The 226,325-nt window shown below is 69.8% G+C and carries 216 protein-coding genes and 2 pseudogenes (1 of these 218 running past the window's edge); 139 read left to right on the top strand and 79 right to left on the bottom strand.

Annotated features, from left to right (window positions below; all coding sequences use genetic code 11):
* The 5 genes from ABZ928_RS34985 to ABZ928_RS34965 form a co-directional block, all read left to right on the top strand.
* On the top strand, positions 1–4 hold the final stretch of the coding sequence (locus ABZ928_RS34985; RefSeq protein WP_361527811.1) for a hypothetical protein. It extends 353 nt beyond the left edge of the window; 4 of the gene's 357 nt are visible here — the last part of the coding sequence; the start codon falls outside the window, past its left edge; the stop codon is at positions 2–4.
* 152 nt (positions 5–156) lie between these two features.
* Positions 157–1,029, top strand: a complete 873-nt coding sequence (locus ABZ928_RS34980) for a hypothetical protein (RefSeq protein WP_361527809.1) — start codon at positions 157–159, stop codon at positions 1,027–1,029.
* A 27-nt stretch (positions 1,030–1,056) separates the two neighbouring features.
* Positions 1,057–1,818, top strand: a complete 762-nt coding sequence (locus tag ABZ928_RS34975; RefSeq protein WP_361527807.1) for a hypothetical protein — start codon at positions 1,057–1,059, stop codon at positions 1,816–1,818.
* A 3-nt stretch (positions 1,819–1,821) separates the two neighbouring features.
* On the top strand, positions 1,822–2,613 hold the full coding sequence (locus tag ABZ928_RS34970; RefSeq protein ID WP_361527805.1) for a PP2C family serine/threonine-protein phosphatase: 792 nt from the start codon (positions 1,822–1,824) through the stop codon (positions 2,611–2,613).
* Positions 2,610–3,794: a hypothetical protein gene (locus ABZ928_RS34965; RefSeq protein WP_361527803.1), complete on the top strand. Its 1,185-nt coding sequence runs from the start codon at positions 2,610–2,612 to the stop codon at positions 3,792–3,794. Before ABZ928_RS34970 ends, ABZ928_RS34965 begins: the two co-directional genes overlap by 4 nt.
* A 32-nt stretch (positions 3,795–3,826) precedes the next feature.
* Here ABZ928_RS34965 and ABZ928_RS34960 read toward each other — a convergent pair whose 3' ends face one another.
* The 6 genes from ABZ928_RS34960 to ABZ928_RS34935 all read right to left on the bottom strand — a co-directional run bounded on the left by ABZ928_RS34960 (position 3,827) and on the right by ABZ928_RS34935 (position 10,087).
* On the bottom strand, positions 3,827–4,420 hold the full coding sequence (locus ABZ928_RS34960) for a hypothetical protein (protein WP_361527801.1): 594 nt from the start codon (positions 4,418–4,420) through the stop codon (positions 3,827–3,829).
* A complete protein-coding gene (locus ABZ928_RS34955) occupies positions 4,407–5,945 on the bottom strand; it encodes a substrate-binding and VWA domain-containing protein (protein ID WP_361527799.1) in 1,539 nt (512 codons plus the stop codon). Before ABZ928_RS34955 ends, ABZ928_RS34960 begins: the two co-directional genes overlap by 14 nt.
* A complete protein-coding gene (locus ABZ928_RS34950) occupies positions 5,942–7,102 on the bottom strand; it encodes a toxic anion resistance protein (protein WP_361527797.1) in 1,161 nt (386 codons plus the stop codon). Before ABZ928_RS34950 ends, ABZ928_RS34955 begins: the two co-directional genes overlap by 4 nt.
* Entirely contained in the window at positions 7,099–8,172 is a 1,074-nt protein-coding gene (locus ABZ928_RS34945; protein ID WP_361527795.1) for a hypothetical protein, read from the bottom strand. Before ABZ928_RS34945 ends, ABZ928_RS34950 begins: the two co-directional genes overlap by 4 nt.
* Before the next feature lie 212 nt (positions 8,173–8,384).
* Positions 8,385–8,801: a hypothetical protein gene (locus ABZ928_RS34940; RefSeq protein WP_361527793.1), complete on the bottom strand. Its 417-nt coding sequence runs from the start codon at positions 8,799–8,801 to the stop codon at positions 8,385–8,387.
* A gap of 74 nt (positions 8,802–8,875) precedes the next feature.
* Positions 8,876–10,087 carry a pyridoxal phosphate-dependent aminotransferase gene (locus ABZ928_RS34935; RefSeq protein WP_361527791.1) on the bottom strand — a complete coding sequence of 404 codons (1,212 nt, stop codon included), beginning with the start codon at positions 10,085–10,087 and terminating at the stop codon, positions 8,876–8,878.
* A gap of 137 nt (positions 10,088–10,224) precedes the next feature.
* Between ABZ928_RS34935 and ABZ928_RS34930 the strand changes: the two genes are divergently transcribed.
* Positions 10,225–10,869, top strand: a complete 645-nt coding sequence (locus ABZ928_RS34930; RefSeq protein ID WP_361527789.1) for a hypothetical protein — start codon at positions 10,225–10,227, stop codon at positions 10,867–10,869.
* A 161-nt stretch (positions 10,870–11,030) separates the two neighbouring features.
* Entirely contained in the window at positions 11,031–11,972 is a 942-nt protein-coding gene (locus ABZ928_RS34925) for a serine protease (RefSeq protein WP_361527787.1), read from the top strand.
* Positions 11,973–12,009: 37 nt separating this feature from the next.
* Here ABZ928_RS34925 and ABZ928_RS34920 read toward each other — a convergent pair whose 3' ends face one another.
* Positions 12,010–13,608, bottom strand: coding sequence for a D-aminoacylase (locus tag ABZ928_RS34920; RefSeq protein WP_361527785.1), 1,599 nt, complete (start codon positions 13,606–13,608; stop codon positions 12,010–12,012).
* 11 nt (positions 13,609–13,619) lie between these two features.
* Positions 13,620–14,882 (bottom strand): amino acid deaminase, encoded by a 1,263-nt coding sequence (locus tag ABZ928_RS34915; protein ID WP_361527783.1) that lies wholly within the window; start codon positions 14,880–14,882, stop codon positions 13,620–13,622.
* A gap of 108 nt (positions 14,883–14,990) precedes the next feature.
* On the opposite strand from ABZ928_RS34915, the gene ABZ928_RS34910 reads away from it, so the two are divergent.
* The 5 genes from ABZ928_RS34910 (at position 14,991) to ABZ928_RS34890 (ending at position 19,723) form a co-directional block, all read left to right on the top strand.
* On the top strand, positions 14,991–16,307 hold the full coding sequence (locus ABZ928_RS34910; RefSeq protein ID WP_361527781.1) for a PfkB family carbohydrate kinase: 1,317 nt from the start codon (positions 14,991–14,993) through the stop codon (positions 16,305–16,307).
* Positions 16,304–17,071, top strand: a complete 768-nt coding sequence (locus ABZ928_RS34905) for an IclR family transcriptional regulator (RefSeq protein ID WP_361527779.1) — start codon at positions 16,304–16,306, stop codon at positions 17,069–17,071. Before ABZ928_RS34910 ends, ABZ928_RS34905 begins: the two co-directional genes overlap by 4 nt.
* Positions 17,068–17,478, top strand: a complete 411-nt coding sequence (locus ABZ928_RS34900; RefSeq protein WP_361527777.1) for a RidA family protein — start codon at positions 17,068–17,070, stop codon at positions 17,476–17,478. The genes ABZ928_RS34905 and ABZ928_RS34900 overlap by 4 nt, the downstream gene beginning before the upstream one ends.
* Positions 17,479–17,586: 108 nt before the next feature.
* Positions 17,587–19,065, top strand: a complete 1,479-nt coding sequence (locus tag ABZ928_RS34895) for a gluconate:H+ symporter (protein WP_361527775.1) — start codon at positions 17,587–17,589, stop codon at positions 19,063–19,065.
* A 148-nt stretch (positions 19,066–19,213) separates the two neighbouring features.
* Positions 19,214–19,723: a hypothetical protein gene (locus ABZ928_RS34890; RefSeq protein WP_361527773.1), complete on the top strand. Its 510-nt coding sequence runs from the start codon at positions 19,214–19,216 to the stop codon at positions 19,721–19,723.
* 52 nt (positions 19,724–19,775) lie between these two features.
* Here ABZ928_RS34890 and ABZ928_RS34885 read toward each other — a convergent pair whose 3' ends face one another.
* Positions 19,776–21,125, bottom strand: coding sequence for a M14 family metallopeptidase (locus tag ABZ928_RS34885; protein WP_361527771.1), 1,350 nt, complete (start codon positions 21,123–21,125; stop codon positions 19,776–19,778).
* Positions 21,126–21,395: 270 nt separating this feature from the next.
* On the opposite strand from ABZ928_RS34885, the gene ABZ928_RS34880 reads away from it, so the two are divergent.
* On the top strand, positions 21,396–21,881 hold the full coding sequence (locus ABZ928_RS34880) for an ATP-binding protein (protein ID WP_361527769.1): 486 nt from the start codon (positions 21,396–21,398) through the stop codon (positions 21,879–21,881).
* A gap of 143 nt (positions 21,882–22,024) precedes the next feature.
* Positions 22,025–23,347 (top strand): Nramp family divalent metal transporter, encoded by a 1,323-nt coding sequence (locus tag ABZ928_RS34875; protein WP_361527767.1) that lies wholly within the window; start codon positions 22,025–22,027, stop codon positions 23,345–23,347.
* Positions 23,348–23,375: 28 nt separating this feature from the next.
* Here ABZ928_RS34875 and ABZ928_RS34870 read toward each other — a convergent pair whose 3' ends face one another.
* Both ABZ928_RS34870 and ABZ928_RS34865 read right to left on the bottom strand, forming a co-directional pair.
* The gene (locus ABZ928_RS34870) at positions 23,376–24,632 is read right to left on the bottom strand and encodes a hypothetical protein (RefSeq protein WP_361527765.1); all 1,257 of its coding nucleotides are present in this window, start codon (positions 24,630–24,632) and stop codon (positions 23,376–23,378) included.
* 77 nt (positions 24,633–24,709) lie between these two features.
* Positions 24,710–25,222, bottom strand: a complete 513-nt coding sequence (locus ABZ928_RS34865; protein WP_361527763.1) for a SigE family RNA polymerase sigma factor — start codon at positions 25,220–25,222, stop codon at positions 24,710–24,712.
* A 180-nt stretch (positions 25,223–25,402) separates the two neighbouring features.
* On the opposite strand from ABZ928_RS34865, the gene ABZ928_RS34860 reads away from it, so the two are divergent.
* A complete protein-coding gene (locus ABZ928_RS34860; protein WP_361527762.1) occupies positions 25,403–25,789 on the top strand; it encodes a hypothetical protein in 387 nt (128 codons plus the stop codon).
* A 38-nt stretch (positions 25,790–25,827) separates the two neighbouring features.
* Here the strand turns inward: ABZ928_RS34860 and ABZ928_RS34855 are convergent, their stop codons facing one another.
* A complete protein-coding gene (locus tag ABZ928_RS34855) occupies positions 25,828–27,522 on the bottom strand; it encodes a glycoside hydrolase family 18 protein (RefSeq protein ID WP_361527760.1) in 1,695 nt (564 codons plus the stop codon).
* Between the two features lie 292 nt (positions 27,523–27,814).
* Here ABZ928_RS34855 and ABZ928_RS34850 point away from each other — a divergent pair, with 292 nt between their 5' ends.
* The 14 genes from ABZ928_RS34850 to ABZ928_RS34785 all read left to right on the top strand — a co-directional run bounded on the left by ABZ928_RS34850 (position 27,815) and on the right by ABZ928_RS34785 (position 37,646).
* Positions 27,815–28,678: a hypothetical protein gene (locus ABZ928_RS34850; RefSeq protein ID WP_361527986.1), complete on the top strand. Its 864-nt coding sequence runs from the start codon at positions 27,815–27,817 to the stop codon at positions 28,676–28,678.
* A 39-nt stretch (positions 28,679–28,717) separates the two neighbouring features.
* On the top strand, positions 28,718–29,425 hold the full coding sequence (cpaB, locus tag ABZ928_RS34845) for a Flp pilus assembly protein CpaB (RefSeq protein ID WP_361527758.1): 708 nt from the start codon (positions 28,718–28,720) through the stop codon (positions 29,423–29,425).
* A 5-nt stretch (positions 29,426–29,430) separates the two neighbouring features.
* Entirely contained in the window at positions 29,431–30,663 is a 1,233-nt protein-coding gene (locus ABZ928_RS34840) for an AAA family ATPase (RefSeq protein ID WP_361527756.1), read from the top strand.
* Positions 30,660–31,055, top strand: coding sequence for a TadE family protein (locus ABZ928_RS34835; protein WP_361527754.1), 396 nt, complete (start codon positions 30,660–30,662; stop codon positions 31,053–31,055). The genes ABZ928_RS34840 and ABZ928_RS34835 overlap by 4 nt, the downstream gene beginning before the upstream one ends.
* A 1-nt stretch (position 31,056) precedes the next feature.
* A complete protein-coding gene (locus ABZ928_RS34830; RefSeq protein ID WP_361527752.1) occupies positions 31,057–31,479 on the top strand; it encodes a TadE/TadG family type IV pilus assembly protein in 423 nt (140 codons plus the stop codon).
* An 18-nt stretch (positions 31,480–31,497) separates the two neighbouring features.
* A complete protein-coding gene (locus ABZ928_RS34825) occupies positions 31,498–32,835 on the top strand; it encodes a CpaF family protein (RefSeq protein ID WP_361527750.1) in 1,338 nt (445 codons plus the stop codon).
* Between the two features lie 9 nt (positions 32,836–32,844).
* The gene (locus tag ABZ928_RS34820; RefSeq protein ID WP_361527748.1) at positions 32,845–33,789 is read left to right on the top strand and encodes a type II secretion system F family protein; all 945 of its coding nucleotides are present in this window, start codon (positions 32,845–32,847) and stop codon (positions 33,787–33,789) included.
* A gap of 16 nt (positions 33,790–33,805) precedes the next feature.
* Complete coding sequence (locus ABZ928_RS34815) at positions 33,806–34,693, top strand: DUF5936 domain-containing protein (protein ID WP_361527746.1); 888 nt, start codon at positions 33,806–33,808, stop codon at positions 34,691–34,693.
* 291 nt (positions 34,694–34,984) lie between these two features.
* Positions 34,985–35,176, top strand: coding sequence for a hypothetical protein (locus tag ABZ928_RS34810; protein ID WP_361527744.1), 192 nt, complete (start codon positions 34,985–34,987; stop codon positions 35,174–35,176).
* Positions 35,176–35,775, top strand: a complete 600-nt coding sequence (locus ABZ928_RS34805) for a pilus assembly protein TadG-related protein (protein ID WP_361527742.1) — start codon at positions 35,176–35,178, stop codon at positions 35,773–35,775. Before ABZ928_RS34810 ends, ABZ928_RS34805 begins: the two co-directional genes overlap by 1 nt.
* Before the next feature lie 35 nt (positions 35,776–35,810).
* Entirely contained in the window at positions 35,811–36,398 is a 588-nt protein-coding gene (locus ABZ928_RS34800) for a hypothetical protein (protein ID WP_361527740.1), read from the top strand.
* An 8-nt stretch (positions 36,399–36,406) separates the two neighbouring features.
* On the top strand, positions 36,407–37,039 hold the full coding sequence (locus tag ABZ928_RS34795; protein WP_361527984.1) for an OmpA family protein: 633 nt from the start codon (positions 36,407–36,409) through the stop codon (positions 37,037–37,039).
* A gap of 47 nt (positions 37,040–37,086) precedes the next feature.
* Positions 37,087–37,368 (top strand): Arc family DNA-binding protein, encoded by a 282-nt coding sequence (locus tag ABZ928_RS34790; protein ID WP_361527738.1) that lies wholly within the window; start codon positions 37,087–37,089, stop codon positions 37,366–37,368.
* A gap of 68 nt (positions 37,369–37,436) precedes the next feature.
* Positions 37,437–37,646: a hypothetical protein gene (locus tag ABZ928_RS34785; RefSeq protein WP_361527736.1), complete on the top strand. Its 210-nt coding sequence runs from the start codon at positions 37,437–37,439 to the stop codon at positions 37,644–37,646.
* A 224-nt stretch (positions 37,647–37,870) separates the two neighbouring features.
* Here the strand turns inward: ABZ928_RS34785 and ABZ928_RS34780 are convergent, their stop codons facing one another.
* Positions 37,871–38,284 (bottom strand): ATP-binding protein, encoded by a 414-nt coding sequence (locus ABZ928_RS34780; protein WP_361527734.1) that lies wholly within the window; start codon positions 38,282–38,284, stop codon positions 37,871–37,873.
* Between the two features lie 201 nt (positions 38,285–38,485).
* On the opposite strand from ABZ928_RS34780, the gene ABZ928_RS34775 reads away from it, so the two are divergent.
* Both ABZ928_RS34775 and ABZ928_RS34770 read left to right on the top strand, forming a co-directional pair.
* The gene (locus tag ABZ928_RS34775; protein WP_361527732.1) at positions 38,486–39,322 is read left to right on the top strand and encodes a helix-turn-helix transcriptional regulator; all 837 of its coding nucleotides are present in this window, start codon (positions 38,486–38,488) and stop codon (positions 39,320–39,322) included.
* Between the two features lie 8 nt (positions 39,323–39,330).
* The gene (locus ABZ928_RS34770; RefSeq protein WP_361527730.1) at positions 39,331–39,546 is read left to right on the top strand and encodes a DUF397 domain-containing protein; all 216 of its coding nucleotides are present in this window, start codon (positions 39,331–39,333) and stop codon (positions 39,544–39,546) included.
* On the opposite strand, the gene ABZ928_RS34765 is transcribed toward ABZ928_RS34770, so the two are convergent.
* Entirely contained in the window at positions 39,494–40,183 is a 690-nt protein-coding gene (locus ABZ928_RS34765; RefSeq protein WP_361527982.1) for a type III effector protein, read from the bottom strand. The two genes, ABZ928_RS34770 and ABZ928_RS34765, sit on opposite strands and share 53 nt — an antisense overlap.
* A 137-nt stretch (positions 40,184–40,320) precedes the next feature.
* On the opposite strand from ABZ928_RS34765, the gene ABZ928_RS34760 reads away from it, so the two are divergent.
* The 3 genes from ABZ928_RS34760 to ABZ928_RS34750 all read left to right on the top strand — a co-directional run bounded on the left by ABZ928_RS34760 (position 40,321) and on the right by ABZ928_RS34750 (position 41,812).
* On the top strand, positions 40,321–40,752 hold the full coding sequence (locus tag ABZ928_RS34760) for an Hsp20/alpha crystallin family protein (protein ID WP_361527728.1): 432 nt from the start codon (positions 40,321–40,323) through the stop codon (positions 40,750–40,752).
* Positions 40,753–40,912: 160 nt separating this feature from the next.
* Positions 40,913–41,308, top strand: coding sequence for a DUF2267 domain-containing protein (locus ABZ928_RS34755; protein WP_361527726.1), 396 nt, complete (start codon positions 40,913–40,915; stop codon positions 41,306–41,308).
* A 66-nt stretch (positions 41,309–41,374) separates the two neighbouring features.
* Positions 41,375–41,812, top strand: a complete 438-nt coding sequence (locus tag ABZ928_RS34750; protein WP_361527724.1) for a DUF2267 domain-containing protein — start codon at positions 41,375–41,377, stop codon at positions 41,810–41,812.
* Positions 41,813–41,926: 114 nt separating this feature from the next.
* Here the strand turns inward: ABZ928_RS34750 and ABZ928_RS34745 are convergent, their stop codons facing one another.
* Positions 41,927–42,316: a DUF192 domain-containing protein gene (locus ABZ928_RS34745; protein ID WP_361527722.1), complete on the bottom strand. Its 390-nt coding sequence runs from the start codon at positions 42,314–42,316 to the stop codon at positions 41,927–41,929.
* A gap of 270 nt (positions 42,317–42,586) precedes the next feature.
* Here ABZ928_RS34745 and ABZ928_RS34740 point away from each other — a divergent pair, with 270 nt between their 5' ends.
* The 3 genes from ABZ928_RS34740 to ABZ928_RS34730 all read left to right on the top strand — a co-directional run bounded on the left by ABZ928_RS34740 (position 42,587) and on the right by ABZ928_RS34730 (position 45,198).
* The gene (locus ABZ928_RS34740) at positions 42,587–43,246 is read left to right on the top strand and encodes a hypothetical protein (RefSeq protein ID WP_361527720.1); all 660 of its coding nucleotides are present in this window, start codon (positions 42,587–42,589) and stop codon (positions 43,244–43,246) included.
* A complete protein-coding gene (locus ABZ928_RS34735; RefSeq protein WP_361527718.1) occupies positions 43,234–44,280 on the top strand; it encodes a hypothetical protein in 1,047 nt (348 codons plus the stop codon). The genes ABZ928_RS34740 and ABZ928_RS34735 overlap by 13 nt, the downstream gene beginning before the upstream one ends.
* A gap of 99 nt (positions 44,281–44,379) precedes the next feature.
* Complete coding sequence (locus tag ABZ928_RS34730) at positions 44,380–45,198, top strand: class I SAM-dependent methyltransferase (protein WP_361527716.1); 819 nt, start codon at positions 44,380–44,382, stop codon at positions 45,196–45,198.
* Positions 45,199–45,205: 7 nt separating this feature from the next.
* Here the strand turns inward: ABZ928_RS34730 and ABZ928_RS34725 are convergent, their stop codons facing one another.
* A complete protein-coding gene (locus ABZ928_RS34725) occupies positions 45,206–46,366 on the bottom strand; it encodes a winged helix DNA-binding domain-containing protein (protein ID WP_361527714.1) in 1,161 nt (386 codons plus the stop codon).
* Between the two features lie 779 nt (positions 46,367–47,145).
* On the opposite strand from ABZ928_RS34725, the gene ABZ928_RS34720 reads away from it, so the two are divergent.
* The 8 genes from ABZ928_RS34720 to ABZ928_RS34685 all read left to right on the top strand — a co-directional run bounded on the left by ABZ928_RS34720 (position 47,146) and on the right by ABZ928_RS34685 (position 55,085).
* Positions 47,146–47,919 carry an isoprenyl transferase gene (locus ABZ928_RS34720; protein WP_361527712.1) on the top strand — a complete coding sequence of 258 codons (774 nt, stop codon included), beginning with the start codon at positions 47,146–47,148 and terminating at the stop codon, positions 47,917–47,919.
* A 326-nt stretch (positions 47,920–48,245) separates the two neighbouring features.
* Positions 48,246–49,571, top strand: a complete 1,326-nt coding sequence (locus ABZ928_RS34715; protein WP_361527710.1) for a PhoH family protein — start codon at positions 48,246–48,248, stop codon at positions 49,569–49,571.
* 413 nt (positions 49,572–49,984) lie between these two features.
* Entirely contained in the window at positions 49,985–50,668 is a 684-nt protein-coding gene (locus ABZ928_RS34710; RefSeq protein WP_361527708.1) for a transglycosylase SLT domain-containing protein, read from the top strand.
* A 149-nt stretch (positions 50,669–50,817) separates the two neighbouring features.
* The gene (locus ABZ928_RS34705) at positions 50,818–52,131 is read left to right on the top strand and encodes an AI-2E family transporter (RefSeq protein ID WP_361527706.1); all 1,314 of its coding nucleotides are present in this window, start codon (positions 50,818–50,820) and stop codon (positions 52,129–52,131) included.
* A gap of 108 nt (positions 52,132–52,239) precedes the next feature.
* Positions 52,240–53,205: a LysR substrate-binding domain-containing protein gene (locus ABZ928_RS34700; protein WP_361527704.1), complete on the top strand. Its 966-nt coding sequence runs from the start codon at positions 52,240–52,242 to the stop codon at positions 53,203–53,205.
* A gap of 169 nt (positions 53,206–53,374) precedes the next feature.
* Positions 53,375–54,223, top strand: coding sequence for a MarR family transcriptional regulator (locus tag ABZ928_RS34695; protein WP_361527702.1), 849 nt, complete (start codon positions 53,375–53,377; stop codon positions 54,221–54,223).
* Positions 54,224–54,265: 42 nt separating this feature from the next.
* Positions 54,266–54,652 (top strand): roadblock/LC7 domain-containing protein, encoded by a 387-nt coding sequence (locus tag ABZ928_RS34690; protein WP_361527700.1) that lies wholly within the window; start codon positions 54,266–54,268, stop codon positions 54,650–54,652.
* A gap of 4 nt (positions 54,653–54,656) precedes the next feature.
* A complete protein-coding gene (locus ABZ928_RS34685) occupies positions 54,657–55,085 on the top strand; it encodes a hypothetical protein (protein WP_361527698.1) in 429 nt (142 codons plus the stop codon).
* 45 nt (positions 55,086–55,130) lie between these two features.
* Here ABZ928_RS34685 and ABZ928_RS34680 read toward each other — a convergent pair whose 3' ends face one another.
* From ABZ928_RS34680 to ABZ928_RS34660, 5 genes are all read right to left on the bottom strand, one after another.
* Positions 55,131–57,467, bottom strand: a complete 2,337-nt coding sequence (locus tag ABZ928_RS34680; RefSeq protein ID WP_361527696.1) for an ABC transporter permease — start codon at positions 57,465–57,467, stop codon at positions 55,131–55,133.
* Positions 57,464–58,150, bottom strand: a complete 687-nt coding sequence (locus tag ABZ928_RS34675) for an ABC transporter ATP-binding protein (protein WP_361527695.1) — start codon at positions 58,148–58,150, stop codon at positions 57,464–57,466. The genes ABZ928_RS34680 and ABZ928_RS34675 overlap by 4 nt, the downstream gene beginning before the upstream one ends.
* On the bottom strand, positions 58,147–58,671 hold the full coding sequence (locus tag ABZ928_RS34670) for a PadR family transcriptional regulator (RefSeq protein WP_361527693.1): 525 nt from the start codon (positions 58,669–58,671) through the stop codon (positions 58,147–58,149). The genes ABZ928_RS34675 and ABZ928_RS34670 overlap by 4 nt, the downstream gene beginning before the upstream one ends.
* Before the next feature lie 105 nt (positions 58,672–58,776).
* Complete coding sequence (locus ABZ928_RS34665) at positions 58,777–59,028, bottom strand: hypothetical protein (RefSeq protein ID WP_361527691.1); 252 nt, start codon at positions 59,026–59,028, stop codon at positions 58,777–58,779.
* Complete coding sequence (locus ABZ928_RS34660; RefSeq protein ID WP_361527689.1) at positions 59,025–59,957, bottom strand: SPFH domain-containing protein; 933 nt, start codon at positions 59,955–59,957, stop codon at positions 59,025–59,027. The genes ABZ928_RS34665 and ABZ928_RS34660 overlap by 4 nt, the downstream gene beginning before the upstream one ends.
* 259 nt (positions 59,958–60,216) lie before the next feature.
* On the opposite strand from ABZ928_RS34660, the gene ABZ928_RS34655 reads away from it, so the two are divergent.
* Positions 60,217–62,505 (top strand): transglycosylase domain-containing protein, encoded by a 2,289-nt coding sequence (locus ABZ928_RS34655; protein WP_361527687.1) that lies wholly within the window; start codon positions 60,217–60,219, stop codon positions 62,503–62,505.
* Positions 62,506–62,618: 113 nt separating this feature from the next.
* On the opposite strand, the gene ABZ928_RS34650 is transcribed toward ABZ928_RS34655, so the two are convergent.
* The 3 genes from ABZ928_RS34650 to ABZ928_RS34640 form a co-directional block, all read right to left on the bottom strand.
* Positions 62,619–64,718 (bottom strand): SpoIIE family protein phosphatase, encoded by a 2,100-nt coding sequence (locus ABZ928_RS34650; RefSeq protein WP_361527685.1) that lies wholly within the window; start codon positions 64,716–64,718, stop codon positions 62,619–62,621.
* 295 nt (positions 64,719–65,013) lie between these two features.
* Positions 65,014–65,706, bottom strand: a complete 693-nt coding sequence (locus ABZ928_RS34645; protein ID WP_361527683.1) for a DUF402 domain-containing protein — start codon at positions 65,704–65,706, stop codon at positions 65,014–65,016.
* A gap of 72 nt (positions 65,707–65,778) precedes the next feature.
* Positions 65,779–67,170 carry a class II fumarate hydratase gene (locus ABZ928_RS34640; RefSeq protein WP_361527681.1) on the bottom strand — a complete coding sequence of 464 codons (1,392 nt, stop codon included), beginning with the start codon at positions 67,168–67,170 and terminating at the stop codon, positions 65,779–65,781.
* Positions 67,171–67,328: 158 nt separating this feature from the next.
* On the opposite strand from ABZ928_RS34640, the gene ABZ928_RS34635 reads away from it, so the two are divergent.
* Entirely contained in the window at positions 67,329–67,826 is a 498-nt protein-coding gene (locus ABZ928_RS34635) for a hypothetical protein (protein ID WP_361527679.1), read from the top strand.
* A gap of 195 nt (positions 67,827–68,021) precedes the next feature.
* On the opposite strand, the gene ABZ928_RS34630 is transcribed toward ABZ928_RS34635, so the two are convergent.
* Positions 68,022–69,686, bottom strand: a complete 1,665-nt coding sequence (locus tag ABZ928_RS34630; RefSeq protein ID WP_361527677.1) for a fumarate hydratase — start codon at positions 69,684–69,686, stop codon at positions 68,022–68,024.
* Between the two features lie 201 nt (positions 69,687–69,887).
* On the opposite strand from ABZ928_RS34630, the gene ABZ928_RS34625 reads away from it, so the two are divergent.
* Complete coding sequence (locus ABZ928_RS34625; protein WP_361527675.1) at positions 69,888–70,568, top strand: DUF1707 domain-containing protein; 681 nt, start codon at positions 69,888–69,890, stop codon at positions 70,566–70,568.
* Between the two features lie 162 nt (positions 70,569–70,730).
* The gene (locus tag ABZ928_RS34620; protein WP_360839140.1) at positions 70,731–71,105 is read left to right on the top strand and encodes a WhiB family transcriptional regulator; all 375 of its coding nucleotides are present in this window, start codon (positions 70,731–70,733) and stop codon (positions 71,103–71,105) included.
* A gap of 80 nt (positions 71,106–71,185) precedes the next feature.
* On the opposite strand, the gene glpX is transcribed toward ABZ928_RS34620, so the two are convergent.
* On the bottom strand, positions 71,186–72,220 hold the full coding sequence (glpX, locus tag ABZ928_RS34615) for a class II fructose-bisphosphatase (RefSeq protein WP_361527673.1): 1,035 nt from the start codon (positions 72,218–72,220) through the stop codon (positions 71,186–71,188).
* A 127-nt stretch (positions 72,221–72,347) separates the two neighbouring features.
* On the opposite strand from glpX, the gene ABZ928_RS34610 reads away from it, so the two are divergent.
* The gene (locus ABZ928_RS34610) at positions 72,348–72,869 is read left to right on the top strand and encodes a DUF4245 domain-containing protein (RefSeq protein WP_361527671.1); all 522 of its coding nucleotides are present in this window, start codon (positions 72,348–72,350) and stop codon (positions 72,867–72,869) included.
* A 65-nt stretch (positions 72,870–72,934) separates the two neighbouring features.
* On the opposite strand, the gene ABZ928_RS34605 is transcribed toward ABZ928_RS34610, so the two are convergent.
* The 4 genes from ABZ928_RS34605 to ABZ928_RS34590 form a co-directional block, all read right to left on the bottom strand.
* Positions 72,935–73,528 (bottom strand): malonic semialdehyde reductase, encoded by a 594-nt coding sequence (locus ABZ928_RS34605; protein WP_361527669.1) that lies wholly within the window; start codon positions 73,526–73,528, stop codon positions 72,935–72,937.
* A gap of 94 nt (positions 73,529–73,622) precedes the next feature.
* The gene (locus ABZ928_RS34600) at positions 73,623–73,859 is read right to left on the bottom strand and encodes an exodeoxyribonuclease VII small subunit (RefSeq protein ID WP_361527667.1); all 237 of its coding nucleotides are present in this window, start codon (positions 73,857–73,859) and stop codon (positions 73,623–73,625) included.
* 10 nt (positions 73,860–73,869) lie between these two features.
* Positions 73,870–75,078, bottom strand: coding sequence for an exodeoxyribonuclease VII large subunit (xseA, locus tag ABZ928_RS34595; RefSeq protein ID WP_361527665.1), 1,209 nt, complete (start codon positions 75,076–75,078; stop codon positions 73,870–73,872).
* 48 nt (positions 75,079–75,126) lie between these two features.
* Complete coding sequence (locus ABZ928_RS34590; RefSeq protein ID WP_361527663.1) at positions 75,127–76,518, bottom strand: APC family permease; 1,392 nt, start codon at positions 76,516–76,518, stop codon at positions 75,127–75,129.
* A gap of 116 nt (positions 76,519–76,634) precedes the next feature.
* On the opposite strand from ABZ928_RS34590, the gene ABZ928_RS34585 reads away from it, so the two are divergent.
* On the top strand, positions 76,635–77,645 hold the full coding sequence (locus tag ABZ928_RS34585) for a 4-hydroxy-3-methylbut-2-enyl diphosphate reductase (protein ID WP_361527662.1): 1,011 nt from the start codon (positions 76,635–76,637) through the stop codon (positions 77,643–77,645).
* A gap of 29 nt (positions 77,646–77,674) precedes the next feature.
* A complete protein-coding gene (gene ppgK / locus ABZ928_RS34580) occupies positions 77,675–78,418 on the top strand; it encodes a polyphosphate--glucose phosphotransferase (RefSeq protein ID WP_361527660.1) in 744 nt (247 codons plus the stop codon).
* A gap of 1 nt (position 78,419) precedes the next feature.
* On the opposite strand, the gene ABZ928_RS34575 is transcribed toward ppgK, so the two are convergent.
* The gene (locus tag ABZ928_RS34575; RefSeq protein WP_361527658.1) at positions 78,420–78,959 is read right to left on the bottom strand and encodes a DUF6542 domain-containing protein; all 540 of its coding nucleotides are present in this window, start codon (positions 78,957–78,959) and stop codon (positions 78,420–78,422) included.
* A 208-nt stretch (positions 78,960–79,167) separates the two neighbouring features.
* Between ABZ928_RS34575 and ychF the strand changes: the two genes are divergently transcribed.
* The 3 genes from ychF to ABZ928_RS34560 all read left to right on the top strand — a co-directional run bounded on the left by ychF (position 79,168) and on the right by ABZ928_RS34560 (position 81,261).
* Positions 79,168–80,256, top strand: a complete 1,089-nt coding sequence (gene ychF / locus ABZ928_RS34570) for a redox-regulated ATPase YchF (RefSeq protein ID WP_361527656.1) — start codon at positions 79,168–79,170, stop codon at positions 80,254–80,256.
* 325 nt (positions 80,257–80,581) lie between these two features.
* A complete protein-coding gene (locus ABZ928_RS34565) occupies positions 80,582–80,866 on the top strand; it encodes a hypothetical protein (RefSeq protein WP_081551891.1) in 285 nt (94 codons plus the stop codon).
* Positions 80,848–81,261, top strand: coding sequence for a PIN domain-containing protein (locus ABZ928_RS34560; RefSeq protein ID WP_361527653.1), 414 nt, complete (start codon positions 80,848–80,850; stop codon positions 81,259–81,261). The genes ABZ928_RS34565 and ABZ928_RS34560 overlap by 19 nt, the downstream gene beginning before the upstream one ends.
* Before the next feature lie 115 nt (positions 81,262–81,376).
* Here ABZ928_RS34560 and ABZ928_RS34555 read toward each other — a convergent pair whose 3' ends face one another.
* Positions 81,377–82,765, bottom strand: coding sequence for a hypothetical protein (locus ABZ928_RS34555; RefSeq protein ID WP_361527651.1), 1,389 nt, complete (start codon positions 82,763–82,765; stop codon positions 81,377–81,379).
* A 321-nt stretch (positions 82,766–83,086) separates the two neighbouring features.
* Between ABZ928_RS34555 and ABZ928_RS34550 the strand changes: the two genes are divergently transcribed.
* Positions 83,087–83,320 (top strand): hypothetical protein, encoded by a 234-nt coding sequence (locus ABZ928_RS34550; protein ID WP_361527649.1) that lies wholly within the window; start codon positions 83,087–83,089, stop codon positions 83,318–83,320.
* A 479-nt stretch (positions 83,321–83,799) separates the two neighbouring features.
* Here the strand turns inward: ABZ928_RS34550 and ABZ928_RS34545 are convergent, their stop codons facing one another.
* On the bottom strand, positions 83,800–84,036 hold the full coding sequence (locus ABZ928_RS34545) for a hypothetical protein (RefSeq protein WP_361527647.1): 237 nt from the start codon (positions 84,034–84,036) through the stop codon (positions 83,800–83,802).
* A 68-nt stretch (positions 84,037–84,104) separates the two neighbouring features.
* On the opposite strand from ABZ928_RS34545, the gene ABZ928_RS34540 reads away from it, so the two are divergent.
* Positions 84,105–84,506, top strand: a complete 402-nt coding sequence (locus ABZ928_RS34540) for a hypothetical protein (protein ID WP_361527645.1) — start codon at positions 84,105–84,107, stop codon at positions 84,504–84,506.
* A gap of 252 nt (positions 84,507–84,758) precedes the next feature.
* Complete coding sequence (locus ABZ928_RS34535; protein WP_361527643.1) at positions 84,759–85,385, top strand: TetR/AcrR family transcriptional regulator C-terminal domain-containing protein; 627 nt, start codon at positions 84,759–84,761, stop codon at positions 85,383–85,385.
* 312 nt (positions 85,386–85,697) lie between these two features.
* Here the strand turns inward: ABZ928_RS34535 and ABZ928_RS34530 are convergent, their stop codons facing one another.
* From ABZ928_RS34530 to ABZ928_RS34515, 4 genes are all read right to left on the bottom strand, one after another.
* On the bottom strand, positions 85,698–86,042 hold the full coding sequence (locus ABZ928_RS34530) for a DoxX family protein (protein WP_361527641.1): 345 nt from the start codon (positions 86,040–86,042) through the stop codon (positions 85,698–85,700).
* A 449-nt stretch (positions 86,043–86,491) separates the two neighbouring features.
* Positions 86,492–87,397, bottom strand: coding sequence for a LysR family transcriptional regulator (locus tag ABZ928_RS34525; protein ID WP_361527639.1), 906 nt, complete (start codon positions 87,395–87,397; stop codon positions 86,492–86,494).
* Between the two features lie 166 nt (positions 87,398–87,563).
* Positions 87,564–88,499 carry a dihydrodipicolinate synthase family protein gene (locus ABZ928_RS34520; protein WP_361527637.1) on the bottom strand — a complete coding sequence of 312 codons (936 nt, stop codon included), beginning with the start codon at positions 88,497–88,499 and terminating at the stop codon, positions 87,564–87,566.
* Between the two features lie 32 nt (positions 88,500–88,531).
* Positions 88,532–89,317, bottom strand: coding sequence for an SDR family oxidoreductase (locus tag ABZ928_RS34515; RefSeq protein ID WP_361527635.1), 786 nt, complete (start codon positions 89,315–89,317; stop codon positions 88,532–88,534).
* 222 nt (positions 89,318–89,539) lie between these two features.
* Between ABZ928_RS34515 and ABZ928_RS34510 the strand changes: the two genes are divergently transcribed.
* From ABZ928_RS34510 to ABZ928_RS34495, 4 genes and pseudogenes are all read left to right on the top strand, one after another.
* Entirely contained in the window at positions 89,540–90,643 is a 1,104-nt protein-coding gene (locus ABZ928_RS34510) for a zinc-binding dehydrogenase (protein WP_361527633.1), read from the top strand.
* On the top strand, positions 90,633–91,811 hold the full coding sequence (locus ABZ928_RS34505; RefSeq protein WP_361527631.1) for a DUF3500 domain-containing protein: 1,179 nt from the start codon (positions 90,633–90,635) through the stop codon (positions 91,809–91,811). The genes ABZ928_RS34510 and ABZ928_RS34505 overlap by 11 nt, the downstream gene beginning before the upstream one ends.
* A gap of 80 nt (positions 91,812–91,891) precedes the next feature.
* A pseudogene (locus tag ABZ928_RS34500) lies at positions 91,892–92,062 on the top strand (helix-turn-helix transcriptional regulator); the annotation flags it as partial.
* 80 nt (positions 92,063–92,142) lie between these two features.
* On the top strand, positions 92,143–93,006 hold the full coding sequence (locus tag ABZ928_RS34495) for an alpha/beta hydrolase (protein ID WP_361527629.1): 864 nt from the start codon (positions 92,143–92,145) through the stop codon (positions 93,004–93,006).
* Positions 93,007–93,221: 215 nt separating this feature from the next.
* Here ABZ928_RS34495 and ABZ928_RS34490 read toward each other — a convergent pair whose 3' ends face one another.
* The 5 genes from ABZ928_RS34490 to ABZ928_RS34470 form a co-directional block, all read right to left on the bottom strand.
* Positions 93,222–93,776, bottom strand: a complete 555-nt coding sequence (locus tag ABZ928_RS34490) for a TetR/AcrR family transcriptional regulator C-terminal domain-containing protein (RefSeq protein WP_361527627.1) — start codon at positions 93,774–93,776, stop codon at positions 93,222–93,224.
* A 128-nt stretch (positions 93,777–93,904) separates the two neighbouring features.
* The gene (locus ABZ928_RS34485) at positions 93,905–95,230 is read right to left on the bottom strand and encodes an amidohydrolase family protein (RefSeq protein WP_361527625.1); all 1,326 of its coding nucleotides are present in this window, start codon (positions 95,228–95,230) and stop codon (positions 93,905–93,907) included.
* On the bottom strand, positions 95,227–96,819 hold the full coding sequence (locus ABZ928_RS34480; RefSeq protein ID WP_361527623.1) for an FAD-dependent oxidoreductase: 1,593 nt from the start codon (positions 96,817–96,819) through the stop codon (positions 95,227–95,229). The genes ABZ928_RS34485 and ABZ928_RS34480 overlap by 4 nt, the downstream gene beginning before the upstream one ends.
* A complete protein-coding gene (locus ABZ928_RS34475; protein WP_361527621.1) occupies positions 96,816–97,721 on the bottom strand; it encodes an alpha/beta hydrolase in 906 nt (301 codons plus the stop codon). The genes ABZ928_RS34480 and ABZ928_RS34475 overlap by 4 nt, the downstream gene beginning before the upstream one ends.
* A 19-nt stretch (positions 97,722–97,740) precedes the next feature.
* Positions 97,741–98,574, bottom strand: coding sequence for an alpha/beta hydrolase (locus tag ABZ928_RS34470; protein ID WP_361527619.1), 834 nt, complete (start codon positions 98,572–98,574; stop codon positions 97,741–97,743).
* Between the two features lie 592 nt (positions 98,575–99,166).
* On the opposite strand from ABZ928_RS34470, the gene ABZ928_RS34465 reads away from it, so the two are divergent.
* The 6 genes from ABZ928_RS34465 (at position 99,167) to ABZ928_RS34440 (ending at position 109,565) form a co-directional block, all read left to right on the top strand.
* Entirely contained in the window at positions 99,167–100,639 is a 1,473-nt protein-coding gene (locus ABZ928_RS34465; RefSeq protein ID WP_361527617.1) for an ATP-binding protein, read from the top strand.
* A gap of 461 nt (positions 100,640–101,100) precedes the next feature.
* Positions 101,101–104,040, top strand: a complete 2,940-nt coding sequence (locus ABZ928_RS34460; RefSeq protein ID WP_361527615.1) for an AAA domain-containing protein — start codon at positions 101,101–101,103, stop codon at positions 104,038–104,040.
* A 157-nt stretch (positions 104,041–104,197) separates the two neighbouring features.
* A complete protein-coding gene (locus ABZ928_RS34455) occupies positions 104,198–106,378 on the top strand; it encodes a DEAD/DEAH box helicase (protein WP_361527613.1) in 2,181 nt (726 codons plus the stop codon).
* Positions 106,379–106,526: 148 nt separating this feature from the next.
* A complete protein-coding gene (locus ABZ928_RS34450; RefSeq protein WP_361527611.1) occupies positions 106,527–106,856 on the top strand; it encodes a hypothetical protein in 330 nt (109 codons plus the stop codon).
* Position 106,857: 1 nt separating this feature from the next.
* Positions 106,858–107,886 carry a hypothetical protein gene (locus ABZ928_RS34445; RefSeq protein WP_361527609.1) on the top strand — a complete coding sequence of 343 codons (1,029 nt, stop codon included), beginning with the start codon at positions 106,858–106,860 and terminating at the stop codon, positions 107,884–107,886.
* Positions 107,883–109,565 (top strand): hypothetical protein, encoded by a 1,683-nt coding sequence (locus tag ABZ928_RS34440; protein ID WP_361527607.1) that lies wholly within the window; start codon positions 107,883–107,885, stop codon positions 109,563–109,565. Before ABZ928_RS34445 ends, ABZ928_RS34440 begins: the two co-directional genes overlap by 4 nt.
* Positions 109,566–109,733: 168 nt before the next feature.
* On the opposite strand, the gene ABZ928_RS34435 is transcribed toward ABZ928_RS34440, so the two are convergent.
* On the bottom strand, positions 109,734–111,413 hold the full coding sequence (locus ABZ928_RS34435; RefSeq protein ID WP_361527605.1) for an APC family permease: 1,680 nt from the start codon (positions 111,411–111,413) through the stop codon (positions 109,734–109,736).
* A gap of 138 nt (positions 111,414–111,551) precedes the next feature.
* A complete protein-coding gene (locus ABZ928_RS34430) occupies positions 111,552–112,451 on the bottom strand; it encodes a LysR substrate-binding domain-containing protein (RefSeq protein ID WP_361527603.1) in 900 nt (299 codons plus the stop codon).
* 108 nt (positions 112,452–112,559) lie between these two features.
* Between ABZ928_RS34430 and ABZ928_RS34425 the strand changes: the two genes are divergently transcribed.
* Positions 112,560–113,390 (top strand): oxidoreductase, encoded by an 831-nt coding sequence (locus tag ABZ928_RS34425; protein WP_361527601.1) that lies wholly within the window; start codon positions 112,560–112,562, stop codon positions 113,388–113,390.
* An 85-nt stretch (positions 113,391–113,475) separates the two neighbouring features.
* On the opposite strand, the gene ABZ928_RS34420 is transcribed toward ABZ928_RS34425, so the two are convergent.
* On the bottom strand, positions 113,476–114,582 hold the full coding sequence (locus tag ABZ928_RS34420; RefSeq protein WP_361527599.1) for a pyridoxal-phosphate dependent enzyme: 1,107 nt from the start codon (positions 114,580–114,582) through the stop codon (positions 113,476–113,478).
* Between the two features lie 172 nt (positions 114,583–114,754).
* On the opposite strand from ABZ928_RS34420, the gene ABZ928_RS34415 reads away from it, so the two are divergent.
* The 7 genes from ABZ928_RS34415 (at position 114,755) to ABZ928_RS34385 (ending at position 122,979) form a co-directional block, all read left to right on the top strand.
* On the top strand, positions 114,755–116,311 hold the full coding sequence (locus ABZ928_RS34415; protein WP_361527597.1) for a S8 family peptidase: 1,557 nt from the start codon (positions 114,755–114,757) through the stop codon (positions 116,309–116,311).
* Positions 116,312–116,473: 162 nt separating this feature from the next.
* Complete coding sequence (locus ABZ928_RS34410) at positions 116,474–117,628, top strand: DUF4190 domain-containing protein (RefSeq protein WP_361527595.1); 1,155 nt, start codon at positions 116,474–116,476, stop codon at positions 117,626–117,628.
* 147 nt (positions 117,629–117,775) lie between these two features.
* Positions 117,776–118,528 carry a GntR family transcriptional regulator gene (locus ABZ928_RS34405; RefSeq protein WP_361527593.1) on the top strand — a complete coding sequence of 251 codons (753 nt, stop codon included), beginning with the start codon at positions 117,776–117,778 and terminating at the stop codon, positions 118,526–118,528.
* A 330-nt stretch (positions 118,529–118,858) separates the two neighbouring features.
* A complete protein-coding gene (locus ABZ928_RS34400) occupies positions 118,859–119,053 on the top strand; it encodes an SPOR domain-containing protein (RefSeq protein ID WP_361527591.1) in 195 nt (64 codons plus the stop codon).
* A gap of 30 nt (positions 119,054–119,083) precedes the next feature.
* Complete coding sequence (locus ABZ928_RS34395; RefSeq protein ID WP_361527589.1) at positions 119,084–119,479, top strand: (deoxy)nucleoside triphosphate pyrophosphohydrolase; 396 nt, start codon at positions 119,084–119,086, stop codon at positions 119,477–119,479.
* Positions 119,480–119,622: 143 nt separating this feature from the next.
* The gene (locus tag ABZ928_RS34390; RefSeq protein ID WP_361527980.1) at positions 119,623–120,057 is read left to right on the top strand and encodes an ATP-binding protein; all 435 of its coding nucleotides are present in this window, start codon (positions 119,623–119,625) and stop codon (positions 120,055–120,057) included.
* Between the two features lie 261 nt (positions 120,058–120,318).
* Positions 120,319–122,979: a SpoIIE family protein phosphatase gene (locus tag ABZ928_RS34385; RefSeq protein WP_361527587.1), complete on the top strand. Its 2,661-nt coding sequence runs from the start codon at positions 120,319–120,321 to the stop codon at positions 122,977–122,979.
* Between the two features lie 82 nt (positions 122,980–123,061).
* Here the strand turns inward: ABZ928_RS34385 and ABZ928_RS34380 are convergent, their stop codons facing one another.
* Positions 123,062–124,588 carry a hypothetical protein gene (locus ABZ928_RS34380; protein ID WP_361527585.1) on the bottom strand — a complete coding sequence of 509 codons (1,527 nt, stop codon included), beginning with the start codon at positions 124,586–124,588 and terminating at the stop codon, positions 123,062–123,064.
* A gap of 115 nt (positions 124,589–124,703) precedes the next feature.
* On the opposite strand from ABZ928_RS34380, the gene ABZ928_RS34375 reads away from it, so the two are divergent.
* Complete coding sequence (locus tag ABZ928_RS34375) at positions 124,704–125,693, top strand: phosphotransferase (protein ID WP_361527583.1); 990 nt, start codon at positions 124,704–124,706, stop codon at positions 125,691–125,693.
* A gap of 5 nt (positions 125,694–125,698) precedes the next feature.
* Complete coding sequence (locus ABZ928_RS34370) at positions 125,699–125,992, top strand: hypothetical protein (protein WP_361527582.1); 294 nt, start codon at positions 125,699–125,701, stop codon at positions 125,990–125,992.
* Here the strand turns inward: ABZ928_RS34370 and ABZ928_RS34365 are convergent.
* The 4 genes from ABZ928_RS34365 to ABZ928_RS34350 are packed head-to-tail and all read right to left on the bottom strand — an operon-like array spanning position 125,973 to position 129,859.
* Positions 125,973–126,743, bottom strand: a complete 771-nt coding sequence (locus ABZ928_RS34365; protein ID WP_361527581.1) for a succinate dehydrogenase/fumarate reductase iron-sulfur subunit — start codon at positions 126,741–126,743, stop codon at positions 125,973–125,975. The genes ABZ928_RS34370 and ABZ928_RS34365 overlap by 20 nt on opposite strands.
* Entirely contained in the window at positions 126,740–128,707 is a 1,968-nt protein-coding gene (locus tag ABZ928_RS34360) for a fumarate reductase/succinate dehydrogenase flavoprotein subunit (protein WP_361527579.1), read from the bottom strand. Before ABZ928_RS34360 ends, ABZ928_RS34365 begins: the two co-directional genes overlap by 4 nt.
* Positions 128,708–128,727: 20 nt before the next feature.
* Positions 128,728–129,549 (bottom strand): hypothetical protein, encoded by an 822-nt coding sequence (locus ABZ928_RS34355; RefSeq protein ID WP_361527577.1) that lies wholly within the window; start codon positions 129,547–129,549, stop codon positions 128,728–128,730.
* Positions 129,550–129,568: 19 nt separating this feature from the next.
* Positions 129,569–129,859 carry a hypothetical protein gene (locus ABZ928_RS34350; RefSeq protein ID WP_361527575.1) on the bottom strand — a complete coding sequence of 97 codons (291 nt, stop codon included), beginning with the start codon at positions 129,857–129,859 and terminating at the stop codon, positions 129,569–129,571.
* Between the two features lie 285 nt (positions 129,860–130,144).
* Between ABZ928_RS34350 and ABZ928_RS34345 the strand changes: the two genes are divergently transcribed.
* The 8 genes from ABZ928_RS34345 to ABZ928_RS34310 all read left to right on the top strand — a co-directional run bounded on the left by ABZ928_RS34345 (position 130,145) and on the right by ABZ928_RS34310 (position 142,032).
* On the top strand, positions 130,145–132,403 hold the full coding sequence (locus ABZ928_RS34345) for an ABC transporter family substrate-binding protein (protein ID WP_361527573.1): 2,259 nt from the start codon (positions 130,145–130,147) through the stop codon (positions 132,401–132,403).
* A gap of 28 nt (positions 132,404–132,431) precedes the next feature.
* A complete protein-coding gene (locus tag ABZ928_RS34340) occupies positions 132,432–133,034 on the top strand; it encodes a hypothetical protein (RefSeq protein ID WP_361527571.1) in 603 nt (200 codons plus the stop codon).
* Between the two features lie 135 nt (positions 133,035–133,169).
* Positions 133,170–135,086: a translational GTPase TypA gene (gene typA, locus ABZ928_RS34335; RefSeq protein WP_361527569.1), complete on the top strand. Its 1,917-nt coding sequence runs from the start codon at positions 133,170–133,172 to the stop codon at positions 135,084–135,086.
* A 672-nt stretch (positions 135,087–135,758) separates the two neighbouring features.
* On the top strand, positions 135,759–136,796 hold the full coding sequence (locus tag ABZ928_RS34330) for an ABC transporter permease (protein WP_361527567.1): 1,038 nt from the start codon (positions 135,759–135,761) through the stop codon (positions 136,794–136,796).
* A gap of 121 nt (positions 136,797–136,917) precedes the next feature.
* The gene (locus ABZ928_RS34325) at positions 136,918–138,726 is read left to right on the top strand and encodes an ABC transporter substrate-binding protein (RefSeq protein WP_361527565.1); all 1,809 of its coding nucleotides are present in this window, start codon (positions 136,918–136,920) and stop codon (positions 138,724–138,726) included.
* Between the two features lie 87 nt (positions 138,727–138,813).
* Positions 138,814–139,794 carry an ABC transporter permease gene (locus ABZ928_RS34320; protein ID WP_361527563.1) on the top strand — a complete coding sequence of 327 codons (981 nt, stop codon included), beginning with the start codon at positions 138,814–138,816 and terminating at the stop codon, positions 139,792–139,794.
* 22 nt (positions 139,795–139,816) lie between these two features.
* Positions 139,817–140,878: an ABC transporter ATP-binding protein gene (locus ABZ928_RS34315; protein ID WP_361527561.1), complete on the top strand. Its 1,062-nt coding sequence runs from the start codon at positions 139,817–139,819 to the stop codon at positions 140,876–140,878.
* 29 nt (positions 140,879–140,907) lie between these two features.
* Positions 140,908–142,032 carry a dipeptide ABC transporter ATP-binding protein gene (locus ABZ928_RS34310; protein ID WP_361527559.1) on the top strand — a complete coding sequence of 375 codons (1,125 nt, stop codon included), beginning with the start codon at positions 140,908–140,910 and terminating at the stop codon, positions 142,030–142,032.
* Positions 142,033–142,086: 54 nt separating this feature from the next.
* On the opposite strand, the gene ABZ928_RS34305 is transcribed toward ABZ928_RS34310, so the two are convergent.
* The gene (locus tag ABZ928_RS34305; RefSeq protein ID WP_361527557.1) at positions 142,087–142,827 is read right to left on the bottom strand and encodes a class I SAM-dependent methyltransferase; all 741 of its coding nucleotides are present in this window, start codon (positions 142,825–142,827) and stop codon (positions 142,087–142,089) included.
* Positions 142,828–142,901: 74 nt separating this feature from the next.
* Complete coding sequence (locus ABZ928_RS34300; protein ID WP_361527555.1) at positions 142,902–143,246, bottom strand: cupin domain-containing protein; 345 nt, start codon at positions 143,244–143,246, stop codon at positions 142,902–142,904.
* Positions 143,247–143,316: 70 nt separating this feature from the next.
* Between ABZ928_RS34300 and ABZ928_RS34295 the strand changes: the two genes are divergently transcribed.
* Positions 143,317–144,315 carry a helix-turn-helix domain-containing protein gene (locus ABZ928_RS34295; protein WP_361527553.1) on the top strand — a complete coding sequence of 333 codons (999 nt, stop codon included), beginning with the start codon at positions 143,317–143,319 and terminating at the stop codon, positions 144,313–144,315.
* A gap of 112 nt (positions 144,316–144,427) precedes the next feature.
* Here the strand turns inward: ABZ928_RS34295 and ABZ928_RS34290 are convergent, their stop codons facing one another.
* Positions 144,428–145,417 (bottom strand): LuxR family transcriptional regulator, encoded by a 990-nt coding sequence (locus tag ABZ928_RS34290; protein WP_361527551.1) that lies wholly within the window; start codon positions 145,415–145,417, stop codon positions 144,428–144,430.
* Between the two features lie 135 nt (positions 145,418–145,552).
* Here ABZ928_RS34290 and ABZ928_RS34285 point away from each other — a divergent pair, with 135 nt between their 5' ends.
* From ABZ928_RS34285 to ABZ928_RS34225, 13 genes and pseudogenes are all read left to right on the top strand, one after another.
* Entirely contained in the window at positions 145,553–145,720 is a 168-nt protein-coding gene (locus tag ABZ928_RS34285; protein ID WP_361527549.1) for a hypothetical protein, read from the top strand.
* A 323-nt stretch (positions 145,721–146,043) separates the two neighbouring features.
* Positions 146,044–147,087 carry an iron-containing redox enzyme family protein gene (locus ABZ928_RS34280; RefSeq protein ID WP_361527547.1) on the top strand — a complete coding sequence of 348 codons (1,044 nt, stop codon included), beginning with the start codon at positions 146,044–146,046 and terminating at the stop codon, positions 147,085–147,087.
* Between the two features lie 51 nt (positions 147,088–147,138).
* Positions 147,139–147,834 carry a 2OG-Fe dioxygenase family protein gene (locus ABZ928_RS34275; protein ID WP_361527545.1) on the top strand — a complete coding sequence of 232 codons (696 nt, stop codon included), beginning with the start codon at positions 147,139–147,141 and terminating at the stop codon, positions 147,832–147,834.
* Positions 147,834–148,688, top strand: a complete 855-nt coding sequence (gene dapF, locus ABZ928_RS34270; protein ID WP_361527543.1) for a diaminopimelate epimerase — start codon at positions 147,834–147,836, stop codon at positions 148,686–148,688. The genes ABZ928_RS34275 and dapF overlap by 1 nt, the downstream gene beginning before the upstream one ends.
* Complete coding sequence (locus ABZ928_RS34265) at positions 148,688–149,809, top strand: pyridoxal phosphate-dependent aminotransferase (protein WP_361527541.1); 1,122 nt, start codon at positions 148,688–148,690, stop codon at positions 149,807–149,809. Before dapF ends, ABZ928_RS34265 begins: the two co-directional genes overlap by 1 nt.
* Positions 149,810–149,811: 2 nt before the next feature.
* Positions 149,812–152,985 (top strand): amino acid adenylation domain-containing protein, encoded by a 3,174-nt coding sequence (locus ABZ928_RS34260; protein ID WP_361527539.1) that lies wholly within the window; start codon positions 149,812–149,814, stop codon positions 152,983–152,985.
* The gene (locus ABZ928_RS34255) at positions 152,978–153,820 is read left to right on the top strand and encodes an alpha/beta fold hydrolase (protein ID WP_361527537.1); all 843 of its coding nucleotides are present in this window, start codon (positions 152,978–152,980) and stop codon (positions 153,818–153,820) included. Before ABZ928_RS34260 ends, ABZ928_RS34255 begins: the two co-directional genes overlap by 8 nt.
* The gene (locus ABZ928_RS34250) at positions 153,817–155,139 is read left to right on the top strand and encodes an MFS transporter (RefSeq protein WP_361527535.1); all 1,323 of its coding nucleotides are present in this window, start codon (positions 153,817–153,819) and stop codon (positions 155,137–155,139) included. The genes ABZ928_RS34255 and ABZ928_RS34250 overlap by 4 nt, the downstream gene beginning before the upstream one ends.
* 92 nt (positions 155,140–155,231) lie before the next feature.
* Positions 155,232–156,983 (top strand): annotated as a pseudogene (locus ABZ928_RS34245) (amino acid adenylation domain-containing protein); the annotation flags it as partial.
* Positions 156,980–157,147, top strand: coding sequence for an MbtH family protein (locus ABZ928_RS34240; RefSeq protein ID WP_361527533.1), 168 nt, complete (start codon positions 156,980–156,982; stop codon positions 157,145–157,147). The pseudogene ABZ928_RS34245 and the gene ABZ928_RS34240, both read left to right, overlap by 4 nt.
* Before the next feature lie 52 nt (positions 157,148–157,199).
* Positions 157,200–157,601 (top strand): VOC family protein, encoded by a 402-nt coding sequence (locus ABZ928_RS34235; RefSeq protein WP_361527531.1) that lies wholly within the window; start codon positions 157,200–157,202, stop codon positions 157,599–157,601.
* Between the two features lie 42 nt (positions 157,602–157,643).
* Positions 157,644–158,147 carry a DinB family protein gene (locus tag ABZ928_RS34230; protein WP_361527529.1) on the top strand — a complete coding sequence of 168 codons (504 nt, stop codon included), beginning with the start codon at positions 157,644–157,646 and terminating at the stop codon, positions 158,145–158,147.
* The gene (locus ABZ928_RS34225) at positions 158,144–158,506 is read left to right on the top strand and encodes a VOC family protein (RefSeq protein ID WP_361527527.1); all 363 of its coding nucleotides are present in this window, start codon (positions 158,144–158,146) and stop codon (positions 158,504–158,506) included. Before ABZ928_RS34230 ends, ABZ928_RS34225 begins: the two co-directional genes overlap by 4 nt.
* Positions 158,507–158,644: 138 nt before the next feature.
* Here the strand turns inward: ABZ928_RS34225 and ABZ928_RS34220 are convergent, their stop codons facing one another.
* The 5 genes from ABZ928_RS34220 to ABZ928_RS34200 form a co-directional block, all read right to left on the bottom strand.
* Complete coding sequence (locus ABZ928_RS34220; protein ID WP_361527525.1) at positions 158,645–159,691, bottom strand: dipeptide ABC transporter ATP-binding protein; 1,047 nt, start codon at positions 159,689–159,691, stop codon at positions 158,645–158,647.
* A gap of 26 nt (positions 159,692–159,717) precedes the next feature.
* Entirely contained in the window at positions 159,718–160,773 is a 1,056-nt protein-coding gene (locus ABZ928_RS34215; protein WP_361527523.1) for an ABC transporter ATP-binding protein, read from the bottom strand.
* Positions 160,774–160,801: 28 nt separating this feature from the next.
* Positions 160,802–161,782: an ABC transporter permease gene (locus tag ABZ928_RS34210; protein WP_361527520.1), complete on the bottom strand. Its 981-nt coding sequence runs from the start codon at positions 161,780–161,782 to the stop codon at positions 160,802–160,804.
* A 101-nt stretch (positions 161,783–161,883) separates the two neighbouring features.
* Positions 161,884–163,644, bottom strand: coding sequence for an ABC transporter substrate-binding protein (locus ABZ928_RS34205; RefSeq protein ID WP_361527518.1), 1,761 nt, complete (start codon positions 163,642–163,644; stop codon positions 161,884–161,886).
* Positions 163,645–163,726: 82 nt separating this feature from the next.
* Positions 163,727–164,722: an ABC transporter permease gene (locus tag ABZ928_RS34200; RefSeq protein ID WP_361527516.1), complete on the bottom strand. Its 996-nt coding sequence runs from the start codon at positions 164,720–164,722 to the stop codon at positions 163,727–163,729.
* A 502-nt stretch (positions 164,723–165,224) separates the two neighbouring features.
* On the opposite strand from ABZ928_RS34200, the gene ABZ928_RS34195 reads away from it, so the two are divergent.
* The 5 genes from ABZ928_RS34195 (at position 165,225) to ABZ928_RS34175 (ending at position 170,961) form a co-directional block, all read left to right on the top strand.
* Positions 165,225–166,865 (top strand): ABC transporter substrate-binding protein, encoded by a 1,641-nt coding sequence (locus ABZ928_RS34195; RefSeq protein WP_361527514.1) that lies wholly within the window; start codon positions 165,225–165,227, stop codon positions 166,863–166,865.
* 7 nt (positions 166,866–166,872) lie between these two features.
* Positions 166,873–167,796: an ABC transporter permease gene (locus ABZ928_RS34190; protein ID WP_361527512.1), complete on the top strand. Its 924-nt coding sequence runs from the start codon at positions 166,873–166,875 to the stop codon at positions 167,794–167,796.
* Positions 167,789–168,763: an ABC transporter permease gene (locus ABZ928_RS34185; RefSeq protein WP_361527510.1), complete on the top strand. Its 975-nt coding sequence runs from the start codon at positions 167,789–167,791 to the stop codon at positions 168,761–168,763. The genes ABZ928_RS34190 and ABZ928_RS34185 overlap by 8 nt, the downstream gene beginning before the upstream one ends.
* Positions 168,764–168,929: 166 nt before the next feature.
* On the top strand, positions 168,930–169,904 hold the full coding sequence (locus ABZ928_RS34180) for an ABC transporter ATP-binding protein (protein ID WP_361527508.1): 975 nt from the start codon (positions 168,930–168,932) through the stop codon (positions 169,902–169,904).
* A complete protein-coding gene (locus ABZ928_RS34175) occupies positions 169,897–170,961 on the top strand; it encodes a dipeptide ABC transporter ATP-binding protein (protein ID WP_361527506.1) in 1,065 nt (354 codons plus the stop codon). The genes ABZ928_RS34180 and ABZ928_RS34175 overlap by 8 nt, the downstream gene beginning before the upstream one ends.
* Before the next feature lie 128 nt (positions 170,962–171,089).
* On the opposite strand, the gene ABZ928_RS34170 is transcribed toward ABZ928_RS34175, so the two are convergent.
* Entirely contained in the window at positions 171,090–173,219 is a 2,130-nt protein-coding gene (locus tag ABZ928_RS34170; protein WP_361527504.1) for a prolyl oligopeptidase family serine peptidase, read from the bottom strand.
* A 176-nt stretch (positions 173,220–173,395) separates the two neighbouring features.
* On the opposite strand from ABZ928_RS34170, the gene ABZ928_RS34165 reads away from it, so the two are divergent.
* The 8 genes from ABZ928_RS34165 (at position 173,396) to ABZ928_RS34130 (ending at position 181,468) form a co-directional block, all read left to right on the top strand.
* Positions 173,396–173,590 carry a hypothetical protein gene (locus ABZ928_RS34165; RefSeq protein WP_361527502.1) on the top strand — a complete coding sequence of 65 codons (195 nt, stop codon included), beginning with the start codon at positions 173,396–173,398 and terminating at the stop codon, positions 173,588–173,590.
* 19 nt (positions 173,591–173,609) lie between these two features.
* Entirely contained in the window at positions 173,610–174,470 is an 861-nt protein-coding gene (mshB, locus tag ABZ928_RS34160; RefSeq protein ID WP_361527500.1) for an N-acetyl-1-D-myo-inositol-2-amino-2-deoxy-alpha-D-glucopyranoside deacetylase, read from the top strand.
* Entirely contained in the window at positions 174,467–174,877 is a 411-nt protein-coding gene (locus ABZ928_RS34155) for a DUF6113 family protein (protein WP_361527498.1), read from the top strand. The genes mshB and ABZ928_RS34155 overlap by 4 nt, the downstream gene beginning before the upstream one ends.
* A gap of 250 nt (positions 174,878–175,127) precedes the next feature.
* Positions 175,128–177,824 carry a hypothetical protein gene (locus ABZ928_RS34150; protein ID WP_361527496.1) on the top strand — a complete coding sequence of 899 codons (2,697 nt, stop codon included), beginning with the start codon at positions 175,128–175,130 and terminating at the stop codon, positions 177,822–177,824.
* A gap of 146 nt (positions 177,825–177,970) precedes the next feature.
* Positions 177,971–178,894, top strand: a complete 924-nt coding sequence (locus tag ABZ928_RS34145) for an ABC transporter ATP-binding protein (RefSeq protein ID WP_361527494.1) — start codon at positions 177,971–177,973, stop codon at positions 178,892–178,894.
* Complete coding sequence (locus tag ABZ928_RS34140; RefSeq protein ID WP_361527492.1) at positions 178,891–179,661, top strand: ABC transporter permease; 771 nt, start codon at positions 178,891–178,893, stop codon at positions 179,659–179,661. Before ABZ928_RS34145 ends, ABZ928_RS34140 begins: the two co-directional genes overlap by 4 nt.
* A 5-nt stretch (positions 179,662–179,666) precedes the next feature.
* Positions 179,667–180,857, top strand: a complete 1,191-nt coding sequence (locus ABZ928_RS34135; RefSeq protein ID WP_361527490.1) for a sensor histidine kinase — start codon at positions 179,667–179,669, stop codon at positions 180,855–180,857.
* A complete protein-coding gene (locus ABZ928_RS34130; protein WP_361527488.1) occupies positions 180,854–181,468 on the top strand; it encodes a response regulator transcription factor in 615 nt (204 codons plus the stop codon). Before ABZ928_RS34135 ends, ABZ928_RS34130 begins: the two co-directional genes overlap by 4 nt.
* Before the next feature lie 23 nt (positions 181,469–181,491).
* Here ABZ928_RS34130 and ABZ928_RS34125 read toward each other — a convergent pair whose 3' ends face one another.
* Positions 181,492–182,343 carry a transglutaminase-like domain-containing protein gene (locus tag ABZ928_RS34125; RefSeq protein WP_361527486.1) on the bottom strand — a complete coding sequence of 284 codons (852 nt, stop codon included), beginning with the start codon at positions 182,341–182,343 and terminating at the stop codon, positions 181,492–181,494.
* A 17-nt stretch (positions 182,344–182,360) separates the two neighbouring features.
* Positions 182,361–183,389: a GNAT family N-acetyltransferase gene (locus ABZ928_RS34120; protein ID WP_361527484.1), complete on the bottom strand. Its 1,029-nt coding sequence runs from the start codon at positions 183,387–183,389 to the stop codon at positions 182,361–182,363.
* A gap of 140 nt (positions 183,390–183,529) precedes the next feature.
* Here ABZ928_RS34120 and fdxA point away from each other — a divergent pair, with 140 nt between their 5' ends.
* Positions 183,530–183,850 (top strand): ferredoxin, encoded by a 321-nt coding sequence (gene fdxA, locus ABZ928_RS34115; protein WP_351240873.1) that lies wholly within the window; start codon positions 183,530–183,532, stop codon positions 183,848–183,850.
* A gap of 115 nt (positions 183,851–183,965) precedes the next feature.
* On the top strand, positions 183,966–185,060 hold the full coding sequence (locus ABZ928_RS34110) for a bifunctional succinyldiaminopimelate transaminase/glutamate-prephenate aminotransferase (protein ID WP_361527482.1): 1,095 nt from the start codon (positions 183,966–183,968) through the stop codon (positions 185,058–185,060).
* Between the two features lie 96 nt (positions 185,061–185,156).
* Here ABZ928_RS34110 and ABZ928_RS34105 read toward each other — a convergent pair whose 3' ends face one another.
* Entirely contained in the window at positions 185,157–185,603 is a 447-nt protein-coding gene (locus ABZ928_RS34105) for an ATP-binding protein (RefSeq protein ID WP_361527480.1), read from the bottom strand.
* Between the two features lie 310 nt (positions 185,604–185,913).
* Complete coding sequence (locus ABZ928_RS34100; protein ID WP_361527478.1) at positions 185,914–186,843, bottom strand: heavy metal transporter; 930 nt, start codon at positions 186,841–186,843, stop codon at positions 185,914–185,916.
* 84 nt (positions 186,844–186,927) lie between these two features.
* Between ABZ928_RS34100 and dapE the strand changes: the two genes are divergently transcribed.
* Together dapE and ABZ928_RS34090 are read left to right on the top strand one after the other, a co-directional pair.
* Positions 186,928–188,007 carry a succinyl-diaminopimelate desuccinylase gene (gene dapE, locus ABZ928_RS34095; RefSeq protein ID WP_361527476.1) on the top strand — a complete coding sequence of 360 codons (1,080 nt, stop codon included), beginning with the start codon at positions 186,928–186,930 and terminating at the stop codon, positions 188,005–188,007.
* Positions 188,008–188,116: 109 nt separating this feature from the next.
* Positions 188,117–188,875, top strand: a complete 759-nt coding sequence (locus tag ABZ928_RS34090; RefSeq protein ID WP_361527474.1) for a TIGR00730 family Rossman fold protein — start codon at positions 188,117–188,119, stop codon at positions 188,873–188,875.
* Between the two features lie 43 nt (positions 188,876–188,918).
* On the opposite strand, the gene folP is transcribed toward ABZ928_RS34090, so the two are convergent.
* Positions 188,919–189,779 (bottom strand): dihydropteroate synthase, encoded by an 861-nt coding sequence (folP, locus tag ABZ928_RS34085; protein ID WP_361527472.1) that lies wholly within the window; start codon positions 189,777–189,779, stop codon positions 188,919–188,921.
* 158 nt (positions 189,780–189,937) lie between these two features.
* Between folP and ABZ928_RS34080 the strand changes: the two genes are divergently transcribed.
* Together ABZ928_RS34080 and ABZ928_RS34075 are read left to right on the top strand one after the other, a co-directional pair.
* Complete coding sequence (locus tag ABZ928_RS34080) at positions 189,938–190,324, top strand: DivIVA domain-containing protein (RefSeq protein WP_361527978.1); 387 nt, start codon at positions 189,938–189,940, stop codon at positions 190,322–190,324.
* Complete coding sequence (locus ABZ928_RS34075) at positions 190,321–190,899, top strand: DNA-3-methyladenine glycosylase I (RefSeq protein ID WP_361527470.1); 579 nt, start codon at positions 190,321–190,323, stop codon at positions 190,897–190,899. Before ABZ928_RS34080 ends, ABZ928_RS34075 begins: the two co-directional genes overlap by 4 nt.
* Before the next feature lie 4 nt (positions 190,900–190,903).
* Here the strand turns inward: ABZ928_RS34075 and ABZ928_RS34070 are convergent, their stop codons facing one another.
* Positions 190,904–191,695 (bottom strand): enoyl-CoA hydratase-related protein, encoded by a 792-nt coding sequence (locus ABZ928_RS34070; protein ID WP_361527468.1) that lies wholly within the window; start codon positions 191,693–191,695, stop codon positions 190,904–190,906.
* 374 nt (positions 191,696–192,069) lie between these two features.
* On the opposite strand from ABZ928_RS34070, the gene ABZ928_RS34065 reads away from it, so the two are divergent.
* Positions 192,070–192,237 (top strand): DUF3117 domain-containing protein, encoded by a 168-nt coding sequence (locus ABZ928_RS34065; RefSeq protein WP_003966491.1) that lies wholly within the window; start codon positions 192,070–192,072, stop codon positions 192,235–192,237.
* Between the two features lie 117 nt (positions 192,238–192,354).
* Here the strand turns inward: ABZ928_RS34065 and ABZ928_RS34060 are convergent, their stop codons facing one another.
* Positions 192,355–193,053: an O-methyltransferase gene (locus ABZ928_RS34060; protein WP_361527976.1), complete on the bottom strand. Its 699-nt coding sequence runs from the start codon at positions 193,051–193,053 to the stop codon at positions 192,355–192,357.
* A 211-nt stretch (positions 193,054–193,264) separates the two neighbouring features.
* Here ABZ928_RS34060 and sigE point away from each other — a divergent pair, with 211 nt between their 5' ends.
* The 5 genes from sigE (at position 193,265) to ABZ928_RS34035 (ending at position 198,406) form a co-directional block, all read left to right on the top strand.
* Positions 193,265–193,960, top strand: a complete 696-nt coding sequence (gene sigE / locus ABZ928_RS34055) for an RNA polymerase sigma factor SigE (RefSeq protein WP_361527974.1) — start codon at positions 193,265–193,267, stop codon at positions 193,958–193,960.
* Positions 193,957–194,910 (top strand): zf-HC2 domain-containing protein, encoded by a 954-nt coding sequence (locus ABZ928_RS34050; protein WP_361527466.1) that lies wholly within the window; start codon positions 193,957–193,959, stop codon positions 194,908–194,910. Before sigE ends, ABZ928_RS34050 begins: the two co-directional genes overlap by 4 nt.
* 156 nt (positions 194,911–195,066) lie before the next feature.
* Positions 195,067–196,899: a trypsin-like peptidase domain-containing protein gene (locus ABZ928_RS34045; RefSeq protein ID WP_361527464.1), complete on the top strand. Its 1,833-nt coding sequence runs from the start codon at positions 195,067–195,069 to the stop codon at positions 196,897–196,899.
* Between the two features lie 196 nt (positions 196,900–197,095).
* Positions 197,096–197,548: a sec-independent translocase gene (locus ABZ928_RS34040; RefSeq protein ID WP_361527462.1), complete on the top strand. Its 453-nt coding sequence runs from the start codon at positions 197,096–197,098 to the stop codon at positions 197,546–197,548.
* Positions 197,549–197,749: 201 nt separating this feature from the next.
* Positions 197,750–198,406, top strand: coding sequence for a hypothetical protein (locus ABZ928_RS34035; RefSeq protein WP_361527460.1), 657 nt, complete (start codon positions 197,750–197,752; stop codon positions 198,404–198,406).
* A gap of 66 nt (positions 198,407–198,472) precedes the next feature.
* On the opposite strand, the gene ABZ928_RS34030 is transcribed toward ABZ928_RS34035, so the two are convergent.
* Genes ABZ928_RS34030 through ABZ928_RS34020 form a run of 3 tightly spaced genes read right to left on the bottom strand, consistent with a single transcriptional unit; the run spans position 198,473 to position 201,543 of the window.
* Positions 198,473–199,606: an Mrp/NBP35 family ATP-binding protein gene (locus ABZ928_RS34030; RefSeq protein ID WP_361527458.1), complete on the bottom strand. Its 1,134-nt coding sequence runs from the start codon at positions 199,604–199,606 to the stop codon at positions 198,473–198,475.
* A 43-nt stretch (positions 199,607–199,649) separates the two neighbouring features.
* The gene (locus ABZ928_RS34025) at positions 199,650–200,258 is read right to left on the bottom strand and encodes a DUF1003 domain-containing protein (protein WP_361527456.1); all 609 of its coding nucleotides are present in this window, start codon (positions 200,256–200,258) and stop codon (positions 199,650–199,652) included.
* Complete coding sequence (locus ABZ928_RS34020; RefSeq protein ID WP_361527454.1) at positions 200,248–201,543, bottom strand: CBS domain-containing protein; 1,296 nt, start codon at positions 201,541–201,543, stop codon at positions 200,248–200,250. Before ABZ928_RS34020 ends, ABZ928_RS34025 begins: the two co-directional genes overlap by 11 nt.
* A gap of 206 nt (positions 201,544–201,749) precedes the next feature.
* Here ABZ928_RS34020 and ABZ928_RS34015 point away from each other — a divergent pair, with 206 nt between their 5' ends.
* The gene (locus ABZ928_RS34015) at positions 201,750–202,505 is read left to right on the top strand and encodes a hypothetical protein (protein ID WP_361527452.1); all 756 of its coding nucleotides are present in this window, start codon (positions 201,750–201,752) and stop codon (positions 202,503–202,505) included.
* A 43-nt stretch (positions 202,506–202,548) separates the two neighbouring features.
* On the opposite strand, the gene ABZ928_RS34010 is transcribed toward ABZ928_RS34015, so the two are convergent.
* Both ABZ928_RS34010 and ABZ928_RS34005 read right to left on the bottom strand, forming a co-directional pair.
* Positions 202,549–203,064 (bottom strand): hypothetical protein, encoded by a 516-nt coding sequence (locus ABZ928_RS34010; RefSeq protein ID WP_361527450.1) that lies wholly within the window; start codon positions 203,062–203,064, stop codon positions 202,549–202,551.
* A 37-nt stretch (positions 203,065–203,101) separates the two neighbouring features.
* On the bottom strand, positions 203,102–204,220 hold the full coding sequence (locus tag ABZ928_RS34005; protein WP_361527448.1) for a magnesium and cobalt transport protein CorA: 1,119 nt from the start codon (positions 204,218–204,220) through the stop codon (positions 203,102–203,104).
* Between the two features lie 540 nt (positions 204,221–204,760).
* Here ABZ928_RS34005 and ABZ928_RS34000 point away from each other — a divergent pair.
* Entirely contained in the window at positions 204,761–205,345 is a 585-nt protein-coding gene (locus ABZ928_RS34000) for a suppressor of fused domain protein (protein WP_361527446.1), read from the top strand.
* A 41-nt stretch (positions 205,346–205,386) separates the two neighbouring features.
* On the opposite strand, the gene ABZ928_RS33995 is transcribed toward ABZ928_RS34000, so the two are convergent.
* Complete coding sequence (locus tag ABZ928_RS33995) at positions 205,387–206,610, bottom strand: MFS transporter (RefSeq protein ID WP_361527444.1); 1,224 nt, start codon at positions 206,608–206,610, stop codon at positions 205,387–205,389.
* A gap of 161 nt (positions 206,611–206,771) precedes the next feature.
* On the opposite strand from ABZ928_RS33995, the gene ABZ928_RS33990 reads away from it, so the two are divergent.
* The 3 genes from ABZ928_RS33990 (at position 206,772) to ABZ928_RS33980 (ending at position 209,128) form a co-directional block, all read left to right on the top strand.
* Positions 206,772–207,413, top strand: a complete 642-nt coding sequence (locus tag ABZ928_RS33990; RefSeq protein ID WP_361527442.1) for a DUF6758 family protein — start codon at positions 206,772–206,774, stop codon at positions 207,411–207,413.
* Between the two features lie 191 nt (positions 207,414–207,604).
* Positions 207,605–208,462 (top strand): PHP domain-containing protein, encoded by an 858-nt coding sequence (locus ABZ928_RS33985; RefSeq protein ID WP_361527440.1) that lies wholly within the window; start codon positions 207,605–207,607, stop codon positions 208,460–208,462.
* A 60-nt stretch (positions 208,463–208,522) separates the two neighbouring features.
* A complete protein-coding gene (locus ABZ928_RS33980; protein WP_361527438.1) occupies positions 208,523–209,128 on the top strand; it encodes a MarC family protein in 606 nt (201 codons plus the stop codon).
* A 75-nt stretch (positions 209,129–209,203) separates the two neighbouring features.
* Here ABZ928_RS33980 and ABZ928_RS33975 read toward each other — a convergent pair whose 3' ends face one another.
* Entirely contained in the window at positions 209,204–209,356 is a 153-nt protein-coding gene (locus ABZ928_RS33975; RefSeq protein WP_171146848.1) for a hypothetical protein, read from the bottom strand.
* 172 nt (positions 209,357–209,528) lie between these two features.
* On the opposite strand from ABZ928_RS33975, the gene ABZ928_RS33970 reads away from it, so the two are divergent.
* Complete coding sequence (locus ABZ928_RS33970; protein WP_361527972.1) at positions 209,529–210,422, top strand: NYN domain-containing protein; 894 nt, start codon at positions 209,529–209,531, stop codon at positions 210,420–210,422.
* Between the two features lie 29 nt (positions 210,423–210,451).
* Here the strand turns inward: ABZ928_RS33970 and ABZ928_RS33965 are convergent, their stop codons facing one another.
* A complete protein-coding gene (locus ABZ928_RS33965) occupies positions 210,452–211,336 on the bottom strand; it encodes an alpha/beta hydrolase (protein WP_361527436.1) in 885 nt (294 codons plus the stop codon).
* 169 nt (positions 211,337–211,505) lie between these two features.
* On the bottom strand, positions 211,506–214,097 hold the full coding sequence (locus ABZ928_RS33960; protein WP_361527434.1) for a DEAD/DEAH box helicase: 2,592 nt from the start codon (positions 214,095–214,097) through the stop codon (positions 211,506–211,508).
* 493 nt (positions 214,098–214,590) lie between these two features.
* Here ABZ928_RS33960 and ABZ928_RS33955 point away from each other — a divergent pair, with 493 nt between their 5' ends.
* Positions 214,591–215,328 carry a ferritin-like fold-containing protein gene (locus ABZ928_RS33955; RefSeq protein ID WP_199924680.1) on the top strand — a complete coding sequence of 246 codons (738 nt, stop codon included), beginning with the start codon at positions 214,591–214,593 and terminating at the stop codon, positions 215,326–215,328.
* A gap of 89 nt (positions 215,329–215,417) precedes the next feature.
* Here the strand turns inward: ABZ928_RS33955 and ABZ928_RS33950 are convergent, their stop codons facing one another.
* From ABZ928_RS33950 to ABZ928_RS33935, 4 genes are all read right to left on the bottom strand, one after another.
* Positions 215,418–215,687, bottom strand: coding sequence for a hypothetical protein (locus ABZ928_RS33950; protein WP_361527970.1), 270 nt, complete (start codon positions 215,685–215,687; stop codon positions 215,418–215,420).
* A gap of 186 nt (positions 215,688–215,873) precedes the next feature.
* A complete protein-coding gene (locus tag ABZ928_RS33945; protein ID WP_361527432.1) occupies positions 215,874–216,101 on the bottom strand; it encodes a DUF3107 domain-containing protein in 228 nt (75 codons plus the stop codon).
* Between the two features lie 158 nt (positions 216,102–216,259).
* The gene (locus tag ABZ928_RS33940; RefSeq protein WP_329334999.1) at positions 216,260–216,901 is read right to left on the bottom strand and encodes a TetR/AcrR family transcriptional regulator; all 642 of its coding nucleotides are present in this window, start codon (positions 216,899–216,901) and stop codon (positions 216,260–216,262) included.
* Positions 216,902–217,092: 191 nt separating this feature from the next.
* Entirely contained in the window at positions 217,093–217,311 is a 219-nt protein-coding gene (locus tag ABZ928_RS33935; RefSeq protein WP_361527429.1) for a hypothetical protein, read from the bottom strand.
* Positions 217,312–217,475: 164 nt separating this feature from the next.
* On the opposite strand from ABZ928_RS33935, the gene ABZ928_RS33930 reads away from it, so the two are divergent.
* From ABZ928_RS33930 to ABZ928_RS33900, 7 genes are all read left to right on the top strand, one after another.
* Entirely contained in the window at positions 217,476–218,534 is a 1,059-nt protein-coding gene (locus tag ABZ928_RS33930; RefSeq protein ID WP_361527427.1) for an alpha/beta hydrolase, read from the top strand.
* 398 nt (positions 218,535–218,932) lie between these two features.
* The gene (locus ABZ928_RS33925; RefSeq protein ID WP_361527968.1) at positions 218,933–220,474 is read left to right on the top strand and encodes a DUF3152 domain-containing protein; all 1,542 of its coding nucleotides are present in this window, start codon (positions 218,933–218,935) and stop codon (positions 220,472–220,474) included.
* A 68-nt stretch (positions 220,475–220,542) separates the two neighbouring features.
* Entirely contained in the window at positions 220,543–220,635 is a 93-nt protein-coding gene (locus ABZ928_RS33920) for an Ms4533A family Cys-rich leader peptide (protein WP_361527425.1), read from the top strand.
* 150 nt (positions 220,636–220,785) lie between these two features.
* The gene (locus ABZ928_RS33915; protein WP_361527423.1) at positions 220,786–222,504 is read left to right on the top strand and encodes an ABC transporter substrate-binding protein; all 1,719 of its coding nucleotides are present in this window, start codon (positions 220,786–220,788) and stop codon (positions 222,502–222,504) included.
* Positions 222,505–222,508: 4 nt separating this feature from the next.
* Positions 222,509–223,498: an ABC transporter permease gene (locus ABZ928_RS33910; RefSeq protein ID WP_361527421.1), complete on the top strand. Its 990-nt coding sequence runs from the start codon at positions 222,509–222,511 to the stop codon at positions 223,496–223,498.
* A complete protein-coding gene (locus ABZ928_RS33905) occupies positions 223,495–224,493 on the top strand; it encodes an ABC transporter permease (protein ID WP_361527419.1) in 999 nt (332 codons plus the stop codon). The genes ABZ928_RS33910 and ABZ928_RS33905 overlap by 4 nt, the downstream gene beginning before the upstream one ends.
* A complete protein-coding gene (locus ABZ928_RS33900; protein WP_361527417.1) occupies positions 224,490–226,181 on the top strand; it encodes an ABC transporter ATP-binding protein in 1,692 nt (563 codons plus the stop codon). The genes ABZ928_RS33905 and ABZ928_RS33900 overlap by 4 nt, the downstream gene beginning before the upstream one ends.
* Positions 226,182–226,325: the final 144 nt, after the last annotated feature.

Below are 226,325 nucleotides of genomic sequence, written 5' to 3'. Positions count from 1 at the left end.
GTAGAAGTTAACCGTGTGATTGCGTAAACCCCTTTTCCGGCGCGGGTCTGTTGCTCCACTATGAGCAAGGGTCTTTTTCGGGCCACGGGGGTGCCCATGGGGCGAGTGCCGCGTGTCGTCGTTTTTCTCGGAATTCTGTTCGCCTTGCTGCCGGCGGTGCCCGCGGCCGCGGCGCCGTGCAAGGGCGACTTCTCCGACTCGCTGGACTGCTGGACGCAGCGGCTCGGCACCAAACCGGTCACGCTGCCCCTCCGCGGCGAGCTGCCGCTCGGCGGCACCAAGGACGAGCGCGCGAAGATCATCCAAAGCATCTGGGACCACCGACAGCAGCTGTCGGTCGAGGTGCCGGCCGGGGTCTCCACCGGCGAGGGCGGCACCGTGCTGCTGGTCCTCGCCGAGCAGAAGGGCCGGCTCGTCGACCGGGACGCCATGATCAGCCGCTTGTCACCGAGCACACGTGAAGAGCTGGCCTCCGTCTGCACGGCCGACCGGCGGTCTCTGTGCGACGACCTGGTCGGGGACAAGAAGGCGAAGCCGATGAACGGCGAAGTGCTGATCCAAGCGAATCAGGCCGTCGAACGCCACGCCTACATCACCGGCGCCACGGACACCGACGACACCAGTCCCTACGGGAACTGGCTCGTCCCCGGCATCGCCACCCTCCTCGCCCTCCTCCTCGCCGCCCTCTTCGTCCTCGTCCGCCGCACCCGCGTCACCCCCGCCCCGGCGGCCGCCCACCGCATGCTCGACGAACCCACCCGCGCCCTGCGCCCCACCACCACCCGCACCGCCCGCCACCGCTCCGTCACCCCCACCGGCCCCACCCACCCGGCCGTCGTCCGCACCGACCTGCACCCGCAGGGATACGTCGAGGTGGACCGCGTCCTGTACCGGGCCGTGTGGGCCGACCCCGGGCAGGCGCCGCCGCCCCCCGGCTCCCGGGTCGACGTCACCGACCCGCCGGAGCCGGACTCCGACGTCCTGTACGCCTTCCCGCCCGCCGCCGGGCGCCACGCCCACGCCCGTTGAGGCACGCCGCTCCACCAGGAGAAACCCATGTGCAGCGAATACTCGCCCACCATGCCGGCGGAGTACGCCGACATCGAGTTCGAGAACAACGCCCAGCGGCTGCCGCTGGTGCTGTGCCTCGACACGTCCAGCTCCATGGCGGGCCCGCCGATCCAGACCCTCAACAACGCCCTCGTGGAATGGACCCGGGAGCTCCACGACGACGTGGCCCTCAGCTACAGCGTCGAGGTCGCCGTCGTCACCTTCGGCGGACAGGGCGTCGCCGCCTGGCGCGGCCCCCAGCCCCTCGCCCCCGGCACCCCGGTGAGCCCCTTCGTGCCCGCGCACGCGTTCCGGCCGCCGCAGCTCGCCGCCGCGGGCGTGACCCTGATGACGGAGGCCCTGGAGCTGTCGATGCACATCGTCGCCGCCCGCAAGGCCGAACTGCGGGCCTCCGGACTCCAGTACTACCGCCCGCAGATCTGCCTGGTCACCGACGGCATCCCGACCGACGCCACCGGCCGCCGCACCGACTCCTGGCACCGGCTGGTCCCGGTCCTCGCCGAGGAACAGAACTCCCGCCGCTTCCGGCTGTACGCCATCGGCGTCGGCGGCATCACCGACTACGGCGAACAGGTGCTGCGGGCCTTCGCCCCGAAGTTCAACGCCACCATCCAGGGCTTCCCGTTCCGGGAGCTGCTCCAGATGATGTCCGCCAGCGCCAACGCCGAACAGAAGGGCGCGGGCGACGAGGTCTTCGAGAAGATCTTCAGCCAGTTCAAGACCCAGCGCCCCGCCTGGGAGAGCTGACCGATGGGCAGGTCCGGCTGGCGGATCCACGGCATGAGCGTCGAGGGCTACCGGCACCGCCGGGACGGCCTGCCCTGCCAGGACGCCTGCGCCCACGCCGAGGAGGGACCCGTCACCGTGCTCGCCGTCGCCGACGGAGCGGGCAGCCGGCCACGCTCCGACGAGGGCTCGCTGCTCGCGGTGGAGCTGGCCGTCAAGCACTTCGTACGACGGGCGGGCGAGGCCGTCCACAGTCCACCCGGCAAGGCCGTGCACGACCTGCTCGCCGACGCCTTCAACGAGATCACCATGGACTTCCTGGACACCACGGGAGCGGCGGCCGCCGACTTCGCGACCACCCTCACCGTCGTCGTCATGGCCCGGGACTGGCTCGGCCATCTCACCGTCGGCGACGGCTTCGTCGTCCTGCGCGCCGGAGCCGAGGACGGCGAACCGCAGTTCCATGTGCTGCCGCAGGCCGCCGACGCCAGCGAGTACAGCAACGAGACGGTCTTCCTCACCTCGCCCGACGCGGCCCGCTGGCGGCGCACCGACTGTGTCGTCGACCCGGGGATCGACGGCGTCCTGCTCTCCACCGACGGCCTCGCCCAGGCCGCGCTCTCCCGCTCCGGGAACGGCGCCCCGACCCCCAACGCCTCCTTCGCCGACGCCGTCTTCCGCTCCCTCGACGGACCCGGCCCGGTCTCCGACTCCGCGCACGACAACCTGGCCGCGCTGCTCAGGTCGGACCGGCTGACCGCCCTCAACGCCGACGACAAGACACTGCTGCGGGCCGTGCGCAAGGGGCGCCCATGAGCGGCCGCATCGTCCACCTGGACGGCAAGCCGGTCGTGCTCGCCGAGCAGCCCCTGAAGGGCGGCGGACAGGCGTCCGTCTTCCCCGTCGAGGGCGATCACGGCACCGTCGTCAAGCTCTACCGCGAGACGCCGGGACCCGAGCAGGAACGCCGCCTGACCCGCATGCTGACCATGTCCCCGCTCGCGGCCCGCCCCACCGACCGCTCCCAGCCGCCCGAACTGGCCTGGCCCACCGCGATCGCCCGCAGCCCCGAGGGCGCCTTCCTCGGCTACGCCATGCACCGCTTCGGCGAACCCGAACACGTCCAGCTGGTCGGCCTGTTCACCCGCGCCCAGCGCCTGAGGCTCTTCCCCGAGGCGGACTGGCGGTTCCTCGTCGGCGTCTCCTGGAACCTCGCCTTCATGACCGCGCGCATGCACCACGACCACCTCGTCATCGGCGACTTCTCCAGCAGCAACGTCGTCGTCGACGCCAACGGCTTCGTCACCTTCCTCGACTGCGACTCCATCGCCTTCACCGACCCGGTCACGGGCGAGCCCTTCCCGTGCCTGATGCACACCACCGACTACTCGGCCCCGGAACGCCAGGCGGGCGGCCCCGCGACCCGCGCCAGCGACGACTTCGCCCTCGCGGTCCTCGTCTACCAGCTCCTGACGGCGGGCAACCACCCCTTCGGAGGCGTCCCCCACGACAGCACCTCCGAGTCCACCGTCAAGGACAACATCGCCGCCAGCTGCTCCTACGTCGTCCGCCCCGAGCACGTCGTCATCCCGCGCGGCACCATCGACCCCTCCGTCCTCCCGCCCGACCTCCTCACCCTGGCCCGCTCCGCCTTCGGCCCCGGCGTCCACGCCCCCGCCGCCCGGCCCCCGGCGGAGGCCTGGCTGCGCGCCCTCGACAAACAGCGCTCCCAGATCAACCTGTGCCAGGCCCGCCCCCTGCACGCCTACGGCGCCCACCTGCCGGCCTGCCCCTGGTGCACCCGCGCCGCGACCACCGGGCACGACGTCTTCAACGGGCCCCGGCACGTACCGCTGCCACCCCCGCCCCCGCCGGTACCGCAGGCGCCGGAGCCGACGGGGCGCCGGTTCGGCCGCCTCAAGGTGGCGCTCCTGCTGATCGTGCTGGTGGTGTTCATCGTGATCGTGGCCATCGCCGAGAACCACGGCGGCAGTTAGGGGGGCAGGGAGGTCACCTGGAGGGGGAGTGCTCAGTTCGCCCGGTCCTCCAGGTACCGCGTGTGCGACTCCTGCCGCCGCGCCTCCGTCTCCCGAAGGGCCGCGGCGAGCCGCTCCGCCTCCTCCTGGAGAAGCGTGAGCTGCCGCTCCAGGTGCCGTTCCGGAGACTCCTGGCCCGGCGCGAGCCGCGTCCACCACCGAGTCCGTACGAAGGTGTCGACGGCCTCGGGGACGTCCTGCCGTACGGACCGGGAGAGCGTGTGGACGCCCTCCGGGTCCTGGGCCAGCAGCTCGCCCGACCAGCCGGGATCCAGCAACGCGCCCAGCAGCTCGGTGAGTTCGGTGAGCCGGCCGGCCGCGGCGGGCGGCAGCTCGATCTCCGCGAGGTAGGTGCGGAGGGTCCCGAAGTCGCCGCGCAGGGCGTCGAGTTGGGCTGACGGGTCCGGGAAGTCCGGCACCGGCGGCCGCTCCGGCGGGGCGATCAGCGCGCCCGCGCCGTACAGTCCCGCGACGACGACCGGCCAGTACGGCCCGGCCACCCCCGTGAAGGTCAGCGCCAGTCCGACGAGCCCGCACACACTGCCCGTGATGTTCTTACGGGACTCCAGATACCTACTGATAGCCACGGATCTCCTCGAAGGCACCGTCCAGCGAGCCCTTCTGGGCGTCGAAGAGACGGCCGCCGGTCAGTTCGGCGATGTGCTCCAGCTCCTCGCGGTCGGAGTCGCCGAAGAGGATGGGGAAGACGGGGATCTGCCGCCGGGTCGAGTCGAGTCCCTGGTAGAAGTCGTCGAACTCGCCGGCGTCCGCCCCGGCCGTGTTCTCGCCGTCCGTCATCAGCACGATCGACGTGAACGCGTCCCTCCCGGTGCGCAGTTGGTCGTACGCCTTCTCCAGCGAGGTGTAGATCGCGGTGTCACCGTCGGCTTCGAGCTCCTTGGTGTCCTTCCGGATCGCGTCGAGCCCGGAGTCCGGATCGGCGGGGTCCACGACATGCGTCCGTACGCTCTTCACGTCCGACCCGAACGGCATCAGCGTGACCTCCTCGCGCTCCCGGAAGTCACCGGTGAGCCCGGTCAGGGCCTTCTTCAGCCCGTCGAGGCGCTCGCCGTCCATGGAGCCCGAGGTGTCCAGGACGTACACCGTCCGGGAGGGGCGGCGCAGCTCGTTCTCGTACGAGTCGAGCAGACCGTCGGCGACCGACTGGCTGCCGGGGAAGGGGAGTTCGCGGCGCCGGGTGGTGTCGAGGCCGGCCGCCGGGGCGACCGAGGAGACCACGGGGCGGCGATGGGTGCGCTCGGTGATCTCGCGCTGGATCTCCGGGGTGCGCAGGGCCTCGGTCAGCCGGCGGACGTCCTCGCGGACCGTGGTGTCCGTCGCGGCGAGGGAGGAGAGCGGGTAGTCGGCGGTGACGACTCCGTCGCGGGGGCGGATCACCGTGAGACCCGGGATGCCCTTGAGGACGGACTCGTAGTTGAGGAGCGCGTCGACGGTCCCGCGCCGCTCGTACGCCGTCGCCAGCCAGCCCGACGAACCCGAGGTCAGCTTCTGCCCCTTGAAGAACTCCTTCAGCCGGGGCGTCGCCTTCGTGACATCCGCGTCGGTGAGCGCCGACTGGGCGCCGGAGAGCGCGGAGGCGACGGCGACGAGCGTCGAGAAACCGGAGTTGGAACGGGACGGATCGGTCATGCCGTACGTCAATTTGCCGTCCTGGACGGCCTGTTCGACCTGGGACCAGGTGACGTCATCGGCCTTCCAGCCCAGCGCCGCGACCGTCTCCTGCCGTACACCGATCGCGACCGGACTCGACATCACCGGCGTCTCGGAGACCACCTTCTTCGCCGCGTCGGGACGCAGCCGCAGATAGTCGTCGGAGGACAGCCACAGGGCGTCGTACCGACCGTCGGCCTTGCCCTTGGCGAGCAGGTCCACGGCGTCGAGGGTGCCCATGTAGGTCGGCCGGACCTCGATGCCCGTGTCCTTCTGGACCTGTTCGAGCACGGGAGCCATGTCGCTGAGCTCGCTGGAGGCGAGGACGCGGAGGGTGCCCGCCTTGTAGGTGCCGTCGTCGCCACCGCCACTGTCCTGCGCCTCGGCGGTGCAGCCGGTGAGGAGGGCGAGCGCGAGGAAGGCAAGGATGCGGCGTCTCATCCGAGCCCCCCTTCCAGCGCGCCCTGCGACCGGCTGCGCTCCAAGTACGCGGTGGCGTGCTGGAGTTCGGAGGTCAGGGACTCCACGGTCGAGGCCATCACCTCGGTCGCCTGGACCTTGTAGGTGTCGATGGCGTCGAGCGTGCGGTAGATCTGCTGGAACGCGGTCCGCAGGGTCTCGGCACCGACGGCCGGGTCGGCGGCGATGCGCTGGATCTCCCCGCTCTGCGTGGCGAGCATCTCGGCGTTGCCCCGGATGAGGTCCTCGGTCGTCCCGCGCAACGCGTTGACCTGGTCGACGACCTTCTTCTGGTTGTCCAGCGCGGACGCCAGCATCACGGAGATCCGCAGCGCCGACACGGTGGTCGTGGCCGCCCGGTCGACGCCCTTGATCAGCTCCTCGTTGTTCCGCCGTACGACATCCATGGCGAGGTACCCCTGGGCGCACACCGCGAGCTGGGTGAGCAGGTCCTGGTGCTTCTGCCGCACGGGGAAGAGCACATCGGCCCGGATCGAGTCGGCGGTCTGAGGGTCAGGGACCCCGTCGATGTGCCGCTCGACGGCCGCGTCCAGCGCCTCGGTCAGCACCACATACTCCTGGAGCTTGCCCATGGTCTCCCACAGACGGACCCGCTCGGTCTGCAACGCGGCGTTGTCCCGCCGGAGTTCGTCCTGTCCGCCGCGCAACGACCCCACGATCTTGTTGAGGGTCCCCTGCGCGGACGAGTACTTGGCGACGTAGTCCCGCACCTTGTTGCCACCGGGCAGCCGGGACAGGAACTTCCGCCCCTTCGCGGCCGCCAGATCCCGCGGATCCAAGTCCTCGACCACGCGCCGCAGTTCGACGAGCGACCCGGCGACCTGCGACTGCGCGTCCCCGCCCTTGTCGGGCAGACTGCGGACGGTCCGCTCCAGCATCCGGTTGGACTGCGCGGCGGCGGTCCGCATCTCCCTGGCGCCCAGCCCGGTGATCTCCCCGACCTTGCCGGCGAACTCGGGCGAGCGGGCGTCCAGCGCGGCGAGCCCGGCGACATAGTCGGCGGCCTTCTGCGCCACCGCCGTACGCACGCTGTCGTCGACGGGCACGAGCCCGCCGGCCTTCTCCCGGGGCACGGGGGCCACGGCCTCGGGCGGGGTGAGGGTGAAGTCACTGGTCACTTGTCGTCCCCCTTGGCCTGCCGCGCCAGCTCGTGCAGCACCGCGGAGGTGGGCACGGGCGCCTGGCGGACGCCGGTCAGTTCCTGCTTGAGATAGGTGCCGGCCGACGCGAACTCGGCGGCCACGCCCTGCGGCCGGAACCCGTGCCGGACCTCCAGCGCGCGCAACTTCGGGTCCGTGGACAGGAGTTCGGCGAGAGCCTTGCCGTCCTCGGTCAGCGGTACGACGGTGTGGTCGCTGTTGACCGTGGTGTCCGGGTAGAGGACGACCAGGTCGTCGGGCCGCTGCCCGCCCGCGAGCAGCGAGGCGACCTGCGACTCGTACACCAGCACCAGCGGGTTCCCGGCCCCGCTCACGAAGTCCCGGAACGCCGCGTCCGTGCTGGACTGCTGGGCGCCCTGCACGCTGATCAGCTTGCGCAGCAGGGGACTTGCCTTCCCGACCTCGGCGTCACTCGCGACGACCTTGCCGCCGTTCTCGACATAGGAGGTGGCGGCGAGATAGAGAGCACCGGAGTTGGACGACTCGGGATCGGTACTGGAGATGAAGAGCGTCCCGCTCAACTCCCCGTACTTGGCGGCCCCCTTGAGCTCCTGCCACGTCCGGTCACCCCGCGCCGCATCGAGGTAGGCGCCCATCTTGAGCGTCCCCCGGTGTTCGGCGTCCAGCGTGGCCAGCCCGTTCCCCGCGAGCACCTCGGCGGCGCTCTTGTGCGCCACGACGACGAGGGGCGAGTAGAAGGGCCGGGGGAGTGTCCCCGACACCTTGTACTTCGCGGCGAGTTCGACGGCCGGCGCCTGACTGGACGGCAGGGCGAAGTCGTACCCCTTGAGATCCAGCCCCTCCATGGCCCACGACCCGGAGGTCTCGGCCTTCACGGTGAACCCCTTGGCGGCCAAGGCCTTCACCACATCCGGATCCCCGAAGAACTCCGCCTTCTCCGACCCGATCACACCCCGCACGGTCTTCGTTGCCGTGCCCTTGTCCCCGGTATCCCGGCCCACCGCGACAGCTACCGCCACGCCGCCGATCAGCAGGACCGCGAGGACGATTCCAATGATTCGTCTCACAAAGGCAGACTGCTCACGGAACCCAACATTCCCCGGCGGAGAGAGTGAACGGGGGGTGTCGTACCTACTCCAGTACTGCAACGCGCCCCATAGGGGCGCGGGGAACTGCGCGATCAACCACAACGAGCCCGCAGTCGCGATACAACGCATACCCCCGAGCTATGTGGCGCCTGGCCCGCGCGTCGCTGCGGGTGCACGCGGGCCAGGGCCGCTCAGTGGGAGGCCAGCTCCCGAGGCTCCAGAGCCTCCGCGTGGGCGTCCATCCGCTCGGCAGCCAGAATCGCCGCCGCGGTATCCGCACGAGACGCAGCCACCACCAGCGCCCGCCCGGCCAGGGCATGCGCACGCTCGTGCAGCGCGTCGAGTCGCGTCCCGGCACCAGCCGACGCCGCACGCACCGGCGTACTGCCACCTCGCAACCGCGTCACCTGCTGGGCCAGCCGCTCCGCAGCCGCGTCGAGGTCGGCCGAAGGCGATGCCGCTCGCAGCTCGTCGGTCACGGCCAGTAGCGCGGCGAGATGCCCGGCGAGCTGAAACTCCAGCTCCTCCTCCCGCGTCCGATGCGGAAAGTCGGACGCGCCGTCGGCCATCGTGCTGTGGACCGACTTGGTGCGGATCGGTTCGTACATGGGAGGGCCTCCGTCGCTGTCAGGAAACCATCCTAGCTTAGATTCAGTCTAAAGTTGAGCTGTAGGCAGATTCGCTACGGCTGGCTGTACCCGTCCAGGAAGTTCCCGATCCGCGTCACCGCATCCCGCAGATCCCGGGCCGTGGGCAGCGTCACGACCCGGAAGTGATCCGGCTCGCTCCAGTTGAACCCGGTCCCCTGGACGACCATGATCTTCTCCCGCCGCAGCAGATCGAGAACCATCTGTCGGTCGTCCTTGATCTTGAAGACCTTGGGATCGAGCCGGGGGAACAGATACAGCGCCCCCTTCGGCTTCACACACGTCACACCGGGGATCTGTGTCAGCAGCTCGTATGCCACATCCCGCTGCTCCCGCAGCCGACCGCCCGGCAGCACCAGGTCATTGATCGTCTGCCGTCCGCTCAGTGCGGCGACGACCCCGTGCTGCCCCGGCTGATTCGCGCACAGCCGCATGTTCGCGAGGACCGTCAGCCCCTCGATGTACGACTCGGCGTGCGCGCGGGGCCCCGAGATCGACATCCACCCGGTCCGGTACCCCGCCACCCGGTACGCCTTGGACATGCCGTTGAAGGTGAGGGTCAGCAGATCCGGCGCGACGGCCGCCGTCGGGAGGTGCACGGCGTCGTCGTAGAGGATCTTGTCGTAGATCTCGTCCGAGCAGACCAGCAGATTGTGGCGGCGCGCGATGTCCGTGAGCCCCCGGATCATCGCCTCGTCGTACACCGCGCCCGTCGGATTGTTCGGGTTGATGATCACGATCGCCTTGGTGCGGTCGGTGACCTTCCGCTCGATGTCCGCGAGGTCCGGCATCCAGTCGGACTGCTCGTCGCAGCGGTAGTGCACGGCCGTACCGCCCGACAGGGACACCGCGGCGGTCCACAGCGGATAGTCGGGCGACGGCACCAGCACCTCGTCGCCGTCGTCCAGCAGCGCCTGCATCGCCATCACGATCAGCTCGGAGACACCGTTGCCGATGAAGACGTGCTCGACGTCGGTCTCGATGCCGAGGGTCTGGTTGTGCATCACGACGGCCCGGCGCGCGGCCAGCAGACCCTTCGCGTCGCCGTATCCATGGGCGGACGACACGTTCCGGAGGATGTCCTCAAGGATCTCCGGCGGGCATTCGAAGCCGAAGGCGGCCGGGTTCCCGGTGTTCAGCTTGAGGATGCGGTGGCCCGCCGCCTCAAGCCGCATGGCCTCTTCGAGAACCGGGCCCCGGATCTCGTAACAGACGTTGGCGAGCTTGGTCGACTGGATCACCTGCATGTCTGGGAGCTTACGGCCGGGTAACGCGACACGGGCCGTGTTTTCCACCACTTGAGACGGTCCGGCCCCTGGTGGGTTTGGGCGGTTATCGCCGGTAGCTGTCCCAGGGCCCCCACCCGTCCCTACAATGCGCGGCCATGTCCAGCCCAGACCCGTACGGAAACGAGCCCGACGCTCCGCCGAACGTGTACCACCCGCAGACCGAGCCGGTCCTCTCCTACGAGGAGTACGCCGACCCGGCCGTCGCGCACGGCTGGCAGAACGCGTACGACGAGACGGCCGAACTGCCCCGGGTCCCGCCCCGGCGCACCCACTCCCGCCGCAAGCCGAGCCCCAGCCCGTGGCGCTCCCGACGGGTGGCGGTCGCCGCCGGCGCGGTGGGCGCGGTGTCCGTGGCCGCGCTGATCGCCGGATTCGCCTTCTCCGGGTCCTCCGGGGACGGATCGTCCGGCGGCGCGGAGGGGCAGCACGGCCGTACGGGCTCCTCGTCGGCCGGGGACTCGACGGCGCCCGGCGAGGACGGCGCGGCGACCGGCTCGCCGGCCGAGGGCGCGCCGGACGCCGGTACGGGCACGGGCACCGGCGCCTCTCCGTCCCCCTCGGCCTCGGGCGGGTCGAAGGAGTCGGGGGCCTCCCCGGACCCGGAGGAGTCGTCGACCCCCTCGTCAGGCACCCCCGCCACCCCCACCCCGACCGCCACCACCACCGACCCGGACCCGGGCAACACCAACGGCAACGGCAATCCGGGCCGCGGCCAGGGCAGCACCAAGCGACCCAAGTAGGCGGATTTAAGGGCGAGTTGATGACCTTCCGGTGAAGATCCTCACTCTCGGACCCGCGAACTCCTTGTACCGCTCCCCCCTCCATGCCGAGAATGCGCATGACAAATTCGTGGGCGGCCGGAGATTTTCCGGTCGCCCAAGTCGCAAGAGGGGACCCCCACATGAGAAAGCCTCTCGTCGCCGCGCTCACCGTCCTGGCGTTCGCCGGGCTGGGCACGGCACCCGCTGTCGCCCAGGAGCCCGCGACCGCGGGCGCCGGTACCTCGGGCGTCGGCAAGAGCATCGACACGGAGACGGCCACGTCCGTCGTGCACGACCTGGTCACTTCGGCCACGGCGACCCTGAAGCAGACCGCGTCGCCGTCGCTCTCCGCCGTCACGCTCGCCGGAACCGTCTCGCTGAGCAACTGCTCCGGCTCGGTCGTCCGCTTCCCGAACTCCCTGGACACCGACCCGGCGCTGGTGCTCTCCAACGGCCACTGCCTGACGTCCGGCTTCCTGGACCCGGGCGAGGTGCTCACCAACGCCAGCTCCAGCCGCACCTTCGGCCTGCTCAACTCCTCCGGCACCCGGGTCGCGACCCTGAGGGCCAGCAAGCTCGCGTACGCGACGATGACCGACACGGACGTCTCGCTCTACCAGCTCACCACGACGTACGCGACGATCAAGAACTCGTACGGGATCTCCGCGCTGACCGTCCAGGACACCCACCCGACCGCCGGCACGGCGATCACGGTGGCCTCCGGTTACTGGAAGACGCTCTACAACTGCAACATCGACGGGTTCGTGTACCGCCTCAAGGAGGGCGACTGGACCTGGAAGGACTCGGTCCGCTACACCTCCGCCTGCAACACCATCGGCGGTACCTCCGGCTCGCCGGTGATCGACCAGTCCACCGGCAAGGTCGTCGCCGTCAACAACACCGGCAACGAGGACGGCGAGTCCTGCACGGTCAACAACCCGTGCGAGGTCAGCGAGACCGGCGCGATCACCGTCCGCAAGGGCATCAACTACGCCGAGGAGATCTACAACATCCCGGCCTGCTTCACCACGGGCAACCAGCTCAACCTGAACGCGAGCGCGTGCACGCTGCCCAAGCCGTAGCACGTATGTGAGCAGGTGAGTTGAGGCGGGCGTTCCGTCACATGGGACTGTTACGGACCGCCTTGCCCGCCAGTACGTCCGTCCGCCGGCCGTCCTCGATCACGAACCGGCCGTCGACCAGGACATGCGGGATGCCCGTCGGAAGCGTGCGCGGATTCTCGTACGTCGCTCCCGCCGCCACCGTCCGCGGATCGAACAGGACCAGGTCGGCCCGGTACCCCTCGCGGATCAGCCCCCGGTCCGGCAGCCGCAGCCGTGCCGCCGGGCGCCCGGTCAGATGGGCCACGCACTCCTCCGGGGACAGCACGCCCAACTCCCGTACGTAGTGGCCGAGATAGTGCGGGAACGTGCCGTACGCGCGCGGGTGCGGCTTGGCGCCTTGCAGGATGCCGTCGGAACCGCCGGTGTGGACGGGGTGCCGCATGATCGCGCGGACGCTCTCCTCGTGGCCGACGTGCTGGAGGATCGACGGGGCCAGCCGGTCGGCGAGCAGCAGATGCCGGGCGGTCGCCCAACTGTCCAGGCGGCGACCGACGTAGTCCGCCAGCGAGGGGTCCGTGACCCCCGAGATCTCGATCGTGTCCCACTCCATCGGCACCCCGTGGCAGCCGTCCGAGCCGATGACTTCGAGGTGGTGGCGGATACGCTCCGCGGTCTCGTCGTCCGCGAGCCTCTTGAGGATCTCCTCCGGCCCGCCCTCGCTCGCCCAACGCGGCAGCATCGCCACGAGAGTCGTACAGCCGGGCGTGTAGGGGTAGGTGTCGAGGCTGATGTCGGCCCCGGCGGCGAGCGCGGCGTCGAGGAGGGCGAGCAGCTCGGGCGCCCGGCCCTTGTTCACGCCGAAGTTCATGGTGGCGTGGGCGAGATGGAGGGAGCAGCCCGCCTCCCGGGTGAGGGCCACCATCTCCTCGTACGCCTCAAGCGCCCCCGCCCCGTACGAGCGGTGATGGGGGCAGTAGTAGCCGCCGTACTCCGCGACCACCCTGCACAGTTCGGTCAGTTCGGCGTCCTTGGCGTACATGCCGGGTGTGTAGGTGAGCCCCGACGACATGCCGACCGCGCCCTGCTGCATCCCCTCGGCGACCAACTGCCGCATGCGGTCCAGCTCTTGGGGTGTCGCCTCCCGGTCCTCCCATCCCACGGCCAGCATCCGCACGGTCCCCTGCGGGATCAGATAGGCCGCGTTGACGGCGATGCCCCGGCCGTCGAAACCGTGGTCCAGGCGGTCGAGATACTCGCCCACCGACCGCCAGTCGAAGTCGATGTCGTCGCCGTAGCCGTTCCAGCCGGTGATGGCCCGGCGGACCTCGGCGAGGGTGCGGTCGTCGACGGGGGCGTACGACAGCCCGTCCTGGCCCAGGACTTCGAGGGTGACCCCCTGCGCGGCCTTGGCGCTGTGGTCGGGGTCGCGGAGGAGGGCGAGGTCGCTGTGGGCGTGCATGTCGATGAAGCCGGGGGAGAGGACGAGGCCTTCGGCGTCCAGTTCCCTTTGTGCGGTGGGCCGTTGGCAGCCGGCGTCGGCGGCCTCCTTGACGATCGAGACGATCCGGCCGCCGTCGACGACGACATCGGCGCGGTAGGAGGGTCCGCCGGAGCCGTCGACGACGTCCGCGTCCCGGATGACGAGCTCTTCCATCTGCGGGCCTCCTAGAAGTAGGTGCGGATGTAGTCGACGACCGTCCCGTCCGCCTCGGCCACCGGGATCAGCTGCCACTTGTCGAAGGACGTGCACGGATGGGACAGCCCCATCCCGAGCCAGTCACCGACCTCCAGATCGGCCTCGGGCCCGGTGCGCAGCCAGGCGTGCTGGTCGGAGAGGGCGGTGACCTCGATGCCGGTGGCCGGGCGTTCGACGCCGTCACGGCGTACGACCTGGGCGAAGGGGAGGTGGAGGTCGTACGCCGCGTCCCGCTTGCCCGCGTTGGCGAAGGCCTGCTCGGGGGAGGGGCGGGAGACGACCTGTGCCCACAGCCGGAAGGCCGGTTCCAGGGTGCCCTCCTGCGGGACCCGGTTGAAGGGGGTGACCGTGCGGTAGTGCCCGTCGTCGTGCGAGACGTACGCCCCGGAGCGCAGCAACTTCAGTACGGGGCGGGAGAGTTCGGGGATCTCGGCGAACACGTCCGCGACGGCGTCGAACCAGGCGCTGCCGCCCGCACTGACGACGACCTCGTCGGTGCCGCCGAACCGGCCGTCCTTGTCGAACCCGACGGCGAGGGAGACGAGCCGCCGCAGCCAGCTGTGGACGCGGTCGGGGTCGGGGTTCGGGACCTCCCCTTCGTACCCCGCGACCCCGACGAGCCGCAGCGCGGACGCGGCGGCCACGGCGTCGGCGACGGCGGCGCACTCGGACTCGGTACGGACCCCGGTGCGGGCCCCCTCCCCGGCGGCGAGCTCGACGACGACGTCGAGCGGGCGGGAGGCGCCGGCGTCCCGGAGAGCCGCGTCCATGAGGTGGACGCCGCGTACGGAGTCGACGTAACAGATGAAACGGAAGCCGGGGTCGGAGTCGAGCTGGGAGGAGATCCACCTCAGCGACGCCGCATCGACGAGTTCGTTGGCGAGGAACACACGCTGGACGCCGAAGGCGCGGGCAACCCGTACCTGGTGCGGTACGGCGAGGGTGATGCCCCACGCCCCGTGCTCGATCTGCCGCTGGAACAGCTGCGGGGCCATGGAGGTCTTGCCGTGCGGGGCGAAGGCGAGGCCGTGGCGGACGGAGTACGTCTCCATCAGCTTGAGGTTGTGCTCCAGCCGCTCGGCGGAGAGGGCGAGCAGGGGGGTCGCGAAACCGTCGGTGAAGAGGTTGCGGCGCTGGGCGGCCAGCTCACCGACGGTGAGGCCTTCGGCGTCCGGGGGGAGGCCCTTGAAACGGTGGTCGACGCGTTCTTCTGCGAGACGGGCGAGGGACAAGGGACCTCCCTGATCAGGCGCATTGCATTCTCTGCAACGTCCATTGCGTATATCGCTTACCGCTGTCTAACATCCTGGCACCCGAGATGACAAGGAGCTGCTTCCACCGTGAATGCCCCCGATGCCGTGGACGTCGTGGACGTCGTCGCGCTCGGCGAGTCCATGGTCACGTTCCTGCCCTCCCGGCCCGGGCGGCTCGCCGACGTTCCGTCGTTCGAGCGGGGGATCGGGGGTGCGGAGTCGAACGTGGCGTGCGGGTTGGCTGCTGCCGGGCATGCGGTGCGGTGGGTGAGCCGGGTGGGGGCGGACGGGTTCGGTGACCATCTCGTCTCGGCGATCGGCGCGTACGGCGTCGACGTCGCGTCCGTCGCCCGTGACGCCTCGCGTCCTACGGGGGTGTACTTCCGTACGGCGGGGGACCGGGGGACGGACGCGCACGAGGTCGCCTACTACCGGGCCGGGTCGGCCGCGTCGGCGATGAGCGTGAGCAACGTGGACCTCCGGGCGGTGCGGGCGGGGCGGGTGCTTCATCTGACGGGGATCACGGCGGCGTTGTCCGAGGGGTGCCTGGAGTTGGTGCGTGAGCTGACGGCTCCTGGCGCTGATCGTCCTCTGATCTCCTTCGACGTGAACCATCGGCCGGACCTGTGGAAGGGGGCCGACGGTGCGGCGGTGGTGCTGGAGCTGGCGCGGCGGGCGGATGTGGTGTTCGTGGGGGAGGACGAGGCGTGGGGGGTGACGGGCGGGCCTGAGGCGATCCGGGAGCTGCTGCCGGAGCCGGGGGTGTTGGTGGTGAAGCAGGGGGCGAAGGGGGCCACAGCATTTGTGTCGAGTGCGGCTGAGAGGGGGCTGGTCGCGCAGTTCCCCGCGCCCCTTAGGTCGGATCCGCTCAGCCTGCGTCCAGACGTGCGGCTCGGGGCGGCGCCCACCCCAGCAGCCGGCACCTCAGACTCACGCCCCCCGCGCGCAGGCATGCAGCCCGGGGCGGCGCCCACCCCAGCAGCCGGCACCCCTGACCCGCCCAGCCTGCGGGCATGCGTGCCGCCTGGGGCGGCTCCCGACCCAAAGAGAGGCGGCACCCCGCCGGTGCGGGCGAGCGAACCCACCCCCACCTCAGCCCAGTCGCACAGCACCTTCGTCCCCGCCCTCCACGTCGACGTCACCGCCCCCACCGGCGCCGGAGACGCCTTCGCCGCCGGGTTCCTCTCCGGCACCCTCCGGGGGCTCCCCGTCAAGGAGTGCCTGCGCCACGCCCACCTCTTCGCCGCCGCCACCCTCACCGCCCCCGGCGACCTCGCACCACCCCCCACCCGCGACACCGCCGACCACCTCGCCACCGTCGACGACGCCACCTGGGAGACACTTCGACTCGGCCCCGGCTGGACGCAAGCCGCGCAGGCCCCGGAGGAGGTACGCACCCCATGAGCCAGACCGTAGACCGAGCGCTCAGCATCCTGCCGCTGCTCGCGCAGGGCCCCGCCGACCTGGGGCAGGTCGCGGACCGCCTCGGCGTGCACAAATCAACGGCCCTTCGCCTCCTCCGCACGCTCCACGAACACGGCATGGTCTACCGCCAGTCCGACCAGCGCTACCGCCTCGGCGCCCGCCTGATCGCCCTCGCCCAGGAGGCGATGGAGAACCTGGACATCAGGGAGATCGCCCACCCCCACCTCGTACGCCTCAACGAGCAGATCGGACACACCGTCCACCTCGCCGTGTACGAGGAGGGCGAGGTCCTCTACATCGACAAGGTCGAGAGCCGCTACCCCGTACGGATGTACTCGCGGATCGGCAAGCCCGTCGCCATCACGGTCGCGGCGGTCGCGAAACTCCTCCTCGCCGACCTCCACGAGTCCGAGCGCCGAGCCCTCGCCGACAAGCTCGAATACCCCATCTACACAGCCCGTTCCACCCCCAACGCCCCAGCCTTCCTAAAGGAGTTGGAGCGCGTACGCGAACAGGGCTGGGCCACCGACCTCGGCGGCCACGAGGAGTCCATCAACTGCGTCGCGGCCCCCATCCGCGGCGCGGACGGCAAGGTCGTCGCCGCGATGTCGGTCTCCGCCCCCAACGTCGTCGTCACCGCGGACGAACTCCTCACCCTGCTCCCGCTGGTGCGCCGCACCGCGGACGCCATCACCGGCGAGTACTCCGGCAGAACCCCCGTCAAGGAAGCCAACACCTCATGACCGAGAAGATCGCGCTCACCCCGAAGACCCACACCACCCCGCCCGCGCAGTTCTCCCACGGCGTCAAGAAGGGCAACATCCTCCAGGTCGCCGGCCAGGTCGGCTTCCTCCCCGCCGAGGAGGGCAAGCCCCCGACGCCCGCCGGCCCCACCCTCCGCGAGCAGACCCTCCAGACCCTCGCCAACGTCAAGGCGATCCTGGAGGAGGGCGGCGCGAGCTGGGACGACGTGATGATGATCCGCGTCTACCTCACGGACGTCGACCACTTCGCCGAGATGAACGGCATCTACAACACCTACTTCGAGGAGCAGGGGCTCACCCAGCCGCCTGCCGCCCGTACGACCGTCTACGTCGGTCTTCCCGCCGGTCTCCTGATCGAGATCGACGCGCTCGCCGTCCTCGGCTGACGCACCCTCAACTCCCGCACGCCGTAAGCAGTCGGCATGGCCCCCACGGGTGGCCATGCCGCGATCCGTCCTGCCCGAAAGCTCCATGTACTTACGCAGAGGACCCCCATGTCCCCACCGCTCGCCGCCACCACCCCCACCGAGGCCCCGCCCCACACCGGCGGTCTCCTTCTCCTCGTCGACGGCACCGCCGGTCTCCTCACCGTCGCCGCCATCGGCATCGCCCTCCTCCTCTTCCTGATCATCAAGGCGCGGCTCCAGCCCTTCGTCGCCCTCCTCGCCGTCTCCATAGCCGTCGGCCTCCTCGCGGGCCTCTCGGTCACCGAACTCTTCGGCACGGTCCAGCGCTCGGACGCCGTCTCGACCATCGAGTCCGGCATGGGCGGCATCCTCGGCCACGTGGCGATCATCATCGGCCTCGGCACGATGCTCGGCGCGATCCTCGAAGTCAGCGGCGGCGCCGAGGTGTTGGCCTCCCGCCTCCTCAACCTCTTCGGCGAGAAGCGGGCCCCCCTCGCGATGGGCCTCACCGGCCTCATCTTCGGCATCCCGGTCTTCTTCGACGTGGGCATCTTCGTCCTCGCGCCCATCGTCTACGCGGCGGCCAAGCGCAGCGGCAAGTCGATCCTCCTGTACTGCCTCCCCCTCCTCGCGGGCCTGTCCATGACCCACGCCTTCCTGCCCCCGCACCCCGGCCCGGTCGCGGCGGCCGGCCTGCTGAAGGTGGACCTCGGCTGGGTCATCCTGATGGGCGTCGTCTGCGGCATCCCGGCGGTCCTGGCGGCCTGGGTTTTCTCGGCGTGGATCGGCCGCCGCATCTTCGTACCCGTACCGCAGGACATGGTCGAGGCGGCGGCGGAGGCGAAGCTCGCCGTCATCAACGAGCAGCGGGAGCAGGGCGTAGAGCCCCGCGAGACCCCCGTCCCCCTCGGCACCGTCCTGGGCATCATCGGCACCCCGCTGGTCCTGATCCTCGCCGCGACCTTCTCCTCGATCGCCTTCGACCCCTCCACCACCCGCTCGGTGATCGAGTTCTTCGGCAGCCCGTTCGTGGCCCTGACGATCGCCCTGCTCCTCGCGTACTACCTCCTGGGCCTGCGCCGGGGCTGGTCCCGCAAGTCCCTGGAGACCGTCTCGACGGCCTCCCTCAAGCCGGTCGGCAACATCCTCCTCGTCGTCGGCGCGGGCGGTGTCTTCGGCGCCGTCCTCAAGGCGAGCGGCGTGGCCCAGGCCCTGTCGGACACCTTCAACGACGTGGGCCTCCCGGTGATCGTCCTCTCGTACCTGATCTCGGTCGTCCTGCGCGTCGCCCAGGGCTCGGCGACGGTGGCGATCGTGACGACGGCGGGCATAGTCGCGCCCCTCCTCTCCGAGGGCGACCACTCCCAGGCCTTCGTCGCCCTGGTCATCATGGCCATCTCGGCAGGCTCGATCTTCGCCTCGCACGTCAACGACGGCGGCTTCTGGATGGTGGCGAAGTACTTCGGCATCAGCGAGCGGGACACACTGAAGACATGGACGGTCCTGGAGACGGTCCTGTCGGTGGCGGGCTTCGCGATGGCGGCGGTACTGAGCCTGGTGGTGTAGCCGGCCAGGGTTGGTATGGCGGGGGTAATTGGCAGATCTGCCAATTACCCCCCATCGGCGGCGGAAGCGGGCTGCTGGGGTAGGGGGTTGATAACGAAGTTGGGGGGTCCCTGTGTGCCGCACAGGGTTGTCGACCATACTTCCCGCTGTGGAGCAGCGCATAGGTTCGAGCAGCAAGCCCCTGGAGGGCGCCGGATTCGACCCGGCCTTCATCCCCGGGCTCACCTCACCCGTGTCCGGCGAGCCCGAGGACGCCGAGGAGCCCCTCGCGGAGGCGGAGGCCGCCCCCGGGGAACCGGAGTCGGCCGAGGAAGAGGCGCAGGAGGAGACCGAGATCGAGGGTCCCGTCTTCGAGGCCTCCGACCGCCGCGCGAAGATCGTCGCCGACGCCAAGGGCGTACGCCTGAGCCTCGACGAGGAGCGGTGCGAGTTCCGCTGGGACGAGATCGGCGCGGTCGAGACCGAGACGCCCCGCTTCGGCAAGCGGTACACGATCACCGTGCACACGCCCGACCGCCGCTGGTACCCGATCGAGATCGAGGCCGCCTCGCGGGCGCGCTTCGCGGAGTGGGACGAGCAGCTGGACGCCGTCCTGGACGCCTACTTCGAGGAAGACGAAGCGGACGAGAAGAAGAGCGACGAGGACGACGCCGAGTAGCTGTCGGTCGAGTAGCTGTCAGTCGCGGTGCTGCCCTAGCCGCAGTACTGCCCTAGCTGCAGTACTGCGCCTGCTTCCCGATGGACCGGTACATACAGTCCGCGTTCTCCAGCAGCTGGAGCACCGCGTCCCGGTTGCGTGCCGTCTCCCGCTCGATCACCTCGTCGGGCGGGTAGAAGCCACCCCCGGAGCTGGACGTCGGGTACATCTCGAAGGTGTAGGCGAAGATCTTCTGGTTGCCCCACAGCCAGTCGTCGATCGACCCGTCGGTGATGTACAGGTCGCTGGACTGCTCCGGCGTGTAGCCGTTGCTGGCGGCCATCTTCTGGCCGACCGTGGCGAAGGCGTTGCGGTCGTCGGTGGTCATGCCGGTCGCCGTGTCCGCGGTGGTGTAGCCGAAGGGCCACAGGACCAGTTCGCTGTACGTGTGGAAGTCGATGCCGGCCTTGATCTGCTGTACGCCGCCGACGACCCGGCTGCGCACGAAGTTGGCGACGACCTTGACCTCGGGCGCCGACTCGGCGGCCGCGCCGCGGTACGTCTCGGAGGACGTCGAGCCGGACGAGCCGCCACAGCAGCCCCAGCGGTAGTTCCAGTTGCGGTTGAGGTCCGTACCGACGTACGAGGAACCGGAGTTGGGCTGCCGGTTCTTGCGCCAGGAGCGGTAGGAGCCGGTCGCGACGTCGTACTCGCCGCCGTCCGGGTTGAGGTCCGGGATGATCCAGATCTCGCGGTTGTTCACCATGCTGGTGACCCGGGAGTCGCTGCCGTATCCGGCGCCGAGCTCGCGGATCAGGTACAGCGCCATCTCGACCGTGAGGTGCTCACGGGCGTGCTGGTGGTGGGTGAAGAGCACCTCGGGCTCGGCCTCGTCCGTGCCGACGTTGTCGCTGATCTTGATCGCGACGATGTTCCGGCCCTGGTACGACGTCCCGATCACCTGCTTGCTCATGATGCTCGGGTAGGCGGCGATCCGCTGGTCGATCTCCGTGTTCATCTCGGCGTAGTTGTGGTACCGCGAGTCGGCCGAGGGGAAGTCGAGGATGCTCACCTCGTCCTCGGCGAGCCGGTTCGGGGCCGCGCCCAACGCCTCGACCTGGTAGCCGAGTTGGCGGAGCTTCTTGATCTGGTCAGCCCGGCCGGAGACCACCACCGTCTCCTCGTCGGCCTCGTCGACCGTGACTCCGGTCTGCTGGATGGCCGTACGGGTGAGGGGGGTGGTGTGCTGGTGGATCTCGTACTGGCGGACGGTGTCCGCGGAGGCCGCCTTGGCCGAGCTGTCGGCGCTCGCGTCCGACGGGTCCAAGGTGAGGGGTGCCGCGAGCGCCAGGGCGAGGAGGGCGGCGAAGGCGGCGGTGCGTCTGCCGCCGCGGGCGCCTGAGCCTCGTATGCGAAGTCGCATGAAGTCTCCTAGTTTCTCCAGGGGTTCCGGGATCTCCGGGGCTGAAGGAAGTGGGGATACAGGTGACTCACAGGTGCGGGTGGTGGCGCTCATCGTGCGCTCATGGCATGAGCAGGTCAAGAGTCAATAAAGACGCCATGGCTGGAACCGCGCGCCGGGAACGGGTCACCGGCTCGCGCCCGAACCGCCGTACCCGAACTGACGTACACAGGTAGGGATTCAGGTATTCCTCCCCGTGTGCCGCGCGACCGGGGCGGACATCCTGCTTCCATGCTGCAACTCTCCGGGGGACGCCTCCCGGACCCCGACCCTCGGTACGCCTCGTACCCCCAACCCCCGTTGCGGGCAGGCCATCTGAGCGTCGAGTACGCACCCCGCCCCGCCGCCGTCCGCGAGGCCCGCGCCGCGGTCCGCCGGGAGCTGGAGGGGTGGGGGCTCGCGGATCAGGAGGACCTGGTGGACACGGCCGAGCTGCTCGTCAGCGAACTGGCCACCAACGCCCTGCTGCACGCCGCGAGCCGCTTCACCCTCACCCTGTCCGCCGCGCACGGCGTACTGCGCTGCGAGGTCGCCGATGACGGCCGGCGCACCCCGCAGGTGCTGGAGGCGGGCACCTCGGAGAGCGGCCGCGGGATGTTCCTGGTGGATGCGCTTGCCCGGCGCTGGGGCTGCCACCAGGACGGGCCGGGCAAGACCGTGTGGTTCGAGCTCGGCACGTGCGGGTCCGACGACTGTGGTCGGCGACAGTCGTACTGACCCGAGAGTTCCGGATACGTCAACTCAACTCCCCGGAACCACAGCCCGGGCCCCGGCGCGCATGCCCAGCCGCCGGGGCCCGACCTCCGCCACCGGAGTTCGACCTCTTGTGAGCTCGGCGCCTTTAGGGTTACTTGACCTTCATGGCGGACACCACCGGAAACCCCACTGACACCCCGGCCACTTCCGACACCACCCCCACACCCCGCAAGTCCAGCTGGCGGCACATCGGCCCCGGCATCGTCGTCGCCGCCACCGGCGTCGGCGCCGGCGACCTCGTCGCCACCCTCATCGCGGGCAGCAACTTCGGCTACACCCTCCTGTGGGCCGCCGTCATCGGCTGCCTCGTCAAGATCTCCCTCGCCGAGGCCGCCGGCCGCTGGCATCTGTCCACCGGCCGCACCCTCTTCGATGGCTGGGCCAGCCTGGGCCGCTGGACCTCGTGGTTCTTCGTCGTCTACGTCGTGATCTGGGGCTTCGTCTACGGCGCGGCGGCGATGTCGTCCAGCGCGCTCCCGCTCCAGGCCCTGTTCCCGGACGTGATGGACCTCAAGTGGTGGGCCGTCGCCTGCGGTCTGAGCGGCCTGGTCTTCGTCTGGTTCAACAAGTACGAGGTCTTCGAGAAGGTCATGACGGTCCTCGTGGGCGTCATGTTCCTGGTGACGGTCTATCTGGCCATCCGGGTCACGCCGAACCTGGGCGACGCCTTCGCCGGCCTGCTCCCTGTCCTCCCCGACGAGAAGGACTCCATCCTCAACACCCTGGGCCTCATCGGCGGCGTCGGCGGCACCATCACCCTTGCCGCGTACGGCTATTGGGTCAACGCCAAGGGCTGGACCGACACCGGCTGGATGAAGGTCATGCGGCTCGACAACCGCGTCGCCTACGCCACCACCGGCATCTTCGTCATCTCGATGCTGTTCGTCGGCGCGGAGCTGCTCCACTCGGCGAACGTGGCCATCGCGTCCGGCGACAAGGGGCTCATCCAGCTCACGGACATCCTGGAGGCCGAATACGGCTCGGCGACCGCCAAGTTCTTCCTCATCGGCTTCTTCGCCACCTCGTACACCTCCCTCATCGGCGTCTGGCACGGCGTGAGCCTGATGTTCGCCGACTTCGTCGCCCGCTTCCGCACCAGCCAGGCGGCGAAGGGCGAGGAGGTCGCCTCCGGCGCGCGCGAACGCTCCTGGCCCTTCCGCGCGTACCTGCTCTGGCTGACCTTCCCGCCCATCGTCCTGCTCTTCCAGGGCCAGCCCTTCCGCCTGATCATCCTCTACGGCGTCCTCGGCGCGGCCTTCCTCCCCTTCCTCGCCGGCACCCTCCTCTGGCTCCTCAACTCCCCCCGCACACCCGGCGAATGGCGCAACGGCCTGATCAGCAACGCGATGCTGGTGATCGCCGGGCTGCTGTTCCTCGTCCTGTGCGTGAAGCAGATCTGGGACCAGCCCTGGTCGGAGTTCTTCTGAACCACCTGGGGCTGAACCCTTTGGGGGTCTAGCCCCAGGCCGGGTTGAGGGCGATCTCCCGCAACTGGTCCTTCGTGAGGGCCGGAGTCGCGCGGGTCACGGCGTCGTGCGGGCCGCCCGCGTTCAGGGCGCTGATCACAACCCGCAGACCGTCGGCCCGCACGGTGTCGACGGTGTACCTGACCGCGCCCCCGACCCCCTTGTCCCCGCCGTCCTCCCGGACGGAGACCATCGTGCCGTCGGGCAGGGTCTCGGCCCCGTCCTTGAAGAAGCTCTCGGAGGTGATGTCCCCCATGTCCGGCTGCACGTTGATCTCGATCATGCTCTTGCCCTTGCCGTCATCGACGACGACATAGCCGTAATCGCCCTCGTCCTCACTGCGCGAGACCAGCTGCACCCCGTCGGGGAGCAGGTCGACGAGCTTCTTGGCGACGTCCGTGACGGCGGGGGCGCTCTGCGTCGGCGACGGTTCCGCGGGCGGCTGGCCGGGAAGGGCGTCGACCGCCTCCAGCCACGCGGGCGCGGTCGCCAGCTTCTTCAACTCCGCGTAGTCCAGGGCGGGTTCGCTACGGGTGACCGGGGCGCCCTTCTCCTCGGTGGAGTTCCACTCCGAGACCTGGACGTGCTGCCCCGTCGGGGTGACCAGCTCGGCCCACCACCGCTTGGTGGGCTCGCGCTTGTCGGGATACTCGTAGCCCTGGACGACCAGGAACGTGGAGCCGTCGCCGAGCCGGCCGGCCTTGCAACTGTCGTACGGGATGAACAGCTTGTCCGGGCACTTGGCCAGCTCACGGGCCTCGTTGCCGCCCGGCTGGACCTTGCCCAGGTTCACCGTGACGGCGGTGTCCCCGTCCCCGTCGTCCCACACGAGCTTCGCGTACGCCCCGAACTCGTCGGCCGTACCGCGCCCGGCCTCCTCGCTGAACTTCCCGTACCCGAGCAGGTCCTTGAGCGTCCGGATCAGCTCCTTGTCGGTCACGGCGGGCGCGGTCGACGACGCGCTGGGCTTGGCGCTCGGCTTGGCGCTGCGATCGGAGGCCACCGACCGCTGCTCCGGATCCGTACCCCCGCCACCCGCCAGAAGCAGCGTCCCGCCCACCCCCACGAGCGCGAGCGACGCCGCCCCGCCCACGACGGCCGCGCGCCGCCGCAGCCGCAACCGCCGTCCGCGCGCCAGGCCCGCGGAGGTGAGCGCGGCCGGGTCGGTGGCGAACTGTCCGCCGACAGCGCGCAGTTCGGCGGCGACACGGTCCTCGAAGGGATCGCTGTGCTGGTGTACGGGCATGGCAAACTTCCGTTTCCGCGAGGTCCGAGTGAAGTGGGTCGATATCGAGGTGTGTGTCGAGGTGGGGGGGCTGGAGGTCAGAAGCGGGCGTACTCGCCGAGATCCTCGCCGAGCAGTTCACGGAGCCGGCCGAGGGCGCGGGTGCAACGCGTCCGTACCGCGGCGGAGCTGGCGTGCATCGCGTCGGCCGTCTCCTCGATCGAACGGTCCTCCCAGTAGCGCAGCACGACCACCGCCCGGTCCTTGGCGGGCAGCCGGGCCAGCGCCTGAAGCAGCGTGAGCCGCAGCGGTACGTCGTCGGCGTGCTCGGCGTACGCCTGCTCCGGGAACTCGTCGGTGGCGCGCTCCCGGCTGCTGCGCCGGCGCTGATGGGCGAGGAACGCCCGGGTGAGGACGGTCTGCGCGTACCCGGCGGGGTTGCCGACCCGGGTCACCCGGTGCCAGCTGATGTACAGCCGGCCCAGGGTCTCCTGCACCAGATCCTCGGCGAGATGCGTGTCCCCGGCGGTGAGCAGACACGCGGAGCGGTACAGATGCCCCGCGCGCGCCGCCGCGAACTCCGCGTACTGGTCCGCAAGGACCTGTCTCATGTGTTCCCCCTGCTGATGGGCGCGCGCTCACTTCGCGCTCTCACTTCATTGATGCGGTGGGCCCCCGGAAATGTTTCACATGAAGTTCTGAGGATCTTGAGGGCATGGGCACAGCGCACAGGGCAGGCGGGTAAGTTTCCGTGCGCACACACGTACGCGCACCGCACCGGGGGACGAACGATGACCCACCCGCCGTACCCTCCCCAGCCACCCCAGGGCTTCGGCCCACCCCCGCAGATGCCGCAGTACCCGGCGTACCAGGCGTACCCGGCGCAACCGGCCCCGGCGGGCCCGGAGTTCCTCGCCGTCGACCGCCGCAACTCGGTGGCCGTCGACGCGTCTGGCGTCACCCTCGAAATCAACGGCGTGGAAGCCGAGTTCGACTGGCCCGAGATCCGCAGCGTCCACTACAAGGCGAGCCCCAACGGCAAGTCCCTGATGCTGGCCGTCGTCCATCTCGACGGCCAGTTCTACGAGTGCGTGGTGGAGGCGAAGCCCCGCGAACGACTGAGGGAGTGGTTCGCGGGGCTGTCGGCCGTGCTGGGCTACTACCGGCCGCTGGGATGACGACCGGCGTGAGCCGGGCTAAGTCGGGCTAAGCCGGGCTAAGGCAGCGCGTGCACATGCGGCCCCACCGCGTTCGACCACGCGTTCCCGGCCGCCGCGTCCCAGTTCGTGGACCACGTCATCGCACCCCGCAGCCCGGGATACGTCTTCGACGGCTTGAAGGAGCCGCAATTCGTGCCCAGGGCGAGGCAGTCGAGGGCGTTGTTCACCACGGTCGGTGAGACGTAGCCGCTGCCGGCGCCGCTGGTGGAGGCCGGGAGGCCCAGGCCTACCTGGGAGGGGGAGAGGCCGCCCTCGAGTTGGATGCAGGCCAGGGCGGTCAGGAAGTCGACGGAGCCCTGGCTGTAGACCTTGCCGTCGCAGCCCAGCATCGAACCGCTGTTGTAGTACTGCATGTTGACGACGGTGAGGATGTCCTTGATGTTGAGGGCCGTCTGGAAGTAGGCGCCGGACGTGGACTGCATGTCGATGGTCTGCGGGGCCATGGTGATGATCAGGGACGAGCCCGCCTTTGACGACAGGGACCTCAACGCCTGTGTCATATAAGTCGCGTTGAGGCCGTTCTCCAGGTCGATGTCGACGCCGTCGAAGCCGTACGTCTGCATCAGCGAGTACACCGAGTTCGCGAAGTTCGCCGCCGAGGTCGAGTCGCTCACCGACACCGTGCCGTTCTGGCCGCCCACCGAGACGATGACCTTCTTCCCGGCCGCCTTCTTCGCCGCGATGTCCGCCTTGAACTGGTCGACGGTGTAGCCCCCCAGCCCGGCCGAGTCCAGGTTGAAGGTCACCGCACCCGGCGTCGTCGTCGCGTCCGCGAAGGCGACCGCGATGATGTCGTACTGGGACTGCACGTCGGAGATCTTCTGGACGGTGGCCCCGTTGTTGAAGTTCTGCCAGTAGCCGGTGACGGCGTGCTTCGGCACACTCCCGCCCCCGCCGCCCGTCGACGCCGTCGTCGTCCCCGTCACCGCCGTCGACTTCGCGGACTCACCCGCCGCGTTGGTCGCGGTGACCTGGAAGGAGTACGACGTGGAGGCGGCGAGCCCGGTCACCGTCGCCGACGTTCCCGTCACCGCCGTCACCTTCGTGCCGTCGCGGTAGACGTTGTAGCCCGTCGCCCCCGACACCGTCCCCCAGTTGAGGGACACCGACGACGACGTCGTACCGGAGACCGCGAGGCCGCTCGGGGCGGAGGGGACCGTCGGGAGGGGGTCGGTGCCGCCGCCTCCGTCGGGGCCGTAGACCGAGACGTCGTCCGCGTAGTACGCGGGCTGGCCGTACCAGCCGTGGGTGTAGACCGTCACCGAGGTCGTCGAGGCGCCGGTGGTGAAGGTGGTCGACAGCTGCTTCCAGGCCGTCGAGTCGGGGGTCCAGGTCGAGACGTCCGTCGTCCCCGTGCCGGTCACACCGAGATAGGCGTAGCCGCCCTGCACCCACGCGCTCAGCGTGTACGTCGAGTTGGGCTTGACCGCGACCGCCTGGGTGCACTTGGCGTTGTCCTGCCCGGCCGGCGTCGCCTTCAGCGCGGCCGAGCCGCCGTGCACCGGCGAGGAGACGGTCGTACCGCTGCTCGCCGTGCACGTCCAGTTGGTCAGGCCGGACTCGAAGCCGGCGTTCTTGGCGTTGTTGATGTCCGCGGCGGCGGCCGGAGCGGTGCCGGAGGCGCCGAGGGCGAGGGCGGCGAGAACCGCTGCCGACCAGAAGCGAGACGAGCGTCGTCTGAGTATGGCCATGACAAGGAGATTGGTTCAGACCAATGCCTCTCGTCAATAGGTCCAGACCATCTTCACCGCTCCTCCATGGCCCAGCGGCATATGCAATCCGCCCTATTTTGTGGAACCTTGCGCAATAACAGTTGCCATCAGCTGAAGAAACGCTGTTCTCCGGTCACATCGCCGTGGTTAGAGTGCTGACGTAGTCACGCAGTGAAGTCGACTGGGTGTGCCGGAGTGACGCCGGTCGGGCCGGCGGGCAGGGGATGGGGAGCTGCGCGTGCCAACTGCCATTGCCGTGACCGGTGCCGACATGGCGCTGCCGCCGCAGGACGAGCGGACCGTGCCCGCGATCGTCCTCAAGGACCTCGACAAGGAACCCCTGGAGCGCTCGCTGCTGGGCATGCGCGCGCTCGTCGAGCAGTACGGGCATGTGATCGTCGTCTGCTCCCGGGCACTGCCGACGGCCGTCGAACGGCGCCTGCACACCGTACGGTCCCTCCTGGAGAGCGACCGCATCGCCCTGTTCCGTCCTGATCTGCCGCCCCTCGGACTCGCCGTGCTGGCCCGCCAGTTGCGCCAGCTGGCCTCCTGCGACCTCAGCCCCGGCGTACTCGCGTCCGCGGGCCGGCTGCTCACCCACTACATCCACGCCGGCGCCGTCCTCGGCTCCGTCACCAAGCTCGACCGCGTTCCTGTGGACCTCAAGGCGCATGCCAAGTCATGGGTTCCGGGAAGTCAGTTCGGTGTGATCGCGCATCCCGAGCCACAGCTCGTCCGCATCGGGCCGGAAGCGGCCCTGAAGGGGCCCGAGTTCGGCACCGCCATGCTCGTCGCCAAGGGCCCGCAGTTCCAGTCCGACTGGATCGCCACGACCCTCGCCCCGTCCTGGAACGTCCAGGGCCTGCGCGAGACCCGTCTCCCCGCCGAGTCACCGCCCTGGTGGGGCACCCCGAAACTCGTCGAGTTCTGTTCCTTCCTGCCCGACCTCTCGGTCCTTTACCAGCTGGTCACATCGGTCCGGCAGAGTTCCTGCCACTGGTGCGGCATCGACGTCATCGGCGACCGCTGCGTGTTCTGCTCCGCCACTTCACCGCTCATCGACAACCAGCCACAGCCCCAGACCCGGACCCAGCCCCGGAAGCAGTACCCGCAGAATCAACTCACCGCCGGGTGAGCCCTGTCGACCTAATCCCCCAATGAGGTTGCACGGTCCATGAACTCCCGTCAGCGCCGCGGCGTGATACTCCTGATCCTGTCGGTCGTCTGCGCCCTCGCGGCCTTCGCCGGCGTCCTCTCCGTCATCAGCGACGTGAAGTCCAAGGTCGGCCCCGAGGTCACCGCGTACCGGCTCAAGGACGACATCGAGCCCTATACGCCGCTCAGCGCGGGCCAGTTCGAGAAGACCGAGATGCCCGAGCGCTGGCTCTCCGCCACCGCCGTCACCGATCTCCGTGACATCGAGGGCAAGATCGCGGTGACCGACCTCAAGAAGGGCTCCCTGCTCCAGAGCGACATGATCGTGGCACAGCCGGCTCTGCAGCCCGGGCAGCAGGAGGTCGCCATCATGATCGACGCGGCGACCGGAGTGGCCGGCAAGATCACGCCGGGCTCCACGGTCAACGTGTACGCCACCTTCGCGGGCGAGCGGGAGGGTGCCCCCGCCCAGTCCAAGATCATCGTAACCAACGCCAAAGTCCTCGACGTAGGCAGCCTCAAGGCCCTCGAACCCGACGAGAGCGACCGCAACCGGCAGACCACCGAGGCCGTCCCGATCACCTTCGCCCTCTCCACCCTCGACGCCCAGCGCCTCACCTACGCCGAGTCGTTCGCCGAGCGGGTCCGCCTCGCGCTGGTGGCGCCCGGAGACACCGCGCCGGTCCCCGACCAGGACCGCACGTACGAACTGACGAAGGACAAGTGAGCCGTATGCCCACGAGGATCCTGCCGGCTGTCGGCGACGCGGACGCGGTCCGCTCCATCACCACCCTCCTCAGCCAGCTCCCCGACGCCGAACCGGTCGCCCCGGTCGTCGACTCCACCCAGCTCATCGACACCCTCGCCCGCCTCGCCGCCGAGTCCGTCGACGAACTCCCCGAGGTCGTCGTCGTCCACGAACGCATCGGCCCCGTACCGGCGTTGGAGCTCATCCGCGAGGTCGCCCTGCGCTTCCCCGCGGTCGGCGTCATCCTCGTCACCTCCGACGCCAGTCCCGGCCTCTTCCAGGCCGCCATGGACTACGGCGCCCGCGGCCTCGTCGCCCTCCCGCTGAGCTACGAGGAGTTGGCCGTCCGGGTGCAGGCCGTCGCCCAGTGGTCGGTGGGCGTACGACGTCATCTGGGCGCGAGCGTCGACGTGTTCACCGGAGTCGGCGGCACGGTGGTGACGGTCAGCGGCTCGAAGGGCGGAGTCGGTACGACCCTCACCGCCATCCAACTCGCCCTCGCCGCCCAGGCGTCGGGCCGCAGCACGGCCCTGGTCGACCTGGACCTCCAGACCGGGGACATCGCCTCCTTCCTGGACGTCCAGTTCAGGCGCTCGGTCGTCGACCTGGCCGCGATCACCGACATCTCCCCGCGCGTCCTCGCCGACGCGGTCTTCCGCCACGACACCGGCACGGCCCTGCTGCTCGCCCCCGGCGAGGGCGAACGCGGCGAGGAGGTCACCGACCGGGCCGTCCGCCAGATCGTCAGCGCCCTGCGTTCCCGCTACGAGATCGTTGTCATCGACTGCGGCGCCCAGATAGGCGGCGCGGGTGCGGCGGCCGTGGAGATGGCCGACACGGCCCTCCTCGTCACCACCCCCGACGTGATCTCGGTCCGCGGCGCCAAACGGACCGTCCGCATGTGGGACCGCCTCCAGATCCGCAAGGCCGAGGAGACGACGGTGGTGGTCAACCGCCACACCAAGGGCACCGAGATCCAGCCGCCCCTCATCCAGAAGATCACCGGCACGGCGGTGGCGAGGGTGGCGATCCCCGCCAACTTCAAGGAACTCCAAGGGGTCGTGGACGCCGGCCGCATCCACGAACTCGACAGCAAGAGCGTGGTCAAGCAGGCCCTGTGGGGGCTCGCGGGCGAACTGGGCCTGGTCAAGGCGGTCGAGGGGGCCCAGAAGGGCGGAGGGCTGGGCTTCCGCCGCCGCAAGGAGATCGGCCCATGAGGAGGCGGTGGCCTTGGGGGCGGCGGTGGCGGGACTCCGGCCAGGTCACCGTCGAGTTCCTCGGCATGACCCCGCTGATCATCCTGACGCTGGTCCTGGTGTGGCAGTTCGTGCTGGTGGGATACACGTTCACGCTGGCGGGGAATGCTGCGGACGAAGCGGTACGGGCGGGAACGGCAGCGGCGCCGGGGGAGCGAGGCGGCGCGTGCCAGCAGGCGGGCCTCGACAAACTCCCGGGCGCCTGGGACGGCACGGTGACCTGCACGACCGGCGGCGGCTACGTCAGGGCCACGGTCCAGCTCCAGGTCCCCGTCCTCTTCCCGGGCTCGATCGGCTTCCCGTTCACGGTCGAGGGCCATGCGGGGGCCGTGGAGGAGGAGAAGGGGGACTGAGATGTCGTACGACGGGAAAGTCCGGCCTGACGACGGGAAAGCGCGGTCCGCCGATGGGGAGACCCGGTCTCTCGACGGGAAGGTCCGCCGGGTCCGCGACCGCGGGCAGGTGGCGATCGAGTACCTCGGGTTCATCCCGATCCTGCTCCTCGTCGCGCTGGCGGGGGTGCAGGTCGGCCTCATCGCGTACGCCGCCCAGCAGGCCGGTACGGCGGCCAGGGCGGGGGCGCGGGCGGCCTCGCTGGACCACAGCGCCCAGGAGGGCTGCGCGACCGCGATCAGCGACTGGCTGTCCGTGTCCTGCTCCACCGCCGGGGGCGACGACTCGGTGACCGTGACCGCCACCGTCGACATCCCCGCGGTCGTCCCCTTCTGGGACTTCGGCGACGCGAACAAGACCGCCACCATGCCGCTCGACCACTGAACCGAACGAGGTACCCCCATGAGCCTGCGGTCCCGCATCAACACCCCCGAGGAGAACGGCAGTCGGGGCGAGGACGGCCACCTGGTCGCCTCGTACCGCGCCAAGCTGCTGGAGGAGATCGACCTCGCGGAGATGAGCTCGCTCGCGGCGGCCGAGCGCAGGGCCCGTCTGGAGCGGGTGCTCGGGCACATCATCAGCCGCGAGGGCCCGGTCCTGTCGACGGTCGAGCGCTCGCAGCTGATCCGCAGGGTCGTGGACGAGGCGCTGGGCCTGGGCATCCTGGAACCGCTCCTGGAGGACGCCTCCATCACCGAGATCATGGTGAACGGCCCGGACGCGATCTTCGTGGAGCGCGGCGGCCGGGTGGAGCAACTCCCGCTCCGCTTCCCCTCCCACGACCAGCTGATGCAGACGATCGAGCGGATCGTGTCGACGGTCAACCGCCGGGTGGACGAGTCGAACCCGATGGTCGACGCCCGGCTCCCGTCCGGCGAGCGGGTGAACGTCATCATCCCGCCCCTGTCGCTGACGGGCGCGACGCTCACGATCCGCCGCTTCCCGCGCTCTTTCACCTTGCAGGAGATGATCGGCCTCGGCTCGCTGGACGAGCACATGCTGTATCTGCTGGCCGGGCTGGTCCAGGCGAAGTTCAACGTCATCGTCTCGGGCGCGACGGGCACGGGGAAGACGACCCTGCTGAACGCCCTCTCCGGCCTGATCCCCGAGAACGAACGCATCATCACGATCGAGGACTCGGCCGAACTCCAGCTGCAACAGGCCCATGTGATCCGCCTGGAGTCCCGTCCCCCGAACGTCGAGGGCAAGGGCCGCATCACCATCCGCGACCTGGTCCGCAACTCCCTCCGTATGCGCCCCGACCGGATCGTGGTCGGTGAGGTCCGGGGCGGCGAGTCCCTGGACATGCTCCAGGCGATGTCAACCGGCCACGACGGTTCGCTCGCGACCGTCCACGCCAACAGCACCGAGGACGCGCTGATGCGGCTGAAGACCCTGGCGTCCATGTCCGACGTCGGCGTCCCCTTCGAGGCGCTGCACGACCAGATCAACAGCGCGCTGGACGTACTCATCCAGCTGACCCGCTTCCCCGACGGAGCCCGCCGCATCACCGAGATCGCCATCCTGGACAGCCACGGCAGCGAGCCGTACCGCCTGGCCACGGTGGCCCGCTTCAACGCCCTGCCGATGGGCCCGGACGGCCGCGTCTACGGCACCTACGAACACCACCACCTGCCCCGCCGCACGGCCGACCGCCTCTACATGGCCGGCCAGCCGATCCCCCAGGCCTTCGGCGTGGCCCAGTCCGTACTTGAGCTGACGACCCGAGAAGCCAGGTAGGTACGCCCGATGGAACTCGATTCCTTGATCACCCTCACCACGGGCATCGCCCTGCTGACCTGCGGCCTGGCCGTGGCGGGCCTGCACGCCTACGCCATGGGCAGGGCCCAGCGCCAGGCCCTCGTGGACCGCCTCTCGGCGACGGGCCAGATACCGGCGGGCGTACGCCGACGCCGCTTCCCGGGCCTGGACCGCCGCCTGCGCCGTACAAAGCTGGGCCGCAAGCTCGAACTCCGCCTCGCGGCAACGGGCTTAGACATCACCCCGGGCGAGTTCTTCGTCTACATGATGTCCACGGCGGCCGGCCTGTGGCTGATCAGCCAGGCGGCCCTGGCCCCCTTCTTCGGCCCGCTCGCCGGCCTCCTCGGCATCTGGCTGGCACTCCAGTTCCTCAACTGGCAACGCCAGAAACGCATCGAGAGGTTCATCAACCAACTCCCCGAACTGGCCCGCATCCTGGCCAACGCGACGCAGGCGGGCCTGGCCCTCCGTACGGCGATCGGCATGGCGGCGGAGGAACTGGAGGCCCCGGCCGGCGAGGAACTCGGCAAGGTGGCCAACCAGTTGTCGCTGGGCGCGTCCTTGGACGAGGCCCTGGGCGAAATGGCGGAGCGCCTGCCGTCCCGCGAACTGGTGGTCCTGGTAACGACGTTGGTCCTGTCGAACCGGGCGGGCGGTCAGGTGGTAGGCGCCCTGCGCAACCTCACGGAGACCCTGGAGGAACGCAAGGAGACGCGCCGCGAGGTCCGCACCCAGCTCTCCCAGGTCAACATGACGTCGTACGCCGTCCCGGTGTTGGGCATCGGCTCACTGCTCCTGATGAACAGCGTGAAGGACGGCGCCCTGGACCGTATGACGGGCTCCCCGTACGGCCAGGCGGCGGTGATCATCGCGTTCTCGCTCTACGCGGTGGGGTTCATCCTGATCCGCCGCATGTCACGGATCGACGTCTGAGGGAGGGGGACCGGACATGGAGTACGTGCTCGCCCTGGCGATGGGCCTGAGCGTGTGGGGCATCTTCGCGGGGATCCGCATGTACCGGGCGGACGCGAAGCTGCCGGGCGACCTGGTCCTGGCGCTGGAGATCGGCGCCACGCGCACGGGTGCGGTGGACTCGGTGATCGACCGTTTGGGGATGCGGTACGCCCCGGCGGTCCTCCGCCTGATGGGCCCGACGCAGGTGGCCAAGTACCGCCGCAAGATCGACCTCGCCGGCAACCCGGGCGGCCTGACACTCGACCGCTACGCGGCCCGCAGGGCGGTCTACGGCTTCCTGGGCGGCTTCGGCGGCCTGCTGTTCCTCATGCGCGGCAGTTTCGTCGTGGCTCTGCTCCTCTTCGCCTTCGCCGCTTTCTGGACAGAGGTCGGCATCTGGTCGGCGATCCGCATCCGCAAGGACGTGATCGAACGGACCCTCCCGGACTTCCTGGACGTCCTGGCGGTGGTGGTGAGCGCGGGTCTGGGCTTCCGGCAGGCCCTGGACCGGGTCGCGACGAAGTACGAGGGCCCCTGGGCGGACGAACTCCGCATCACCCTCCGCCAGATGGACCTCGGCATGAGCCGCCGCCAGGCCTTCGCCGAGCTGCGGCGACGCAACGACTCCGAGCAAGTGGCCATGTTCGTCACGGCGTTGCAGCAGGGCGAGGAACTGGGCGCCCCGATCGTCGACACCCTCATCGCCCTCGCCAAGGACATGCGCCGCACGGACGCCCAGAACGCCCGCCGCAAGGCGGCTCGGGCCGTACCCAAGGCCACGATGATGATCACGACGTTCATGGTCCCGGCGACGATGCTGCTGCTGGGCGCGGGGTTGATCTTGGGCTCGGGGACGGACTTCGGGTCCATCACGGGGAAGTAGGGAGGTCGATCGCTTACGCAAACATCAACAAGCCGTACCTGCGAGGAATTTGGCGCAAGAGCTTTCGCACTAGCAATCAGATGTGGGATAGTCGCGGACGTGTCGCTCATGGTTCTGGCTCAGCGTGAGGAGGGTGGGAGATGACCCAGCGGACGACTTGGCGATGGGTTTCGGTCAAGGCCTGGAAATGGGCCCAGGAACCGGCTGGCGTTCTGGGCGCTCCCGCGTACTTTTCTCACAGGACTTGCGAGTTCTGCGTTCCGCGATCGCCTGACGCTGAAGGGGAACAGTATGAGCAACTGGATCAACAGTACGGTCGCGTATCTCAAGGCCCGGGCCGCCCGAGACGACAAGGGTCAGACGGCCGTGGAGTATCTGGGCATCATCGCGGTGGTCGTCGCGATCATCCTCGTCCTTCTCGGTACGGACTTCGGGGGTGCGATCGCCGACGCGATCACCGCGAAGATCGCCGAAATCACCTGATGCGCCGACGCGCACGCGGAGACGCAGGACAGGCCTTCCCCATCTACATCACGGTGGTGGGAGGCCTGCTCTTTCTCGCGTTCGCGTACCTTGCGGTCGGCCAGGCCGCGGCGAACCGGAACGGAGCCCAGACCGCCGCCGACGCGGCGGCCCTGGCGGCGGCTCAGGACCGACGGGATCAACTCGCGGGCCTGTGGCTGACGGACATCCTCGACCCGACCAAGTGGCAGGACATCTTCGACGGCAACGCGGAGGGACTCGACCCTTCGTGCGGTCGTGCGGACGAGCTCGCGGCGCAGAACGACGCCGTGGTGCTGGTCTGCGACCCGGATGGCCCGCTGGCGTACAAGGTCGAGGTCAGGACCAACAGGTCCGTGGGGGAGTCCGTCATCCCTGGCACCGAGGACGAGAGGTCGACGGCCTCCGCCCGCGCGGAGATCGAGCCCCTGTGCGAGTTCGAACTCCCCGCCGAGGACGCACCTGAGGACGACGACTTGCCGGGCCTGACCTGCAAGGACAGGAACTGGGACGTGGACCCGGACAACCCGACCGGTCTGCCCGAGCCCCAGGACCTATTCGACGTCCACCTGGCCGACTGACAAGCGAACGACGAGTGATGAAGGAAGGCAGACGCATGAGCAGCATTCGGTTCACGGCGAAGGCCCGCAGGGGAGTCGTCGCGCTGGCGCTCGCGGCCGGACTGGCCGTCGGTGTGGCCGGTTGCGGCGGGGGCGGTGACGACGACAAGAAGCCGGAGACGACGGCGTCTGCTTCCAAGGGTGACGGAGGATCCGACCCGAGCCCTCAAGAGGGCCAGTCGGACGAGCCCCAGGCCGAGCTGAAGGGTTCGAGCGGGTTGATCCTCCAAGTCACCTCCGCCGAACGCGACTCCGGCGGATTCCTCACGGTGAACGGCACGCTGAAGAACGACACGGGCAAGACGATCCCGGTGCCGTCCGGACTGCGAGGCGACGAAACCGAGGTCATCGCGCACGGCAGGTCGCTCGGCGGAGCCACCCTCGTCGACTCCAAGGAGAAGAAGCGCTACTACGTCCTGCGCGACACGGAAGGGCGCCCGCTGACGACAACGGGCCTGGGCGTCCTCAAGGCAGGCGAGGAACTCCCCGTCTTCATGCAGTTCCCGTCCCCGCCTGAGACCACAACGGAGGTTTCCCTCCAACTCCCCACCTTCTCCAGCGCCACGATCAAGATCTCCGGGTGAGGCAGGCCATGACCTTCACCGCACCCCGAGTGGCCTTGGTGGTGACCGCCGCCACGGTCATGGTCGCCACGAACCTCTACGGCGCCGTGGCGGCCCGAGCCGACGGGGACCCGAGCGTCCCCCCGGGCACCGAGGCCTCGGCCTCCGCCCCCGTCCAGGTCGACCCGAACGACCCCGACCTGAAACTCCCCGAGGGCGCCACCCTCGCCGAGCCCAAGGTCCTGGACATCAAGCAGGTCGTGGAGGACGAGGCCGGCGAGGAACGCCGCGAAGACACCAACGCCGACGTCAAGTTCGCCCTCCAGGCCGAGGTCCTCTTCAGCAAGGACAGCGCGAAACTGAGCGGCGAGTCCAAGGCCCGTATCGCCGCCATCGCCGACGAGATCAAGAAGCAGAACGCCACGAAGATCCGCGTCTTCGGCTTCACCGACAACCTCGGCTCCTCCGCCCACGGCGACGTCCTGTCGAAGCAGCGCGCCAACGCCGTACAGGACATCCTGGAGTCCGAACTGAACGACGCCAACGTCACCTACGAGGTACGGGGCTACGGCGAGCAGTACCCCATCGCCGACAACTCCACGGAGACGGGCCGCAAGAAGAACCGACGGGTGGAGGTCTCCTTTCCGCGCGGGGAAGGCTAGCGGCCGGCGACAGGGCACTCGGCGCGTACGTGACTCATACTCGCGGCATGGCCGATGTCATGATCCGTGTGCCCGCCGAAGTCCGTGACCAACTCGCCGCCGTCGCAGAGGCCCGGGGCACGAGTCTTCGTGCCCTCATGCAGGAGATCGCCGCCCAGACTCTGACCGCGGAACAGGTCAAGGAGAGGGCCGATCGCACCCGCGCGGTGCTTGCCGAGCGGTTCGGTCATCACGTGACGGACGAGGAGTCCGCGGAGATGCGCCGCAAGATGCGCGAGGCCAGCGCTGCCTGCCGGGCCGCGCTCGCGGAGGCGGAGCCGTCCCGTTAAATCTCACCGAACTCGTTGTCCTCGACAGCTCCACACTGTGTGGCCGCCTCGACGCTCCGGCAGCCAGCGTGGACGCGCGCCTGTGGGTGGAGGAGGCTGAGCGCGAGAGAGCGGCGATCGTCGCCGAGCTGTCCCGCGACGAGGTCGGTCCTGGTGTAGCCGCAGCCGTACATGCCGCCCGGCCGAACCTGACACTCCCCGACGGAGCGCTGGTGGCCACCGCCGCGCCGGACCTCTACGCCGGGCTCGGAGTCGGGATCATGGCCCTGAGCTGCTGACGGGCGGGAGCGGCTCGGCCAGGCCATCTCAGAATGCGCGGCGCTGAACTGAAGTCGGCGCACGACGTATTCATCGACCAGGCCGCCCAGCCCCAGGCATGCTGCGACGAGGCCGAGAACGCCCCGACCTGCCCACCCCGCCCGACAGGGACGCCCACCGAGCCGCAGTAGAAGGCGTGCTTGAACAACCGCCCGTTTGCTGGGTTGCGGCCCCACGGTCACTCTCAAGCCGCGGCCAGCTCACACCACACGTACTTCCCCCGGTTGCCCTCCCTGGTCAACGGCTGCCACCCCCACACGTCGGCACACGCCCGCACCAACGCCAGCCCCCTCCCCTCCTCCGCCCAGGTGATCTCCTCCAACACCCCCGGCGGCTCAGGAGGCTCCGGATCCGCGTCCCACGCTCCGAGCCGCAGCACGCCCGCCGCCCACCGCACCCGCAGCGCGGCAGGCCCCTTCGTGTGCCGTACGGCGTTGGAAACCAGCTCCGCCGCGAGGAGCTCCGCGACGTCGACGAGGCGGATCAGGCCGTGCATCGTGAGGATGAGTCGGAGGGTGCGGCGGCTGACGGTGACGGCGCGGACGTCGTTCGGGATGTAGAGGGTGTACTCCCAGGGCGCGGGTTCGGTTTCGGGCATGGTCAACTCCCGTTCGGTGAGGGTGGGGTAGCGCGCGGTGGCGGTGTCGCGGCCGCCGTGGCAGGGCGGCGCGGTGCACTTCCGCAGCGTGTGCGTTGCGTCACCGAAGGTAGGGGGTACATGTAACTTCCGGCAAGCTGATCGCGTAATCTGGCCCCGAACGGGCCTCATTGGCAGGCGTGTTGAACCGAGGAGCGGCGGATGGTCCCGAGGCGTGAACCAACTGCACGTCAGATGCGCCTTGCGGTCGAACTGCGCAGGCTCCGCGAGGCGGCCGGCCTGACCACCATCGAGGCGGCGGCGCTGCTCGGGGTGAATCGGGTCCAGGTAAGCCAGATCGAAGCCGGGATGAAGGGGGTGAGCGAGCAGCGCCTGCGTCGTCTCGCGTCCCACTACGCCTGCACCGACGGGGAGTTCGTCGACGCCCTGGCGGTCATGGCAACGGACCGTACGCGCGGCTGGTGGGAGGAGTACCGAGGGCTCCTGCCGACGTCGTTCCTGGACATCTCCGAACTGAACCACCACGCCGCCTTCCGCCGCGACGTGGCCATCCTCTACGTGCCCGGCCTGCTACAGACGGAGGCCTACGCCCGAGGCGTCTTCTCCGCGAGGGTCCCCGAACTCACCCAGGAGGAGCTCGAAGTACGCGTGGGCCACCGCATGGCCGGCCAGAAGGTGGAATTCCCCTACGAGTTGGTGATCCATGAGGCGGCCCTGCGCATCAGGGTCGGCGACCGCAGCGCCTCCCGGGCGCAACTCACGAAGCTCCTGGACTTCTCGGAGTCGGACAACGCCTCCGTGCGCGTCATCCCGTTCGACCTCGATGGCTTCGGCAGGGCGGCGAGCACCATGACGTACGTCGGTGGCCCGGTCCCCAAGCTGGACACCGTGGTGCGCGACGTACCGCACGGCTCGGCCTTCATCGACTGTGAAGCACAGCTCGGCGCCTTTCGAACGCGTTTCCGTAAGGTGGAAGGTGTCTCACTCGACCCCGAGCGGTCGCGTGACTTCATCCACCGGCTGGCGAAGGAGCTGTGAGGCAACGCATGGACAACTGGCGGAAGTCGACCTACTCGGGCCCCGACGACGGCAACGAGTGCGTGGAGATCGCCAACTCCACCACCCACGTGGCCATACGCGACTCCAAGGCCCCCACCCGAGCCACGCTCACCTTCTCCACCCCCACCTTCACCCCCTTCATCGAAGCCCTCACTCAGGAGTCACCGAACCCCCGGCGGAGCCCCCAGCCGCCGCGTCCGTAAGGGCGTCAAGCCGGGCTGCGAGTTCAGGGTGGCTGGAGGTCAGATGGACGCGAGTGGCGTTGAGCGGGTGGAGGAGGGCGGCCGGGTCGTCGTGGCCGAGGGCCGCGTCGAGCTGGGCGAGGGGGCGGCGGGCGGCGGCGGGCAGGTCGGTGAGGGCGGTGATCTGGCCGGCGATGCGGCGCAGGTCGGCCGCGTTGCGGCGGGCCCAGCTGGCGGTGGCGCGTTCGGTGGCGCGGCGCTCGCGGGTGGCCTGGACGCGCTGTTCGCCGGTGGTGCCCGCGGGGCCCGGGCGGCCTCGTAGGTAACGGCGTTCGGCGGCCTGGCGGCTGGCGACGCCGAGGGGGTGGGCGAGGTCGAGCCAGCTGGCTCCCGCGTGGCGGGCGGTCTCGATCAGGCCGGTTTCCCATCCGGCGAGCTGCTCCCGGACCTGCCGCAGCAGCAGGAGGGAGGCCAGGGCCTGCTCCGGGGCGACCTCGTCGGGATCGACGGCGTCGGGGTTCTCGTGCTGAGCGGCGTGCAGGGCGTCGTTGATGGCTTGGAGTGCCGTCGCGGCGGCGAGAAACGACGCCGGGCTGGATACGTCGACGTCCACGTCTACGTCGACGCCGGGCGGAATCGGCTGGTCGGCCGGGGTCATGGGCACCTCCGGGGCACCTCCTTCAGTAGTCATCCTTTGGACGACGCCATGTTTGTCATCCATTGGATGACATGGTACAACGGTTTCAGTGAGGCGCATTGGCAGCCACTGCCCGAACCTTCCTGGAGGTGTTTCCAATGTTGATGCGCACTGACCCCTTCCGTGAGCTGGACCGGCTGGCACAGCAGTTGATGGGCCCCGGCACCTGGTCGCGCCCCTCCCCGATGCCGATGGACGCCTACCGCGAGGGCGACACATACGTGGTGGCCTTCGACGTCCCCGGTGTCAGCGCGGACGCGATCGACATCGACGTCGAGCGGAACATGCTGACCGTCAAGGCGGAGCGCCGGCCCGTGGCCAAGGCCGACGACGTGCAGATGGAGCTCTCGGAGCGGCCGCTGGGCGTCTTCTCCCGCCAGCTCGTGCTGGCCGACACGCTGGACACCGAGCACATCCAGGCCGACTACGACGCCGGTGTGCTCACCCTGCGCATCCCGATCGCCGAGCGCGCCAAGCCCCGCAAGATCACCATCGGCGTCGGATCCGACCGCAAGGAGATCTCCGGCTGAGCCGGATGGCCGAGGGCTGAAGAGCGGCGGAGGACGGGCGACTGATCTCCCCTCCATCCCGGGCCTGTCCTCCGCGCCCTCCGTGGGCCCATGGCCTCCATGGGCTCCGTGGGCCCTCCATTGCCGGGAAAGCCAGTGCCGAGGAAGGGTGGCGGCAGACGTGACCGTGCGACGGGAAGCGTTCCTCGACCATGTGAAGGAACGCGGTGAGTACGACACCGTGCAGGAAGCCGACCGTGCGGCGCGTGTGGTGCTCGCGCTGCTGGGCGCGCACCTGGTCGGCGAGGTGCGCGCACGGCTGGCGGCGCGTCTGCCGGACGGCTTCGCGCTGATCCTCCTCAACCCGTTGCAGAGCGCCGAGCCGTTGCCTCCGGAGCGGTTCGTGCGCGCGGCCGCGGCGTGGATCGAGGGGGCGACCGAGCAGACCGCCGCCTGGGATGTCGGCGCCGTCCTGTCCACGGCCGCCGACGCGGCCGGCGACGACCTCCTCAAGGAGATCCTGCTCCAGCTCCCGCCGGGCTACGACCTCCTCTTCGGCCACCCCCGGCCCACCTGACCACCCACCCACCGGTGACCGCGCGCCGGTCACCACGACCCCGGTGACAGAAAGGCAACCACCACCGTGATGTCCGACCAGCACACGCCGCTCCAGCAGTCCTACGACAGGGCGTACGAGCACATGCTGGAGAAGGTCCGCTACGAGGGCGCCTACCCCACCCGTGAGCGGGCCGAGGAAGCCGTCCGCCTGGTCCTCGCCGGACTGGGACGCCAGCTGACCGGCGACGAACGCGTCGAACTGGCCGCCCGCCTCCCCCTCGAAGCCGCCCGCATCCTCACCGCCCAGATCCCCGACACCCGGCAACTGGGCGGCTGGGCCTTCGTCAAGGACCTCGCCGCCCGCAACGGTGCCTCGCTTGCCACCACCCGCTGGGACACCGGGTCCGTCTTCTCCGCCGTCGCGGCGTATGCCGGCCCCGATCTCGTCACCCGCATCCTGCACCAACTCCCCTCCGGCTACGCGCTGCTGTTCGGCCGCGCCGAACTCACGCAGGCGGCATAGCCGAGCCGCACCGCACCGGCGCCACCCCCTGCCGGTGGCCGTGCCGCCCGCCCGCGCGTCACGGCCACCGGCACGGCCAACACTCCGTCTCTGTCCGGCCGTTCCCGGAGACAGTCACCCAGCGCCCTCCGCTTCCGCCTCCACCTCCACCCGCACCCCGGCCCGCAGCCCCCACCCCGCCATCGCCCCGGCCTCCGCCTCCACCACATGCCGCGCACGGATCCGGGGCAGTCCCAGACGCCCGGGCTTCATGGTGCGTACGGCGATGACGTTCAGCTTGCGATCGAGATAGGCGACGTCGATCGGCATGCGCATACGGAAGGTGTGAATGCTGTTGGCAGGCGAGAGCAGGATGGCCCCGTCGACGGAGTCCCGCCCCAACAGCCCTTTGGTACGGGCCCGATAGGAGGCGGCGATCTCCAAGGGAACGGAAGCCCCGCCCGACTCCGACTCTCCCCCCACGACCAGAGTCCCCCGCCCGTCCCGCAACCGCCGTTCCGCCATGCTCCGGCCCCTTTCCGCGCTCAGTGTCGGCCGAACGTACCGGCATGCTGGCCGACGATCGTCTCTCCTTTGCTTGTTCATAACTGGAATCGCACGCTCAGCACGGAGAGGCGGGCGCGTTACGCAACCGTTACGGCCCAACCCGGTCCGTCCACGCCCCATTTGGGCGCATAAACCCTAACGGTTGACAACCTTCACCCTGGTGTCACCGCGGCCCCCTGGATAGCGTTGGTTCGCTCAAGAGAAGCCTCGCCTCACCGGGAGCCGACCGTGAACCGCCGCCCCACCCTGTTCGCAGCGATCGCACTGACCGCCACGGCGGTCCTGACGCTGTCCGCGTGCGGGAGCGATGACAGCTCCAAGGACAGCGACAACGACAAGATCGCCGGAGCCGACACGGGAAGCGAGACGTCGCCGTCTCCGAGCCCGAGTGCGTCGGCGGCCGCCGGGCGCCCGAAGATCGAGATGCCGTCGGACCTGTCCTACACCTTCGACTGGCCGAAGACGGGCGATAAGGACAAGGACGCGGTTCTGGCCGACGGGGAGCAGTCCATCAAGGCTGTGGACCTGGCGATCGTGAACCAGAACGCACTCGACAAGGCGTACCTCTACTACTACGAGGGCGAGGCCGCTTTCGGAGTAGAGAAGTTCGTCAAGGAGTACGTGGATGCCAAGGCGAGCATCACGGGGGCCTACCGCTTTTACGACCCTGAAGTGGCCGTCGACAAGGACGGCACCGCTTCCCTCAGCTATTGCGAGGACCAGGGCAAGGCGTATGTGAAGGACCTCAAGACCAACAAGGCAAAGAAGACCAAGGTCACTTCCGACAGTTACGTGATCTACCACACGTCCCTCAAGAAGAACAGCAAGGGCGTCTGGGCGATCCAGAAGATCGTCTCGCAGAGGGGGAGCGCCAAGTGCCAGCCCTGACACGCGCAATGAAGGTGCCGACCGCGGTTGTCGTCGGTGTCTGCTTGTCGCTCTTCGCGTTTCCAGGGGCGGCGCATGGCGATGACTCGCCGACCGGAGGCACTCTCGACTCGAGTAATCCGCAACAGGATGCGAACGCCGACGGCAAGGGCAACCTCTCCGTCACCGTCGGCGGCGTCGTCTTCGACCGTTCGAAGAACGGCAGCGGCAACTCCACGGGCGCGCTGACCTCGACCACGTCCTGGACGCCACCGGCGTGCTGGTACGCCCCGATGTACACCCCCGATCAACTGCAGAAGAAGCTGGAGCCGATCTGGGAGGTCGGTTCGACCGGGGCGGAGTGGGACAACTCGCAGCGGGAGAAGTACAACGCCAACGACGAGGAAAAGGGCTTCAACAAGGACAAGGCCGGCGACGGGTACTGGTGGGGGACGTACGTCAACAAGAGCTACCCGCCCGGCTGGGACTCGTGCTACGACGATGACTACTTCTGGGTGGACACCGGCGACGCCCCACCCGCCAACGTCAAGAACGCCGTCACCCCCGAGATCCTCGCCGAACTCGCCTACAACGAGATCCGAGTCCCCGGCACCAAGGTGACCCTGGCCCCCGCCAACGCCACCAAGGTCAACCTCCCGACCTGGGCCTGGCTGGACGCCGCCGACTTCAAGCCGGTCTCCGTCACGGCCTCCGTCCAGGAGATCGGTATCTCGGCGACCGCCACCGCGGAACCCGTGTCCCTCAAGATCGAGCCCGGCACCGCCGACGCCGTCACCTACCCGGCATCCGGCGTCTGCGAGATCGACAACGGCCGTATCGGCGAGCCCTACGCCAAGGGCAAGGCCGACCAGGCGCCGCCCTGCGGAGTGAAGTACCTGCGCTCCTCCGGCGACGGCACGTACCCTCTCCGGGCCACGGTCACCTGGAGGATCACCTGGACCGGCACCGGCGGAGCGGGCGGCGACCTCCCCGACGGCAGCTTCGGCGCCACGCAGAACGTCGTCGTACAGGAGATCCAGGCAGTCAACCGCTGAGCAGCCCCCTCGACGCACCCGTCCCCTCCCGGCTGGGCAGGGGACGGGCGAGAAGAAGAACAGCGGCACCCGTCCCCACCCCCCTGCAACCATCCCCCCATGACCACCCACCGCCACCCCGACAACCCCCACGCCGACAACCCCCACCCCACCTACGAAACCCTCGTAGCCGAAGGCGCCGCCGTCCCCACCGCCGGCTGGGACTTCTCCTGGTTCGAGGGCCGGGCCACCGAGGCGCGCCCCTCCTGGGGGTACGCCACCGCCAAGGCCGGCCGCCTCTCTCGCGCCACGGCCGCGCTCGACCTCCAGACCGGGGGAGGGGAGGTGCTGGACTTCGCCCTCCGTACGGCGGAGCGGGCGCCCGTGCTCACCGTCGCGACCGAGGGCTGGCCGCCCAACGTGGCCAAGGCCACCGCACTGCTCCGCCCGCACGGCGTCGCCGTCGTCGCCGCGCCCGAGGACGCCCCGCTGCCCTTCGCGGACGCCGCCTTCGACCTCGTCACCAGCCGCCACCCCGTCGCCCCGAACTGGCCCGAGATCGCCCGCGTACTCCAGCCCGGCGGCACGTACTTCGCCCAACACGTCGGTCCCCGCAGCGTCTTCGAACTCGTCGAGCACTTCCTGGGACCCCAGCCCGAGGCCAGCCGCTCGGCCCGCCACCCCGACCGAGAACGCGCCGACGCCGAGGCCGTGGGGCTCGAAGTCGTCGAACTGCGCGCCGAGCGGCTGCGGATCGAGTTCCACGACATCGCCGCCGTCGTCCACTTCCTGCGCAAGGTGGTGTGGATGGTCCCCGACTTCGACGTCGACACCTACGACGCCCAACTCCGCACCCTGCACGAGCGGATCGAGTCCGAGGGCCCCTTCGTCGCCCACAGCACCCGCCACCTCTTCGACGCGAGGAAGCCGACCCCCTGACCCCCACTCACGCGTGCGCCCCGACCGTCACCTCCCCGATCACCAACTCCGGCTTCGCCTCCAGCACTTCACCCACTCGCTCCACCCGTTCCCCCAACTCCCGTTCTTGCCGCGCCGTCAGCCGTCGCAGAGGCTCGACCGTGACCGTCGTACGCCGTCCCTGGCGCCGTTGGTGCCAGACGCCGGCCACCACGCCGTCGACGAGGAGCAGCGGGAAGTTCCCCGCCTGCCCGCCCGCCAGCGCCCGCTGGTACGCGGCACCGGGGAACAGCCGCTCACGAGGCTGGGCGGCGATGCCGTACGCGTCGAAGTAGGGGAGCAGCCGGACGCCCCGCACCGGTTCCTCCGGGAACGCCGCATCCCCCGCCTCCACCCAGGCGGCCCCCGCCCCCTCGAAGTCGACCTCCTCGATCTCCCCGGCCTCCGCCATCCGCCGGAACAGTCCGGACGCCCAACCGCCGGGCGCCGCCAGCCACTTGGCGAACCACGCCGGGGTCGCCGGACCGTAGGCGCGCAGATAGCGTCGTACGAGGGTCCGTACCGCCTCCTCCTCCGGCAGCGGAGTGAAGTGGGGTGGGCGGGTGTAGGTCACCTTGCGACCCCGGTTGGGGCCGAAGCACAGGGCGCCGGACCAGCCCGCGCGGTGCAGTACCTGCCGCCAGCGCGGCCACAGGGTCTGGAAGGCGGGCATCACCAGGTCGCCGGCCCAGGAGCCGGTGCGGGCCACGACCTCCTCGCTCAGCTCGTCCACGGTGAGGCAGACCCCGTCGAGGGCGTCCCCGATCGCCGCCACGATCTGGTCGGCCTGGTCCTCGGTGACCCGTACGTCCGGTGCGAAGCCCGATCCGGCGGCCCCCGGAATCGAAGGCAACGCGGCGCACCACACGGGGAGTTCGGCGACGGGGAGCAGATGGACCGTCCCGCGCGGGCCGTGCGTCTTCACGAGCGACCGTCCGTCCCCCTCTGACAGGGCCGCGCGTACGTCCGCCCGCGTCACCCCCTCCGTCCGCACCCCCACCGACAGCTCGGCCGCCGACAGCACCTGGGCATGCGCCCCGAGCATCGCGGCGACCACATCGGCGACGGCGGTGCCCGTTTTCGCGGAAGTGGCCAAGAACTGCCGTTCGAGCCGCCGGGCACTGGCGCCGGCCCACGTAATCCTCGTCATGCCCCGACGCTAGGCGGGAATGAGGTCAGGAAGCGTCCTAGATGGCCGGCGACCCGCCCGCCCCCGCCCCCTCGATATCGCAAATCGGGCAATCGACGCATCCATACCCCATTCCCCCTTCGGATCCATGGGATTCACGAGGTTTCCACATCGTTATCACCATCAGCTCGCTTCTTACTCTGATCTCACGTAAGTTCAGACCAAGGTAATTCGCGTCAGCAAAGCTGCGCGGGCGGCATCGCGCAGCGGAGGGGGCTGCGCGGTGCCCTGCCTTCCCGTCGTCCGGCGTCAAGCAAAGGTTCACAGCGGGCGTCACCCGACTGGGCGACCGTCCCCACGTCCTCCGGATCACCCCGGAACTCACGCCATCGCCCTGGGAATCCGCCGTGATCCGGCCATGAACGCCCTATGAACGACCCGTTTCCCACCCCCGGCCGCGTCGCCATCCGACTCCGGAGAGTAGTTGTGGCACGCCGATGCACGCAGCATCACTTACGAAGGGTTATGGTGGAAACCCCCCCTCGGGCCGGTCCGTCTCCCCCCCACGGACCGGCCCGTTTTTTATGCCCACAGAGGGCACTCCTGGAGAGACGGCAACCCGCATCCACCTAAGGGGCGCGGGGAACTGGGAACTGCGCGACCAGCCACGAACAACCCGCAGTCGCCCGCGTACAAAGGCCACCCCCCCACAGCCGGCGCACAACCCCGAGACACGGGCCCACTGGCCGCACCGGTACCCTTCAGCCGCGGGGACCGCATCCGCACGGAGGGGCAATCACGTGAACCTGCGCGACAAGCTGCGCGGCCTGCTCGTCAGGCTCTACGCACGCCGGGTGGAAGGCCACCTGGACCACGCTCAGGTGCCCAAGCACATCGGCGTCATCATGGACGGCAACCGCCGCTGGGCGAAGGCCGCGAAGGCCACGACCGTCCACGGTCACCGTGCGGGTGCCGAGAAGATCGAGGAGTTCCTCGGCTGGTGCAGCGAGACGGACGTCGAGGTGGTCACGCTCTGGCTGCTGTCGACGGACAACTTCGACCGCCCCCGGGACGAACTCGGCCCGCTGCTCGGCATCATCGAGGATGTCGTCCGGACGCTTGCCGCGGACGGGCGCTGGCGCGTGCACCACGTCGGCACCCCCGACCTGCTGCCCGCGCAGATGCAGACGGCGCTGAAGGAGGCGGAGGAGTCCACCGCCCACATCGACGGGATACTCGTCAACCTCGCCATCGGCTACGGCGGTCGCCAGGAGATCGTGGACGCCGTGCGGTCGATGATGCTCGACGCCGCCGACAAGGGCACCTCGATGGAGGAGCTCGCCGAGTCCGTCACCATCGACGCGATCGGCCGCCACCTCTACACCGGTGACCAGCCCCACCCCGACCTCGTCATCCGCACCAGCGGCGAACAGCGGCTGTCCGGATTCATGCTGTGGCAGACGGCTCACTCCGAGTACTACTTCTGTGAGGTCTTCTGGCCGGCCTTCCGCAAGGTCGACTTCCTCCGGGCCATGCGCGACTACGCGGCGCGGCACCGCCGTTACGGCGGCTGAGGCGCAGCTGCCGGGAGTACCCCGTTTGGGGCTGATGTAACAAGGAGTTCACCAGCGCGCCGTCATATGCGCTGGCATGGCAGCGCATGTTCGAGGGCATAAGCCAAGCAGGTCGACACCCGAACCACGGGTGTCGGATCCTCAGCGGGCGGCACCGGAGCCGTTCGCCCGGGAGGCCCTTTGCACCAGCCCTACCGTGCGGATTCAGCACGGAAGAAGCAGTGGAGGGCCGGTTCCCGGCCCGTGCACAGCGTGCATCGCGGCCGTCGACCGGTCCAGCTCCACTCCGTCGCTCCCCGACCTCATCCGAGGGGGTACGTCCTTCCGTGGTGACCAGCACAAAGCGCCGTCTGCCTGACCGGCGCACCTATGTTCTCGACACCAGCGTTCTGCTGGCCGACCCGAACGCCCTGAACCGCTTCGACGAGCACGAAGTCGTGCTTCCGATCGTCGTGGTGACAGAGCTGGAGGCCAAGCGGCACCATCCCGAACTCGGTTACTTCGCCCGGCAGGCCCTGCGTCTGCTCGACGAGTTCCGGGTGCGGCACGGTCGCCTCGACGCCCCCATCCCGATCGGGGAACTCGGCGGAACCGTCCGTGTCGAGCTCAACCACTCGGACCCCAGCATCCTGCCGACCGGCTACCGCCTGGGGGACAACGACTCCCGCATCCTCGCGGTCGCCCGCAATCTGCAGGCCGAGGGGTTCGACGTCACGGTCGTGTCGAAGGATCTCCCGCTCAGGATCAAGGCGTCCTCGGTCGGTCTCCTCGCCGAGGAGTACCGCGCCGAACTCGCCATCACGGACTCCTCCGGCTGGACCGGGATGTCCGAACTGACCCTGCCGGGCGAACAGGTGGACATCCTCTTCGAGGAAGGCCATGTGTACGTCCCCGAGGCCGCCGACATGCCGGTGCACACGGGTCTGACCATCCAGTCCGAGCGCGGCAAGGCGCTGGGCCGGGTCAGCCCCGAGGGCAACATCCGCCTGGTGCGCGGCGATCGGGAGGCGTTCGGCATCAAGGGGCGGAGCGCGGAGCAGCGTATCGCTCTGGATCTGCTCCTCGACCCGGACGTCGGGATCGTGTCCATGGGCGGCCGGGCCGGCACCGGCAAGTCGGCGCTCGCGCTGTGCGCGGGGCTCGAGGCGGTTCTGGAGCGCCGCCAGCACCAGAAGGTCATGGTCTTCCGTCCCCTGTATGCGGTGGGCGGGCAGGAGCTCGGGTATCTGCCCGGGTCCGAGGCCGAGAAGATGAGCCCCTGGGCGCAGGCGGTCTTCGACACGCTGTCCGCGGTCACCAGCCGCGAGGTCATCGAAGAGGTCACCGCGCGCGGGATGCTCGAAGTGCTGCCCCTCACCCACATCCGCGGACGCTCGCTGCACGACGCGTTCGTGATCGTGGACGAGGCCCAGTCGCTGGAACGGAATGTGCTTCTCACCGTTCTGTCCCGAATCGGCGCCAATTCACGGGTGGTTCTCACTCATGACGTGGCACAAAGGGACAATCTGCGCGTAGGGCGCTACGACGGTGTCGTCGCCGTCGTGGAGAAGTTGAAGGGGCATCCGCTCTTCGCCCATGTCACCCTGACCCGGTCCGAGAGGTCCCAGATTGCGGCCCTTGTGACCGAAATGCTGGAGGACGGTCAGATCTGAGGTAATCCCAGGAAACCGCAGGTCAGTTGGCGCCGTCCCGCGAAAGGCCGTAGAGCCTAGCGGGGCGGCGTCGTCGTGCGTTGCGGTTTCTCAAAATCCCTGGGGTCAAACGGGATGTGAGCTTTCACACGCAACTCAGAATTGCCACCCGGCGTCGGGGTACGGCAGAGTCTCACTCCTGTCAGGCCCCGCATACGACACTCCTGTGCCCCCAGCGGTACGGCACCACAGCAACACCAGCTTCAACTCCATAGTCGACGTCGTATGCCGCCCAAGCTTCATGCGGCGCCTCCCTCACGGGAGTTGCCCATCGGGCCCGTGCTTCCCGTGACCCAGCAGTTGGGAGGCCAGCGCCAGGGGCAAGATTGCGTCCGCCAGGGTCACCGAAGCGGGCGATGCTGGAAGGAAACCGTGTGAGTCCGATTTCGGTCCGGGGATTCGCAGTGGCCTCTGCCACCGCGGTCACCGCTGTCGGAAGCGTCGTCGGCGTTGCCTCGGGCAGCGTCGCGCAGACGAACGACGCCGAGGCGGCAGCAGCCGATTCGACGCTCCTCTCGGACATACCGGCGGGCCAGCAGGCCCAGGTGCAGACCGCGTCCCTGACGCAGCAGGCCAATGTCCAGGCCATCGCCGCCGACGCGAGCGCGAAGAAGGTCGCCGAGGAATCGGCCCGCAAGGCCGCGGCCAAGACGGCGGTCGAGAAGAAGGAAGCCGCGGAGAAGGCGGCCGCGGAGGCCAAGGAGCGCGCCGAGGCCAAGGCAGCGGCCTCCCGGGACTCCTCCAGCTTCCCCGTGCAGAGCTCGTACACCGTCGCCCAGATCAAGGCGATGGCGGCCCAGATGGTGCCGAGCGGGCAGTTCCAGTGCTTCAGCAACATCGTGGACCACGAGTCCGGCTGGAACTACACCGCCGTCAACGCCTCCTCCGGCGCCTACGGCCTCTTCCAGGCCCTGCCGGGCTCCAAGATGTCCTCGGTCGGCGACGACTGGCGCACCAACCCGGCCACCCAGATCAAGTGGGGCCTCAACTACATGGACAGCCGCTACGGCAGCCCGTGCGAGGCCTGGTCCTTCTGGCAGGCCAACCACTGGTACTAGAGCCGTCGGCCCCAGCCGTCGCTCAACCCCGCAGAGCCCCTCGCCGTCCTACGGTGAGGGGCTTTCGCCCTGTTACGGTCTGACGGACGACTCACAGGCTCCAGGGGGGAGTGGTGGGGAACGACGGGGGAAAGGGACGGACGGGGATCATGTCGCGAGTGCCTGGGTGGCTCGGCCGGCTCGGCCATGGACTGAGCGAGATGGGCGAGCGGTTGGACGAGCGCCGGGCGGAGGCGGAGCGCGAGGAGGAACCCCCGCCCGCCGACGAGCCCCCGCCGGCCGAGGACGAGACACCTCTCGTCGAGACCCCGCGCCCCGATCCCGCGCTGGCGGTCCCCTGGGGCATGCGCGTCGCCGCCGAGGCCGGCTGGCGGCTGCTGGTGCTCGCGGGCACGGTCTGGGTCCTCATGCGGGTCATCAGCGCCGTCCAACTCGTCGTGCTCGCCTTCGTGGCCGCCCTGCTGATCACCGCGCTGCTCCAGCCGACGGTGGCCTGGCTGCGCCGCTACGGCGTGCCGCGCGGCCTCGCGACCGCGCTCACCGCGATTCTCGGCTTCGTCGTGATGGGGCTGATCGGCTGGTTCGTGACCTGGCAGGTCATGGAGAACATCGACAACGTCTCCGACCAGGTCCAGGACGGCATCGACGAACTGCGGGACTGGCTGCTCAACAGCCCGTTCCATGTCACCGACAAGCAGATCAACGACATCTCCCAGAATCTCCAGGACGCGATCGGCGCGAACAGCGACCAGATCACCTCGGCGGGTCTGGAGGGCGTGACGGTCGTGGTCGAGGCGCTGACGGGCATCCTGCTCGCCGCCTTCTCCACCCTGTTTTTGCTCTACGACGGCAAGCGCATCTGGGAGTGGACGCTGAAGCTGGTGCCGGCGGCGGCGCGGCCGGGGGTGGCCGGTGCGGGGCCGCGGGCGTGGCGCACGCTGACGGCGTATGTGCGGGGCACGGTGATAGTGGCGCTCATCGACGCCATCTTCATCGGCCTCGGCATCTACTTCCTCGGCGTTCCGATGGCCGTGCCGCTGGCCGTCTTCATCTTCCTGTTCGCGTTCATCCCGCTGGTGGGCGCGGTGGTGTCCGGCGCGCTGGCGGTGGTCGTCGCGCTGGTGACCCAGGGCGTGTTCACGGCGGTCATGTCCCTGGTGGTCGTGCTGGCGGTGCAGCAGATCGAGGGGCACATCCTCCAGCCGTTCATCCTGGGCCGCGCGGTCCGGGTGCATCCGCTGGCCGTGGTGCTGTCGGTGGCGGCGGGCGGGATGGTCGCGGGGATCGGGGGCGCGGTGGTGGCGGTGCCGTTGGTCGCGGTGACGAACACGGTGGTGGGCTATCTGCGGACGTACTCCCGGGAGCAGGCGCTGAAGCAGGCGCCGCGGCCCCGGGGCGCCACCGCGGTGGACGTGGCTCCGGTCGCGCCCCCGAAGACGGAGGGTCCCGCCCGCGAGGAGTGAGCGAGGCACGCGGCGCATGTCCTGGCCGACCCGGCGCTGAACCCCGCCCGAAGTGCGTTGATACGGGAAATCGCTACAATCGGTCATGTTGATTGGAGGCGACTATCAGTGACCGTGAGTAGCGTGGCCAAGCGGCGGCAGCCGAGTCTCGCCCAGCTGCGCGCCTTCGCGGCCGTCGCCGAGCATCTGCACTTCCGGGACGCGGCCGCCGCGATCGGCATGAGCCAGCCCGCGCTGTCCGGCGCCGTGGCCGCGCTGGAGGAGGCCCTCGGGGTGACGCTCCTGGAGCGGACCACCCGCAAGGTGCTGCTGTCGCCCGCCGGGGAGCGGCTGGCCGTACGGGCCAAGGCGGTGCTGGACGAGGTCGGGGCGCTCATGGAGGAGGCCGAGGCGGTGCGGGCGCCCTTCACCGGGGTGCTGCGGCTCGGGGTCATCCCGACCGCCGCGCCGTATCTGCTGCCCACCGTCCTCAGCCTGGTCCATGAGCGCTACCCGGACCTCGACCTCCAGGTCCACGAGGAGAAGACCGCCGACCTCGTCGACGGGCTCACCACCGGCCGCCTCGACCTGCTGCTGCTCGCCGTGCCGCTCGGCGTGCCCGGAGTCGTCGAACTCCCGCTCTTCGACGAGGACTTCGTGCTCGTCACGCCTCTCGGACATCCGCTCGGCGGGCGGGCGGACCTCGCCCGTGACGTGCTGAAGGAGCTCGATCTGCTGCTCCTCGACGAGGGGCACTGTCTGCGCGACCAGGCCCTCGACGTCTGCCGGGAGGCCGGACGCGCCGACGCGCCGGTCACCACCACGGCCGCCGGACTGTCCACGCTCGTCCAGCTCGTCGCCGGCGGGCTCGGGGTGACGCTGCTGCCGCGCACCGCCGTCACCGTCGAGACCAGCCGCAGCGGCCGGCTCCGCACCGCGTCCTTCGCCGCCCCCGCCCCCGCCCGCCGTATCGCCCTCGCCATGCGCACGGGAGCGGCCCGCGGAGCGGAGTACGGAGAACTGGCCACCGCGCTGCGCGAGGCGTTGCGGCCGCTGCCTGTCAGAGTGTTCGCGAGTCCGGAGACAGACGCCTGAGATTCGTTCAAATGAGCGCCGAACAAAGCGAATTGAACGGCTCTACGTTTCAATTTCCGTCAGCTGGGAGCAGCTCGGAATAACCCGGCCGAAATATGCCCTGCGACTGATACACATACCCCCCTCAGTGCTACGCGCCAGGCGTATGTGCGAAATGCCAGGGGGAGTGATGTCGGGCTTTCGTGACTCCCTCGACCTCGACCAGGTCGGCCACGACCTGCTGGCACACGCCCTGACGGTCTGCGGGCGCGAGGAGTTCAGTGGCGAGCTGCGGGTCGCCGGAGTGCCCGGCGGCACCCTGCATCTGCGCGGCGGGCTCGTCGTCGGCGCCGAGAGCCCGGGCGCCCCCGGTCCCGAGGCGCTGCTGCTGCGCTCCGGCCGGGTCACCGGCGAGGAATGGGCCGCGCTGGTACGGGAGTCGGGCGGGGCGCGCTGGCCGGCCGCCGGGCTGATCGCACGCGGGCACGCCGGAGCCGCCCAGCTCAAGGTCGTGTGCGTGATGGCCCTGCACGACGCGGTCTTCGCGATCCTCGCGGGCCGGGTGCACGGCTGTGAACGCGTCGCCGAGACCGAGCCGTTCGCCACCGTCGCCGTGGGCGAGATCCCGCGCCGGCTGCTCCAGGACGCCACCCGCAGACTCGACGCGCTCGCCGCCCTGCCGCACCCCGTCCGCCCCGACCGGGAGCGGCCGACACCGGCCCCGCGGACTGATCCCGCCGGCCTCGGCGAGCTCCAGCGCGAGCTGCACACCCGGGCGGACGGCCGCAGCACCGCCCGGGACCTCGCCTTCCGCACCGGGCGCGGGGTCTACACCGTCACCGTCGAGATGGCCCGGATGCTCGACGCGGGGCTCCTGGAGTGCGCGGACGAGACCCCGCCGATCCCCGTCCGCCCGATCACCGACGGCATCCGGCAACGCGATCCGACGCCCCCTGCCGCCCAGTCCGACGAACCCGGCGACCTGCCCCGCCGTAAACCCGGCGGTTTCTTCCGGCTGCGAAACGGAGCCCCGAAATGAAGAAGCCGAACAGATCCGAACAGAAATTGGGGAGTTGAATACATGGATCACGAAGCCCTGGCACTCGAAATGAGGGGCCTGAGGGAACAGGTGACCGGTATCACCGATACCGCGGTCGCCGCCGCCGACGGACTGCTCATCGCGGCGGACACCGCCGACTCCATCGACCCCGAGGGCCTCGCCGCCCTCGCCGCGGCCGGCCTCGGTCTGGCCCGCCGCACCGCCCAGGCCACCGACCGGGGCACCCTGCGCCAGACCGTGACGTACGGCAGCCACGGCTGTGCCGCGTTCTACGCGGTCGGCGACACCGCCCTCATGGTCGTCCTCGGCGACGAGGGCATCGACGTCGACCGGCTGCACCGGGCCACCCAGCCCGCCCTCGACCGCATCGGATCGATCCTCACGCACAAGGCAGCGGAAGGAGTCTGAAGGGATGGCGACGAAGCGTATGACCCCCGGTTTCTCCGACCAGGTGATGGGCCTGGTCAAGTCTCTGCGTACGGACGCCCCGGACTGTGTCGCCGCGGGCGTGGTCGACATGTCCACCGGCATGCTGCTCTCCTACGAGACCGTCGACAACCACCCGCCCGAGGTCCTGGACCTGCTCGCGGGCGCCACCCTCGACCTCTTCCAGGGACGTACGGTCGTGATGATCGAGGACGTCTTCAAGGAGCGCCGCGGGATCCAGAGCGACAACCACTTCTTCCAGGAGATCCTCGTCAACAGCGAGAACCTCACCCACCTGTTCGTCCGGCTGACCGAGCAACAGGACGTCGTGGCCGTGGTGGTGTGCCGCAAGTCCGTGAACGTGGGCATGCTCTTCGCCCAAGTACGGCGCGTGGTGCGGGAGTACAGCCTCTGAGGGGACGGAAAAGGGGCCCCTCCCGTCCGGGAGGGGCCCCTCTTCTCATTCGGTGCGCAGCCCGTCCGGCCGCATCAGCCGCAGCAGTGGCGGCAGGCTGAGCAGGGTCACCGCGAGGACGACCGCGGCGCCCGCGCCCGTCATCGACAGCACGCTCGGCCAGTCCACCGACACCGGGGTGTCCGTCATCTTCAGCAGGACCGCGCCGAGTGTCAGCCCCACCGTCGAGGCCAGCACCAGACCGAGGCCGATCGGGATCGCCGTCTGCCACAGCACCGACAGGCTCAGCGTGGAGCGCCGGGTGCCGAAGGCGATCAGCGACGACAGCAGCTTCTTGCGCTCGCGCAGCTGCTCCAGCTGGGAGACCAGGAGGCTCGCGCCGATCAGGAGCAGGACGCAGGTGGCGCCGACGAACAGGCCGCCGCGGATGGCGGCGTAGTTCTCGTTGCGGTCGACGCTGACGAACTGGTTGGGCTCCTCGTACGGGTTGAGGCGCGCCGCCGTGTTGCGGACGTACTCGCGGGCGTCCGCCACCGACTTGTCGAGCCGGAGGTACAGCTCCGTCGAGAGCAGCCGGTCGGCGCCCGAGGGCACGGCCGCCGGGGTCATCAGCAGACCGGCGCGGCCGATCCGCGTCGAGTCCTCCGTGGGCTGGACGTCCTTGACGCCCTCCGGGACGGTCCAGGCGACCGACTTCGTCGTCTTGTCGTCGTCGGAGTCCTCGAACCAGAGCTTTTTGCTGCGCTTGACGATGTCGGCCGTCTCGTAGGCGTAGGCGTCGCCCTTCAGGAGGAACACGTCGCCGTCCCGGCAGGAGGGGAGCTTCGCGACCTCGCGCAAGGAGGCGCAGCTGCCGACGGACACGGGGGCGAAGTGCTGGGGGTCGGTGCGGGTGTCGCCGAGATACCCGTCGGCGATGTCGTAGACGTGCTTAACGCCCCGGGTCGTGGTGAGCTGCTTCTCGGCCGTGGCGACGGGGGCGTCGCGGACGACGCGTACGGACATCTCCGCCCCGGTGACGGGCTCGCTCTTGCGGTCCGTGTACTGGCCGTCGACGCCGGCGAACAGCATCTGGAGGGCGATCGCACCGGCCACCGCCACCGCGATGCCGTTGACCATACGGGCCGCCGTACCGCTGCTCAACTGGAGTCTGCGTACGGCCAGTTGCCAGGCGACCGGGCCGGCGCCGAGCCGGGCGACGACCGTCTCGACGATCCAGGGCAGCAGCGCCGTGATGCCGACCAGCAGCAGCATGACGCCGCCGACGGTGAGGTACTGGTTGAAGTTCCCCCGGTCATTGCCCTGGCCGATCATCGGGTAGAGCATCGCGAGCCCGCCCACCGGCAGCAGCAGCCGCCACCACAGCCGGCGCCGTGAGGGCTTCGCCGTACGCACCACACCGAGCGGCTCGATGACGACCCCGCGCAGCGCGAACTGGGTGACCAGCACGGCGGCCGCGGGCACCGCGACGGCGACCAGCAGGGCCAGCAGGGGCGAGGGGTTGAGATAGCTGGGGAAGAAGCTGTAGTCGAACAGCTCGACCGAGCCCGCTATCTGGCGGCCGATCATGAAGAACCCGGCGCCGAGCACCAGACCCACCAGGGCCCCGGCCATCGCCTCGCCCGCCGCGACCCGACGGGTCATCCGGGCGTCGGAGCCCACCAGCCGCAGCGCCGCGAGCCGCCGGTCACGCCGCTCACCGCCGAACCGCACGGCCGCGGCGATGAAGACGGCGACGGGCGTCAGCAGCACCGCGAAGACGACCAGGATCAGCAGCAGCAGCACGGGATCCAGCGGCTCCGACGGCGGGCTGGGCGTCCCGAACCGGTCGAGGCGCTCCACCGTGGCGCCGTTGACCTTCGGTGCGAGCCCCTCGGCGCCACGGTAGAAGGCGAGTTCGGCCGAGCCGATCAGCCCGCTCTCCCCGATGGTCCCGACGATCCGGTCCGGCAGCCGCTCCCGCAGCAGCTTCCCGTCGTCGGAGTCCAGGAGCTTCTTCAGCGCGGGGGAGACCACCATCTCGCCCGGCGCCGGGAAGGCCGAAACCCCGGGCGGCAGGGGCGCCTTGGCGCCCTCGGGCTCCAACTCCCGTCCCCGCACGTTCTTGTCGTGGTACGTCGTGGTGATGTATCCGACGAGCAAGGTGTCGTCGGCCTTCTTCAGCGTGGTCGCGCTGAACCTCTGGTCCTGCCGGGCGTCCTCCCGCCGGTCCCGTTCCGCCATCGCGCTCGGGATCGCGGTCGTCAGCAGCAGCAACGCCACCCCGAGCCCCACCCCGACGGCCGTCAGCAGGACCCGCACCCAGCCCTCGCGTCCCCCGGCGAACGCGAACCTGACCCCCATGGCCAGATCCCGCGCCCACTGTCCCCCTATGGAACTCATACCACTCGCTCCATGTCCCGGGACTTGCCGTCCCGTACGACGATCTCGCGGTCCGAGTAGGCCGCCACCCGCGCCTCGTGCGTGACGAGCACGACGGCCGCGTTGGTGGACCGCGCGGCCTCGGTGAGCAGCTCCATCACCCGCTCGCCGTTGAGTGAGTCGAGCGCGCCGGTCGGCTCGTCGGCGAACAGCACGCGCGGGCTGGTCACCAACGCCCGTGCCACGGCGACGCGTTGGCCCTGACCGCCGGAGACCTCGCCGGGCCGCTTCTTCTTCAGGTCGTCGACCTCGAGCCGTTCCATCCACCCCAGGGCGGTCTTCTCGGCCTCCTTGCGGGAGGTGCCGTTCAGCCGCAGCGGCAGGGCGACGTTCTCGACGCAGGTCAACTCGGGGACCAGCTGGCCGAACTGGAAGACGAACCCGAACTCGGAGCGCCGCAGGGCACTGCGCTGGGCGTCGTTCATCGTCGCCATCTCGCGGCCGTTGTACAGGATCGAGCCCGAGTCGGGCGTCACGATCCCGGCGAGACAGTGCAGCAGCGTCGACTTCCCGGACCCCGAGGGGCCCATCACGGCGACGACCTCACCGGGGTGGATGGAGAACTCGGCGCCGTCCAGCGCGAGGGTCGGGCCGTACGCCTTGCGCAGGTCGTCGGCGACGAGAAGGGAACCGGCTGGAGTCACTGGGCCACCACCTGGGCGAGTTTGTCGAGGCGCGCGGCGGTCAGTTCCAGCCAGCGCAGATCGGCTTCGAGATGGAACAGGGCGTGGTCGCAGATGAGCTGATCGGCGAGATCGCCCTTCCGCTTCCGGTCGGTGAGGATCCGCATCATCCGCAGATGCTCGGAGCGCTGCGTGTCGAGGATGTCGCCCGCGTCCCGGTGCGTGAGCAGCGCGAGGACGACCTTCGTGTACAGCGTCGACTGCAGATACGGCTCGGGCTTCTCCGGCGTCGCCAGCCACCGCTGTACGTCGGTGATGCCGGCCTCGGTGATCGCGTACCGCTTGCGCTCGGGGCCGCCGCCGGCCTCGATGCCGTCGACCTCGACGAGACCGTTCTTCAGCAGACGGGACATCGTCGAGTAGACCTGGCCGTAGTGCAGGGGCCGGTCATGACCGAACTTCTCGTCGAAGGCCCGCTTCAGGTCGTAACCGTGGCGGGGCCCGGACTCCAGGAGTCCCAAAAGGGTGTGACCGATGGACATGCGGAGGACTGTACACACGGCGTATACCCGGTGTGTATACGCGGAGTGTGTAGGTGGCTGCGCGAGACGTGAAGGCGCAGGTGAGAGCCGATTGTCACGGTTCTGCTACTGCGTCGGCGGCCGTCCCCGGCGCGGGATCGGCTTGGCCTCGCCCGGCAGCCGTCCCGCCTCCGCGAGGGCCTTGCGCAACAGGAACTCGATCTGCGCGTTCGCCGACCTCAGCTCGTCCCCGGCCCACCGCGCCAGCGCCTCGTACACCGACGGGTCGAGCCGCAGCAGCACCTGCTTGCGCTGCTGCGGCCGCCGCTTGGAGGCGGACCCCTCCTCGGGACCCTGGGGATCCTGGGGATCCGTCACTGGTAGAGGGTCCCGGTGTTCAGGACCGGCTGGGCCGCGCGGTCCCCGCACAGCACCACCATCAGGTTCGACACCATGGCCGCCTTCCGCTCGTCGTCGAGTTCGACGATCTCCTGCTCGCTGATCCGGGCCAGCGCCGCCTCGACCATCCCGACCGCCCCGTCCACGATCTGCCGCCGCGCCGCGACGATCGCCCCGGCCTGCTGCCGCTGGAGCATCGCCGAGGCGATCTCCGGAGCGTAGGCGAGATGCGTGAAGCGTGACTCGATGATCTCGACACCGGCCGCCTCCACGCGCGCGTGCAGTTCGAGCGCGAGCTTCTCGGTGATCTCCTCGGCGTTGCCGCGCAGCGAGAGACCGCCCTCCTCGTGGGCGTCGTACGGGTACTCGATGGCGATGTGCCGGACGGCCGCCTCGGTCTGGGTCGAGACGAACTCGATGTAGTCGTCCACCTCGAAGGTCGCCTGCGCGGTGTCCTCGACCCGCCACACCACGACCGCCGCGAGCTCGATCGGGTTTCCGTAGGCGTCGTTGACCTTCAGGACGGCCGTCTCGTGGTTGCGCACCCGCGTGGAGATCTTGGTCCGCGAGGTGAAGGGGTTCACCCAGCGCAGCCCGTCCTGCCGGATCGTCCCCCGGTACCGCCCGAAGAGCTGCACCACCCGCGCCTCGCCCGGCGCCACCGTGTTCAGCCCGCACATGGCGAGAAACGCGGCGAGACCGACCACGATCCCGCCGACGATCAGCGCGGCTTTCGCGCCGGTCGCCGCGACCGCCGTAGCGGCAGCAATCATTCCGGCCCCCGCGAACAGCCCCAGCAGCCCGAGCAGCAGCGCGAGCCCGCCCCCGATGCTGTGCGCGGCGAACTCGCGCACGCGCGGGGCGGGCATGGCGGGTACGTCGGCGGTCGTGTCGTCGTGTGTGGTCATGAGGTTCCCCCGGTTCTGGTGCGGTCTCGTAAGGCTTAGCGTCAGCCTATCCAAGTGATAACACTTTTCCCCGCCAGAGCAACCCTTGGCCCCTCTCGTACGTCGGTTCCATGTGAACGGGTGCTGATTGTCACGTCCGCAAAAGACCGGATCGGCCGCCCTTTGTCACATCTCCCGGTGTTAGCTTTCTGAGCTGACCTGAGCGGCGAACCTGTGTGGCGCGTGCGCACACACGAACGAAGCGGAGCGGAACGGACCCATGGGACGAGCGGAAGAAAGACGAGCGCGGCAGCGCGGCGGTCGCCGAGCCGCGCCCAAGGGCCGTTCGTCGCGCGCAGCCGTCAGCCGCAGTGGTGGCGCCGAGAAGAGCCTCATACGCCGGCTCTTCACCTGGAAGAAGATCCTCGGCACGTTCCTCGGCGTCTGCCTGCTCGGCATCGGCGGGTTCATCGTGCTCTACATGATGGTGCAGGTCCCCGAGGGCAACGCCGACGCCCAGTTGCAGAGCAACACCATCAAGTACAGCAACGGCGACGTCCTGGTCCGCGACGGCGACGTGAACCGCGAGAACGTGGACCTGGCCAAGGTCCCCAAGAAGGTCCAGCTCACCTTTGTCGCCGCCGAGAACAAGAGCTTCTACGAGGACGCCGGCATCGACCTGAAGGGCACCGCCCGAGGTCTGCTGAACACCCTCTCCGGCAAGGGCAAGCAGGGTGGTTCGACGATCACCCAGCAGTACGTCAAGAACTACTACCTGACGCAGGACCAGACGGTCACCCGCAAGCTCAGGGAGCTGGTGATCTCGCTCAAGGTGGACCGCCAGAAGTCCAAGGACGAGATCCTCGAGGGCTACATCAACACCAGCTACTACGGCCGCACCGCCTACGGCATCCAGGCCGCCGCACAGGCCTACTACCGTGTCGACGCCGACAAGCTCAGCGTCGAGCAGGGCGCCTATCTCGCCGCGCTGCTCCAGGCGCCGAGCCAGTACGACTGGACGGCCGCCTCGGACACCAGCAAGAAGCTGGTCAAGGCCCGCTGGAACTACGTCCTCGACAATATGGTCGAGGAGGGCTGGCTGGACGCCTCCGAGCGCGCGGACATGGAGTTCCCGGTCCCGGAGAAGCCCAAGGCCGAGGCAGGACTCCAGGGTCAGAAGGGCTACTTCGTCAAGCTCGCCAAGCAGCAGCTCGTCAAGCAGCTGATGACCAACGACGACCTCACCGAGGACGAGGCGCTGGCCCAGTACGACAAGGGTGGCTGGACCATCACCCTGAACATCGACAAGAAGAAGCAGGCGCAGCTGGAGAAGGCCGTCAAGGCCCAGCTGACCGACAAGCTGGACCCGGACAAGCGCGACGTCGACAAGGACATCCAGGCCGGTGCCGCCTCCGTCGACCCCAAGACGGGGAAGATCGTCGCTCTCTACGGCGGCGAGGACTACATCAAGCACGACTACAACAACGCCAACCGCGTGGACTACCAGCCCGCGTCGACGTTCAAGCCGGTCATCCTGGCCGCCGCCCTGGAGGAGGGCGCCGAGACCCAGAACGGCAAGACGATCGGCGCGAGCACGGTCTACGACGGCACGAGCAAGCGGCCCGTCAAGGGCAGCGACATCGCGTTCGCCCCGGAGAACGAGGACGACACCGACTACGGCGACGTCACCGTGCAGACGGCGATGAACAAGTCCATCAACTCCGTCTTCGCGCAGATGGGCATCGACGTGGGCATGGACAAGGTCCTGGACACCGCCGCGAAGCTCGGCATGGACACCGGTGACCTGAAGTCGCTGCCCGCCTACACCCTCGGCACCATGGGCGCGAGCCCGATCCAGATGGCCGGTGTCTACGCCACCCTCGACAACCACGGCAAGAAGGTCACCCCGACCATCATCAAGTCGGCCGAGCGCAACGGCAGCGAGGTGGAGATGGCCGACCCGATCGGCGAGCAGGTCATCAGCCGCGAGACCGCGGACACGGTGACCTCGGTGCTGACCGGCGTGGTCGACGACGGTACGGCCAAGACGTCCGTCCGCGACAACCCCAAGCGCGACGGCCAGGAGGTCGCCGGCAAGACGGGTACGTCCGACGACAACAAGTCGGCCTGGTTCACCGGCTACACCCCCGACCTGGTCACCTCGGTCGGCCTGTTCGGCGAGAACCACAAGAAGCCGGGACAGGTCAAGATGTACGGCGCCGGCGGCTTCGAGCGCGTCAACGGCGGTGGCTTCCCGGCGCAGATCTGGGCGGCGTACATGTTCGGCGTGACGTCCACGTCCGCCGAGTTCGACCTGGACACCGACCAGGGCGCCGCGGTCGAACCGTCGTACACCCCGACGCAGACGCCCTCCCAGACAGCGACGCAGACGCCGACGGACGAGCCGACAACCCAGGAGCCGACGACCGAGGCCCCCACAACCCAGGCCCCGACCCAGACGCCGACGCAGACCCCGACACAAACGCCGACCCAGACCCCGACGCAGACTCCGACGACGAGACCGCCGACGGACGACACGGACCCGGTGGATCCAGGGCAAGAGCAGTAAGCGGCAAAGAGAAAGGGCGCCCGGAAAACACCGGGCGCCCTATCTGCTTTTAGGGGCGCGGGGAACTGCGCGACAAGCCACAACGCACCCGCAGCCGAAATCGAACCGGCGGCCTACCCCCGATTGAGCTCGAACCAGACAACCTTCCCGGTGCTGAGCCGAGTCGCCCCCCACCGCCGAGCCAGCTTGTTGACGAGGTACAGCCCCCGCCCACCCTCATCCGTCGCCCGAGCCTGCCGAAGCCGCGGCAACTGAGGCACATCGTCCCCGACTTCACACCGCAGCACATCGGTCCGCAACAACCGCAACGTCACCGGCCGCGAGGCATACCGCACCGCATTGGTCACGACCTCGCTCACCAACAGCTCCACGGAGTCGGAGAGTTCCTCAAGCCCCCACCGGGACAGGGCCCGCCGAGCCAGCCGCCGGGCCCGGCCCGGTGCCGCGTCCTCCGGCTCAAGGAACCAGTACGCCACATCGCTCGGCGAGATCCCGTCGAAGCGCGCGGCGAGCAGCGCGATGTCGTCGTCCCGGTCACCGGGACCGAGCATGTCGAGCACCTCGTCGCAGAGCGCCTCAAGGGGCGGCGGATGATCCGGCCCGGTCAGCTGAGCGGTCGCGGCGAGCTTCTCCCGCAGCTGCTCTATGCCGGTCCACACGTCCCGGAGTCGCGACTCGACGAGCCCGTCGGTGTACAGGAGCAGCGTCGCCCCGGCCGGGGCGTCCAGCTCTACGGCCTCGAAGTCCACGCCTCCGACACCGATCGGCGCGCCAGGCGGCACCCGGAGCACCTCGGCCCGCCCACCGAGGTGGAGCAGGACCGGCGGCGGATGGCCCGCGTTGGCGATGGTGATCCGGTGCGAGACCGGGTCGTAGACGGCGTACAGGCAGGTCGCCATGCGGTCGGTACCCAACCGCTGGGCCTGCTCGTCGAGGTGGTGCAGCACCTCCTGCGGCGGCAGGTCGAGCCCCGCGAGGGTCTGGGCGGTGGTCCGCAGCTGCCCCATGATCGCGGCGGACGTCATGGAGTGCCCCATGACGTCACCCACGACCAGGGCGACCCGGCTCCCCGGCAGGGGAATCGCGTCGTACCAGTCGCCGCCCACGCGCGCGGTCTCGGCCGCCGGGAGGTAGCGGGAGGCCAGCCGGACGCCCGTCGGGCGCGGGAGGGTCTCCGGGAGCATGGTGCGCTGGAGCTCGTCGGCGATGTAGGCCTCGCGGCCGTACAGGACCGCCTTGTCGATGCCGAGCGCGCTGTGCGTGGCGAGCTGGGCGGCGACCAGGAGGTCGTCCGGCTCGAACGGGATCCGGTCCGGGCGGCGCAGGAACACCGCGGCGCCGATGACCCGCCGGCGGCCCCGCAGCGGGGCCAGGATGGCGCGCTGGCCGCCCGGGACGATCAACTCGCCGCCCTCGCCGAGAAGTTCCGGCAGCGCGGCACGGGCGGCGGGGGAGTCCGTGAAGACCGGCCGGACGCCGCGCAGCACCTCGGCGAGCGCACCGCCGGTGCGCACCTCGCAGAGTTCGGCGGTGACGGCCGACAGTTCGGTCAGCTCGGGCGGCTCCGGCTGGAGGGCGGGCGAGGCGAAACCGCCCTCGGTGTCCCGCTCCTCGGGTATGCGGTCGGTGCGGCGCAGGCGCAGCACCAGCGGCCCGGTGGGGCGTTCGTCGCCGACCGGCAGCGGGTCGCGCAGATAGACCAGGATCGCGTCCGAGAACGTCGGCACGGTCGCCCGGCACAGCCCCATGACGATCTCGTCGAGGTCGATGCCGCGGGCGATCCGCCGGGTCGCCGCGCCCACGAAGCGCAGCCGGTCCCCGTCCCGCCGCATGGGCGTGGGCCGGCCGGGCGGCAGACCTTGGCCGGTACGCCGTTCAGGACCGTCGGAGGCGGCTTCCTGCCCGGCGGGCATGCCCTCGGGCACCGGCCGCGGACGGTGGGTGTCCGGCTCGGACGCGGCGGTGCTGGGCTGGGAGTGCTCGGGGTCGCTCCCGGGCGCGGGGACCGTGGTGTCGGCCCCGGAGGACCCGGAAGGGCCCGGGGAGCCGACGGCACCGGAGGGTCCGGCCGCCGGCGTCTCGCCGGAGCCGGCCCTGGCCTGTGCCGGTAAAGCGCTGTGCGGGGGCGTGGAGGCACGCAGGAGCGCCCCGCGAGGGTCCGCGGGGCCGGCGCCCGGCTGGGGGCGCTCGAAGGAGGTGGGCTGCTCCGTCACGCGTGTCGAATCCGTCCGTCGGTGGCTGCGCGCCGCGCGCTCAGTTCGTCCCGCCGAAATGCCGATACCCGGTATACATGCCCCAGGAACGGAATTCCCGCGTGGTCAGAGGCTGTTCCTGTGCACCCGGCGGACCGTCTGCGGCCCGTACCGGTGTTGCCCTCGTACCCCTCGCTCACGTCCTGCCGCCCCTCGGTGACGAATGGTCAAGCTCGATGCACGCTCCGGTAGTTGCCGCCGCGCGCACTTGCGGAGGACGATCCTACGTTTGTTGCCCGGGGGCGCATCAAGGGTCTCATGAGGACACGTGCGCGGGCGTACGGTCCCAGTCTTCCGGCAGCAACGGTACGGCCCAGGACGGATCCGGGCGCCAGTGCTGCCAGCCGTCCGAGAACGGCGTGCCCCAGGCGCGGATCACCTCCACCGCCGAACGCCCCGCCCGGCGCACCTGTTCGGCGAGGTGGGGGTCCATCAGCCCGTCCCGCTGGGCCTGCGCGAACTCATCCTCGTCGCGCCAGTGCCAACTGCGGTCCGGGTGCACCGAGATGTCGAGGAAGTGGTCCTCGGAGTCCACTCCGCCGCCCCAACGGACCAGCGGTGTCTCCAGGTTCACGTACCAGTTCTTGAACTGCCAGCCCGGCTCCCAGAACAGCCACACCGACCACGGCTCGCCGGGCCGCGCCAGCTTCAGCACGCCGGTGCCGAACCAGCGGTCCAACTGCACGGTACGCGGCTTGGTGTACCGCGTCTCCAGCGGCTCGGCGTGCACGGAGGTGCCGTCGGCGAGCACGGGCTTCACGCACTCGGTGCCGGGCGCCATCCAGACGGCCAGCAGTTCATGATCGTCCCGGACGACGGTCACCGGGCGTGCGATGTGGAAGCGCGTGCCGCCGTTCTCCCGGTACCGCCACAGAATGTGACTCCCGGGCTCCCAGAAGGACGTCGACGTACCCGCTTCCACCGCTCTCACCGCTCCACCGTCTGCCATGCACAGATATTAGGTGCCATAGGCATACGACGCTGCGGCGCGCGTCACGGTTCGCGTCCGGGACGCGAAAGGTTACGGACGCGTCATACGCAGGACATCCAGCGCTTCGTCGAGCTGCTCGACGGTGAGGTCCCCGCGTTCGATGTACCCGTTCTCCACGACGACTTGACGAATGGTCTTGCGCTCCGCGAGGGCCTTCTTGGCGACCTTGGCGGCCTCCTCGTACCCGATGTACTTGTTCAGCGGGGTGACCACGGAGGGTGACGACTCGGCGTACTCGCGCGCGCGTTCACGGTGCGCGACGATCCCGTCGACGGTCCGGTCGGCGAGCAGCCGCGAGACGTTGGACAGCAGCCGGACGGACTCGAGGACGTTCTTGGCGATGACCGGCAGCATCACATTGAGCTCGAAGTTTCCGGCGGCCCCGGCGGTGGCGACGGTGGCGTCATTGCCGATGACCTGCGCGGCGACCATGAGCACGGCCTCGGGGATCACCGGATTGACCTTGCCGGGCATGATCGACGACCCCGGCTGGAGGTCGGGGAGCGAGATCTCGGCGAGCCCGGTCCGCGGCCCGGACGACATCCACCGCAGATCATTGGCGATCTTGGTGAGCCCGACGGCAATGGTCCGCAGCTGCCCACTGGCCTCGACGATCCCGTCCCGGGCCCCCTGCGCCTCGAAGTGGTCGCGGGCCTCGGTGAGCGGCAGCCCGGTGACCCGGGCGACCTCCTCGATGACGGCGGCGGAGAACCCGGGAGGCGTGTTGATCCCGGTCCCGACCGCGGTCCCCCCGAGGGGCAGCTCCGCGAGCCGGGGGAGCGAGGCCTGGAGCCGCTCGACCCCGTACCGGACCTGAGCGGCGTACCCCCCGAATTCCTGGCCGAGGGTCACCGGGGTGGCATCCATGAGATGGGTGCGCCCGGACTTCACGACGTCGGCGAATTCCGCGGCCTTGCGCTCCAGGGCGGTGGCGAGGTGCTGGAGGGCCGGGATCAGATCCCGGGTGACGGCGGCGGTGGCGGCGATGTGGATGGAGGACGGGAAGACGTCGTTGGAGGACTGGGAGGCGTTGACGTGGTCGTTCGGATGGACGTCCCGGCCCTCGCCCAGCCGCTCGCCGGCCAGGGTGGCGATGACCTCGTTGGTGTTCATGTTGGACGAGGTCCCGGACCCGGTCTGGAACACGTCGATGGGGAACTCCTCGTCCCACCGCCCCTCGGCGACTTCCTGGGCCGCGTCCTGGATCGCCTCGGCGATGTCCTTGTCGAGCACCCCCAGCTCGGCGTTGACCTTCGCCGCGGCACCCTTGATCCGCGCGAGCGCCTCGATATGGGCCCGCTCGATCCGCTGCCCCGAGATGGGGAAGTTCTCGACGGCCCGCTGCGTCTGGGCTCGCCACTTGGCCTCGGCGGGGACGCGTACGTCGCCCATGGAGTCGTGCTCGATGCGGTATTCGCTCATACCGTCTCTAGCGATCGGGAGCGCCGCGATGTTCCGGCGGCTGGGCCGATGGGCGTATGGGCCGAACGGCAGCCCGGCTCGCTGCGCGGCCGGGGCACGGGCGCCGGACAATTGAGGCAGGAGTGCAGGGGGGCTCGTCACCCCGCAGGAGGCAAGCCATGCTCCGCAGCATCAGGACGTACGGCGCTCTCGGCGCCGTCGGAATGGCCGCGGCGGCGGCCCTCGTCACCGCCGCTCCCGCGTCGGCCACCGCCTCGTCGGCCGCCGACGACGACTTCACCCTCTACGCGAAGGAAGTCCCCGGCGAGGAGGACCAGGGCGAGGAACAGATGCCCAAGCTCGGCGACGCGTTCTCCTTCGCCGACGACCTCTACCAGGACAAGGGCGGCGACAAGGTCGGCCGGGACGGCGTCGTCTGCACGGTGGTCCGCGCGGGCGACCCCATGGACATCCAGTGCGTCGGCACCTTCGTCCTGTCCGGCGGCCAGCTCACCGCCCAGGTCCTCATGTCGGTGCCCCTGGACGAGTCGGCGGCACCGCCCGTCTTCGACGCGTCGATCACCGGCGGAACCGACGACTACCGCGGCGCGAGCGGGCAGGTCCACTTCACGGACGACGGGGACTATCAGCGGCTGGACTTCAAGTTCGGCGACTGAGGAGGGGCTGGGCATGGGCGGGGGCGGCGCGTGCATCTCAGCCCGTCCGGCGCTTGAGGACGAGGCCCCTCAAGGGCCGACGGGGGTCTGGGGGCGGAGCCCCCAGGTCGGGCCGGGGTCGAAGGGGCAGCGCCCCTGGGGATGGGACGGGTAGGGGCGGCGGGGGCGAAAAGTGTCCCCGCCGCACCCGAGGAACTACGCCAGCCCGGGGCCCCGGACGGGGATGGAGGTGAACGTCGGCGCGGGCGCGGGATCTTGGAAGAAGTCGTTCCCCTTGTCGTCCACCACGATGAACGCCGGGAAGTCCTCGACCTCGATCTTCCAGACCGCCTCCATGCCGAGCTCCTCGTACTCGACGACCTCGACCTTCTTGATGCAGTCCTGGGCGAGACGGGCGGCCGGGCCGCCGATGGAGCCGAGGTAGAAGCCGCCGTGCGCGTCGCACGCGTCCGTGACCTGCTTGCTGCGGTTGCCCTTGGCCAGCATGACCTTGGAGCCGCCCGCCGCCTGGAACTGCTCGACATACGAGTCCATGCGGCCGGCCGTCGTAGGACCGAAGGAGCCCGACGCGTAGCCCTCGGGGGTCTTGGCCGGGCCGGCGTAGTACACCGGGTGGTCCTTCAGGTACTGCGGCATCTCCTCGCCCGCGTCGAGGCGTTCCTTGATCTTGGCGTGCGCGATGTCACGCGCCACCACCAGCGGGCCGGAGAGGGACAGCCGGGTCTTGACCGGGTACTTCGTGAGCTCGGCGAGGATCGTGTCCATCGGCTGGTTGAGGTCGATCTTGACGACGTCGCCCTCCTCCAGGTGCTCGTCCGTCGTCTCCGGCAGGAACCGCGCCGGGTCCGTCTCCAGCTGCTCCAGGAAGACGCCCTCGGCGGTGATCTTCGCGACCGCCTGGCGGTCGGCGGAGCACGACACCGCGATCGCCACCGGGCAGGAGGCGCCGTGCCGGGGCAGCCGCACCACGCGCACGTCGTGGCAGAAGTACTTGCCGCCGAACTGCGCGCCGATACCGATCTTCTGCGTCAGCTCGAAGACCTTCTCCTCCAGCTCCTTGTCCCGGAAGCCGTGGCCCAGCTCCGAGCCCTCGGCGGGGATCTCGTCCAGGTAGTGCGCGGAGGCGTACTTGGCCGTCTTCAGGGCGTACTCGGCGCTGGTGCCGCCGACCACGATCGCCAGGTGGTACGGCGGGCAGGCGGCCGTACCGAGCGAACGGATCTTCTCCTCCAGGAACTTCATCATGGAGGCCTCGTTCAGGACGGCCTTCGTCTCCTGGTAGAGGAAGGACTTGTTGGCGCTGCCGCCGCCCTTCGCCATGAACAGGAACTTGTACGCGCCGCCGTCCGTCGCGTACAGCTCGATCTGCGCGGGCAGGTTCGAACCGGTGTTCTTCTCGTCCCACATGGTCAGCGGGGCCATCTGCGAGTAGCGCAGGTTGAGGTTCAGGTAGGCGTCGTAGATGCCCTTGGACAGTGCCGCCTCGTCACCGCCCTCCGTGAGGACGTTCTGGCCGCGCTTGCCCATCACGATCGCGGTGCCGGTGTCCTGGCACATCGGCAGGACGCCCGCCGCCGCGATGTTCGCGTTCTTCAGCAGGTCGAGGGCGACGAACTTGTCGTTGCTCGACGCCTCGGGGTCGTCGATGATCCGGCGCAGCTGAGCCAGGTGGGCCGGGCGCAGATAGTGCTGGATGTCGTGGATGGCCTCTTCGGCGAGCTTGCGCAGCGCCTCCGGCTCGACCTTGAGGAACGTGCGCCCGTCGGCCTCGAAGGTGGAGACACCCTCGGAGGTCACCAGCCGGTACGGGGTGGTGTCCTCTCCCATGGGGAGCAGATCGGTGTACGCGAACTCAGGCATCTCAGCCCATTCCTCACTCGGCAGACGGCGACCCGCCTCCATTGGCGGGCCTCACCAGCGTAGAACCTGGCCGAGGCCGCGAGCTTGTGAGGTAAGGCTCAGTTGGAGCGGAGGCCGGGGCGGGGTTGGGTCGGGGGCCGGGGCGGGCCGGGTTTTCCACAGGCCTAGTCGCGATCTATCGCGTTTGGGTACGCTGCTGCCGTGGACCTTCAGAAGCAGACTCCGCCTGCCGCCGCCGAACTCCGCGCCTCCGACGCCGACCGTGACCGCATCGCCGACATCCTGCGCGAGGCCCTCGCCGAGGGCCGCCTCACCGCCGACGAGCACGCCGAGCGGGTGGAGGGCGCGCTCGCCGCCAAGACGGTCGGCGAGCTGGACGTCTTCATACGGGACCTGCCCGCCGCCCACCAGCGCCGCACCGCGCCCGTCTCCGCCCCCAGCCGCCCCACCGCCGGCGCCATCCCGCTCGACCCCGACGAGAACGTGGTGGCGGTGTTCAGCGCCGCCGTCCGCAAGGGCCGCCGGCGCGCGGGCCGCCGTATCCACGCGTACGCGATCTTCGGCAGCGTCGAGATAGACCTCAGCGAGGCCCTCTTCGAGTACCAGCAGGTCGTCGTCAAGGCGATCTCGGTCTTCGGCAGCGTCGACGTCCGCGTCCCGGAGAACGTGTCGCTGCGCGGCACCGGCGGCGGTGTCCTCGGCAACTTCGAGGTGCACACGCTCGACGCGGAGGACCCCGCGGCGCCCGTCGTCTACGTCGACGGCTGGGCCGTGCTCGGCAACATCGAGGGGCGGGCCAAGCGCGGAAAGCTCGTCGCGGACATCCTCGACCGGGTGCAGCACAAGGTCGACAAGAGTTTGCGCAAGCATCTGGATCGTTGACGGCTGCGAATCGACGGAGAGCGAAACGATCCGTTCCACTCACACCCCAGCACGGGACCACCCGGAATCCAGCGGTTCGGAACTCAGTGCATAGGCGCGCGCACAGCGGGTAGGGCTTGCTGCATCGTCTCTCGCTCGCGAAGCCGTCGTCAGGAGTAGACCGTGCTGCAACCGCCGCATTCGTCCCTGCAGGTCGCTGCCGTACCGGCCCAGCGGGTGCCAGTGCGAGACAGGGACCAAGACGCACCATGGCACACGGAGGCCGTGTGCCGGCGCGACGAGGCCGGCCTGTTCTTCGCACCTTCGAAGGAGCCCACCGCGGCCCGGCTCTCCCGTGAGGAGGCCGCGAAGCGCGTCTGTGCCCGCTGCCCGGTCATGGTCGAGTGCCGTGAACACGCACTCCTGCAACCCGAGCCCTACGGCGTCTGGGGCGGCCTGACGGCCGCGGAGCGCCGCGTGGTGCTGGCCCGCCGCAGGCGCCGGGACATGGAGCTGAAGAAGGCGGCGCGGGCGTCCCGCATAGCGCAGGCGGGCTGAACTCCGTACGGACATGAGTGGGGCGCCCCCTCCGCACCGGGGGCGCCCCACTGGTCTTCCGTTCAGCCGCTGTCCGCCGGCTACTTGGCCCGGTCGAAGTCGATCGCGCTGTAGGCCCGCAGCTTGCTCAGCCGGTGCTCGGACTCGATCCTGCGGACCGTGCCCGACTTCGACCGCATCACGATGGAGTCGGTGGTCGCGGTCTCCGACCGGTAGCGGACGCCCTTCAGGAGCTCGCCGTCGGTGATGCCGGTGGCGACGAAGAACACGTTGTCCCCCGAGACCAGGTCGTCGGTCGTCAGGACCCGGTCCAGGTCGTGCCCGGCGTCGATCGCCCGGGCCCGCTCCTCGTCGTCCTTGGGCCACAACTTGCCCTGGATCGTGCCGCCCAGACACTTCACGGCGCAGGCCGAGATGATGCCCTCGGGCGTGCCGCCGATGCCCAGCAGCATGTCGACGCCGGTGCCCTCGCGCAGCGCGTAGATGGAGCCCGCCACGTCACCGTCGGAGATCAGCTTGATGCGCGCACCCGCCTCACGGACCTCCTTGATGATGCCCTCGTGCCGGGGGCGGTCGAGGATGACCACGGTCACGTCCTCCGGCGTGGACCGCTTCGCCTTCGCGACCCTTCGGATGTTCACGGACACGGGCGCGTCGATGTCGACGAAGTCCGCGGCCTCGGGGCCGGTGACCAGCTTGTCCATGTAGAACACGGCGGAGGGGTCGAACATCGACCCGCGGTCCGCGGCCGCAAGCACGGCGATCGCGTTCGGCATGCCCTTGGCGTTCAGCGTCGTGCCGTCGATCGGGTCGACCGCGATGTCGCACTCGGGCCCGGTCCCGTCACCGACCCGCTCGCCGTTGAAGAGCATCGGCGCCTCGTCCTTCTCGCCCTCGCCGATGACGACCACGCCGTTCATCGACACGGTGGAGACGAGGGTCCGCATGGCGCGCACGGCCGCACCGTCGGCGCCGTTCTTGTCGCCGCGCCCGACCCAGCGGCCCGCGGCCATCGCCGCGGCTTCGGTCACGCGGACGAGTTCCAGGGCGAGGTTGCGGTCGGGGGCTTCGCTGGGGACTTCGAGTTCGGACGGCAAGTGATGATGCTCGGTCATCGAGGCGCACCTTTCTGATACGACGACGGCCGGATGAGGGTTCGATCCTCGACTCTATCGTCAGTCCGACAAAATGAGCAGGGGACCCCACGGATGAGCGGACCGGGCACCTGCGACGATAGGGGGCGTGGCAGGTTCGAACGGCAAGCAGAAGACGGTCCGGGACATGGTTCTCTCCCTGGGCCTGATCAGTGTGATGGCGGGCGTCATCTACCTCTTCATCCCGCACGACGACTCCGCTCCCGAGGTCAAGAAGGTCGACTACCGCGTCGAACTGCTCACGGCCCGGCGCGCGGCCTCGTACCCGGTGGCGGCGCCCGAGGGGCTGCCCGACACCTGGAAGGCGACCTCGGTCCGCTTCGACGGCGAGGAGTTCGACGCCTGGCACCTGGGCTTCCACACCCCCGGCGGGGAGTACGTCCAGGTCGAGCAGTCGACTCAGAAGCCGGCCACGTTCATCGACGAGGCGAGCCAGGGCGGCGAGGAGACGAAGACCACCGAGGAGATCGGCGGCCGTACTTGGACCCACTACACCGGCGGCCGCTACAAGGCGCTCGTCCACCAGGGCGACGGCGCGACGACCGTGGTGGCGGGCACTGGCTCGTACGCGCAGCTGACGGAGATGGCGAAGGCGCTGAAGACCAAGTGACGTGAGACATGAGAAGGGCCCGGCGTTCGAACGCCGGGCCCTTCTCATTGCTCGAGTGCGGTCGCTCAGACCGTGGTGACGACCTCGTCGTAGGCGAGGCGCGGCGAGCGCGGGTAGGAGGCGTTCTCGCCCGGCTTGCCGATGTTGACGACCATCAGCGGGGTGTGGTCGTCGTCCAGGAACTCCTTCTGGAGGCCCGCGAAGTCGACACCGGTCATCGGGCCGGCGGCGAGACCGGCGGCGCGGACGCCGATGATGAAGTACGCGGCCTGGAGGGCGGCGTTCATCGCGGCGGCGCTCTCACGGGCCGGGCGCTCGCTGAAGAAGAGGTCCTTAGCCTGGGGGAAGGCCGGGAAGAGGGCCGGCAGCTCCTCGTGGAACTCGTTGTCCGCGGAGAGGATCGCGACCAGCGGGGCGGCGGCCGTCTTCTGCTGGTTGCCCTCGGCCATGTGCTTCACGAGGCGCTCGCGGGCCTCGGGGGAGCGGACCAGGGTGATGCGCAGCGGGGTCTGGTTGAAGGCGGTGGGGCCGAACTTGACCAGGTCGTAGATCGCCTGGACCTGCTCATCGGTCACCGGTTCGTCGGTGAAGGTGTTCGCGGTGCTGGCCTCGCGGAACAGCAGGTCCTGGGCGGCGGGGTCGAGAACAAGAGAAGACATGCCAAGGACAGTACGCGAGACAGGTTTAACATTCAACGAAAACCGGAGCGTCGTGATCCGATTCACAGATCGCGCTGCTGGGCCCTCGCCCGGATCACTCCTCCTCGGCGGCCTCCGCCCCGGCCTCGTCCTCCTCCGCCAGCGCCGCGTCCAGCCGCGCCCGCGCCCCGTCCAGCCATCGCCGGCACACCTTGGCGAGCTCCTCGCCCCGCTCCCACAGCGCGAGGGACTCCTCCAGCGTCGTACCGCCCGCCTCCAGCCGTCGTACGACATCGATCAGCTCGTCCCGCGCCTGCTCGTACCCGAGCGCCTCATCCACCTTGCTGCTCATGCGCCCCACCCTAGACATCGACTCGGACAGCGAACTCACCCTCGGACACCCGCGCCCGCAGCACCTCGTCGCCGCTGACCTCCTCCGGGTCCCGCACCACATGCCCGTCGGCCTTCTGGAGCACGGCGTACCCCCGCTTGAGCGTCGCCGCCGGCGACAGGGCCACCACGCGCGCGTGCGTGTGCGTCAGCTCGGAGTCGGCGCGGTCGAGGAGATGACCGAGGGTGCGCCGTGAACGCTCGACGAGCGAGGCCACATGGTCGGCGCGCTCGTCGATCATCCGGTGCGGATCCTCTATCGACGGCCGCGCGAGCGCATGGGCCAGCCCGCGCTCCTCCCGGTCGATGAACCCCTCGACACACCGCCGCGCGCGATCCCGCAGCATCCGCACCCGCTCGTACTCCTCGCCGACATCCGGTACGACCTTCTTGGCCGCGTCGGTCGGTGTGGAGGCTCGCAGGTCGGCGACATAGTCGAGCAGCGGGGTGTCGGGCTCGTGCCCGATGGCGGAGACGACCGGCGTACGGCACTCCGCGACCGTCCGCACGAGCTGCTCGTCGGAGAACGGCAGCAGATCCTCGACGCTGCCCCCGCCCCGCGCCACGATGATCACGTCGACGTCGTCGTTCGCGTCGAGCTCCTTGACGGCCTGCACCACCTGCGGCACCGCGTGCACGCCCTGCACGGCGACATTGCGCACCTCGAAGCGGACCGCGGGCCAGCGGTGCCGGGCGTTCTCCAGCACGTCCCGTTCGGCGGCGGACGCCCGCCCGCACACCAGCCCGACGAGCTGCGGCAGGAAGGGCAGCGGCTTCTTCCGCTCGGCCGCGAACAGCCCCTCGGCGGCCAGCGACTTCTTCAACTGCTCAAGCCGCGCGAGCAGTTCCCCCACCCCCACCGGCCTTATCTCGGCGGCCCGCAACGACAACTGCCCCCGCGGCGCGTACCACTCCGGCTTCGCCAGTACGACGACCCGCGCGCCCTCGCTCACGACATCGGCGACGGCGTCGAACACCTGCCGGTAGCAGGTGACGCTCACGGAGATGTCGTACGACGGGTCGCGCAGGGTCAGGAAGACGACCCCCGCGCCGGGCCGCCGCGACAGCTGGGTGATCTGCCCCTCGACCCAGACGGCACCGAGCCGGTCGATCCACCCGCCGATCAGCCGGGAGACCTCCCCGACGGGCAGGGGAGCGTCGGCGGACGTGTTGAGAGCCATGCGCCGAGCGTAGTGGGCGGCACTGACATCACCGCCGGTCCGGGCATGTCAGCCCGTCCGGCGTTCGACCTGCTCACCCGCCCTCGCCCGCCCCCGCTGCCCCACCAGCACCGCCACCCCGATCGCGAACCACACCGCCCCCACCACCTGCGCCGCCCCCGACGCCTCCACGATCACCGCGATGGTGATCGCCGCGCCCACCACGGGCATCAGCACATGCCGCCACCAGATCACCGGCCCGCCGGCCCGCCGTACGGCGAACCAGCTGACCACGCTCGCGTGCAGCAGCGTGAACGCGGTCAGGGCGCCGATGTCGACCACCGACACCAGGTGGTCCATGCCGTCGTCCCGGCGGGCCGCCCACACCGCCGCGACCAGCGTGATCACGGCGGCGCAGAGCAGCGCCACGCGCGGGACGCCCGAGTCGGTCTTCGACAGCGCGCGGGGCAGCCGCCTGTCGCGGCCCATGGCGAACAGCAGCCGGCTCGCGGCGGCCTGCCCGGCCAGCGCCGCGAAGGCAGCGCCGATCGCCTTGCTGACGGCCACCAGGTCGTGCAGCCAGGTGCCGACCGACACGTCGACCGCGTCGTAGAAGGCGGACCCCTGCTGGCCCGGGTCGGCCGCGAGCTGTGCGCTCGTCACCGGCTCCAGCAGCGCCACCAGGTAGGTCTGCGCCACGAACAGCACACCCGCCAGCGCCAGACAGAACAGCACCGCGCGCGCGACCTTCTCCGAGCCGCCCGTGACCTCCTCGGCGAAGGAGGCGATCGCGTCGAAGCCGAGATACGACAGGACGGCCACCGACACGGCACCGATCACCGCCGACAGCGCGAACGCGCCCTGCGTGCCGTCGCCCGACAGCGGGGACAGCCAGCCCCGTTCCGCGCCGTCGCGCGCGAGGACGACGACCGCGGAGACGAGGAAGACCAGCAGGACGACGATCTCCATCGCCAGCACCAGGAACCCGACCCGGGCCGCCGCCCGTACCCCCCACAGGTTCAGCAGGGTGGTCACCAGGACCGCGAGCGCCGTCCACACCCACCGGGAGACCTCGGGGACCAGCGCGTTCATCGCGATGCCGGAGAAGAGGTAGGCGACCGCGGGGATGAGCAGATAGTCCAGCATCGCCATCCAGCCGGCGATGAACCCGGCCTCCTTGCCGAGCGCCACGCGCGCGTAGGCGTAGACAGAGCCCGCGCGGGGCGCCACCCGCACCATCTGCGCGTAGCTGAAAGCGGTGAACGCCATCGCGACCGTGGCGACGACGTACACCAGCGCGACCGCGCCGTGCGACTTGGCGTCCAGCGTGCCGAACACGCCGACGGGCGCCATCGGGGCGATGAAAAGCAGCCCGTAGACCACGAGATCCCGGAACCCGAGGCTGCGCCGCAGGTCATGGCCCGGATCGGCGGTACGGGTCGTCGTCTCGGTCTCGGACATCGATGCCTCCGCCGGTGCTTCGTCCGTCATCTGCCGTCGCCGGTTCCCCACCCTTCACACTTCCCGGCCAGTCTCGCCTTCCACGCGATCTTTGACCTGTCGAGCGCGGCCTTACGATGGGACGCATGACTGCTTCGCCTGGCCGCCGTGTCCTGCTCGCCGCCCCCCGGGGCTACTGCGCGGGTGTGGACCGCGCCGTGATCGCCGTCGAGAAAGCCCTGGAGCAGTACGGCGCTCCGGTGTACGTCCGGCACGAGATCGTCCACAACAAGTACGTCGTGCAGACCCTGGAGAAGAAGGGCGCCATCTTCGTCGAACGGACGGAGGAGGTCCCGCCCGGCAACATCGTGATGTTCTCCGCGCACGGCGTGGCGCCGGTGGTGCACGAGGAGGCCGCGCGCGGCAAGCTCGCCACCATCGACGCGACCTGCCCGCTGGTCACCAAGGTCCACAAGGAAGCCGTCCGGTTCGCCAACGAGGACTACGACATCCTGCTGATCGGGCACGAGGGCCACGAGGAGGTCATCGGCACCTCCGGCGAGGCCCCCGACCACATCACACTGGTCGACGGCCCCGAGGACGTCGCCCATGTCACCGTCCGCGACGAGTCGAAGGTCGTCTGGCTCTCCCAGACCACGCTCTCCGTCGACGAGACCATGGAGACGGTCGACGCCCTCAAGAACAAGTTCCCCAACCTGATCTCGCCGCCCAGCGACGACATCTGCTACGCCACACAGAACCGCCAGATCGCGGTGAAGAAGCTGGCCGAGGACGCGGAGCTGGTCATCGTCGTCGGCTCCAAGAACTCCTCCAACTCGATCCGCATGGTCGAGGTCGCCCTGGACGCCGGTGTCCCCGCCGCCCACCTGGTCGACTTCGCCGACGAGATCGACGAGGCCTGGCTGGAAGGCGTCACCACGGTCGGCCTGACCTCCGGCGCCTCGGTTCCGGACGTCCTGGTGGAGGGTGTCCTGGAGTGGCTGGCCGAGCGCGGCTACGGCGACGTCGAGACCGTGAAGACGGCCGACGAGTCCATCACCTTCTCGCTGCCCAAGGAGCTCCGCCGGGATCTGCGCGAGGAGGCCGCGGCGCTGGTCGCGGACCGCAAGGGGACCTCCGGCAAGTGACTGTCAGTCGTCCGTCGTAACGTGGGGCCATGCAGATCTTCGGCGTGGACATCGGCGGATCCGGGATCAAGGGCGCCCCTGTCGACTTGGCCAGGGGCGACCTCGCCCAGGAGCGCCACAAGGTGCTGACCCCGCACCCGGCGACACCGGACGCGGTGGCGGACGGTGTGAAGGAGGTCGTCGACCACTTCGGGTGGACGGGGCCGGTCGGACTGACCTTCCCGGGCGTGGTCACCGGCGGCGCCACGATCCGTACGGCGGCCAATGTCGACAAGGGCTGGATCGACACGGACGCGCGCGCGTTGTTCGGCGAGCGGCTCGGCGGACTGCCGGTGACGGTGGTCAACGACGCGGACGCGGCGGGCGTCGCCGAGATGGAGTTCGGCGCCGGTCACGGCCGCACCGGCACCGTCATCCTGCTGACCTTCGGCACCGGCATCGGCAGCGCGGTCTTCGTCGACGGCGTCCTGCTGCCCAACACCGAGCTGGGCCACCTGGAGCTGCACGGGCACGACGCGGAGAAGCGCGCCTCCAGCAAGGCGAGGGAGGACGGCGAGCTGACCTGGGAGCACTGGGCCCGCCGGGTCCAGAAGTACCTCGCCCATGTCGAGATGCTCTTCTCGCCCGAGCTGTTCATCATCGGCGGCGGCGTCAGCCGCAAGGCGGAGAAGTTCCTGCCCCACATCGAGGGCATCAAGGCGGAGATCGTCCCGGCGCAGTTGCAGAACAACGCGGGGATCGTGGGAGCGGCGATGCGGGCGGCGAAGCGGTAGCTCAGAGGGGTCGGCGGTTCGCCCGGCGCCGCCGGTTCATCAGCCGGATCTTCCGTACGGTCACGATGAGCCCGGCGACGAGCGTCCCGCCGTACAGCCAGCCGGCCTCGGTGGCGAGGGCCGTCACCAGGCCCATCAGCCGGGCGCCGAGCCCGTCCCCGCCCTCGGCGACGGGCACGATCCCGACGGCGAAGGCGATCGGTACGACCACGGGCGCGGTGACCAGGTCGTTGCGGCGGACCCAGACGGCGGTCAGCGCGCACACCGGCAGGAACAGGACGCCGTAGAGCGTCAGCGAGCCGAACGTCAGGGCGTCGAGGCAGCCGAGCACCAGCATCGCGGCGATGCAGAACAGGCCGCCGCCGAGCCCGGTGAGGCGGGGGTTGGGGAAGCGGCGTACCGCCTGGACGACGGGGGGAGCGGGGCGTCGTACGACCGCGGGGCGGGCCGGGCGACGGCCGTCGCGGGCCGCCTGCGGGGGCAGGGAAGGCGTCGTGCGGCGTGCTCGGATGTGCGGGGGTCGCGTCCTGTGTTGCTCCACTGGACCAACTTAGGACGGTTTATATGCAGAATCGCCCCTCAGACACGCCGAGGGACCGACCTTGGCCAAGTGTTCGACGGGTCGCGGAGGCGGGCCCTGGCACGCCGTAGACTGGTGGATCGGCCCCCGGGGGCAGGCCCTGCCCCGGCAGCCCTCTCCGCCAGTCCTCCCCGCCAGTCCTCTCCTCTCACGTACGGGAAGTCGCAACGTGTCGCTCACGATCGGAATCGTCGGTCTGCCGAATGTCGGCAAGTCGACCCTGTTCAACGCCCTGACCAAGAACGACGTGCTCGCGGCCAACTACCCGTTCGCCACGATCGAGCCCAACGTCGGTGTCGTGGGCGTCCCGGACGCGCGCCTGACCAAACTGGCCGAAATCTTCGGGTCGCAGCGGATCCTCCCGGCGACCGTCGACTTCGTGGACATCGCGGGCATCGTGCGCGGCGCGAGCGAGGGCGAGGGCCTCGGGAACAAGTTCCTGGCCAACATCCGCGAGTCCGACGCGATCTGCCAGGTCATCCGTGCCTTCAAGGACGAGAACGTCGTGCACGTCGACGGCAAGGTCTCGCCCAAGGACGACATCGAGACGATCAACACCGAGCTGATCCTCGCCGATCTCCAGACCATCGAGAAGGTCCTCCCGCGCCTCCAGAAGGAGTCGCGGATCAAGAAGGACGTGGCGCCGAAGGTGGCGGCCGTCGAGGCGGCGAAGGAGATCCTGGAGAAGGGCGACACCCTCTTCTCGGCGGGCATCGTGCAGGGCTCCGGCAACGAGGAGCTCCTCCACGACCTGCACCTCCTGACGACCAAGCCCTTCCTCTACGTCTTCAACGTGGACGAGGACGAACTGGTCGACGAGGGCTTCAAGGACGAGCAGCGCGCCCTCGTCGCCCCCGCCGAGGCGATCTTCCTCAACGCCAAGCTGGAGGCGGACCTCGCCGAGCTCGACGAGGAGGACGCCATGGAGCTCCTCGAGTCGGTAGGCGCCGAGGAGCCGGGCCTCGCCACCCTCGCCCGAGTCGGCTTCAACACCCTCGGCCTCCAGACCTACCTCACGGCCGGCCCCAAGGAATCCCGCGCCTGGACCATCAAGAAGGGCGCCACCGCCCCCGAGGCCGCCGGAGTCATCCACACCGACTTCCAGAAGGGCTTCATCAAGGCCGAGGTCATCTCCTTCGAGGACCTGGTGGAGACCGGCTCGGTGGCCGAGGCCCGCGCGAAGGGGAAGGCGCGGATGGAGGGCAAGGAGTATGTGATGCAGGACGGCGACGTCGTCGAATTCCGCTTCAATGTCTAGCGGGTGACTTAGCACCACTTCGCTGATCTGGCAAACGTGCAGGTCAGAGAGGGTCCGGCTCTTCGGGGTCGGGCCCTTGGTTTTTTCCCGTGCTGGGATGGTGCTGGGATAGCTGACCCCTCGTCACCTGTCGTCATCCCTGGTCATCCGTACCGTGCTGGGATCGTGCTGGGATGGGATGAGGAGCCTGTGCTGGGTTTCGGGCGGTGATCTGACCGGTACACGGGGAGGGTGGGACGGGTTTCACCCACACACCTTCTTCACGGCTCGGGGGCACGGCACGGAGGCCGTGGCACTTTTCCTACTCGTTTGACACACTCGGGGTATGGGTGAGACGACGTACAGCATCGGGGAAGGTCCGGCGACGCGGGTGAGCCTGTCGCTGCCCGAAGGGACCGCGGAGGCGATCCGGGCGCGGGTGGGGAAGCGGGAGTTCTCCGCGTTCATCACCGAGGCGGTCGAGCGTGAGCTGCGCGGGCAGGTCCTGGACGAGTACCTGGCGGACTACGAGAGCCGCAAGGGGCCGGTCTCCGAGCCGGCTCGTCAGCGGGCGCGGCAGGTCTTCGACGAGGTGTTCGCCGAGGAGGCCGAGTGGCCCGCCGCAGGCTGAGTCACGAGGGGACGCTGGTCCTCGACAGCGAGGGACTCTCGAAGCTGCTCGCCGACGACGAGCAGGTGGTGGCTCTGATCGCCGAGGCACGCTCGCGCGGCATGGAGGTCGTGATCAGTGCGCTCACCATCATCGAAGCGGTCCATGCCCGTACGAACAAGTCCCGCCTGAATTGGGTGCTTTCCGGGCTGCGGGTCGTCCCGGTGGGTGACGAGGAGGCGAGGGCTGCCTCTAAGTTGCTGATGAATGCCGGGTTGCACGGACACAAGTACGCGATCGATGCGGCCGTCGCCGAGGCCGCGCTGCAACAGCATCGCCCTGTGGTCATGCTGACTTCCGATATTGACGACATGGCCAAGCTGTGCGGCCAGCGGGTACGGCTCGTGGCTGTGTGATTTCCCCTGGTCCGCTTTCTGCCTTTTGACGGTTGGGAAGTGAGTGGCGGTGGAGCTATCAGTATTCGGCGGATCGCCGGTTTCGGTAACCGGCGATCCGCCGCTATGTTGCCGCTCAGTAGGAGCGGGGTCCGTAGGGGCTCCAGTGGCCGAGGAAGGGCTTGAGGTCGTCGCCGCTGGGCTTCGGCGGTGTGGGCAGCTTTGGTGCTGAGGCGGATTCGGTGAGGTGTTGGAGGTGCGCGTCCGCGAATGCGAGCCACGCCTCGATCTCGGTTCGTTCCTGCCCGGGCGGCAGTGATGTGGCGCGGTCGCGTACTGCTGTGACGTATTCGGTCAGGTGGTTGGCCTTGTGCCAGGCGTCTGCCTGTTCTCCGAGGTGTTTGACGCGATAGGCGTGGGCGTAGGCGGCGCGGGCTTCCTGCATGGCGGCTTCCCACCGCTTTTGCTGCACCTCTCTGGCTTGCTGGTCTGCAAGACGTTTACGTTCCGCAGCTTCGCCGCGCAGGCCGACCTCTTGCACGATCTCGGCGAGTTGGTCTTCCAGCGGCCGGTCGGGGAGGTCGGCCCATTCGCTGGCGCGGTGCGGGCTGCCCCCGCGGAGCATGAAACGCAGGCGGCTGGAGGGGGTGTAGTCGAAGCGGGCAATGCGCATCCATGAGTATTTCTTGGCGTCGGCGAGTTCCTTGTCCGTGGGGACGTGTTCGCTGCGGTCTTGTTCTTGAAGGACGAGGAATCCGACACTTTCGCCTTGGGCGGTGATGGTGAAATGCGGTGGCGCCTTACGGCGCCGATGGGGCGGGGGTGCGCCCTGTGCGGTTCCGAGCGCTGCCTTATGGCCCTTTGCTTCGGTGGCGGTGATGAGGGTCTGGATGATGCGCAGGGCTCGGCCCTGGAGGGGTTTGGTCAGGCCCATGGGCTGCGGCTGCTTTTGGAGGGCGGCCACGACGGCATGGGGTTTGGTGAGTCTGGCCGGCACGGGGAGCGGGGTGAGTTCGGCGAGGCGCCAGGCGGGGATGTCGACGAGCTTGATTTCGTACCCGCTGTGGGTCGGGTATCCGCGGAGTTCCTGGGTGCGGGGGATCTTGCCGGACTTGCGGGCGGCGCTGACGCGTGATGCCCAGTTCACTGCGTGCGGGCCGGATTCGATGGGCTTGATGAGACAGCCATCGTTCGCGGCCAGTTCTTCGAGCAGTTGGTCCGCGTAGGTCGTACGGGCCTTCGGCACGGCTCTGGGACGGGGTGGTGTCGGCTTCCGGGCGGGCGGTTCCGGCGGCCGGGCGCTCTGCTCCACGGGGTGGATGCCGCGTTCGATGAGATGCTGCCGCCCCTTCTCGGTGAGGTGGGCGCTCCAATTCCCGCGGCGCTTGGTGATTTTGACGAGTCCTCGGTTCTGCAGGGCCTGTCCGCTGGTCTTGTACGTGCTGTCCGGCCAGACTCCGTCGGGACACCCCTGACCCACCCAGTCGAGCACAGCCTGCTGCCGCTCGTTGAGGGCCTGGTTCATGTAGCCTCCTGCCGTTCCCTGAGTGCGCTGGCCTGGAACCCAATGCCCGCTGCTCCTACGGGAATTCGGGGCCGCCGACAGGACCCCCCGTTCGGATGAGAGGTGCTGGAAGGCGCGCGAAGGGCGAGGCCAGTTCTTGGTGTTGATCAGAAACGGCTTGGGTTCAGAGTCGTTCAAATCGGGGCCTGAGCGAACTCACATCCCTGGCCGTGGCGTTGGGTCTGACACTGTTCCTGCGGCTGTGAAAGCGCGAGCCGCGAGATCGGCCGGCATGCGCCGCTCCAGCGGCGCGCGCAGGCCGCGTTCGCGCAGCGCGAGGCCATGTGGACCGACGGCCACCTGGGCGATCAGCGCCGGGACCACGTTCGGGTGGCGGCGCAGCACCTCGTAGAAACGCGGATCCATCGCGGACAGGACGTCCTGCCGCGGCGCATCGGGCTTGAGGTGAGGCAGTTCGACCTCGCCGAGGACGCGGTCGACGATGTGGGCGACGATCTCGGCCTTGCTCTCGAAGTGCCGATACAGCGTCGCCGTTCCCGAGTTGCCACGATGTGACCGGGGTCGAGCGAGGGGCGGCCGCGGCGGGGTGTGAGGTCAGGAACAGGGCGGGTGGCCCACCAGGAGGGGTTGCCAGGAGCGGAAGCGGTCATGGAGGGGTCTTCCTGTCCGTGTGCCGGGACGGGGCGACCGGTGTCCTGGCCTGGTCAGGTGGGCGTCCGTTCGGGGGAGCGGGTCGGGATTGGACTGCCCATCCGGGCGCACTGAATGCCCGAATCGAGCGCCCAAGGTGTGAATCTGGCGTAAATGTGGTTACGGTGTATCCGTAATCAGGTGTGCCGCACGGCGCCCTGTAATCGGCGCCGAGGAGGCCAGACGAAAGCGGTAGTGGTGACTCAGGCGGGCGCCGCCCCCCAGTGCCAGGAATTCCCTGAACCGGAGTCCGCGCCCGGCTTCGAGATCGTCGAGCTCGTGGCCGCTGCGATCCACCCGGTCGTGCGAGCCAAGGCCGACGGTGTGCACTGCAGCGGCACCGGTCAGTACCCGATGGTCCCGGGCGTGGACGCCGTCGCCCGGAAAGCGGACGGCACGCTCGTCTGCACCGGCGAGACCCGGCTGCCGTGGGGCACCTTCGCCGAGCGGATGGCTGTCCCGATGGCCGCTCCGCTGCCGCCGGGCGCCGACCCGGTCACGGTTGCCGCGGCCATGAATCCCGGGATGTCCTCGTGGATGCCGCTGACCGCACACGTGGACGAGCGTGGCGTGCCCGGCACTGTGCTGAATCCTCGGCCCGACCGGCGCCGCCGGCGGACTCGCCGTACAAAACGCCCGCGCCCTGGGCGTGCAGAGGACCATCGGCGTCGGCAGGGGCGCCGCGGACCTGGCGCGAGTCGCCGGCGTAGGAGCCGAGACCGTCGAGCTGACCGGCGACAAGGCCCAGGATGCGAAGGCGATCGCTGCCGCCTTGGACGGCCGCAGTCCCGAGCTGGTGCTCGACTATTTGTGGGGCACGCCTGCCGAATCGGCCTTCGAGGCCCTGCACAGCATCCCCGGCGCGGCACCCACCAACTATGTTGAGATCGGCTCCTTCCCGATGGGCCGCTACCTCGTCCAGGGCATGGCCTATCTGCAGGTCCTCGCGGACGGAAAGATCACTGTCGACGCCACCACCTACCCGCTGGAGCAGTGCACTGACGCCTGGAACGCCGGGCCTGGACCTCGCGCCGTCCTGACCGCCGGCTGACCGACCGGATCCTGCCCGGTTCGTATGCCTCCATCGTGACCGCCCCGGCGGTAGCCGGGGTGGTCGCTTTTTGTGGGTGGTCGTCGATGGGCTGATCGAAGGGGGTGCCGCCTCTTTGTGCTCGACCGGCGATCTCCATAGTGGATACGGTGTTGCTGTTATGGTGCTGGCCGAGGAGGTGGACGTTCAGTGGCAGCAGCTGGTCCTATGCGAGCGACCACGGCATCGGCTCGGCGCCCGGGGCGTCCGCCCGTGCCGCTGGAGCGCATCGTCTCCACCGCACTGCAGATCGTGGACGATGAAGGGGCCGACGCTCTCTCGATGCGGACGCTGGCCCAGCGCCTGGGCTCGGGCACGGCGACGCTGTACCGGCATTTCGACAACCGGGCAGCGCTGGTCGCCCATGTCGTGGACCGCATGTTCGGCGCCGTGGAACTGAAGGGCGACGAACTCCTCGCGATGGGCTGGCAGCAAGCGCTGCGGACGGTCGCGCACACCATGTTCGAGGCCCTGGCCCGGCACCGGAACGCAGCGCGCCTGATGGTCGAAGAGATTCCCCTGGGGCCGAACGCCATGGCGCTGCGGGAGCACTGTGTCGCGGCGCTGCTCGACAGCGGCTTCCCGCCGCGACTGGCCGCGCACGCCTTTGCCACCCTCTCCCGCTACGTCCTCGGATTCGCCATACAGGTCACCGGTCACGGCGGCGGCGGGCAACTCGACGACGCGCAAGTGTCCGCCGTCTTTCAGAGCGTCGATCCAGCCTTGTTCCCGGCAACGGTCACCGTCGCCGGGTCGATGCCCGTTCCGATCGAGGACGAGTTCTCCTTCGGACTCGAACTCCTTCTCGGCGGGCTTGCCCACCTGCGCGACGACGCCTGACCAGCCAGGACGATGCGAACCTGAGGCCGCCCGCCCACGGAGTCATGTCGGTCGGCATGGAGCGAGGCTGCCAGGGACTCGTGATCGACCCGCCGGCCCCGGCCAAGGGAATGCGCCGCACTGTGGACGAAGGGGCTCTGGTGAAGGCAGGTGGACCGTGCGGTCGCGGCTTGAGCGTCCCGCGTGGCGGTCCGAAGCTATCCCCGTCGGCCGGCTCCTCGAGGTGAAGTCACGGCTCGGGGCAGCATTGCTTTCAGGGCGAAACCGCCGGAGCCGCCCATCCGTGGAGGCGTGGACTCGATCCGCAGCGCTTCAGGCGAACAAGGCCGCGAGGTATGAGGCGACAAGCACCGCGCACACGGCGGCGGGCGCGAATTTGGCAACCGGGTCGCCCTTGCGCAGGTGTACGACCACAGCTCCGGCGAGCAGCAGGAGAAGCCCGGCTCCCGCGAGGCCGCCGAGCGGCGGCATGGCGAGGCCGAGCGCCACGCCGGCGGCTCCTGCCAGTTGCAGCACGCCGATGCGGCGGTAGGCGGCGACGGAGAAGCCGGTCTCGGCGGCCAGCTCGCGCGCCTTCGGCAATGCGAGTGTGTTGAGCACTCCGATCCCTCCGAAGATCAGGACGATGGCGCAGGCGAGGGTGATGGTGAGGATCATGAGGTATCTCCAGGGTGCCGGCGTCATGACGGCGTGGGCGTCAAGGGTGACGGCCTGATGGTGGGCGGGTCTTCACGAGACCGTTATGGGATGTGTCGGGCGCGGTCGAGTTGCCGGCCGGGTGCATCGCTCGGCGCCCAGACGGGCGATTTGGTCGATCGATGCAGCGGCTCAGCCTAGCGCAATAACGGTAACAGTGTAACCGTTATGATGGTCGGCTTCGGAGTGAGTTCGCGGTGTCGTGGGCGTAACGACGTTCACGCAGCCGGTGCCCGTCGCCAGGTTGCAGATGGTCCTGAGGGCAGGCTCTTGCCCAGCAAGTTGCAGAGGAAGTCATGGACGGCGCCCGCACGGGTTCACCGGTCGGCTGCCATTGGCATCCCGCATTCGTGAACTCCCCGACGGCGACAGAGAGACCGCGAAGCAACGTGTTGATTCTTTACGGGCCCTTAGAAGCGGAGTGCTCCTTCGGGCAGATCCCGCTCCGCGGTCAGTGGCAACTCCAAAGTGGTGAGCATGTCCCGGTACCGCTCGGCCAGTTGGGAGGGGAGCTTCCTGCTGAACACCACCAGCTCCCGGAAACAGCCGGGCCCGATCCGCCGGGCATGCCTCGACCAGCGCAGCGGCACCGCGTTCTCCGGTGTCACCGTCACACCGATCCCCTCGACCGCGAACAGGAGCGCTGCGGAGACCTGGCCCGTGCGTGCGACGGCGCGCGGCGTGAACCCGAGGTGCCCTGCCAGGCGGTCCACCACTTCGCTCATGCCCTGTTCCTGCTCGTAGAGCACCCAGTCGACAGCGGCCAGTTCGGCCGGATCAGCTGCAGCCCCCGCCGGGTATTCGGCCGAGCCGGTCACCATCATCTCCTCATATCCCAGGGAGATGACGGGCCCCTCCCACGGGTCGGGCCGTGGACCGACCGCGATGTCGCCCTGGCCACTGCGCATGGCCTCTTCGAGGTCCCGGCGGTGGGAGTAGTCGTGCAGTCTCAGCACGGTGGAGGGGTACGTCGAGTGCCAGCGCGCCGCGGACGGCGGCAGAATCCCCGAGGCGACGGACCGTACGGTCAGCACGTGGACGTCGCCCTGACGGCCCTCCACCACCTCGCGCACCGAGTCCTGCGCGTCCTGAACCGCACGGACGACGGTCTGTGCTCGGGGCAGAAAGACACGGCCCGCGGGAGTCAGCGTCACCCCCTGCCGGCCGCGCTCCAGCAGTACCGCGCCCAGCTCCTTCTCCAGGGCCCCGATCTGCTGGGACAGCGAAGGCTGCGTGACATAGAGCCGCGCAGCCGCTCCGCTGAAGGAGCCCGCCTCCCAGACCGCGAGGAAGTACTCCAGCTGACGTAGCTGCATGTGATCAAGTTACTCGGCCGAGCGTTGCCCGGTGCTCGCGCTGTGACCACGAATCGGGCCGGGATGTGTGAGGGCAGCGCGTGTCGGAGACAGGAGACGGGTCTTCCTGAATCTGAGCCCGCTCGCAGTCCCGGAGACTGCCAAGCAAATCTTCGTGGCCTGCGCGTCATGCCGTGAGTGCGACCCTGCTGTCCTTGCGGGCCAGCCGCGCCAGCAGGTAGTCGACCTCGCTGCGGGCACGAGCCGACAGCACGGGCCCGGGCTTGCGCTGGGTGTCGGAGGTCAGGATTCCGCGGCGCTTCATGACGTACTTGCGCACGGCCAGGCCGATGCCCGGTTGTTGTTCGTAGCGCAGCAGGGGCAGGTGGGCGTCGAAGACGTCATGGGCGGCGTCACGATCGCCGGCGGCGGTGTGGCGCACCACGTCGACGAGGAGCTCGGGAACGCAATAGCCCGTCATCGCTCCGTCGGCTCCGCGTTCGGTCTCGAAGTCCAGGAAGAGGCCGCCGTTTCCGCACAGGATCGACAGGCGGGGCATCGCTCCATCGGCTTCGAGTTGCCGGAGTGCGCTGATCTTCTCAAGGCCCGGCCAGTCCTCGTGCTTGAGCATCACGCACCCTGGCGCGGCGTTCGCGATGCGGGCGATGACGGCAGGGGACATGACGACGGAGAAGGACAGCGGATAGTCCTGGATCACGAACGGCACGTCCGCGCCGATGGCGTCCGCCGCTCCCTCGTAGTAGCTCACGATCTGGTCGTCGGTACGCAGCGTGTTCGGCGGGGCGATCATGACGCCGCCGACACCGGCTGACATGACGTCGACCGTGAGAGCCCGCATGGCGGCGTAGCCGGGTGCGGAGACGCCCACGACGATCGGCAGATCGGTGCGCTTGAGGACGTGCTGGACGATGCGCACGCTTTCCTCGTGGGACAGCTTGGGTGCTTCGCCCATCTGGCCCAGGAGGGTCAGTCCGGTGACGCCGGCGTCTCCGTAGAAGTCGACGAGTCGGCTGAGTGAGTCGAAATCGATTGCGCCTTCCTCGTCGAAGGGCGTTGGTGCGATGGCGAAAACACCATGGGTGTTGCAGTCCAGGGCTGCCATTGTTCTGCCTCCTCAGAAATCCGATGTCTTTTTCAGAGGCTGGCGATGAGTCCGCCGTCGACGCGAATGACCGAGCCTGTGATGTAAGAGGCCTGGGCGCTTGCGAGGAAGGTGACGGCGGCGGCGTATTCCCGTGGTTCGCCGTAGCGGCCCACAGGGATCGACGCGACGCTCTCGGCGGACGTCTCCGCGACGGACTTGCCCTCCCGATCGGCCTTGGCCTGGTCGAGGAACTTGGTCCGCTGGGTGCCGATCCGTCCCGGAACGACCACGTTGCAGGTGACACCCTCGGCCGCGACTTCCCGGGCCAGCGTCTTGGACCAGCCGAGCAGGCTGCTCCGCAAGGCGTTCGACAGCCCCAGGTTGGGGATGGGGGCGATCACCCCCGAGCTGGCGCTGGTGATGATCCTGCCCCAGCCGCGGCTGCGCATCAGTGGCGCGACCCTGTCCGTGATCGCGATGACGGACAGCACCATGGACTGGAAGTGCTTCAGCCAGAGTTCGGGGTCCTGCCCCGCAACCGGCGAGGGCGGTGGCCCTCCCGTGTTGTTGACCAGGATATCCATGGGACCGAGCGCCCCTTCGACTGCCGCGATGTGCTGGTCGATCGCGCCCAGGTCCGCGAGGTCCCATTCCAGGGGCACGGCTTTCCCGCCCGCGTCGGCCACCGCCTCGGCGGTGCGCTCGGCGGCCTGTGGGCTGATGTCCGCGACGGCGACAGCGGCGCCTTCCGCGGCGAGAGCCTGGGCGATCGCGCCGCCGAGACCTCCACCTCCGCCCAGTACGAGCGCCGTCTTGCCCGAAATTCCCAGATCCACAGCTTCGCTCCTTGGGCGGTGGCCCCGTTCGTCGTTTCCAAATGACACTGCCACGAGGTCGTGATGGGTCTCCAATAGGAATCTCTCGCGACATGCATAAGGGATGCCTATGTGCCGCGAATAGGGAATAGGCGTTGCCGGCGTGCAAGATGAGGTGGGGAACAGGGCCGTTTCGGTCCGTCGATTTCCGCCGCATGTTCATGGCCGTAACTGGAGGCCCCTATGCCCTTGCCGGAAACCATGCAGGCCGCGGTGCTGGGCGAGCCCGGCACTCTCGCCGTCACGACGCTGTTTGTGCCGCAGGTGGGACCGGAAGACGTTCTGGTACACGTCCGCAGGGCGTCCCTGTGCGGAACGGACCTGAAGATCCGCAGTCGGCACTTCTTCAAGGACGGCGGCCCGGCCGCGGGCGAGTTCGTACCCGGCCACGAGTACGCCGGCATCGTCGCCGCGGTGGGCAGCGCCGTGGACGAGCTCCGCGTCGGTGACCGGGTGGTGACGGAAGCCCACCGCGGCTGCATGCGCTGCGCCAACTGCCTGGCCGGGGCCTACACGGACTGCCTCAACTACGGCCTGCGGCACACCGGGCACCGTGTGCAGGGGATGACCGTCAACGGGGGCTTCGCGGAGTACGCGCTCAACCACGTGGCGACCCTCCACCGGTTGCCGGACACCGTGGACTTCGACGCCGCGGTCGTCCTCACCACCGTGGGCACCGTGATGCACGCCTTTGACGTGCTCGACACCCTGCTTGTCGGATCCACGGTCGCCGTGATCGGCCCCGGACCGATAGGGCTGCTCGCGGTACAGGTCGCACGTGAACTCGGGGCCAGGACCGTAGCCCTGACCGGCACGCGGGAAGCCAGGCTCGCCATCGGCAAGTCCTTCGGCGCGGACCTGGTCGTCAACTCCCGGGAGGAGGACGCCGTAGCGGCGGTTCGGGAGGCGACCGACGGGATCGGCGCCGACATCGTCCTGGAGTGCTCCGGCGCCCCGAGTGCGGTGGACGACGCGCTGCGCATGGCCAAGCGGTCCGGGAAGGTCGTCCTCGTCGGCTTCTTCGAAAAGCCAGTACAGGCCGACCTCAACCACGCCGTGATGAACGGCATCTCGATCCAGACGGTCCGCGGCGAGGGCACCGGTTCGGTGGCCCGCGCCGTGGGCCTGGCCGCCCGGGGTCGGCTGCGCACCGCGGAACTGGTCACCCACCATTTCGGGCTGCCCGACGTCGCCGAGGCGTTCGACACCTACGCCGAGCGCCGGGGCAACGCCATCAAGGTCATGCTCGACATTTCCGAGGACCCGGAGTCCACCGGTGACCGGTGACCGAGAGGGCACCGTGCCCGACGCCCTGGCAGCCGGGCGGGAGAAGGCAGCGGCCGCGATGACCGATGCTGCCATCGCCTGGCTGGACAGCCTGAGCGAGGACCAACTCCCGCTCGCCGCCTACGACTCCCCGCTCCACCCGGATGCGGAGGCCGAGCGGCTGCGCTGGTTCTACACCCCCACCGAACACGGCGGGCTCGCCATCCGAGACCAGAGCGCCCGCCAACAGGGCCTGGCCATGCGGCTGGTGGCCACCGGACTGTCCATCCCGGGCTACGCCACGGTCACCACCGTGATGGGACTGGAGAACGTCCTGGACCAGCTGGAAGGGTGGCGGGTCCACTGGGGCCGGCAGCGCGGACGCGACCCCGGCCTGTACTGGCTGAGGATCTTCGGCCGCCCCGGCGACCATGTCTGGGCATGGCGGTTCGGCGGCCACCACATCTCCCTGAACAACCTCGTCGTCGCCGGCCGGCTCGTCTCCACCACCCCCTGCTTCATCGGTGCCGACCCGGCCACGACCGAGCTGATCGGAGGCACCCTGCGGCCCTTGCAAGGCCCTGAGGAGACGGCCCGTCAACTGGTCCGCAGTCTGGACACGGGCCAACTCCGCAGCGCCCTGCTCCACCCGTCCGCAGTCTCGGACATCGTCTCCGGCAACCGCCCACGCGTCGAACACGGCGACACGATGATGCACATGCAGGACCTGTGGCGCGGCCGGTTCGGCGACCCCGAGCTGGACCGGCTCGTCGACGACATCGACCGCCGGGCGGAAGCGGGCAGCGGATACACCGAGAACGATCACGCGCGCGTGGCCATCACCATTCCCCCCAAAGGCATCAGCGGTCGCGACCTGAACAACGAGCAGCGGCACCTGTTGCACCGGCTCGTCACTCTCTACACCGGACGGGCACCCGAGTTCCTCGCCGACGCCTACGACACCCACTACGCCTCTGACACCGTCCTCGACGCGGTGCATTTCGGCTGGGCGGGCAGCACGGACGCCGGGGAACCGCACTACTACCGGGTGCAGGACCCTCGCGTCCTCATCGAGTACGACAACACACAGCGGTACGCCAACCACGCCCACTCGGTGTGGCGTGACCTGACCTCCGACTTCGGACTGGACGTACTCGCCGAACACCGCGCACACATCGCACACGAGTAGGGCGTACTCGGGGAGCGCGCTCACCGCCTGCAACGCGCCGTCCCAGACCAGGACCACGACGACAGCGGCCGCTCCACCACCTCACCGGACGCGAGCGTGAGGTTCTCGCCCGCGTCGCATCGGGGCGGAGCAACGGAGAGATCGCCGAGGACCTGCATCTGGCCGAAACCACGATCAAGTCACCCGTCAGCAGCATCCTCGCCAAGATCGGTGCCCGGCACCGCGTCCAGGCGGTGGCTTTCGCCTACTAAGGGCACGTCAGAACGGTCCTGCACATGTGACAACCTCCGCGAAGCGGACGGCATCGCGGTGCCAAGAAGGAGAGCCGGACATGAGCAGTCCCCAGATGCACGTAGTCGCCGCGTACCTGCGGTTGACCCGAAAACACAGGACGGCTGACCCCGTGGCTGCATCGAAGGAGCCACCTCGTCCGCCCGCCAAACTGGTACAGCGGCACGACGTGACATCGCGCAGCATCGACGGTTTCGAATGCCGCACCGTCAGTCCGCGCGGGCGCCGGGCGGAGCGAGCGGTCGTCTATCTGCACGGCGGCGCCTACATCAGCCACATGGTGCCCCAGCACTGGCAGTTGATCTCGCAGCTTGCGGATGCCGGTATACGAGTCGAGGTGGCGCAGTACGGGCTGGCGCCGAAGTACACCTACCGTGACGCCTATCCCTTCGTCACTGCCGTCTACCGCGACCTGCTCAGCGACCTGGACGCCGGCCAGGTCACGATCATGGGCGACTCCGCCGGCGCGGGCTTGGCTCTGGGGGTGGCGCAGAGCCTGGTCGGCTCGGGTCTGCCCCAGCCGACCCGAGTAGTACTGATTTCCCCCTGGCTGGATCTGACTCTGACCAACCCCGCGATTCCCGAAGTCGAAGCCCGAGATCCGTTTCTCACCACCAGCCGCCTGCTTGCGGCCGGACGTGGCTGGGCAGGCGGGGACGACCCCGCCCAACCCCGGCTCAGTCCCGTCAATGGCCCGCTTGCCCCCCTGGCGCCCATCGACGTCTACATCGGCACTCGCGACTTGTTCTACCCGGACGTCCGGCGCCTGGAAGAACGGGCTGCTGCGGAAGGGGCGGCCGTGAAAGTCATCGTGTGCGACGGGGCGGTCCATGCCTACCCGCTCGTTCCCGCTCCCGAGGGGCGTGCTGCGGCCCGCGCCATCGTGCGGTCCGCGGCCTCCTGAGCGGGTGAGAGGCGATCTTCAGCCGACGTCGGGCGAGCCTCGCCCCGCTGTTCGAGAGCGGTGTTGCACGCCGACCAGCAGCTGTTTCCGAACTCCTGGTACGACACAGCCTGCGGAGGCGTGAGGTTGAAGAGAGGTCAGGTCTCCCGCCCTTCGCCTTGTCCGTTCAGAGGAAGGTGGTCGAGCTGGGCGTCCGCCTCTTCTGCTGTGTCGGGTCAGGTACGGGCGGCAAGCCTGGCTTCGACGCCGTCGAGAAGTGACTGCAGTCCGAAGGACACATACGGGCGAGGGGTGGCTGCGAGGGCGGCGCCGATCGCGAACGTGACGACGCTCTGGGCGGCTTGCTCGGCATCCCGCCTGGTGAGGCCGGACGCCTCGCAGACCGCGAGCAGGTGCTCGTCATGGCGGTCCCTGGCCGAGCCGTCGAGGGGCTGGATGGTCATGGCGGCCAGCAGCCAGGGGTGCCTGAGAAGCATCGAACGCAGGTTGTCGGCCATGGCCAGGAGGGCTGGACGCCATTCGAGGCCGTCGAGATCGGGGAGAGGTGTCTGCCCCCAGACGGTGTCAGCGGCCAGCAGGAGCAGATCGTGTCGGCTCTTGACGTGCCAGTAGAGTGCCGCCGCGGTGATGCCGAGACGGCTGCCGAGTCTTCGCATGGTCAGAGCCTCGATGCCGCCCTCGTCCAGAAGGGCGATGGCCGACTGGATGATCTGTTCCTGGTGCAGAGCGTCGCGGGGCATCTCCGCGGTAGTCGGGATGGGGCTGCTCACGGCACTTTCTTGCTGGGGGGAACGAGGCCGCGGTGTGCGGCTCTGGGGGGCGCGTGGCCATCGCGCCACGAGGACGGGGTGTCGTGCGCGTCGGCGCGCGGTTCATGCGTGGGGGCCGTTGCGGTATGTCAGCCGGGGGAGCCCGCGGGCCGGATGCTGCGCAGCAGCCGTTCTCCGGACTCGCGTAGCTGGTCCTTGACCTCGTCGAGGCCGGATGCGAGCAGGACGTGATCGCGTTTGCGCCACGTGCCGGCGACCATCACGGCTTCGATGTTGGCGATGTCGGCGTGCAGGACCGTGGCGATGGGGTCGTGGGCTGGCCACAGGTTGAGCGCCCGGGCGTCGACGGCGACCAGGTCGGCCTGCATGCCCACCTCGATCCGGCCCACCTTGTCCGCCAGGCCCAGTGCCTTCGCTCCTTCGACCGTGGCCCAGGCAAGCGCCTGTTTGCTGGTGACCGACGGTGTGTTGGCGTACATGCCGGTCGTCTGCCGGTGGTGGGCGTGGTCCAGGCCGCGCTGGTGGGCCAGGGCGATCCGGGCGGCGGTGAGGACCGTACCGGGTACGGCGGTGTCGATGTCGGTGCCCAGGGAGGGTGCCGCGTCCAGGCGCAGCAGGCATCCGGTGATGGGGGTGCCGTGTCCCTGGCCCAGTTCGTTCTCCGGGGTGGTGGTGAAGGTGACGCCTGCCTCGACCAGCGTCTTCAGCCAGTCCTCGGGCATCTCGGCTCCGTGCACGACGTTGGTCAGGGGGCTGAACAGTCCGGCGTTGCGCACGGCCTCCCAGCCGGGTGCGGGTTCGCCGCCGCTCTGGTGCATCGAGACGACGAGGCCGCGTTCGGCGCTGGCCCGGAAGTCGGCCACCGCGGTCTCGGCGGAGGAGTACTGCGGCCCCTGGAGGGCCATGGCCAGGGTGAGGAGGGCGTGCTCGTGGACGGGGCCGTCGAGCAGCCGGTCGATCTCGGCGAGCGGGTGAGGAGTATCCGGGGAGCGATAGGGCGTGCCGTGCAGGAAGACGGCGCGGATCCCGGCCTGGACCAGTCCCTCGACGGCTGCGTCGGCGTGCTCGGGCGAGAGGGCGTTGTGGCACCAGTCGCCCACCGTGGTCGTCCCGCAGTTGAGCTGGTTGAGGGCGCCGGCGAGGTTGCTGACGTGCATGTCGGCAGGGGTGTAGTGCCCGACGCACTCCCCGTGGAGGTGGGTGAGGTACTCCATCAGCGTCCAGTCGGCGCCCGCGGAGCGCAGCGCGGTCTGCCAGGTGTGCAGGTGGGCGTTGACCAGACCGGGGATGAGGATGCGGCCGGAGAAGTCGACGACCTCCGCGTCGGGCCCCTCGATGTCCTCGCCGATGTCGGCGATGGTGTCGCCGTCGACGAGGATGTCGACCTGCTCGGCGTCCGGCCGGTCCGGCGTCATCGTGATGACCTGCGCCCCGCGCAGCAGTATGCGGCTCATTCAGTGGCCCCCGAACCGGGGGAGGCGTGGCTGGGCTGGGACATGGTGCGGCTCCTTGCCTGCGGCGTCATTGCCCGCACGGCGGATTGTGTGGCGGTGAGGAAATCCGACGTGGCGATGTGCCCGATGTAGCCGTCGGGACGGATCAGCAGCAGCGTGTCGCCGGTCAGGCCGTAGGCACTGCGCAGCGTGTTCTTGGGGTCGGAGAAGGCGCGGCCGTCGCTCGCGGGCGATCCGGCGGTCAGCCGCTTCAGCTGGGCGCCCGTCGTCGGCCATTCGAGGAGTTCGAGGTCCCGGGCGGCGGCGGGGCCGTAGGCGATGGCGGTGAAGTGCGGTCCCTTCATGAGGTTGAACAGGCGGGTCTCGGCGCCGTCGGCGCCGAGCAGTTTGGCGTCCGGGGCGCGGTCGCCCACGCGCAGCGTGCTGGTGCCGCCGCTGTCGGCGGGGGCGAGCGGGCCGCCGTAGTAGGTCAGGGAGAGCTGCTGCTCGTCCTTGCCGCGCTTCATGCTGGAGGGGTCGAGCTTGGCGATGCCGCCCCACTTCTCCGTGGACAGGCCCAGGACCCCGGCGGCGATCGGCTGCCGCTCGGCCTCGTAGGTGTCCAGCAGGGCCGGGTCGGCTCCGGCGAGGACCTGGCCGAGCTTCCAGCCGAGGTTGTAGCCGTCCTGCATACCGGTGTTCAGGCCCTGGGCACCGGCCGGGGTGTGGACGTGCGCGGCGTCGCCGACGAGGAAGACACGTCCGCGGCCGTAGTGCTCCGCAAGACGGATGTTGGGCCGGAACACGGACTTCCAGTGGATCTCGTGCAGCTGGATGTGCCGGTTGCGGGTGTGGGAGTGGATCCGGTCGATGATGGCGCCGATCTCCTGGGGCGGCTTCTCGTCGGGCGTGAGCCGGATCATCCACTGGAACATGTCGCTGTCGGGGAGCGGGCAGGCGCCGATGAGCTTGCCGCCGAGGCCGGGCCACATGTGCCACCTGTTACGGGCCAGGCCACTCACGGAGGCATCCACGATCAGCACGCGGTCGGCCTCGTCCGTCGTCCCGACGAAACCGATGTCGAGCTGCTTGCGCACCGCACTGGAGCCGCCGTCGGCCCCCACGGCATAGCGGGCGACGATCTCCTCGACCCCGTCCGCGCCCACCACCTTGGCGACCACCGTGTCCTCGTCCTGCGTCAGCTCGGTCAGTTCCTTGCCGAACTCGACCTCGCGGCCGAGCTCACTGAGCCGGGCGTGCAGGGCGCGGTCCGTGCGGAACTGCGGGATCAGCCAGGTGTTCGGGTACGGGACGTCCGGGGTTGCCTCTTTGTGGGGGAACATCTTCCACGGCACACCGATGGGTCCCGCATGAAGCCCGAGCTTGGGATAGATGTCGCCGCCGGCCAGCACGTCGTCGAGAGCGCCGAGGTCTTCGAGGACTTCGAGGCTGCGGGGCTGAATGCCCTTGGCGCGCGAGCCGTCGAAAGCGTGGGGGGACCTGTCGACGACCCGGACGTCGAGTCCGCGCCGTACGAGATCGATCGCCAAGGCGGAGCCCGAGGGGCCGGCACCGATGATCAGTACGTCGATGGCCTGCGGGTTGTTCATGAGTCGAGCCTTTCGGTGCGTGCGGACACGAACGGGACGAGCCGTTCGGCGACGTCGCGAGGCCGTTCGTATGGGGCCATGTGCCCGCATTTGGTAATTACATGATGTTTGCGAGGCTTCAGCAGAGCGCGTGCTGTGTCGAATTGCGCCGGCGGCGTGACGTTGTCCTCGTCGCCCCACAGCAGCAGCGTCGGAATGCCCAGTGCCCCCGTCCGCCGGAAGAGGTCGTCCCGGCCGCTGAGAGGCAGGTGCTGCAGGGTGTCGAAGACCGCGTACAGCGAGCCCTCGAAGCGGAACGCGTCGAGGACCATCTCGGTCAGCTTCGCGCCGCGCTCGGGGTCGCGGACGTTGTGCCCGAGGTGCCCCTGGAGCAGCTGAAGGCCGCGACGGCGGGCGACCGCCCCGGCCAGCAGATCGCTGCGCAGCAGCCGGTCAGGGGAGGCCAACTTCGGTTTCGCGAGACCGGCGGGGCCGACGATGGTGAGAGTGGACACCGACGCGCGGTACTGGGCGGCGTACGTCATGCTGACCAGCGCGCCCATGGAGGTGCCGACCAGGTGCAGGGGCCGCGCCGTCAGGCCGAGCCGGTCCGTCAGCTCGGCCAGCTGCCGGGTGAACAGCGTCTCGTCGTATCGCGCCTGTACCCGGTCGGAGTAGCCGCGGCCGTAGGCGCTGCAGGTCAGCGTGCGCAGCCCGCGGGCGTGCAGCTCGCTGACGAGGCCGTCCCAGTAGAACAGCGGGATGGTGAGACCGCCCGCCATCAGGACCACGTCCCCGTCCTCGGGCCCCGTCAGCTCGTAGTGGGTGACGCCGTCGGACAGCTCGATGAAACTGCCGCGCAGCGCCCCCCGCGAGTCGGCGGTGAGCTTGCGGTCCTCGCCCGGGGCGACGAAGTACTTCATGGAACGGGCCTCCTTGCCCTCAGTTCGCGGGAGTGTCGGCGCAGGAGCCGAGGAACTTCGCGATCGCGTCCGCGACCCACTGCGGTTCCTCCTCCGGCAGCAGATGTCCGCCGTCGGGGTGGACGAGCTCCCGGGCGCCGGGGATGTCGCGGGCGAAGTGCTGGCCGTCGATGCTCGCGCTGCGCAGCACCAGCGTGGGTACCGTGATGCGGGGGATCTGCGCGCTGCGGTCCGGCTGGTCGGTGTTGCAGAAGTCGACGAAGGCCGAGCGGTTACCGGGGCGGCTCATGAGCTGATAGGCGCGGTCCACCATGGCGTCGTCCACGATCTGCGCATGCGGCTCGACGGCCTCGCGCAGGCTGCGCTCGATGGCCCCGCGCGGCATCACCCGCCTCAGCAGGGGCCGCACCAGCGGGTTGCGGGTCAGGCGCATCCCCGCGGGCACCGTCTTCTCCGGGTAGCCGGTGGCATTGACAAGAACCAGGCCGGTCAGCCGCTCCGGATGATCCAGCGCGACGTTCCAGGCGATGTTGCCGCCCAGGGAATTGCCGGCCAACGCGTAGCGCGGCACGCCCAGCGCTTCCGCGAAGCCCGCCACCGTCGCGGCGTACGCCGGGATGCGGTAGTCGCGGTCCTTGCGCGGGCCCGTCAGTCCGAACGCCGGCAGGTCGGGACGGATGACATCGAACGAATCCGACAGCAGATCCGTCGCGCGGTCGAAGTGCTGCAGGGATGAGGCACTGCCGTGCAGCAGCACGAGTGCCGGGCCGTGCCCAGCACGCTTGTAGTGGATCCGCAGGCCGTCCACCTCGACGAACCGGGAATCGGGCTGGGGCTCAGACCAGATACTCATAATGGATACACTGTTACCGATATGGTGGTCGTGTCAAGCGGAAGTCCCCGTGTGTTACGGCCATGGTGGTCTTGAGCGAGGAGATGGATCAGTTGGTGCGCCGCGCTGCCGGTCGTCCGCCGGGTGTGCGGGATCTGTGAACGCTCGCGCGGGCTCCGAGGTCTGGACGTGCATTCTGGCGGTGGCCAGGCGGCGGAGCCGGCCGTCGGTGTCCTGGAAGACCGCGAGCGAGCGCGGACGCTGTGCCGCCCTGCGAGGTTCGACGCGGTGGCGCGAGCCTGATGTGGCGTGCGTAGAAGTTCCTCAGACTTCAGGCGCGTGCGGGCGCTGCCGGGTAGCGTTGGCGACCTTGGGTCTTCTCGTACTTTGTCGCGCATCCCGTGCTGGGATGGTGCTGGGATGCGCCTGCGTTTTCGCAGGTCAGAGCCTTGTCGTGGAATCCCGCTTCAACGTCTAGCGGGCGCACGCGCGCCGACAGGGGACCGACTCTTCGGAGTCGGGCCCTTTGCGTTTTCCCGTGCCGGGTTCCGTCCCCGATGGGAAGGTAGGGGTACGATTTATAGAAGTGCGCCCCTATCTTTCGGAGGCTCGGGTGGACAAGCCGTCCGACATGTTCGACCGCGACTACGAGTGGGCGGCGCTGGGCCGGTTCATCAGTGATCCGCAGCCCGGGGCAACCCTCGGCGTGGTCTCCGGGCGTCGCCGCCAGGGCAAGACCTTCCTCCTGGACGCGGCCTGCCGAGCCGCAGGGGGCTTCTACTTCGGCGCGACCGAGGCCACCGACGCCGAGTCTCTGCGCAGGATCAGCGCTGCGCTGACGGAGCACTCCCGTCCTGCCAGCCCCTATCACTTCGCTTCCTGGGCGGAGGCGATCGACGCGCTGCTCGCACTGGGCCGCGAGCGACCGGTCCCTGTCGTGATCGACGAGTTTCCGTATCTGGTGAAGGCCAATCCCGAGCTTCCCTCACTCCTCCAAGAATCCCTGCGGCCGTTGCGCGAGCAGCGCACCAACTCGCGCACCCGCCTGCTGCTGTGCGGCTCGGCCCTGTCCTTCATGGGCAAGCTGCTGGCCGGGAACGCTCCGCTGCGAGGCCGCGCGGGCCTCGATCTCCTGGTCAGGCCGCTCGACCACCGGCTCGCCGCGGACTTCTGGGAGATCACCGATCCCCGTCTCGCGCTCCAGGTCCACGCCGTTGTCGGCGGCACCCCCGCCTACCGACGCGAGTTCGCCCGCGGCGACACCCCCACCGGCCCCGACGACTTCGATGCCTGGGTTACGCGCACCGTCCTCAATCCGGAGACCCCGCTGTTCCGTGAGGCCCGCTATCTACTGGCCGAGGAACCCGATATGCGCGACACCACCCTGTACCTGGCAGTGCTGGCGGCCGTCGCCGAAGGCAACGCCACCCGGGGCGGCATGGCCGGCTATCTCGAGCGCAAGGCCACTGACATCGCGCACCCCATCAACGTGCTTGAGGATGCGGGACTGCTGCACCGTGACGCCGACGTGTTCCGCGAGAACCGGCCCACATATCGCATTGCTGAGCCGCTGATCGCCTTCTATCACGCGATCATGCGCCCGGTCTGGGACCAGTTGGAACGTCCCGGGAGCGCTGCCCGGGTCTGGCAGGCCAGCCGCCGCCGCTTCGCCAGCAACGTACTGGGCCCGCACTTCGAACAAGTCTGCCGGGACTGGGCCCTGCACCACGCGGACCCGGACCAGCTCGGCGGCCTGCCCGCCCGCGTCGGACACGGAGTTGTCCACGACCCCAAGGCCCGCACCGGTCACGAAGTCGACGTAGCGATCATTGGCGTCGCCGACGGCGCCAAGCCTCCGCTCCTGGCGATCGGCGAAGCCAAATGGAACGACACCATGGGCGTCGCCCACCTTGAACGGCTCCAGCACATCCGCGACCTCATCGCGCAGACCGGACGCTACGACACCACCCACACCCGGCTCCTCTGCTTCAGCGGTGCAGGATTCAATGACAAGCTCAGCCACTCCGCCGAAGCTGCCCCTGGCATCCAGCTCATCGACCTGCCCCAGCTGTACGGCCGCGCCTGAAACTCGTTCGAGCCCCGTTCCTTGGCGGGATTGCCGGTAGTCGATCCAGGGCCGAACTGATACCACTGATCAAGATCCGGGCAGCACGGTCGTAGTGGGGGAACGTGGGCTGGCAGGAAGAAGTCGTCTCGGCGCTGGACGCCTGGGTGGCACACGAAGGCGTACCTGCGCGGGAGCCACGGTGGCGCCCTCTGGGGCGAGCGGTGCGAGGCCGGAAGCCCGGGGAGTACGTAGTCGACGTGCGCGGGTCCGAAACCGGGACGGACCAGCTCCAGGGGGACAGTCTGCGACTGGCCGGACCTGATGAGAGCGACATCGACGCAGGTCACTCCCTGCTCGACGTATACAGGGACGGCACCGCGCTTCGAGTGCGTGTCCCGGAGTTCGCGGACCCGGCGGATCCCTGGCTGTGGATGAAGCCGCAGCCCACCGGATTCCTCGTCAAGGCGCTGCGAGAAGGCATGGCCTCGCTCGCCGATGCTCCGCTGGCCCATTTCATGGCCAGAGGCGAGGCGGGCACGGGGCGGCTCGCTCCCATCGGACTGCCGCCGGGCACGCTCTTGCCGGCCCAGGACCGCGCCTATCGGGCATGCCTGGGCGAGGGGCTGTGGCTGGTGTGGGGGCCACCGGGCACGGGCAAGACCACAGTCCTCAAACGCGCCATCAGCGATCTCGTCACCCGGGGGAAACGAGTCCTGCTGGTCTCGGCCACCAATATCGCTGTGGACAACGCCCTGTGGGGCGTGGTGAAAGAGCGACGGCACGGCGATGGCGAGCTCGTCCGCGTGGGACCGCCTCACCTGAGGGAGATCGCGGAAGACGCGAGTGTCTGCCTCACGCTGATGGTGCGCCACCGATTGACCGAAACCGACGAACGCCGCCGTGCTGTCGCCGCCCAGCTGGTCGAAGCCCGGGAGCGGGCCCGGAAGTTGGAGGAGCTGGAGCGGAGTCTCACGGACTTCGACGCTGTGGCGTACGCCGCGGACCGTGTCCGACTCGACGATCCTGCCCGAGCGTCCGCGGCTTTGGAGCAGACGAGCGATCAGGCACGCCGGGATGCCAAGGACGCCGAGGACACTGCCGTACGGCTGGAACGGTCCTACCAGGCCGCGCTCGAAGCGGTGAGGGTGACGAAGCAGGCTCAGACCGACTGGAAGTCGTACGACGAGTATCAGGAGAGCCTGGACCGACTCCGCCTGGCAGTGACCGACTTGGAGGCGAAGGCACTGCTCGCCGGCAGTGAGTGTGCGGCGGTCCAGGAGCTCGTGGACGGCCTTGAACAGCTGAAGGGTTTTGCGAGGCGCCGGGCGAAGCAGGAACGGGAAACCGCGCGCACTCGACTGGAGACGGCGCGCGCTGACGCCCAGCAGGCCGGTCAGAAGGCGGCGGACGCCCGGTCGGTCCTGGCCCGGCAGGAGGACGCCGTCGCGATGCAGCTGGCGGCGCTCGGAGCTCGGATTCCGTTCAGCAAGCAGGAGATCGTGCTCCGGCAGACGACCCTGCAGAAGGCGGAGAAGGCCCTGGAACAGGCCCGGCGACACCATCTGGCGGCGGGCGCCCATCTGGCCGTTCTCGCCAGGGAACTTGGGCTTTCCCAAGCGGCAGAAACTCGTGTCGAGGAGGCCGAACGACTCGGCCACCCCCGACGCCATGCACAGGTGGCGGACCTGAAACCCCGGGTGACGGAGGACCAGAAGTACCGGCCGGCGCTGGAACGCCGTCATCGCGAACTTCAGGAGGAGTACGACAAGCTTGCGCGGGACGCCCAGGGCGAGATCATTCGCGGTGCCAGGGTCGTCGCCACTACCCTGGCCCGCTTCCGTACCACGAAAGCGGTCTTCGAGGGTGAATACGATGTGGTCCTGGTCGACGAGGCCGGGGCCGCGACCCTGCCCGAGGTCCTCCTTGCCGTGGGAAAGGCGAAGACCACTGCGGTCCTGCTCGGGGACTTCATGCAGCTCGGTCCTGTACTCCCGCAACTCGACGGAAGCAAGCGGCCCGACGTCGCCCGCTGGATCCTGCGTGAGGTCTACGAGCACTTCGGCATCGAGTCCCCCATGGCGGCAGTGAATCACCAAGGCTGTGTCGTACTGGATGTCCAGCACCGCTTCGGCTACGACGTCATGAGTCTGGCGAACTCACTCGCGTATGATGGCGTGTTGAAACCCGGCCCAAGTATCGAGCAGCGCGCGGCACGGCGCGCCTCGGACGACCCCGAGATCGTGATCATCGACACCGACGGGTTGCAGAACCTCGCCCAGGTCCACCGCACCGGCCGCCGCAAGGGATGGTGGCCGGCCGGTTCCCTGCTCGCGCGGGCCCTGATCGACCTGCATGGACAGGACGGTGAGGAGGCCGGTGTCGTGACGCCGTACCCGGTACAGGCCGAAGCCACCCTGGAGGCGCTCCGGGACAACGAGGGCACCGGCAGTCGGCTCGCCGAAGTCGGAACGGCTCACCGTTTCCAGGGGCGTGAGTTCCCCGTGGTGATTTTCGACACCGTGGAGGACGACTACGGTGACGGTCTCTGGATGTCCCAGGCGTCCCGGGCTCCTGGAGCATCGGCCTGGGAGCGCAATGGGGTACGACTCTTCAATGTCGCCGTCACCCGCGTTCAGACCAGGCTCTACGTTGTGGGAAGCCGAAGGCGCATTCTTGCTGCGGGTGAGCAGACCGCCATGGGCAGGCTTGCCGCCCTCGTCGGCGGCCGACGCGTCCGCACGGTTCCGGCCACTCAGCTGATCGCCCCAGGCGGGCGGCCGGACATTCCTCTCGGTCCGTTCGGCACGCGTCTCGCCGACGTCCTCTCCCGCCATGTCGAAGTCTCCGACGTCGACGACGAGATCTCGTTCTACGAGACGTTCGCCGCGCGGCTGGCCGAAGCGCGCAGCTCCTTGTGGATCTGGTCTCCGTGGACTGCGAAACGTCTCATCGGGCTGCTGCCGGTGCTGGACGCGGCCGTGCGCCGAGGAGTGCGGGTGACCGTCTTCGTCCGTGATCCCTACGACACGGGTCAGAAGAAGCAGGCCGATCTGGTCAGGAAGCTTCGGGCAGTGGTGCAGACGGTCGTCCCCGTCAACGTCATGCACCAGAAGATCGTGGTCATCGACGAGCAGACGGTACTGCTGGGCAGCCTCAACTCCCTTTCGCAGAGCCGCTCACGTGAGGTCATGCTGACCATCAGGGGCGGTCACTTCGCACGCAAGATCCTGGCTCACGAACACGCGGAGGACTTTGCCGAACCCCCTCGGTGCGATGCGTGCAAGGGGGCGGAAGTGGACCTGCGCCGCCGGGCCGACGGGTCCTGGTACTGGCGATGCTTCAACCGGATATGCCCAGCGCGGCGAGGGAGCCAGGCGTGGGAGAAGGCTGTTCGGTTCAAGTCAGGGGCACGGCGCTAGCCGGATCCAGCCCAGCGAGCGCAGCGGTGTCATCGATGGACAGCCTTGCCCTCATGGTGTGGGAAGTTGGAGACAGAGAGGCGAGTATGCGTTCGGTCCTGCCTCTCGGCGGGGCCGACGCCGTTTCGGACCCGGCGCGAGGCGAGGGGCGTGGGGCGTGGGGCGTGGTGAGCGGGATGTGGTCGGGCGGGGAGCACGGCTGTACGAGGCGGCGCGGGCGCTGGCCGCGGATCACGGCAGGGCCGTCGAGGCGGTACGGGCCGCGCTGACGCCGATCCTCGACGCGGCCGTGCAGCGGGAGCTCGACGCCATCCCGGTCGCCCGGCTGCGGGACGCCACCGAGGGGCGGGTGCAGTTCGGGGCCGTGGAGAAGAGCGGGCTGCGTACGGTGGGGCAGGTGCTCGAAGCGGGCCCCTACCGGCTGCTTCAGATCCCGGGCGTGGGCAGGCGCACCGCCGACCACATCCTCGGCGCCGCCCGTCGGCTCTCCGAGGCCGCGCACGAGACGGTGGCCGTCCATATCGACGTGGACCGGCCGGACCCGGCCACCACCGCGCTCGTCATGGCCCTGCACGTGCTCGTCGAGGCCGGTCCGGACGCCCGGCGCGCGGTCGACAAGGCCCAGGCCCTGTCGAAGCGGCTCGGTCCGTCGCTGACCGAGGCCAGGCCCGCCACCGGACGGCTCCGGCTGCTGCTGGCCGGCGAGGAGAAGAGGGTTCGCGCGCTGGCGGCGGTCGCCGGGATCCGGGAGCTGCTCGACGATGCGGAGCAGTCGGGGCTGCCCCAGCTGCTCGCCCAGGCCTCGGTGGACCTGCTGCGGGGTCCGCCGTCCGACATCGCGGCCTGGGTGGACTTCGAGCTCCGCTCCGCCGAGTACTACAGCCTGCTCGCCGAGATCTCCGGGCCGTCGACCGACGTGGCCGCCGCCGAGGGCTTCCTGCCCGAGGAGATAGCCGAGCGGGTGCGCACCCAGCACCTCGACGACTCGCGGCGGCGGGTCTCCCTGCGCGGCTACCAGGCGTTCGGCGCACGGTTCGTCCTCGCGCGCCGCAAGGTGATCCTCGGTGATGAGATGGGCCTGGGGAAGACCATCCAGGCCATCGCCGTACTGACGCATCTGGCGGCCGAGGGGCAGAGCCACTTCCTGGTCGTCTGCCCGGCAGGAGTCCTCGTGAACTGGATCCGGGAGATCGAGGCCCGCAGCACCCTGCGCCCCGTCGTGCTGCATGGCCCCGACCGGCCCCACGCGTTCGCCGACTGGAAGGGACGCGGCGGGGTCGGCGTGACCACCTTCGAGGCGCTGCGCGGTTTCCCGGTGCCGGGCGGCGGAGAGGTCGGGCTGCTCGTCGTCGACGAGGCGCACGCCGTGAAGAACCCCCAGGCCAAGCGGTCCCAGACGGTCGCCCAGTGGGCGGAGCACTGCGAGCGCGCCCTCTTCATGACCGGCACCCCGATGGAGAACCGGGTCGGGGAGTTCCGCAACCTCGTCGGGATGCTCGACCGCGACCTCGGGGCGTCCCTGAGCGAGGGAGACGCGCCGGGCGGCTCGGTCGCCTTCCGCAAGGCCGTCGCCCCCGTCTATCTGCGCCGCAACCAGCAGGACGTACTGACGGAACTCCCCAGCCTCCAGCGCACCGACGAGTGGGAGGAGCTGAGCGCGGCGGACGAGGAGGCCTACCGGGACGCCGTACTCGAAGGCAACTTCATGGCGATGCGCCGGGCCGCGTACGCGCGCCCCGAGAAGTCGGCCAAGCTGGACCGGCTGCGGGAGATCGTCCGGGAGGCCGGCGAGAACGGGCAGAAGACGTTGGTCTTCTCCTACTTCAAGGACGTGCTCGGGGTGGTGGCGGAGTCGCTCACCGCCCAACCAGCGGGCGGCGTCCGGGTGTTCGGGCCGCTTACGGGAAGCGTCCCGGCCGCGCGGCGGCAGCAGCTCGTCGACGAGTTCGGCGTGGCCCCGGGACCGGCGGTGCTCCTGGCACAGATCCAGGCGTCCGGCCTCGGGCTCAACATCCAGGCCGCCTCGGTCGTCATCCTCTGCGAACCCCAGACCAAGCCCACCCTCGAACACCAGGCGGTCGCCCGCGCCCACCGCATGGGACAGGTCAGGCCGGTCCGGGTGCACCGCCTGCTCGCCACCGGGGGAGTGGACGAACGCCTGGTGAAGGTGCTGGAGAACAAGAACCGCCTGTTCGACGCGTACGCCCGGCGCAGCGCCGTCGCCGAGGCCACCCCGGACGCCATCGACGTGTCCGACACCGAACTGGCCCGCCGGATCGTCGAGGAGGAGCAGGCCCGCCTCGGCCTGCCGGACGGGGAGCGCACGGCGCCCGAGTGAGCGGGGCCGCGCGCCCGAGTGAGCGGGCTTCCGCCGCCGTGCCCCGAGCCGGTCCCCCTCTCCCGAGATCCGTCCTCGCCGTCCTCCGGATGACGCGGCCCCAAATGGGTACGCTGGTACGGGTGTTGGCACATGGGGGAGGCTGTGCATGGCGACCAGGATCTCGGTGTCCGTCAAGGGGCTGACCGGGCTGGACGATCCCGACCGGATGCTCGCCGAGCTGGAGTCGGAGACCGGGCTGTCATGGCGGCCGGAACCGGTCGACGAGGGGCGGGTGCTGTCCGGCGGCATCGTCGAGATCATCCTCGTGGCGGTGGCCGTCAAGGGCGCAGAGATGACCCTGGAGGCGACGGTGGCCGCGGTGAAGCGGGTCGTCGAGCGCTGGCGCCGCGAGCGGCTTGAGCCACCCGAGGCGACCGTCGACACCGAGCCGGTGCCCGACCCCCCACCCACCCCCGATACCCAGCGAGGCGACTGACATGGCCTTCCGTGCGGTGGTGATCGGACCCGGGCGGTACGCCCCGGACTCCGGGATCGACAGTCACCCGTCGATCGGCGCGAGCGCGCGCATGTACGGCGAGGTCCTCGCCGCCGACGGGATGTGGGGCCCGGACTCCTGCCGGGTTCTCGGCGAGGAGGACGTCCAGACGACCGGCGGCGTCATGAAGGCGCTGAAGGAGGCCGCGGACGAGACGGGGCCCAACGACATACTGCTCGTGGTCTACGTCGGCCACGGCCAGTACTGGAGCGACCTCCCCGGCGCCCAGGTGCACTTCTCCGTGGGCTCCTCCCACCAGGACAAACCCTGGACGTGGCTGTCGAGTTGGTACGTCTACCGGGTCATGCGCAAGGCCAAGGCGCGGCTGAAGGTGCTCATCGCCGACTGCTGCTACTCCAACCTGCTGCCGCAGCTGGGGGAGGAGCCGCTGCTCCCCGGTGTGCTCGGCGAGTTGGACGAGGGCACCTGTGTGTTCACGGCCGTCAAGAACCTCAACTTCGCCTCCGCGGACGGCTGTTCCTCGCTGCCCGGCGACCTCGCGCAGTGCACGCCGTTCAGCGGGCACCTGCTGCGCATACTCCAGAACGGCACGAAGGACTACAACCATCAGCTGACCATCGGCCTGCTGCGGGAGGCCGTGAAGCGGGAGATGGAACGCTGCCCCGCCGCCCGGCACCAGGTGCCGAGGATGTCCCTCAACGACGCCCGCGACGGCACGCCGCTGTTCACCAACCGCATGGAGCCCACCCGCCGCGACCTCGCGCCCCAACTCCCGGTCGCCCCCGAGGAATGGGTCAGGACGCTGATGCTGGACCGGGACGACCGGCTGGAGGAGCTGCTGAAGGACGCGGGGAAGACCGGTGACGTCGTCGCTCTCCTCAGCGCCCAGCCCGACGAGGCCAGCCGGCATCTCGCGTCGTACATAGACGACCGCGCCAACACCGCGTTCACCGACCCTGTCGCCTTCGCCCGCTACTGGAACCAGGTGGACAAGGTCCTGCGCGTATGAGCGACGGCCAGGAGGCCAAGGGCTCCGACAACGGGGCCGCGGAAGCGTGGAGCGTCGGCTACGAGTGGGTGACCACCTGCTCGGTGGAGACCTTCAAGCGCCGTATGAAGGCCATACGGGAAGGCAAGGTCTCGGTCTCCGAGCCGCGGCCCGCCACCGCTATCCGGGCCCTGCACGCCTTCGCCCTGAAACGCTCCATCGACGAACTCATCACCTCCGCCAGCGAGTTCCCCAACCGGGACGCCATCAACCTGCTCGCCACCGCCGCGCTCAGCCGGAACATCCTGCAAGCCGCCGAACTCGCCATCAAACAGTGGGACGCCGAGCAGGCGAGCGACGGGAGCGGCCTGCGGCTCACCTACGGCGTCATCCACGACATCGCCTGCCAGCGGACCGTCCTCGATGTCGCCGTGTTCATCCGGGAGTGCCGACAGGCCGGAAAGCAGGAGATGGTGGACCGGACCGTGAGCGTGTTCACCACGCCCGGCTCCGGACGCACCAACCTCGACAAGGCGCTGCTCTACATCGCGCTGCGTGACGAGAACTGCGCCGAGGAAGCCGCCGAGTTGCTGCGCCAGGCCCTCTTCGCGATCACCGACGACGGCTCGCTGGAGGCCTCGGACAACGTCCCCAGGGAGTTCCAGGACCTCGCCGGAGCGCTGCACGAACTCAGCCCCTCCGAGCGGATCCTGGAGGAGTGGATCGACGCCCAGCTGCGGCTCCTGGAGCACGTCCACGACACGCGGCGGATCATCGCCCAGCTGATCGCCACCGGCACGGACCGCCGCGACACCCTCATGGAGCACGTCGGCAGACGGCGCTCGCAGTACGACATCGTCGAGATCTGCGGCCAGTTGACGAAGGAGTCGCTCACCGAGAAGTGCGAGGGGATCCGGCGGCACGCGGCGTGCCGGGAGAACCTGGAGGAGCTGGCCGAGATCGTCCGGTTCTGGCACGAGTCCGAGATCCTCACCCGGACCACCAAGGATCTGCTCGCCGACATCGTGGCCGGCGGCGACGGGAAGGCGCGCTCACCGCGCGAACTCGACCGCCTGGACACGGTGTTGGGCAACGTCAACGCCGACGCGGAGTGCCGGCGGCTGCTGCGGTTCGCCGCCGCCGTGCACACCGACGGCCGCACCGGCGCCGACCTGGTCGCCCTGCTCGGCCGGATCGAGGGCACCCGGGACCGCAACCGCGCGGCCCAGACGATCGCCCAGCGGCTCGCCGTGCACATCCTCGAACAAGGCGCCGGCGCGGCCCTGTTCGTCGAGTACGTCGAGGGCCTGCGCGGCGCGGGACGCGGCGACGCCGTCTACCTCGCCTGCAAGGAACTGGCCGACCCGCCCGACTCCGTACGGCAGTCCGCGGGCTCCGGCGCGGTCATCGCCGAGATCGCCTCCCGGCTCTACGACCACCCCGACCAGGCGCTGCACAAGGACGGCTGGGACCTGCTCGAACGCTGCCTGGAGAACGAACAGCGGGTCACCCCCGAGGACGTCGTGGTGATCGTCGAAAGACTCTGCGCCAGCCGGCTCCCCGAGGAGGACCGCCACTTCCTGCTCCGCGCCACGGTCGGCCGCTGGTCCGACACCCACCGCCGGGAGGCGGCCGTCAAGGTCCTGCGCGACGGCGGCTTCCACGACGAGGCGGGCCAGGTCATCCGCTCCCTGCGCTAAGCGCTCCGCTGGATGTGCGGCGACGTGTCGGCGTTCGTCTGCGGCGCCGTCGTGGCTGGTCGCGCCCACGCGGCGAAGCCGCACATCGATACAGTCCCGCGCCCGTTGGCGGCGCTGCCGTACCGCAGCCGACGTCACCGGGTCCGCTCAGCCGTCATTGGCCGGCCGTCACTCGCTGACCCCGCTCGCCGCCGGTTTCGGCAGCATCGGCGGTACCTGTGCCATGTGCCGGCGGGATGCCACGACCAGGCCCTGGAAGGACAGCAGGGCCGTCCCGACCGCCAGGGCGCCGAGGGTCCATTCGTGGTGCTTGCCGAAGGACGTCCCGCCCACCAGGGTGAGCAGCATGAGCACCGAGAGGTAGCCGATCAGCCAGATCGCCCCCTGGGCCGCGGGGCTGGTGCGCCAGTCACGGAACAGGGTGACGTGCACCTTCGCGTCGTAGACCCGTCCGAAGGCGGGCAGCAGACGGGCCAGGATCGGCAGGAACAGCAGCAGCGCGGAGCCCAGGGCGAGGGTCAGCATGCCCCGCCACAGCGACCCCCAGCCCGCCCGGTGCAGGATCAGCGCGATGAGCGCGAAACTCGTCCGCGCCAGGACCTCGTGGACGCGTCGGCGCGTTCCGGAGTGGCCCGGCAGATGGTCGTGGAGCGACACGAGGACGACGCCCGGGACGGCGTAGACGACCAGTGTCAGGACGCCGGTGATCTCCACCAGGGTCATCCAGCTGCCGCCGACCGCCACCAGCACGGTCCCCGCGACGAAGAAGTCGACGAGCAGCACCAGCCAGTAGACGTCGTACCGCCGGTTCAGGGTCGCCTTGCGGGCGGTCTGCAAGCCCCGGTGGGTGAGATGGGCCCGGCTGAGCGCCGCGACCTCGCGCGTCACAGCGTGCGCGAAGACGAGCCCGGCGCCCATGGGGGAGACCACGGCGACGACCCTGAGCAGCCAGCCGACCCAGATCAGCCCGGCGAGATCCGCGAACTGGGCGTACGGATTCGACTCCCCGGCGCCGGGACTGCCGTACCGGGTGAAGACCACCTGGAGCGCTATGTACAGGATCATCGAGCCGACGATCGTCCCGAACACCGCCCGCCGCAGCCGGGCCGCCTCTCCTATCCCGCGCCGCTTGATGTTCCCGGCGAGATCCAGCGGCCCCTGGAAGCCGACGTACGCGAAGATCACCCCGCTGCTGACCACCGCGCCCATCGCCGCGTCGGGGCCGAGACCGTGGCTGGGCCGGCTCTCGGGGACACCGTCGGGGCCGAAGGCGGCCACGATCAGCAGGACGACCGCCAGGACGGGTACGGCGATCTTCGCCACCGTCAGCCAGGAGTTGATCCGGAAGAAGATCCGTGGGGCGACCAGGTTCACCGCGGCGATCACCGCCATGAACGTCATCGCCCACCACCAGCCCATGGGCGTCAGGGTGCCGGACTCGTCCAGCAGGTCCTTCATCCACGGGTCGAGGCCTCTGACCATCGCGACGGCCTCGCTGGCCAGATTGATCGCGTAGAAGATCCACAGACCGGCCGCGACGACCGTCGCCACCAGCGCGCCGCTGCTCTGGAGAGGCCAGAAGACCAGCCCGCCGGTCTTGGGCGCGGCGGTGCCCAGCTCGACCATGACCGCGGCGATGAGGAGCATCAGCAGCCCGCCGAAGACCCAGGCGAGATAGGCGTCCGAACCGGCCTTCTTGTACGCCTCGTGCGTACCGAGGAGCCAGCCCGAACCGATCACTCCGCCGGCCGCGAGACCGACGAGATGGAACACCGACAGCCGCCGCTGCTCGTCGTCGTCCTCGAACTCCCCCGGCTGACTGCTGCGGGGCTCCACCGTCTGCACCATCCGCCCCGTCCCCCCGTGTCGCGTCGGCGGCTCCTCACGCACAGTGGCGACAGGGTACCCCCCGTGCTTCCTGTTGCGCCCGAAGTCCGTTGTGCCGATCCGGTGTTGAGGCGTAGGTGCTGAGGCGTACGGCCGTGCTCATCCGATGCTCAGGCGTACGGCCGCGCAGGCCTCCGCGTATCCCCGCACCAGCGGCCTGCGGTCGCCCTTGCGCCAGGCGAGGACGTAACGGCTCGGGCTGACCCCGCGCACCGGCCGCGTCACCACCCCGCCCAGGCTGATCAACGGGGTGTTGCCCGCGGCCACCAGGCAGATCCCGAGACCGGCGACCAGAGCCTCGTACGTCTCCTCGGTCCCCGCGATCTCCGCGCCGACGCGGACGGTGCGCCCCGGGTGTTCGTCCAGCGCGAGCCAGTAGTCGCGCAGCGGGCCCGCGCTGCGGGGGAGGGCGAGGAACGGCTCGTCGGCCAGGTCGGCGAAGTCCAACTCGGCCCGGTCCGCCAGGGGATGGCCCTCCGGGAGGGCGACCAGGCGGGGCTCCTCGGCGACCACCGTCCACGTGTAGCGCTCCGCGTCGGGCAACGGCAGCCAGACGAAGGCGACATCGGCGTCCCCGTCCGCGAGCCCCGCGGTCGGGTCGCTCCAACTCACCTGCCGCACCTGGAGTTCCGCGTCCGGATGGGCGGCGGTGAACCGGGACCGGACGGCGGGGAGCAGCCCACCGCGCCCCGGACTGGTGCTCATCCCCACGACCAGCGTGCTGCGCCGCGTCGCCAGCGCCGTCGCGCCCTCCGCCCACGCGTCCAACACCCGCCTGGCGTACGGCAACAGCGCCTCGCCCGCCCCGGTGAGCGCCACACCGTGCCGGTCCCGCCGGAACAGCTCGACGCCCAACTGTCGCTCCAGCGCCCGCACTTGCTTGCTCAACGCGGGCTGGGACACGTACAGCCGCTCGGCGGCGCGGGTGAAGTGCAGTTCCTCGGCCACCGCGAGGAAGTAGCGCAGGTCCCTGAGATGCACGTCCGTGGTCATAGCCATCGGTTATCACCGTAGGTCTTGGACGGACAAGCCGCACCCGCAGCAAGCTGGTTCACGAGCCACCGACACCGACACGACACTGACACCGACATTGGCAGGAGATCCGAGATGAACAAGGTCTGGCTGATCACGGGCGCGAGCAGCGGCTTCGGGCGGGAGATCGCCAAGGCCGCCCTCGCCGACGGCGACATCGTCGTCGGCGCCGCCCGCCGGCCCGAGGCGCTGGACGACCTCGTCGCCGCCCACCCCGACCGGGTGGAGGCGCTGCGCCTGGACGTCTCCGACACGGCGGCCGCCGAGGCGGCGGTACGGGACGTGGTCGCGCGGCACGGGCGGATCGACGTACTGGTCAACAACGCGGGCCGCACGCACGTCGGCGCCGTCGAGGAGACCGGGGAGGAGGAGCTGCGCGCCCTGTTCGACCTGCACTTCTTCGGTCCCGCGGCGCTCGTGCGGGCCGTCCTGCCGTCCATGCGCGAGCGGCGTTCCGGGGCGATCGTGCAGATGAGCAGCATGGGCGGGCAGATGTCCTTCGCGGGCTTCGGCGCCTACAGCGGCACGAAGTTCGCCCTGGAGGGCATGTCCGAGGCGCTCGCGGACGAGGTCGAGGAGTTCGGCATCAAGGTGCTGATCGTGGAGCCGGGCGCCTTCCGGACCTCGCTGTTCGAGGCGGACCGGGCGGGCGTCAGCGCCGACAGCGGGGTGTACGCCAAGGTGAGCACCACCCGCGGTTTCGTCGCCGGCGGCCACGCCTCCCAGCCCGGCGACCCGGCCAAGGCGGCGGCCCTCATCCTGGCCGCGCTCCACGCTGACCGCACCCCCCTCCGCCTCCCGCTCGGCGACGACGGCGTCACGGCGGTCCTGGCCCACCTGGACCAGGTGCGCGAGGACATCGCGGCGTGGGAGAAGAGCACCAGGGCGACGGGCTTCGACGACTGACGGCCTGGGATCCGGGCCCCAACCACCCATCCGACAACCCCAACCACCCATCCGACAACCCCAACTACCCCTCCGTCAGCACCAACTACCCCTCCGCCACCCCCGACTTCAGCCCCGCCCCGCACAACGGCACCACCCCCCTCCGCTCCCCGAGCACCCCCTCCCGCACCGCGGCCCAGCAAGCCACCCCCGTCGCCTCCACGAACAGCCCCATTGACGCCAAGTCCCTCTGAGCGTGCCGGATCTGATCCTCCGTCACGGTGACGAAGGTGCCGCCCGACTCCCGGACCGCCCGCAGGATCTGCCGGGCCCGGGGCGGGCGGGGGATCGCGATGCCCTCGGCGAGGGTCGGCGCCACGGCCGTCGTACCGACGAGATCCTCGGCGCCGTCCTGCCAGGCATGGGCCAGCGGGGCCACCGCCGCGGCCTGGACGGCGTACAGGGCGGGCCGTCGGTCGATGAGGCCGCCGGCGTGGAGTTCGGCGATGGCGAGGGCCGCGCCCAGCAGGAGCGTGCCGTTGCCGACGGGGAGGACGAGGACGTCGGGGAGGCGGCCGCCGAGGTCCTCCCAGAGTTCGTGGACGTAGGTCTTCGTGCCGTGCAGGAAGTACGGGTTGAAGACGTGGGAGGCGTAGAAGGTGCCGTCCGCGTCCGCCGCCTCGCGGGCCGCAGCCGCTGCCGCCTCACGGTCACCGGCGACCACCTCAAGCCGCGCCCCGTGCGCCCCGATCTGCTCCAGCTTCTTCGCCGACGTGCCCTCGGGGACGTACACCGTGCAGGGCAGCCGCGCCCGGGCGCAGTACGCGGCGATCGCCGTGCCCGCGTTGCCGCTGCTGTCGGCGATCACCCGGCGCGGTGCGAGCCGCAGCGCGAGTTCGGCGAGGAGCACCGCGCCCCGGTCCTTGAAGGAGAGGGTGGGCATCAGGAAGTCGAGCTTGGCGGTGACGCCTTCGCGGAGGGGGACCAGCGGGGTGCGGCCCTCGCCGAGGGAGACCGTGGGGGTGGCGAGCGGCAGGGTCTCCGCGTACCGCCACAGTGAATTCGCCCTCCCGGTGAGGGACTTGAGGGGTGCCGGGGTCGGGTGGAAGTCGAGGTCGAGGGGGCCGCGGCACACGGGGCAGCACCAGAGAAGCGAACCGCCGGGGACGCGGGTGCCGTCGGTGGGGCAGTAACAGTCCGGCAGTGGGGTCATGATCGCAGCGTAGAGGGGGCCCCGCGGCCCTTCGCGGTCCTTGCGGGGCCCCTTGTGCAATTCCTGCGGAGGCATCAATCTTTCGGCGGGCGCACAGCGGCCCCACAGGAAATTGACATGAGCACATAGAGAGTCCCCGCGAACGCACCACCGATTGAGGAGGATCCCTCAGATGGCAGTGATGCGTAATCGAAGATACGCAGTGCTCGGCGCGGCAGTGACCGCCGCCCTCGCCGCGAGCCTGGTCTCCGCCCTCCCCGCCACGGCCGCTCCCGAAGGCCGCATCCAGTACGAGGGGGCGGCCAACGCCGTCGCCGACAGCTATGTCGTGACCCTCAAGGCGGACACCAAGGCGGGCTCGGCCCAGGGCCGGGCGCTCGCCGCGCGGTACGGCGCCGACATCGAGCGCACGTACACCAAGGCCCTCAACGGCTATGCGATCGAAGCCTCCACGGCCGAGGCGAAACGTCTCGCCGCGGACCCGGCCGTGGCCTCCGTGGTCCAGAACCGCACGTTCTCGATCGAGGCGACCCAGCCCAGCCCGCCCTCCTGGGGCCTGGACCGCATCGACCAGAAGACGCTCCCGCTGAACAGCTCGTACACCTACCCCGACTCGGCGGGCACGGGCGTGACGGCGTACATCATCGACACGGGCGTCCGCATCACCCACAGCGACTTCGGCGGCCGCGCCCGCTACGGCTACGACGCCATCGACAACGACAACACCGCCCAGGACGGCAACGGCCACGGCACGCACGTGGCCGGCACGGTCGCCGGCACCTCCTACGGTGTCGCCAAGAAGGCGAACATCGTCGGCGTCCGCGTCCTCAACAACTCCGGTTCCGGTACGACCGCCCAGGTCGTCGCCGGCATCGACTGGGTCACCGCGAACGCCGTCAAGCCGGCCGTCGCCAACATGTCCCTCGGCGGCACCGCCGACACCGCCCTCGACACGGCCGTCCGCAACGCCGTCGCGTCGGGTGTCACCTTCGCGGTGGCGGCCGGCAACGAGACCACCAACGCCTCCACCAGGTCACCCGCGCGCGTCACGGAGGCGATCACGGTCGGCGCGACGACCTCGACGGACGCCAAGGCGAGCTACTCCAACTACGGCTCCGTCCTCGACCTGTTCGCGCCCGGCTCGTCCATCACGTCCTCGTGGAACACCAGCGACACCGCCACCAACACCATCTCCGGTACGTCGATGGCGACCCCGCATGTCGCGGGCACGGCGGCGCTGTACCTCGCGGACCACCCGACGGCGACCCCCGCACAGGTCTCCTCGGCGCTGGTGAGCCTCGCCTCCACCGGCGTCGTCACCAGCCCCGGCACGGGCTCGCCCAACCGGCTCCTGAACGTCCCCGGCGGGACCGTCACCCCGCCCGGACCGCGCTTCGAGAACACCGCGGACTACGCGATCGCCGACAACTCCACCGCGGAGTCCCCGGTGACGGTCTCCGGCGTGACCGGCAACGCGCCCGCGGCCCTCGCCGTAGAGGTCCACATCGTCCACACCTACATCGGCGACCTCCAGGTCCAGCTGATCGCCCCCGACGGCACGGCGTACACCCTCAAGGCGTACGGCACCGGCGGCAGCGCGGACAACATCGACACCACCTACTCCGTCAACGCCTCCTCCGAGGTCGCCAACGGCACCTGGCGGCTGCGGGTCAGCGACAACGCGGCACTGGACACCGGGCGGATCGACGCCTGGGCGCTGCAGTTCTAGGACGACAGGGGCAGCCGACCTCGCGCGGACTCTCGAAGGCGCGAGGCCGGCCGCCCGGATCGTCGTATTCGTGACCGCCGTTCCGCCCCAGCTCACCCCGCGCTTACCATGCGCCCAGTCGTACGCAAGTTCCCACCCGACTGAGCCAGGAGCACGCCGCCCGTGTCCATACCGCCGCCCCCCGGCCCCCAGCAGCCCCAAGGGCCGTACCCGCCGGGCCCGTACACCCCGCCCGGACCCTGGGGCTACGGGTACGGCGGATACGCGCAGCCCGTGCCCGTCAACGGGGTCGCCATCGCCGCGCTGGTGCTCGGGATCCTCTGCTTCCTGCCGGCCGTCGGGCTGGTGCTGGGGCTGATCGCGCTGAGCCAGATCAGGAGGAAGGGCGAGCGCGGCAAGGGCATGGCGGTCGCGGGGGCCGTGCTGTCCACCGTCGGGCTCGTCCTGTGGACGGTGACGCTGTCCACCGGCGTCGCGTCCGACGTCGTCGAGGGCTTCAAGGACGCCGCGAGCGGCCGGGACACCGCCTACGCGCTCGCCAAGGGCGACTGCTTCGACTCCGGCACGGGCTCTCTGACGGGCGAGGCGTACGACGTCGACGAGGTGCCCTGTTCCCAGGCGCACCACGGCGAGGTGTTCGCGGTCGTCACCCTCCCCGCGGGCCCCTTCCCGGGCGACGACGAGCTCACGGACACCGCCGACGACAAGTGCTACGCGCTCCCCGAGACGTACGCCATGGACGCCTGGGCGGTACCGGCGGATGTGGACGTCTACTACCTCGTGCCGTCGAAGGAGAGCTGGACCTTCGGTGACCGCGAGGTCACCTGTCTGTTCGGCAACGTCGACGAGAAGAAGAGCCTGACCGGCTCGCTCCGCAACGACGAGACCACGCTCGACGCCGACCAGCTGGCCTTCCTGAAGGCCTCCAACGCCCTCGACGAGGTGCTGTACGAGGAGCCCGTGGACTACGCCGAGGACGACCTCGCGGCCAACAAGGACTGGGCCTCCGACGTCGCCGCCGCGTTCGGCGAGCAGGCCGGGGCGCTGCGCGGCCACTCCTGGTCCGCCGGGGCCGGCGAGCCCGTGGCGGACATGGTCAAGGGCATGGAGGCGGCCCGGAAGGAGTGGACGAAGGCGGCCGCCGCCAAGGACGTCGACGGCTATTACGAGCACTACGACATCGCCTACGACTTCGTGGACGGCGAGAGCACGGTCACTGCCCGCGAAGCTCTGGGCCTGGCCACCACCGTGCCGTCGTACGACGAGGACGACGGCAGCGGGGGCGGTGGCGGAAGCGGCGGTGAACTCGATGTGTGATCGCCTCCATAGCGGGGAGAAAGTGCCTGCGTAAAGCCCGGCGCGGGCACATGTCACTACATCGAGTGATTCCCTGGCCTTTGCTTGCATGGCGGAACCCACGGTTGCCACGCTGTTGCTGTCTGTACAACCTGATGGGAGCGGCCAGTGACATTCGGTGAGCAGCCGGCGTATCTGCGTGTCGCGGGTGATCTCCGCAAGAAGATCGCCGACGGTTCGCTGCCACCGCACACCCGGCTGCCCTCACAGGCCAGAATTCGCGAGGAGTACGGCGTCTCGGACACCGTGGCCCTGGAGGCGCGCAAGGTCCTGATGGCCGAGGGGCTGGTCGAGGGCCGCTCCGGCTCCGGGACATACGTCCGGGAGCGTCCCGTGCCCCGCCGGGTCGCCCGCTCCGGCTTCCGCCCCGACGGCGGGGCCACCCCCTTCCGCCAGGAGCAGGCCGACGGCGACTCGCGCGGCACCTGGGAGTCCAGCAGCGCCCAGGCCGAGGCCAGCGTCGCCGTCGCCGAGCGGCTCGCCATCCGGCCCGGCGACCGCGTGATGTGCACCAAGTACGTCTACCGGGACAACGGCGAGCCGATGATGCTCTCCACCTCCTGGGAACCCCTCGCCGTCACCGGCCGCACCCCCGTGATGCTGCCCGAGGAGGGCCCCCTCGGCGGCATGGGCGTCGTCGAGCGCATGCGGGCCATCGACGTGATCGTGGACAACGTGACGGAGGAGGTCGGCGCCCGCCCCGGCCTGGCCGAGGAACTCCTGGCCCTGGGCGGTGTCCCCGGCCATGTGGTCGTGGTCGTCCACCGCACGTTCTACGCCTCCGGCCGCCCCGTCGAGACCGCCGACGTAGTGATCCCGGCGGACCGCTATCGGGTCGCCTACCACCTTCCGGTGAAGTAGCGCACGCCGCTTCGGCAGTTGACCCCAGTACCCGTCCAACCGGGGCCCATGCGAACGCCGTTGGAATCTGGCCGTTCTCGCAGGTGACCCCGGGCGTGCCCGCACCCTTCTGACCGGACGCATTCCCGCCCCCGCACGGCGCGTTCAACGCCGTGCGCCCCCTGCGTTCTGGCTGGTTGCGTACCTCTTTGTGAGAATCCGTGTTCGCTGCGTAAAGGTTAGGCGTAGGCTCGGGCATATGCGGATTGCGGTTTCCTCAGCGGGCGGGGCACGGCGGAAGCCGGGGACGGCACCCGGGCGGGCCGGGGCGGGAAGGGGCGGTGGGGCGCGATGAACGACGGCACGATCACACTCCCCTGGCTCGTCATACGCCAGGACGACAACGGCAACCGCTACCGCGTGGGCCGCTACGCCACCCGTGCCGAGGCCCAGAAGATCGCCGACAGCCTCGACGACCGCGGCCACAAGCAGCTCTACTGGGTCGAACGCATCGGCCAGAACGGCAGCAACGCCACGCACAACTGACCGCCGGCTCCCTCCCGTAGGCTCCGGCGCATGACGGAACCGATCGTGGTGGTGGGAGCCGCCCTCATCGACACCGGCCGCCTCCTGGCCGCCCGCCGCAGCGCACCCCCCGAGCTGGCCGGCCGCTGGGAGCTGCCGGGCGGCAAGGTGGAACCCGGCGAGACCCCGGAGGCGGCCCTGGCCCGCGAGCTCCGGGAGGAGCTGGGGGTGGCGGCGGAGGTGGGGGAGCGGATCCCGGGGGAGTGGCCGCTGCGACCCCCGTACGTCCTCCAGATCTGGACAGCCCGCCTGCTCCCGGCCTCCCCGGACCCCAAGCCCCTCCAGGACCACGACGACCTGCGCTGGCTGACACCGGCCGAACTGTGGGACGTACCGTGGCTGGACCAGGACGTGGAGGCGGTCCGGAAAATCGCCGCTCGCCTGTAGGTGCTCGGTTCTTCTCTTCTGTTCAGGTGCCCGGTCCTCCTGGGCGCTCCCCTGTCTACGCCGTTCGCACCACAACGCGCCCTTCGGTGCGGTACCGCGCCCCTGATATCGGGTATGTGCCCATTAACCCCATGAAACCGGACATGGGTGTGGCCTGGGAAGTGATCGGCGTGATCGACACCGAAGGCGACTGCGCCGACTGGACGTTCCCCGCGGATCCCGGCGCCGTACGCGCCGCCCGCGCGGCCGTCCGTGCCCGGCTGCGCGACTGGGACCTCGACAGCGTCGCCGACATCACCGCCCTGCTGGTGAGCGAGCTGGTGACCAACGCGTTGCGGCACGCCACAGGCCCCATCGGCGTACGCCTCGTGCGTCCCACGGGCCTCGACGGCGTCGGCGGTGTCCTGCTGGTGGAGGTCTCCGACCCGCTCCCGGACCCGCCCAGGGAGCGCGTCGCCCACCCCGAGGACGAGAGCGGGCGCGGTCTGCAACTGGTCGCCCACTCCTCGCGCCGCTGGGGCACCAGACCCGGTGAGGCGGGCAAGACGGTGTGGTTCGAACTCGCGGTCCCGGGATGAATCGGACGGTTACGGACTGTACGGCCGGGGCCGTGCTGTCCAGCGACTGGTTCAGGCCACTGGCGGCCGCCGGAGAGCGTGATTCGACAGTGTGTTGGCTGGTTAGAAGACTGGAAGTGTTGTCGCGGTGCGGTCCAAAAAACGCTGGGACCGTGCTGTGATCGTGAACACCGTGTTGTGCGGCGCCGTAGTGCTGGATACTGCGGGCAGCCGCTGCCGGTGACCGGTGCCGGACGCGGTGAGCTGGAGGGGACGGTTCGCGTGAGCGAGATACCAGCGAAGGCCACGGAGTCCGAGGACCCGTCGGACGGCGCGAGGTCACCCGCCGTGGGTGACACCGCGGCGGATACGACGCGTGGTGCCTCGGGCGGAACAGACCTGGCCTCCTCGGGTGAGTCCGGCGGAGCCGCCGACGCGATGTGGCAGAGCAGCCCGCCCGGCTCCATCTACGACTACATCAAGGTCGCGTCCTTCTCCATCGGCCCCGACGGCCTCGTCGACCAGTGGAGCCTGCGCGCCGAGCAGCTCTTCGGGATAGCCGCCGACCGGGCCGTGGGCATGGACCCCATCGAGGCGTTCATCGACCCCGAGCAGCGCGAGGTCGGCCAGCGGAAGATGGCCGAGATCCTGGACGGCCGCGAGTGGACCGGAGTGGTCCCCTTCCGGGTGCCGGAGACGGCCGAGCGGGAGGCGGGCGAGGAAGGCCTCGCCGAGGTCTACGTCATGCCGACGCAGACCGAGGAGGGCGAGCGGGCCGCCGTCTGCATCGTCGTGGACGTCCGCACCCTGCGCAGGATCGAGACCGACCTCGCCGCATCGCAGTCGATTTTCGGACAATCTCCGTTCGGCTTCCTGCTCATCGACCCCGACCTGCGGGTCCGCCGCGCCAACCAGCAGTTCGCCAGCACGTTCGGCGGCACCCCCGACGACCACCGCGGCCGCGGCGTCCACGACTATCTGCGCAGCCCGGAGGCCGAGCGGGTGGCCGCGACGCTGCGCCGGGTCCTGGAGACCGGCAACTCCATCACGGACATGCACGTCACCGGCTTCGTGCCGGGCTCGGACGACCGCCGCCACTGGTCCGTCAACCTCTACCGCGTGCACAGCGGCTCCGGGCGCCCCATCGGCATCGCCTGGCTCGGAATCGACATCACCTCGCGGCGCGCGGCGGCCCGGGAAGCGGCCGCGGCACGGCGCAATCTCGCCCTTCTGAACGAGGCCGGCGCCCGCATAGGCAACTCCCTCGACCTGGAGACCACGGCTCGCGAACTCCTCGACGTCGTGGTCCCCGGCTTCTGCGACCTCGCGACCGTCGACCTCTACCAGGGCCTCCTGGCCGGCGACGAGACCCCGCCCGGCCTCGCCGACGGCAGCGCGGAACTGCGCCGCGTCGCCTTCGCCAGCGCCGTCTCCGACGCCCCCTTCATCAACTCGGGCCCGCCCGTCTCGGTCGGCGCCGTCCACCACTACCCCTTCAACTCGCCCTGCGCGGACGCCCTGCGCACCGCACGCCCGCAGTTCATCCCGGCCGAGGAGGGCGGCCTCGTGCAGTCCACCCTCGCCGTGCCGATGGTCGCCCACGACACCGTCGTAGGACTCGCGCAGTTCGCCCGGACGAAGGGCAGCGAGCCGTTCGGGGACCGGGACCGTGACCTCGCGGTGGAGCTGGCGGCGCGGGCGGCGGTCTGTATCGACAACGCGCGGCTGTACCGGCGCGAGCACGAGCGGGCGCTGATACTGCAACGCTCCCTGCTGCCCCCGGGTGACCCGGTCGCCTCGGGTCTCGACATCGCGTGCCGCTACCTGCCCGGGAATTCGTCCTCCGACCGTCCCAGCGAGGTCGGTGGAGACTGGTTCGACGTCATCGAACTGCCGGGGCACCGTACGGCGTTGGTGGTCGGGGACGTGATGGGCCGCGGTCTGCGGGCAGCGGTGGCGATGGGTGAACTCCGGTCCGCGGTGCGTACGTTGGCGCTGCTCGACCTCGAACCGGCGGAAGTGCTCAGCGCGTTGGACGAGATCGCGCGGGGTCTTGGGGCGCCGGGAGGCGTTCAGCAGGCGACCCGGGCGGCGCGGCGGCCCCGTGAGGCGGATCTGTCCGAGGTGTATCTCGCGACCTGCGTGTACGCCGTCTACGACTCCGTGACCCGCCGCTGCACCTTCGCCAACGCGGGGCACCTCCCGCCGGTGCTCGTGGAGCCGGGAGAAGCGGCGCTGATGCTGGACGTCCCGCCGGGCATGCCGCTCGGCGTGGGCGGGGAGCCCTTCGAGGAGGTGGAGGTCGAACTACCCGAAGGCGCCCTGTTGGCGCTCTACACGGATGGACTGGTCGAAAGCCGCGATCACCCCCTCGACGAGGGGCTCCAGGCGTTCGTGGGGGCGCTGACCGACCCCACCCGACCCCTTGAGGACGTCTGCGACCACGTTCTCAACACCCTCGACACGCATCACGGCGAGGACGACATCGCGTTGCTCATGGCCCGGGTTCAGGGGCTGCCGGCGGAATCCGTCGGGGACTGGACGCTGCCGCGTGAGCCGCGGAGTGTGGGGCGGGCCCGGGAGTACGCGCGCGGGCAGTTGCTGTCCTGGGACCTCGAGCCGCTGGTCGACACGGCGGAACTGCTCGTCAGTGAGCTGGTCACGAACGCTCTGCGCTACGGCGAGGGCGAGATCCGGTTGCGGTTGCTGCTGGACCAGACCCTCGTGTGCGAGGTGTGGGACTCCGGGCTGGTGCAGCCTCGGCGGCGGCGGGCGCGGGACACGGACGAGGGAGGCCGGGGGTTGCAGCTGGTCGGGCTGCTGAGTGCGGCTTGGGGGTCGCGTCGGACACCTCGGGGGAAGACCGTGTGGTTCGAGCTGCCGTTGCCTGATGGGGAGACAGGGTTGGCGGATCCGGCGGAGGCGTTGTTGAGCCTGTTCTGAGTTCGCCTGGGGGGTGGGGTGCTTGGGATGTGTGCGGCGGCTGCGGGTTGACTGTGGCTGGTCGCGCAGTTCCCCGCGCCCCTTAGGGGGTTCTCGGCGCCCGGCGGCCACGAGTGCGAGGTCCGCCGTAGGTTGCGGGGATTGCGTCCGTCAGCAGGATTCCGCCCAATACCGCTCCTGCGAACCCGCTCTCGTGCTCTGCCGCCGGGTTGCCGTGTGTGCGTACGTCCTGCTCGGCCAGGTCTCTGGCCTCCTGGGCGTAGGTGGCTGCGGCCGCCGGGTTCTCCGGGAGGAGTCGGTCCGCCTCTGCCAGGCGGGTGCGTGCGGTGGTGGCTACCGCCCCTCGGTGGGTGGCGATGAAGTCGTCGGTGGCGGATGTGGTGCTGCGGGCGACTAGGTCGGCGGCTGCGCCCAGGACTCCGGCCGTCGGGTCCGCCGTCGGGGGCGTGACCGCTTGCACGATGTTGTGGAGGGCGGCCAGGGGGTCGTACGGGCCTGTGGTGCGTGCTTCTCGTACGGCGGCCAGGGCGGCGTCCGCGTGCGCCGGGCGCGTTTGTGTCTTCGTCAGCTCCGCCTCCGCTCCGGTCAGGGTCGCCGGTATCAGGGCATCGGCGGCTGCCAGGTCCTTGGCCAGGCGTTCTATGCCGTTCAGGAAGATTTCGGCCTGGGTGACGGCGGCCTCGGCGGCGCGGAGGTGGGAGGCGGCTCGGGCCGGGGCGGCCAGGTCCGTGGACTGGCGGGCCTGGTTGAGGTGGAGGGTGGCGAAGACCAGGCGGTCCTTGGCCTGTTCGGTGTATCCGGTGACGGGCGCGGTGGCGGTGGGCGCGTATCGCTGGTGGAGCGTGGTGAACAAGGTCTCGACGGCTCCGGTGCGGCCGGCCAGGGCCCGGAAGCGGGTCTCGGCTGCCTCCAGGGCCTCGGCGATGCCCTCCTCGTCCAGTGCCCTCGCCTCGTCGAATGCGGGTGCCTGCGCGTCCAGCCTGCGTCCGGCTTCCTCGCATCTGCCGACGATCCCGGCGAGTGCGTGCCGTCGGGCGGCCGGTTCCGACGGTATGCCCTCGTCGTACTGCCGGCGCATGCGGAAGGCGGCCGCCAGTTCGGCCTCGGCGTCCTGTACGGCCGCCGCGAAGGGGGCCGCGGTGGTCTTGCCGAGCTGTGCTCCGACGAAGGCGAGTTCCTCGCGGCTGGTGCGGACGCTGTCGTCGGCGGTGACGAGCAGGGCGCGGGCCTGTTGGTCGAGGTCGTCGGGGGAGGGGGTCCAGGGGGCGACCAGGGTTCCGGTGGGGGTGGTCGTGTGGGGGTGGGGGCGTCGCGTGCGCCTTATGTAGGCGTATCCGCCGAGCACGCCCGCGGCGCCCACCGCGAGGAGGGGGAGGACCAGGTCGGCGGTCGGGGAGTCGTCGTCCTGAGCCGCTGCCTCCCGCACGGCCCCTGTCTCCTGCACGGCCCCGGCCCGGGGCTCCGCCGCCGCTGTCCCCTCGTCGAGTGTCATTCCCGGCAGCACCAGCCACGCCAGCCCGGCCAGGCCGCCCAGCAGCGTGTGCGTCACCCGCACGGCTATGTGCGAGGCCGCGCGTCGCGGCCGGCCCCGGATCAAGGATGACGTCACATTTCGGAGCGTATGGGTGGGTGTGCGGCGCCGCGACCGGGGTGCGGCAAACGCATCGCCGGTGTCGTGGAAATCCGGCTGCGCCCCACCCCGCCCCGCTGCCACGATCTGCCGAATGACCTCGCCCCGGAAGTTCCTCACCCGCGACGACCTCGCACCCCTCGCCCGTGCCGCCCTCGGCCCGCACCGCACCCTGGCCGGCGTGACCCGGCTGCGCGGTGGTTCGAAGAAGGGGGTCTACCGGCTCTCCCTCGACGACGGGAGCACGGTCGTCGCCTATGTCTGGTCGGCGGACGAGGACTACTGGGACTCCGGGCCCTCCGATCTGAGCGACCCCTTCTCGGCCGGTTCGAGCCTCGACGTGTTCACGGCCGCGCACGACCGGCTGGCGGCGGCCGGAGTCCGTACACCACGGCTGCTGTACGCCGACGCCACGCACGCGCTGGTGCCCTCGGACGTGGCGGTCACCGAGGACGTCACCGGGGGCAGCCTGGAGGAGGCGCTGGACAGGGATCCGGTCGCGGGCCGTGCCGCCCTGGAGCGGCTGGCCGGTGAGCTCGCCGCCCTGCACGCCCATGAGGGGGCGGGGTTCGGCAAGGTCGTGGTCGTCGACAACGGCGGTGCGTCGGCGGCCGGTTCGTGCGAGGAGCGGGTCGCCGAGGGGGCTCTGAGGGACATCGCCTTCGCCACCGGACGCGATGCGCGGATCGGCGCCGTGGCCGACCGGCTGACGGAGAGGATCGGGGAGCTGGGCGCCGCTGTACGGCCGCGTGCCCGTCATGCCCTCATCCATGGCGAACTCGGGCCCGACCATGTCCTGTTGGACGGGCACGGGCATCCCGCCCTCATCGACATCGAGGGGCTCATGTACTTCGACGTCGAGTGGGAGCACGTGTTCCTTGAGCTGCGCTTCGGACCGCACTACGACGTCCTGCGCGTCCCGGGGCTCGACGAGGACCGGCTGCGCCTCTACCGCCTCGCCATGCACCTCTCCCTCGTCGCCGGGCCGCTGCGGCTGCTCGACGGGGACTTTCCCTTTACGGAATCCATGCGCGCCATTGCCGAGCACAACCTGGTGCGCGTCCTCGACCTGGTGCGACGATGATCGGCGTGCACGAGATATTGATGGTGATGGCCGTCGGGGTGCTGGTGGCCGGGGTGCTGATCGGTCTTGCCGCGGTCCTCAACGGCTGGCTGATACCGGGGCCGGGACGGGCCAAGGTGCTGCGCCCCAGGATGTGGGGGTACGGCACCCTGACCCACACGGCCGGGGTGGGCACGTTCCTCTTCCTCGGTCCGCTCGCCGGGCCGGGCAGCGACTACTTCCGGTACGCGATCGCCGGCGTCGCCGTGTCCTTCCTGGGCCTGTATGTGCAGCACCTCTCTATGAAGTCCGCCTCCTGATCTTCGACCCCAGCCACACCAGCGGGTCGTACTTGCGGTCGACCGCCCGTTCCTTCAACGGGATCAGCGCGTTGTCCGTGATCTTGATGCCCTCGGGGCAGACCTCCGTGCAGCACTTGGTGATGTTGCAGTAGCCGAGGCCGTGTTCGTCCTGGGCGGTCGTCTTGCGGTCCAGGCCGGACTCGGCGGCGGCGTCCAGCGGGTGCATGTCCAGCTCGGCCACCCGCATCAGGAACCGCGGGCCCGCGAACGCCGGTTTGTTCTCCTCGTGGTCGCGGACGACATGGCAGGTGTCCTGGCACAGGAAGCACTCGATGCACTTGCGGAACTCCTGCGAGCGGTCCACATCCTCCTGCATCATGCGGTACTCGCCGGGGCCCAGGTCGGACGGTGGTACGAACGCCGGGACCTCGCGCGCCTTCTCGTAGTTGAAGCCGACGTCCGTCACCAGGTCGCGGATGACCGGGAAGGCGCGCAGGGGTGTGATGGTGATCGTCTCGTCCCGGGTGAAGACCGACATGCGGGTCATGCACATCAGCCGCGGCCGCCCGTTGATCTCCGCCGAGCACGAACCGCACTTGCCCGCCTTGCAGTTCCAGCGGACGGCGAGATCGGGGGCCTGGGTGGCCTGGAGGCGGTGGACGATGTCAAGCACCACTTCGCCGTCGTTGACCTCGACCGCGAAGTCCTCCAGGCCGCCGCCCTTCACATCGCCGCGCCACACCTTGAAGCGGGCCTCGTAGCTGCTCACTCGTAGAGCTCCTCTTCGGCGAGGTACTTGACCAGCTCCTCCTTGTCGAAGAGGGCGAGCAGGTCCGGGCGGATGGGTTCGGTGGTCTCGCGGGTGAGGTCGATCTGGCCGCGGACCGGGTCCGTGGCCGCCAACCCGCCCGTCGGGTCGGTCAGTTGGCACAGGAGGTTGGCGCGGCGCCACTTGCGGTCCATCGTCGGATGGTCCTCGCGGGTGTGGCCGCCGCGCGACTCGGTGCGCTCCAGCGCGGCCCGCGCCACGCACTCACTGACCAGCAGCATGTTCCGCAGGTCCAGGGCGAGATGCCAGCCCGGGTTGAACTGGCGGTGGCCCTCGACCCCGGCTCGACGAGCCCGTACGCGAAGGTCGGCCAGCTTCTCCAGGGCCTGCCGCATCTCTCCCTCGCGGCGGATGATGCCGACGAGGTCGTTCATGGCCTGCTGGAGCTCCTGGTGGAGGGTGTAGGGGTTCTCCGGCGGGCGTCCGTCGTCCTCGCCGGGGGCGGGGCCCTCGGCGGAGAAGGGGCGCAGGGCCTCCGCGGCGGCCATGTCGAGCTGGACGTCGTCCACCTCGGGGCGCTCGAAGGCGAGCGACGCCGCGTACTCCGCCGCGTGCAGGCCCGCCCTGCGGCCGAACACCAGCAGGTCGGAGAGGGAGTTGCCGCCGAGGCGGTTCGAGCCGTGCATGCCGCCCGCCACCTCGCCGGCCGCGTACAGGCCGGGTACGCCGCGTGCGGCCGCGGTGTCCGAGTCGACCGCGATGCCGCCCATGACGTAGTGGCAGGTCGGGCCGACCTCCATCGCCTCCGCCGTGATGTCGACGTCCGCCAGCTCCTTGAACTGGTGGTACATGGACGGCAGTCGGCGCTTGATGACCTCGGCGGGCATCCGGGTCGACACATCGAGGAAGACGCCCCCGTGCGGGGAGCCGCGGCCCGCCTTCACCTCGGAGTTGATCGCCCGGGCCACCTCGTCACGCGGCAACAGCTCCGGTGGACGGCGGTTGTTGTCCGGGTCCTCGTACCAGCGGTCGCCCTCTTCCTCGGACTGGGCGTACTTCTCCTTGAAGACGTCCGGGATGTAGTCGAACATGAACCGCTTGCCCTCGGAGTTGCGCAGCACCCCGCCGTCGCCGCGCACGGACTCCGTGACGAGGATGCCCTTGACCGACGGGGGCCAGACCATGCCCGTCGGGTGGAACTGCACGAACTCCATGTTGAGCAGGGGCGCGCCCGCGAGCAGGGCCAGCGCGTGGCCGTCGCCGGTGTACTCCCACGAGTTCGACGTCACCTTGAAGGACTTGCCGATGCCGCCGGTGGCGATGACTACGGAGGGGGCTTCGAGGACGAAGAAGCGGCCGGACTCGCGTTCGTAGGCGAAGACGCCACTGACGCGTGAGCCGCCCGCGGCGGAGCCGCTGTCAGACACAGTCAACACCCTCGTGACCGTGCACTCCTGAAAGACCTTCAGGCGTGACTCGTAGTCGCCGGTCTCCTTCTTGTCCTGCTGTTGCAGCGAGACGATCTTCTGCTGGAGGGTGCGGATCAGCTCAAGGCCCGTGCGGTCGCCGACGTGCGCCAGGCGCGGGTATTCGTGGCCGCCGAAGTTGCGCTGGGATATCCGGCCGTCCTTGGTGCGGTCGAACAGGGCGCCCCAGGTCTCCAGTTCCCAGACCCGGTCCGGGGCCTCCTGGGCGTGCAGTTCGGCCATCCGCCACTGGTTGAGGAACTTGCCGCCGCGCATGGTGTCACGGAAGTGGACCTGCCAGCTGTCGTGTTCGTTGGCGTTGGCCATCGCCGCCGCGATGCCGCCCTCGGCCATCACGGTGTGCGCCTTGCCGAAGAGGGACTTGCAGATCACTGCCGTACGGGCGCCACGTTCGCGTGCCTCGATGGCGGCGCGGAGACCCGCGCCGCCCGCGCCCACCACGACGACGTCCCACTCCTGGCGGTCGACCACGGACATCAGAAGCCCCTCCTTTTCCGCTAGAAGATGGTCGGATCATCGAAAGCGCCGGAGGCGACCAGGAATACGTAGAAGTCGGCGAGTGCCACGCTCACCAACGACGCCCAGGCCAGCAGCATGTGACGGGCGTTCAGCTTCCCGATGAACTGCCAGGCCTTGTAGCGCACGGGGTGTTTGGAGAAGTGCTTGAGCTTGCCGCCGACGATGTGTCGGCAGGAGTGGCAGGAGAGGGTGTATGCCCAGATCAGCGTGATGTTCAGCAGGAAGACGAGGGTGCCGAGGCCCATGTGGCCCCACTCGTACTTCTCGTTGCGGAAGGAGAGCACCGTGTCGTAGGTCAGGATTCCGGCGACGACGATCGCGGCGTAGAAGAAGTACCGGTGGAGGTTCTGGAGGATCAGTGGGAAACGGGTCTCGCCGGAGTACTTCTGGTGGGGCTCGGCGACCGCGCAGGCCGGTGGGGACGCCCAGAAGCCCCGGTAGTAGGCCTTGCGGTAGTAGTAGCAGGTCAGGCGGAAGCCGAGCGGGAAGATCAGGATGATGATCGCGGGGGAGATGCCCCACCAGCCGCCGAAGAGCTCCCAGTTGGGGCCGTGCCGCATCGGCTCGCACCGCTCGGCCAGACACGGCGAGTAGAACGGCGAGACGTAGGGCGCCGCGTAGTAGTCCGTGTCGGCGAAGGCCCGCCAGGTCGAGTAGACGATGAAGGCGAGCAGCCCGGCGGCGGTGGCGGCGGGCGCCAGCCACCAGCGGTCGGTCCGCAGATGCGGGGCGTCGATCGCGGCGCGCGTACCGGTGCGTACGCCGCCGCTGTTCAGATGTGGTTCCGTACCAGTGGCCAATTCATGACTCCGGTCGGGTTCAGGGGGCGTGGCGGTCGCGGGCGCCGAGTCCCTCGTCGTCCGAGTCCGTCCAGAGGCTGTTGTCGTACGGGGTGTCGGGGATCGAGACCAGGTCCGGGCGCTTGGCTTTCGCGAGCCCGGGGTCGGCCTCCTTGAGCAGGGCGAGGCTTTCGCGGAGGCGGTCGGCGTCCACCCGGACGCGGCGCATCTCCAGACCACCGCTGCCCAACTGCTGTTCCAGGCGTTTCACATACCGGAGCAGCTCGTCGAGCGAGCGCTGTGCCGATGCCAGTTCGTCGTACACGGACATGACGTGACCTCACTTAGGGCGGCAACACGTGCATGTGCGCCTGCGAGTGTTGCGCGTCACACCTGCCGGTGGGAAGGCATGTGCATGGATTGGCGGATCGTGAGCCTCCGTGCGCGCCCCCTGTACGCCCGCCATTGCGCCGCATGGGTGGGGTTCCGCCCCGTCCTCGCCGTGTCGCCCGCTGTCGCCGAACCCTTTCCTCTTCAGTGGCCGCATACATCTGATCAGCTCCATATACCGCCAAACGTGATCCAAACCGGCGGCGCAACCCCGGAGGTATGCGGCATGTCTCACGACGGCGTCGGACTGCGCGCGGTCATGCGCTCGGCCGCCTTCCTCACCGCGGGCGCGCTCGCGGTGTCCGTGCTCGCCGGCTGTAGTTCGAAGGATCCGGCCGGAAAGCCGCTCGCCGACCAGGACATCGCCGCCGCCGACCGTTCCCTGGTCGCCGACGGGGGCACCCTGCACTGGGCCGTGGACTCGGTACCGGAGACGTTGAACACCTTCCAGGCCGATGCCGACGGCACCACCAGCCGGGTCGCGCAGGCCGTGCTGCCCTCGCTGTACCGGCTCGACGCCGACGGGCGTCCGCAGGTGAACCCGGACTACCTGGAGAAGGCGGAGGTCGTCGAGACCGAGCCGAAGCAGGTCGTGCTGTACAAGCTGAACCAGCAGGCGGTGTGGAGCGACGGCCGGGAGATCGGCGCCGCCGACTTCGCCGCGCAGTGGCGGGCCCTGTCCGGGAAGGACACCGCGTACTGGACGGCCCGCAACGCCGGGTACGACCGGATCGAGAAGATCGAGCGCGGGAAGAACGACCTGGAGGTCAAGGTCACCTTCGGGCGGCCGTACGCCGACTGGAAGTCGCTGTTCTCGCCGCTGTACCCGAAGGACGTCATGGGCACCCCGGACTCCTTCAACGACAGCGCCCGCAAGAAGCTCAAGGTCACCGCGGGTCCCTTCACGCTGAAGAAGGTGAACCGCAAGGACGACGAGGTCACCCTCGTCCGCAACCCCCGCTGGTGGGGCCACCCCGCCAAGCTGAACGAGATCGTGCTGCGGGCCGTGCCGCGTGACGAGCGGGCCGCCGCGCTGGCCGCCGGCAAGCTCGACCTGGCCGAGATCGACCCCGAGTCGGTGAAGCGGATCACCGTCGCCGCCGGTGCGCAGCGCGGCGCGGGCAGCACCCCGCTGATGGGCCCCGGCAGCGACCTCTCCGCCGCCGACTCGCTGCGCTCCTGGGCCGTCGCCAACGGCTCCGACGAGGAGGCCGCGGACGACGAGATCAGCGCCCGGAAGAAGCAGGAGAAGGCGGTCACCCAGTACGCCCGTCAGCAGCAGGCGCTGCGCGGCTTCGAGGTGCGCCGCTCCCTGGAGCCCGCCTACACCCAGCTCGCCCTCAACGGCGCCGGCGGCCCCCTCGCCGACGAGCGGGTCCGCCGTGCCGTCGCCCGGGCCCTGGACCGCGAGGCGCTCGCCGAGGTCGTCCTCACCCCCCTCGGTCTGCCCGCCGTACCGGTCGGCAGCCATCTCGCGCTCTCCGGGCAGTCCGCGTACGCCGACAACAGCGGTGCGCTCGGCGGCCAGGACCCCAAGGAGGCCCAGGCGCTCCTCGCGGACGCCGGGTGGGTGCGGGGCGGCCCGGTGAAGGAGGAGAAGAAGAAGGGGGAGAAGGCGGCCGGCGCCGAGGGCGAGAAGGCCGGTGAGGAGTCGGAGGGCGGCGACGACGGGACGTACATCGTCGGCGAGGACGACAAGGCGCGGCGCGAGGCCGACCGGGAGAAGAAGAAGGACCCCAAGGGGCCCAAGTCCCACAAGGAGCCCAAGTCCCAGAAGGCTCAGGGGAAGAGCGGGGAGGGCTCCAAGCATCTCGCGCAGGACGGCAAGCAGTACGCGAACAAGCTGAAGCAGGGCGGCGCCCCGGGCGCCTACGCCCCGCGCGGCACCGCCGCTCCGGCCGGGGCCGCGGCGGGCGCGCTCGCCAAGGACGGCAAGGCGCTCACCCTGCGGTTCGTGCTGCCGTCGGGGCCGGGCTCGCAGACGCTGCGCACGGTGGCCGACCGGATCTCCGGGATGCTGGAGAAGGTCGGCATCCGTACCGAGATCACCAAGGTCGAGGACGAGAGCTACTTCAAGGACCACATCGCCTCGGGCCAGTACGACCTGGCGCTGTACTCCTGGCCGGCCTCCGCGTTCCCCGCGACCGACGCCCGCCCGATCTTCGCCAAGCCGGTCCCGGCGGCCGACGGCTCCCTGAACGTCGAGCAGAACTACACCCGCGTCGGCACCGACCAGGTGGACCAGCTCTTCGACCAGGCCGTGGCCACCCTCGACGAGAGCGAGAGCCGGGGCCTGATCCGCAAGGCGGACTCCCGGATCTGGGCGGCGGCGGGCTCCATCCCGCTGTACCAGCGGCCCCAGCTGACGGCCGCGAGGAAGAACGTGGTCAACGCGGGCGCCTTCGGGTTCCAGACGCCCGTCTACGAGGACATGGGTTTCCTGAAGAAGGGGGCCCGCGCCTCCGCGAGCCCCGAGAAGAAGTAGGGGATCCGCGTAGGGGATCATCGTCCGCATGTACATGCGGACATGGGTGGTGGGGGCCGCGCTGGTCGCCCTCGCGGCGGGGCTGACGGCGTGCAGTGGTGACTCGGACGCGCGGGCGGGAGCCTGCGCGGACGGGACCTTCAGCTGGTCCGGTGTCCAGCGCACGCAGAAGGTGCTCAAACTCGCCGATCCCATCACGATCGCGAGGACGACGGCGTCGTACAACGCCAAGCTCCAGGTCGTCGACACCGTCGTCTACCACCAGACGGTCAGCCCCGTGCCGCCCGGCGCGGGCAGCACGGGGGTGCTCGACTCACTCGCCGGGCACCTGGGCGTCGACGAGTCGCTCGGCGGCTCGCGCGGGCGGGTGGACTCCCGGTACGAGGGGACGTACGTGGAGGGGACCGGGCTGGAGAAGGGCGCCTACTACGCCTGGAGCTACATCGATCTCGTCGACGCCGACTTCACGTACACCTGCGAGGACGGTGAGCCGGTGAAGGGGCATGTGCGCAGCTGGGACGAGATCGGCTCCGACCTCCGTTCCTGCGCCGAGCCGGCGCCGAGCGAGAGCGGCCGGGAGGCCGCCGCCCGCAGCTGTCCGACCGGTTCCAGGGCGGCGAAGGCGGCCTGAAAACAGCCCCCGGAGGCCGCCCCTGTCAATCCCACGTACCATGGGGTGAGGCCGTGGCATGTACAGCCCGGCAGGGTCCGCGTAACACAGACGTACGCGACGCCCCTTCCTAAGACTCCGGGAGTACGCCGCACTATGACTGCGTTTTCGACGCGTCACGACATCCGCAATGTCGCCATCGTCGCCCACGTCGACCACGGCAAGACCACCATCGTCGACGGCATGCTGAAGCAGGCCGGCGCCTTCGCCGCGCACCAGCTCGAAGGCGTCGACGACCGCATGATGGACTCGAACGACCTGGAGCGTGAGAAGGGCATCACGATCCTGGCCAAGAACACGGCGGTGAAGTACCACCCGAAGGACGGGGGGGACGTCATCACCATCAACATCATCGACACCCCCGGTCACGCCGACTTCGGCGGCGAGGTCGAGCGCGGTCTGTCGATGGTCGACGGTGTCGTGCTCCTCGTCGACGCCTCCGAGGGCCCGCTGCCGCAGACCCGCTTCGTGCTGCGCAAGGCGCTCCAGCAGCGGCTGCCCGTCATCCTCTGCATCAACAAGACGGACCGCCCCGACTCGCGCATCGACGAGGTCGTCAACGAGACCTACGACCTCTTCCTCGACCTGGACGCGGACGAGGAGCAGATCGAGTTCCCGATCGTCTACGCCTGCGGCCGTGACGGCATCGCCTCGCTGACCAAGCCGGAGAACGGCACCGTGCCGGCCGACTCCAACAGCCTGGAGCCGTTCTTCTCCACGATCCTCCAGCACATCCCGGCCCCCACGTACGACGAGGAGGCCCCGCTCCAGGCGCACGTCACCAACCTGGACGCCGACAACTTCCTCGGCCGTATCGCGCTGCTCCGCGTCGAGCAGGGCGAGCTGCGCAAGGGCCAGACCGTCACGTGGATCAAGCGCGACGGCTCCATGTCCAACGTGCGCATCACCGAGCTGCTGATGACCGAGGCGCTCACCCGCAAGCCCGCCGAGGTGGCCGGCCCGGGTGACATCTGTGCCGTCGCCGGTATCTCGGACATCATGATCGGCGAGACCCTCGCGGACCCGGAGAACCCGATCCCGCTGCCGCTGATCACGGTGGACGAGCCCGCGATCTCCATGACCATCGGCACCAACACCTCGCCGCTGGTCGGCCGTGGCGGTACCGGCAAGGGCGCCGACAACAAGGCGGCCGTCAAGGACCGCAAGGTCACCGCCCGCCAGGTCAAGGACCGTCTCGACCGCGAGCTGATCGGTAACGTCTCGCTGCGGGTCATCGACACCGAGCGCCCCGACGCCTGGGAGGTCCAGGGCCGTGGTGAGCTCGCGCTCGCCATCCTGGTCGAGCAGATGCGCCGCGAGGGCTTCGAGCTGACCATCGGCAAGCCCCAGGTCGTCACCAAGGAGGTCGACGGCAAGACGTACGAGCCCGTCGAGCGCATGACGATCGACGTGCCCGAGGAGCACATGGGCGCGGTCACGCAGCTCATGGGCGTCCGCAAGGGCCGTATGGACAACATGTCGAACCACGGCTCCGGCTGGGTGCGCATGGAGTTCGTCGTGCCGTCCCGCGGTCTCATCGGCTTCCGGACCGAGTTCCTGACCCAGACCCGCGGCACCGGCATCGGCCACTCGATCCACGAGGGCTTCGAGCCCTGGTTCGGCACCCTCCAGACCCGTAACAACGGTTCGCTGGTCGCCGACCGCGCCGGCGCTGTCACCGCGTTCGCGATGACGAACCTCCAGGAGCGCGGTGTGCTGTTCACCGAGCCCGGTACCGAGGTGTACGAGGGCATGATCGTCGGCGAGAACTCGCGCTCCGACGACATGGACGTGAACATCACCAAGGAGAAGAAGCTCACGAACATGCGGTCGTCCTCGGCCGACTCGTTCGAGGCGATCGTCCCGCCGCGCAAGCTCTCCCTGGAGCAGTCGCTGGAGTTCTGCCGCGACGACGAGTGCGTGGAGGTCACCCCGGAGGCGGTTCGCATCCGCAAGGTGAACCTGGACGCCCGCGAGCGCGCCCGCGCCGCGAGCCGCGCCAAGCACGGCTGATCCCGGCCGGCCGACCTGGCCGGTTCTCGATCAACGAAGCCCGGGTGCCCCCATCTTGGGGGTGCCCGGGCTTTTTGCAACTCATTTTCAGACGCGTTCCCCCGCGTTCCTGTGAGCGATGTCCGTAATGCGGAGATCCTCGCCCGATACGCATGTAACACGTCCGTTTCGTGGCCTTCTCCCCGCAGACAGTTTGTCCAAATTTCGGAAGATGTACGCGCCAGCTGTGACTGAATCGAGATTTAAAGACGGTGGTCGCCAGTTGGCTCATGGCAGATAGTTAGCCGCGTAGCGCTCGGGTCAATGGGTCTCGCGCCGTGGGGACGGCGCCGACTCACGAGCACCAGGGGGTGCCTGACCCTCCGTCAGGGGTGTCGGAGGAAAGGCGTGAAACCCCCTCCTGTTGGTGAACACGTGGAGTCATGAGGAGGAGTCCCATGCGCGGTGTCACAAGCACCAGGTGGGTCACAGCGTCCACAGCGATCGGCAACCGCGCGCCCGTGTACGGCGATCGGCTCTGACGGGCCACGCCCTTACCACTACGCGCGTCCGGCTGCGGGTTCTTCCGTGCCGTGACATCCGCTGACGCTTCTTCATGATCCGATCCGCGATCGCGCACACCCTGCGCCGGTCGCCGGTTCGGCACACCCACACCTGTGAAATGGGCGAACTGTGACAAGTCCAATCGACATCGAGGACGGCGGGACGTCGGTCGTCGTCGACGGCGACAAAGCGCCGAAGACGAAACCGGACGAGGTCAAGCAGCTGGAGGGCCGCTCGCCCGGCCAGCTGATGTGGATCCGCTTCAAGCGCGACCGCACCGGCGTGATCTCGGCGTACGTCGTGATCTTCTTCTTCGTGGTCGGCCTCGCGGCCCCGCTGATCGCCAAGCTGTACGGCAAGAATCCGTACACGGTGTACGCGGACGAACGCCCCGAGCTCTTCGACAGCGCCGGTGTGCCCCTCCAGCCCAACGGCGGTATCAGCGGCGAGTTCTGGTTCGGTCTGGAGCCCGGCAACGGCTACGACGTCTTCACCAAGCTGCTCTACGGCATCCGCAACTCGCTGATGATCTCGCTGGCGGTCACCGTCGCGACCGTGCTCACCGGCATCGTCCTCGGGGTCGCGGCCGGCTACATGGGCGGCCGGGTGGACAACATCATCAGCCGGGTCATCGACTTCCTGCTCGCCTTCCCGGCCCAGCTGTTCTTCATCGCGAGCATGCCCGTCGTGGTCTCGCTCTTCGTGAGTCCCCGGGACGAGACACCGGTCTACGTCCGGGTCGTCGCCCTCATCACGGTGCAGTGGTTCCTGGGCTGGATGAGCCTCGGCCGCATTCTGCGCGGCACCTCACTCGCCCTGCGAGAACGGGAGTTCATCGAGGCGGCCAAGGTCAGCGGAGCCTCCCCGACGCGCATCGTCCGCCGGGAGATCCTGCCCAACGTGGTCACCCCGATCCTGGTGCAGTCGACCTACATGCTCCCCAACTTCGTGACCGCCGAGGCCGGTCTGTCCTTCCTCGGGGTCGGGATCGTCGAACCGACGCCGGACTGGGGGCAGATGTTCTCCAAGGCGTCGACGGAACTCGTGATGCAGAACGACATCACCTACATGTTCTTCCCGGGCATCTCGATGATCATCTTCATCGTGGCGTTCAACCTGCTCGGGGACTCGGTCAGGGACGCCTTCGACCCCAAGACGGCGCGCTGACCAGGCAGTTGTGGGCATCCTCGCCCGACACAGACCGGATGGCACCTCTTATGCCGGTCCGCACTTCACATCGCACTGGTGTCCAATGCGCCGGTGCCACTAGATGGGTGGAATCTGAGTGATGGGTAAGGGTGGACGCCGCGCGTACGCCGCGCTCTCACTGCTGGCGGCGGGGGCTCTCGTGCTCACCGGCTGCAGCGAGGGCGGCAGCAAGGACAGCGACAACAACCAGCAGGACAAGGAGAACGCGGAGCGGCAGCAGGCCGGCATCACCTTCGGCGACGCCAAGGCGTCGACCGGCCCGGCCGCCGAGGTGCCCGGCGCCAAGGCGGGCGGCACCGTCACGGTGCTTCAGCGCGACAGCTACGCACACCTCGACCCGGCGCAGATCTACGTCTCGGACGAGGGCTCCCTGGCGTCGATCCTCCACCGCGGTCTGACCGGCTACAAGGCGACCAGCGACGACGGCAAGAAGCACGAGGTCGTCGGTGACCTGGCCACCGACAGCGGTACGACCACGGACGGCGGCAAGACCTGGAAGTACACGCTGAAGGACGGGATCAAGTGGGCTGACGGCTCCCCGATCACCTCCGCCGACATACGGCAGACCTTCGAGCGGCTCTTCGCGCCGTTCGTCTCCAACGGCCCGACCTACATCCAGCAGTGGCTGGCGGACACCCCGGGCACGGAGTACCGCAAGCTGCTCCCGGACGGTCCGTACAAGGGCAAGCATCTGCCGGACACCGTCCTTCAGACGCCGGACGAGAAGACCGTCGTCTTCAAGTTCAAGTCGGCCAAGCCGGACCTGCCGTACGCGCTCGCCATGGCGGGCTACTCCCTCGTGTCCAAGGCGAAGGACACCAAGGAGAAGTACGACAAGACCCCGATGACCGCGGGCCCGTACAAGATCCAGGAGTTCAAGTCCGGCAAGTCGATGACGCTGGTCAAGAACACCAACTGGGACGCGAAGACCGACCCGATCCGGCACCAGTACGTCGACCAGTTCAACATCGAGTTCAACAAGCAGTTCGAGGACTCGACCAAGGCGATCCTCGATGACTCGGGTGCCAACGCGACCGCGATCAGCTTCAACAACCAGGTCGACGCGGGCAACCTGACCAAGGTCCTCAACGACGCCGCGATGAAGTCCCGTACCGTCTCCGGCTACCAGCCGTACGTGGGCCAGATGAACATCAACCTGTCCCAGCCCGAGATGCAGTCGAAGGAAGTCCGCGAGGCCATCGCCTACGCCCTGCCCATCACCCCGTTCGTCCGTGCCTACGGCGGCACCGACGCGATGGAGGTCGCCGGCGGTCTGATCAGCCCGACCGTCTCCGGCTACGACGCGAAGTTCGACCCCTTCGGCAAGAAGAAGAAGCCCGCGGGTGACCCGGCCAAGGCCAAGGCGCTCCTGGAGAAGGCCGGCAAGGTCGGTCTGAAGCTGACCTTCGGCTACATCAACACCCCCGAGGGCCAGCAGTACTCCACCGCCATGGCGGCGGGCCTGGAGAAGGCCGGCTTCGACGTGCAGCGCCAGGAGATCCCGGCCGAGACGTACTACGACCAGGTCAGCAAGGTGAAGAACAACTTCGACATCTACCACACCGCGTGGGGTGCCGACTGGCCGAGCTCCTCGACCGTCATCCCGCCGCTGTACGACGGCCGCCAGATCCAGGACGGCTCCTCCAACTACTCGCACATCAACGACCCGAAGGTGAACGCCGACATCGACGCGGCCAACGCCATCACCGACCCGGTCAAGGCGGCCGAGGCCTGGAACAAGATCAACGAGTACATCGTGAAGGACGTCGTCTCCAACATCCCGACGGCGTACTACAAGCAGAGCCAGATCGCCGGCTCCAAGATCGGCGGCATGGTGTACGACGACGTCCTCGGTGGCGTCGACCCGCGCAGGCTGTTCGTGAAGTAACCCGTCCAAGCGGTGCCGGCCGCGCCCCCGACCATCAGGGGTGCGGCCGGCACCGCCCAGGCCTGAAGCCCGAAAGCTGCCACTGAGATGCTGCGCTTCCTCCTCCGCCGGATCCTCGGCTCATTCGTGATCCTGGTCCTGCTGACCGTGGTCGCCTTCCTGCTCTTCTTCGGCATGCCCCGCGACCCGGCGCTGCTGATGTGCGGCAAGACATGCACCCCGGACGCCCTGGCGAACATCCATCACACGCTCGGACTCGACAAGTCGATCCCGGAACAGTTCTGGATCTTCCTGTCCGGGCTGGTGACCGGACGCGACGACTTCCCTCAAGGGCCGTGCCCCGCCCCGTGCTTCGGGTACTCGTACCACACGAACGAGCAGGTCTGGTCGACCCTGATGGACCGGCTGCCGCTCACGCTCTCCCTCGCGTTCGGCGCCACGATCGTGTTCCTGTTCGTCGGCCTCGGCACCGGACTGCTCGCCGCCTGGAAGCGCGGCACCCTCGTCGACAAGACGTTCACCGCGGGCTCCATGGTGCTCAGTTCGATGCAGATCTACTTCCTCGGCCCGCTGGCGCTCGCCATCCTCGTGTACCAGACGCACGCCTTCGAGGAGCCCAAGTACACCGCCCTCACCGACAATCCGGCCGCCTGGTTCACCGGGCTGATGATCCCCTGGGTCGTGCTGTCGACGATCTTCGCCGCGCAGTACACCCGTATGGCGCGCTCCGCGATGATCGAGCAGCTCCAGGAGGAACACGTCCGCACCGCCCGCGCCAAGGGCATGAGCGGCCGCTATGTCTTCTTCCGGTACGCCTGGCGCGGTTCGCTGATCCCCATCATCACCATCCTCGGCATCGACCTCAGCTCGCTGCTCGGCGGCGCGATCATCACCGAGTACACCTTCGGACTGCCCGGTCTCGGGCGGCTCGCGGTGGAGTCCGTGCAGTTCAGCGATCTGCCGCTGCTGCTCGGTGTGATGCTGTTCTCCGCCGCCGTGATCCTGCTGTGCAACATCGTCGTCGACGCCTGCTACGCCTTCATCGACCCGCGCGTGCGGCTGTCCTAGCCGGGCAATTAGGAGCACTGTCGTGACCACTCTGACCAAGGAGTCCGGGGCGCCCGTCCCGTCCGACGCGGGGGCCTTCCTCTCGGTGCGGGACCTGCACGTCAGCTTCCGGACCGAGGACGGCACCGTCCGGGCCGTGGACGGACTCTCCTTCGACCTGGAGCGGGGCAAGACCCTCGGCATCGTCGGCGAGTCGGGCTCCGGCAAGTCCGTCACCAACCTGACGATCCTCGGGCTGCACAACCCGAAGTTCACCACCGTCGAGGGCGAGATCCTCCTGGAGGGCCAGGAGTTGACGACCGCCCGCGAGTCCGAGCTGGAGAAGCTGCGCGGCAACAAGGTCGCCATGATCTTCCAGGATCCGCTGACCGCGCTGTCGCCGTACTACACGGTGGGCCGCCAGATCGCCGAACCCTTCATGAAGCACACCGGCGCCTCCAAGAAGGCGGCCTGGGAGCGTGCCGTGGAGATGCTCGGCAAGGTCGGCATCCCCAACCCCAGGGAACGGGCGAAGGACTACCCGCACCAGTTCTCCGGCGGTATGCGGCAGCGCGCGATGATCGCGATGGCGCTGATCTGCGACCCCGACCTCCTGATCGCCGACGAGCCGACCACCGCGCTCGACGTGACGGTCCAGGCGCAGATCCTGGACCTGCTCAAGGACCTTCAGCAGGAGTTCGGTTCGGCGATCATCTTCATCACCCACGACCTCGGTGTCATCGCCGACATGGCCGACGACATCATGGTGATGTACGCGGGCGGCGCGATCGAGCGCGGCACGACGAACGAGGTCCTGCGCTCACCCCAACACCCCTACACCTGGGGCCTGTTGAACTCCATGCCGCGCATCGACTCCGACCTCGACGCCCCGCTCGCGCCGATCCCCGGCGCCCCGCCCTCCCTCCTCAACCCCCCGTCCGGCTGCCGCTTCCACCCGCGCTGCACCTTCCAGGACCGCGTCGGCGCCGGCCGCTGCGTCTCCGAACGACCCCTGCTGGCCCCGGACCGCGCCTCCGCCTGCCATCTCACGGCGGAGCAGAAGCGGACCATCTTCATCGAAGAGATCAAGCCCAGCCTGGGCTAGCCGTAGTCCCAGTCCTAGGAGGACACGTCATGAAAGAGGACCTCGTCCTCCCGGCCCCGCGCGAGGCAGCCGTCGATTCGGGTGCGGATCCGCTGCTCGTCGTCGAGGGGCTCACCAAGCACTTCCCCGTCAAGGGGGGCTTCCCGATCCGGCGTACGGTCGGCGCGGTGCAGGCCGTCGACGGGATCGACCTGACCGTGCACGTCGGCGAGAGCTTCGGCCTGGTGGGGGAGTCCGGCTGCGGCAAGTCCACGACCGGGCGGCTGATCACACGGCTCCTCGAACCGACGGCGGGCACGATCACGTACCGCGGGAAGGACATCAGCCACGCCTCCCGCAAGGAACTGGCGCCGATCAGGTCCGAGATCCAGATGATCTTCCAGGACCCCTACTCCTCGCTGAACCCCCGGCAGACCGTCGGCAAGATCATCTCCGGGCCGATGGAGATCAACGGGATCGAGCCGGAGGGGGGCCGCGAGAAACGGGTCCGTGAACTGCTGGAGATCGTCGGTCTCAACCCCGAGCACTACAACCGCTTCCCGCACGAGTTCTCCGGCGGTCAGCGGCAACGGATCGGTGTGGCGCGGGCGTTGGCCCTGGAGCCGAAGCTGATCGTGGCCGACGAGCCGGTGTCCGCGCTCGACGTCTCCATCCAGGCCCAGGTCGTCAACCTGCTCCAGAAGGTGCAGCAGGAGCTGGGGATCGCCTTCCTCTTCATCGCCCACGACCTCGCCGTCGTACGGCACTTCTCGCAGCGCGTCGCCGTCATGTACCTCGGCAAGGTGATCGAGGTCGGCGATCGTGACTCCATCTACACCCGGCCCCGGCACCCCTACACCCACGCCCTGCTGTCGGCGGTGCCCGAGGTGAACCTCACGGAGGAGGGGGCGCCGGACCGTGAGCGGATCCGGCTCGCCGGGGATGTGCCGTCGCCGATCTCGCCGCCGTCCGGGTGCCGGTTCCGGACGCGGTGCTGGAAGGCGCGGGAGAAGTGTGCGGCGGAGGAGCCGCCGTTGGTTCAGATCTCGGGGAACCGTGAGGGGCATTTGACCGCCTGTCACTTTCCGGAGGATCCGACTATTGAGGGGCGGGACGAGGACATTGTTCTTGACCCGGCGTTGGCTGCGCTGGAGGAGGACTTGGCGGAGGAGTAGGTAGTTGCGTGGGCTGCGGGGCGGTGGGGGCTGATCGCGCAGTTCCCCGCGCCCCTAAACGGCGTTTTGCGCCACGGTGATGATTTCCGGGCTCTCCGCAGTCACCGGGCCCCTGCCCCAATCCCCGTACTGGTTCACCACCGTCAGGCCCGCCTCGCTCAGGAACTTCTCGATGCCGTAGGAGTCCAGGAACCGAAGCGTCGTGGTGCTGGTCTGAGGGTGGTCCCAGCGGACGCCCTCGTAGGTCTCCGTGAAGGTGACCCTGTCGCCGGTGATCGGTTCGGTGACCTCCTGCCACATCCACGCCACCGAGCCGTCGGCGTCCGCGCCCTCGCGTACGCGTTCGGAGGTCCAGTGCTCCCAGGGGCGGGCCGAGGGGTTCAGGGTTTCGAAGACGAAGTGGCCGCCGTCGGCCAGGGCGGAGCGTACGGCGGTCAGGGCGGTGCGCAACTCCTCGTCGGTGAGGAGGAGTTGGAAGGCGTGGCCGGTCATGACGGCCAGGGCGAACTCCTGGTGCCAGAGGCGGGAGTGCAGGTCGCCGAGGACCCACTCCACCCGGGGTTCGCGTCGGCGGGCCTGGACGAGCATCGCGGGGGCGGGGTCCAGGCCCATGAGGCGGCCGGGGTGGCCCAGTTCGCGGGAGCGGGCGAGCAGGCGCCCTGTGCCGCAGCCGATGTCGAGCACCGTGGGCGCGGCCATCACCAGGCCCAGGTAGAAGTCGTCGCCGGGGCCCCACGGGTGGAGGCTCTCGTAGAGCCCGGCGAGCGAAAGGTCCTGGAAGGAACGGGCAACCATCGCGGCAGTCTCTCAGGTCACCGCCGCGCGGGCGGCGACAAGGGGGGATGTCGGGCCGGGATTCGCGGCGGACGTCACCCGTTCAGGACCGTGAAGCCCAGCATGCGCGCACCCTTCTCCGAGCGCGGCCGGTGGCTGCTGCCCGGCGCGAACACCACGTACGAGCCCGGGCCGTGCCGCTCCTCGCCCTCGATGACCTCACCGCTCAGCACGTAGTACCGCTCCTCCGTGGCGTGGACGTCGACGTCCGGCCACTGGGTGCCGGGAGCGAAGTCGATCAGCCAGCCCCGGGCGTGGGCGGTACGCGGGAGCCGGCGGCGGAGGATGCCCGGCGCGACGCGCTCCGGCTCCACGTCGTCGGTCTGCGTGACCGTCTTCTCGCCCTGTGCGGTGTCGGCGGTGTCGTTCACTTTGCTCATGCGAGCAGTCTGAGCCATGTGATCTTCCCGCTGAAGAGACAGGAAAGACATCCCTGGGTACTTTTCTGCCATGACCGCCACCGCGACCGCCACCGCCACCGCGAATGCCGCGACCGCCGTACACCGGGTGACCGCCCTCCTCAGCCCGCCCCAGTCGCCCTTCGAACTGGCCTCCGCCGCCGAGGTCTTCGGCACCGTACGGCCTGATCTGCCGGTCCACTACGACTTCCGGATCTGTGCCCTCGCCCCGGGCCCGCTCCCCACCACCGTCGGCTGGCCCGTGCTGGTGACGGACGGGCTCGACGCGCTCTCGGCGGCGGACACCGTGATCGTGCCGGGGTGGCAGCAGATCGGCGGGCCCGTGCCGGACGAGGTGACCGACGCGCTGCGAGCCGCGCACCGGCGGGGCGCGCGGATCGTCTCCATCTGCACCGGCGCCTTCGTGCTGGCCCGCGCCGGGCTCCTCGACGGCCGCTCGGCCACCACGCACTGGCGCCGCACCGGCCAGCTCGCCGCCGAGTTCCCGGAGGTGCGGGTCGAGGCCGACGTACTGTACGTCGATCACGGCGACGTGGCCACCAGTGCCGGTACCGGCGCCGGCATCGACCTGTGTCTGCATCTGGTGCGCACCGATCACGGGGCGGCGTACGCGGCCGAGATCGCCCGGAGCATGGTGCTGCCGCCGCACCGCGAGGGCAGCCAGCTTCAGTACGCGTCCCGGCCGGTGCCCGCCGCCCGGGCCGACGACTCGCTCGCCCCGCTGCTGGAGTGGGCGTCGGCCCGGCTGGGGGAGGACCTCACCGTCGACCGCCTCGCCGACCGGGCGGGCCTCTCCGCCCGCACCCTGGCCCGCCGCTTCGCCGAGCAGCTGGGCACCAGCCCCGGCCAGTGGCTCCTGGCCCGCCGCATCGACGCGGCCCGAGCCCTGCTGGAACGCACGGACCTCCCGGTGGAGGCGGTGGCGACAAGGGTGGGCCTGGCCTCGGCGGTGAACCTCCGCCGCCGCTTCCGGACGGCGACGGGCACAACCCCGGGCGCGTACCGCCGGGCCTTCGCTTGGCGGGGCTGAGGGGCCAGGGGGACGGCCGGGGTTGAGAGGTGGGGGTGATTGGCAGATCCGTTCCACCCCGCGACCGTAAAACCGCAGGTCGGCAAGATCACGCCGGGAACAGATCTGCCCATCACTCCATCTGGACGCCGTCCAGGATGCCCGACCTCGCTATCAAGTAGCCCAGTTGGCCCCTGCTTCTGCTGCCCAGCCTTGTCGACAGGGTGCTGATTCGTTTCGCCACCGTGCGGACGCTCACCCCCAGGCGCTGGCTGATCGACTCGTCCGTGTGGCCCTCGACCAGGAGGCGGGCTATGCGGAGCAGGACCGCGTCCTCGTTCGCCCTGCTGGGGCCGGGGCGGGTCAGCTCGATGGGGTTGGCGCCCTCCCAGGCGCGTTCGAAGCCGGCCCGGAGATAGCGGATCAGGGCCGGGTGGCGGATCTCCAGGGCCTCGTTGGCGCGGACCTCGCTGGTCGGGATGTACGCCACGGTGTCGTCGCAGATGATGAGGCGCTCGAAGATCTCGGTCACCGTGCGGATCTCCGCGCCCGCCGCCACCACCTCGCGGCAGTACTCCATGGTCGCCGGGTCGTTGCGGATGGAGTGCTGGTACAGCGTGCGCTGGCGAATCCCCCGCGCCAGCGTCCGCATGTTGAGGTCGATCGTCTCGCCCACCAGCTCCGGCGGCCGTGCGCCCCCCGGCTGCACGGTGATGACCTCCCGCTCGCTGGACCGTACCGAACCGGTCACCGCCGTACTGATCGCCGACCCCCCGACGAGCAGCGTCAGCGGCACTTCCTGCCTGCTGCGGACCTCGTCGTGGACGGCCTCGAACGCGGCCAGGGTCCGCCGGATCTCCCCGATCCGCTCGCGCAGCCGCAGCTGCTCCTCCTCCAGCGGGGCGACCAGGGACTCCACCGCGACTCTAGGAGAGACCGGTACACAGTGATCAGCTTCCGTCTCCGCGCCCTCCGACACCGGGTGCAGCAGCCGCAGCCGCAACAGGGACTCGGGGGTGTCCTCCCGGGGCAGCCGGCCCTCCTCCAGGCACTCCCGGTAACGCTGCAGATCCGGAATGTTGAGTTCTGATGTCATCGGCTGCCCGGTTATGCCGGTGTTCACCCCGCTATGGGTGGCGACAACATCCTGCACTGCGTGTTCGTGCCCCAGGGAGCCCGTTCCCAGCAAACGGGTGCGCTGGACATGATTTTCCCGACCGGGGGACGATCCCCCCGAAGTTGTGGGGAGGGAACTAGGGTGCACGACAAGATCTCCATCCGTTCCGTGCGAGCGCTGATGTGTGGGGTGGCCGCGGCGGCAGCGCTGGTCGTCACCGTCCTGGGGTCCTGTCACATCGCCGACGGCCATGAGGCCGGGACGACTGTTCAGGCGGACTTCGCCTGGGGAGTGGCCCCCGTCAGGTGAGGTAGCGGCGCCGGAGTCCCGGCCGTACAAGAGCGGTTCAGAGCGCCCCGTCCAGGTAGCGGGGCGCGATCTGCCGCACGGACGTCCGCCCGCTACGCGCATAGCGCGAGCGCTCTGCCGGACGTCCCGATTCCAGGGGTTGTGTACGACCCCATTTCCCGGTTGGTCCGGTGCCTTCGCGTCGAGTGACGTCCGAGCCCTCTCGGGCGTCACCGCTGTCACCGTGCCTCCGTTCGCCATCGGTTCGTGCAAGACCAGCACGCCGTACATCAGTTGCGGGCGTTTCTCCTGCCACCGCGGGACGCCCCAGAAGGAGACTCTCCATGACTCTCAGCGAGTCGACTCTGCCCCGGCAGCAGAATTCGTACGAGGCCATCGTCGGGCAGGTTTCGTCCTGGCTGAAGTGGGACCCCGCCGAACTTGACAGGGCTGTAACAGGACTCGAGCGGGACGCGATCCTGGATGGAGTACGCACCCTCAACACCGACGCGCGGCTCGGCGACGCCGACGCCTTCTACTGGCAGCAGCTGCTGCTCGCCCGGATCTACGGACTGCACACCCTGATACCCGGCGACGGTGCCTCCGCCGAGGGGTCCGTGCTGCTGCACGAGATCACCCGGCTGCTCGAAGAGGCCACCATCGAGGTCGAGGACGCCCATATCGAGCCCGGTCTCATCGACCAGGCGCCGGCCGAGCCCGCCGCGTATCTGTCCTGGCTGAAGCAGCTGGCACGCGGGCACCGCGTCTACAAGCACCCGTACTACCGGGAGTTCATCCGCGACCGCGCCACCGCCGACGACCTGCGCACCTACGTCATGCAGGAGTCGGTCGTCGACGGCCGCTTCGACGATCTGCTCGCCATGATGCAGATCGGCACCAGCGGCGCCGCCAAGATGGAGATCGCCCAGAACTTCTGGGACGAGATGGGCAACGGCAAGCCCGAAGAGGTGCACACCCACCTCTTCAACAAGATCTTCGAGGTCTTCGAGATCCCGGCCGACGAGCTGGAGCGCTCGCTCACCGCCAACGCCCTGCTCTCCGGCAACCTCGCCGTCCTGCTCTCCCGTTACCGCCGCTTCTACCCGGAGGCCGTCGGCTTCCTGGGCATGACCGAATGGCTGGTCCCCGACCGCTTCGTGCAGGTCGTGCACGCCTGGGAGCGGCTCGGACTGCCCGACGTCGGCATCGTCTACCACCGTCTGCACATCACGGTGGACTCGCAGCACGCCGCCGGCTGGTTCCACAACGTGGTCATCCCGGCCGCCGAGTCGGAGCACATGCGGCGCGCCATCGCCCGCGGCACCCTGTGGCGGCTCAACTCCTCCGCCCGCTACCTCGACGAGCGCATGCCCGCCGTCACCGTCTGACGGTGGGATTTCCGGACAAGTCAACGACCCCCACGCGCAAGGAGTTTGGCCATGCCGCTCAATGAACAGAAATTCGCGGTGATAGAACTGCCGGAGGTCTCCCAGGAGTTGCTCGACTCCTACGACGACCTGCCCGTCGACGACTACATGGGCAACGGCACCCGCTTCAAGCGGTTCTCGCAGTACCGGCTGCGCCCCGAGGGCGCCGAGGACTGGACCTTCGAGCTCCTGGAGCACCGCGACTACACGACCTTCACCAAGTTCAACAAGGTCGGCGGCGGTATCCGCCGGGTCTACCAGCCGATCAAGGCGGACTTCGTGCCGCTGATCTCGCACGGCATCAAGGAGCTGGGCCTGGACCACTCCGAGGACTGGCAGATCAACGTCCACCAGAACCGCACCCGCGCCGACGGCGACTACGCGGGCCCGCTGACCCCGGAGGGCGTGCACCACGACGGGCACGAGTTCGTGATGATCGCCGTGCTGCACAAGAACAACGTGGCCGGCGCGCAGACCCGGCTGTGGGAGCCCGGCGCCGACGCCCCGTTCTGGACCGGCACCCTGGAGCCCGGCCAGGCCGTGCTCCTCGACGACCGCGGCCTCGCTCACGACGTCACCGACGTGGAGTCCGCCGACGGCGGTCCCGCCAACCGGGACATCGTGATCATCGCGTTCTCCCGCTGGGCCGAGAAGTGGTACGGCGACGAGCACGACCAGGCCGCTCTCGCCGAGGGGCCCGCCGCCTGATGACCTCCGAGTTCTCGAAGTACCACGCGCTCGGCAACGACTATGTGGTGGTCGACCCGGGCGGCGCCTTCAAGCCCAGTCCGGACGCCGTACGTCTGCTGTGCGACCGGCACTTCGGGGTCGGTGCCGACGGAATCCTGTACGGGCCGCTCGAACCGCCGGTGCCAGGCGCGCCGGTGGCCCTGCGGATGTTCAACTCCGACGGCACCGAGTGCGACAAGAGCGGCAACGGGCTGCGCATGTTCGCACTGCACCTCGCCGAGACCTACGGCGGGGTGTGGGCCGGCGGAGCGGGCTTCCCGCTCCGCACGGCCGCCGGGGACGTCCCCGTGCGGATCCTGGACCTGGCCTCGGGCCTGGTCCGGGTCGGCATGGGGCGCCCCGAACTCGGCCAGTTGAACGAGGAGTTGGAGGCCGGCGGGCGGCGCCTGAAGGTGACCGCGCTGGACAACGGCAATCCGCACGCCGTCGTCCCGCTGGACGACATCGCCGCCGAACTCGCCCGCGAACTCGGGCCGTTGATCGCCGGACACGCCCGCTTCCCGGGCCGCACCAACGTCCAGTTCCTCAAGGTCCTCGACCGCCGCACGGCCGCCATCGAGGTGTACGAGCGCGGCGCCGGCTACACCCTCGCCTCCGGCAGCAGCGCCTGCGCCGCCGCGTCCGCCGCGCACGCGCTCGGGCTCGTCGACGACGAGGTGGCGGTGCACATGCCCGGCGGCCGTATCGACGTCACGATCGACTCCGAGGGATCAGAGGGGCCGAAGGGGGCCGTCACCATGACCGGGACCGCCGAACGCATCGCGGACGGTGTCTTCTCCGACGCCTTCCGCGCGAAGTTGGTGGCCGCCTGATGACCACCTACGCGGCAGCTCCCGTCTCCACGTACCCCATGCGCCGCTGGGTCTTCGAGGACGCCGCCGGCAACCACGACATCGACCTCGGCGACAGCAACCTGCCCCCGGGCACCCTCGACGAACTCGCCTCCGTCGGCGACCTGGAGCTCGACTACGGCCACAACCGGGGCATCCCCCGGCTGCGGGCCCTCGTCGCCGGGCTCTACGGCACCGACGAGGACAACATCCTCGTCACCCACGGCGCCCAGCAGGCCCTCTACCTCGTCTACACCGCGCTGCTGCGCCCCGGCGACCAGGTGATCACCTTCCGCCCGGGCTGGCAGCAGTCCTGGGACATGCCCGCCGAACTCGGCGCGCAGGTCGACGTGCTGGGCCACCGCCCCGACCTCTCGGTGGACGTCGAGGCCGCGGCGGCCGTCGCCGGGGACCGGCTGCGGCTGATCGTCGTCAACTCGCCCTGCAATCCCACCGGCCGGCGGATCTCCGACGAGGACCTGGCCGCCCTGCACGCCCTGACCGAGCGCACCGGCGCGTACCTCCTCCTCGACGAGGACTACGCGATCGACCTCGCCGAGTCGGCGGCCCTGCGCCTGCCCCGCACCTTCTCCGTGTCCAGCCTCTCCAAGGTGTACGGCTACCCGGGGCTCAGGGTCGGCTGGCTGTACGGCCCCGCCGAGCTGGTCGCGGCCTGCACCGAGCGGAAGTTCCTGTCCAACATCGGCAACTCGGTGCTGTGCGAGACCCTCGCCTGCGACGTACTGGAGCGGCGCGAGCACTACACCGCCCGGTACCGCGAGCTGACCACGGCCGGCCTCGACGTCGTCCGGGACTGGGCCGCCCGCAACACCGACGCCGTCGAGCTCGTCGAGCCGCAGGGCACCCCGTTCGCGTGGTTCCGGCTGCTCACCGGCGAGGCCCCGCTCGACCTGTGCCGCCGGGCACTGGCCCTGCGGGTGCTGCTGATGCCGGGCGAGACGCTCGGCGCCTCCGACGGCTTCCGGCTGTGCTTCGCCCGCGAACCCGACCAGATCACCGAAGGCCTGCGACGGATAGACACCGTCCTGCGGCCCCGTGCCTCGCACGACGCCGTGCACGACCCGACCAGTGGAGCAGTGTGACCATGAGCCAGCCGGAGACCCGGGAAGCGACCACCGAGCAGGCCCGTACGCCGCTCTCCTACGCCCAGGAACAGCTGTGGTTCCTCGACCAGTTGAGCCCCGGTGAGATCACCTACAACGTGCCCGTCGCCCACCGGCTGCGCGGCCCCCTCGACGTCGACGCGCTGCGCCGCGCGCTGACCTCCCTGGTCACCCGCAACGCGGCGCTGCGCTCGACCTTCCCGTCCGCCGACGGCACCCCGTACCAGGTCATCGCCCCGGCGGCGGAGGTGGACCTGGAGGTCCTGGACGCGACGGCGGCCGATGACCTCGACGCCCTGCTGAGCGAGCGCTACGAGCACTCCTTCGACCTCGCCGCGGGACCGCTGTACCGCTTCTCGCTCCTGCGCACCGGCCCCGAGGAGCACATCCTCGTCCTGGTCCTGCACCACATCGTCACCGACGGCTGGTCCTCGGCCCTGGTCAACCGTGAGATATCCGGCGCCTACAACGCCTTCGTCGCCGGCACCGAGCCGGACCTGCCCGAGCTGGAGGCGACGTACGTCGACCACGTGCTCGCCCAGCGGCAGCAGCGCGAGGACGGCCTGTGGGAGGAGCAGCTCAAGTTCTGGAAGGAGAAGCTGACCGGACTGCCGGTGGTGGAGATGCCCGCCGACCGCCCCCGCCCGGCCGCCCCGACCCAGAACGGCCGGACCCTCGCCCACGACTTCCCGCCGGAGCTGCTGGTCCGGGCCCGCGCACTCGCCCAGAATGAGGGCGCCTCCCTCTTCATGGTGCTCACCGCCGCCCTGAACGCCGTCGTCGGCCGCTACACCGGCGGCGAGGACATCCCCCTCGGCATCCCCATGCTGGGCCGCACCGACCCCGAACTCGAAGAGGTCGTGGGCCTGTTCATCAACATGCTGGTGCTGCGCACCGACCTGTCCGGGGACCCCACGTTCTCCGAACTCGTCGAGCGCGTCGCGGACGCCAACATGGACGTGTACGACAACCAGGACGTGCCCTTCGACCAGATCGTCAGCCATGTCCAGCCGGCCCGGGAGGCGGGCCGCAACCCGCTCTTCCAGATCGGCACCCAGCTCCTCGGCAGCGGCACGGCGGGCTCCGACCTGGGCCTGACCGGCCTCACCGACGAGCAGCTGAACTCCGCGGTGCCGCGCGCCCGTTACGACCTCTCCCTGACCTTCGTCGAGAGCGCCGACCGGCTGCGGCTGACCGCCGAGTACACCACCGACCTCTTCGACGGCTGGCGCGTCGAGGCCCTGGCCCGGCACATCCAGAACGTGCTGACCGCGGTCGTCGAGGACCCCTCCCTGCCCTTGTCCCGGCTCCCGCTGACCGACGAGAAGGAGCGCGAGACCCTCCTCGCGGCGGGCCGCGGACCGGAGTTCGACTTCCCCGAGGAGCCGGTCCACACCAGCGTCCTCCGCGTCGCCGAGCAGACCCCCGACGCGCTTGCCGCGGTCTGCCGGGGCGTCGAGCTGACGTACGGCGAACTCGCCCACAGGTCCGGCCAGTTGGCGCGTCACCTGCGGGCGAAGGGCGTCAAGCCCGGCACGGTCGTGGCGATCGCCATCGACCGCGACCTGGACGCCCTGGTGGCCATGCTCGGCGTGATGCGGGCGGGCGGCGCGTACGCGGTCATGGACCCCTCGCACCCGGCCGGGCGCATCGAGTACATGATCAAGGACACGGCCGCCCCGGTCGTCATCACCCGCGACAACCTGGTCGAAGGGCTCCCGCTCGGCGACCTCCAGGTCGTCCGCATCGACACCGACTGGCCGGAGATCGAGGCCGAGACCGGCCCGCAGGAGGAACTGGAGGAGCTGGCGGACCGCGAGACCCTCGCGTACGTCCTCTACACCTCGGGCTCCACCGGCCGTCCCAAGGGCGTGATGATCCAGCACAAGGCGCTGCGGGTCTTCATCGAGGCCTACCGGCACACCTTCGGCGAGTTCACCCCCGCCGACCGGCTCCTCCAGCAGCCCTCGCTGATCTTCGACATGTCCCAGGGCGAGATCTACACCGCCCTGATCACCGGGGCCAGCCTCATCCTGGTCTCGCCGGAGGACGGCTCCTCGCCGGAGGCGCTCGGCGCGCTCATCCGCGACCAGCGGGTCACCTACGTCGGTCTGTCGCCGACCCTGCTGTCCCTGCTGGACTCCGGGCCCTACCCGCATCTGCGGTACATCATGGGCGGCGCCGAGGTGCTCCCCGCCGAGCTGGTCAACAAGTGGAACATCCCGGGCCGGAAGTTCGTGAACCTCTACGGACCGACCGAGGCGGCCATCGCCAGCACCGAGTACCTGTGCGAGCACATCGAGTGGCGCTCGGCCCCGCCCATCGGCCGCCCCGAGTACGGCCGCCTGCACTACGTCGTCGACCGGCACGGCAACCTCGCCCCCATCGGCGTCCCCGGCGAACTCCTCATCGGCGGCGACGACGGCCTGGCGCAGGGCTACTTGAACCTGCCCGAGCTGACGGACGAGAAGTTCGTACCGGACCCGTTCGCGTCGACGGGCCGCGTCTACCGCACCGGCGACCTGGTCCGCTGGACCCCCGACCTCCAGGTCGACTTCATCGGCCGTATCGACAACCAGGTCAAGCTGCGCGGCCTGCGCATCGAACTCGGCGAGATCGAGAGCGCGTTGGTCGCCCACCCGGCCGTACGGATGGCCCTGGTCCTCCTCAAGACCGACCCGCAGGGCGAGAAGCAGCTCGTCGGCTACTACACCCTGCTCGGCGAGGCCGACCCCACGCTCGCCGAACTCCGCGCCCACCTCGGCGAGTCCATCCCCGAGTACATGATCCCGACCGCCTGGGTGAAGCTCGACGAGTTCCCCCTCACCCTCGCCAAGAAGATCGACCGGCAGGCCCTCCCCGAGCCGACCTACGGCACCGACGGCGACGGCGGCCGCGCCTACGTCGCCCCGGCCACCCCGACCGAGGAACAGGTCGCCGAGGCCTTCGCCACGGTCCTCAAGGCCGACCGCGTCAGCGCCGACGCCGGCTTCTTCGACCTCGGCGGCAGCTCGCTCCAGGCGATGCGCGCGGTCAGCCGCATCAACAAGGCGTTCGGCGTGAAGATCAACGTACGACTGCTGTACGGGGGCGCCACGCTGGCCGGCGTCGCGGCGGCCGTCGACGAACTCCTCGCGAAGGCCGGACGTGACTGACACCGGCACACTGATCGCACTCGGCGGGGGCGCTCCTGAGGGGGGCGCCCCCGCTGGGGGTGCCGTCGGGGAGGGCGAAGGTCTGCCCCCGCTGTACTGCGTCCATCCCGTCTCCGGCTCCGCCTACGGCTACGCCCGGCTGGCCCCGCTACTGGGCCCCGGGCAGCCGTTGTACGGCTTCGAGGCGCCGGGATACGACGACGGGGGCACCCCGCTCACCACGATCGACGCCTTGGCCCGCAGGCACCTCGACTCCCTGCGCGCCGCCCGCCCGCACGGCCCGTACCTGCTGCTCGGCTGGTCGCTGGGCGGGGTCGTGGCGTACCACATGGCCCAACTCCTGGCGGAGGAAGGCGAGTCGGTCCCGCTGCTGGTGCTGGTCGACGCGACCGTGCCGCGCCCGGAGCCGCTGCCGCCGGAGAAGCACCTGCTGCACTACTTCCTGCGGGACTTGGTACGGGCGCTGGGCGAACCCCTCGACGCACTCGACGAGTTGGTCGCGCCGCTTCCGGAAGACATCACCCCGCAGCAACTGTGGCCCTTGGTGGAGGAGTTGGACCTCGACTTCGACGAGGACTTCCTCCAGGAGCGCTACGACGTGTTCCGCGCCCACACCGCGGCCCTGTACACGCACGAGCACCGGGGCGCGTACGACGGCCAGGTGCTGGCAGTGACGGCGGAGGGCTCCGACCACGAACGCCAGCGCTGGGAGACCCTCGCCCCGCACACGCGCCGGCACACGATCGCCGGGGATCACGACTCGATCTGGGACGGCGAGGGCCTGACCGTCCTGGCCGGTCTGGTCCGACAGGAGCTGGGAGCGGTAAGGCGATGACCGAAGAGGCGACAGAGGCGACGAAACCGGCGGCGCCCCCGGGACGCGGGGGACTCTGGCGGCACCGGGACTTCCTGGTCTTCTGGACCGGCGAGACCCTCTCCCTGTACGGCACTCAGGTCACCACCCTCGCGCTGCCGCTGGCCGCCGTCCTGACCTTCGACGCCAGCGCCGAGGAACTGGGCGTGCTGCGGTTCGTGCAGCTCGTGCCGTTCCTCGGCCTCGCCATGCTGTTCGGGGTGTGGGTGGACCGGGTCCGCAAGCGCCCGGTGATGATCGGCGCCAACGCCGTCCGCATGGTGCTCATCGCCCTGGTCCCGATCCTCGCCGCGCTCGACGTCCTGAACACCAGCTGGCTGTACGCCCTCGCGTTCGGCATCGGCGTCGGCCAGGTGCTGTTCGACGTCAGCTGGATGTCGTACGTCCCCGTCCTGGTCCGCGACCGCGAGCAGCTGGTGGAGGCCAACACCAAGCTCAGCACGACCTCTTCGTCGGCGGACGTGGCCGGACCGGGTGTGGCGGGCGTGCTGGTGAACGCGCTGTCGGCGCCGACGGCGATGGCGGTCAACGCGGTCACCTACCTGATCTCGATCGTCTCCCTGATGACGATCAAGACGCGTGAGCCGGAGCCGCCGCGCGCCGAATACCGCAGTATCCGCAGGGAGTTGGCGGAAGGCCTGAAGTTCGTCTTCGGCAACCGCCTGCTCCGGGCGATCGCCCTGATCGGCTGTGTCTGCAACTTCTTCAGCATCATGATCAACTCGCTGTTCCTGCTGTACGCCGTGCGCGGCACGCATCTCTCGGCGGCGGCCATCGGTCTGGTGCTGGGCGTCGGCGCGGTCGGCGGGCTGGTCGGCTCGGCGGTGTCGGGCCTGGTCATTCGTTCGGTGAGCGTCGGCAAGGCGTATCTGATCTCGGTCTCCGGGATCTTCGTCGCCCCGCTGCTGATCCCGGCCGCCTCGGGCTCCAAGTTCGCGGTCACCGGGGTCTTCATCGCGTCGTTCCTGGTGTTCTACGCGTCGATGAGCGTCGCCAATGTAGTCATCGTCAGCCTGCGGCAGAGCATGACGCCGGACAACCTGATGGCCCGCATGACCGCGGCGATGCGGACCATGATGCACGGCGGCGGCGCCCTCGGCGGCCCCGTCGGCGGTCTGCTCGCGGGCGTCCTCGGCCTCCACGAGGCGCTGTGGACGGCGGCCGTGCTGTCCGCCCTGATGCTGATCCCGATCGCGCTGTCCCCGGTGAGCCGGCTGCGCGAGATGCCCACGCGGCCGGCCGCGGTGCCGGTCGACGCCCGAGGAGGGGTGGAGCGGTGACCGCTGTATCTGCTGAACTGACGGAACTGGCCGCACTGGTGGAGCAGGTGGCGTGGAACGACACCGACCATGAACTGCCGGGCGACGCCAGGACGTTGCCCGAGCTGCTGGCCGCCCAGGCGTCCCGCACCCCGGAGGCCCTCGCGCTCGCCTTCCGCGCCGAGCGGCTGACGTACGCCGAACTCGACGAGCGGTCCGACAGGTTGGCGCACGTACTGGCCGAAAGGGGCGCGGGACCCGGCCGGTTGGTGGCGCTCACCGTGCCGAGGTCCGTGGAGCTGGTCGTCGCCCTGGTCGCCGTACTGAAGACAGGGGCGGCGTATCTGCCGGTCGACCCGGACTACCCGGCCGACCGCATCGCGTACCTCCTCTCGGACGCCGACCCGGTGCTGGTGCTCGGCCATTCCGAGGTGCGGGTGGAGCTGCCGGCCGAGGTGCCGCACCTGGTGCTCGACGGGTACGAGCTCCCGGACGCGGGCGAGTTCACCCCGTCCCGCCCCGCCGGCGCTCGGGATGCCGCGTACGTCATCTACACCTCCGGTTCCACCGGCCGCCCCAAGGGAGTCGTCGTCCCGCACGAGGGGATCGTCAACCGGCTGCACTGGATGCAGCACCGGTACGGACTCACCGCCGAGGACCGGGTGTTGCAGAAGACCCCGTCCGGCTTCGATGTCTCGGTCTGGGAGTTCTTCTGGCCGCTGATGACGGGCGCGGCGCTGGTGGTCGCGGAGCCGGGCGGCCACCGTGACCCGGCGTACCTCGCCGAGCTGATCCGCACGGAGTCGATCACCACGCTCCACTTCGTGCCGTCGATGCTCCAGGTGTTCCTGGACGAACCGGCGGCCAAGGAGTGCACGGGCCTGCGGCGGGTGGTGTGCAGCGGCGAGGCACTCCCGGTGGAACTGGCGGACCGCTTCCGCGAGTTGCTGCCGGAGGTCCCGCTGCACAACCTCTACGGCCCCACCGAGGCGTCGGTCGACGTCACGCACTGGGAGTACGTGCCGGAGCCGGGCGCGGTGTCCGTCCCGATCGGTCACCCGGTCTGGAACACGCGGTTGTACGTGCTGGACGCGGACCTGCGTCCCCTCCCGGTGGGGGAGACGGGCGAGCTGTACCTGGCGGGCGTCCAGCTGGCCACGGGCTACCTCAACCGGCCGGCACTGACAGCCGAGCGCTTCGTCGCTGACCCCTTCGGCCGGTCGGGCAGCCGCATGTACCGGACCGGTGACCTGGCCCGCCGCCGTCCCGACGGCGCGCTGGAGTACGCGGGCCGCGCCGACCACCAGGTCAAGATCCGTGGCCTGCGGGTCGAACTCGGGGAGATCGAGGCGGTGCTGGCGGCGCAGGAGGAGATCGGCGCGGCGGCGGTACTGGCGAGGGAGTCGCCCACGGGGCCGAGGCTGGTGGCGTACGCGGTACCGGCGCCGGGGCGCGAGATCGACGTCTCCGCCGCCTTGGAGCAGGCGTCCCGGCAACTCCCCGACTACATGGTCCCGACGGCCCTGCTGGTCCTGGACGCCTTCCCGCTGACCCCCAACGGCAAGCTGGACCGGGCGGCGCTGCCGGAACCGGCGGCGGCCGAGGCGGGTTCGGCGGCGGGCCGTGCGCCGAGCACGCGCGAGGAGGAGATCCTGGCGGGCCTGTTCGCGGATGTACTTGGCGTGCGGCAGGTCTCGGTGGACGACGACCTCTTCGCGCTAGGCGGCAACAGCATCGCGACGATCCAGCTGGTCAGCCGCGCCCGCCGGGTGGGCCTGGTCTTCAAGCAGTCGGACGTCTTCCGGCACCGCACGGTGGCGGCGCTGGCGGCCCGGCTGTCCTCCGGAAAGGAAGCGACGCGTTGACCACGAACCCGTTCGAAGACGAGTCGGCCTCGTACCTGGTACTGGCCAACGACGAGTCCCAGCACTCCCTGTGGCCCGCGACCACCCCGGTACCGGCCGGCTGGACGCAGGTGCACGGCCCCACGACCCGCGAGGCGGCCCTGCACCACATCCAGCCCGCGTAACGGATCTGACAGGATCAACTCCCGTCATAGATCTCTCTGGGAGGGGCGGGAGTTGCTGCACCACGTCGAGCTGTGGGTACCGGACCTGGGCCGGGCCGTGACGTCCTGGGGCTGGCTCCTGGAACGACTGGGCTGTGAGCCGTACCAGGATTGGCAGGCGGGCCGGAGCTGGAGGACCGGGGAGACGTACGTGGTCGTGGAGCAGTCCCCGGCGATGACGGCGGACCGCCACGACCGCCTGCGCCCCGGCCTGAACCACCTGGCGTTCCACGTCCGGAACCGCGAGGAGCTGGACGAGCTGGTCGCGTCGGCCCCCGCCCACGGCTGGACGCTGCTCTTCCCGGACCGGCATCCGTTCGCGGGCGGGCCGGAGCACTGCGCGGCGTACCTGGAGAACGAGGACGGGTTCGAGGTGGAGCTGGTGGCGAAGGAGGGGGGAGGAAGAGTCCCGTAAAAGGGTTCGACAAGCAGGTGCAGGCCCGGGAGTATCCCCCCGATGACAAGAACCGACACCCCCTCCGCCTGGGACGAACGCACCCAGCTCACCACCTTCCTCGACTACGCCCGTGACACGGCCCGCGCCAAGTGCGAGGACGTCTCGGCCGAGAACGCCGTGAAGGCCCCGCTGCCGGGCTCGCCGCTCATGACCCTGGCCGGCATCGTCAACCACCTCCGCTGGGTCGAGTACTGGTGGTTCCAGGTCGTCTTCCTCGGCGAGGAGGACGAGGGCCCCTGGACCGACGAGGACCCGGACCGCGAGATGCGGATCGCGGTCGACATGCCCCTGGCGGACGTCCTGCGCGACTACGCCGACCAGTCCGCCCGCTACCGCGACCTGGTCGCCGCGAACGACCTGGACACCCCGGCGAAGCGCTCGATCCGCGACGGCCGCCACCCCGACCTCCGCTGGATCCTCCTCCACCTCATCGAGGAGACGGCCCGCCACAACGGCCACCTGGACATCATCCGAGAGCTGGTCGACGGAACGACGGGCGCGTGATCTTCCGAGGCGTCCGTACGGTGATGACGTTCGCGGACGACCCGGAGGCGTCAGCCCGCTGGTGGTCGGAAACCCTCGACGCCCCCGCCCACGTGGACCGCGACGGCAGGTCCGTCTACGCCTGGGTCGCCATCGGGGACGTGGAACTCGGCTTCCACCCTGCCGACGACATCCGCAACCCTCGCGGCGGCAGCCCGGTCGTCTACTGGTCCGTGGAGAGCGTGAACACCACCCGAACCGCCCTGCTGGCCAGGGGCTGCGTCCACCACCGCGGCCCCCTCGACATCGACGCCGGCCGCCGCATCTGCCAGCTCACCGACCCTTTCGGCACCGTGTTCGGGCTCGACGGCCCCGCCTGAGGCCGAGAGCGGCACAAAGGCCCGCGCCTGGGGAGGCGCGGGCCTTTGTTTCCCCTGGAAGCGGACTTCATGGGCTCGGGTCAATGGGCCGAGAAGGTCCGTTCCGGAAGGCGGCGGCTGACGGAAAAAGGGGTGTTGTCAGGCCGCTGCCTGGGGGTCCTTGGAGAGACGCGGGGCCGGTACGGTTCCCTCCGTCTCCGGGTAGTGGCAGGCCGTCAGGTGGCCGGGCTTGTTGCCCTCGACCTGAACCAGCGGGGGAGCCTCGGACGCGCACTTGTCCGTCGCCTTCCAGCAACGCGTGCGGAAGCGGCAGCCCGACGGCGGGTTCAGCGGGGACGGCACGTCGCCCTGGAGGCGGATGCGCTCGCGCGCCGGCGTCTCGTCCACCGTCGCCTCGGGCACCGCCGACAGCAGCGCCTTGGTGTAGGGGTGGCGCGGGTTGCCGTACAGGTCGTCGCGGTCGGCGATCTCCACGATCTTGCCGAGGTACATGACCGCGACGCGCTGCGAGAAGTGCCGTACGACCGCCAGGTCGTGGGCGATGAAGACGAACGCGATGCCCAGTTCCTGCTGGACCTTCTGGAGCAGGTTCACGACCTGCGCCTGGATGGAGACGTCCAGGGCCGAGACCGGCTCGTCCGCCACGATCAGCTTCGGCTCCAGGGCCAGCGCGCGGGCCACGCCGATGCGCTGGCGCTGGCCGCCGGAGAACTCGTGCGGGAAGCGGTTGTAGTGCTCGGGGTTGAGGCCCACGATCTCCAGGAGTTCGCGGACCCGCTTCTCCCGGCCGCCCGCCGGGTTGATGTCGTTGATCTCCATCGGGCCCGAGATGATCTTGCCGACCGTCTGTCGCGGGTTCAGCGACGCGTACGGGTCCTGGAAGATCATCTGGATCTCGGAGCGGACCGGCGCCAGCTCCTTGCGGCCCGCGTGGGTGATGTCCTGCCCGCGGTACTCGATCCTGCCGCCCGTCGGCTCCAGGAGCCGTGTGATCAGCCGGCCGGTCGTCGACTTGCCGCAGCCGGACTCGCCGACCAGGCCGAGGGCCTCGCCCTCGTTCACCTGGAAGTCGAGGCCGTCGACCGCCTGCACCGCGCCGACCGTACGCCGGATCGGGAAGCCGCCCTTGACCGGGAAGTGCTTCGTCAGGCCGGTGACGTCCAGGAGGGGTTTCGTGTTGCTCATGATGGTGAAGTCCCGTCTCGGTTACGTCAGTGCCGGGTCGCGGCGAGGTCGGCGAAGAATTCCTGGCGCTGGTCCAGCGTGAGGTGGCAGGCGGAACCCTTGCCGGCCTCGACCTTCAGCAGCGGGCGCTCGGTGGAGCACAGCCCGCCGTCGACCTTCTCGGCGAAGGAGCAGCGCGGGTGGAAGCGGCAGCCCGACGGCGGGTTCAGCAGCGAGGGCGGCGAACCCGGGATCGGCGACAGCGGTACGTCGACCGGGCCGTCGAGGCTCGGCATCGAGCTCAGCAGACCGACCGTGTACGGGTGCTGCGGCGTACGCAGCACCTCCGCCTTCGTGCCCCGCTCCACACACCGGCCGCCGTACATCACCAGCACGTCGTCCGCGATGTCGGCGATGACACCGAGGTCGTGGGTGATGAAGATGATCGCGGTGCCGAACTCCTGCTGGAGGTCCTTGAGCAGGTCCATGATCTGGGCCTGGACCGTCACGTCGAGCGCGGTGGTCGGCTCGTCGGCGATCAGCAGCTCCGGGTCGCAGACCAGCGCCATGGCGATCATCGCGCGCTGGCGCATACCGCCGGAGAACTGGTGCGGGTAGTCGTCCACGCGCATGTCCGGCTGCGGGATGCCCACCCGCTTCAGCATCTCGATCGCCCGCGCCCGGGCCTCCTTCTTGGAGGCACCGGTGTGCTTGCGGTACGTCTCGCCGATCTGCTTGCCGATGGTGTGGTACGGCGACAGCGAGGCCAGGGCGTCCTGGAAGATCATCGCCATCTTGTTGCCGCGCAGCTTCTCCAGCTCGGACTCGCGAGCCGTGGTCAGCTCCTTGCCGTCGAGCAGGATCTCGCCGTCGACCTTGGTGCGGTGCGCGTCGTGCAGGCCCAGGATCGTCAGGTTGGTGACGGACTTGCCGGAGCCCGACTCGCCCACGATGCCGAGGGTCTTGCCCTTTTCGAGGTCGAACGAGAGACCGTCGACGGCCTTGACGACGCCGTCCTCGGTGGAGAAGTGGACTTTCAGGTCCCTGACGGAGAGGAAGGCCTGCTGATCGGTGCTCGTCACGGGGACGCTCCTGGGGGTCATGCCGGGGGGTAGCTGGAGGGGGACCGGATCAGGCGAGCCGGATGCGCGGGTCGATGAGGGCGTAGACGGCGTCCACGATGATGTTGGCGAAGACGATGCCGGCCGCCGCGATCATGGTGACGCCGAGCAGCATGGGCAGGTCGCTGTCGTCGACCGAGCGGACGGCGAGCGTGCCCAGGCCCTGGATGCTGAAGGTCGACTCGGTGATGATCGCGCCACCGACCAGGGTGCCCATGTCGATGCCGAAGATCGTCACGATCGGGCCCATCGCGCCGCGCCAGGCGAAGCGGAAGAAGACCGAGGAGCGGGAGAGGCCCTTCGCCCGCGCCGTACGCACGTAGTCCTCGCTCAGCTGCTCCACGAGCTGCGAGCGGGTCATACGCGTGTAGTTGGCCGTGAAGATGATCGACAGCACCAGCCACGGCAGCAGCAGGCCCGAGACCCAGGCGCCGGGGTTCTCGGTGAACGGGGTGTACGACGGCTGGTCCAGTACGTGCAGCTGGGTCACGAAGAGGAACATCGCGATGTAGCCGACGAAGTAGATCTGCATCGACGAGCCGATGAGCGAGAAGGAGCTGGCGGCCTTGTCGAGGAACTTGCCCTGCTTGAGCGCGGCCAGCATGCCGGTGCCGACACCGATGATCAGGAAGAAGAAGGCGCCGCCGATGGCGAGGGAGACCGTCGTGGGCAGACGCTCCATGATCGTGTCGTACACGTTCACGTTGTTGCTGAACGAGTAGCCGAAGCAGGGCGCGTCACAGTGCCCGACGCCCACGTAGTCCCGGCCCACGAAGATGGCCTGGAGCCAGTGCCAGTACTGCACCGGCATCGGGTCGGCGATCCCGAGGTTCTGTCGTACCTGCGCCAGCAGGTCGTCGGGGCACACCTTGCCGCACGCCATCCGGGCCGGGTCGCGGGGGATGGCGTAGAAGAGGAAGAAGGTGACGGCGCTGATGATCAGCAGAATCACGAGTGCGCCGAGCACTCGGCGGACCAGGAAACGGAACATGGGGTGAGACTTTCCGGACGGGGCGCCGTCGCCGGGGTGTGGGGAGCGAGCGTGGACGGGGCCGGGGCGGCGGTCGGTCGGACCGCCGCCCCGAGGAAACGTCAGGCCTTGGCGAAGACCTTGCCGATGGCGACGCAGGTGTCACCGGCGTTGTAGACCACGCCGCCGACCTTGGAACCGTAGAAATAGTTCCGGATCGGGTTGTAGTCGGGCACGCAGGCCGCGAGCTGCATGATCTGCTTGTCGATCGCGCCCCAGGCCGCGTTGGCCTTGTCCGCGTCGGTGATGGCGGTGGCCGCGGCGATCGCCTTGTTCACGCTCGTGTCGTTCAGCTGCGACCAGTTGACGCCACCGTCGGCGATCTGGCTGCCGTCCCAGCAGGGCTGGATGACGGCGTAGCCGGCCGGCCAGTCCGGGCCCCAGCCCGCGGCGAACAGGTCGAAGCCGTTGTCCAGCTGACCGATCTCGGAGTAGAAGGTGGTCTTGTCGACCTGCTTGGTCACCACGTCGAAGCCCGCCTTGGTGAGGGCGTTCTTGATGGTGACGGCTTCCTTGACGGCCTTGTCGGACTGCTGGAAGGCGATGACCAGCTTCTGGCCCTCCTTGCCGGCTTCCTTCAGCAGGGCCTTGGCCTTCTCCGGGTCACCGGTCGGCTTGGTCTTCTTGCCGTACAGGTCGAAGTCCTCGTGACCCGGGGTCAGCGGGGAGATGATCGTGGTGGCGGTCGAGGTGACCTGGGCGCCACCGCGCTGCTGCTTGAGCTGCTGCGCCGGCCACGCGTAGTTGATCGCCTGACGGACCTTGACGTCCTTGATGCGCGTCATGTTGATCGGGAAGTAGTAGCAGGTCGTGTCGACCTGGGTCAGCACACGCGCCTTCAGCGTGGCGTCGCCGAGCACCTTGGTGATGCGCTCGGAGGCGACCTCGTTCAGCAGGGACAGCGCGTACTGGTCGTTGCCCGAGTCGGCGATGTAGCGGTCCGTGGAGGCCAGGGACTGGAAGCCGAACTGCATGACGACCTTGTCCGGGTAACCGTTGCGGCACGGGTCCAGGCTGGCGTCCCAGTTCTCGTTGCGCACGAGGGTCAGGGACTTGTCGATGCTGCGGGACTCGATCTTGTACGGGCCGCAGGAGTACGGACGCTGGTCGTACTTCTTCTTCGTGTCCTTGGCCTTGGGCACGATCGAGTAGCCGCGCATGGCGAGCATGAACGGGAAGTCGGCGTGCGCCTCCTTCAGACGGAACGTGATGGTGTTGCCGTCCGTCTCGATGGAGGAGAGGTGCTTGCCCTCGTAGGGGCCCTTGTACTTGTCGCCGCCCTCGAGCCAGCCCTGCGGGTAGCGGGGGCCCTCGGTGACGAAGTCGGCGAAGAGGCGCTCGAAGGTGTGGCGGACGTCGTCGATCGAGACGACCGCGCCGTCCTCCCACTTCACGCCGTCCTTCAGCGTGAAGGACCAGGTCTTGCCGCCGTCCTTGACGGTGCCCGCGTCCGTGGCGAGGTCGCCGACCAGGGTGGTGTTGCCCTTGGAGTCGACGCGGTAGCCCGTCAGACCGCGCAGGAACAGGACCGAACCGGCACCCGTGTACGAGGAGTAGATCTGCGCCGGGTCCAGGTGGTCGAAGTCGATCTGGTCGAGGGTGTAGATCGTGCCGCCCTTGACCGCGCCCGGCATCTCCGGGGCGGGGCCCTTGGAGTCGGTGGCGGTGCCGACGGCTATCTCGGCGGCCTTGCCCTTCTCGACCGAGGGAGCCTTGCTGCTGCCGGCGCCACCGGCGTTGCCGCTGCTGCATGCGCTCAGGACGGTGCTGGCTCCCGCCGCCACACCGGTGGCGATCAGGAAGTTTCTACGAGAGAAAGACATGGCTTACCTGCCTAGACGTGATGGATGAGAGAGACGTGCTACCGCTGACGGCCGATGGACGACTGTGTCCGGGCCGGGGAACTCAGCGCTTGGACTTCGGGTCGAGTGCGTCGCGCACCGAATCGCCGAGGAGGTTGAACGCCAGGACGAAGATGATCATCGAGACGCCCGGGAAGATCATGAAGGTGATGTCGTCCGTGTAGAACTGCGCACCACGCTGGATCATCACGCCCCAGTCCGGGGTCGGGTCCTGGATGCCGACGCCGAGGAAGGCCAGACCGGCCTCGGCCGTCACGAACGCCGGGAGGGCGAGCGTGGACTGGATGAGGATCGGCGTCCACAGGTTGGGGAGCAGTTCCTTGAAGATGATCCGGCCCGGGGAGGCGCCGGTCACCTTGGCCGCCTCGACGAACTCCCGCTCGCGCAGGGCCAGTACCTGGCCGCGCAGCAGACGGGCGATGGAGGCCCAGCCGAAGGCCGTCAGAAGCACGATCAGACAGACGGCGCGACCCCAGGACGGGATCTCCTCGTCGGCGGCCCAGAAGAGTCCGTAGATGACCGGGGTGAAGGCGATGAAGAACAGCGTGGAGGGGAACGACAGCACGATGTCGATGACCCGGCTGACGAGGTAGTCCGTCTTTCCGCCCAGGTAGCCGGCGGAGACGCCGACGATCACGCCGAGGACCGTGACCAGGATCGTGGTGATCGTGGCGATCATCAGCGAGGTGCGGATGCCGTAGATCAGGAACGTGAAGACGTCACGTCCCATCTGCGGTTCGAGGCCGAACCAGAAGTCGGCGTCGATGCCGCCGTTGGGCTTGATGGGGTAGCCGGCCTCGTTGAACAGCGTGCCGATCGGCGCTTCCTGGCCGTACTGGTCGTACGGGTTCTTGCCGTAGAGCTTGGCGATGAGCGGAGCGGCGATCGCGATCACGAAGAAGAAGACCACGATGTACGCGGAGATGACGCCCGTACGGTCACGCTTGAACCGGCGCCAAGCAAGCTGCCCAGGAGACCTGCTCTCGTTGGCCTTCGGAGCGGGAGAAGTGATCGACTTCTCTGCCGTCTCTTCGGTCACCTCAAGCGGGGCAGCCGCAGATGGAGTTGGGGGGGTCATGGTGCTCCTGGCCCAAGGGAGGGTCTGATGACTCCGCAGGGCACTCCCCTACGGGCTACGCCGGACTTTTTCAACGCAATTCATTCAAGGTCAATAAATTCTCGGTCGACTTGGGTTTCTCTTTACTTTCTTTGCCTTCCTTTGACCAATCTGTAGCTACGCGTGTAGCGCGCCGTGATCGATCCGTGTTTTACATCGGGCCAACTGCCCTAATCGGGCAATGAGTTCGATATGCGGACGGTCGCGTGTCGAAATCCGTACATAGGAGGGTCCCAATCCAACGGTTCGGCATCGGATGGTGAAGATCCATTGCGCCCTCCATGGAGATCCACTTCGCCAGACGTCCGACGTTCCCCGAAAGGCTCAATCCATGTGCGGTTTGCCCTCATTGCGCCGATATTGGCCGGTAACGGAATGAGCGGAACAGCGCAGTCAAACGGCGCAGTCAAACAGGAGGCACTCCATGCGCGGAGCCACGCACGCCAAATGGGCCGCATGCGCGGCGGCGGTAGCCCTCGCGGCCACGGCCTGCGGCGGTGGGGACAGTGACAGCGGCGGCGGCAGTGGCGACGGCAGCGCGACGCTCAGCTCCTCCTGGGGCGACCCGCAGAACCCGCTGGAGCCGGCCAACACCAACGAGGTGCAGGGCGGCAAGGTCCTCGACATGATCTTCCGGTCCCTGAAGCGGTACGACCCGGAGAGCGGCAAGGCCGAGGACATGCTCGCCGACAAGATCGAGACGACCGACTCGCAGAACTTCACCGTCACCGTCAAGGACGGCTGGACCTTCTCCAACGGCGAGAAGGTCACCGCGAAGTCGTTCGTCGACGCCTGGAACTACGGCGCGAGCCTCAAGAACAACCAGAAGAACGCGTACTTCTTCGGCTACATCGACGGCTACGACAAGGTCCACCCCGAGGACGGCAGCAAGCAGACCGCCCAGACGCTCTCCGGCCTGAAGGTCACCGGCGACCTGACCTTCACCGTCAAGCTCAACCAGAAGTTCTCGACCTTCCCCGACACCCTCGGCTACCCGGCGTACGCCCCGCTCCCGCAGGCCTTCTTCACCGACCACGCGGCCTGGGTCGCCAAGCCGATCGGCAACGGCCCCTACACGATCGAGTCGTACACCAAGGGCTCCCAGATGGCCCTCAAGAAGTGGGACGGCTACCCCGGCGAGGACAAGGCACAGAACGGCGGCGTGACCCTCAAGGTCTACACCGACAACAACACCGCCTACACCGACCTCATGGCCGGCAACCTCGACCTCGTCGACGACGTCCCCGCCGCCCAGCTCAAGAACGTCGAGGCCGACCTCGGCGACCGCTACATCAACACCCCGGCCGGCATCATCCAGACCCTCGCCTTCCCGTTCTACGACAAGGACTGGAGCAAGGCGGGCATGGAGAAGGTCCGCACCGGACTGTCCCGGGCGATCGACCGGGACCAGATCACCAAGACGATCTTCAACGACACCCGCACCCCCGCCACCGACTGGACCTCCCCGGTCCTCGGCGAGGAGGGCGGCTTCAAGGAAGGCCTGTGCGGGGACGCGTGCGAGTACGACCCGGACGCGGCGAAGAAGCTCATCGAGGAGGGCGGCGGCCTCCCCGGCGGCCAGATCAAGATCACGTACAACGCCGACACCGGCTCCCACAAGCAGTGGGTCGACGCGGTCTGCAACTCCATCAACAACGCGCTCGACAACGACAAGGCCTGCGTCGGCAACCCCGTCGGCACCTTCGCCGACTACCGCAACCAGATCACCGAGAAGAAGATGAGCGGCCCCTTCCGGGCCGGCTGGCAGATGGACTACCCGCTCATCCAGAACTTCCTCCAGCCGCTCTACTACACCAACGCCTCCTCCAACGACGGCAAGTGGTCCAACAAGGACTTCGACAAGCTCGTCGACGAGGCCAACGCCGAGACCGACACCGCCAAGGCCGTCTCCACGTTCCAGGACGCCGAGAAGGTGCTGCGGGACAACATGGGTGCCATCCCGCTCTGGTACCAGAACGGCAGCGCGGGCTACTCGGAGCGGATCTCCAACGTCAAGCTGAACCCGTTCAGCGTCCCCGTCTACAACGAGATCAAGGTCGGCTGAGCCTGCCATGGGACGCTACGTCGTCCGGCGTCTGCTCCAGATGATCCCGGTGTTCATCGGCGCCACCCTCCTCATCTTCCTCATGGTCAACGTCATGGGCGACCCCATCGCGGGCCTGTGCGGCGACCGGCAGTGCGACCCCGCCACGGCCGCCCAGCTGAAGAAGGAGTTCGGCCTCGATAAACCGGTCTGGCAGCAGTACCTGACCTACATGGGGAACGTCTTCACCGGCGACTTCGGCACCGCGTTCAACGGCCAGAAGGTCACCGAGCTGATGTCGACGGCGTTCCCCGTGACGATCCGCCTGACGATCGTCGCGATCCTCTTCGAGATCGTCATCGGCATCACGCTCGGTGTCGTCACGGGCCTGCGCCGCGGCAAGCCCGTCGACACCTCGGTCCTGATGCTGACCCTCGTCGTGATCTCGATCCCGACCTTCGTCACCGGCCTGCTGCTCCAGCTCCTGCTGGGCGTGGAATGGGGCTGGATCAAACCGTCGGTGTCCACGGACGCCACCTTCAGCGAGCTGATCGTGCCCGGCCTGGTCCTCGCCTCGGTCTCCCTGGCGTACGTCACCCGCCTGACCCGCACCTCGATCGCGGAGAACAGCCGCAGCGACTACGTCCGTACGGCGGTGGCGAAGGGCCTGCCGAGACGCCGGGTCATCACCCGCCACCTCCTGCGGAACTCGCTCATCCCGGTGGTCACCTTCATCGGCACCGACATCGGTGCCCTGATGGGCGGCGCGATCGTCACCGAGCGCATCTTCAACATCCACGGCGTCGGCTACCAGCTCTACCAGGGCATCCTCCGCCAGAACACCCAGACGGTGGTCGGCTTCGTGACCGTCCTCGTCCTGGTCTTCCTGGTCGCCAACCTGGTCGTCGACCTCCTGTACGCCGTACTCGACCCGAGGATCCGCTATGCCTGAGCAGCCTCACGAGCCCGACGGGGCGATCGCCGCGACCGGCATGGGCGGGGCGATGGACCTGGCGATGAGCGAGGGCGAGACCCTGGAGAAGGGCCCCGGGAGCGGCCAGGGACCCTCGGACCGCCCCCGCTCCCTCTGGTCCGACGCCTGGCGCGACCTGCGCCGCAACCCGGTCTTCATCATCTCCGGCCTGGTCATCCTCTTCCTGGTCGTCATCTCCCTCTGGCCGTCCCTCATCGCCTCCGGCAACCCCCTCAAGTGCGACCTCGCCAAGGCCCAGGAGGGCTCCCAGCCGGGACACCCCTTCGGTTACGACGGTCAGGGCTGCGACGTCTACACACGCACCGTGTACGGCGCCCGTACGTCGGTGACGGTCGGCGTCTGCGCCACGCTCGGGGTCGCCCTCCTCGGCTCGGTCCTCGGCGGACTGGCCGGCTTCTTCGGCGGCTTCTGGGACTCGATCCTGTCCCGCATCACGGACGTCTTCTTCGCGATCCCGGTGGTCCTGGGCGGCCTCGTCCTCCTCTCGGTGGTCACCAGCAACACGGTCTGGCCGGTGATCGGCTTCATGGTGCTGCTGGGCTGGCCGCAGATCTCCCGCATCGCGCGGGGCTCGGTCATCACGGCCAAACAGAACGACTACGTGCAGGCGGCGAAGGCGCTCGGAGCGTCGAACTCCCGCCAGCTGCTGCGCCACATCGCCCCGAACGCGGTGGCCCCGGTGATCGTGGTGGCCACGATCGCACTGGGCACGTACATCGCCCTGGAGGCAACGCTCTCCTACCTGGGCGTAGGCCTGAAGCCCCCCACCGTCAGCTGGGGCATCGACATCTCCTCGGCCTCCGCCTACATCCGCAACGCCCCCCACATGCTCCTCTGGCCGGCCGGCGCCCTCGCCGTCACCGTCCTCGCGTTCATCATGCTCGGCGACGCGGTCCGCGACGCCCTCGACCCGAAGCTGAGGTGACGGCGGGATGACGCGGGAAGTGCGTGGAGTGCGTGGAGTGCGTGGGGTGTCCAAGAGGCCCGCCCGAAGGAGCAGTACCGCCCGGACGGTCACCGTACCGGCGTCCGCTGTCCGCGAGGACCTCGTGCGCGACGCCCTCGACCCGAAGCTGAGGTGAGCCGTCGTCATGCTGCTCGAAGTGCGTGATCTGCAGGTGGAGTTCCGGACGCGGGACGGGGTCGCCAAGGCCGTCAACGGGGTCAACTACTCGGTGGACGCGGGGGAGACGCTCGCGGTGCTGGGGGAGTCGGGGTCCGGGAAGTCGGTGACGGCACAGGCGGTGATGGGGATCCTCGACATGCCGCCGGGGCGGATCACCGGCGGGGAGATCCTCTTCCAGGGCCAGGACCTGCTGAAGCTGAAGGAGGAGGAGCGGCGGAAGGTCCGCGGCGCCAAGATGGCGATGATCTTCCAGGACGCGCTGTCCTCGCTGAACCCGGTGCTGAGCGTCGGCGACCAGCTCGGTGAGATGTTCGTGGTCCACCAGGGCATGTCGAAGAAGGACGCGCGTGCGAAGTCGGTCGAGCTGATGGACCGCGTCCGCATCCCGGCCGCGAAGGAACGGGTCAGGCAGTACCCGCACCAGTTCTCCGGCGGTATGCGCCAGCGCATCATGATCGCGATGGCGATGGCCCTGGAGCCCGCCCTGATCATCGCCGACGAACCGACCACCGCCCTCGACGTCACCGTCCAGGCCCAGGTCATGGACCTCCTCGCGGAGTTGCAGCGCGAGTACAACATGGGCCTCATCCTCATCACCCACGACCTCGGCGTCGTCGCGGACGTCGCGGACAAGATCGCGGTGATGTACGCGGGCCGGATCGTCGAGTCGGCGCCGGTGCACGACATCTACAAGGCGCCGGCCCACCCCTACACCCGAGGACTCCTCGACTCGATCCCCCGTCTCGATCAGAAGGGGCAGGAGCTGTACGCGATCAAGGGACTGCCGCCCAACTTGATGGCCATCCCGCCGGGTTGCGCGTTCAACCCCCGGTGCCCGATGGCCCAGGACGTGTGCAGGACGGACGTACCCCCGCTGTACGAGGTCTCCGAGGACCGGGCGAGCGCCTGCCACTTCTGGAGGGAGTGCCTCAATGGTTGACTCAACGGTTGAGCCGATCCTGGAAGTGACCGGACTGGTCAAGCACTACCCGTTGACCCAGGGCATTCTGTTCAAGAAACAGGTCGGTGCCGTCAAGGCCGTTGACGGTGTGGACTTCACGCTCAACACGGGAGAAACCCTCGGCATCGTCGGGGAGTCCGGCTGCGGCAAATCAACTGTTGCCAAGATGCTGGTCAATCTTGAGCAGCCGACGTCCGGGTCGATCAAGTACAAGGGCGAGGACATCACCAAGCTCTCCGGCAAGGCCCTCAAGTCGGTGCGCCGCAACATCCAGATGGTCTTCCAGGACCCGTACACGTCCCTCAACCCCCGTATGACGGTGGGCGACATCATCGGGGAGCCGTACGAGATCCACCCCGAGGTGGCCCCGAAGGGCGACCGCAGGAAGAAGGTCCAGGACCTCCTGGACGTGGTCGGCCTCAACCCGGAGTACATCAACCGCTACCCGCACCAGTTCTCCGGCGGCCAGCGCCAGCGCATCGGCATCGCACGGGGCCTGGCCCTCCGCCCGGAGGTGATCGTCGCCGACGAACCGGTCTCGGCGCTCGACGTCTCGGTCCAGGCCCAGGTGATCAACCTGATGGACCGCCTCCAGAACGAGTTCGCCCTCTCCTACGTCTTCATCGCCCACGACCTGTCGATCGTCCGCCACATCTCGGACCGCGTCGGCGTCATGTACCTCGGCCGCATCGTGGAGATCGGCAGGGACGAGGAGATCTACGACCACCCCACGCACCCCTACACCCAGGCCCTGCTCTCCGCGGTCCCCGTCCCCGACCCGGAGGCCCGCGAACACAGGGAGCGCATCATCCTGGCGGGAGACGTGCCCTCCCCGACCAACATCCCCTCCGGCTGCCGCTTCCGCACCCGCTGCTGGAAGGCCCAGGAACGCTGCGCGCTGGAGGTCCCGGCCCTGGCGGTCCCGAGCGAGTTCCGCCTGACGACGGGGCCCGCGGCCCATGACTCGGCATGCCACTTCGCCGAGGAGAAGCAGGTGGTTCCCCCGGAGGAGGCACAAAGCAACGGACCGGGGTGACATGGCGCACCCCGGTCCGTTTACGGCACCCGCACGGCCGTACGTTCTTTAGACTGGCGCGTCCGTATATCGGGATCGGGTCGGCCAAGTTGCCTGCGTGTTAACGCGTTTCGCGGGTGTTTGTGCGGTTATGCCAGCCCCAACGACCGCTTCAGGAAGTCCACTTGGAGCAGCAGCAGATTCTCCGCGACCTGCTCCTGCGGCGTCATGTGCGTGACCCCCGACAGCGGCAGCACCTCGTGCGGGCGCCCCGCCGACAGCAGCGCCGAGGACAGCCGCAGCGCGTGCGCGACGACCACGTTGTCGTCCGCCAGGCCGTGGACGATCATCAGCGGCCGGTGCGGCTCGGCGGGGGAGGAGAGGCCCTCGTCGGTCACCAGGGAACTCTTCGCGTACGACTCCGGGGACGCCGCCGGATCGCCCAGATACCGCTCCGTGTAGTGGGTGTCGTACAGCCGCCAGTCCGTCACCGGAGCCCCCGCGATCCCCGCGTGGAAGACGTCCGGGCGCCGCAGCACCGCGAGCCCGGCCAGCCAGCCGCCGTACGACCAGCCCCGGATCGCCACCCGGGAGAGGTCGAGCGGGTGGGACTTCGCGAGTGACTCCAGCGCCTCGACCTGGTCGTCGAGGGACACCGTGAAGTCGTGGTGGACCGCCTTCTCCCACGCGGGCGAGCGCCCCGGCGTACCGCGCCCGTCGGCCACGACCACCGCGAACCCCTGGTCGGCGAACCACTGCGAGGTGAGATGGGAGTTGTGCGCGGCCAGGACCCGGGGACCGTGCGGACCACCGTAGGGATCCATCAAAACCGGCAACGGGGTCACACCGTCGTGATCTTGAGGCAGAAGCACGGCGCATGGGATACGCCGTGCGCCCCCCTCGGTGAGGATCATGCGCGGGGACATACCGGGATCTTCGGCGTACGACGTGACGGTCGCCGTCACCTTCCCGTCCCGCAGCACCTGGGCCCGCGCCCCCGCCCGCTCCGGCGTCGCCGACACCAGCACCGTCACGCCCCCGGCGCGCACCGCCCCGTGCACGCCCCGCTCCTGCGAGACGCGCTCCATGCCGAGCTCGTTCACCCGGTACACATGCACTTCGCCCGTCTCCGGCGCCGCCGCGCGCTCCCCGGCCGACGCCGAGATCAGCACGTCGTCGTCGGAGACGTCCAGCACCGCCCGCACATGCAACTGCGGCCCGGTCAGCGGACGTTCACCGACCGCGAGGACCCGCGCGCCCCCCTCGTCCGCGATCCGCACGAGCTGCCCGGACGGGCTCCAGCAGGGCACCCCCGGGAAAAGATCAAGCCAAATTGGATCTTCGTCGGCGTGCACCATCCGGGTCGACCCCGAGTCCGGGTCCACGGCCAGGTACAACTGGCTGCGCTGGTCCCGCGCCTGTACCAGCAACAGCGGCGCCCCCGCCGCTGACCAGTGCACATGCGCCAGATACGGGTAGCGCGCCCGGTCCCAGGAGACCTCCGTGCGCACCCCGTCGAGGCCGATCACGAAGAGCCGTACCTCCGCGTTCGCCGTCCCCGCCGCCGGGTACGCGACGTGCTGTGGATCACTCTCGGGACGGGCCGGGTCGGAGATCCACCAGCGCCGTACCGGCGTGTCGTCCACGCGTGCGACCAGCAGCCGATCCGATTCCGGCGACCACCAGAACCCCCGAGACCGGCCCATCTCCTCGGCCGCGATGAACTCGGCGAGCCCGTAGGTGACTTGAGCCGACCCCGCCGCGGGCTCCGGCTCGGCGAGAGCCCGGTCGCCCTCGCCCGCCACGTCCGTGACCCGCAGCGCGCCCTGCGCGACGTACGCCACGAACCGCCCGTCGGGAGACGGACGCGGGTCGATCACCGGCCCCGGAGTGGGGAGTTCACGTGCCGTGCCGGCCCGCAGCTCCGCCGCGAAAAGCCGCCCTGACAAGGCGAAAGAGGCCAACTCGACCGCGGAGTCGGTGGCGTAGCCGACGATGCCGGCCCCGCCCTCACGGCTGCGTTCGCGCCGCGCCCGCTCCTCGGGCGACAGGTCCTCGGAGGCACCGCCCAGCAGGGCGTACGGATCGGCGGCCACGCGCTCCCCGCCGTCCGCGGGGTCGAGCACCCACAGCGAACTCGCCCGGTCCGTACCGGAGGACGAGCGCAGGAACACGACACGGGAACCGTCGGGAGCCACGGTGAACGCGCGCGGCGCGCCGAGCGTGAACCGCTGGGTCCGGGCGTGCCGGCGGGGGAAGGAGTCGGACGTCGTCGTCATGCTCCGACCATATTGGCCATGCGCCCCCTTGTGCGGCCGTGCGCCGACGGATGCGCGCGCACGGATAGTTATGATCACTAGCGCATAGTGGGTATGAACCTGCTGGCACCTGTATGGATTTATCTGCCCCCTGGTCCGACCCCCCGTGTTCCTGGGATCTTTGGAGGTGAGCCGCCGTGGCACTCTCGATTTCGGCGGTGGTGCTGCTGGCGATCATCGTCTTCCTTCTGGTCAAGAAGTCAGGACTGAAGGCGGGACACGCTGTCGTCTGCATGCTGCTCGGCTTTTACCTGGCCTCTTCGACGATGGCGGGCACGATCACCGACCTGACGACGAGCGTCGCCAGCATGATCAGCAGCATCAAGTTCTGACGCCTTTAGGGTGGTCCCCATGACGGAACCACCCTCCCGGCGTCTTCTCCTGGTGCACGCGCATCCGGACGACGAGTCGATCAACAACGGCGCGACGATGGCTCGCTATGCGGCCGAGGGTGCCCTCGTGACCCTGGTCACCTGCACGCTCGGTGAACACGGCGAGGTCATCCCCGCCGAACTCCAGCACCTCACCGGCACCGCCCTCGGCGAGTACCGGCTGGGCGAGCTCACCGCCGCCATGAGCGCACTCGGCGTCCAGGACTTCCGTCTCCTCGGCGGCCCCGGCCGCTACCAGGACTCCGGGATGATGGGCACCGCCGACAACGACGACCCCGCCTGCTTCTGGCGGGCGGACGTCGACGAGGCGGCCGCCCACCTGGTCGAGGTGATCCTGGAGGTACGCCCGCACGCCCTCGTCACCTACGACGACAACGGCGGCTACGGCCACCCCGACCACATCCAGGCCCACCGCGTCGCCATGCGCGCCGCGGACCTGGCGGCGGAGGCCGGCTGGGAGATCCCCAAGGTCTACTGGAACCGCGTCCCGCGCTCCGTCGGCGAGGAGGCCTTCGAGCGGCTCGCCGAGGTGCTGCCGGGGCTGCCCTTCGACAAGCCCGGCGTCCTGGACGACGTACCGGGTGTCGTGGCCGACGAGCGGATCACCACGGAGATCGACGGCACCGCGTACGCCGCCGCCAAGGCCGCCGCGATGGCCGCGCACGCCACACAGGTCACGGTCGCCGAGCCGTACTTCGTCCTCTCCAACGACCTCGCGCAGCCGGTCTTCACGACGGAGTACTACGAGTTGGTACGGGGGGAACGGGCGCCCGGAGCGCGCGAGACCGACCTCTTCGCAGGCACCGGGGAGGCGTCATGAGTGACCAGGGATCGATGCTCGCCCAGCCGCTGCGGCCGCCGTCCGTGGGGCGGGCCGTGCTGTACGTCGGCCTCTTCGTGCTCGGCGCGGTCGTCGGGGCGGCCGGGTCGCTCGTGCAGTCCGGCTGGTTCCCGGGCGGGCTGCTGCTCGCGCTCGCCGGGGAGGCCGGGCTCTGTCTCGGCGGCGCGTGGGGCACCGGCAGCCGGGCCGGGGCCGTCGCGCCCGCCGGCGGCTGGATGCTCGCCGTCATCCTGCTCACCGCGAGCCGTCCCGAAGGCGACTTCCTCTTCGGCGCGGGAACCGGCTCCTACCTCTTCCTGCTCGGCGGCATGGCTACGGCTGTGATCTGCGCCACGCTTGGGCGGGGGCGGCAACCGGGCGGCGATGCCGTCCGACTTGGCAAGTGACGTACCACTTCGCCGCAACCGGGACGTGCGAGTCCGGTGTGGGTTTCCCCAGCGGTCGTGGGATACGCGCCAGAAGTGGCCAGTATGGTGGTGCGCGCCGCCGAGCCGCCCGCGCAGTTGAGGTCGACACGGGCGGTGGAGCCAACCGGGAGAACCTGCCTTGAGTCGTGAAACTGACAGTCCGTCCTCCGGGCCCAACGGGCGCGGCGGAGCCGCCTACCCTTCGGGCACGCCGCCCTACGGGACCCCCATGGCTTCCGACGACGGTACGGACGCGGGCCGTTCGGGCGCGCAGTCCGAGGAACGCAAGACCGAGACCACGCTGACGACCCGGATCCGGATCAACATCCCCGGGTCGCGGCCGATCCCGCCGGTCGTCGTGCGCACGCCCGTCGCGGACACGGACGGCACGGGTGTCGCCGAGGCCGAGGCGCCGGGTGCGGCGACGGTCGCGGGCGCGGCCGAGCCTGTCGCCGAGCCGGCCCCGCAGGCCGACGAGAAGGCGAGCAACTGGTTCGCCCCGCGCAAGTCCGGCCCGCCCAAGGCCGGTCAGGGCGGCGGCGCGACCAACGGGGCGGGCGTGCCCGGGGGTTCGGGCACGGCTCCGGCGGGCGCGGGTACGGCTCCCGGCGGTTCGCTTTCCGGCGGTCCTGGCGCGGCTCCCGGTGGCGCGCGCCCCGGTTCCGGTGCGGGGCGGCCCGGTGGTGTGGTCGGTTCCATGAGCGTGCCGGGCGGTGCGCGTCCCGGCGGCGCCACCAACGGTGCGGGGCTCCCCGGCGCGACCGGCGGTCCCGTGGCGCCCGGACACGGCGGCGGCACCGGCTCCTTCGACGTGACCGAGGCCCTGACGGCGAGCGGTCCCCGCCCGGGCGCGGAGCCGCGGCGCGACGACCTGCCGTACTTTTCGGAGAACGGCGGCGGACAGAACGGGCAGCACGGTCAGAGCGGTCAGAACGGACAGGCTGGGCAGGGCGGTTACGGCGCCCAGGGCGGGCCTGGCGGCCCGGCGGGCGCGAACGGCCTGGGCGGCGCGAACGGCCTCGGCGGTCCCGGTGGTGCGGGGGGCTTCGACCCCGCGAACGACTTCAACAGCTCGACCGGCTCGCACAGCCTCGACGGTCTGAACGACTTCAACGGCTCGACGGGGTCCCACGCCTTCGACGGCAGCTCGACCGGCTCCCACCGCTTCGACCCCTCCAACGACTTCAGCGGCCCCAACGACTTCGGCGGCCCGGCCGGCCGTGGCGGCCCCCAGGGTCCGACAGGCCCGACGGGCGGCCCGGTCACCGGCGACGGCCCGGTGGTACCGCCGATGAGCGGCGCCCCGGGCGTCCCCGGCGGCCCCGGCGCGTTCGGCGGCCCCGCAGGTCCCGGCGGCCCCGGAGCACCGGGCGGCCCGGGGGCTACGGGCAGCCACCGTCGTCCTGGCGGTCCGGGTGGACCTGGCGGACCGGGTGGACCTGGCGGACCGGGTGGACCTGGCGGACCGGGTGGAGTCGGCGGCCCCGGTGCGTTCGGCGGCCCCGGCGGCCCCGCAGGTCCTGGCGGCCCGGGTGCGCTGGGCGGCCCCGGCGGTCAGCCCGGCCCCAACGCCCCCGGCGGATTCCCCGGCCCCGGCGGTCACCCCGGCCCTGGCGCCCCCGGTGCCTCCGCCGGGATGAACGGCCTCGCCGGTCCGGGTGCCGGTACCGTCCCCGGTGCCAACCCCCTCGGTGGAGCCGCCCGCCCCGGTGGCGGGCTGAGCGACGACACGGCGATCCTCACCCCGCAGAAGCCGGCCCCCGAACCGGGCACCCCCGGCTACGGCACCCCGGGCGCCCCGCCCGCGCCGGACAACGTCTCCGGGCACACCGTCACCAGCGGTATCCCGGTCGTGCCGTCCAGCGGCCAGAGCTCCCCGTTCGGTCCGGGCGCCCCGTCCGACGGCCCGGCGCGGCACCAGGCCCCGAAGCTCCCCGAGCCGGTCTCGCAGAACGTCCCGGCCTCGTCGAAGAAGGCCAAGAAGAAGGGCCGCAACAAGCTGGCCCTGGTCGGCGTCGGACTCTTCGTCATCGCCGCCGGCGCGTACGGCGCCGGTCTGCTGATGAACCACTCCGACGTGCCCAAGGGCACCACCGTGCTCGGCGTCGACATCGGCGGCGGCACCCGCGACGACGCCGTCAAGAAGCTCGACGCGGAGTTCGGCGACCGCGTGAACAAGGCCCTGAAGCTGTCGGTCGGCGGCAAGACCGTCGAGCTCAAGCCGGACCAGGCGGGCCTCCAGCTCGACGAGCAGGCCACCGTCGCCGCGGCCGCGAGCAGCGACTACAACCCGATCTCGGTGATCGGCTCCCTCTTCGGCAACCACCGGGTCGTCGACCCGGTCATGCCCGTCGACGAGGAGAAGCTGACCGCCGCCCTGAAGGACGCGGGCGGCAGCTCCGGCTCGGTGACCGAGGGCACGATCAAGTTCACCTCCGCCGGCAAGGCCGTCGCCGTCTACGGCAAGGCGGGCAAGGGCATCGACGTCGCCAAGTCGACCACCGCGGTCGAGGAGGCGTACCGCACCCAGGTGGAGACCGGCAACGGCGGCACGGTGACGGTCGCGACGACCACCCAGCAGCCGACGATCTCCAACGCCGAGGTCGACCGCATGATGAAGGCGTTCGCGCAGCCCGCGATGTCCGACCGCGTCACCATCAAGGGCGGCGGACAGGAGATCCAGTTCGGCGCCCTGTCCCTGCCGAAGATCCTCGGCGTCAAGGCCGTCGACGGAAAGCTCGTGGACACCTACGACCTGGACGCCCTCAAGGAGGCCTACGGCACCACCTTCGACGGCGTGAAGGTCAAGACGGCGACCGGGGAACGCGGCGTCCTGCCGCAGGACGTCGTCTCGGTCCTGCGCAAGGTGCTCGTCGGCAAGACGACGGCGGAGCGCACCGGGGAGATCGACACCAACCCGAGCTAGCGGTCCGCGCACCGATGTATCGACGAAGGGGCACCCGGCACACGCCGGGTGCCCCTTCGTCGTAGACGCCGTATGACATCTGTCATCCGCCACTCAGGATCGCCGACACTGCCGGGCGAGGGGTCCGGAGCGCCACTCTGGATCACATGACAACGACAGCGGTCGTATTCGACCAGGTGAGCAAGGCGTACGGCGAGGTCCGGGCCGTGGACGGGCTGAGTCTGTCCCTGCACCCGGGGGAGACCGTGGCGCTGCTGGGCCCCAACGGCGCCGGCAAGTCGACCACGCTCGACCTGCTGCTCGGGCTGAAGCAGGCCGACAGCGGCACCGTCCGGCTCTTCGGCACGAGCCCGCGCGAAGCGATCGTCACCGGGCGGGTCGGGGCCATGTTGCAGAGCGGCGGACTGATGGACGAGGTGACGGTCGCGGAGCTGGTGCGGCTCGCCTGCGCTCTGCACCCGAAGCCGTACCGGCCGAACGACGTGCTCGCCCGCGCGGGGATCACCCAGATCGCGGACCGCAAGGTCAACAAGCTCTCCGGCGGCCAGGCCCAGCGCGTGCGGTTCGCGCTCGCGACGGCGGGCGACAGCGATCTGATCGTGCTCGACGAGCCGACCACCGGCATGGACGTCACGACCCGCCAGGCCTTCTGGGCGACCATGCGCGAGCAGGCCGACCAGGGGCGGACCGTCCTGTTCGCCACGCACTACCTGGAGGAGGCCGACGCGATCGCGGACCGGGTGCTGGTCCTGCACCGCGGCCGGCTCCTCGCGGACGGCACCTCGGCCGAGATCAAGGCCAAGACCGGCGTACGGCGGATCTCCTTCGACCTCGACGACCGCGACCGGGTCGACGACCGGATCGACGAGCAGGCCCTGCGCGACCTGCCCTTCCTGACCGGGCTCACCGTCTCCGGCCCCACCGTCCGCATCCAGTCCACGGACGCCGACGCCACCGTCCACGCCCTGTACGGCCTCGGCGTCTACCCCCGCAACCTCGAAGTCGCCGGCCTCGGCCTGGAGCAGGCCTTCGTCGCCATCACCGCCGCCGAGGAGGCCCGTACGTCATGAACAGTCTGATCAAGCTGGAGCTCACCCGCGCCCTGCGCAACCGCAAGTTCCTGTTCTTCTCCGTGATCTACCCGTCGGTGCTCTTCCTGCTCATCGCGGGCAGCGCCGACGCCACCGAGAAGGTCGACGGCACGGGCCTGACCCTGCCGACCTACATGATGGTCTCGATGGCCTCCTTCGGCGCCCTCACGGCCGTCCTGATGGGCAACAGCGAGCGCATCGCGAAGGAGCGGGAGAGCGGCTGGGTACGGCAGTTGCGGCTCACCACGCTGCCCGGGCGCGGGTACGTGCTCGCGAAGACCGCGAGCGCGGCCGTCGTCAGCCTGCCGTCCATCGTCGTCGTCTTCGCGGTCGCGGCGGTCGTGAAGGACGTACGGCTGGACGCGTGGCAGTGGCTCGCCCTGACCGGCGCGATCTGGGCCGGCAGCCTGGTCTTCGCCGCCCTGGGGGTCGCGCTCGGCTACCTCGTGAGCGGGGACGCGGTCCGTCCGATCACGATGATCACGTACTTCGGGCTGTCCATCCTGGGCGGCCTGTGGATGCCGACGACGTCCTTCCCGTCCTGGCTCCAGGACCTCGCCAAGTGGGTGCCCACGCACGCGTACGCTGCCCTGGGGCAGGCGATCGAGCAGAGCCAGGCCCCGCATGCCAAGGACATCGCCGTCCTGGCCGTCTACTTCGCCCTGTTCGCGGGCGGCGCGGCCTGGCTGTACCGGAAGGACACTCCCCCAGTGCCTAAAGGGCCTGGGGGGACCCCCAGGGCGTGAGGACGATGACGGACGACCAGCTGCCCCCGGACCTGCGGGCGGAGAACGCGATCCGGGTGGGCCAGGCGCCCCGCAACCGGGCCGACGCGGTGCGCAAGCTCATCTGGATCCTGCCGTGGCTGATCTTCCTCGGCGCGCCGGTGCAGGACCTGAACTCCGGTGCCCACTCGACGGCCGCGACCGTGGCCGGCTGGCTGGCCCTGGCCGCCTTCACCGGCACCTATCTGACCCTGGTCTTCCGGAACATGGGCCGCCCGTTCTCCGGCCCGGCCGTCGGCGTCCTCGTCGCCTTCCTCGGCGCCCTCGCCGTGGTCCTGTGCCTCACCCTCGGCGGCGAATGGATCGGCCTGTTCGTGTACGTCTCCGTCACCTGCGGCGCCACCCTGCCGCCGCCGGCGGCGTACTGGGCGGTCGGGCTGAACACCCTCGCCATGGTCCTGGCCGGTCTGCGCGTCGGCTCGGACGACTGGAGTCTGGTCCTGGTCGTGCTGCTGCTGGGCTTCGCGATGATGGGCGTGAAGCAACTGGTCCGCACGACGGTGGAGTTGCGCAAGGCCCGCGCGACCGTGGCCCAACTGGCCGCGAACGAGGAGCGCCTGCGCCTCGCCCGGGACCTGCACGACCTCCTCGGCCACTCCCTCTCCCTCATCACCCTCAAGAGCGAACTCGCCGGCCGGATGCTCCCCGCCCACCCCGACAAGGCCGCCCAGCAGGTCGCCGACATCGAACAGGTCAGTCGCCAGGCCCTCGTCGACGTCCGCGCCGCCGTCTCCGGCTACCGTCGCGCCCGTCTGTCCGCCGAACTCGCGGGCGCTCAGGTCGCGTTGAACGCCGCCGACGTCACCGCCGAAGTGCCCGCCGAGCCCGACCTCACGGGCGTCCCCGAGGAGACCGAGACCGCCCTCGCCTGGGCGCTGCGCGAGGCGGTCACCAATGTCGTACGGCACAGCGGCGCGACCCGCTGCACGATCGAGCTCTTGCACCGCCAGACCCTCGACGGGCCGTTCCTGGAACTCTCCGTCGAGGACAACGGCTCCGGCGGCTCCGGCAAGGCCCCCGGCAACGGTCTGACCGGTCTGACCGAACGCCTGGAGAAGGCCGGCGGCACCCTGGAGGCGGGCCGCACCAAGCACGGTTTCCGCCTGGTCGCCCGAGCCCCCGTCGACGCCTCCGCGCCCGTAGGATCCGGGGCATGAGCCCCAAGATCAAGCTGCTCCTGGCAGAGGACCAGTCGATGGTCCGTGAGGCACTCGCCGCCCTCCTCGGCCTGGAGGACGACATAGAGGTCGTCGTCCAAGTGGCCCGCGGCGACGAGGTCCTGACGGCCGCCCGAGCCCACGACATCGACGTCGCCCTCCTTGACATCGAGATGCCGGGCGCCACGGGCATCGAAGCGGCCGCCCAGCTCCACAAGGAACTCCCCTCGATCAAACTGGTCGTCCTGACCACCTTCGGCCGCCCCGGCTACCTCCGCACCGCCATGGAGGCCGGCGCCGACGCCTTCCTGGTCAAGGACGCCCCGGCAGCCCAACTGGCGGACGCGGTGAGGAAGGTCCTGGCAGGGGAGAGGGTCATCGACCCCACGCTGGCAGCGGCCGCGCTGGCGGACGGCGCGAACCCCCTGACAGACAGGGAGCGAGAGGTCCTGAGAGCGGCGGAGGACGGCTCGACGAACGCCGAGTTGGCGATCAAGCTGCACCTGTCCCAGGGAACGGTCCGCAACTACCTCTCGACGGCGATCCAGAAACTGGCGGTGAGGAACAGGGCGGAAGCAGCGCGGCTGGCAAGGGAGAAGGGCTGGCTGTAACGAACCTTCTTGGGGGGCAACCGCTAGTTCAACATCGCCCGCGCGGCCTGAGCCTGCTGCCGAACCCTCCCCGCGGCGGACTCGTCCACCGCCTCCACCACATCCGCATACGCATCCAACTCGCTCGCCCCGGTGAGGAAATCCCCTCGCTGCACCAGCAACTGAGCCCGCTCATACCGAAGCCGAGCCGGATGCGAAGGCATCAGCAACGACAACTCCACCCCCCACAGAGCCACATCCGACCGCTCAGGCCGAGCCGCGGCCCAGGCCCGCACGTTGTTGAGAATCCGCACCACCACCTCAAGCGGCTCCGCGGGCACCAGCATCGACGGCTGCAAGGGCGCCCCGGTCGCCCCGGCCACCAGCAACTCCGCATCCCCTCCGCTCAACACCCGCCCCCCGTCGAACGGATCGGCCAGCACCTGATCCCCCTCCGGCCCGAACCCCACGACGAAGTGCCCCGGCAGCGCCACCCCGTACACATGGGCTCCCGCCCGCCGAGCCACCTCCATCCAGACCACCGACAGCAGAATCGGCAGCCCCCTCCGCCGCCGCAACACCGAGTGCAGCAACGACGACTCGAGCCGCTGATAGTCCGCGGCGGAGCCGCGAAACCCGCATCGCTCGCCGAGCAGCTCCCGCAGCGACACCGCCCACGACCGGGGCCCGCCCGGCCGGAACGGCAACTGCCCGGCCAGCCGGTCCAGTTCGATCTGCGCCGCGTCGATGCCGGTCTCGTCCAGCGAGCCGTCCGCCTCCGCGCCCAGCAGCAGACACAGCAGCGAGAGGTCGGGCCGTTCGGACCGCACCTCTTCGGCGAACCGCCGGCGCAGCTCTGCGGATCGTTCCGGGGGCGGGGGATGGGGGGAACGCATAGCTGGCTCGTGCCCTCTCACGGCGATCCGTACCGGTCGGTGCCGGGACCGGCGGGCTCCCGGTAGTGGTGGTACGCGTGGTGCGCGGAGAAGCCCATCCCGGCGTAGAGCGCTCGCGCCCCGCTGTTGTCGTTCTCGACCTGGAGCCAAGCCGCCGAAGCGCCCTCGTCGAGCGCCCGCGAGGCCAGCGCGGCCATCACCGTCGTGGCGAGGCCCCGCCGCCGCTGCTCCGGATCCACCTCGACCGCGGCGAACCCGGCCCACCGCCCGTCGACGACACACCGCCCGATGGCAGCGGGAGCGGCACCCCCCGCTTCACCCGGCACCGTCGCGAACCACACCGAGGGCCCGCTCCCCAGCACCTTCAGCGCCACCTCGCTCACCCCCTTGCGCTGATACCGCGCGAGCCACGCCTCGTCCGCCACCCGGGACAGCACGACCCCGTCCCCCGAAGCCCGGTCGGCCACGGCCGCCAGCCCCCCGATCCACATCTCGGCGGTCACCTCACGCTCCCACCCACGCCGCTCCAGCTCCGCGCACAGCAGCTCCTGCGTGCCCGCGGCCCCGGTCGCGGTCTGGACGTACGCCGGCAGGCCACGATCGCCGTACCAGCGCCGTACGACGTCCAGCGCCCCGTCCAGCGGTATCCCCGGGTCGCCGAGCGGCAGGACCGAGTTGGCCCGCCGGGTGAATCCGGAGGCGGCCCTCAGTTCCCACTCGCCGAGCCGCTCGCTCTCCACCGGCCGCCAGGCGCGGGAGGCGATGTGCGCCAGCTCCTCGTACGAGGTCGCGGGGCCGCGTCGGCGGGCCGGTGCCGAGGGGACGACCTTGCCCGCGACCAGTGCGGATTCCGGGATACGGACGGTCTCGCCACTCTTCCGTGTGATCCACAGCACACCGTCGTCCCAGGATGCGAGAACACCCACCGTGTCGGTGAACTTCTCACCCGAAGTTCCAGGCGCGCTCCAGGACCGTACGGAGACTCGTTTACCGACGTCAGCAGTGGTGATACGGACCTCAAGGCGCCCGGTCGCAGAGATTTCCACAGGTCAGTTCACCCCTCCTGTTCGGATCATGCCCAAGAACGGAGATACTAGGGGCGGGCATCGACGACGCCGCGCTCCCGCGCGCCAGGCGGCGGAGCCTGTGGAGGCCCGCCAGCGCCCTATCGAGGAGGAACGACAGCGTGACCTACGTCATCGCGCAGCCTTGTGTCGACGTCAAGGACAAGGCGTGCATCGAGGAGTGCCCGGTCGACTGCATCTACGAGGGCTCCCGGTCCTTGTACATCCACCCGGACGAATGCGTCGACTGTGGCGCCTGTGAACCGGTCTGCCCGGTTGAGGCGATCTTCTACGAGGACGACACCCCGGACGAGTGGAAGGACTACTACAAGGCGAACGTCGAGTTCTTCGACGAGCTCGGCTCTCCCGGCGGTGCCAGCAAGCTGGGCCTGATCGAGCGCGACCACCCCTTCGTCGCCGCGCTGCCGCCGCAGAACCAGTAAGAGCGGCCCGCACCTCAGCGCCGCCTCGGTCCCGTACGGCTCGATCACCTTGATCGCCGTACGGGGCCGAGGCGTTTGCCGTACCGGTCGTACCGATGAAAGTGAGCAAGTAACCGTGTCCGCAGTCTCCGACCGCCTGCCCACCTTCCCCTGGGACAAGCTGGAGCCGTACAAGAAGACGGCGACGGCGCACCCGGACGGCATCGTCGACCTGTCGGTCGGCACCCCGGTGGATCCGGTCCCCGACCTGATCCAGAAAGCCCTCGTCGACGCGGCGGACTCCCCGGGCTACCCCACGGTCTGGGGCACCCCGGCACTGCGCGACGCGATCACCGGCTGGGTCGAGCGCAGGCTCGGCGCCCGCGGGGTGACCCACAAGCACGTCCTGCCGATCGTCGGCTCCAAGGAACTGGTCGCCTGGCTCCCCACCCAGTTGGGCCTCGGCCCCGGCGACCGCGTCGCCTACCCGCGCCTGGCCTACCCGACGTACGAGGTCGGCGCCCGCCTGGCCCGCGCGGAGTACGAGGTCTACGACGACCCGACGGAGCTGGACCCCGAGGGTCTGAAGCTGCTGTGGCTCAACACCCCGTCGAACCCGACCGGCAAGGTGCTGGGCAAGGACGAGCTGACGCGCATCGTGGCCTGGGCTCGCGAACATGATGTGCTCCTCTTCTCCGACGAGTGCTACCTGGAACTGGGCTGGGAGGCGGACCCGGTCTCGGTGCTGCACCCGGCCGTCAATGGTGGATCGTTCGAGGGGGTCGTTTCGGTTCACTCCCTCTCGAAGCGCTCGAACCTGGCGGGCTACCGCGCCGCGTTCCTGGCCGGTGACCCGGCGGTCCTCGGCCCCCTGCTGGAGATCCGCAAGCACGGCGGCATGATGACCTCCGCCCCGACCCAGGCGGCGGTCGTGGCGGCCCTCGGCGACGACGAGCACGTCCGCGTCCAGCGCGACCGCTACGCCGCCCGCCGCAAGGCCCTCCGCGAGGCCCTGGAGGCCCACGGCTTCCGCATCGAGCACAGCGAGGCCAGCCTCTACCTCTGGGCCACCCGCGGCGAGTCCTGCTGGGACACCGTCGCCCACCTGGCCGCCCTGGGCATCCTCGTGGCGCCGGGCGACTTCTACGGTGAGGCGGGCGAGAAGTTCGTACGCGTCGCCTTCACGGCGACGGACGAGCGGGTGCGGGCGGCCGTGGAGCGGCTCGCGTAGGCCTCGTACACACGCCGATACGGCCATACGGCGATGGGGCCCGGGGAGACATCCCCGGGCCCCATCGCCGTATCAGCCGTGCGTCAGCTCGTCGTGTCAGCCGAGCGGCAGGCTCTTCACCGGCAGCGACTCGGTCGGCAGCCCGCCCTGGGTGAGGGAGTCCGTCGGCAGGCCGCCCTTGGTGGCGGTGGACGCGGTGTCGCCCAGGATGTCCCCGGCGGAGCCCGCCGCGTCGCCCGCGGTCTGCTGCGCGGCCGGGGCCGCCTTCTTGGCGACCTTGCCGCCGGTCTTGCCCGCGGTCGGGACCGCCTTCTTGACCGCGTTGCCACCGGTGTTGCCCGCGATCCCGGTGGCGTTCTGCGCCGCGCCGTCGACGGTGTTGCCGACGCTCGCCCCGTCCAGCGCGGTCAGCCCGCCCAGGTTCGGAGTGGCGGGCAGCTCGGGGGCCGCACTGGCGGAGCCGGCCGCACCGACCCCGGCTGCCGCTCCCGCAGCGACGAGCAGCGCGGCACGGGCGATCCTGCGGGTCAGGGGGAGGGACATGATGCTCCTTCGACGGTGGAGAACGATGAAGTGTCCGACCGGGTCCGGCAGTTGATCACCGGGCTCGGACGCAGTGACTACCGCTCGAAGCCCGCGAAGGTTGCGGACGGCCAACGTAAAGAGTTGGCAATGCGTCGCATTATCGGCTGTGGATAAAAAGGGTCAAAGGGGGCCCTGTCGGAAAGTCTGCCGAATCCTTACAGCCCTTTATTCTCAAGGGTTTTCGCGAAGACGAGGGTGACCGGGCGAAAACCTGCGCACTCCGCCGTCCGGGCCGGACGCGCGTAACCCCTGCGGGTGATCGTCCGTACTACTGAGCAGTCAGGATCTGTACGGATCCGGCGCTCGCGGACGTCGTCGGCCGCCACTTGCTCTGGGTGTTCCCGGCGGTCCACTCCCGCCCGGCGTACGTGACGCGCTGGATGTGCAGCGCGGAGGCGTTGGCGACCGCCCAGTGCGCGAGCTGCCAGCCGCGCGCGCGTGCCTTGCCGTCGCCCACCGGAACGGTCACGGTCCGCCCCGACACCGTGGGTTCGGGAGTGGGGCTCGCCTCGGTGGCCTCCACCTCGTCGGCGGTCGTGTCGAGCGCGTCCCCGCCGAAGTCCCGTACGAGCGCGTCGCGCACCCCCTCGGGACCCGCCGCGACCGTCGCGTCCGGGCGCCCCTCGCAGGTCAGCGTGGCCGCGGAGGTGCCCGTGAGGGCGGCCGCCAGCAGTGTGGCGTCCTGCTCGTGCTTGGCGTACGCCTCCGGATAGCCGCTGCGCTGCACGCGCTGCGCGGCCTCGGTGAGCGGCATCTTCGTGTAGCCGTCGACCTTGACCAGATGCTCGTAGAACTTCGCGGCCGCGTACGTCGGGTCCATGATCTGCTTCTCGGTGCCCCAGCCCTGCGAGGGCCGCTGCTGGAAGAGGCCGAGGGAGTCCCGGTCGCCATGGGTGATGTTGCGCAGCCCGGACTCCTGGATCGAGGTCGCCAGCGCGATCGCCACCGCCCGCTCCGGCAGCCCGCGCCCGGTGCCGACGGCCGTGATCGTCGCCGCGTTCACCGCCTGCTCCGGCGTGAACTCGTACGCCGCCCCGTCGCCCTTGCCCGAGACCACCTCGCAGCCCGGCTCCCCGGTGCCCGCGGTGACGTACTGCACCACCAGATAACCGGCGACGGCGCACAGGACCACGAAGGCCGCCAAGCCGCGGAGGAAGCGGCCACGACGACGCTGTTGAGGGCGGGACGGCTCTGGCATCCGTACAAGGTAGCGGAGGCCCCTGTGGTGGGGGAGCCGGGTGTGGACAGTGGGGGACGACCCCGGCGCGTTAGGGTCGACGCCATGGCCGATACCCCGCTTGACCTCACGCTGGACGCCGCGCGGCTCACCGCGCAGCTCGTCGACTTCCCCTCCGTCAGCGGCACCGAGAAGCCCCTCGCGGACGCGATCGAGACCGCCCTGCGCGCCCTGCCGCACCTCACGGTCGACCGGTACGGCAACAACGTCGTGGCCCGCACGAACCTGGGCCGCGCCGAACGGGTCGTCCTCGCCGGCCACATCGACACCGTCCCGATCGCGGACAACGTGCCCTCGCGCCTCGACGACGACGGCTACCTGTGGGGCTGCGGTACCTGCGACATGAAGTCGGGAGTGGCGGTCCAGCTGCGCATCGCGGCGACGGTCCCGGCCCCCAACCGCGACCTCACCTTCGTCTTCTACGACAACGAGGAGATCGCCGCGGAGTTCAACGGCCTCAAGCACGTCTCCGAGGCCCACCCCGAGTGGCTTGAGGGCGACTTCGCGGTCCTCCTGGAGCCCACCAACGGCCAGGTCGAGGGCGGCTGCCAGGGCACGCTCCGGGTGCTGCTGAAGTTCAAGGGGGAGCGGGCGCACTCCGCGCGCGCGTGGATGGGCTCCAACGCGATCCACGCCGCGGCGCCGGTGCTCGCGAAGCTGGCGGCGTACGTGCCGCGCAAGCCGGTCGTGGACGGCCTGGAGTACCACGAGGGCCTCAACGCGGTCGGCATCGAGGGCGGCGTCGCGACGAACGTCATCCCCGACGCCTGCACCGTCACCGTCAACTTCCGCTACGCGCCCGACCGCAGCGAGGCGGAGGCCGAGGCGTTCGTCCGGGACTACTTCGCCGACTGCGGGGTCGACGAGTTCGTGGTCGACGACCACACCGGCGGTGCGCGGCCCGGCCTGAACCACCCGTCGGCGGCGGCCTTCGTCGAGGCGGTGGGCGGCGAGGTCCACCCCAAGTTCGGCTGGACGGACGTGGCCCGCTTCAGCGCGCTGGGCGTCCCGGCGGTGAACTACAGCCCGGGGAACCCCCTGCTGGCCCACAAGGTGGACGAACGGGTGAAGGTGTCGCTGATCCCGGAGGCGGAGGAGCGCCTGAAGTCCTGGCTGACGACGTGAGATGACCCCCGGGCCGGCCGGACATCCGCATGTCCCTCCTATGTCCCCCCTCTGTAACCCGCGTGGATCTACGCTGAGGTGGAACCACCCGCTAGTGGAGGGAGCGCACATGGCTACCGGAAACCCCGAGGGGAAGAAGCAGCCGCCGTCCGAGCAGCGTCTGGGCCCCGTCCTCCGAAGGCGGGGCCAGGTCACGGCCAGCACGACGGACCAGCGCCTCCTCGACGCGGGCGGCCCCTCCGACTGGGTCCACACCGACCCCTGGCGGGTCCTGCGCATCCAGTCCGAGTTCATCGAGGGCTTCGGCACGCTCGCCGAACTCCCGCCCGCGATCAGTGTGTTCGGCTCGGCGCGGACTCCCGTGGACTCCCCTGAGTACGAGGCGGGCGTCCAGCTCGGCCGAGGCCTGGTCGAGGCCGGCTTCGCGGTGATCACCGGCGGCGGCCCCGGCGCCATGGAAGCGGCCAACAAGGGCGCCTGCGAGGCGAAGGGCATCTCGGTCGGCCTGGGCATCGAGCTCCCCTTCGAGCAGGGCCTGAACCCTTACGTCGACATCGGCCTGAACTTCCGTTACTTCTTCGTCCGCAAGATGATGTTCGTCAAGTACGCGCAGGGATTCGTGGTCCTCCCCGGCGGCCTCGGCACCCTCGACGAACTCTTCGAAGCCCTCACCCTGGTCCAGACCCAGAAGGTCACTCGCTTCCCGATCGTCCTCTTCGGCACGGCGTACTGGGGCGGCCTGGTCGACTGGATCACCAACACACTGGTGGCCCAGGGCAAGGCGTCGGAGAAGGACCTGCTGCTGTTCCACGTGACGGACGACGTGGACGAGGCGGTGGCACTGGTGTCGAAGGAGGCGGGCAGGTAGGCGTACCGAAACGGCGGTAGGGGCGGCGGGGGCGGGAAAGGCCCTACGCCAGCCCCCGCCGGGCGACAGCCGGAGCTCGATGCCCGGCGATCGACGCGACCATGTCCAGCACCTGCCGGGTCTCCGCCACCTCGTGCACCCGGTACACCCGCGCCCCGAGCCACGCCGACACCGCGGTCGTCGCCAACGTGCCCACCACCCGCTCCTTCACGGGCTTGTCCAACGTCTCCCCGACGAAGTCCTTGTTGGACAGCGACACCAGCACCGGCCACCCGGTGTCGACCATCTCCCCCAACCGCCGGGTCGCCTCAAGACTGTGCCGGGTGTTCTTCCCGAAGTCGTGCCCGGGGTCGATCAGCACGGACTCCCGAGGCACCCCCAGCGCGACGGCCCGCTCGGCGAGCCCCAGCGTCACCCGCAGAATGTCGGCCATGACGTCGTCGTAGGACACCCGATGCGGCCGCGTACGAGGCTCGGACTCCCCCGCGTGCGTACACACCAGCCCCACCCCGTACCGGGCGGCGGTCTCCGCGAGCCCGGGATCCACCCCGCCCCACGCGTCGTTCAGCAGATCGGCCCCCGCCTCGCACACGGCCGCCCCGACGGAGGCCCGCCAGGTGTCCACGCTGATCACGACATCGGGGAACCGCCGCCGCACCTCCGCCACGAACCCGACGGTCCGCCGGGCCTCCTCCTCCGCGGAGACTTCCTCCCCCGGCCCGGCCTTGACCCCGCCGATGTCGATGATCGCGGCCCCTTCGGCCACCGCCTGCTCCACGCGCGCGAGAGCCGGCTCGTCGCGGAACGTCGCGCCCTGGTCGTAGAAGGAGTCCGGGGTCCGGTTCACGATCGCCATGATCACCGGCTCGTGCGCCCCGAATTCCCGCCTGCCGAGCCTGAGCATCGCCTGTGACCTCTCGTAGTACGACCTGGGTACGGCCGTGAACTCGGCCGCCTGCGACCCTAACTGTCAGACTCGCATGGCACGATCGGACTCTGACACATTCGACTCCAGCACTTCCGACACAGTCGACCGAGCCGTGGGGACCCTCAGCGATGGTTATGTTCTTGTTCCTGGTCGTCGCGCTCGCCGTCGTGGTCGCCGCGGTGACGCTCGCCGTGGTGGGCGGCGGCGAGACGGGCCCGCTCCCCGAGGCGGCCCCGGAGCGCCTCCAGGACCCCCTCCCGCTGGAGCGCCCGGTCAACCGTGCCGACGTCGAGGCCCTCCGCTTCCCGCTCGCCGCGCGCGGCTACCGCATGGCCGACGTGGACGACGCCCTCAGCCGCCTCGGCGCCGAACTCGCCGAGCGGGACGCCCGTATCACCGACCTGGAGTCCGCCCTGGCCGGCGCCCAGGCCGCGACACACGGCGGCCCCGTCCCGCACACCACCCACGCCTCGCACCTCTCCATGGAGAAGCCCGCCGAGGGCCCGGGGGAGCAGCAGTGACCGGCTCCGCCCTCGCCGGCCCGGACGGCGCCCCGCGCTGCCCCTGGGCCCTGTCCACCGAGGACTACATCGCGTACCACGACGAGGAGTGGGGCCAACCGGTCCACGGCGACGACGCCCTCTACGAACGCCTCAGCCTGGAGGCCTTCCAGTCCGGCCTCTCCTGGATCACGATCCTCCGCCGCCGGGAGGGCTTCCGCGCGGCCTTCGCGGGCTTCGAGATCGCCAAGGTCGCCACCTTCACGGACACGGACCGGGACCGCCTCCTCCTCGACGAGGGCATCATCCGCAACAGGGCCAAGATCGAGGCGACGCTCGCCAACGCGCGCGTGCTCGCCGACTGGGCGCCGGGTGAGCTCGACGAGCTGATCTGGTCCCACGCCCCGGCGACACCGGGGCCCGCCCCGAAGACCCTCGGTGACGTCGCGGCGATCACCCCGGAGTCGACGGCCCTGTCGAAGGCCCTGAAGAAACGGGGACTGCGTTTCGTGGGGCCGACGACGGCGTACGCACTGATGCAGGCGTGCGGCCTGGTCGACGATCACCTGGCCGACTGTTCCGCCCGGCGGAGCTGAACCCTCAGCGCCCCAGGTACTTGGGCGCTTCCTTGTTCACGAACGCCCGCACGGCGATCGCATGGTCCTCGGACGCCCCCGCCCGGGTCTGCAACTCGTCCTCCTTCTCCAGCGTCTCCGCCAGAGAGTGCGAGAACCCGTAGGCGACGGACTCCTTGATCGCCGCGTACGCCACGGTCGGCCCCTCGGCCAGCGCCCGGGCCACCTTCTCGGCCTCGGCGCGCAGCTCACCGGCGGGGACCAGCCGGTTCGCGATGCCCAGTTCGTACGCCTCCTGCGCCTTGATCGTCCGGGGGAAGAGCAGCAGGTCGGCGGCGCGCCCGGGGCCCACCACGCGCGGCAGGGTCCAGGAGATCCCGGAGTCCGCGGTCAGCGCGACACCGGCGAACGAGGTGTTGAACCCCGCGGTGTCCGCGACCACCCGGTAGTCCGCCGCGAGCGCCAGCCCGAAGCCGGCGCCGGCCGCGACGCCGTTCACCCCGGCCACCACCGGCTTGGGCATCTCCGTCAGCGCCCGCACGACCGGGTTGTAGTGCTCCTTCACCGTGCTCATGACCGAGGTCGCGCCCTCGGCGAGCAGCCCGATGTGCTCCTTGAGGTCCTGACCCACGCAGAACGCCCGCTCCCCGGCGGAGGTCAGCAGGACAGCACGTACGGCGTCGTCACCGGCGGCCGCCCGGACCGCCTCCCGCAGCGCCACCTTCGTCGCGATGTCGAGCGCGTTCATCGCCTCGGCCCGGTTGATGGTGATCGTCGCGAGCCCGTCGCTCACCTCGTAGAGCACGGTGTCGGCCATGGTGGGTCCCCTCCTGCGTCCTTGCGGGTTACTTGCGGGTTTACTTGCGGGTTCAGTAGGACAGCATGGCGGAGATCACCGCCCGGGGACCGGAACGGACGTGTGACCTGCGTCAAAGAATCCCCGGCCGGAATCCGTCGCCGAAAGTGCGCGCGGCCGCGAAGTATCGCAGTCACATCGCCGAATTGAGTGGTTTTGCTCGCGCGCGTTGCCCAAGCGATGCCGACTGATGTTGGTCATCGGGTCCTGAGATGCGGGATAATGGCTTGGAAGCAATGTGTTCGATGCCGGTGTCGCGTGCCCACGCACGACACGCGTGCCCTCCCAGGGCCGTCGGCTTTGACGATGAGCTGGTTTCAGGAAGGGGAACGAGCATGGCGGCCATGAAGCCGCGGACGGGCGATGGCCCGCTCGAGGTGACCAAGGAGGGGCGGGGCATTGTCATGCGCGTTCCGCTCGAAGGCGGCGGTCGGCTCGTCGTCGAGCTGACCCCTGACGAGGCCGACGCGCTCGGTGACGCCCTCAAGAAGGTCGTCGGCTGACGCGGAAGCGACCATACCCTTTCAGTGACCCCGGCACCGTCATCGGTGCCGGGGTCATTGTTTGCCCAGGTCCGGGGCCCATCAGTGGATCCCCCAGTGGATCCCTCAGCGGACCCGTCAGCGCTTGACCGCGCACAGCAGCCCGTCGCCCACCGGCAGCAGCGACGGCACCAGGTCGGGACTCTCCCGCACCGCGCGCAGCAGCTCGCGCAGCCGCAGCACCTCGGTGGGCTGGGGGCCCGAGTCCACCGTTCGGCCGTGTGCGAAGACGCCCTCGAAGACCACGAGGCCCCCCGGACGCAGCAGGCGCAACGATTCAGCGAGATAGTCCAGGAACTCCAGGCGGTCGCCGTCGCAGAAGACGAGGTCGTAGCCGGCGTCCGCGAGACGGGGCAGGACGTCGAGCGCGCGGCCGGGGATGAAGCGGGCCCGGTTGCTGGCGAAGCCGGAGGCCCGGAAGGCCTGGCGGGCGAACTGCTGGTGCTCCGGCTCGGGGTCGACCGTGGTGAGCACCCCGTCCGGCCGCATGCCGTGCAGCAGATGGATGCCGGAGACACCGGTGCCGGTGCCGATCTCCGCGACCGCCTTCGCGTCCACCGAGGCCGCCAGCAACCGCAACGCCGCACCCGCGCCGGGCGACACCGAGCGCAGCCCTGCCTCGCGGGCCCGGTCACGGGCCCAGCGCAGTGCTTCGTCCTCGGCGACATAGGCGTCGGCGAACGCCCAGCTCGTCTGCCGGTTGGCGGTAATGACCCTCTCCTGTCCCCGTGGTTGCCTCGGCGTGACTGTATCCGTTGGGGCCGGGAACCCGCAGATGGGACCGGGCGTTTAGAGGGGTGGAGACGCACCCGGGGGGACACAGTTGGATCACGATGACGAGCAGGGATCGGAGCGAGAGCTCCACAGATCAAGTTCTCGTAAAACCGCTTATCCGGAGCTAACGGGCGAGGTGGCTATGGTAGGGGCTCCACTGGACACCACCAGAGCCGACAGGGGAGGTGCGGCTGCGCCTGTGGATCGCGGAGGAGTGCTGCGGCGCTTCCTCGGATCGGCGGGCAGGCCGAAATCCGTGAACGACACCGCTGCTGACCACAGCCACGACGACTACGCCACCGCGACGTTCTCGACCGACGCGGACGGGCAGGCGTGGACACCTCCGACCTGGGAGGACATCGTCAGCACGCACAGCGGCCGGGTCTACCGGCTCGCCTACCGACTGACGGGCAACCAGCACGACGCCGAGGACCTCACCCAGGAGGTCTTCGTCCGCGTCTTCCGCTCCTTGTCGACCTACACGCCCGGCACCTTCGAGGGCTGGCTGCACCGCATCACCACCAACCTCTTCCTGGACATGGTCCGCCGCAAGCAGCGCATCCGCTTCGACGCCCTCGGTGAGGACGCGGCCGAGCGACTGCCCAGCCGTGAGCCGTCGCCCCAGCAGGTCTTCAACGACGCGCACTTCGACGCGGACGTCCAGCAGGCTCTCGACACCCTGGCGCCCGAGTTCCGCGCCGCGGTCGTCCTGTGCGACATCGAAGGACTGTCGTACGAGGAGATCGCCGCGACCCTCGGCGTCAAGCTCGGCACCGTCCGCTCCCGTATCCACCGCGGCCGCTCCCAGCTGCGCAAGGCCCTCGCGCACCGTTCGCCGGAGGCCCGGGCCGAGCGTCGCTCCTTCGTGCCCCGCGTCGCCGCTCTGGGGGGAGGGGGCGCGACCGCGTGAGTGGATCACGGCCCAATCCCGCAGAGGGGCGATTCGCGGAGCACCACCTGGGAGACCGACTCGCCGCGCTGGTCGACGGCGAGCTCGGTCACGAGACGCGCGAGCGCGTCCTCGCCCACCTGGCCACATGCGCCAGGTGCAAGGCCGAGGCCGACGCCCAGCGCCGACTGAAGAACGTCTTCGCGGAGGCGGCACCCCCGCCGCCCTCCGAGAGCTTCCTGGCCCGCCTTCAGGGGCTGCCCGGAGGAGGTGACACGGACGGCGGCTCGCCGTTCGGGGGAGGATTCTCCGACGGCTTCACCGGACGACCCGGCGCCGCCGGAGTCTTCGGCGTGAAGCACGGCGAGCGCTTCGAGTTCGACTACGTCCCCGCGACCTCGCACGCCTCCGCGCTCACCCCCTCCGACGGCGGCTTCCGCATCCATGACGTCAGCCGACACGAGGCCGAGCGATCGGCGTCGCGCGGGCTGCGGTTCGCGTTCGTCGTCGGCGGGGCGGTGTCCCTGGCCGCCATCGCGCTCGGCGGCGTCACCACCGGAGCGCCGACCGACACGGACGCGCGCGGTGGCACCGGCGGCAGCAATGTGACCCCGGCGCGCACCCAGGGCGGCTCCGGCGTGGCGACGCCCGACAGCCAGCGGCGCCGTGCCGTGGGCCCGGTGTTCGCCCAGGGCCAGTCCCGGTTCGGCGACTCCCCGGCCTCCCCGACCGAGGTGTCCGCACCGCTGGTGCCCGGAGCACAGGCCCAGGAGGCCTCGCTGACGACACCCGTGGTGGCCGGAGCGGCCGCCATGTCCCCGCTGATACGTCCGCTCAGCTCCACTCCGCCGCTCACCCTGACGTCCTGGTCCACGACCCCGGACCTCACGACCCCGGACCTCACCCCGCCCAGCCTCCTCGCCGCACCCGTCCCCGACGCGACCTCTTCCCCCACCGGCACCGCCCGCTGACCGGGCCTCTGCGCGTCCGCCGCCGAACCTGGTTGAATCCAGGGAGAGCCGTACCCGTGCCTGTCCGGCAGATCAGGCCGTGGTTGCAGCAACGCGCCCGACCGGCGCAGCTGAGCGGGGCCGACGTGCCGGCCAGGCCCCGGCTGTGGGGAGAGCATGAACGAGGGGAAGCCCACGAAGGCGAAGTGGTGGAGCCGACCGCGCCCGCAGGACCCCGAGGGTCCGCCGGAGGAGGCTCCGGCCGCGCGGGAGGCGAGCGCCGAGGACACGCCGGGTGGGACGAGTGGGACGCCGGGCGAGGCTTCGGACGCCGTGTCCGAGGTGGCTTCCGTCGAGCGGGCGCAGGCGATGCCGAGGGCCGTGGGTGCCGACGGTGACTTCGAGTTGGAGCTGCCGGTGCCGGCTCGCAACGGCGGGGCGATACCGGACGGCGACTTCGAATTGAGGCACCCTCAGGACACCGAGGCGGTCCGCCCGGATGGGCTGGATGCTCCGGTGGCCCCGCCTCTGACGGCGCCGACGCCCACCGCGGAGCGCCCCAAACCCCTGCACGACCCCGACCCGTACAGCACCCCGCCGTACGGCGAACCCGGCCCCTGGGCCCCCGCCCCACCGGTCCAGCACCCGGCGACGACCCCTTCCCACGGCACGGCGATACCGGCGCCCGCCCCGATGCCCAGCACCCCCATGCCCGGAGTGGTCCACGGCATCCCCCTCCCCACACCCCCGCATACCGCCCACCCCACCCCCGCCCCCTCCTACGCGGACGCGCCCCCACCCCCCGCCCCCACCAACCCCTGGCAGAACTACGACCCCTGGGCCCCCGTCCCCATCCCCCTCCAGCAGAACGGCGCCGCCGCACCCACCCAGGAGCGGAACCGCAAGCGGGCCAGGAAGGCGCTCGTCGTCGGCGCCGTGCTGCTCGCGCTCGTGTCCGGGGGCGTCGGCGGGGCCGTAGGGGCGTATCTGGAGCGCAACGGCGGTGTGGGGGAGGTAGAGCTGCCGCAGGCCGATGCGGAGCCCGCAGGGCGGGCGCCGGACAGTGTGGCGGGGATCGCCGCGCGGGCGCTGCCGAGTGTCGTGACGCTGCATGTGACCGGCGCGGAGGAGCAGGGCACCGGCACCGGGTTCGTGCTCGACGACCAGGGGCACATCCTCACCAACAACCACGTCGTGGAGCCCGCCGGAGCCGACGGCGACATATCCGTCACCTTCCACAGCGGCGACACCGCGAAGGCCACCGTCGTCGGCCGGGACAGCGGATACGACCTCGCCGTCGTCAAGGTCACCGGCGTCAGCGGGCTGAAGCCCGTGCCCCTCGGCAACTCCGACAGCGTCCAGGTCGGTGACCCGGTCGTCGCGATCGGCGCCCCGTACGACCTGGAGGGCACGGTCACCTCCGGGATCATCAGCGCCAAGGAGCGGCCCATCACGGCCGGCGGCGAGAGCGGGGACGGGAGCGATGTGTCGTACGTGGACGCGCTCCAGACCGACGCGCCCATCAACCCCGGCAACTCCGGCGGACCGCTGCTCGACTCCAAGGGCCGGGTCATCGGCATCAACTCCGCCATCCGCTCCGCCGACAGCGGCTCCGACGAGAGCGTGCAGTCCGGCTCGATCGGCCTCGGCTTCGCCATCCCCGTCAACCAGGCCAAGCGCGTCGCCGAGGAGCTGATCAACACCGGCAAGGCGACCCACCCCGTCATCGGCGTCACCCTCGACATGGACTACGCCGGCGACGGCGCCCGCGTCGGCACCAAGGGCAACGACGGCGGCGCCGCGGTCAACGCGGGCGGACCCGGCGACAAGGCCGGCATCAAGTCCGGGGACGTCATCACCGAGGTCGACGGCCAGCGCATCCACTCCGGCGAGGAGCTGATCGTCAAGACCCGCGCCCACCGCCCCGGCGACCGGCTGGAGCTCACCGTGGAACGCGGCGGCGAGAAGCTGACCATCTCCCTGGTCCTCGGATCCTCGGACGGCGACTGATCCGGCATGACGGACGACGGACCGGTCGAGCACCGATTGACAGAAACCTCATAGACGCACCCGGAAACCCCGCCCCACATGGCAAACAACCCTCAAAACCGCTCACGCGCGCGTACCAGGGGGGCTCGGGACAGTACCGGTCGTACCGGATCGCCGGGTACCGTGGACCGGGCCCGGACATCGCAAGGAGCTTCAGGTGTTCAATGACATAGGACCGCTCGAGCTGATCACGCTCGTTGTCCTCGCCGTGCTCGTTTTCGGTCCGGACAAGCTCCCGAAGGTCATCCAGGACGTCATGCGGACGGTCCGGAAGATCCGCGAGTTCTCGGAGAGCGCCAAGCAGGACATCCGCTCGGAGCTCGGTCCCGAGTTCAAGGACTTCGAGTTCGAGGACCTGAACCCCAAGACGTTCATCCGCAAGCAGCTGGACAACGACGAGCTGGGGCTCAAGGAGATCCGCAACGGCTTCGACCTGAAGAAGGAGATGGCGGAGGTCACCGACGCGGTCCACGGCCGCGAGTCGGACACGTCCTCCTCCGGGACCTCCTCCTCCGGGACCTCCTCGTCCGGTGGCCGGATCGACATGACCAAGAAGCCCGACGACGACGGCAAGGACGACCGCCCGGTCTTCGACGCGGACGCCACCTGACCGTCGTACGTGACGCGTCTCATACGCCACCCGGGCCCTGTACGGCCTGAACCCGCCCGTCGCGCGACCCACGCGACGGGCGGTTTCCGTGCTGGTCCCAGTGGGGTGGCTATGCTGCCGAGTTGTTGTGCGGACCGTGCGAGTCGCCCGAAGGGGGGCGGGCCGCTCCGGTCCGACGAGAGCGAGGAGGCGTCCGGGCACATGGAGACGACGAGTCAGGCGGTCGCGCAGGCGCCGGCCGCGGAGGGCGGACAACAGGTCCCCTCCGCCCGGCGCACGGTCGACGGCTACCTGCTGGCGCCCTTCCCGTGGTACGGCCTCGACGAGGCCTTCACGGGGCCGCGCTGGCTGATGCAGGTCGGGACGGCGGCCGACGGTGCCGTCGAACACGGTTCGATCGGACACGGCGACGAGCCCTCCGTACGGAACGAGGCCTCGGAGGACAAGGAGAAGTTCGCGGTCGTGGTGACCGTCGCGGCGAACCCGTCCCGGCGGAGCGCCGACGGCACGGGCCTCCTGGAGGCGACCTCGGTCTCCTCGGCGGCCTGGCTCGCGGGGGTGGGGCTGCTGTCCTTCACCTGGCCCGGCTCGATGGACCACTCCCTGCGCGACGACTGGCTCGACCAGCAGACCGAGACGGCGTGGGCCCTGGCCGACGACCTCGACGGCTCCGACTGGTCGACCCTCTCGCTCCCCGTGGACGGCGTCCCGACGTCCTTCCACTACCGCGAGTCCGAGTTCGGCTGGGTCCTCGCCGGGTCCACGCCGGAGGGCGTGCACGTGGGGGCGTACGGGAGAGGCATGAGCGCGTACGGGCTCGGCTTCGCCATGATCAAGGACATCTCGGCCTACGAATAGCCGGTTCTACGACGATGGGGGCGCCGACTGATCAAGTCGGCGCCCCCATCGTCGTAGCGGAAGAACTCAGAACTTGTTCCTCGGGGTGATCCCCAGGGACAGTCCCGCGAGGCCGCGCTGGCGGCCGCCGAGCTTGTCCGCGATCGCGCGCAGGGCCGCGCCCGCCGGGGAGTCCGGGTCGCTCAGGACGACCGGCTTGCCCTCGTCGCCGCCCTCGCGGAGGCGGACGTCGATGGGGATGGAGCCGAGGACCGGGACGGTGGCGCCGGTGGTCTTGGTGAGGCCGTCGGCGACCAGCCGGCCGCCGCCCGTGCCGAAGATGTCGACCATCTCGTCGCAGTGCGGGCAGGGCAGCCCGGACATGTTCTCGACCACGCCGACGATCTTCTGGTGGGTCTGCACGGCGATGGCGCCCGCCCGCTCGGCCACCTCGGCGGCCGCCTGCTGCGGGGTCGTCACGACCAGGATCTCGGCGTTCGGGACCAGCTGGGCCACCGAGATGGCGATGTCACCCGTGCCCGGCGGAAGGTCGAGGAGGAGGACGTCCAGGTCGCCCCAGTACACGTCCGCCAGGAACTGCTGGAGCGCCCGGTGGAGCATCGGGCCGCGCCACACCACCGGGGCGTTGCCCGGCGTGAACATGCCGATGGAGATGACCTTCACGCCGTGCGCCGACGGCGGCATGATCATGTTCTCGACCTGGGTGGGACTGCCGTCGGCGCCCAGCATGCGGGGCACGGAGTGGCCGTAGATGTCGGCGTCCACGACGCCCACCTTCAGACCGTCCGCGGCCAGCGCCGCCGCCAGGTTCACCGTCACCGAGGACTTGCCGACGCCGCCCTTGCCGGACGCGACCGCGTACACGCGCGTGAGCGAGCCGGGCTTGGCGAAGGGGACCTCGCGCTCGGTCTGGCCGCCGCGCAGGGCCGTCGCCAGCTCCTTGCGCTGCTCGTCGCTCATCACGTCGAGCGTGACATCGACGCGGGTGACGCCCTCGACGGCCGTGACCGCGTCCGTCACGCGCTGCGTGATCGTCTCGCGCATCGGGCAGCCGGAGACCGTCAGATAGACGGTGACCGCGACCGCTCCGTCCGCGCCGATGTCCACCGACTTGACCATCCCCAGCTCGGTGATGGGTCGGTTGATCTCGGGGTCGTTCACCGTCGCCAGTGCCTCGCGCACCGCGTCTTCGCTAGCCATAAGGACGATGGTACGGCCCGGTAGCGTGCCCCCGTGATGCCCGTCAGCGGTCTTCTACGTCACGTCCGGCCGACCGTTCTGCCGGGAATACGCCGTGCCCGTTCCCGTGCCCGCTCCCATGGCCGCCCGCCTGGCCGTCCTGGCGCTCCTCCAGCTCCTTGACCAGGTCCTGAAGCTCGGAGCGGATCCAGTCCCTGGTCGCGACCTCGCCGAGGCCGATCCGCAGGGCGGCGATCTCCCGGGTCAGATACTCGGTGTCGGCGATCGACCGCTCGTTCTGCCTGCGGTCCTGTTCGAGGTTGACCTTGTCCCGGTCGTCCTGCCGGTTCTGCGCGAGCAGGATGAGCGGCGCCGCGTAGGAGGCCTGAAGCGACAGCATCAGGGTCAGGAAGATGAACGGGTAGTTGTCGAACCGCAGATCGCCCGGCGCGAAGACGTTCCACAGCACCCACGCGATGATGACGACCGTCATCCAGACGATGAACCGCCCCGTGCCCAGGAATCGCGCGATCCGCTCCGACAGCCGTCCGAAGGCCTCCGGGTCCCACTCGGGCAGCAGCCGCCGCCGGGGCGGGCGCGGCTGGTCGAGCCGGGCACGCGCGCGCGTGGCGGCGGTCGCCCCGGCCGGGGTCCTCTCGCGCTCAGGAGCCATGCGGCACGGCCCCCTCGCCCTCGTCGAGATGGAACTCCGTCTCCCGCCAGTCCTCGGGCAGCATGTGGTCCAGTACGTCGTCCACGGTCACCGCGCCCAGCAGCGACCCCGAGTCGTCCACGACCGGCGCCGCCACCATGTCGTACGTCGCGAAGAACCCGGCGACGACCGGCAGCGCCGCGTCCGGGTCCAGCGGCTGGAGGTCGTCGTCGATGATCGCGCTGACCAGGGTGTACGGCGGGTCGCGCAGGAGGCGCTGGAAGTGGACCGTGCCGAGGTACTTGCCGGTCGGGGTCTCGTCGGGCGGGCGGCAGACGTAGACCTGGGCGGCGAGGGCGGGGGAGAGGTCGGCGTTGCGCACGCGCGCGAGGGCGTCGGCGACGGTCGCGTCGGGCCGCAGGACGATCGGCTCGGTCGTCATCAGACCGCCGGCCGTGTGCTCCTCGTACGACATCAGGCGCCGCATGTCGGCCGCGTCGGCGGGCTCCATGAGGCTCAGCAGCCGCTCCTGGTCCTGCTCGGGCAGCTCGGAGAGCAGGTCGGCGGCGTCGTCGGGGTCCATGGCCTCCAGGACGTCCGCGGCCCGCTCCTCCTTGAGCTTGCCGAGGATCTCGATCTGGTCGTCCTCGGGGAGCTCTTCGAGGACGTCGGCCAGGCGGTCGTCGTCGAGGGCGGCGGCGACCTCCGCGCGGCGCTTGGGGGAGAGGTGGTGCAGGACGTTCGCCAGGTCGGCGGGGCGCAGCTGCTCGAAGGTGGCGAGGAGGCTCTCGGCGCCCTGTCCGTGCTCCTCCAGGGAGAAGCCGGTGACCGCGGACCACTCGACGGTCAGGGTCTCGCCCTTGGCCCGCCGGAAGGTGCCGCTCTTCCCTTTTCGTACAAAGACCCGGTCGATCTCCCAGTCCCGGCGGGCCGGGAGCTGCTGCACGGAGACGTCCAGGACGGTGACGGTCTCCATGGGCTCCCCGGCCTCGGTGAGCGTGACGCGCCGGTCCAGGAGCTCGCCGAAGACCAGGCGCTCGGTGGGGCGTTGCTCGAAGCGGCGGACGTTGAGGACGCCGGTGGTGATGACCTGGCCGGACTCGATGCTGGTCACCCGGGTCATGGGGAGGAAGATACGGCGCCGGGTGGAGAGTTCGACGACCAGACCGAGCACCCGCGGCGGCTTCCGGCCCACGCGCAGCATGACGACCACGTCGCGCACCCGGCCCACCTGGTCGCCGTTCGGGTCGAAGACGGCGATGCCGGAGAGGTGCGAGACGAAGATCCTGGGGACACCCCCTGCCATCCCTGCGCCTCCTTGTCCCGTTCCTGTGCATTCCTGTTCCTGCGAATTCCTGCGAATTGCCCGCCCGGGTCGGCTTCAGGCTAGCCCGTCCCGATGCGGTACGCCCTGGTGAGGGGTCCGGACGGACTGGCTCCGCCCGGACCGCGGCGCCCCGGTACTCTGCGGTACGCCGCTTGATGGACCCTCGTCGGAAAGGCGCCCCACCTGTGACTGCGATTCCCCAGGGCCGCACCCGCCGCATCGGACTGCTGGGCGCGGTGTGCGCCCTGGCCGTGACGGGAACGGGCCTGACGGGGTGCAGCGACGACCCCGACGAGGGCACCAACGGCGTCGGCAAGCTGCCGGCCGACCAGATCCAGACGAAGGCCAAGGCGGCCGCCGAGTCCGCCGACGCGGTGCGTCTCTCAGGGAACGTGGTCACCAGCGGACGCACTTACAAACTCGACATGCGTCTCAAAGACGACGGCGGTTCGGGTTCGGTGACCGCCGAGGGCGCCACATTCCGGCTCCTCAGGATCGGCGACCAGCTCTTCCTCAAGGCCGACGCGGAGTTCTGGAGCCACGAGGACGGCAAGAGCGACGACGGCACCACGGACACGGCCGCCGCCGACAAGCTCGACGGCAAGTTCGTGAAGGTGCCGCAGGGCGACCCCTCGTACAAGAAGTTCAGCGGCTTCACCGACAAGGACGTCCTCCTCTCCGGCCTGCTGACCCTCCACGGCGAGCTGTCCACCGACGGCTACCACGAGCAGTCCGGCACGCCCACCATCCGCATCACGGGCGACGACGGCTCCGGCGGCAAGCTGGACGTCTCCCTGGACGGCAAGCCGTATCCGCTGCGCCTGGAGCGCGCGGGCGGCGCGGGCACGCTGACCTTCTCCGGCTGGGGCACGTCCTTCACGCTGGAGAAGCCGGACAAGGACGAGACGGTGGACTACGGGAAACAGCTCCCGACGTCCTGACTGCTCCCTGACTGCTTCCGGGCTACCTCACCGGCTCACCGGCTCACTTCTTCCGCTTGCGCCGCTTCAGCAGCAGCTTCGGCAGGCCCGCGGGGATCGGCTGACGGGTCGTGGCCGCCGTCGGCACCGGCGCTTCCGCGAGGGAGCCGTCGGGCAGCGGCAGCGTCGACCCCGTCGGCTCAAGACGCACCACGCGGCACTCGCGCGCCCAACGGTCCGTCATCGCCTCGCCGTCCGGCGCGTTGAGCCGCTTGCCCTTGAGCTCGGCGACCGCCGCGTCCCACGCCTCGGACCCCGGCGTCAGCTCGACGACCTTCGCCGTCCAGGACACCAGCCGCCCGCCCTTGTCCTTGCTGCGGACGGTGACCTCGGCACCGCCCCCGTCGGTCAGCCCCGGCAGCGGCTGCTCGCCCGGACCGTCGCCGATCAGACACGCGGCACCCTCGTGCCACACGTGCCACAGCGCCCGGGCGGGGCCCTCGGCACCCTTGACCCAGATGAGACCGGACTTCTTCGTGGCCTCCTCGACGAGGGCCTGGTCGAGCAGCTCGCTTGTCATGCGCCCAGCCTAGCGAGACGGGGTCACGGGACCGGAGTCACAGCCAGCCGTTGCGCTTCAACGTCCGGTGGATACCGAGGCAGATGACACCGGTGATCATCATGATCACGGGGTAGCCGTACCGCCAGTGCAGCTCGGGCATGTGCTCGAAGTTCATGCCGTACACGCCACACACCATCGTCGGTACGGCGATGATGGCCGCCCACGAGGTGATCTTCCGCATGTCCTCGTTCTGCGCGACGGACGCCTGCGCGAGGTTGGCCTGGAGGATCGAGTTGAGAAGCTCGTCGAAGCCGATGACCTGCTCCTGCACGCGCGCGAGGTGGTCGGCGACGTCCCGGAAGTACTTCTGGATGTCCGGGTCGATGAGCCGCATCGGCCGCTCGCTCAGCAGCTGCATGGGCCGCAGGAGGGGCGACACGGCCCGCTTGAACTCCAGGACCTCACGCTTGAGTTGGTAGATCCGGCCGGCGTCCGTACCGCGCGGGGTGCCCTTGCGGCCCGGCGAGAAGACCTCGGTCTCGACCTCGTCGATGTCGTCCTGCACCGCGTCGGCGACCGCGATGTACCCGTCGACGACATGGTCGGCGATGGCGTGCAGGACGGCGGAAGGGCCCTTGGCGAGCAGCTCAGGGTCGTCCTGGAGCCGGTGCCGCAGCGCGCGCAGCGACCCCTGTCCGCCGTGCCGGACCGTGATGAAGAAGTCCCGTCCGGTGAAGCACATGACCTCGCCGGTCTCGACGATCTCGCTGTTCGCGGTGAGTTCGTCGTGCTCGACGTAGTGGATGGTCTTGAAGACGGTGAACAGGGAGTCGTCGTAGCGCTCCAGCTTGGGCCGCTGATGGGCCTGCACGGCGTCCTCGACGGCGAGCGGGTGCAGCCCGAACTCACTGGCGACACCGGAGAATTCGGCCTCGGTCGGCTCGTGCAGCCCGATCCACACGAAACCCCCGTCGCGGCGCACCTGACGCATCGCCTCGTGCGGCGTCAGCGGCTTCGGCGTCTGGACGCGGGCCCCGTCGCGGTAGATCGCGCAGTCCACGACGGCCGAGGGCGTGGCGGGGTCACGGGTGGTGTCGTACTCGGCACTGCTGCTCTTGCGCAGCGGGACGCGGGAGGGACGGACCACGGCACGCAGGTCGCGGATCATCGACATGGCAGGCTCCTTCGCGACTGGCAACGAAAAGCCGCTTCGACGGGTGGAACTGCCCGGAATGAGGACGTCCTGACTGCGGATGTTTGGCACGTCCACAAAGCGGGGAGCACCGCACCGTCGCGGTAGCGGGTTTCGCTGCTGATACAGATCAAACAGATCAGGCAAAACGAGACGAAGTGCTCTTCCGATGAAGACGCGAGCGTGAGCGCGAGAGGTGGCGGTCAGCCGAAGCGGGATCAGCTACACCAGGTCTGCTGCATCAGCGGGCGGAAGAGCGAGTGGTACTGCACGGGTGACTTCGATCCATGACAGCCCCACCTCCTCCGGCCGGTCCCTCGTAAGGGACGTCCACTCCCCGTAGGGGAGTTCCCCCGCAGGGGATTTACATGGCGTCGGGACTCGATCGCGACTCCCCCAGTGCCGAATGCCTGGGAGGTACCCCCATCTGCGTGCTGCCCCGAACGACCGGGCAAGAGTATCAGCCGACTGAAGTGTCAAGGCGCTGCTTTGCCCGGTACTGACGAGTTCTATGCTCGCGGCATGGCTGATGTTCTTCCCTTGGTCGAGGCCCGGTTGCGTACGGCGCTGGGCGAACCGGACGCGCGCGCCGCCGTCACCTTCCTCGGCACGGACCGCGTCGAGGTGCTCCGCTTCACCGACGGGGACGTCGTCCGCTACGCCACGCTCGGCATGTCCGCCCAGCCGATGGGCGACCCCACGGCGATGCTCGCCGACCCGGTCAAGGGCCCGCGCGCCGAGCTGGTCCTCTCGGTCCGCGCCGGCCTCGCCGAGACCGACAAGGTGCTCCGCCCGCTCGCCGTACTCGCCGCGTCCCCGCAGGTCGAGGGCGTGATCGTGGCCCCCGGAGCCTCCCTCGACGTGGGCGAGCCCCTGTGGCCAGGCGCCCCCTTCACCTCGGTCCTCGTGGCCGAACCGGGCGGCCTGGTCGAGGACCTGGAGCTCGACGAGCCCATGGACCCGGTCCACTTCCTCCCGCTGCTCCCCATGACCCCGAACGAGGCCGCCTGGAAGCGCGTCCACGGCGCCCAGGCCCTCCAGGAACGCTGGCTCACGAACGGGACGGACCTCCGGGATCCGTCCCGGAGGTCCGTCCCGCTGGACTGACCCCGCAGTGAGCAAGCTCACCAACCGGTGGCCGAAAAGCGTCAGTTGGCGAAGACGGCGACACCGTCCTCTGTAGCGTGCCTCGACTCCAGCTCCTCGGCTTCGTGAGTGAGCGCCTTCCGCCGTACGACGACAACGGCCGCGCCGATGACAGCGGTCACTGCCGCCACCACGAACGGGATGTGGATGTCGGTCCACTCCTCGATCTTCGGCGCGAAGTAGGGCGCGGCCGCCGCCGCGAACCAGCGCACGAAGTTGTAGCCCGCGCTCGCCACCGGGCGCGGCGCGTCCGAGACGCTCAGGGCGAGCTCGGTGTAGACGGTGTTGTTCACGCCGATGAACGCGCCGGACAGGATCGTGCAGACGATCGCCGTGGCGTGGCTGCCGTAGCCGAGGACGAGTACGTCGACGGCGAGCAGGACGAGCGAGCCGCCGAGCACCTTCAGCGAGCCGAACCGGGCCTGGAGGCGCGGGGCCACGAGGACCGAGAACACGGCGAGCAGGACACCCCAGGCGAAGAAGACGGCGCCCGACTTGTACGGGGTCATGTCCAGCACGAACGGCGTGAAGGCCAGCACGGTGAAGAACGTGTAGTTGTAGAAGAACGACGAGACGGCGGCGGAGGCGAGTCCGCCGTGGCCGAGCGCCTTGAGGGGGTCGAGGAGTGAGGTCTTCCGCGCCGGCCTGGGCTGTTCCTTCAGGAACACCGTGATGCAGAGGAAGCCGACCGCCATCAGGAAGGCCGTACCGAAGAACGGGTAGCGCCAGCTGGCGTCCCCGAGCAGCGCGCCCAGCAGGGGGCCGCACGCCATGCCGAGGCCGAGCGCGGACTCGTACAGCAGGATCGCCGCGGCGCTCCCGCCCGCCGCCGCGCCGACGATGACGGCGAGGGCCGTCGAGACGAAGAGGGCGTTGCCGAGGCCCCAGCCCGCGCGGAAGCCGACGAGTTCGGCGACCGAGTCCGAGGTGCCCGCGAGGCCGGCGAAGACGACGACCAGCGCGAGGCCGAGCAGCAGGGTCTTGCGGCCGCCGATGCGGCTGGAGACGAAGCCGGTGACCAGCATCGCCACGGCGGTGATCAGGAAGTACGAGGTGAAGAGCAGGGAGACCTGGCTGGCGGTGGCGTCGAGGCCCTGGGCGATGGACGGCAGGATCGGGTCGACCAGTCCGATGCCCATGAAGGCGACGACGGAGGCACCGGCCGTGGCCCAGACCGCCTTGGGCTGTCGCAGGAGGCTGCCCGCTCCCGCGTCGAAGGCGTCCATGGTTTCTCCAATTCCGGCGAGGAGATGGTTGGTATATGCACATAGTAAGTTAGGGCAGCTAATTAATGCAAGCTACATCTAGTCCCGTGAGGTCAGGCGCTTCCGCCCGGACGGGTGATCGTCCTTGACGTGGACGGGCGGGGGTAGGACCGTGGGGCCCTATGAGGGGCGAACCCAGTTGCCCGAAGTGTGGTGGCCGGGTCAGGGCTCCCGGACTCTTCGCCGACACCTGGCAGTGCGACGTGCACGGCAGCGTGCACCCGCTGCAACCGGTGATCCCACCCAGCGTCGAGGCCCTCGGCGTCGTGGTGCACCGCACCCAGGTGCCGGTCTGGATGCCGTGGCCGCTGCCGGTCGGCTGGCTGTTCACGGGCGTGGGCTGCGCGGGCGACGACCGCAGCGGGGGTCGCGCGACGGCCGTGGCGTGCTCGGGGCCGGGGCCGCTGGGCGGCATAGGGGAGCTCATCCTGGTCGCCGAGGAACTCGGCGTCGGCCTCGGCGCGCGGTACGCGGGGATCGAGGGGCCGGATCCGGGGCCGTACATGAACGTGGAGAAGCCGCCGCAGGCGAAGGTGCTCGCGGCCGGCCGCCCTACGCCGCTCTGGCATGTCACCGGGGCGCCGGATGACCGGGCTGTCTTTGCCGGTGAGGCTCGGGGGCTGTGGCTGTGGGCGGTGGTGTGGCCGGAGCAGTCGGGGTTGCTGATGTACGACGAGCTGGTGCTGACGGATCTGCGGGACGCGGGGGCGGAAGTGGAGCTCGTGCCCTGCGGGGCGTTGTCGCCGCGGTTGCTGGAGCCGTAGCGCCTATTGGGGGTGCCTCGGATTGCCGGTGGGCGGCTGCGGGTTGTCGGTGGCTGATCGCGCAGTTCCCCGCGCCCCTAGGGGAGTCGGTGTAAAGGTCAGTCACAGGGTTTGGGTGTGACGGGGGCGCCTTCAAAGCCGGTTATCCTTGAGCGTTCCCGTCTGTCTCGTCCGTGTCTGGAGTTTGTGCCGTGCGTATTGATCTGCACACCCACTCCACGGCCTCCGATGGCACGGACACGCCCGCCGAGCTGGTGCGCAATGCCGCCGCTGCCGGGCTGGACGTCGTGGCTCTCACCGATCACGACACCACGCGCGGGTACGCCGAGGCGATCGCCGCGCTGCCGGAGGGGCTGACGCTCGTCACCGGGGCCGAACTGTCCTGTCGTATCGACGGCGTGTCCATGCACATGCTCGCCTACCTCTTCGACCCCGAGGAGCCGGAGCTGTTGGCCGAGCGGGAGCTCGTGCGGGACGACCGGGTGCCGCGGGCGCGGGGCATGGTGGCCAAGCTTCAGGAACTCGGGGTGCCGGTCACCTGGGAGCAGGTGGCGCGGATCGCCGGGGACGGGTCCGTGGGGCGGCCGCATGTGGCCACCGCGCTCGTCGAGCTCGGGGTCGTACCGACCGTGGGTGACGCGTTCACGCTGGACTGGCTCGCCGACGGCGGGCGGGCCCATGTGGCGAAGCACGAGACCGACCCCTTCGAGGCGATCCGGCTGGTCAAGGCCGCGGGCGGGGTCACCGTCTTCGCACATCCAGGGGCCAGCAAGCGCGGACGGACCGTGCCCGAGTCCGCGATCGTCGAGATGGCCGCCGCCGGGCTCGACGGCATCGAGGTCGACCACATCGACCACGACGACGAGACGCGGGTCAGGCTGCGCGGGCTCGCCGCCGAACTGGGGCTCCTGGTCACGGGTTCCTCCGACTACCACGGCAGCCGCAAGACCGTGACGCTCGGCGAGTACCGCACCGACCCCGAGGTGTACGGCGAGATCACCCGGCGTGCCACCGGCGCGTTCCCGGTGCCGGGGACCGGCGGGGCCTGAGACTCGTTCTCACGCCGCCCACCTGATCTTCCTCTCCACTTCTTCTCGCAAGGCTCTCCTGTGTTCGACGCTGCCGTTTTCGGCTCCCTGTTCCTCACCCTGTTCGTCATCATGGATCCCCCCGGGATCACCCCGATCTTCCTGGCGCTGACCGCGGGCCGGCCAGCCAAGGTGCAGAAGCGGATGGCTTTCCAGGCCGTCTGTGTCGCCGGCGGTGTCATCGCCGTCTTCGGGCTCCTCGGCCACCAGATCCTCGACTACCTGCATGTCTCCGTCCCCGCGCTGATGATCGCGGGCGGGCTGCTGCTCCTGCTGATCGCCCTGGACCTGCTCACCGGCAAGACCGACGAGCCGAAGCAGACCAAGGACGTCAACGTGGCGCTGGTGCCGCTGGGCATGCCGCTGCTGGCCGGGCCCGGTGCCATCGTGTCGGTCATCCTCGCCGTGCAGAAGGCCGACAGCGTCGCCACGCAGGTGTCGGTGTGGATGGCGATCCTCACCATCCATGTCGTGCTGTGGCTGGTCATGCGGTACTCGCTGCTGATCATCCGGGTCATCAAGGACGGCGGTGTCGTCCTGGTGACCCGGCTCGCGGGCATGATGCTCTCCGCGATCGCCGTGCAGCAGATCATCAACGGCGTCACGCAGGTCATCCAGAGCAGCTGAGTCCTGGCATGCGCGGAGCCCCGTACGACATCGATGTCGTACGGGGCTCCGAAGCCGTGTGTCTGACAGGTGGTGTTACGAGGCGGACGCCTCGGCCGGGCGGATCCAGAGACGCTGGCCGATCGCGGCGGCCTGCTGAACGATCCGATTGACGGAGGCGGCGTCCACGACGGTGCTGTCCACGGGGGTTCCGTCGACGTCGTCGAGTCGCATGATTTCGAAGCGCATGGCCTCTCCCTTCGTCTGGTCATCCCCCGGAGGGGATTACTGCGTACACAGGTAGTCAACGGGGTTCGCGTTACAAACATTCCCTACGCTAAAGAAATTTTTCGAACGACTAACTACTGACCGGTAAGCGAGCGGTTGTGTTCGCAGCGTGACCGCCGGGATGATGGTGGCGATGAACGACGACCTCGCGGCGCTCACCGCCCGCATCGACCACACCAACGAGCTGCTTCAGCGCATGCTCGCCGAGGTGGCGAAGACGCCCTCGACCCATGCGATCTTCGTCGACGCGGGGTATCTCTACGCGGCCGCGGGCCGCCTGGTCGCCGGGACCGAGGACCGCCGGGCCTTCGACCTCGACGCCGAGGGGCTGATCGAGGCGCTCATCGACCGGGCCCGCACGATCTTCGCGGACAGCCGGCTGCTCCGCGTCTACTGGTACGACGGCGCCCGGCGCCGCATCCACACCGCCGAGCAGCAGACCATCGCCGAGCTCCCCGACGTGAAGGTGCGGCTCGGCAACCTCAACGCCAACAACCAGCAGAAGGGCGTCGACTCCCTCATCAGGACGGATCTGGAGTCCCTGGCCCGGCACCGCGCGATCAGCGACGCGGCCCTGCTCGGCGGCGACGAGGACCTGGTCTCCGCGGTCGAGGCGGCCCAGGGATACGGCGCCCGCGTCCACCTCTGGGGCATCGAGGCGCCCGAGGGCCGCAACCAGGCCGAGCCGCTGCTCTGGGAGGTCGACAGCCAGCGCGTCCTCGACCTCGACTTCTTCAAGCCGTACGTGTCACGGCGTACCGCCGCCGCGTACGAGGCCTCCGCGAACCGGCCCGGCCGCGAGGACGTCCGATTCGTGGGCGCCCAGATCGCGGCGAAGTGGCTGGCCTCGCGGGGCCGGGAGGCGCTGGGGGAGCTGCTGCCGGGACATCCGTATCTGCCGGGCTCGGTGGACCAGGACCTGCTGGTGGAGGCGGAGGGACTGCTCCAGTACTCCCTGCGGGGGCAGGCCGATCTGCGGCGGGCGCTGCGGGACGGGTTCTGGGAGCACTTGCAGGCGCAGTACTAGGCGCCTGGCGGCACGTGCGGTACTGACGGCTACCGGTTCTCGCCGGCGCTGTCCCAGAAGTCGGCGAACGCGCGCGCCGTCTCCAGCGGGCGGTCGGTGTTGGGGGAGTGCTCGGCGCCGGGGATCACGGTCCGGCGGGCCCCGAGCCGGACGGCCATGCGGTCGAGGAGCGGTACCGGCCAGGTGTCGTCGTGCGAGCCGGACAGCACATGGAACGGCAGCGGTACGGCGGCCAGTTCGGCCACCCGGTCCGGCTCCGCGCACAACTGGCGGCCGGTGGCGATGAGTTGGGCCGGCTTGTTGCCCAGCCAGCGCCGACGCAGGTCGTCCCGGTCGTCAAGGCCGGAGTCCAACTCGCCCCCGGTGTCGGTCTCCTCCGGCGGCTCCATCGCCTGGATCGCGTCCCACACCTCCGCCATGCTCATCACGGCGAGCGCGTCCCGGAGCAGTTTCACCCGCTGCTGCTGGGAGCCGGAGATCTGGGCGGGACCCGAGGACATGAGGGTGAGCGAGAGGAACGGGGACGGGTCGAGGAGTACGGCGGCCCGTGCGATCTGCCCGCCCAGGGAGTGCCCGACGAGATGCACGGGCGCGCCGACGGCCTCCGCCTGCGCCAGCACGTCCTTCGCCAACTCGTCCTGCGCGTAAGCCGATTCGTCCGCCACCGGCCCGTCCGACTCGTACTGCCCCCGCCCGTCCACGGCGACCGTCCGATACCCGCGCGCCGCGAGCGGCACATGCAGCGGATTGAAGTCCTCCTTGCTCCCGGTGAACCCGGGCAGCAACAAGGCGGTCCCCTTGGGGTCGACACCGCCCGCCACGGGCGCCTCGACGACGGCGAACTCCCCACGTGCGGTGCGCAGGGAGTGGGCGCGAGCGCCGGGGGGCGGGGCGAAGGAGGGGGGCCTGCTCATGGGGTGAGGCTATCCGGCGGGGGTGGGGGTGATGGTGTGAGGTGGGCCATGGTCGGGGTGCGGGTGGTCGGGTGCGGTGCGCCATGGTGGGGCGGGCCCCTGCCCAGGACGCCCCCGGAACGCCGATGGCCCGGCCCACATCATGCGGGCCGGGCCATCGGGTGAGCGATCAGCTCTCCGTGGACTCCGCGGTGGCCGTGGCCTTGCGGGTCGTGCGGTGGCGCGGCTTGGCCTCGGGCTCCTCGGCGGCCTGGGCCGGGATCTCGGCGGCGGCCGTCTTGCGAGCGGCCGTCTTCCGGGCCCGGACCGGCTTGGCCTCGGTGGTCTCCGTGGCGGCGGCCGTCTTGCGGGTGCGGCGCGGCTTGGCCTCCGTGGCCTCGACCGTGTCCACAGCGGCCTCGGCGGCAGCGGCGGTCTTCCGCGTACGACGGGGCTTCGCCTCGACGCCCTGCGGCTCCGTCGCGGCCTCGGCGGTCGCGGCGACCTTGCGGGTGCGGCGCGGCTTGGCCTCCGTGCCCTCCGCAGTGTCCACGGCGGCCTCGGCGGCGGCCGTGGCCTTGCGCGTACGACGCGGCTTCGCCTCGACGGCCTCGGCGGTGTCGACCGCGGCCTCCGCGGCCTCGGCGACCTTGCGGGTACGCCGGGTCCGCGGCTTGGCCTCGGCGGCCTCCACCGGGGTCTCGGCGGTCTCCGTGGCGGCGGCCGTCTTGCGGGTGCGGCGCGGCTTGGTCTCCGTGCCCTCGGCCGTGTCCAGCGCGGTCTCCGCGGCGGCAGCGGTCTTGCGGGTACGACGCGGCTTGGCCTCGGGCTCCTCGGCGGCCTGGGCCGGGATGTCGGCGGCGGCCGTCTTGCGAGCGGTCGTCTTACGGGCCCGAACCGGCTTGGCCTCGGCGGCCTCGGCCGTGTCGACCGCGGTCTCGGCGGCGGCAGCCGTCTTCCGCGTGCGGCGCGGCTTGGCCTCCGTGCCCTCCGCCGTGTCGACCGCGGTCTCCGCGGCGGCAGCGGTCTTGCGCGTACGGCGGCGCGGCGCGGCGGCGACGGCCTCGGGCTCCGCGACCTCGACGACGGCCGGCGTCTCGACGGCGACCGTCTCCGCGGCCTTACGGGTGCGGCGACGGGGCCGCGTCTCGGTGGTCTCGGCGGCGGGGGCCTCGGGCTCCGCGACCTCCACGGCGACCGGTGCCTCGACGGCGGCCGTCTCCGCGGACCTGCGGGTCCGGCGGCGGCGCGGCTTGGTCTCCGCGGCCTCGGCGGTGTCGACCGCGACCTCCGCGGCCTCGGACGGCGTGGCCTGGGTCGGCACCGACTCCACGGCGGCGGCTCCGTTACGCGTACGGCGACGGCGACGCGGGGTGCGGGACGCGGGCGCGTCCTCGGTCACCGCGGTCTCCTCCGGCGCGACCGTGCCCACGGGGGCGGCGGTGCCGTCCAGCGGGGCGCCGTTGCGCGTACGACGGCGACGGCGCGGCGTACGGGCCGGGCGCTCGCGGTCGGCGGAACGGGACTCGTCCCGGCCGCCACGGCCACCCCGGTCGTTCCGGTCACCGCGACCGCGGCCACCACGGCCGCCGGTCTCGCCCAGGTCCTCCAGCTCCTCCGCGTCGAGCCCCGCGCGGGTGCGCTCGGCACGCGGCAGAACACCCTTGGTGCCCGCGGGGATGTTCATGTCCTCGTAGAAGTGCGGGGAGCTGGAGTACGTCTCCGGCGGGTCGTTGAAGTTGAGCTCCAGCGCCTTGTTGATCAGCTGCCAGCGCGGGATGTCGTCCCAGTCGACGAGGGTGATCGCGATGCCCTTGGCGCCCGCGCGGCCGGTACGGCCGACCCGGTGCAGGTACGTCTTCTCGTCCTCGGGGGACTGGTAGTTGATGACGTGGGTGACGCCCTCGACGTCGATACCGCGCGCGGCGACGTCGGTGCAGACGAGCACGTCCACCTTGCCGTTGCGGAACGCGCGCAGCGCCTGCTCGCGGGCGCCCTGGCCGAGGTCGCCGTGGACCGCGCCGGAGGCGAAGCCACGCTGCTTGAGCTGGTCGGCGAGGTCGGCGGCGGTGCGCTTGGTGCGGCAGAAGATCATGGCCAGTCCGCGGCCGTCGGCCTGCAGTATGCGCGCGACCATCTCGGGCTTGTCCATGTTGTGGGCCCGGTACACGTGCTGCGAGATGTTCGCGACCGTCACGCCCTCGTCGTCCGGCGCGGTGGCGCGGATGTGCGTGGGCCGCGACATGTAGCGGCGCGCGAGACCGATGACCGCACCCGGCATGGTCGCCGAGAACAGCATGGTCTGACGGCGGGCCGGCAGCATGTCGATGATCTTCTCGACGTCGGGCAGGAAGCCCAGGTCGAGCATCTCGTCGGCCTCGTCGAGGACGAGTGCCTTGATGTGCTTGAGGTTGAGCTTCTTCTGGCCCGCGAGGTCCAGGAGACGCCCCGGGGTGCCGACGATGACGTCGACGCCCTTCTTGAGGGCCTCGACCTGGGGCTCGTAGGCGCGACCGCCGTAGATGGCGAGCACGCGTACGTTGCGCACCTTGCCCGCGGTCAGCAGGTCGTTGGTCACCTGGGTGCAGAGCTCGCGCGTGGGGACGACGACGAGCGCCTGCGGGGCGTCGGTGAGGTCCTCGGGCTTCGCGCGGCCGGCCTCGACATCGGCGGGGACGGTGACGCGCTCGAGGAGCGGGAGGCCGAAGCCCAGCGTCTTGCCGGTGCCGGTCTTGGCCTGGCCGATGACGTCCGTGCCGGAAAGGGCGACGGGGAGCGTCATCTCCTGGATGGGGAAGGGGTTGATGATGCCGACGGCTTCAAGCGCCTCGGCGGTCTCGGGAAGGATTCCGAGATCTCTGAACGTCGTAGTCAGGGTGCTGCCTCTTCTGTGTGCGCGGTGCGAGGCGAGCTCGGGGGTCTCTTAAAGACCGTGCTGGGGACGTCGACTGCCTTACGGACCAGCCGTAATGGCACGGGACCTCTGCCGACGCTCTAGCGCTCGAACCGCTGAGGGTCCCTCCGGATGCCGTACGCACAGTGCCGTACGGCCAAGGAGAGCTGTCAGGTCGGAGCCGATCGGGCCACCGACCGGGCATCCTCATACGTGCGGCCCGTCGAGATACGCGGTCTTCATAGACGTGCGTACTCAGCAGGCGCATTACCACCATACCCCGGAAACGCGCACATGCGATGGCCGATTTGGTCACGTAGTCGTTGTCACACTGCTTCACCAGGGACTTCCCCCGTGCGAGGAGCGGGCTATTGTGCGCTTCATGACGACGCCTGACAACACCTCCGACGCTTCTCCCGAACCCACCGGAGTCGCCGCCCAGGACTGGGCGAAGGCCTCCGCCGAACCGCAGTACCGGGCCGCTGTCGTGGACCTGCTCGGCGCGCTCGCGTACGGGGAGCTGGCGGCGTTCGAACGTCTCGCGGAGGACGCCAAGCTGGCGCCGACGCTGGCGGACAAGGCGGAACTGGCCAAGATGGCGTCGGCGGAGTTCCACCACTACGAGAAGCTGCGGGACCGGCTCACCGAGATCGGTGCGGAGCCGACGGAGGCCATGGAGCCGTTCGTCGCCGCGCTCGACGGGTTCCACCGGCAGACGGCGCCCTCGGACTGGCTGGAGGGGCTCGTCAAGGCGTACGTCGGGGACTCGATCGCCAGTGACTTCTACCGGGAGGTCGCGGCGCGGCTGGACTCGGACACGCGTGAGCTCGTGCTGGCCGTGCTGGATGACACGGGGCATGCCGGGTTCGCGGTGGAGAAGGTGCGGGCGGCCATCGATGCCGATCCGCGTGTGGGTGGGCGTCTCGCTCTGTGGGCCCGGCGTCTCATGGGCGAGGCTCTGTCGCAGTCTCAGCGGGTTGTCGCCGACCGGGACGCGCTGTCGACGATGCTCGTCGGCGGGGTTGCCGATGGGTTCGATCTCGCCGAGGTGGGGCGGATGTTCTCGCGGATCACTGAGGCGCACACGAAGCGGATGGCTGCGCTGGGCTTGGCGGCGTAGCGCTTCCAGAGGGGCGGCCCGGTCGTATCGCGGCTGCGGGTGTGTGGGGGCTGGTCGCGCAGTTCCCCGCGCCCCTAGGCGCGTGCTGCTTACGCCGCTACCGACCTACGGCGGAGTCTTCCCGCCGGGCGGAGCAGCAGGGACAGGGACGCGACCGAGACGATCGTCGCGCCGATCAGGGGGAGCAGGACGTTGCCCGCGCCCAGGGCGCTGTGGGTCACGAAGGCGCCGAACAGGGCTCCCGCCACGCCTGTCGCGAAGACCAGGGAGCGGGCGGGCAGGCGGTGGGCCAGCCGGTGGGTGGCCACCGCGGCCAGGACGAGACCGAGCAGAGCGGAGCCGAGCGCTTCCAGCAACATCATTGGGGGTCCCTCCCACACGGCCACGCTGCGTAACACGGTCGTAGCCCGTCATACCCGTGACCTGCGGAATGCAATCCTCCTCTGTGGCTGACTTGTGCTCCATATGTGGAGAAAAAAATCTTGCCGAAAACGGCGGAAGGGCCCGGCGACCTCAGGTCGCCGGGCCCTTCCGTGTGCGTCTGCCTACAGCGCGCCGAAGCCCACCTTGCGCGGGGCGGCCTCGCCGAGCTCCACGTAGGCCAGGCGGTCCGCCGGAACGAGGACCTTACGGCCGTGCTCGTCCACGAGGCTCAGCAGTGCCGACTTGCCGGCCAGCGCCTCGGACACGGCACGCTCGACCTCCTCGGCACTCTGACCGCTCTCCAGAACGATCTCGCGGGGCGCGTGCTGCACGCCGATCTTGACCTCCACGGCTATGTCCCTCCGACGGTCAGTGAAGTGCGCGACCTTCCGCGCCGTACCCAGCACACATTAGCCCGGTGAGGGGACGTACACGCTCCGCTCAAGAACGCCAGGAGCGAACATCGGGCGGGAACAAATGTCCCCGGCCCGCCTCGGTCGGTGCTCGGTCAGTGGTGGTCGATGCCGTGCAGGGGGAAACCGGCGATGCCCCGCCAGGCCAGGGACGTCAGCAGCTGGACCGCCTGGTCGCGCGGGACGCTGCGGTCGCTGTGCAGCCAGGAGCGGGCCACGACCTGTGCGAGGCCGCCGAGTCCGGAGGCCAGCAGCATCGACTCCGCGCGCGAGAGGCCGGTGTCCTCGGCGATGACGTCGCAGATCGCCTCGGCGCACTCGTTCGTGACCTTGTCGACGCGCTCGCGGACCGCGGGCTCGTTGGTCAGGTCCGACTCGAAGACCAGCCGGAAGGCGCCGCCGTCGTCCTCGACGTACGCGAAGTAGGCGTCCATGGTCGCCCGTACGCGCTGCTTGTTGTCGGTCGTCGAGGCGAGCGCCTGCCGTACGGAACCGATCAGGGACTCGCAGTGCTGGTCCAGCAGGGCGAGATAGAGGTCGAGCTTGCCCGGGAAGTGCTGGTAGAGCACCGGCTTGCTGACGCCGGCGCGCTCGGCGATGTCGTCCATCGCGGCCGAGTGGTAGCCCTGCGCCACGAATACTTCCTGTGCGGCACCCAGCAGCTGATTCCGTCGGGCACGGCGCGGCAGGCGCGTACCTCGAGGGCGTGCCGCCTCTGTCTGCTCGATGGCTGTCACGCCGCCTCCCATAAGTCGTCCACGTGCGGTGTGCGCCGCGCCGCCATCGTACTTTTCGGTAACCGTGGTGTGCGCGGTGCGAGCGCAGAATTTCACGTACCGGACGATGGCGAAAGCAGCGCGAAGGTTTCAAAGAGGTACCTAGCGGGCAGCGAAGGTCGCCCTCCCACTCGGTCACGCGCGCTGGGAGGTCACCGATAGTCGTCCTCGTCGATCCGTACGACACGGGCCTGTTCGATGAGGTCGGCCTCGTTGGCCCGGTCGGCGTCGACGTCGGTCAGCGGGTCGTCGCGGTCCTGGGCGAGATCCGCCTGCTGCTCGGCGGCGTCCTCCTCGGGGGCCTCGACGTCGAGCTCGTCGTCACCGCCGCTGTCCTCGAAGGTCTCGGGGTCACTGGGGTCGTAGGCCATTGCGGGCTCCCTTCCTAGAACGTCCCTGAACGGTGCAGGGGGCCACGTACGGGTGCCCTGCGTACGAGCCTAGGAGACACACGATCCGGACGCCATGCGATGTACGTGCTCTCTGTGACGGCGAACACATGAACCACTGCGTGATCGTCTCGTAACATTGCCGCATGTCTTCGACCGAGTTGCCGTCCGTACCGGCCGCCAATGTGCTCCCGAAGGTGGCGCCCGTCAGGGTGGCGGAGGGTGAGCGGCTGAGGTCGGTGGGGTTGCCCGGCATCACGCTGACGGTGCGGTCGAGACCGCCCGCGCGCGAGGGGCTGCCGCCCGCGCTCTACGTCCATGGCCTCGGCGGTTCCTCGCAGAACTGGTCGGCGCTGATGGAGCAGCTGGAGGGCGATCTCGACGGTGAGGCCGTCGATCTGCCGGGCTTCGGGGACTCCCCGCCGCCGGACGACGGCGACTACTCCATCACCGCACACGCGCGTGCGGTGATCCGCTTTCTGGACGCCTCCGGGCGCGGGCCCGTGCACCTCTTCGGCAACTCCCTCGGCGGCGCGGTCTCCACGCGCGTGGCCGCGGTCCGCCCCGACCTCGTCCGGACGCTCACCCTCGTGTCGCCGGCCCTCCCCGAGATCCGTGTGCAGCGCAGCGCCGTCCCCACCGCGCTCCTCGCGGTGCCGGGTGTGGCCGCGCTGTTCACCCGGCTCAGCCGCGACTGGACGGCCGAGCAGCGGGTCAGCGGCGTCATGGCGCTCTGCTACGGCGATCCCGCGCGGGTCTCGCCCGAAGGGTTCCGGCACGCCATCGAGGAGATGGAGCGACGGCAGCAACTGCCGTACTTCTGGGACGCGATGACGCGGTCCGCGCGCGGGCTGGTCAACGCGTACACCCTGGGCGGGCAGCACGCGCTCTGGCGTCAGGCCGAGCGGGTCCTCGCGCCGACCCTTCTCATCTACGGCGGCCGTGACCAGCTCGTGGGGTACCGCATGGCACGGAAGGCGGCCCGGTCCTTCCGCGACTCCCGGCTGCTGAGCCTGCCCGACGCGGGGCATGTGGCGATGATGGAGTACCCGGAGACGGTGTCCCGGGCGTTCCGGGAGTTCCTGGGGGAGGCCTCCGGTGGCGCGGCCGGGGCGGGGGCCGGGGGCGCGAGCGGGTCGTCGGGTGCTGGTGCTGGCGCGAGTGCGTCCGGTGGTGCGGCCGAGGCCGCCGGCGCGGGGAGCTGAGGGGCGGGGTGGGACGACACAGCCGCCGCGGGCCCGCACCGAAGGGTGACCCTGCGGACATAGCCGCTAGACGAGGTGGTGGCCGGGGGGCCGAGGGCTCCCAGGCGCCGCAAGGGCGTGGAGGCTCGCCGCAAGGTCGTGGGGGCGGGGGCGTGCCCGAGGGTCGTGGGGCTGCCCCTGAGGGTCGTGGGGCCGCGCCCCAGGGCTCTTCGCCTCAGCGAGGCGCCGTGCCGCCGCCGCAGGGCGCTCCGCCGCGGCAGGGGATGCCGATGTCGGGCGAGCCCTCGGTGTACGGGGATCCGGTCTACCGGGCTGTTCCGCAGGGCGCGCGGCGGTTCCCGGACGGGACTCCGGCGCAGGGGGTTCCGAGGTACGCCGACGGGACGCCGGCTCGTGGTGTGCCGCGTCTTCCCGACGGGACTCCGGCTCGTGGTGTCCCGCGTCTTCCTGATGGGACCCCAGCCCATGGTGTCCCGAGGTTCGCCGACGGGACCCCGGCACATGGCGTCCCGCGTCTGGCCGACGGGACGCCCGCTCACGGTGTCCCGCGTCTGGCCGACGGAACCCCGGCTCGTGGTGTGCCGAGGCTTCCCGACGGCACTCCCGCGCGCGGTGTGCCTCGGTTCGCTGACGGCACTCCTGCTCATGGCACGCCTCGCTTTCCTGACGGCACTCCTGCTCATGGCACGCCCCGCTTTCCTGACAGCACGCCTGCTCACGGCACACCCCGCATACCCGGCGGCACTCCCGCCCACGGCACCCCCCTTCTCCCCGACGGCACTCCCGCCCACGGCACCCCCCGAGTCCGCGGAGGGCACCCCGAGCAGCGTGAAGCAGGGCGTGCGTGGGGGGAGTTGGGGGCGCAGGGGATGGCTGGTGCGCCCGGGGTGGCGATACCGCGGCAGCGGCAGGCGCCTCCTGGAGGGGCTCGGCGGACGGGGGCCGGCAACCCTCGGCAGGAGTATCTCGACGCCTTCGAGGACGAGGACGTCTTCGCGGCCGGAGCTTCCCGCCGACTAGACGACCCGTACGCCTCCGCCACCGACTGGCCCGCGGCGCCTCCGCGTCGTACCGACGGCGATGATGGCGAGGACGACGACGTGCCGCCCACCGGTGAGCCCGTGTCGCAGAAGGGTGGCAAGGGGCGGGCCTTCACCGGGATCGCGGCTGCCGCCGTCACCACCGTGCTGGCCGTCGTGGTCGCCGGGCAGGTGACCGACGGGCGGGACGACAGCGCCGTACGGACGCAGTCGGCCACCGATCAGGCGCGGGACGCCCGGGACTCGGCCTCGCGGTCGGACGGGCGGCCCACGCCGTCCTCGTCGGCTAGTGCGGCGACGCTGACGTACGAGCAGGCGATGGGGCGGAAGTACGCGCTGAGCGCGACGCTCGACGGGTCGGGGAAGTTCGATGCCGTGAAGGGCGTGGACAAGGCGCCGGGTAGGGGGCAGAAGTTCACCTATCGCGTGGATGTGGAGCAGGGGCTCGGGCTCGACGCTGAGCTGTTCGCCGAGGCCGTGCAGAAGACGCTGAACGACGACCGGAGTTGGGCCCACAGCGGGGCGCGGACGTTCGAGCGGATCTACTCCGGCAAGCCCGACTTCGTGATCACGCTCGCCAGTCCGGGGACGACCGCGGAGTGGTGTGCGAAGTCGGGTCTGGACACCAGCGTGGACAACGTGTCGTGCAATTCGACCGCCACCGAACGCGTGATGATCAACGCCTATCGGTGGGCTCAGGGGTCGAAGACCTATGGTGATCAAATTCACGCCTACCGGCAGATGCTGATCAATCACGAGGTCGGTCACCGGCTCGGCTACCAGCATGTGACCTGCGACAAGGACGGCGAACTCGCCCCAGTCATGCAGCAGCAGACCAAGTTCCTGAACCACAACGGAATCACCTGCAAGGCCAATCCCTGGCCGTATCCCGGGAGTTGACGGACACCTCTCGTGTCACCGCTGGTGGCGCGTTGACATGCGCAGAAAAGTCGTACATATTTCTGCGCATGTCGCCCCGTCACGTCTCCGTTCGCGCCGCCATCGAGCTGGCGCTCATCGGCGTGACCGCGCTGTGCGTGGCCGACATTCACTGTCGCTGACGTCCGCCTTCAGGCGTTCGCGTCGCGATCTTTTTCCTTTTCCGTGACTTTTCGTCGCGGTTTTTCGACGGCCTGACGCCCGGGCGGACGTCTGTTCACGTTCGTCTCACTCCTCGTCTATCTGTCTCACCATTCGAGAGGTCGTCTCCGATGCGTCAACCGTCCGTCATAGCGCGCCGCGTGGCCGCGGCATCCGTAAGCCTGGTTCTGGCAGCGGGCGCCGCCGCCTGCGGACCGGACGACAACGATGCCAAGGGCTCCGGTGGCGACTCCACGCCCCACAAGGGCGGCACCCTCACGGTCCTGAACTCCGAGCCGCAGACGGACTTCGACCCGGCCCGCCTGTACACCTCCGGCGGCGGCAACGTCCCGTCCCTGGTCTTCCGTACGCTCACCACGCGCAACCGTGAGAGCGGCGCGGCCGGCGCCAAGGTCGTCCCCGACCTCGCGACCGACACCGGGCGCCCCAACAAGGACGCGACCGTGTGGACGTACACCCTGAAGGAGGGGCTCAAGTACGAGGACGGGACCGCGATCACGTCCGCCGACATCAAGTACGGCATCGAGCGGTCCTTCGCGCCCGAGCTGTCCGGTGGGGCGCCCTATCTGCGGGACTGGCTGGTCGGCGCGGCGGACTACCAGGGGCCGTACAAGGACAAGGGCGGGCTCGACGCGATCGAGACGCCGGACGACCGGACGATCGTCTTCCATCTCAACAAGCCCGAGGGCGAGTTCCCCTACCTCGCCACGCAGACGCAGTTCGCGCCCGTCCCGAAGGCCAAGGACACCGGCACGAAGTACGAGGAGCACCCGGTCTCGTCCGGGCCCTACAAGGTCGTCAAGAACGAGAACGACGGCGAGACCGTCCTCCTGGAGCGCAACACGTACTGGTCGGCCTCGACGGACGCCGAGCGCAAGGCGTACCCCGACAAGATCGACGTCAGGTCCGGGCTCGACTCCTCGGTGATCAACCAGCGGCTGTCCGCGTCCCAGGGCACGGACGCGGCCGCGGTCACCACGGACACCAACCTCGGCCCGGCCGAGCTCGCCAAGGTGACGGGCGACAAGGAGCTCGCCGCGCGCGTGGGCACCGGTCACTTCGGCTACACGAACTACATAGCGTTCAACCCGAAGGTCAAGCCGTTCGACAACCCCAAGGTGCGGCAGGCGATCTCGTACGCCGTCGACCGTTCGTCGGTCGTGAACGCCGCCGGCGGGTCGTCGCTCGCCGAGGCCGCCACCACCTTCCTGCCCGACCAGAAGTCCTTCGGGTACGAGGCCTACGACCTGTTCCCGGCGGGCGCGACCGGCAACGCGGCCAAGGCCAAGGAGCTGCTGAAGGAGGCCGGTTACCCCAACGGGCTCACCGTCACGCTGACCCACAACAACGCCCAGAACTTCAAGACCAGCCCCGAGATCGCGACCGCGATCCAGGACGCGCTCAAGAAGGCCGGCATCACGGTCAAGCTCCAGGGCCTCGAGGACAACAACTACTCGGACACGATCCACGACGTGAAGACCGAGCCGGGCTTCTTCCTCGCCGCCTGGGGTGCCGACTGGCCCTCCGGCGGTCCCTTCCTCGCCCCGATCTTCGACGGCCGGCAGATCGTCAAGAATGGATCGAACTACAACTCGGCCCAGCTCAATGATGCGTCGGTCAATGCCGAGATTGACGCGATCAACAAGTTGACCGATCTTGATGCTGCCGCCAAGCGATGGGGCGCGCTGGACAAGAAGATCGGTGAGCAGGCGGTGACCGTGCCGCTGTTCCACCCGGTCTACAAGCGACTCGTCGGCAAGGACATCAGGAACGTCGTGATCAGCGACTGGACCGGTGTGCTGGACATCTCGCAGGTCGCGGTCAAGTAAACCGATGAGCGAGGCACTTGTCGCCACCCAGGCCCCCGGGGCGTCCGTCGCCCCGGGGGCTTCGGGGGCTCGTCAGTTCTGGCGGCGGCTGCGCTCGCAGCGAGCCGCCCTCGTCGCGGCGGTCGTCGTCGCCCTGCTGGTCCTGGTCGCGCTCGCCGCGCCCCTGCTCACCGCGCTGGAGGGCCAGGACCCGACCACCTACCACCCGTCGCTCGTCGACTCCGCGCGCGGAGGCGTGCCCGTCGGCTCCTTCGGGGGCATCAGCGGGGACCACTGGCTCGGCGTCGAACCGCAGACCGGGCGCGACCTGTTCGCACGCCTGGTGTACGGCGCGCGCGTGTCGCTCGGCGTCGCGCTGGCCGCCACCGTCGTCCAGGTGTTGATCGGTGTCGTGGTGGGCGTGACGGCAGCACTCGGCAGTCAATGGGTTGATCAACTGTTGAGCCGGATCACGGACATCATCGTCGCCCTGCCCCTCATGATCATGGCGTTGGCTCTTCTCGCGATCGTCCCGGCGAGCTTCCCGAGGCCCGTCCTGGTCGCCCTCGTCATCGGCCTCATCGCCTGGGGGAACATCGCGAAGATCACGCGCGCGCAGACGCTCACGCTGAAGGGGCTCGACTATGTCGCCGCGGCCCGGCTCAGCGGCTGGGGCACCTGGCGCATCGCCCGCCGCGAACTGCTTCCCGGCCTCGCCGCGCCGGTCATCACATACGCCGCGCTGCTCGTCCCGACGAACATCACCGTCGAGGCCGCGCTGTCCTTCCTGGGCGTCGGCGTGAAGCCCCCGACGCCCTCCTGGGGACAGATGCTCACCGCCGCCGACGTCTGGTACCAGGCGGCCCCGCAGTACCTGCTGCTGCCCGCGGGCGCCCTCTTCGTGACCGTCCTGGCCCTCACCGTCCTCGGCGACGGCGTCCGCACGGCGCTCGACCCGCGCGCGGCCTCCCGGCTGCGCGTCGGCACGGGCCGCAAGAGGGAGGCCAAGGCATGAGCGGCTTCACCGGCTTCGTCCTGCGGCGCCTCCTCGGCGTCCTGGCCACCCTGCTCGCCATCTCGGTGATCGTCTACGTCGTCTTCTACGTCACCCCCGGCAACGTCGCCCAGATCACCTGCGGCCCGCGCTGCTCGCCCGCCCAGGTGCAGCAGGTCACCGAGCAACTGCACCTCGACGACCCGCTGTACACGCGCTACTGGCACTTCCTGGAGGGCCTCGTCGCCGGCCAGGACTACTCGACCGGCACGTCCGTGGAGCACTGCTCGGCGCCCTGCCTCGGCCTGTCGTACCAGAGCGACCAGCAGGTCACCCAGCTGATCCTCACCAAGCTGCCGGTCAGCCTGTCCCTGGTGTTCGGCGCGATGGTGCTGTGGCTGATCCTCGGCGTCGGCACCGGCGTGCTGTCCGCATGGCGGCGCGGACGGCTCACCGAGCGGGTGCTGACCGGCATCACGCTCGCGGGCGTGGCCACGCCGGTCTTCGTCATCGGCCTCGTCCTGATGATCGTCGTCTGCGGGCAGCTGCAATTGCTGCCGTTCCCGCAGTACGTGAAGCTCACCGACGACCCCGAGCAGTGGGCCTGGAACCTTCTCCTGCCCTGGCTGTCCCTGGCCCTCATCGAGGCGGCCGCGTTCGCGCGCCTCACGCGCGCGTCGATGCTGGAGACGCTCGCCGAGGACCACATCCGCACCTTCCGCGCGTACGGCGTGGGGGAGCGGTCGATCATCGGACGGCACGCGTTGCGCGGGGCGCTCGCACCCGTCATCGCGCTCAACGCCAACAACTTCGGCAGCGCGGTGGGCGGAGCCGTCCTCACCGAGACGCTCTTCGGCCTGCCCGGCATCGGTCAGGAACTCGTCCATGCCGTCAATGTGGTCGACCTTCCGGTCGTGGTCGGCATGGTCCTGGTCATCGGATTCTTCGTGGTCGTCGCCAACGCCGTAGCGGACGTGCTCTACGCGGTGGCCGACCGACGGGTGGTGCTCGCATGAGTCTGGTCAACGTCAGTGACCTGACGGTCGAGTTCGGCGAACTGCGCGCCGTCGACGGGCTCTCCTTCCGCCTGGAGCAGGGCGCCGCCCTCGCCCTGGTCGGCGAGTCCGGCTCCGGCAAGTCCACGGTCGCCTCCGCCCTGCTGGGGCTGCACCGCGGCACGGGCGCGAAGGTGGGCGGCTCGATCGAGGTCGCCGGCATCGACGTAACAGCGGCATCCGATGAGGAACTGGGACGGCTGCGCGGCGGAAAGGCCGCGATGGTCTTCCAGGACCCGCTGTCGTCCCTCGACCCGTACTACGCGATCGGCGACCAGATCTCCGAGGTGTACCGCGTGCACGCGCGCGTGTCCCGACGAGCCGCACGCGCGCGTGCGGTGGAGGTGCTGGACCGGGTCGGCATTCCGGACGCGGTACGGCGGTCCCGGTCCCGCCCGCACGAGTTCAGCGGCGGCATGCGCCAGCGCGCGCTCATCGCCATGGCGCTCGCCTGCGCACCGGACCTCCTGATCGCCGACGAACCGACCACCGCCCTCGACGTCACCGTCCAGGCCCAGATCCTCGACCTGCTGCACACGCTGCGCGAGGAGACCGGCATGGGCCTGCTGCTCGTTACGCACGACGTGGGCGTGGCGGCGGAGAGCGTCGACGAGGTCCTGGTGATGCGGCACGGGCGCGTGGTCGAGCACGGGTCGGTGGGGGACGTACTGGGGACGCCTGCGGAGGCGTACACGCGGGAGCTGCTGGGGGCGGTGCCGCGGGTGGATGTGCGGAGGGTTGGTGCGGGGGTGCCACTGGGGGCCTCTTCGCGGGCGCCCTCGGAGTCGGTTGATCCGGCGGAGGCGGCCGAGTCGGCTGCGGAGGCGCCCTCTCCGGACTCCTCCGGGCCCGCCGACGACGTCGTCCTGGAAGCGCGTGGCCTCCGCCGTGAGTTCGGGCGCGGGAAGCGGGCGTTCACGGCCGTGGACGACGTGTCGCTGACGGTCCGCCGCGGGGAGACCCTCGGGGTCGTCGGGGAGAGCGGCAGCGGCAAGACGACGCTCGGGCGGATGCTGGTCGGGCTGCTGGAGCCGACGGCGGGGGAGGTCCGTCACGACGGGCACGCGCGCGTGGGTGTGGACCCGGCCGTCCAGATGGTCTTCCAGGACCCCGTCTCCTCCCTCAACCCCCGCCGCAGCGTGGGCGAGTCGATCGCCGACCCGCTCCGCGCGCGGGGCGAGAGGGACGAAGCACGCATCAGGGGGCGCGTGACGGAACTCCTGGAGCGCGTGGGGCTCGAAGGGGCGCACTACGACCGCTATCCGCACGAGTTCAGCGGCGGACAGCGCCAGCGCGTGGGCATCGCGCGGGCGCTCGCGGCCGACCCGCGCGTGATCGTGTGCGACGAGCCGGTCTCCGCGCTCGACGTGACGACCCAGGCCCAGGTGGTCGCGCTGCTCGGCGAGTTGCAGCGCGAACTCGGACTCGCGCTCGTCTTCGTCGCCCACGACCTCGCCGTCGTACGGCAGGTCAGCGACCGGGTCGCGGTGATGCGGCGCGGCCGGATCGTCGAATCGGGGCCCGCCGACGAGGTGTACGACAACCCCCAGGACCCGTACACCAAGCAGCTCCTGGCCGCCGTACCGGCGCTCGATCCGGAGGTGGCCGCCAGGCGCAGAGCGGCACGTCGGGAGCTGGCCGCGGCCTGACGTAACGTAACTGCTTGATCTCTTAGCGCGATCGAACGCGACCCGCACGGGAAAGTTACGACCGTTCACCCCTTTTGGTGGACTACATGGTCCCCTCCGCCTTCGTGGCCCTCGGCAAGCTGCCGCTCGGCCCCACCGGCAAGC

The organism is Streptomyces sp. NPDC046909 (assembly GCF_040644695.1).
GTDB lineage: Bacteria > Actinomycetota > Actinomycetes > Streptomycetales > Streptomycetaceae > Streptomyces.
Note: the sequence above shows the minus strand (reverse complement) of the source record. Positions and strands in the feature narration are given on the sequence as shown.

Bases quoted from the DNA above. Each gene is read 5' to 3' on its own strand.
- ABZ928_RS34070 (WP_361527468.1), bottom strand. From the start codon at position 191,695: ATGGCCGACACCGTGCTCTACGAGGTGAGCGACGGGCTCGCGACGATC.
- ABZ928_RS34940 (WP_361527793.1), bottom strand. From the start codon at position 8,801: ATGTACGAACCGATCCGCACCAAGTCGGTCCACAGCACGATGGCCGAC.
- ABZ928_RS34340 (WP_361527571.1), top strand. From the start codon at position 132,432: ATGTACATGCGGACATGGGTGGTGGGGGCCGCGCTGGTCGCCCTCGCG.
- ABZ928_RS34010 (WP_361527450.1), bottom strand. From the start codon at position 203,064: ATGACAAGCGAGCTGCTCGACCAGGCCCTCGTCGAGGAGGCCACGAAG.
- ABZ928_RS34390 (WP_361527980.1), top strand. From the start codon at position 119,623: ATGGGTGTGGCCTGGGAAGTGATCGGCGTGATCGACACCGAAGGCGAC.
- ABZ928_RS34815 (WP_361527746.1), top strand. From the start codon at position 33,806: ATGGAGTACGTGCTCGCCCTGGCGATGGGCCTGAGCGTGTGGGGCATC.
- ABZ928_RS34065 (WP_003966491.1), top strand. From the start codon at position 192,070: ATGGCGGCCATGAAGCCGCGGACGGGCGATGGCCCGCTCGAGGTGACC.
- ABZ928_RS34965 (WP_361527803.1), top strand. From the start codon at position 2,610: ATGAGCGGCCGCATCGTCCACCTGGACGGCAAGCCGGTCGTGCTCGCC.
- ABZ928_RS34765 (WP_361527982.1), bottom strand. From the start codon at position 40,183: ATGACCCCGGCCGACCAGCCGATTCCGCCCGGCGTCGACGTAGACGTG.
- ABZ928_RS34870 (WP_361527765.1), bottom strand. From the start codon at position 24,632: ATGCCCGTACACCAGCACAGCGATCCCTTCGAGGACCGTGTCGCCGCC.
- ABZ928_RS34045 (WP_361527464.1), top strand. From the start codon at position 195,067: ATGAACGAGGGGAAGCCCACGAAGGCGAAGTGGTGGAGCCGACCGCGC.
- ABZ928_RS33960 (WP_361527434.1), bottom strand. From the start codon at position 214,097: ATGACGCTCCCCGTCGCCCTTTCCGGCACGGACGTCATCGGCCAGGCC.
- ABZ928_RS33975 (WP_171146848.1), bottom strand. From the start codon at position 209,356: ATGCGCTTCGAAATCATGCGACTCGACGACGTCGACGGAACCCCCGTG.
- ABZ928_RS34135 (WP_361527490.1), top strand. From the start codon at position 179,667: ATGACGGACGACCAGCTGCCCCCGGACCTGCGGGCGGAGAACGCGATC.
- ABZ928_RS34605 (WP_361527669.1), bottom strand. From the start codon at position 73,528: ATGTCTTCTCTTGTTCTCGACCCCGCCGCCCAGGACCTGCTGTTCCGC.
- ABZ928_RS34660 (WP_361527689.1), bottom strand. From the start codon at position 59,957: ATGACCACACACGACGACACGACCGCCGACGTACCCGCCATGCCCGCC.
- ABZ928_RS34210 (WP_361527520.1), bottom strand. From the start codon at position 161,782: ATGTTCCGTTTCCTGGTCCGCCGAGTGCTCGGCGCACTCGTGATTCTG.
- ABZ928_RS34530 (WP_361527641.1), bottom strand. From the start codon at position 86,042: ATGATCCTCACCATCACCCTCGCCTGCGCCATCGTCCTGATCTTCGGA.
- ABZ928_RS34670 (WP_361527693.1), bottom strand. From the start codon at position 58,671: ATGTCCATCGGTCACACCCTTTTGGGACTCCTGGAGTCCGGGCCCCGC.
- ABZ928_RS34640 (WP_361527681.1), bottom strand. From the start codon at position 67,170: ATGAGCGAATACCGCATCGAGCACGACTCCATGGGCGACGTACGCGTC.
- glpX (WP_361527673.1), bottom strand. From the start codon at position 72,220: ATGACCGAGCATCATCACTTGCCGTCCGAACTCGAAGTCCCCAGCGAA.
- ABZ928_RS33920 (WP_361527425.1), top strand. From the start codon at position 220,543: ATGTCGCCCCGTCACGTCTCCGTTCGCGCCGCCATCGAGCTGGCGCTC.
- ABZ928_RS34690 (WP_361527700.1), top strand. From the start codon at position 54,266: ATGGATCACGAAGCCCTGGCACTCGAAATGAGGGGCCTGAGGGAACAG.
- ABZ928_RS34185 (WP_361527510.1), top strand. From the start codon at position 167,789: ATGCCTGAGCAGCCTCACGAGCCCGACGGGGCGATCGCCGCGACCGGC.
- ABZ928_RS34925 (WP_361527787.1), top strand. From the start codon at position 11,031: ATGAGAAAGCCTCTCGTCGCCGCGCTCACCGTCCTGGCGTTCGCCGGG.
- ABZ928_RS34635 (WP_361527679.1), top strand. From the start codon at position 67,329: ATGCTCCGCAGCATCAGGACGTACGGCGCTCTCGGCGCCGTCGGAATG.
- ABZ928_RS34895 (WP_361527775.1), top strand. From the start codon at position 17,587: ATGTCCCCACCGCTCGCCGCCACCACCCCCACCGAGGCCCCGCCCCAC.
- ABZ928_RS33915 (WP_361527423.1), top strand. From the start codon at position 220,786: ATGCGTCAACCGTCCGTCATAGCGCGCCGCGTGGCCGCGGCATCCGTA.
- ABZ928_RS34445 (WP_361527609.1), top strand. From the start codon at position 106,858: ATGGCCTTCCGTGCGGTGGTGATCGGACCCGGGCGGTACGCCCCGGAC.
- ABZ928_RS34430 (WP_361527603.1), bottom strand. From the start codon at position 112,451: ATGGCTATGACCACGGACGTGCATCTCAGGGACCTGCGCTACTTCCTC.
- ABZ928_RS34905 (WP_361527779.1), top strand. From the start codon at position 16,304: ATGAGCCAGACCGTAGACCGAGCGCTCAGCATCCTGCCGCTGCTCGCG.
- ABZ928_RS34600 (WP_361527667.1), bottom strand. From the start codon at position 73,859: ATGAGCAGCAAGGTGGATGAGGCGCTCGGGTACGAGCAGGCGCGGGAC.
- ABZ928_RS34105 (WP_361527480.1), bottom strand. From the start codon at position 185,603: ATGTCCCTCCCCCTGACCCGCAGGATCGCCCGTGCCGCGCTGCTCGTC.
- ABZ928_RS34840 (WP_361527756.1), top strand. From the start codon at position 29,431: ATGCCCACGAGGATCCTGCCGGCTGTCGGCGACGCGGACGCGGTCCGC.
- ABZ928_RS34780 (WP_361527734.1), bottom strand. From the start codon at position 38,284: ATGCCCGAAACCGAACCCGCGCCCTGGGAGTACACCCTCTACATCCCG.
- ABZ928_RS34305 (WP_361527557.1), bottom strand. From the start codon at position 142,827: ATGGTTGCCCGTTCCTTCCAGGACCTTTCGCTCGCCGGGCTCTACGAG.
- ABZ928_RS33965 (WP_361527436.1), bottom strand. From the start codon at position 211,336: ATGAGCAGGCCCCCCTCCTTCGCCCCGCCCCCCGGCGCTCGCGCCCAC.
- ABZ928_RS34265 (WP_361527541.1), top strand. From the start codon at position 148,688: ATGACCACCTACGCGGCAGCTCCCGTCTCCACGTACCCCATGCGCCGC.
- ABZ928_RS34725 (WP_361527714.1), bottom strand. From the start codon at position 46,366: ATGACGAGGATTACGTGGGCCGGCGCCAGTGCCCGGCGGCTCGAACGG.
- ABZ928_RS34730 (WP_361527716.1), top strand. From the start codon at position 44,380: ATGACCACCCACCGCCACCCCGACAACCCCCACGCCGACAACCCCCAC.
- ABZ928_RS34415 (WP_361527597.1), top strand. From the start codon at position 114,755: ATGGCAGTGATGCGTAATCGAAGATACGCAGTGCTCGGCGCGGCAGTG.
- ABZ928_RS34585 (WP_361527662.1), top strand. From the start codon at position 76,635: ATGGGACGCATGACTGCTTCGCCTGGCCGCCGTGTCCTGCTCGCCGCC.
- ABZ928_RS34695 (WP_361527702.1), top strand. From the start codon at position 53,375: ATGTCGGGCTTTCGTGACTCCCTCGACCTCGACCAGGTCGGCCACGAC.
- ABZ928_RS34525 (WP_361527639.1), bottom strand. From the start codon at position 87,397: ATGCAGCTACGTCAGCTGGAGTACTTCCTCGCGGTCTGGGAGGCGGGC.
- ABZ928_RS34705 (WP_361527706.1), top strand. From the start codon at position 50,818: ATGTCGCGAGTGCCTGGGTGGCTCGGCCGGCTCGGCCATGGACTGAGC.
- ABZ928_RS34550 (WP_361527649.1), top strand. From the start codon at position 83,087: ATGTGGACCGACGGCCACCTGGGCGATCAGCGCCGGGACCACGTTCGG.
- ABZ928_RS34395 (WP_361527589.1), top strand. From the start codon at position 119,084: ATGACGGAACCGATCGTGGTGGTGGGAGCCGCCCTCATCGACACCGGC.
- ABZ928_RS34130 (WP_361527488.1), top strand. From the start codon at position 180,854: ATGAGCCCCAAGATCAAGCTGCTCCTGGCAGAGGACCAGTCGATGGTC.
- ABZ928_RS34145 (WP_361527494.1), top strand. From the start codon at position 177,971: ATGACAACGACAGCGGTCGTATTCGACCAGGTGAGCAAGGCGTACGGC.
- ABZ928_RS34565 (WP_081551891.1), top strand. From the start codon at position 80,582: ATGGGTGAGACGACGTACAGCATCGGGGAAGGTCCGGCGACGCGGGTG.
- cpaB (WP_361527758.1), top strand. From the start codon at position 28,718: ATGAACTCCCGTCAGCGCCGCGGCGTGATACTCCTGATCCTGTCGGTC.
- ABZ928_RS34970 (WP_361527805.1), top strand. From the start codon at position 1,822: ATGGGCAGGTCCGGCTGGCGGATCCACGGCATGAGCGTCGAGGGCTAC.
- mshB (WP_361527500.1), top strand. From the start codon at position 173,610: ATGACGGAACCACCCTCCCGGCGTCTTCTCCTGGTGCACGCGCATCCG.
- ABZ928_RS33900 (WP_361527417.1), top strand. From the start codon at position 224,490: ATGAGTCTGGTCAACGTCAGTGACCTGACGGTCGAGTTCGGCGAACTG.
- ABZ928_RS34825 (WP_361527750.1), top strand. From the start codon at position 31,498: ATGAGCCTGCGGTCCCGCATCAACACCCCCGAGGAGAACGGCAGTCGG.
- ABZ928_RS34655 (WP_361527687.1), top strand. From the start codon at position 60,217: ATGGGACGAGCGGAAGAAAGACGAGCGCGGCAGCGCGGCGGTCGCCGA.
- ABZ928_RS33990 (WP_361527442.1), top strand. From the start codon at position 206,772: ATGAGGGGCGAACCCAGTTGCCCGAAGTGTGGTGGCCGGGTCAGGGCT.
- ABZ928_RS34800 (WP_361527740.1), top strand. From the start codon at position 35,811: ATGAGCAGCATTCGGTTCACGGCGAAGGCCCGCAGGGGAGTCGTCGCG.
- ABZ928_RS33995 (WP_361527444.1), bottom strand. From the start codon at position 206,610: ATGGACGCCTTCGACGCGGGAGCGGGCAGCCTCCTGCGACAGCCCAAG.
- ABZ928_RS34325 (WP_361527565.1), top strand. From the start codon at position 136,918: ATGGGTAAGGGTGGACGCCGCGCGTACGCCGCGCTCTCACTGCTGGCG.
- ABZ928_RS34495 (WP_361527629.1), top strand. From the start codon at position 92,143: ATGAGCAGTCCCCAGATGCACGTAGTCGCCGCGTACCTGCGGTTGACC.
- ABZ928_RS34020 (WP_361527454.1), bottom strand. From the start codon at position 201,543: ATGGCAGGGGGTGTCCCCAGGATCTTCGTCTCGCACCTCTCCGGCATC.
- ABZ928_RS34835 (WP_361527754.1), top strand. From the start codon at position 30,660: ATGAGGAGGCGGTGGCCTTGGGGGCGGCGGTGGCGGGACTCCGGCCAG.
- ABZ928_RS34880 (WP_361527769.1), top strand. From the start codon at position 21,396: ATGCTGCAACTCTCCGGGGGACGCCTCCCGGACCCCGACCCTCGGTAC.
- ABZ928_RS34280 (WP_361527547.1), top strand. From the start codon at position 146,044: ATGACTCTCAGCGAGTCGACTCTGCCCCGGCAGCAGAATTCGTACGAG.
- ABZ928_RS34875 (WP_361527767.1), top strand. From the start codon at position 22,025: ATGGCGGACACCACCGGAAACCCCACTGACACCCCGGCCACTTCCGAC.
- ABZ928_RS34155 (WP_361527498.1), top strand. From the start codon at position 174,467: ATGAGTGACCAGGGATCGATGCTCGCCCAGCCGCTGCGGCCGCCGTCC.
- ABZ928_RS34475 (WP_361527621.1), bottom strand. From the start codon at position 97,721: ATGAAGTACTTCGTCGCCCCGGGCGAGGACCGCAAGCTCACCGCCGAC.
- ABZ928_RS34590 (WP_361527663.1), bottom strand. From the start codon at position 76,518: ATGTCCGAGACCGAGACGACGACCCGTACCGCCGATCCGGGCCATGAC.
- ABZ928_RS34760 (WP_361527728.1), top strand. From the start codon at position 40,321: ATGTTGATGCGCACTGACCCCTTCCGTGAGCTGGACCGGCTGGCACAG.
- ABZ928_RS34745 (WP_361527722.1), bottom strand. From the start codon at position 42,316: ATGGCGGAACGGCGGTTGCGGGACGGGCGGGGGACTCTGGTCGTGGGG.
- ABZ928_RS34820 (WP_361527748.1), top strand. From the start codon at position 32,845: ATGGAACTCGATTCCTTGATCACCCTCACCACGGGCATCGCCCTGCTG.
- ABZ928_RS34440 (WP_361527607.1), top strand. From the start codon at position 107,883: ATGAGCGACGGCCAGGAGGCCAAGGGCTCCGACAACGGGGCCGCGGAA.
- ABZ928_RS34805 (WP_361527742.1), top strand. From the start codon at position 35,176: ATGCGCCGACGCGCACGCGGAGACGCAGGACAGGCCTTCCCCATCTAC.
- ABZ928_RS34080 (WP_361527978.1), top strand. From the start codon at position 189,938: ATGTTCTTGTTCCTGGTCGTCGCGCTCGCCGTCGTGGTCGCCGCGGTG.
- ABZ928_RS33950 (WP_361527970.1), bottom strand. From the start codon at position 215,687: ATGTTGCTGGAAGCGCTCGGCTCCGCTCTGCTCGGTCTCGTCCTGGCC.
- ABZ928_RS34435 (WP_361527605.1), bottom strand. From the start codon at position 111,413: ATGGTGCAGACGGTGGAGCCCCGCAGCAGTCAGCCGGGGGAGTTCGAG.
- ABZ928_RS34680 (WP_361527696.1), bottom strand. From the start codon at position 57,467: ATGAGTTCCATAGGGGGACAGTGGGCGCGGGATCTGGCCATGGGGGTC.
- ABZ928_RS34470 (WP_361527619.1), bottom strand. From the start codon at position 98,574: ATGAGTATCTGGTCTGAGCCCCAGCCCGATTCCCGGTTCGTCGAGGTG.
- ABZ928_RS34125 (WP_361527486.1), bottom strand. From the start codon at position 182,343: ATGCGTTCCCCCCATCCCCCGCCCCCGGAACGATCCGCAGAGCTGCGC.
- ABZ928_RS34360 (WP_361527579.1), bottom strand. From the start codon at position 128,707: ATGTCCGTGGTCGACCGCCAGGAGTGGGACGTCGTCGTGGTGGGCGCG.
- ABZ928_RS34295 (WP_361527553.1), top strand. From the start codon at position 143,317: ATGACCGCCACCGCGACCGCCACCGCCACCGCGAATGCCGCGACCGCC.
- ABZ928_RS34450 (WP_361527611.1), top strand. From the start codon at position 106,527: ATGGCGACCAGGATCTCGGTGTCCGTCAAGGGGCTGACCGGGCTGGAC.
- ABZ928_RS33935 (WP_361527429.1), bottom strand. From the start codon at position 217,311: ATGGCCTACGACCCCAGTGACCCCGAGACCTTCGAGGACAGCGGCGGT.
- ABZ928_RS34900 (WP_361527777.1), top strand. From the start codon at position 17,068: ATGACCGAGAAGATCGCGCTCACCCCGAAGACCCACACCACCCCGCCC.
- ABZ928_RS34975 (WP_361527807.1), top strand. From the start codon at position 1,057: ATGTGCAGCGAATACTCGCCCACCATGCCGGCGGAGTACGCCGACATC.
- folP (WP_361527472.1), bottom strand. From the start codon at position 189,779: ATGCTCAGGCTCGGCAGGCGGGAATTCGGGGCGCACGAGCCGGTGATC.
- ABZ928_RS34180 (WP_361527508.1), top strand. From the start codon at position 168,930: ATGCTGCTCGAAGTGCGTGATCTGCAGGTGGAGTTCCGGACGCGGGAC.
- ABZ928_RS34250 (WP_361527535.1), top strand. From the start codon at position 153,817: ATGACCGAAGAGGCGACAGAGGCGACGAAACCGGCGGCGCCCCCGGGA.
- ABZ928_RS34810 (WP_361527744.1), top strand. From the start codon at position 34,985: ATGAGCAACTGGATCAACAGTACGGTCGCGTATCTCAAGGCCCGGGCC.
- ABZ928_RS34215 (WP_361527523.1), bottom strand. From the start codon at position 160,773: ATGACCCCCAGGAGCGTCCCCGTGACGAGCACCGATCAGCAGGCCTTC.
- ABZ928_RS34830 (WP_361527752.1), top strand. From the start codon at position 31,057: ATGTCGTACGACGGGAAAGTCCGGCCTGACGACGGGAAAGCGCGGTCC.
- ABZ928_RS34230 (WP_361527529.1), top strand. From the start codon at position 157,644: ATGACAAGAACCGACACCCCCTCCGCCTGGGACGAACGCACCCAGCTC.
- ABZ928_RS34555 (WP_361527651.1), bottom strand. From the start codon at position 82,765: ATGAACCAGGCCCTCAACGAGCGGCAGCAGGCTGTGCTCGACTGGGTG.
- ABZ928_RS34275 (WP_361527545.1), top strand. From the start codon at position 147,139: ATGCCGCTCAATGAACAGAAATTCGCGGTGATAGAACTGCCGGAGGTC.
- ABZ928_RS34220 (WP_361527525.1), bottom strand. From the start codon at position 159,691: ATGAGCAACACGAAACCCCTCCTGGACGTCACCGGCCTGACGAAGCAC.
- ABZ928_RS34860 (WP_361527762.1), top strand. From the start codon at position 25,403: ATGACCCACCCGCCGTACCCTCCCCAGCCACCCCAGGGCTTCGGCCCA.
- ABZ928_RS34170 (WP_361527504.1), bottom strand. From the start codon at position 173,219: ATGACGACGACGTCCGACTCCTTCCCCCGCCGGCACGCCCGGACCCAG.
- ABZ928_RS34790 (WP_361527738.1), top strand. From the start codon at position 37,087: ATGGCCGATGTCATGATCCGTGTGCCCGCCGAAGTCCGTGACCAACTC.
- ABZ928_RS34850 (WP_361527986.1), top strand. From the start codon at position 27,815: ATGGCGCTGCCGCCGCAGGACGAGCGGACCGTGCCCGCGATCGTCCTC.
- ABZ928_RS34645 (WP_361527683.1), bottom strand. From the start codon at position 65,706: ATGGCAGACGGTGGAGCGGTGAGAGCGGTGGAAGCGGGTACGTCGACG.
- ABZ928_RS34195 (WP_361527514.1), top strand. From the start codon at position 165,225: ATGCGCGGAGCCACGCACGCCAAATGGGCCGCATGCGCGGCGGCGGTA.
- ABZ928_RS34485 (WP_361527625.1), bottom strand. From the start codon at position 95,230: ATGAGCCGCATACTGCTGCGCGGGGCGCAGGTCATCACGATGACGCCG.
- ABZ928_RS34930 (WP_361527789.1), top strand. From the start codon at position 10,225: ATGTCCAGCCCAGACCCGTACGGAAACGAGCCCGACGCTCCGCCGAAC.
- ABZ928_RS34935 (WP_361527791.1), bottom strand. From the start codon at position 10,087: ATGCAGGTGATCCAGTCGACCAAGCTCGCCAACGTCTGTTACGAGATC.
- ABZ928_RS34205 (WP_361527518.1), bottom strand. From the start codon at position 163,644: ATGTCTTTCTCTCGTAGAAACTTCCTGATCGCCACCGGTGTGGCGGCG.
- ABZ928_RS33970 (WP_361527972.1), top strand. From the start codon at position 209,529: ATGAACGACGACCTCGCGGCGCTCACCGCCCGCATCGACCACACCAAC.
- ABZ928_RS34510 (WP_361527633.1), top strand. From the start codon at position 89,540: ATGCCCTTGCCGGAAACCATGCAGGCCGCGGTGCTGGGCGAGCCCGGC.
- ABZ928_RS34300 (WP_361527555.1), bottom strand. From the start codon at position 143,246: ATGAGCAAAGTGAACGACACCGCCGACACCGCACAGGGCGAGAAGACG.
- xseA (WP_361527665.1), bottom strand. From the start codon at position 75,078: ATGGCTCTCAACACGTCCGCCGACGCTCCCCTGCCCGTCGGGGAGGTC.
- ABZ928_RS33905 (WP_361527419.1), top strand. From the start codon at position 223,495: ATGAGCGGCTTCACCGGCTTCGTCCTGCGGCGCCTCCTCGGCGTCCTG.
- ABZ928_RS34630 (WP_361527677.1), bottom strand. From the start codon at position 69,686: ATGCCTGAGTTCGCGTACACCGATCTGCTCCCCATGGGAGAGGACACC.
- ABZ928_RS34795 (WP_361527984.1), top strand. From the start codon at position 36,407: ATGACCTTCACCGCACCCCGAGTGGCCTTGGTGGTGACCGCCGCCACG.
- ABZ928_RS34855 (WP_361527760.1), bottom strand. From the start codon at position 27,522: ATGGCCATACTCAGACGACGCTCGTCTCGCTTCTGGTCGGCAGCGGTT.
- ABZ928_RS34345 (WP_361527573.1), top strand. From the start codon at position 130,145: ATGTCTCACGACGGCGTCGGACTGCGCGCGGTCATGCGCTCGGCCGCC.
- ABZ928_RS34000 (WP_361527446.1), top strand. From the start codon at position 204,761: ATGGCTGATGTTCTTCCCTTGGTCGAGGCCCGGTTGCGTACGGCGCTG.
- ABZ928_RS34425 (WP_361527601.1), top strand. From the start codon at position 112,560: ATGAACAAGGTCTGGCTGATCACGGGCGCGAGCAGCGGCTTCGGGCGG.
- ABZ928_RS34770 (WP_361527730.1), top strand. From the start codon at position 39,331: ATGGACAACTGGCGGAAGTCGACCTACTCGGGCCCCGACGACGGCAAC.
- dapF (WP_361527543.1), top strand. From the start codon at position 147,834: ATGACCTCCGAGTTCTCGAAGTACCACGCGCTCGGCAACGACTATGTG.
- typA (WP_361527569.1), top strand. From the start codon at position 133,170: ATGACTGCGTTTTCGACGCGTCACGACATCCGCAATGTCGCCATCGTC.
- ABZ928_RS34190 (WP_361527512.1), top strand. From the start codon at position 166,873: ATGGGACGCTACGTCGTCCGGCGTCTGCTCCAGATGATCCCGGTGTTC.
- ABZ928_RS34260 (WP_361527539.1), top strand. From the start codon at position 149,812: ATGAGCCAGCCGGAGACCCGGGAAGCGACCACCGAGCAGGCCCGTACG.
- ABZ928_RS34520 (WP_361527637.1), bottom strand. From the start codon at position 88,499: ATGGCAGCCCTGGACTGCAACACCCATGGTGTTTTCGCCATCGCACCA.
- ABZ928_RS33955 (WP_199924680.1), top strand. From the start codon at position 214,591: ATGACGACGCCTGACAACACCTCCGACGCTTCTCCCGAACCCACCGGA.
- ABZ928_RS34480 (WP_361527623.1), bottom strand. From the start codon at position 96,819: ATGAACAACCCGCAGGCCATCGACGTACTGATCATCGGTGCCGGCCCC.
- ppgK (WP_361527660.1), top strand. From the start codon at position 77,675: ATGCAGATCTTCGGCGTGGACATCGGCGGATCCGGGATCAAGGGCGCC.
- ABZ928_RS34100 (WP_361527478.1), bottom strand. From the start codon at position 186,843: ATGCCAGAGCCGTCCCGCCCTCAACAGCGTCGTCGTGGCCGCTTCCTC.
- ABZ928_RS34400 (WP_361527591.1), top strand. From the start codon at position 118,859: ATGAACGACGGCACGATCACACTCCCCTGGCTCGTCATACGCCAGGAC.
- ABZ928_RS34460 (WP_361527615.1), top strand. From the start codon at position 101,101: ATGGCCTCGCTCGCCGATGCTCCGCTGGCCCATTTCATGGCCAGAGGC.
- ABZ928_RS34025 (WP_361527456.1), bottom strand. From the start codon at position 200,258: ATGGCTCCTGAGCGCGAGAGGACCCCGGCCGGGGCGACCGCCGCCACG.
- ABZ928_RS34140 (WP_361527492.1), top strand. From the start codon at position 178,891: ATGAACAGTCTGATCAAGCTGGAGCTCACCCGCGCCCTGCGCAACCGC.
- dapE (WP_361527476.1), top strand. From the start codon at position 186,928: ATGGCCGATACCCCGCTTGACCTCACGCTGGACGCCGCGCGGCTCACC.
- ABZ928_RS33910 (WP_361527421.1), top strand. From the start codon at position 222,509: ATGAGCGAGGCACTTGTCGCCACCCAGGCCCCCGGGGCGTCCGTCGCC.
- ABZ928_RS34885 (WP_361527771.1), bottom strand. From the start codon at position 21,125: ATGCGACTTCGCATACGAGGCTCAGGCGCCCGCGGCGGCAGACGCACC.
- ABZ928_RS34090 (WP_361527474.1), top strand. From the start codon at position 188,117: ATGGCTACCGGAAACCCCGAGGGGAAGAAGCAGCCGCCGTCCGAGCAG.
- ABZ928_RS34685 (WP_361527698.1), top strand. From the start codon at position 54,657: ATGGCGACGAAGCGTATGACCCCCGGTTTCTCCGACCAGGTGATGGGC.
- ABZ928_RS34035 (WP_361527460.1), top strand. From the start codon at position 197,750: ATGGAGACGACGAGTCAGGCGGTCGCGCAGGCGCCGGCCGCGGAGGGC.
- ABZ928_RS34775 (WP_361527732.1), top strand. From the start codon at position 38,486: ATGGTCCCGAGGCGTGAACCAACTGCACGTCAGATGCGCCTTGCGGTC.
- ABZ928_RS34030 (WP_361527458.1), bottom strand. From the start codon at position 199,606: ATGGCTAGCGAAGACGCGGTGCGCGAGGCACTGGCGACGGTGAACGAC.
- ABZ928_RS34420 (WP_361527599.1), bottom strand. From the start codon at position 114,582: ATGACCCCACTGCCGGACTGTTACTGCCCCACCGACGGCACCCGCGTC.
- ABZ928_RS34005 (WP_361527448.1), bottom strand. From the start codon at position 204,220: ATGTCGATGATCCGCGACCTGCGTGCCGTGGTCCGTCCCTCCCGCGTC.
- ABZ928_RS34150 (WP_361527496.1), top strand. From the start codon at position 175,128: ATGGCTTCCGACGACGGTACGGACGCGGGCCGTTCGGGCGCGCAGTCC.
- ABZ928_RS34310 (WP_361527559.1), top strand. From the start codon at position 140,908: ATGAAAGAGGACCTCGTCCTCCCGGCCCCGCGCGAGGCAGCCGTCGAT.
- ABZ928_RS34350 (WP_361527575.1), bottom strand. From the start codon at position 129,859: ATGTCCGTGTACGACGAACTGGCATCGGCACAGCGCTCGCTCGACGAG.
- ABZ928_RS34955 (WP_361527799.1), bottom strand. From the start codon at position 5,945: ATGAGACGCCGCATCCTTGCCTTCCTCGCGCTCGCCCTCCTCACCGGC.
- ABZ928_RS34375 (WP_361527583.1), top strand. From the start codon at position 124,704: ATGACCTCGCCCCGGAAGTTCCTCACCCGCGACGACCTCGCACCCCTC.
- ABZ928_RS34865 (WP_361527763.1), bottom strand. From the start codon at position 25,222: ATGAGACAGGTCCTTGCGGACCAGTACGCGGAGTTCGCGGCGGCGCGC.
- ABZ928_RS33930 (WP_361527427.1), top strand. From the start codon at position 217,476: ATGTCTTCGACCGAGTTGCCGTCCGTACCGGCCGCCAATGTGCTCCCG.
- ABZ928_RS34175 (WP_361527506.1), top strand. From the start codon at position 169,897: ATGGTTGACTCAACGGTTGAGCCGATCCTGGAAGTGACCGGACTGGTC.
- ABZ928_RS34320 (WP_361527563.1), top strand. From the start codon at position 138,814: ATGCTGCGCTTCCTCCTCCGCCGGATCCTCGGCTCATTCGTGATCCTG.
- ABZ928_RS34920 (WP_361527785.1), bottom strand. From the start codon at position 13,608: ATGGAAGAGCTCGTCATCCGGGACGCGGACGTCGTCGACGGCTCCGGC.